This window comes from Cupriavidus pauculus, from assembly GCF_003854935.1.
In the GTDB taxonomy this organism is placed as follows: Bacteria; Pseudomonadota; Gammaproteobacteria; order Burkholderiales; family Burkholderiaceae; genus Cupriavidus; species Cupriavidus pauculus_C.
Genome location: NZ_CP033970.1, coordinates 797874 through 1025376, shown reverse-complemented (window position 1 = coordinate 1025376; position 227503 = coordinate 797874). Strand labels below are relative to the sequence as shown.

Here is a 227503-nt window from a genome sequence, read left to right as displayed (position 1 = left end):
TCTCCGTGGCGGCAAACGGGCCGAACGCCTGCAACTTCAGGTACAGCGGTTTCATGCCGATTCCCTTTCCGAAGCCTCCATGCCAGCCAGTAGATGGTCGAGCGCGCGGCGCTGGTCGCCGTCCAGGTCCGCGTCAGCGACCTCGCGGAAGAAATGCGCGAACAGCGTGCCGGTGTCCAGCTCGCGCATGCGGCGGCCGCTCTCGCCGGCCTGACCGCTGCGCGCCAGCACGGCCCGCTCGATCGCCAGCGCGTTCGGGTACGCCTCGCGCAGCCGCGCCATCGGGTCCAGCAGCGCGCCGGCATCGGTCAGCACGGCATACACGTAGTCGTCGCGGCGCGGGTCGGCGGCGCCGGCCTGCACCAGGTGCGCCAGTTCGCCGGTCAGGATGCGCAGGTCCCGCCGCGGCTGCAGCGCGATGGCTTCGATGCGCACGCCGCCGTTCTGGTCCAGTTCCACCAGTGACACGGTCTTGTGGTGATCGGCTTCCGACAGCGAATACTTGAGCAGCGACCCCGCGTAGTGGATGCGCCCGCCGATGGTCTGCGGCCGGTGCAGGTGCCCCAGCGCGACGAAATCGAAGCCGTGGAACAGGTCGGCGGCCACCGCGCCGCTGCCGCCCACCGACAGCGGCCGCTCCGACTCGCTGACCGCCCCGCCCACCACGAACGCATGGCCCACCGCCACGGCGCGCACGCCCGCCGGATGGCTGGCGCGGATCGCATCGAGCTGCGCGCCCAGCGCGGCCTCGTGCGAGCCCAGGTCGATGCCCAGCGCGTCACGCACGGTCGCCGGCTCCGCGTACGGCAGCGCGTAGATCCGCACGTCGCCGTGGGCGTCGCGCAGCGTCACCGACGACGCGGCGGGGCCGGTGCGGCCGGCCACGTGCAGCCCGCGCGCCGACAGCAGCCGCGCGCCGAAGTCCAGCCGCTGCGCGCTGTCGTGGTTGCCCGCAATCATCACCACCGGCACGCCGGCTTCCACCACGATGCGCGCCAGCACGTCGTCCAGCAGCGACACCGCCTCGGGCGGCGGCACCGCACGGTCGTACACGTCGCCGGCAATCAACACGGCATCGGGCCGCACGTCGCGCACCAGCGCCACGAACTGGTCGAGCACGTGCGCCTGGTCCTCGATCAGGCTGCGGGCATGGAAGAGCCGACCCAGATGCCAGTCGGCGGTGTGGAGAAAACGCAATTCGGATCCTTCGGCGCGGTGGCGCAGGGAGCACGGCCGGGCCGCGCGGTCCCGCATCATAACGCCCGCGCGGCGGCGCCCGGCGCTCAGACCGGCTCCGCTTCGCTGTCGGCGATCTGGAACTTGCGCATCTTCTCCCAGAGCACCTTGCGGCTGATGCCCAGGCACGCCGCCGTATCCTGGCGCCGCCAGCCATTGGCATCGAGCGCGGCGATGATGCGGCGCCGTTCCTCGGCGTCGCCGCGCGGGTCGCTGCGCTCCGTGCCGTCGAACGCGCCGGGGCGCAGGCCGCGGAACAGCGGGCGGATGCGCTCCTCGTCCCACCCGCCGCACTGGCGCACCGTGATGCCCACACGCTCGGCCAGGTTGCGCAGCTCGCGCACGTTGCCGACGAAGTACGCGGTGCCCACGGCGCCCTTTAGCCAGTCGGGCATCGGCGGCAGCGCGTCGTACGTGGCCGCGCCCATCATGTGGCGCAGGAACGATTGCAGCAGGCCCACCTTGTCGCCGGCGCCGCGCTCCTCCAGGCTCGGGATGCGCAGCTCGATCACGGCCAGCCGGAAGTACAGGTCGGCACGAAAGCGCCCCTCCCGCACCGCCTCGCGCAGGTCCTTGTTGGTGGCCGCCACCAGCCGGAAGTCCAGCTTGACGGCCATCGTCGACCCCAGCCGCGTCAGCGCGTTTTCCTCCAGCACGCGCAGCAGCTTGACCTGCTGGAACAGCGGCAGGTCGCCAATCTCGTCCAGGAACAGCGTGCCGCCCGTGGCCTGCTCGAAGAAGCCCCGGTGCGCGAACATGGCCCCCGTGAACGCGCCCTTGGCATGGCCGAAGAACTGCGACTCGAACAGCCCGTCGGGGATCGCCCCGCAGTTCACGGCCACGAACGGGCCCTTGCCGTACTGGGCGTTGCGATCGTGGAACAGCCGCGCGATGCGTTCCTTGCCCGCGCCGGTCTCGCCGTACAGCATCACGTTGCTGTCGAAGCCGGCAAACGTGTCCACCTGCTCCATCAGCTCCAGCATGGCCGGGGACTCGGCCACCAGGTCCGCCACGTCGGGCCGCGCCTCGGCGGCGGCCAGCAGTTGCGGCACCAGCTTGGCGATCTGGTTGCGCAGGTCGGCCCCGTTGAAGTCGTGCGGCAGGATATGCGCGTACTCGGGCGGAAAGCGGCCCGGGTCGTTGTCGCGGTCCGGCGCGCCCACCCAGATCACGGGCATGCCGTGCGCGGCCTCCCAGTCCAGCGTGAACTTGGCCGAGCCGATGGCCGACGCGCTGATCACGGCGATGCACGGCTTGACGCGCGCCTCGCCGGGCAGCGCGTCCAGCGCGCCGGCGCGGATCACCTCGGCGCCCAGCGGCGCCAGAAAGCGCGCCACGCGGTCGGCAATCTCGTACTGGCCTTCCCACACATAGACTTCAAGGCTCTCGTAGGCCCAGCGCTCTGCTTTCATGTTCGTTCAATACACAAGTTCTGCGTTGTTGCAGTCGATGCCGTTGAGCCAGACATCGGCATTGGCGATGTTGATGCCCAGCGTGGTCAGCAGCCAGCCGGCCAGCGTGCCGACCAGGCTGCTCAGCGGCGGGGCCAGCAGGTTCAGCAGTTCGTCGACCTTGGCATCGCCGCCCAGCACGTTGAGGCTCGGATTGAGGTTGTTGAGCAGCCCGCTGATCGCCTGGTCGACGGCCGTGGACGTGAACGACAGGCGCGCGTGCCCTTCGGGCGCCAGTACGACGTCGGTGCCCGACTGCCGCTGCCGCGCGGGCGTCACCGGCTGCGCGGTGATGCTGGCCAGCCCCAGGCCCAGCCCGCTCACCCGCGCGATCTGGAACGGCGGCGCGCCGCTGCCGCGGCAGGTGCGTCCATCGGTCGACAGGCAGGCGTTGACCAGTTCGGACGAAACATTGAGCGTGGCCCGGCGCTGCGCCCGCGCGGCCGCGCATTGCACGCCGGTCAGGTCCGCGCGGGCCGTGGCGGCGCGCAGCAGCACCGGCAGGTCTACCTGGGCCGATGCCAGCCCCAGGTTGACCGACGCCTGCGCGGCCACCCGCACGCCCAGTTGCGCGGTGCTGGCCGTGGTGCGCCAGCGGCCGTCCGCCAACTGGCGCGCCGGGCCCACGGCCACCTGCGGCGGTTCGATGACGGTCAGCGCCGCCACCGCCGAGACGTTGACCAGCCCCGTGTTGAGGTTCAGGTTCGGCACGTTCAGCGCCACGGCATCGGTGCCGCGCGCCACATAGGCGGCCGTGGTCAGCAGCGACGCCACGTTGAGCCCCACCTCGGCCGCCGACGACGCAGCCGGCGTCAGCACGCCCAGGTCCAGCATCTGGCCCAGCGTGAAGCGCGTGCCGATACCGTTGAGCCCGAGCTGCGTGGTGGGGCTGCCCAGCGCGGCGCCCAGCAGCGCCTGCCGACCGGCCGCGTTGAGCACCAGCGCGTAGAAATCCTGGATCGACAGTTGCGTGTCGAGCAGTTGCTGGACCGTGCCGGCACCGAGCTGGAGCTTGAGCTTGTCCAGCGTCACCGTGGTACTGGCCAGCCCGGTCCAGTCGGCCACTGAAAGACTCACGATGTTGCCCAGCAGCAGCCCGAGCACACCGCTGGCGCGGTCGAGGTCCAGCAGCCCGCTGCCGACCGCGAACGCCGCCACGGGTGGGCTGCCGGCCGCGATGGCCTCGGCGCGCAGTTGCCGCGACTGCCCGCCCGGCAGCACGAACAGCAGCGGCACCGTGCGCGTGGCCTGCACGCGCACCGCGTTGGGCGAGACCACCGCGCTGTTGTAGCCGGCGCTGAAGTGCCGCACCGCGTCGCCATTGCCGGGATCGGCCGGGTCCCACAGGCCCAGGCAGGCACGCATGCCGTCGGCGCCGCCTGGCGCCATGTCCGCGCAGTTGGCCGCCACGGGCTGACCGTAGCCGTTCTGGCTGGCCGCCGCCGTGACCGACGCCAGCACATTGGCCGTGGTCGTGGGCAGATCGTCGGCCCGCTTCAGTTGCTGGGCGCCCGACAGCGCGGCCAGGTCCACCGATTTCTGCAATTGCCGCTGCGTATAGAACACGAAGCCGACGTCGATCGACACCAGCGCGCCGATGGCGACGGTGGCGATCAGCACGGCGACCATCACGCTGATGGCGCCGCGTTGACGCGAAGGGCCGGCTCGCGCGCGCATGGCCGGTGCCTACTGCCCGGTCATGGGCTGGCTGCCCGCGCCGCCGCGCAACGGGCTGCCGGTGGCCATCGTGGTGAAGAACTCTGGCAGCGGATGCGTGAAGCTGCGCATGTAGCGCGCGTAGCCCAGCGCGGCCTGGTCGCCGGTCAGCGGCAGCATCGGCCCGGCCTGCGCGCCGCTGCGCTGGATCTCCAGCAGCGTGCGCGTGGTATCGCCCACCGGCACCTCGGCGGCGCGCGCGGCCTCGGGCGCGGGCGGCTGCTGGGCCAGGGCGGGCACGCAAACGGTGGCAATGGCCGTGGCAATCACGGCATGGCAAACGCGCTTCATGGCCGGGCTCCTGCGTTGAGCGCCACGGCTTGCGTGGACGCCGGGTGGATCGTGGTCTGCGGATTGCCGCGCGGCGCGGCCTTGTCGCGCAACTGGGCCGCGCGGGCCACGCGGTCCGCTTCCTTGCGGATGGCCGCGCGCGTGGGCTCGGGCATGGCGGCGCGCTGCATCATCGCGGTGGCTTCGGTGCGCTTGCCGGTGGCGAGCATCCACACCACCGCGTTGCTGATCGCGCGCGGGTTGTTGGCGTCCAGCTCCAGCGCCTGCATCACCGGCACGCGCGCGTCCTGCAGCGCGCCGCCGCGCATCAGCGCGTAGCCCAGGTCGTTGGCGATCTGCGGGTTGACCGGGTCCAGCGTGGCCGCCTGGCGCAGCGCCACGGCGGCGCGGATGAAATCGCCCTGCCGGCCCAGCACCAGGCCGATGCCATGCTGCGCGCGGGCCGCGCGGTCGGTGTTCAGCAGATCGCGGTACGCCTGCAGCGCCGCGTCGTCCTGGCCGGTCTCGCGCAGCGCGTCGGCGCGCAGCACCTGCAGCGCGGGCGTGGCGCCAAAGCGCTGCTGGAAGGCGTCGATATGGGCCAGCGACGCGTAGTACATGCCTTCCTGCTGCATCTTGCCGATCAGGCCCAGGTAGACGTTCTGGTCGTTATATTCGGCGCGCGCGGTCTTTTCCTGCAGCTTCGCCAGCTCGATCTGGGCGTCGGCCTGCCGCGCCATGGCCTCGGCGCTGCCGGGCACGCTGGCGCAGCCGCCCAGCAGCGCGCCGGCCGCCACCAGCGCGCCGGCCCACAGGCCACGCGATGTCATCGTCATCTAGGTTCCTCCGTTCATGCGGGCCAGCATCCGGATCACGCCCAGAAAGCCGGGCCCGGCCGTCAGGATCAGCAGCACCGGCAGCAGGCTCACCACCATCACGCCGGTCATCTTGACCGTCAGCCGGCCGATCTTGTCCTTCATGCGCGCCTTGCGCGCCACCTGCAGCCGCTCGCCAAACTGGCGCAGCGGCTCCTGCACGGCGCCGCCGTGCTTGTCCACCTGCGTCAGCAGCGTGATCAGGCTCTTCAGGTCCTCGTCGTCGAACAGCTTGCCGATGCGCTGCAGCGTCTGCTCGCGCGAGCGGCCGGACGCGAACTGCTGGTTCGCGCGCTGCAGCTCGGGCCCCAGCACGCGCAGCATCGTGCCGAATTCGGTGACGATGACCTGCAGGCTCTGGTCCATCGACAGGCCCACGCCCTGCAGCAGCCGCAGCATGTCGATCAGCACCGGCAATTCCTCGGCCACCTGGCGCTGCCGGCTGCCGGCCCACCGGCGCAGGATCAGCTTGGCCAGCAGGAAGGCCAGCGCGAACGTGGCGAAGGTCCACGCAAACGTGGCCGCCATCGGCCCGTCGATGCGCCACAGCAGCACGCCAGCCGCCAGCACCGCCGGCACCACCAGCCGCACGCCGCCAAAGACCGCGCGCGGCTGCACGCCGTAGTAGCCGCACTGCTCCAGCAGCCGCTGTTCCTCGGCCGTCACCACGGCGCGCCCGAGCCGCGATGCGAGCCAGCGCTGGTTGAAGCGCTCGCCAAAAGCATCGCCCAGCCGCGCGCCCAGCCCCGTGGCGGCCGGCTTGCGCGCGGCGTCCTCGGCGGGCTGGGGCGCGGCCTGCGCCAGCGCGGCGGCGGCCGCGGCGGCACGTGCCGACATCTGCGGCGTGGCCGGCGCCGCCGGCTGGCCCGGGGGCTGGCCGGCGGGATGCGGCTGCGCGGCGGCCTGCCGTTCCAGCGCGGCGTCGATCGTCCGCGCGGCCACGCGCCGCTGGCGCCACTGCCGCAGCAGCGGCCACGCCAGCATCAGCAGCGCCACGGCCGCGGCCATCAGGCTGGCGGAGATCAGGGTGGTGGCTGGCATCTGCATGGCGCGCCCCTAGATCGACTTGGCCAGCCGGTACAGCATCAGCACGCCCACCACTTCCAGCACGGCCGCGCCCAGCAGCAGGTTGCGGCCCGTGGGGTCCTTCCACATCAGCATCACGTAGCCGGCGTTCAGCACGAACAGCCCGCCCGCCACCACCAGCGGCAGCAGGCCCAGCACCCAGGCCGACAGCCGCGTCTCGGCGGACAGCGCCAGCAGCTCGCGCTGGGCTTCCTCGCGGTCGCGCATGAAGGTGGCGGTGCGCTCCATCACCACGTCGGCGCGGCCGCCGTAGCGCTGCGACAGCCGCAGCACCGACGACACGATGACCAGCTCGTCCAGCCGGTACGCGCGGCCCATCTGCAGCACGGCCTGGTCGAGTTCCTTGCCGGCCCGTTGCAGGTGGATGGCCTGCACCAGGCACTGGCGCAGCGGCGGCTCGGTGTTGGCCACCGAATTCTGGAACGCGGCCGGCACGCTGCTGCCGATGGTCATCAGCCGCACCACGCCATCGAGAAAGCCGGGCAGCTGCCGCAGCATCCTGTCGCGTACGCGGCCGATACGCAGCCACAGCAGGAACGCGGCCAGCGCCACGCCCACCGCAAGCATCGCCACCGCCCCGAGCGCGCCGCCGGCTGCCGCGCCCGCCAGCACCAGGCACAGCAGCGGCATGCCCCAGCGCAGCCACGTGCCGCGCGTGGGCGCGATGTCCGCGCGCCGCATCAGGTCCGCCCAGCGGCGGCGCAGGTCGCGCACGTTGCCCTGCGGGCCGGGCTCGGCCGCCGTGGCGTAGCGGGCGCGCACCTGCTCGGTCTGCGCGGCCAGGTGCGCGCGCGACAGCTCGGCCTGGGCGCGCCCCCGGGCCGTGGCCAGCAGCAGCAGACCCAGGCCCAGCAGCACCAGGGCCATCGCGGCGACGAGAAGGCTGGCGCTAGAGATCAAAGCGATCGTCCAGTCCGAAGTTGGCCGGGCGCATGCGCGCGAGCTTGGGCGAATGGGGCAGGATGCCCAGCGCCTGCCAGCGGTCGCCTTCGGTGCCGTCGGGGTTGGGCACCGGCTCGTGGCGATACAGCTCCTGCGTGGCGATGATGTTGTCGCCCAGCCCGGTGACCTCGGTGATCGACAGGATGCGCCGCCGGCCGTTCGACAGCCGCCCGATCTGCACGATGAAGTCCACCGCGTTGGCAATCTGCCGGCGCAGGCTCACCTCGCTGCCCTGGAAGCCGGCAAAGCCGGCCAGCATCTCCAGCCGGTACAGGCATTCGCGCGGGCTGCTGGCGTGGATCGTGCCCATCGAGCCGTCATGGCCGGTGCTCATGGCCTGCAGCATCTCCAGCACCTCGCCGCCGCGCACCTCGCCCACGATGATGCGGTCCGGCCGCATCCGCAGGCTGTTGCGCAGCAGGTCGCGGATGGTGACCGTGCCGGTGCCCTCGAACCCGCCGGGCCGGCTTTCCAGCCGCACCACGTGCGGGTGGTTCAGCGCCAGCTCGGCCGTGTCCTCGATGGTGATCACGCGCTCGGTGGGCGGGATGAACGTGGCCAGCGCGTTGAGCAGCGACGTCTTGCCCGAACTGGTGCCGCCGCTGACCAGGATGTTGCAGCGCGCCCGCACCGCCGCCTCCAGCAGCTCGGTGATCTCGGGGCTCATGGTGCCCAGCGCCTGCAGGTCGGCCGGCGTCAGCGGGTCCTTGCGGAATTTGCGGATCGACACCACGGGGCCGGCCAGCGCCAGCGGCGGGATGATCACGTTGATGCGGCCGCCGTCGGGCAGCCGCGCGTCCACCATCGGGTTCGATTCGTCGAGCCGGCGGCCGATGGGCGCCAGGATGCGCCGCACGATGCGCAGCAGGTGGCCGTTGTCGGCAAACCGCACCGGAATCCGCTCCAGCACGCCGTGGCGCGACACGTAGACGTCCATGTGTCCGTTCACCAGGATGTCCTCCACGGCCACGTCGTGCAGCAGGTCCTCGATCGGGCCAAAGCCGGCCAGCTCCTTGGTCAGCGCCTCGGAGATCTGGTGCAGCTCGGCCTCGTTGATCGGGATGCGGCGCAGCCGCGTGAAGCTTTCGAGCTCCAGGTCGACAAAGCGCTGGATGGCGGAGCGCGACCAGCGGCCGAACTCGGCGCCCAGCTCCTCGATGCGCGTGAGCAGGTGCTCGTGCGCCGCTTCCTTGATCTTGTGGAATTCCTGCGACACAGGAAACGGCGCGGCGGTGTTGTCCGAGAATTCGATCGCTTCGGTCATGTCAGTTCCCCGCCCGCGCGGTGCGCGCGACACGCAGCGTCTCGGGCAGCTTTTGCTTGATCCGGGCCAGGATGCCGCGCTCGGGCGCCTGGCCCGCGCGGTAGCCCAGCCGGTCCATCAGCGCGCCCAGCGCGCGCACGTACGGGTCCGCCGGCGCGTCGTCGGCCAGCACCACGCCACGGTTGGCCGCCTGCACCAGCGCCGCGCGCCGCTCCGGCAGCGTATCGACCGACGCCACGCCGATGCGCTCGGCCATCTGCGCGGCGTCCACGCCCAGCGCGTCGTCGAAGCGCGACACCAGCAGGTGCAGGTCTGGCCGCTCGATCTCGCGTTTCTTCAGCTCGTGCAGCAGCTCGGCGGCCGAGACGATGGCGCCCACGCTCTGCTCGGCCACCATCACCACGGCGTCGGCGGCCTTGACGATCTGCGACATGAACTCGGCGTTCGAGAAGCCGCCCAGGTCGATCACCTGGAGGTCGAAGAACGCGCGCAGGCGGTCCAGCAGCGCCAGCGCCTCGGAGAACGACACGTCGCGCAGTTCGGACAGCGTGGCCGGCAGCGGCAGCACCGACACGCCGTTGGCATGGCGCGCCAGCGCGGTATCGACGAACACCTGGTCGAAGCGGCGCAGGTTGCGCACGGCCTCGACAAAGTGGAATTCGGGCGCGATGTTCATGTGCAGCGCGCCGTCGCGCGCGGGCAGGCCCAGGTCCAGCAGCAGTACCTCGGCGCTGGCGCGCTGGCGCACCGCCGCGGCCAGGTTGACCGCCACGCTGGTCACGCCCACGCCGGCGCGCGCGCCGAGCAGCGCGACGATGCGGCCATGCCGGTGCGCGGGCGTCACGGCGCGCACCTGCGCACGCGGCACCATCAGGCGGCGCACGGCATGGGTGGCCTGCGACGGCGCGCCGCGCAGGTCGATGAAATCGCGCACGCCGGCGCGCAGCGCGGCCAGCATCGCGTCGGAATCTCCCGCGTGGCCCACGGCCACCAGCGGCAACTGCGGGAACAGCCGCGCCACCTGCTCGGCCAGCCGGGCCGACGCCTGCGCCTGCGACGCCGAGAAGTCGAGAAAGACCAGTCCCGGACGCAGCTCCGAGATCTGCTCGACAAAGGCTTCCTGCGCGCCTTCCTCGGTCACCAGCGTGCCGGCGCCGTCGAGCGCCTGCTCCAGCCAGAGCCGCACGTCTTCTCGCGGGGTATTCAGCAGGAAGGCATCCATCGGTGTGATTCGCTCCATCTGCGCTACCGCGAAAAGCCGGGCAGCGTCGGGTCTGCGTATTCGCCCAGCACGAAGCGGCCCCAGACGTTGGGGCTGGCGGTCGTGCGGCCGTCCTTGGCCACGTTCGCCGCCACCTGCGAATCGCGGGCCAGCGGCTTGACCAGGTGTGGCGTGACCACGATCATCAGCTCGCGGTCCTCCTGGTGGAAATTGAGGTTCTTGAAGAAGCTGCCCAGGATCGGCAAATCGCCCAGGAACGGCACCTTGCTCACGTTGCTGACCGTGTTGCGGCTGACCAGCCCGCCGATCACGAAGCTCTCGCCGTCGCCCAGCTCCACCGTGGTGTCCGCGCGCCGCGTGACGATGGCGGGCACCGACGCGCCGTTGATGCTGATGCCGCGCGACGGGTCGAGGTCGCTGGCCTCGGGGGCCACCTTCAGCGCGATGCGCTCTTTCGACACCACCGTGGGCGACACCGTCAGCCCGATGCCGAACGGCTTGAACTGGATGGTCGTCGTGCCCAGCGCCTGCGGCACCGGGATCGGGATCTCGCCGCCCGCCAGAAAGCTCGCGCTCTGGCCGGACAGCGCCACCAGGCTCGGCTCCGCCAGCACGCGCACCAGCCCGTTGGCCTCCAGCAGGCTCAGGTTGGCGAAGATGCCCTCCTTGGCCCACGCGGCCACCAGGTTGAACGCGCTGCCGATCGGCAACGTGCCCTCGAAGCTGGGCTGCGGGCCGATCGTGGTCTTGGTCAGCGACGTGGGGCTGAACTGGCCGAACGTGAAGCCGCCGCTGCTCTTGATGAAGTTGAAGCCCACCTCCTTCAGGATGGTCTTGCTGATCTCCACGACCTTCACGTCCACCTGCACCGTGTTCGATACCGGCACCACGGAGCGGTCGACCACCACGCCGCCCTTGCCGTCCGGCCCGGCCACCGCGGCGCGCGCGGCCTGCTGCGTGCGGGCGGCGGCCGCAGCGTCGGGCGATTCGCCACGAATGGCGGCGCCCACCGCCGACAGGTCCACGCTGGCGCCGCCGGCATCGGGCGACACGGCATCCACCTGCACCGTGTACGTGACCGGCGCCGCGTTGCGGGTCCAAAGCATCACGTCGGTCACGCCGGGCTTCCTGGCCACCACCAGCACGGTCGGCGGGCCGCTGCGCGCCTTGAGCAGCAGCGCATCGGCCACGGCCGGGTTGCCCACGGCCACGCGCTCCAGCGGCTGGCCGGGGCGGATCTCCTGTTGCGCGCCGGCCATCAGGCGCAACGTGCGCGCGGCGCCTGGCGACGGGACCGCCGCCGTGTTCTCCTGGGCCGCCACCGGGTGGGGCGCCGTCATCGGTATCGACGTCATCGCCAGCAGGGCGATGGTGACCACGCGCCGGCCGATCCGGCCGGTATTGCCTCGGGCTGTCATGGGTTTGGGCATGCCCTGTTGTCCGTTATTCGATCGCTCGCTTGCCGGCGCGGATCACTTCCACGCCGACGGGGTTGTCCTGGGGCTCGCGCCGCGTGGCCGGGGCCGCCGGCACCGGTGCCGGCAGCGGGCGGGGCGGCTGCGCCGTGGTGCGCGGGGTCGGCGCGGCATTCGGGCCGGCTAGTCCGACCAGGCTGATGCCGGCGGCGGCGCGGTCCACCGGCGACCGCTGGGCCTCGGCCGGCACGCCGGCGCGCGCCGGCAGCACGGCCGGCGGTTCGGCATACATGCCGTCGCTGGGCATCGACGGATCGGCCGGGTTGCGCAGCGCCAGCACCAGCCGGCCGGCCTGCTGCGCCATCGCCAGCTTGCCCACCTGGTCCACCGGCACCGACAACACCGCCGTCTTGGCGCCCTCGCGGCGCGCCATCATCTGCTCGGCCTGCACCTTGCGGGTATCGCTGACGCTGCCGCTGCCGTAGGCCAGCACGCGCAGGTGAGACAGCAGCAGGCGGCTCTGGCTTTCGCCAATCTCCTGGCTGTCGCGGCGCAGCGTCACGAACACGTCGACGAAATCGCCGGGCTGCACCTGGTGGCCCACGCCGATCACCTCGTCCACGGCCACGGCCAGCGCGCGTTCGCCATCGGGAATCTGCCGTGCCAGCCCGGACAGCAACTGGCCTTCGAGCACGGGCACGTTGGCGCCCAGGTTGACCACCGGCACCTGCCCCACCACGCGCGCGGCGTCCTGGTAGGCGCCGGCCGGGTCGATCGGCAGCTCCATGACCGCCAGCGCATCAGCCGTCAGCGGCTTGCCCGCTTCCACGGCGCGCGTGGTGACCACCACGGCGTGGGCCGGCCTGGCCTTGGCATGCGGAATGGCGACCGACTGCGTGCGCGCCACCTGCCACGCCATGACCGCCAGCAGCGCGGCCAGTACCAGCAGCACGATGGCAAGGATCCTTATCTGTTTGCTGCTCATGTGGCCTCAGAGATCGGGAGAAAGCTGCACGACGGCGGCGCCGGTCAGCGTGCCGGGCACGGGGACCAGCGGGATGACCGGCAGGAGCGCGCGGGTGGGAAGGTTCAGCGTGACCTGCACGCATTGCGTGCCGGCCGGGGCGGTACAGGCCACGGGCTGGGCCACGGCGCCGTCACCGATCTGTGCGGCAATGGCCTCCGGCAGCGTGTTGCGCGCGGCCAGGTTGGCGGCGCTCACGCGCAGGTCGAGCGTATCGGCCAGCGTGCCGCCGTTGACGGCGAGCGGATAACGCAAGGCAGCCCGCGCACCCTCCTGGGCGGCGAGCGTCAGTACCTGCTGCAGTGCCAGCACCACGCCGTAGTAGACGATGCCCAGCACCACTGCCAACAGCAGCGGAAACACCAGCGCAAACTCCACCGCGGCCACGCCACGCGCGCGCCGCTGGTTCGCGTTCCCCCGTAAAGCCATGCTTCACCCGATTCGTCTTGCATTGGCGACACACGACACCGCGCCCCAGGCGCCGGCATTGCTGCGCGGCGCCCGGCTAGCGGCGTGCCCGGTGGGCGTACTGCGTTGATGCGCGACTTGGAACCACTCTTACCGTTCTTGCCTGGCCGTCCTTCAGTGCCTGCGGCCAGTGCCTACCGCTACCACTTCCGCCACTGCTTCAGACAGGCGTGCGAGCGCCCGCCACGGCTGGCATGACTGCCAGCACGTTGAACCGGTTGCTTCAGGTGCGTCCGGCCGAAGCCGGATGGGTCAAAAAATGGTGTGTGTGCGCGAATCCGCGGGCGCTCAGGGGGCGAACCAGCCCGCGATGCGGCCGGCCAGGGTATTGAACCCGGCGCCGAGGTTGGTGCCCATCAAGCCGACTCCGGCTGCGATGGCGATGGAGATGAGGCCCACGATCAGGCCATATTCGATGGCAGTGGCTCCCCGTTGGGTCTTGCCATGGCGCGCCAGTTTCTTTTGCATGATCTCACTCCCGAAAGTGTCTACCCTGCACGGATATCCAGCGGTACGACCTGACCCCTGTTCCTCTGCCATCTGTGCCGGGCGCAAGCCCCGCGTGGCGTTTTTTATGTGTGAAACCGCTGGTGCAAACATTTATAAGACAACGCATGTCTCAACCATACCCCCCGTTCGAGCTATGGCTGTTTCAGCTTAAAGGCGGACAGACGTTTGAAACAATGTCGGCCCGCCTTCCGACTTCGGGATGACCCTGAGCCGAATTGTTAAAGAGCGCGCAATAAAGGCGGTGTGCCGTGCGGCAGCCTGCACGTATTGCTGCAGGCGGGCGCACGGCACGAAATAAAAGGATGCGCCGCGCGGGGTAAGGACGACAGCGCACCGTAAAGTAGCCGGCGCGGATGACAGGGAAAATCCCGAGTCGTCCGCGATAAAGGTTTGCAGCTCAGTGGCGCGTCAGCCCGCCCAGCAGGCCAGTGACGGGGGCAAGCGGACTGGCGGTGGTCCCGCCCGATGCGGCGCCGCTCGTGGCACCGGTCAGGCCGCTTGTGACCGTGGTCAGCAGGCCCGTGACCGGCGCCAGCGGATTGCTGCCGCCGGTGCTGCCGCCCGCCGCGCCACCCACCGATCCCAGCAGGCCGGTGACCGGTGCCAGCGGACTGCTGCCGCCGGTGCTGCCGCCCGTGCCGCCCAGCGGCAGGTTGTTGAGCAGTCCACCGAGCGGATTGCCGCCCGTGGCGCCGTTGTGGTTCAGCAGCACGCCGGCCACCGCAACGGTCTGGCCGGTCTGGTTCACCACGCCGCCCAGCGGCGAGACGATCGGCGTGTTGGTGTTGGCGATCATGCTGCCCGCCGTGGCGACGGTATTGCCGAGCTTGGTCAGCAGGTTGTCGACGGGCACGCCGAGCCCCGTGGCGCCGCCCACGGTCTGCGTGGCGTTGGTGAGCTGAGTGGTCAGTGGCACGATGACCTTGCTGGTGCTGCCGGTGAGCTGCGCCACGGGCCCCGTGGACAGCGTCTCGCCCAGCTTGCCGCCCAACGTCATCACGCCCTGTCCCACGGTCTGCACGAGTCCGCCGGCAGGATTGGTCACGGCCGACAGCGGCGAGAGCTGGTCCGTGCCGACGGCCTTGACGAGATCGCCCGCGCTGACCACCGTGGCGCCCGCCTGCGTGACGACGTTGCCGGTGTTGGCCACGGTCACGCCCACGGGGTTGTCCACCGCGCCGATCTGGCCCAGGCCGTCGCGCACGCCGGTGCCTAGCGTGGCCACGGTCTGGCCCGCCTCGATCACCACGTCGCCGGTGGCGTTCTTCGCATTGGTCGGCACCAGCGGCAGGTTCGTGTCCTTGATCTGCTGGCCGATCTGGCTCACCGCGTTGCCGGTGGCCACCACGGTGTTGCCCGCGCCTTCCACCACCTTGCCCGTGGGCGTGGTTGCCGCGGTGGGCTGCGGGTTGTCGGTGCCGGGATTGGTCGGGGTGCCCGGCGTGGCGGGGCTGGGGCTGCCGCCACTGGACCCGCCCGAGGCGCAGCCGGCCAGCAGGGCCACCATCGCCGCGCAGGCGATGGCCATCATGTTCAAGGGGCGCGTCGGCTTGGTTGCTTGCATGTCCTGATCTCCTTTTCGATGTGCTGGGCGTGGCCCGCTGTCTTCCCGCGCATATCGCCGCGACCCGTTCGGCGGCTGGGTGATGCGTCGTGGCTGCGGACCGGAAGCGCAAGCGGTATGCCAGGCTCAATCGCGTGTTCGATACAGGCGCGCCGCGTGCCTGTGCCCCGGCCGGAGACCGTTGCCGGGCAAGGCTTTCGGGCACGCGGCGGGCCCCGGCCGCAAGCGTTGGCGCGATGGCCGCACGGTGTTACGTGCTACGTAACGTGTTCCCGCGCCGGCCGTTACACCGGACACCGGCCGCCCCGTCCACGCGCGCGGCATCGCACCCCGCGCCGTTCCCTCCGCGTCACCGTGCGTTACGTAACACGTAACGCGAAACACGCGGCCCGCCGCGCCCGGCCGCTTCATGCGCGCGTTTGACCGATCGGCCGCAAACCCTTGCGGCACGCGCGTTTGCGCGCGGCATCCCCTGCTTGCGCGGGGTCCGCCGCCGACGTGGCCCACCCACTGGCACACCGCTTGCGCAAGCCATGGCAGACGCGGCACGCCACAGGCATCGCAACAGAGACGATCCACAGCGTGTCCGTGAACCTGGTCGGGAAAATCTGAAAAAGGAAATGGTCATGCGCAAGGCACAACTTTCGGCGAAGCAATGCTTCGTCACGGCATTGCTGGGGTCCCTGCTGGCACTGGGCGGCTGCGCCAGCGGCAGCGGTTCGACGTCGATGGGCACCAGCGGCGCGGGTGGGAGCAGCGGCGCCGGCGGGTCGAACAGCACCGCCACCACGGGCGGCGGCACCGACACCGCCAGCAACGGCGGCCAGCCCAACGGCGGGCAGCCCAACGGCGGCAACCCGAACGACGGCAACAACGGCGGCACCACGCCCGCGCTGACGCCAACCGGCGCCATCGTCAACAACGCGGGCGGCATTATCGGCGGCGTGGCCGATACCGTCACCGGCGTGGGCGAGGCCATCAAGGACGCCAACGTGCCGGTCGTCTCCGTGCAGACCAAGGACGGGCTGGCCGGCGTGGTGACGTCGATCGGCGGCGCGGTGGGCGCGCTGGGCACCGGCGTGCAATCCGGCCTGGGCAGCATGCCCAATGCCACGAACCCGGTGGGCACCACGGTGGCCAGCACGGGCGGCGTGGTCAGCCAGCTTGGCAACGCGGTGACCAGCGCCGGCAGCGCGGTCACTGGCCTGGGCAGCGGCCCGCTGGCGCCGCTGGGCGCGGTCACGACGCCGCTGGGCGGCGTGGTCTCGCAGGTGGGCGGCGCGGTGAACAACCTTGGCGGGCAACTGGGCACCGCGCTCTCGACGGGCCCGGTCGAACAGCTCACGTCGAGCGTCAGCAAGGCCATCGTGCCGCTGACGTCGACGCTGACCAGCAGCACGCAATCGCTGGGCGCGGCCACGGGCCTGGGCCAGCCGGTCAACAACCTGCTTGCCACCGTGGGCGGCGCGCTGGCGACGGCCGGCTCGCAACTGACCAGCACCAACACGCCGGTGGTCTCCGGCGTGGGCGGCATCGTCACGGGCACCGGCAACACGGTGGCCGCCGTGGGCGGCGTCGTGAATGGCCCGGCGGGCAGCACCGGCAGCCCGCTGGCGCCGGTGACCGGCCTCGTGGCCGGACTGACCGGCGGCCTGACCAGTGCCACTGGCGGCGCGGCCAGCCCGCTCGCCCCGGTCACGGGCCTGGTCAACACGGTCACCAGCGGCCTGACCAGCGCCACGGGCGGCAGCACGGCAAGCCCGCTGGCGCCGGTGACCGGCCTGGTCAGCGGCATCGCCAACGGCGCCACCGGTGCGCTGTCGGGGGCCACGGGCGGCGCGGGCGGCAGCACCGCCAGCCCGCTCGCACCGGTCACCGGGCTGGTGGCCGGCCTGACCGGCGGCAACGCCCCGGCCACCAGCGGCAGCACCACGCCGACGACGGGCGGCACCAAGCCCGCCAGCCCGCTGGCCCCGGTCACGGGGCTGGTGGGCGGACTCGTCGGCGGCCTGACCGGCGCGCTCGGCGGCAAGCGATAGCGGCAAGGGGCGCCCGCGCGCCCCGCATCAAGCAAGCGTTGCGGCCACGCAGGGGCGGCAGGGGAGCGGCACCTCTCCCGCCCGTGGCACGCCACCACATAGCCGCAAAGCAGGTTTCCATCGAGGGGTAACACCATGCGTACACGCGAGAGCGTTGCCGCGCTGCTGGTCGGCGTCGGCCTCTTCCATAGCGGGCTGTCCCATGCGGAGCGCGGCCCGGTGCAGGGCGATCCCACGCAGACGCTGCCCAGCATCGCACCCAGCAAACCCGCCCAGAGCAACGTGACCGTGCAGGTGGAGCGACCCGATTCGGCGCTGCAGAACCTGCTGGCGTCGCGGCTGACACCGCGGCATTTCCAGATCGAAGGCGCCAAGACGCTGCCGTTCGACCAGATCGCGGCAAAGTTCACCCCGCTGGCCAACCGCGAGATCACGGTGGCCGAGCTGCTGCAGGCCGCGGAATCCGTCACGCAGATGTACAAGGACGCGGGCTACCCGCTGTCGTTCGCGTTCGTGCCGGCGCAGGCGTTCGAGAACGGCAACGTGCTGATCACCGTGGTGGAGGGCTACGTGGCCAACATCACGGTCAAGGGCAAGCCCGGCCCGGCCGAGGGGCGGCTGCGCAAGATCGCCGAGCAGTTGAAGAAGGACCGCCCGCTGCGGCAGGAAAGCTTCGAGCACTACGTGAACGTGCTGGCCCAGCAGCCCGGCATGCAGGTCAACGCCACCGTGCAGCCGCCGACCACCACCGACGGCGCGTGCGACATGGTGCTGGAGGTCAAGCGCAAGCCGTTCACGTTCGGCACCGGCGTGGAATGGATGTCGCCGGGCGTGCGGGCCATCGCCACGGCCACCACCAACAGCCTGACGCCGCTGGGCGAGCAGCTGTCGTTCTCGACGCTGTTCCCAAAGGGCCGCGACAACGAGGAGTACTACTCGGCCACCTACGCGCAGCCGCTGGGCACCGAGGGGATGCTGGCCCGGCTCACGGCGTCGCACTACCGCGGCGTGCCCGAGAACAACGCGCTGGCGCCGATCGGGTTCGAGTCGCGCTACGTCAACGATTCCAAGCGGCTGGGCGGCACGCTGAGCTATCCGGTGATCCTGAACAACCGTCACGCGCTGACGCTGACCGGCGGCTTCTACGCCAACAACCAGTTCGAGCGCTACACGCAGGCCGTGCAGCCCGGCGCCGGCCGGCAGGTGGAACTGGCCACCAGCGTGCGCGTGGCGACGGCCGAGGTGGCGTACCTGCAGCGCGGCACGGGCGTGACGCGCAATGCCACGCTGGGCTTCTACAAGGGCATCGACGGACTGGGCGCGAGCCGGCAGAACAACCTCAACGACCTGAGCTTCTTCCGCACGCGGCTGCTGCTGTCGCAGGCCAGCGACCTGCCGTTCGGCTTTGGCATGGCGCTGTCTGCGGCGGGCCAGTACAGCGCCAACCGGCTGGCGTCGAGCGAGCAGATCAGCGTTGGCGGCCGGTTCTTCGGGCTGGGCTACCCGGCCGGCGAGGTGGCGGGCGACAAGGGCTGGGGCGCATCGGCCGAGCTGAACCGGCTGTTCACGGTGGATTTCACGTACCTGAAGACGCTGCAGCCGTTCCTGGTGGCGGACATGGCGCGCGTGTACTCGAACAGCGTGTCGCTGTCGCACCGGACGCTGCAGTCGCTGGCCATCGGCCTGCGCTTCTCGGACCGGCGCTACTACACGATGGACGTGTCGGTGGCCCAGCCCGTGGGCGACAGGCCGACCAACGCCAGCCACCGCTCGCCGCGCATCAACCTGCTCTGGTCGTACCAGTTCGACTGAAGCGGCGCGCGGCCGGGGCGGCAGGCGGGCGCGGCCCGGTCAGTTCACGCGGAAGCCGATCTTGAGCGTGACCTGGAAATGGCCGACCTTGCCGTCCTGCACATGGCCGCGCGTCTCGACGACTTCGAACCAGTCGATGTGCTTGATGGTCTCGGCGGCCTTGGCCAGCGCGTTGCGGATGGCCTGGTCGCTGCCATCGGGCGAGGATCCAACGATTTCCACGAGCTTGTAGGTGTGATCGGTCATGCGGGCCTCCTGGGGTCTGGCGTGGGGAGATGCGGCGATGCAGCGCGGGTGCCGCGGCGGTGCGTGCCTTCATCATAGGCACCAGCCCTGTCGAGTCCCAAGACGGGCCGCAGGTTCCCGATCAACTTGCCGCGCGTTTCCGGTTGCGGGATCGGCGCGGCGCCTGTTACGCTGCGGGCCCTCGATTTCCCGTCACTCCCCTGTAACCTGATGTTTCTTTCCTTGCTTCCCTGCCGCCGGCTGGCCGTTGCCGGCATTGCCGGACTGCTGGCCGTCGTGGGCGCCGCCCAGGCCCGCACCACATCCATGCTGGACCGTGCCGTCGACGCGCTGACCACGCCGCGCGCCCAGTCCACGCCGTTTGCCAGCGGCAGCACCTACACGCTGTGCTTCGTGCCGGACGGCCCGAGCTGCCAGGACATGATCGTCGACGCCATTCACCGCACGCGCAAGAGGCTGCTGATCCAGGCGTACTCGTTCACCAGCACCCCGATTGCCAAGGCCGTGGCCGAGGCCCACCAGCGCGGCGTGGACGTGCGCGTGATCGTGGACAAGAGCCAGGCGTCTGAGCGCTACACGAGCGCCACCTTCCTCAAGAACGCGGGCATCCAGGTGGTGGTCGATACCAAGCCGGCCATCGCCCACAACAAGGTGATGGTGTTCGACGACCAGGCCGTGTTCACGGGGTCGTTCAACTTCACCAAGTCGGCCCAGGAACGTAACGCGGAGAACGGCATGCTGATCCGTGGCGACAGCGCCGTGGTGCGCGCCTATACCGACAACTGGCGCACGCGCTTCGACAAGTCGTCGGCGTACTGAGCGTGCCGGGGCGCGGCGGCCGGGTGTCCCGCGCCTCTCTTTTGCCGTCAACGGCACGAATGCGGGCATAACCGCCCGCTGTTCCGCGCATCCCCCGGACGCTTCCCGCAGGAAGATCAGTCAAACGCCGACAGACGCCTCCTGTGCCGTGGTGTGTACTTCAGGTACCGAGCGAGGATGCCGCGGCAGGCTGCATGTCCAGGCCCGCGTCTCTGACAGTTCCCTGCCCCGTGGTCAGCGCCATGCGCGCGCATCCCGCCCATTCCGGCAGGAGGAAGCGATGCAAGCACGAAACACTTCGATGGGCCGCATGGCGCGCCAATGGTGCGCCGTGGGTGCCGCCGCCGCGGCGTTGGGCATCTCGATGGCCGCTCACGCCGACATGCGGACCGACACGGCCGGCCCGTTCACCTACGTCTGTGGCGGCGTGGCCGCCGACGAGCAGGCGCAGATGAACAGCGAGGCCCGCAACTACGACATGGGCCTGCTGTTCACCCAGGGCACCCGGGGCGAGTACCTCTCGGATGTCAACGTCAAGCTGATGCGCGACGGCCAGCAGGTGGCGGAATTCAAGGCCACCGGCCCGCGTTGCCTGATCAAGGGGCCGCGTGCGTCGTACCAGGTGGTGGCGACGTTCGAGGGCAAGTCCAAGCAGACGACGCTGAGCCCGGGCGAGAAAAATGTACAGCTTCGCTGGTAGCGCGCGAGGCTGAAGAGCGAGTCAAGCAGTCCTGAGCCGCCAGTTCGCTGGCGGCCGCCATGCCGGCTACCCCTCCCGCGGGTGCCGGCATATTTTTTTGTCGGCCGGTGTTCGGCCACGGGCCTGCACGATCGCCATGGCGGTGGCACACTTGGCGGCTGCCGGGCGCGCCGCCCGTCTCGACCAACCTCCTGGAGTGCCCGACCATGACCACGATCCCCAACAGCCGCTGGATCCGCATCGACACCGACGCCGGCAGCTTCGACGCCTACCTGAGCCTGCCGCCCGGCGGCAAGAAGCCCGGCAACCCGGGCATCGTGCTGATCCAGGAGATCTTTGGCGTCAACGAGCACATCCGCTCGGTGGCCGACCAGTACGCGGCCGACGGCTACGTGGTGCTGTCGCCGGACGTGTTCTGGCGCACCGGCCCGCGCGTGGAGCTGGGCTACAGCGGCAAGGACTGGGAGCGCGCGATGGAACTGCGCAAGGCCGTGAACCTGGAGGATACGGTGGGCGACGTCGCGGCCACCGTGCAGGCGCTGCGCGCCGAGATTGGCGAAGGCGGCAAGGTGGCGGCCGTGGGCTACTGCTTTGGCGGCCTGGTGTCGTACCTGGCCGCGGCGCGCGGCCTGGTGGACGCCGCCGTGCCCTATTACGGCGGCGGCATCCAGAACCAGTTGCACGAGGCGGCCGCGCTCAACGTGCCCGTGCAGTTCCACTACGGCGCGCTGGACGCCCACATCAAGCCCGACGACGTGGAACAGGTGCGCCAGGCCGTGGCCGGCAAGCGCGGCACCGAGGTGCTGGTCTACGACCAGGCCGACCACGGCTTCAACTGCTGGGCGCGCGAATCCTACAACCAGCGCGCGGCCGCGCTGGCGCATGGCCGCGCGCTGACGTTCCTGGTCAACGCGCTGGCCTGAGCGCCGGTCAGTACGGCATCGCCACGCCGTTCTGGATGCGGACGCGGTCGCCGATGCGCATGTTGTACGGGCTGCCCTGCGTCAGCGTGAGGTAGCCGTTGTCCTGCGTGCGCACCCGCACGCGGAATGCCGCCGGGGCGGTGCTGGTGCGTTTTTCCACCTCGTTGCCGGCCAGCGCGCCGGCCACGGCACCGCCGATGGTGGCCACCGTGTTGCCCCGGCCGCCGCCGATCTGGTGGCCCAGCAGGCCCCCGGCCACGCCGCCCAGCACCGCGCCGACGCCGCTGGCGTTGGCCGGCTGCCCGCCCACCTGTTCGATCGATTCCACCCAGCCGTAGCGCACCGCGTACGGGTCGCTGTAGCCGCCGCTGGCGCTGGCGCCGTCATAGGCGCCGTAGCTGCCGCCCTGCGCCGGTTGCGGATAGCCGTACTGGTCGTAGCCGGGCTGCTGCGGATAGGACGACGTGGCGGGGTACGGCGACGACTGCGGATAGCCCGGCGCGCCGCTGATCTGCGTGCCGGACGTGCCGTAACCGGTGTTGTAGCCGTTGTTGTAGCCGCCGTTGTAGGCCGGGTTGCCGTAGGCGCCCTGGTAGCCGGCGGTCTGGTAGCCGGTCTGGTAGCCCGTGCCATAGCCATCGCCGTAGCCCGCGCCGTAGGGCGCGGCGCAACCGGCCAGCGTACCGGCAGCCAGGACGGCCAGGGCGAGCGTGCGGACGGCCGGGCGGATCGAGATGGACATGGTGGGGACTCCTGCGACGTTGCGCGTATCTGTGATGCGCGGGAGTCTAGTGCCGCGCCATGGCGGCAGGTGTCACCGGAGATTGTGATGGGTAACCGGCTGTAACGCCCCGGCCGGCGGCCCCGCTGGCGGCCTCAGCCGCGCTCGGCCTCGTCGTCGTTGAAGGCCGTGATCCGCGCCACGCGGAACGTGTTGCGCAGGGACTGCAGCTCGGCCCGGTGCAGCGCGGCCAGCCGGTTCAGGCATCGCTCGCCCTTGGCCAGCAGGTGGATCTGCACCACGCGCCGGTCATCGGGATGCACGCGCCGCGCCACCAGCCCCGCCGCCTCGCAGCGGTTGACCAGCGCCACCACGCCATGCTGCTTGGCCTGCAGCCGCTCGGCCAGTTCGCCCACGGACGCCCAGTTCTTGTCCCGGCTGCCGCGGATATGGAGCATCAGCACGTACTGCTGCACCGTCACGCCCTCGGCCTGCGCGGCTTCCTCTGAAAACCGCAGGAAGCGGCGCAACTGGTAGCGGAAATCGGACAGCGCCTCGAAGTCCTGTTTGGTCAGTGCGGTGTCGGGGGAAGACTTCGCGGAAGCAGGCTGGCGGGCCATAGGGGCTGTTCGTGGGCGCGGGTGGATCGGACAAGGCGCCCATTATATGGCGTCGCCGTACGGCCATCCGGTGTGCTGGCGCGCATACGGGCCCTATTTTCCACGGAGCCCGGCCGGCGCGGTATGGCAGAATCTGTGCGGTCGTCGACACCTTGTCGCCCCCCTAACGTCTTCAAAGGGAAAGCCGCCCGATGTTCATGGAAATCTTCCTGTTCCTGCTGGATACCGTCTTCACGCTGTTCGGCATGGCCCTGCTGCTGCGGCTGTGGATGCAGCTCACCCGGCTGCCGTCGCGCAACCCGGTGTCGCAGGGCGTGTTCCAGGTGACCGACTGGATCGTGCGCCCGCTGCGCCGCATCATCCCCGGCATCGGCGGCGTGGACTGGGCCACGGTGCTGGCCGCCTACCTGACGGCCGTGGCCTTCCTGGTCTGCCGCGCGCTGCTGCTGGACGCCGACCCCATCGCCTTCCTGCCCGCCATCCTGGCGCTGGCGTTGCTGACGATGCTGAAGTGGGGCATCACGATGGTGATGTGGGTGACGCTGCTGATGGCCGTGCTGTCGTGGCTCAACCCGCAGTCGCCGCTGGCCGGCCCGATCTGGCACCTGACCGCGCCGCTGCTGCGCCCGATCCAGCGCGTGATGCCGCGCCTGGGTGGCTTCGACCTCTCACCGCTGGTGCTGTTCGTCGTCGCGCAAATTTTGCTGATGCTGATCGCCGGCGTGAGCCGGGGCGTGGTGTAAGCGACCGCTAACCCTACAACCCCGGCGGGCAAACGATCGCCGGGGTTGCCGGAAATCCCGTCCTAGGGTTTTCCCGTACTGTTCAAGCTGCTGGACAGTGTGTCGAGAAATCGACCTTTTTCATGCTGTGGCCGACGCCTACATTACAGCCACCGCGGGCCACGACCCGCGATCTTTGCCATAAGTCGGAACAGCACAACCATGAAGAAGACCCTCGCCCTCTCCCTGCTCTGCGCCCTCGGCCTGTCGGTCGGCGCCACCGCCGCCCAGGCTTCGCAGACCATTTCTGACCTTGCCCGCCTGGATGGCAGCATCGGCCGCAAGATCGACCCGTACCTGGACGGCGCGCGCGGCGTGACTGAAAAGCGTGACGTGTACACCGAAGGTTCGCGCAGCGTGACCGACAAGCGCGACGTGTACTCGGAAGGCGCCCGTGGCGTGACCGAACGGCGCGACGCCTTTACCGAAGGCGCCTGATCGCCCGCTCCCCCGGCCTCGCCACTTCCCCCGGCGAGGCTTGCCCGGCAGGGTGCTCCCCCTGTCCTTGCCGGGCCCCTCATCCAGTTCCCCGCCATACCCGCAGCGCCCCCGGCACTATCCCGCCGGATGTCCCGCGTCGCCCAGATCTCCCAGGTCCGCCCCCATCATCGATTCGATGGCTTCCATGAACGCGCGCACCTTGCGCGGCTGGAGCCGGCGGTCCGGCAGCAGCGCGAACACGCGCAGCGGTGGCAGCGGATAGTCGGGCATGACGCGCACAAGCCGGCCCTGCGCGATCTCGGTCTCGGCCGCCGTCATCGGCACGCGGGCGATGCCCAGCCCGGCCAGCGCGGCCTGCATCCGCAGTTCGGCGTTGTAGGTCTGCATGCGCGGCCGGATGGGCACGGCGATGCGCTGCCCGTGACGCGAGAATTCCCAGACGGAGACGCCCGGCGTGGCCAGCGTCGGCATGTTGGACAGGTCCTCGGGCTGCATCTGCGCCGGCAGGCTGGCGGCCAGGCTCGGCGCGGCCACCAGGCCCCGCTCGACGTTCCAGATGCGGCGCGCGATGGTGCCCGAATCCGGCAGTTCGGTATCGACGGTCACGAACGCGATGTCAAAGCCCTCGCGGATCGGATCGACGAGCCCCTGGGCGATTTCGACGGTGATGTCCAGCGCCGGATGCGCGGCCAGCGTCCGGCAGATCACGCCGCCAAGCTGCTGGGCGCCGAATTCGTAAGGCGTGGCGATGCGCAGCATGCCCTGCACGCGCTCCTCGCGCGCCAGCGTTTCCTGGCGGATCTCGCGCAGCCGCGCAAACAGCGGTGCCACGTCACGATAGACCGCGCCGCCCGCATCGGTCAGCCGCATGCGGCGCGTGGTGCGCTCCAGCAGCTTGGCGCCGATGGCCGTTTCCAGCCGGATCACCGCCGCCGATACCCGTGACTTCGGACAGTCCAGCGCGGCGGCCGCCGCCGTGAATGTCCCCTGTTCCACCACACAGCAGAACGCCTCCCAGTCATTCCACTGGATTGTCTCGCTCACCGGACCCATTCCCCTTGTCAGACACCGTTGTCGGCGGCCGCCTGTCGCGGCCGTCTGTCGCCGCCGCGTGCCGCCACGCATCGACCGCACATTATGCGGCAGAGCCGATTGTGCCGGCCAAGGTTGCCCCGGACTGGCAAAGCAGGCACATTTCCTCTACCCTTTCGGCCTTCCAAGCCTCTGCCACCCTTTCCAGACCCATGGCGCATCCTGCCGATCCCGCTACGACCCGCGCGCCCGCTGCCGGTACGACGGAAAAGCCGAGCGACAGCTACGTGCAATCGTTCGCGCGCGGCCTGTCGGTGATCCGCGCCTTCGACGCCGCCCATCCGGCCCAGACGCTGACCGAGATTGCGCAGGCCAGCGGCCTGACCCGGGCCGGCGCGCGGCGCATCCTGCTGACGCTGGTGGGGCTGGGCTATGTGCAGAACGATGGCCGGCTGTTCCGCCTGACGCCGAAGATCCTGGACCTGGGGTTCGCGTACCTGACGTCGATGCCGTTCTGGAACCTGGCCGAGCCGGTCATGGAGGCGCTGTCGCAGTCGGTGCACGAAAGCTGCTCGATCTCCGTGCTGGACGGCACCGAGATCGTCTACGTGCTGCGCGTGCCGGCGCGCAAGATCATGACGATCAACCTGTCGATCGGCAGCCGGCTGCCGGCCTATTGCTCGTCGATGGGCCGCGTGCTGCTGTCCGGCCTGGACGACGCCGAGCTGGACCGCGTGCTCCAGGCGTCAGACCTGCAGCCGCGCACGCGACGCACGGTCACCGACATCGACCAGTTGAAGCGGCTGGTGGCCGACATCCGCAGCCGGGGTTGGGCCCAGAACGACCAGGAACTGGAGGAAGGGCTGGTGTCGCTGGCGGCGCCGATCCGCAGCCGCACCGGGCAGGTGATTGCCGCGCTGAACATCAGCGGGCAGGCCAACCGCACCAGCGCGCAGGAGATGGTCGACCGCTTCCTGCCGCCGCTGCTGGAGGCGGCCGGCAAGATTTCCGCGATGGTGAGCCTGCGGACCTGAGCGGTCCGGCGCGCTAGCGGGGCCCGGTGCGGGGTTCCCAGGACACCGCCACATCCCCCTTGACGAAGGTCTGGCATGCCATGCGATAGCCGGCGCGCAGGTCGTCGTCGGTCAGGTGCTTGCGCTCCTTGGGCTTGACCGCGTCCGTATGTTCCAGCCCCTGCTCGATCCGGCACTTGCACGTGCCGCAGATGCCGCCGCCACACTTGAACGGAATGCCGCCCTGCTCGCGCAGCGACACGCGCAGCAGGTTGCTGTTCTCGGGCGCGTTCACGGTCTTGCCCTGGTTGGTCACGAACGTGATGGCGACCATGCGCGTCGGCGCCGGTGACGCGCCATCGGCCGCATCCGGGGTGTTCGGGGTGGTCGGGGTGGTCGGGGCGATGGCAGCGTCGGAGTCGGCCCGCATCATATTTTCCTTATCGAGAGGTCCATGCTGCCAAAGCGCGCCAGCTTGTGCAGCGCGTCGTGGGCGGCGGCGAGCGTGTCGAAACGCTCCAGGAACCGGGTTGGCACGTGGTTGACCACGGGCGCGGGGTCGTCGCGGCCCGCCGGGCCGGATTCGTCGATCACGCGCACCTTGACGATGGCATCGCGCGGCGCCGTCAGCTCGGCAATCACGAACACGGCCTTGGGCCGGCCGTAGAACAGGTATTCCCAGGTCTCGCGCGGCTCCACGCCGGGCACGGGCTCGGTGCGGAACTGGCCCGGCTTGCTGGTCAGGATCACGAACATGTCAGGCCGCCAGCGCTTCCTGTTCCAGCTCGATGTCGTGCGTGAGCCAGATCTGGCACGCCAGCCGGAAACCCTGGTCCAGCCGCTCGCCAAGCTGCTTCTTTTCCTTCCAGTTCGGCGGCGGCAGGTGCTCGGCGCCGGCCAGCACCCGGCACGCGCACTTGGAGCACTTGCCCATGCCGCATTCGTAGCGCAGGTTCGGATACGGGAACTGCTTGATCCCGGCACGCACGACCAGGTTGGTGTCGGGCTTCACCTCGTCGGTGAACACCTGTCCGTTCTTGTGGAAGACGACTTTCGGCATAGCAATCTCTTTAAATCCGCGAAAACGACCGGCGCGTCAGTGCCACAGCAGCATGGCGCAGATCGTGGAGACGAACAGCCCGGCCAGCACGGGCAGCAGCAGCGCGCGCACGGCGTCGAGCACGGGCACGCGGGCAAACCCGGCCACGGCGATCAGCGACGACCACGCGATCAGCGTGCCGCCGCCCGTCCAGACCGCGCCCATCTGGCCCACGGCTGCCAGCGTGGCGGAATCGAACCCGACCACCGGGCCCAGCGCCCCGGCCAGCGTGCCCGTCAGCGGCAGCCCGGCAAACCCCGAGCCGTCGATGCCGGTGATCATGCCCACCAGCAGCACGCCGAACGCCACCAGCACGTGGTTGTCCGGGATCATGTGCTGGTACGCCTGGATCAGCTCGAACAGCAGGCTCGGCGCGCGGCCGGCATCCACGCCCAGGATCTGCACGGCGGTTTCTCCGGCGCCCACGAAGAAGAAGCCGGCAATCGGCAGCACCGAGCCCATGGCCTTGAACGCGAACACGAAGCCGTCGGTGATGTGGTCCGGGCAGACGTCGAGCATGCGGCGCGGCCCTTCGGCGGCCAGCGTGGCCAGCATCATCAGCAGCGCGGCCACGCCGCCCACCAGCGCGGCGGCGGCGCCGCCCTTGAGGTCGGGCATGCCGGAGGCGATCTTCGGCAGCACCATCAGCGTCACCACGCAGATGAACGCCAGCGGCGTCAGCACGGCAAAGAACTTTGACCACTTCACGCGGCGGCGCGCCACCATCGCCAGGCTCTGCTCGATGTTGGCGTCGGTGGCCAGCGGCTCTTCGTGCGACGTGCCGCGCGCGATCTCGGCCTTGTCGAACGTGCCGATGGCTTCCACGGCGGCGTCGGGGCCCGTGGCGCGGGCCTGCCAGCGGTCCAGCAGCGCGCCGCTGGCCGGCACGATATGGCGGCGCATGGACAGGTAGGCCAGCGACAGCGCGATGGCACCGGTGATGATCGACAGGATCAGCGCGCGGTCCGCCACTACGGCCGCACTGACCGCCGCGCCGGCCGCCTTGGCGCTGATGCCCGGCGCCACGCCGATCACGTAGTCCGACGACAGCGCCATGCCCTGCCCGGCAATGGCGATGGCCATGGCGCCAGCCAGCGGCGGCAGCCCGGCGGCGATGGCGGCCGGCAGCAGGATGGCCGACACCAGCGGCACGGCCGGCGTGGGCCAGAAGAACAGCGAGATCACGTAGGTGATGCCGGCCAGGATGAAATAGGCGCTATGGCCGTTCTTCATCACCAGCCGGAACGGCTCGACCATGCGGATATCGGATCGCAGCGTCTTCAGCGCGTTGAGCAGCGCCGTCATGAACGCGATCACCAGGAAGATGTTGAACAGTTCCTTGGCCGCCACGAGGCTGGCCGCGAAGATGCCGCCCAGCGCGCTGATCGGGCTGCCCGTGATGGCCAGGATCACGAGGAAGGTGCCCAGGATCGACGGCACCACGACATTGGCCCGCAGGATCATGGTCAGCACGATCACTGCCACGCCCAGCAGGTACACCCAATGTGCCAGGCCAATCTCAACAGTTTGTTGCATGAGGCTCCCCTTTCCTGGAGGCCCTTGTGGGGGCGGTATATGAATCGTTGTCGAATCGCTTTTTTGTATACTATATCCCGCTCGATCACGATCACAAGCGAAAACTGCCGGACCTAGGGAAATCACCGCCGCGGTGCGGCAGATTCCCCGGAACGGGCCACACTGCACGGATTGCGGGCGGTGCGCACCGTTCCGGTCGGGGCTGGCGGCTGCTGGAAAACCCGCTGGCTTTTTCGGAAACTGTGTGTAGACTGTATACCGAAATGACTTACAGGCCCGTTCCCATGCTCCATGTCACCGACGCGATGATCGATCGCCACGTCACCGCCGCCGACGCCCAGGCCGCCATGCTCGACGCTTTCCGCAGCTTCGGCCGGGGCGACGCGGCCATGCAGGAACGCATCCGCACCGAGGCGGGCGGCGTGAAGCTGTCGACGCTCGGCGCGGTCATCCCGGCCCAGCAGGTGGCAGGCGCCAAGGTCTACACCACCATCGCCGGCCAGTTCTCGTTTGTCATCCTGCTGTTTTCGACGGTTGACGGCCGCCCGCTGGCCTCGTTCGATGCCGGCGCGATCACACGGCTGCGCACGGCGGCCTGCACGGTGCTGGCGGCCCGCAAGCTGGCCACGCCCGGCGCGTCGACGCTGGCGCTGTTCGGCGCCGGCACCCAGGGCGTGCAACATGCGCTGCAGCTATCGGCCGCGCTGCCGCTGCGGCAGGTGCTGGTCTGCGACCCGTACGCGGCGCCCGACGCGGCCGACCGGCTGGCCAGCCAGTGCGGCATCCCGGTGGCCTTCGCGCCGGCCGAGGCCGCCGCGTCGGCGGCGGACATCATCGTGACGGCGTCGCGCTCGACCACACCGCTATTCCCCGGCAACGTCGTCAAGCCCGGCGCGTTCGTGGCCGCCATCGGATCCAGCCTGCCGCACACGCGCGAGCTGGACGACACGCTGCTGGCGCGCGCCGCCGCCGTGGTGGTCGAGTGGCGCCAGCAATCGCTGCGCGAAGCCGGCGACCTTGTGCTGGCCGACAAGGCCGCACTGCCCGACAGCAAGATCGTGGAACTGGCCGATGTGCTGCTCGATACCGAACCCGCGCGCCGCCATGCCGACGACATCGTGATCTACAAGTCGGTGGGCGTCGGGCTGGAAGACGTGGCCCTGGCCGGCGTGGCCTGGCAACGGATCGCCGCCGCCCAGGCCGTCGCCGCCTGACCCGCCGACGATTGCAGTCACCGCCCTGCGCGGCTTTTTTATCGCCCGGGCGACGTTGTAGAAAGTATACAAACCCCTTTCACCCCGAACGCTACGAAAACAGGAGCCCCCAAATGGCCGAACTGATGAACCGAGAAGACTTCCGTGCCGCGCTGGAAAACGCCATCAAAGGCAAGAGCGCGAACCAGGCGCCCTTCAGCAAGGCGTGGGCCGGCGGCACGCTGAGCCGCGAGCACCTGGCCCGCTGGGCCGAGAACCACTACCACTACGTCGGGCCGTTCGCCGACTACCTGGCCTATATCTACGCCCGCACGCCCGACCACATGACCGAGGCCAAGGACTTCCTGCTGGCCAACATGTACGAGGAGGAAATCGGCGGCGACCGCCACACGGACCTGCTGATCCGCTTTGCCGAAGCCTGCGGCACCTCGCGCGAGCGCGTGGTGAACCCCGACAACATGTCGCCGACCACGCGCGGGCTGCAAAGCTGGTGCTACGCCGTGGCGATGCGCGAGGACCCCGTGGTGGCCGTGGCCGGCCTGGTGGTGGGGCTGGAGTCGCAGGTGCCGTCGATCTACCGCAAGCAAACCCCGACGCTGCGCGAGAAGTACGGCTTCACCGACGAGGAAGTCGAGTTCTTCGACCTGCACATCGTGTCCGACGAAATCCACGGCGAGCGCGGCTACCAGATCGTGCTGGAGCACGCCAACACGCCCGAGCTGCAGCAGCGTTGCCTGAAGATCTGCGAGATCGGCGCCCAGATGCGGCTGCTCTACACCACGGCGCTGTACTACGACTACGTCGACGCCAAGCCCGAGGCCGCGGCCGCCTGAGGCCGCACCGCCCCGCGTGACCCTGGGCGCCCGGCGCGTCCGGGGCCGTCTTCGAATCCTCCAACCAGGCCCCCGCAAGATGACCGAGACGTACCGCAACTACATCGACGGCGAATGGTGCGACAGCGCCACCGGCCGCACGCTCGACAACGTCAACCCCGCCGACACGCGCGAGATCGTCAGCCGCCACGCCGCGTCGGACGCCCGGGATGCCGCCGCCGCGGTGGCCGCCGCCGCCGCCGCGTTCGACGGATGGAAGAAGACCCCGATCGGCAAGCGCGCCAAGGTCCTGAACGACGCCGCCGCGCACCTGGAAGCCAACGCCGACAGCATCGCCGCCGAACTGACGCGCGAGGAAGGCAAGGCGCTGAACCTGGCACGCGACGAAGTCATGCGGTCGGCCCAGACCCTGCGCTTCTACGCCGTGGAAGGCCAGACCTTCGGCGGTGAGAGTTTTCCTAACGACGATCCGGACATGCTGGTCTACACGCTGCGCGAGCCGCTGGGCGTGGTGACCGTGATCTCGCCGTGGAACTTCCCGGTGTCGATTCCCGCGCGCAAGATCGCGCCGGCGCTGATCACGGGCAACACCGTGGTGTTCAAGCCGTCGTCGGACGCGCCGCTGTCCGGCTACCGGCTGGCCGAGGCGTTCGTCAAGGCCGGCATTCCGAAAGGCGTGCTCAACTTCGTGACCGGCAGCGCGGCCGAGGTGGGCCCGACGCTGGTGGCATCGCGCGCGGTGCGCGCCGTGTCGTTTACGGGGTCCACGGCGGCCGGCGAGCAGATCCACAAGGCCTTGCCGATGACCACGCGCACGCAGATGGAGCTGGGCGGCAAGAATCCGCTGATCGTGATGGAGGACGCCGACCTGGACCACGCCGTGGACCTGGCCATCAAGGGCGGGCTGTCGCTGTCGGGCCAGGCGTGCACCGGCACCAGCCGCATCCTGGTGATGCGCGAGGTCCGGCAGGCGTTCACCGACAAGCTGGTGGCCAGGGTCAAGGCGCTGAAAATCGGCAGCGGCATGACGCCGGGCATGGACCTGGGCCCGCTGGCCACGCGCAAGCAGCGCGAGACCGTGCTGGGCTACATCGCCGCCGGGCGCCAGGAAGCCACGCTGCTGTGCGGCGGCGACGCGCTGACCGACGGCGACTTCGCGCACGGCTACTACGTGGCGCCGGCCGTGTTCACCGACGTCACGCAGTCGATGCGGATTGCCCGCGAGGAAATCTTCGGCCCGGTGCTGGCGATCATCGAGGTGGACAGCTACGCCGATGCCATCGCCAAGGCCAACGACACCGACTACGGGCTGTCCGCCGCCATCGCCACGCGCAACCCGCGCTACCTGCACGACTTTGCGCGCGACATCGAATCGGGCACGGTCAAGATCAACCGCACCACCACGGGCAACCTCGTCAACGCCCCGTTCGGCGGGCTCAAGCGCTCCAGCACGTCGACGTTCCGCGAATCAGGCCGCGCCGGGCTGGAGTTCTATACGCAGATCAAGACCGTCTACCAGGGCGTCTGACCCGAATCCAAGGAAACTACGATGAAAAAATCGATCAAGCTCGAACTCAGGGAGGCGCGCCACATGGTGGCCGCCGCGATCCGCAAGGCCGAGGAAATCGGCGTGCTGGAATCGGTCTGCATCGTCGATGACGGCGGCTACCCGCTGCTGCTCGAACGCATGGACGGCGCACGCATCACCGGGCCGCAGATTGCCTGGAACAAGGCGTTCACGGCCGCCGGGCACAAGCGCTCCACGCACCTGTTCAACACGGCGCCGAACGGCCCGGCACTGCCCGGCAACGAGGCGTTCGGCATCCAGTGGAGCTTCGAGGGCAAGTTCGCGGTGTTCGTGGGCGGCTACCCGATCGTGGTGAACGGCGAGGTCATCGGCGGCGTGGGGCTGTCCGGCGGCAACGGCGAGCAGGACACCGCGTGCGGCGTGGCCGCGCTGGAAGCGCTGCGCGACCTGCTGGCCGCCGACGACCTGACCGTGCTGGCGCAGGCCGACATCAAGAAGTAGGCGGGGGAATCAGTCATGGCCCATCGCGTCGAGATTGCGGAAACGCAACAGGTGTTCCAGGTGGCGGCCGGCGAGTCGGTGCTCGATGCCGCGCTGCGCAGCGGCGTGGCGCTGGCCCACGAATGCACGTTCGGCGGATGCGGCACGTGCCGCATGCAGGTGGTGGAAGGGTCGGTGTCCTATGAGGATTTTCCGATGGCGCTGACCGAGGCCGAGCACGCCGAGGGCGTCGCGCTGGCCTGCCAGGCGCGCCCGCTGAGCGACCTCGTCATCAGCACCGCGCGCGCCGGGGCCGCGCTGACGCCGCCGCGCCGCACGTCGGCATCGGTGATGTCGGTGGCGCCGCTGGGTCCGGACGTCCAGCACCTGCGGCTGGCCCTGCCGGACGACGAACCGTTCGTCTACGCGCCCGGCCAGTACCTGAAAGTCTGGCTGGAGGACGGCAGCCATCGCAGTTTCTCCATGGCATCGGCACCGGCCGGCAACAGCGTCGACTTCCATGTGCGGCAGATCGCCGGCGGGCGGTTCACGTCGCGCCGCCTGCCGCAACTGCGCACCGGGGACCGGCTCGACGTGGAACTGCCGCACGGCAGCTTTGCGCTGCGCAAGGAGGATTACCGGCCGCTGCTGATGGTGGCGACCGGCACCGGGCTGGCGCCGATCAAGAGCATGCTCGAATCGCTGATGGACGACCCCGACTGCCCGCCCGTCTGGCTCTACTGGGGCGCGCGCTCGGCGGCCGACCTGTATCTGCACGACGAGATCGCCACCTGGGGCGAGCGGCTGTACGACTTCCAGTACGTGCCGGTGCTGTCGCGCGGCGGCGACAACTGGCAGGGGCGGCGCGGCTACGTGCAGGACGCCGTGGCGGCCGACCTGGGCGACCTGTCCGAGCACGCGATCTACCTGTGCGGGTCGCCGCACATGATCCGCGACGCCCGGCAGACGTTCATGGCGCTGGGCGCCGGGGCGCCTTTCATCTACGCGGACAGCTTCACGTTCCAGCACGCGGGCGGCTGACGGACCCGGCGGCGTCATCGGCGGGGCCACGGTAGATGTCTACCCTATGTCTTGCGCGCGGAGGCAACGGTATACAATAGCGGCATTCACGCCGTGGCCCATCGACCGCGGCGCATCACCGATATCCGACGGCCGATCCCGACCATGAACGACGCCACCGCCAGTGCCATCAAGCCGAATCCGGACACCCCGGCCGCAAGCCTGGGCGCCCAGCATTCTCCCCTTTTCGCGCTGGTCACCGACACGCTGCGGCAACGTATCCTGGGCGGCCAGTACGAACAGGGCGAACGGCTGGTGGAAAACACGCTGTCGCTGGAACTGGGCGTGTCGCGCATTCCCGTGCGCGAGGCGCTGCGGGCGCTGGCGGCCGAGGGGCTGGTGCGGATCGAGCCGCGGCGCGGCGCGTCCGTGGCCCGGCTGTCGCCCAACATCGCCCGCGAAATGGTGGAGGTACGCGCCACGCTGGAAGGGCTGAACGCCAAGCTGGCCGCGCAGCGCCGCGATCCGGCGCTGATCCAGGAACTGGAAAAGGTGCTCAAGGAAGGCAACGACGCGGTCGACAGCGGCCAGACCGAGCGGTTCGTCGAACTGAATTCGCGCTTTCACGAGGTGCTGGGCAACATCGCCGCCAACAGCGTGCTGCAGGACATGATGCGGTCGCTGCGCGAGCGCACCGCGCTGCTATTCGCGCCGGCCAACCTGAGCCGGGCGCGCATCAACTGGGACGAGCACGCCCAGATTTTGCAGGCCGTGATTGCCGGCGATGCCGATCTGGCGTCGCTGCTGGCCACGCGCCACGTCTACAGCGCCGCCAAGGCGGTGGAATCGATGGCGGCCGATGGCGCGGCTGCACCGACGGCGGGCACGGCGGGCACCCCTCGCCAGACCCACGCCTGACCCTGCCCGATCACGGTTCAGGCAATTCCCCGTTGCGCACCAGCAAATGGCGCAGTGCACCATCGAAATGTATACTGTAGGCGTTTGTTGACCACCATAGGGATTTGCCATGCATCACCCGGAAGCTTCCTACCTTGAGCGTCCCGTGGGCGCGCAGCTTCTGAGCCACTACGCCCGGCGCGACGCCGTCCGCCATGCCACCCCGCTTGTGCCGCTGCGCCTGGCCGACGTCATCACCTTCTTCCGCTGGGGTAGCGCGCGGCGCAAGACGGCCTGAGTCCTACTGGCAACGAAAAAAGCCGCCCGGAATGGGCGGCTTTCTTATTGGGTACGACGAAACGTCAGAGTGCGGCGGGCGGCATCTCGACGCTGCCGAACTCGGCCGACCGCGAGCCGCTGATCGGCCGGTTGCTGGCGCCGAAATACGCGAACGCCACCGACAGCTTCACCGCCTCCGAATCGTTGCGGCCGGCCGCGTGGAACAGGCGACTGTCGAACATCAGCACGTCGCCGCGATGCAGCGCCAGCGGCATCGCCCCCTTGAGTAACCCCTGGCTGGCCGGATGGGCCTCGACCAGGAACTCGGCCGGATCGAGCTGGGCCGGGTCCAGCCTGGCGCGATGCGAGCCCGGAATCACGCGCAGCACCCCGTTGCGCTCGTCCTCGTCGCCCAGTGCAAGCCAGACGGTGACCAGTTCCGGATTCACGAACGACCAGTAGCGCGTGTCGCGGTGCCAGCCGGTCTGGCTGCCATAGTGCGGATGCTTGGTCATCACGCAGTTGTGGTGGGCCAGCGTGAGCCGGGCCGGCTCGCCCAGCAGCGCCTCCACCGTCGCCACCAGTTGCGGATGGCTGGCCCAGCGCCGGAACGCCTCGTCCCGCCCGTACGCCTGGCGCAGCCGGCGCACCGTGTGCCCGCCCGCCGCGTCGCGCGTGGCCGGCGCGCCGGGATAGCCCAGGTCGGCTTCGAACTCCACCGGCGGCACGGCGTCGGCCAGGTGGCGGCGCGTCACCGCCTCCAGCGCGGCGCACGTGGCCTCGCTGGCAAACTGGCGCAGCACGATGTAGCCGCCCGCGTGGAATTCGCGCGCCAGGCTGGCCAGGGCCGCCTGGTCGGCCAGCGGCGCGGAACAATCGAAATCGAGGGAATGGGGCGCGCCAGACACGCGCGGTTGCGAGGCAGTCATTGCAGCAGCTAAGACAATTCTGAAAGTGAGGGGGCGGCGACAGCCCGATGATGCCAGAAGCGGCGCGATCCGGCGCGGGCTGGCGCCCGATTCCGGTGCACCGGGCCACCGTCGCCGCCGCGCCACCGTGCGGAAACCCACTGTCGCATGCGACCCCCACGCCGCTACAATGGCCGGACCCTGCCGCACCGTCCCGTCATCGCCAACCTGCCACCAAGGCTGCCCATCGTGACTGCCAGACCCCGGATCACCGCCTCGCTGGCCGAGGCCCAGAACCAGCTCAGCCGCATCGTGCTGGGCAAGCCGCGCCAGGTGCGGCTGGCGCTGGCGTGCATGCTGGCCGGCGGCCACCTGCTGCTGGAAGACGTGCCCGGCGTGGGCAAGACCACGCTGGCCCACGCGCTGGCGCAGACGCTGGGGCTGCAGTACCAGCGCGTGCAGTTCACCAGCGACCTGTTGCCGGCGGACCTGGTCGGCGTGTCGGTCTACGTGCGCGAATCCAGCGATTTCCGCTTCCATCGCGGCCCGGTCTTCGCGCAACTGGTGCTGGCCGACGAGATCAACCGCGCGCCGCCGAAGACGCAGAGCGCGCTGCTGGAAGCGATGGCCGAACACCAGGTGACGCACGACGGCGTGACCCACGCGCTGCCCACGCCGTTCTTCGTCGTCGCCACCCAGAATCCGCTGGACCAGATCGGCACGCATGCGCTGCCCGAATCGCAGCTGGACCGCTTCACGATGCGGATCTCGCTCGGCTATCCCGACCCGGCGTTCGAGCGCGTGCTGTACCTGGGCGCCGCCACCCGGCCCGAGCCGGTGGCCGTGATGGACGCCGAGCAGGTGGTGGCGCTGCAGGCCGCCGCGAGCCGCGTCTATGCCAGCCCCGCACTGGTCGATTACGTGCTGGCGCTGGTGCAGGCCACGCGCGCCGAGTCCGGCTTCGTGGCCGGGCTGTCGCCGCGCGCCGGCCTGGCGCTGCTGGCCTGCGCCCGCGCCTGGGCGCTGCTGGACCAGCGCGACATGGTGATGCCGGAAGACGTGCAGGCCGTGTTCGCGCCCGTGGCCGGCCATCGGCTGCTGCCCGGCGATGCCGACACCACCGCGCTGGACCGTCTGGTCGCCCGCGTGGCGATTCCCTGATACCGCCGCCGCCCAGGCCCAGCCATGCGACGTCCGCCGACGGCTTCCGGCCCCGCGCTGCCCCTGCCGGTGCCCACGCCCCGCCCGCGCCGGCCGCGCCCGCCGGTCAACGGCGTGGTCACGCTCGATCGTCGCCACCTCTACATCCTGCCCACGCGCAGCGGCCTGGGCTTTGCCCTGCTGCTGCTGGCGATGCTGACCACCTCGCTGAACTACAACATCAGCCTGGGCTTTGCGCTGACGTTCCTGCTGGTGGGCATCGGCATGGCCTGCATGTGGATGGCCTACCGCAACCTGCTCGATCTCGATATCTCGGCGGGCCCGGTCTCGGCGCCATTCGCGGGCGAGACCGCCACGTTCGTGCTGCACGTCGCCAACCATGACGGCGGCGCGCGCATCGGCGTGGAAGCCGTGGCCGCGGGCGGAGTGGCCGACGCCGCGCCGGGACTGACGCTGGACGGGCTCGGGCAGGGCGCGCTCGCCGTGCGCGTGGCGGCGCCACGGCGCGGCCGGCTGGCGCTGCCACGCGTGACCGTGTCCAGCCGCTTTCCGTTCGGCCTGTTCCGGGTCTGGAGCTATGCGGACCTGCCGCTCACCACCTTTGTCTATCCCGCGCCCGAGCGGCCGGCGCCCCCGCTGCCGCTGAAGCCGCGCCCCGAGGATGGCGACGACGGCCAGCTCCAGGCCGCCGCCGACGATGGCATCGACCAGCTGCGCAAGTACCGCCCCGGCGACCCGCTGCACCGCATCGCCTGGAAGCACAGCGCCCGCACCGGCCGATGGCTGAGCCGCACCGGGCACGTGCCGCGCCAGCCCGGCTGCTGGATCGATTGGGACGCGCTGCCGTTCACGATGGATACCGAGGCGCGGCTGTCGCGCCTGTGCGCCTGGGTGCTGGCCGCGGGCGACCATGTCGACCTGGGCCTGCGCCTGCCCGGCGTGGAGATCGCACCGGGCGCCGGCCCGGCCCATCGCCGCGCCTGCCTGGAAGCGCTGGCCATCTGGCCGGAGCGCCGCGCATCATGAAGCCGCAGCAGCCAGCGCGGCCGCTTGGCCATCAGGAACACGGCATGCTGATTGCCCAGCTGGCGCTCGTGCTGGCGCCGCAGGCCCGCACGCTACCGGTATCGGTCAGCCTGCTGCTGGTGCTGCTGCTCGCCTGGCGCTGGCTGCTCTGGCGCCAGCGCGCGCCGCTACCTTCGAAATTCCTGGTCGGCACGGCCGGCGTGCTGGTGCTGCTGATTGCCGCCGCGCTGGTCTGGCGGGGCGGCGGCAGCTTCGGGCGCGAGCTTTGCGTGGCGCTGCTGGCGGCGTTCGTGATTCTCAAGCTGATGGAGACCCGGGCGCTGGCCGATGCCACGCTGGTCACGCAGTTGTCGTTCTACCTGCTGCTGACGCTGTACCTGGAGGACCAGCCGTTCTGGCTGGCGATCTACAGCATGGCGATCGGTGCGTGGATCCTGCGCAACTGGCTGCTGTTCCACCATCCCGAGGCGCGTGGACGGCTGGCAATCTGGCCGCTGCTGGGCCGCATGGCGCTGTTCGGGCTGCCGTGGGCGCTGTTCCTGTTCCTGCTGTTTCCGCGCCTGGACCATCCACTGTGGCGGCTGCCGCAGTCCGAGCCGACCGGCCGAACCGGCATCAGCGACACGATGCGGCCAGGCAGCGTCGGCGAACTGATCCGCTCGCCGGAAGTGGCGTTCCGCGCCGATATCATCGGCGACCCGCTGCCCGCGAGCGCGCTCTACTGGCGGGCGCTGGTGCTGTGGCACTACGACGGCCAGACATGGCGCGCCGGCGAGGCGCCCACGCTGCGCGCGGCGCCCGGGCTGCGCGACGACGATGGGGACCGCGACCTGCGCGATGGCGGCGGCGCCGGTCCGCGCACGTACAACGTCACGCTGGAGCCCAATCACAAGCCGTGGCTGTATCTGCTGGATCGCGGCGTGGCGGTGTCGGACAGCTTGCTGGCGCAGGCGTCGGCCGATGGCGAATTCTTCATGCGGGCGCCGGTGGACCGGGCGCTGCGGTACCGCGCGCTGTCCGAACTGCAGGGCCTGCCGCAGCCGCTGACGCGCCGCACGCTGCAACTGTCGCTCGCGCTGCCGGACGGCAACCCGCGCAGCCGCGAGCTGGCCGCCGGCTGGATCGACCGGTATCCAGACCCGTGGCAGCGCGTGCAGGCCGCCATGCGGCTGTTCGCCACCGCGCCGTTCGCGTACACGCTGTCGCCGCCGCCGCTGGGCACATCCCAGGTGGACAGCTTCCTGTTCGATACCCGGCGCGGCTTCTGCGAGCACTACGCCAGCAGTTTCGTGTTCCTGATGCGCGCGGCCGGGGTGCCGGCGCGAGTGGTGCTGGGCTACCAGGGCGGCGAGTACAACCCGATGGGCAGGCACTATGTGATCCGGCAGTCGGACGCCCATGCGTGGGCCGAGGTCTGGCTGGCCGGCCGGGGTTGGGTGCGCGTCGATCCGACCAGCGCCGTGGCGCCGAGCCGGGTGGAGAACGGCGTCGACGCCGCGCTGGCGGGCGAGGACCTGCAGGCGTTGCGCGATCTGCGCGCGCCTGGCTGGCTGCGCGACTTGCGCTGGAGCTTCGACGGGCTGGCGTACCGGTGGCAGCGCTGGGTGCTCGAATACGACCGCGGCCAGCAGAACCGGCTGCTCGACCAGGCGGGGCTCGGCAATCGGCTGCCGCAGGTGCTGGCGGCGGGGCTGGCCCTGCTCGCGGTGCTCGCGCTGGTGCCGATGTGGCTGCGCCGCCGGCGGGTGGATCCGGTGCAGGCGCTCTACGACCGCTACTGCGGCTTGCTGGCGCGGCACGGCGTGTCGCGCGGGACGTCGGAAGGTCCGCGCGACTTCGCCGCGCGTGCCGAGGCCGCTCTACCCCAGGCACGCGACGCAGTGCGAGCGTTCACTGACCAGTACGTCGGCTGGAAGTACGGCGCGCCGGGCAAGGGGTCGCAGGCCGGCGTGCTCGGCGGATTGCGCGCGGCATTGCGCGACCTGTCCCGCAGCCTGGCGCGGCGCTAGCGTTCGGCCGGCGGGCCAGACTATCCACGGTGCCGAACTTGCCATGGCGGCCTTGGCCCCATATAGTTTCATTCGTAACTATCGCGGATGAAACAAAATGTCGTTCGAACGTCGCATTGACCGCTTCTGCGCCGAGCACCCCGAGGCGCCGCGCGACCTGATCCTGGCGTCGCGGCTGCTGCTGCGCTCGGCCCGGCTGCTGCGGCAGCATATCGAGCGCGCGCTGGCGCCGTTCGAGCTGGACCTGCACCAGTACCTCGTCATCAGCATGCTGGCCACCGACGCCGGCGAGCCGACCATGCCGTCGGAGCTGGGCCTGACCATCGACGCCACGCGCACGCAGATGACGCGGCTCGTCGACGGGCTGGAAGCCAGGGGGCTGGTGCTGCGCAAGACCGCCGAGCATGACCGCCGCAGCCTGGCGCTGACGCTGACGCCGGCCGCCCGGGCGCTGTTCGCGCAGGTGGCGCCGGTCGTGCATGCCGCCTATGGCGCCGCGTGGGCGCCGCTGGGCGATGCCGGGCTTGCCGCCGCCACGCGCGAGCTGGCCGCGCTGCATCAGCATCTGGCTGCCCTGGAGGCAGCGCAGCCGTGAGCAGGACCGCCGGACGCTGGCACCGGCTGCAGGCCGGCGTGCGCTGGCTGCGGCTGCTGACCCACCGGCAGCGGCAGACGCTGATCATGGCGCTGCTGGGGCTGACCACGGGCGTCGAATTCCTTGAGAACATCATGTTCGTCTTTGCGTCGAGCCATATCGTCGGCGGCATCGACGCGGACCCGCGCAGCTTCGCGCTGGTCCAGGCGGCCTACGCGGTGGGCAGCATGATGATGATCCTCAAGCAGCAATGGCTGGCGCGGCGGTTTGGCTATCGCAACTACCTGACCGGGTCGCTGCTGCTGTTCATGGGCGGCACCGTGGTGGCGGCCACCAGCACGGGGCTGCCGCAGATGGTGGTCGCGCGGTTTCTGCAGGGCGTGGGCGGCGGGGCGCTGTTCACGAGCTGCCGCATCCTGGTGAACGTGATGTTCGCGCCCGAGGACCGGCCGCGTGCATCGCGCCTGTTCATGCTCGGGATCTTTGGCGCTTCGGCCATGGCGCCGGCGTTCGCGGCCGAGCTGGTGGAGCATGGCGTCTGGCAGGACGTGTTCTACGGCGTGCTGCCGTTTGCCGCCCTGGCGGCCGTCGGCACATGGTTGCTGCTGCCCGATGCCGAGCCACGCGCCGAGCACGACGGCCCGGCGCTGGGGCCGCTGCTGCTGTTCGGCGTGGCCATCGTCGTGCTGCAGGCGTCGATGACCGAGGCGCGGTTCGACATCTTCTCGCACCCGCTGCGCGTGGCGCTGGTGGCGGCGCTGGCGCTGGGGCTGCTGGGCCTCTTCCTGTGGCAGCAGTGGCACCACGACACGCCCGTGCTGCACCTGCGCGCGCTGCGCGAACCGGTGTACCTGACCGGCCTGGCGATGTACTTCGTCTACTACATGATCAGCAACCTGAGCGGCTACGTGTTCCCGATCTTCGCGGAGCAGGCGCTGCGGTTTCCGCTGGCCACCACGGGCTGGCTCAATTCGCTGGCGGCCGGCATCAGCCTGGCGGGCATCTGGATCTACCTGCGCGTGGCGCGCCGGCTGACGCACAAGAAGCCGCTCATGGTGGCCGGGCTGCTGCTGATGGCGGCCGCGATGGCGTGGTTCTCGTTCATGCCGCCCGATGTGGGGCCCGCCGCGCTGGTGCCGGGGCTTGTCGGCAAGGGGCTGTTTGGCGTGATGGTCATCATCCCGATTGCCGGCCTGACGTTCCGCAGCCTGAGCGGCGACGATTTTGCGCACGGCTATCGCAGCAAGAACCTGGTGCGGCAGATCGCCAGCTCGTTCGCGTCGGCGCTGGGCGCGGTGCTGCTGCAGAACCGGCAGTTCGCGGTGCATGCGAGCCTGGTGCAGGCCATCGGGCTACGTCCCGCGCAGACCGCCGAGTGGATGCAGGCGGCCCAGTCGCTGCTGGCGGCGCGCGGTTTCGATGCCGGGCAGGCACACGCGGGCGCGCTGGCGCAGATGGCTGCGATCGTCGATCAGCAGGCGCGGCTGATGGCCTGCGAGGATCTGTATCGGTTGATTGCCGCGATGGCGCTGGTGGCCGCGGTCTTCATGCTGGTGCAACGCCGGCTGGACTAGCCTGGGCCTTGCATCGCGGAGCGGGGTACTGCTGGGGCGCTGGCGACAGCGCGACAACGGCGGCGGCGCGCCCTTGCGGATGACATGCATGCCCGGCGGGCACGCGTGGGCCGTCGATCAGAACAGCGACAACTGGCGCATGCCAAAGCCGACCGTTTCCTCCACGCGCGCACGGGCATGCGCGAGCGAACCTTCGGCGCCGGAATAGTTGCCGGCGGCCCAGTGGTAGACCACGGGCAGGTCGCCGCGATCGGACAGGCGGACTTCGCCAAGCTTGTCGCCACGCTCGTTGCGGTAGTAGTGGGAGCGGTAGCCGCGCTCCCAGTGGGGCGGGACTTCCTTCTTGCGCCGACGCGCGGTCGACTTCTTGATCACTGGCGTCAGACGCCGCGCCAGGTCGGAGCCCGGCGAGATGGGGGCGCGGGTGAAATCCAACTGCATAGACTTCCTTCTTCTGTCGATTTAGCAAGAACCAGAAGTGGCGACGTGAGTCACCACACGCTTCATGCATCGCAGTCGAGATCATACCCGCTCGAACGCCCATTTGGGATGTTTTGTCGCCCGGAATTCCGCGCCTGGCAAGGGTTTGCGGGCGTATACGCATCACCGTATACGCCCACGTATACCTGTCGCGCGCCTGCCGTATACGGGGTCGTATACGCGGCCGGCGATCAGCCCAGATCGAGCGGAATGAAGATGCGCGCGTCGTCGCGCTGCACCAGCAGGGCCACCTGCTTGCCCGACTTCGACACCAGCGCGCGGAGCTGATCGACCGATGCGATCGGCGTGCCATTGAGCGACAGGATGACGTCGCCCGGCTGGATGCCGACGCGCGCGGCCGGACCGGCGACATCCTCGACCACGAGGCCGCCGTCGATGCCGCTGTCGCGCTTCTCGGCCGGGGTCAGCGGACGGACCGCAAGGCCCAGGCGTCCGCCGGCTTCGCCGCCGCTCTTGGCCTGCGCCGACGCACTTTCCTTGACCGCGCCGATCTTCACGCTCAGCGTCAGCGGCTCGCCCTTGCGGATGACCTTGAGATCGGTCTTCGTGCCCGGTTGCAGGTCGGCGACGTGCTCGGGCAGGTCGCCCGAATGGTCGATCACGTCGTTGCCAAGCTGCACGATCACGTCGCCGGGCTTCAGGCCGGCCTGCGCGGCGGGGCTGTCCGGTTCCACCGAGTTCACCAGCGCGCCGGCCGGCTTGGGCAGCTTGAACGACTGCGCCAGGGCCTGGTTCACCTCCTGCACCGAGATTCCCAGGCGGCCGCGCGTGACCTTGCCGTGGGCGACGAGCTGCTGCTCGACCTTCTTCGCCACGTCGATCGGAATCGCAAACGACAGGCCCTGGTAGCCGCCGGTCTGGCTGTAGATCTGCGAATTGATGCCGATGACTTCGCCGCGCTGGTTGAACAGGGGCCCGCCCGAGTTGCCGGGGTTCACGGCCACATCGGTCTGGATGAACGGCACGTAGGTGTCGTCGGGCAGCGAGCGCGACTTGGCGCTGACGATGCCGGCCGTGACAGTGTTCTCAAAGCCGTACGGCGAGCCGATGGCCAGCACGGGCTCGCCCACGCGGATCTTCGACGGGTCGCCGAGTCGCACGGTCGGCAGGTCCTTGGCATCGATGCGGATCACGGCGATATCGGTCTGCGGATCGCTGCCGAGCACCTTGGCCTTGAATTCGCGGCGGTCGGTCAGCTTGACGGTGACTTCCGTGGCGTTGTCGACAACGTGGGCGTTCGTCAGGATCAGGCCGTCAGGGCTGACGATGAAGCCCGAGCCGAGCCCCTTCACCAGTTGCGGCTGCTGGCTCTGCGGCCCCTGGAACTGCGGGCCGAAGCGCTTGAAGAACTGGAACAGCGGATCGTCGGGGTCCATGCCCGGCGGCACCTGGGCCGACGTGCGCTGGGCGCGGGCGGTGACGCTGATGTTGACCACGGCGGGGCCGAATTGATCGACGATGCCCGAGAAGTCGGTGGGCGTGGCCACCGCGGCCGGCGCGGACACGACCGGCGCCTGCGCGGCGTATCCCGGCGTGATGGCATCTTTCTGCAGATACGCGTAGCCGCCCGCCAGGGCAGCAAGCGCGGCAACGCCGACAGCGGAACGGACGAGGGTCTGGCGAATCATGGTGCTTTCCTTTCTGGATGTTGGACGGCGCCGCAACGGGTGGGCCCGTTGGCGCGACAGTGACATCGTAGGGAGCCACACTTAAACCAGACTTAAGGGTTTTGCGACGGCCGGCTTTCCTTGATCCCTTTCCTTGATCCTTCACGGGCTGGCCCTATGCTCTATAGGGTCGATGCAAAATTTATCTTGCACACAATCTAATCGTGTATAAGATAGCTGCATGCCCACGCCAACGACCCCTTCCAAAACAGATGACTGGCTGCAACTGGACCAGCAGCTCTGCTTTGCGCTGTATTCCACGTCGCTGGCGATGACCAAGATCTACAAGCCGATCCTCGGTGAGCTGGGGCTGACTTACCCGCAGTACCTGGCAATGCTTGTGTTGTGGGAGCATCGGGAATTGAGCGTGTCGGACCTGGGTGCCCGGTTGCGGCTGGATTCCGGCACGCTGACGCCGCTGCTGAAGCGGCTGGAATCGGCCGGCCATGTGCGGCGCGTGCGGGATACGTCCGACGAGCGCCGGGTACTGGTCAGCCTGACGGATGCCGGCCAGGCGCTGCGCCAGTCGGCGGAGGGCATTCCGGAACGATTGTTGTGCGCGATGCAGTGCTCGGTGGAAGAAATCCAGGCCCTGACAGCGCGTTTGCATGACTTACGGTCGACGCTGGAAGCAGCGCGATCGGAAGATTGATCGCCGTGAATCGGCATGTTGAAACTGCTGCCCGCCCCCGGGCATATCTAGGAGAGTGCAAATGAAACTGGAAAAAGTCCTGTACACCGCCCACGCATCCGCAACCGGTGGCCGCGATGGCCGCGCCACGACGTCGGACGGCCAACTCGACGCCAAGCTGGCGGTGCCGAAGGAAATGGGCGGTGCCGGGAATGGCCTGAACCCCGAGCAACTGTTTGCGGCCGGCTATTCGGCCTGTTTCCTCGGTGCCATCCGCTTCGTGGCCGGCCAGCAGAAAATCACCGTATCGCCTGATGCGAAGATCGACGGCGCGGTCGGCATCGGCCAGATCCCGCAGGGCTTTGGTATCCAGGTGGAGCTGAAGATTTCGCTGCCGGGCATGGAGAAGGAAGCGGCCCAGAAGCTGGTGGAAGCGGCTCACCAGGTCTGCCCGTATTCGAACGCCACCCGCGGCAATATCGACGTCAATCTGGTTGTGGTCTGACTGTCGCCCGCCAGGCTTTTGCGAGCCTGAAATGCAAAACGCCGGCCCTTGGGCCGGCGTTTTCTATTGTGCCGCGGGTTCGGCCAGATCGGCGAGTACCAGGTCGGCACACATCGCACGTTTCTGCGCGGCCGTCAGGCGCTTGGTCTGGATTTCGGCCTTGAGTGCGTCCGACTGGCTCGGAAAGGCCAGCCATCCCAACAGCCGCAGCGGCTTGCGGGACCGCGTGTACTTGGCACCGGTGCCGGCGACGTGCTGAGCATAGCGGCGTTGCACGTCGGTCGTAATGCCGGTGTAAATCGTGTTGCCCTCGCATTCGAGCAGGTAGAGAAACCACGGCACGGGCGGTGTCGGCGAGGCGTCGTTATCGTCGATCATGGGTCGTCGGTCGTTGCGACGGCCATCATACGCGCCACGCCCCCGGCACGCAAAATCGCAAAACCGCCGCTGCAAAAGCAAAACCCCCAAGCTTTTGGGGCTTGGGGGTTCTGGGTATAAGAGCCTGGCGATGACCTACTTTCACACGGGTAGTCCGCACTATCATCGGCGCAAAGTCGTTTCACGGTCCTGTTCGGGATGGGAAGGGGTGGTTCCAACTCGCTATGGTCACCAGGCATGAGGGGTTGCCGGCGCTGACGTGTGGTCAGCGCGGGCGAATCTGGGTGTAGTAAAGATATGGGGTTGTGCTGTATGCCTGTGGCACAGCGGAACACCAGGTAAAACACACTGGTTATAGGATCAAGCCTTACGGGCAATTAGTACTGGTTAGCTTAACGCATTACTGCGCTTCCACACCCAGCCTATCAACGTCCTGGTCTCGAACGACCCTTCAAGGAGGTCAAGCCTCCAGGGAATCCTCATCTTCAGGCGAGTTTCCCGCTTAGATGCTTTCAGCGGTTATCTCTTCCGTACATAGCTACCCTGCGATGCCTCTGGCGAGACAACAGGTACACCAGCGGTACGTCCACTCCGGTCCTCTCGTACTAGGAGCAGCCCCCGTCAAGATTCCAACGCCCACGGCAGATAGGGACCAAACTGTCTCACGACGTTTTAAACCCAGCTCACGTACCTCTTTAAATGGCGAACAGCCATACCCTTGGGACCGGCTACAGCCCCAGGATGAGATGAGCCGACATCGAGGTGCCAAACACCGCCGTCGATATGAACTCTTGGGCGGTATCAGCCTGTTATCCCCAGAGTACCTTTTATCCGTTGAGCGATGGCCCTTCCATTCAGAACCACCGGATCACTATGTCCTGCTTTCGCACCTGCTCGACTTGTCGGTCTCGCAGTTAAGCACGCTTTTGCCATTGCACTTTAGGTACGATGTCCGACCGTACCAAGCGTACCTTCGAACTCCTCCGTTACACTTTGGGAGGAGACCGCCCCAGTCAAACTGCCTACCATGCACTGTCCCCGACCCGGATTCACGGGCCAAGGTTAGAACCTCAAACAAACCAGGGTGGTATTTCAAGGACGGCTCCACGTGAACTAGCGTCCACGCTTCAAAGCCTCCCACCTATCCTACACAGATCGGTTCAAAGTCCAATGCAAAGCTACAGTAAAGGTTCATGGGGTCTTTCCGTCTAGCCGCGGGGAGATTGCATCATCACAAACACTTCAACTTCGCTGAGTCTCGGGAGGAGACAGTGTGGCCATCGTTACGCCATTCGTGCAGGTCGGAACTTACCCGACAAGGAATTTCGCTACCTTAGGACCGTTATAGTTACGGCCGCCGTTTACCGGGACTTCAATCAAGAGCTTGCACCCCATCATTTAATCTTCCGGCACCGGGCAGGCGTCACACCCTATACGTCCACTTTCGTGTTTGCAGAGTGCTGTGTTTTTATTAAACAGTCGCAGCCACCATTTTATTGCAACCCCTTCACCCTTCTGGCGCAGGCCAGTCAAGCTACCAGGGCGTACCTTATCCCGAAGTTACGGTACCAATTTGCCGAGTTCCTTCTCCCGAGTTCTCTCAAGCGCCTTAGAATACTCATCTCGCCCACCTGTGTCGGTTTGCGGTACGGTCTCGTATGACTGAAGCTTAGAGGCTTTTCTTGGAACCACTTCCAATTGCTTCGCAGCACTAGGCCGCTCGCCCCGCATCCTTGAATTCCGCGCCCGGATTTGCCTAAGCGCCTTCTCCAATGCAGGGACCGGGACTTCCAACACCCGGACAACCTTCCGCGATCCGTCCCCCCATCGCATCATACGACGGTGCAGGAATATTAACCTGCTTCCCATCAGCTACGCATCTCTGCCTCGCCTTAGGGGCCGACTCACCCTACGCCGATGAACGTTGCGTAGGAAACCTTGGGCTTACGGCGAGGGGGCCTTTCACCCCCTTTATCGCTACTCATGTCAGCATTCGCACTTCTGATACCTCCAGCATCCTTTACAAGACACCTTCACAGGCTTACAGAACGCTCTCCTACCACGCGCTTGCGCGCGTCCGCAGCTTCGGTGACTGGCTTAGCCCCGTTACATCTTCCGCGCAGGACGACTCGATCAGTGAGCTATTACGCTTTCTTTAAAGGGTGGCTGCTTCTAAGCCAACCTCCTGACTGTTTTAGCCTTCCCACTTCGTTTCCCACTTAGCCAATCTTTGGGACCTTAGCTGGCGGTCTGGGTTGTTTCCCTCTTGACACCGGACGTTAGCACCCGATGTCTGTCTCCCGTGATTGCACTCTTCGGTATTCGGAGTTTGCTATGGCGGGGTAATCAGCAATAGACCCCCCAACCATGACAGTGCTCTACCCCCGAAGGTGAGACACGAGGCACTACCTAAATAGTTTTCGGAGAGAACCAGCTATTTCCAGATTTGTTTAGCCTTTCACCCCTATCCACAGCTCATCCCCTAACTTTTCAACGTTAGTGGGTTCGGTCCTCCAGTACGTGTTACCGCACCTTCAACCTGGCCATGGATAGATCATCTGGTTTCGGGTCTACACCCAGCGACTCAACGCCCTGTTCGGACTCGCTTTCGCTACGCCTTCCCTAATCGGTTAAGCTTGCCACTGAATGTAAGTCGCTGACCCATTATACAAAAGGTACGCCGTCACCCGTTGCCAGGCTCCGACTGTTTGTATGCATGCGGTTTCAGGATCTATTTCACTCCCCTCCCGGGGTTCTTTTCGCCTTTCCCTCACGGTACTGGTTCACTATCGGTCGATCACGAGTATTTAGCCTTGGAGGATGGTCCCCCCATCTTCAGACAGGATTTCACGTGTCCCGCCCTACTTGTCGTACACCTAGTTCCACAACGCTGTTTTCGCATACAGGGCTATCACCTGCTATGGCCGGGCTTTCCATCCCGTTCTGCTAACAATGCTGCTAAAGAGTACAAGGCTCTTCCCATTTCGTTCGCCACTACTTTGGGAATCTCGGTTGATTTCTGTTCCTGCAGCTACTTAGATGTTTCAGTTCGCCGCGTTCGCTTCCCTTGCCTATGTATTCAGCAAGGGATGACCCATACGGGCCGGGTTTCCCCATTCGGACATCTCCGGATCAAAGCTCGTTTGCCAGCTCCCCGAAGCTTTTCGCAGGCTACCGCGTCCTTCATCGCCTGTGATCGCCAAGGCATCCACCACATGCACTTGTTCGCTTGACCCTATAACGAGTGTGTCTCCACATCCATTACAGGTCTGAGTTCTCGCGTTTGTGCCGTATTCCAAGTCATCTTTCGATCACTTAAATACATTTTGGTTGATACAATCACAACCCGGTATCGCGTACTGCAGCGCGCCTCATCAACGCACTCGCGACACCTTTACTACATCCCATATTGTTAAAGAACAGCCGAGCAAACATGCTCGATGGCAACAGCCAAAGACAAACACTCGCAACCGAGCGCTTCTCTTTGACAACTACCCCAAGGTAAGTGGTGGAGGATGACGGGATCGAACCGACGACCCCCTGCTTGCAAAGCAGGTGCTCTCCCAGCTGAGCTAATCCCCCGGATAACTTGGTGGGTCTGGTAGGACTTGAACCTACGACCCCCGCCTTATCAAGACGGTGCTCTAACCACCTGAGCTACAGACCCTTGGCTGTAACACTCAAACAAACCGATAAGTGTGGACGCTTGACTTGTGAACACAAGCCTCTGGAAAGGAGGTGATCCAGCCGCACCTTCCGATACGGCTACCTTGTTACGACTTCACCCCAGTCATGAACCCTGCCGTGGTAATCGCCCTCCTTGCGGTTAGGCTAACTACTTCTGGCAAAACCCACTCCCATGGTGTGACGGGCGGTGTGTACAAGACCCGGGAACGTATTCACCGCGGCATGCTGATCCGCGATTACTAGCGATTCCAGCTTCACGCAGTCGAGTTGCAGACTGCGATCCGGACTACGATGCGTTTTCTGGGATTAGCTCCCCCTCGCGGGTTGGCAACCCTCTGTACGCACCATTGTATGACGTGTGAAGCCCTACCCATAAGGGCCATGAGGACTTGACGTCATCCCCACCTTCCTCCGGTTTGTCACCGGCAGTCTCTCTAGAGTGCCCTTTCGTAGCAACTAGAGACAAGGGTTGCGCTCGTTGCGGGACTTAACCCAACATCTCACGACACGAGCTGACGACAGCCATGCAGCACCTGTGTCCACTTTCCCTTTCGGGCACCTGATGCATCTCTGCTTCGTTAGTGGCATGTCAAGGGTAGGTAAGGTTTTTCGCGTTGCATCGAATTAATCCACATCATCCACCGCTTGTGCGGGTCCCCGTCAATTCCTTTGAGTTTTAATCTTGCGACCGTACTCCCCAGGCGGTCAACTTCACGCGTTAGCTACGTTACTGAGAAAATGAATCCCCAACAACTAGTTGACATCGTTTAGGGCGTGGACTACCAGGGTATCTAATCCTGTTTGCTCCCCACGCTTTCGTGCATGAGCGTCAGTCACGTCCCAGGGGGCTGCCTTCGCCATCGGTATTCCTCCACATCTCTACGCATTTCACTGCTACACGTGGAATTCTACCCCCCTCTGACGCACTCTAGCCTTGCAGTCACAAGCGCAATTCCCAGGTTAAGCCCGGGGATTTCACGCCTGTCTTACAAAACCGCCTGCGCACGCTTTACGCCCAGTAATTCCGATTAACGCTCGCACCCTACGTATTACCGCGGCTGCTGGCACGTAGTTAGCCGGTGCTTATTCTTCCGGTACCGTCATCCGCCCCAGGTATTAACCAGAACGTTTTCTTTCCGGACAAAAGTGCTTTACAACCCGAAGGCCTTCTTCACACACGCGGCATTGCTGGATCAGGGTTGCCCCCATTGTCCAAAATTCCCCACTGCTGCCTCCCGTAGGAGTCTGGGCCGTGTCTCAGTCCCAGTGTGGCTGATCGTCCTCTCAGACCAGCTACTGATCGTCGCCTTGGTGAGCCTTTACCCCACCAACTAGCTAATCAGACATCGGCCGCTCCTGCTGCGCGAGGCCTTACGGTCCCCCGCTTTCACCCTCAGGTCGTATGCGGTATTAGCTAATCTTTCGACTAGTTATCCCCCACAACAGGGTACGTTCCGATGTATTACTCACCCGTTCGCCACTCGCCGCCAGACCGAAGTCCGCGCTGCCGTTCGACTTGCATGTGTAAGGCATGCCGCCAGCGTTCAATCTGAGCCAGGATCAAACTCTTCAGTTCAATCTCTGTGTGCCCCGAAGGGCTCGCTCTTTCGAGCGGTCGCTCACTCTCAGAAAACTGACTGGCTTGACTCCGAAGAGCCAAACCAACATGTTTTACTGTGCGAGCACTTGATACTGTTGAAGCAACACGACAGACCCGAAGTCCGCCGCGGCGTTCGCCATCAAGCGCCCACACTTATCGGTTGTTTGGTTGTTAAAGAACACCAGCGGGCCGGCTTCGCCGTTCGCTGTCGCTGCGTATTTCGTCGCAGCGGAGAAACGAGATTATGCAGAGCATTCAACGTTTCGTCAACAGGTTTCGCAGAACTTTTTTCTGCCGGTCGGCGCTGGCAAACCTCGCCAACTCCAACCCCCATCAACCTCGCAACCCTTGTCGCTGCTGCGTTTGCAGCGCGGTTCGTGTTGCGAGGGGGCGAATATTAGACGGCTTCCACGTCGTGCGCAAGGGCTTTGCCATGGAAATGTGAAAAAAGAATGAATGCGGCCGCCTGTGCACTTGTCGGCCACTGTATAGAATCCTCTTTCCGGCCGCCCCGGCTACCACCCCTTCTAGGAATTTTCCGATGACCATCCACGCCCATTGGCTCGCCAGCTCCGGCACGAGCGTCTGCGATCTCGATAACGGCACCGCCAAGTGGCAGGCGGATCTCGACGCGCCCCTGGGCAATCCGTCGATTCCGAATCCGCACGATCTGCTGGACTCTGCGCTGGCCGCCTGCACGACGCTCACGCTCCAGCTCTATGCCAAGCGCAAGGGCTATGCGCTGAACGAAGTCCGCGTGAGCGTCGGCCATGAAGAATCGCCGGGCGCTTACAAGATGATTCGCCAGATCGCGCTGGAAGGCGACCTGCCCGCGAACGTCCGCGAAGACCTGCTGCGCGTCGCCAACAAGTGCCCGGTGCACAAGTCGCTGTCGGCGACGATCACGATCGATACCACGCTGGCCTGACGCATCCGGGATTGATTTTTCAAATGATAATGGTTATCATTTGAACCCTCGGGTTTTGACACGACCTGAGTCAGCAAATGGGTTACCGGACACGCCTGTGTCCGGCCTTTTTTCCCCAGCCTGTCCAGGCAGCTTCGCCAGCCCACTTCCCCCTCCGCAGTTTCCCAAGCCGACACCCCGGCACACTTCGTTCGATAGCCCACGCTCCCACCCTCTAGAAGCGGACGAAGAAGCACGTCACCGCTTTGTCTCCCGTTAATCCCCGCTTAACATGACCCAAAAAAGAACATGGATCAGGACACACGGAAGCATTCGGGAGCGGGGACATCTTGGCGAATTACCTGGAAGAGTATTGCGCGCGCATCCGGCGCGGCGGCGTTCGCGCCATGGCTGACAAGCCGTTGATCGTCGAACAGAACGGTACGTATGTGATGAAGTACGTGCCCTTCGAACATCGCAACGAGAACGCCAGGCTCATCCTGGTCAGCGGCACGCCCGGCCATGCCCACGTGCAGCTCGCGGCGACGCTGACCGATGAACTGTTGCGCGCCCACACACCTGGCCGCGTCATCCAGCGCGAGCACAAGCGGCGGGTAGAACTGGGCGGCCGCATGGTCCGACCCAATCTGATCAGGATGCTCGATCACTTTCGCGTGCCCGAGCTGGTCGGCCAGCCGCATGCCGCCGCCCTCTGGAACGATGGATTCGAGTCGATCCAGCCGATGGCATTGCTGCCGCACGCCACCACCCGGCGCGGCCTGGCCTTCGACGGCTCGCTGGACGAGATCCTCGAAACCGCCATGCTGCGCCGGGTATTCGATCACCTGTTCCTGGCCGCCCTGCCCCAGATCCGGCCCGACGCGATCTATGTCGCGCTGGGCCGCACGGCCTGGGCCGCGCTGCTTCACGCCGTGGATGCCGGTCTGCTGTCGCGCGACCAGTTGGTCGGGATGATGCCGGTACCGGCGCGCGCGGGCAGCATGGTGCGTTACTTCCTGCGCGAGATTGCCGAGCGCGACCTGTCGCCGAACGACCCGGTGCGCCACCGCATTGCGTGGCTCGATGCCGCCCATGCCGAGATGGAGGCCGGAGTACGGCGGATCCGCGACGCCCTGGCGCCAACCGTCCAGCCGGAACGCCTGATCGCCTGATTGAGACTGCTGTGTGCCGCATGCCCCACCTCAGTAGGGATAAGCGATCCTCGCAAGTGCCGATAACACTCCTTGAGGAATCTGACCTCCTCGCATTCCCGATTCGCGACCCCCGTGGCTTACGGTGGGTCGCTATTTTTTTGTCGGACGATATGCCTCTTTAAGCACACACTTGCGGAAATTTCCTACAAGGAATGGGGAAGCGTCGCATATTCAGACTGCCTCCCCGTTTCTATACTGCCTCGTCTTCTGAATAGCCCGGCAATACCAGCGGCACTGCGAGCAAGGCATGACCACGATCCTGATCGTCGACGATCACCCTGCGCTGCGCCTCGCCCTGCGCGCCAACGTATGCGATCTGATGGAAGTCACGCAGGTCTACGAAGCCGACAACGGTCAGGCGGCCATCGATCACGTCCGCCAGCACAAGCCGGACCTCGTCATCCTGGACCTCGACATCCCGCGCCCGAACGGGATTGAAGCGGTGCCGCAGATGCGGTCGCTGCACCCGTCGATCCGCGTGCTGATCCTCAGCGCCCAGGACCCCCTGCTGTGCGCCGCCCGCGCGTTCCAGGCCGGGGCCCATGGCTACGTCAGCAAGACGCAGGACCTGGACGCGATCACGCGCTGCGCGGAAAGCGTGCTGGCCGGCTTCACCGTGTTCCCGAGCCTCGCGCAGCGTGACCCGACGAGCATGGGGCGGACACCGGGCCTGCACAACCTGTCCGACAAGGAAATGGAGATCCTGCGGATGCTGGCCCGCGGGATGAGCAACAAGGTCATCGGCAAGGCGCTGTTCATCAGCAACAAGACGGTAAGCAGCTACAAGGCGCGGATCATGGGCAAGCTGGGTGCCGAATCGGTGGTGGACCTGGCCGACTTCGCGCGTCGGCACCGCCTGGTTCCATGAGCCCTGGCCGCTCATGCGTCCACCTGAAACCCGACGAATGCCGCGCGATCGGCGTGGCCGTGGCCAGTGCCGCCTGCCGCGACGCCACGGTCCAGACGATGATCGTGACCCATCTGCTCGATGCCAACGACAAGGACCTTGCCGCGCTGCGCCGGGCCGTGGCGCGGCGGGACTGGCCGGACGTGCAGCACTGCCTGCACCGTATCAAGGGCAGCGCGGCGCTGGCGCGCTGCACGTCACTGCTGGCGGCGGGCAAGTCGCTGGAATCGGCCGCGGGCCAGGGCAATGCCGCCGTGGTCAACACACTGTTTCCGCGCTACGTCGCTATCCTGAAGGAATTCAGTGACACACTGTCGGCACTGCGTCCCGGCCGCTGCCACCGACCCGGCGATCCCGCCGCGAACGCACCGGCTTCAGGAAATTTGACGTAGTGCCGTGCCGCGCGCCGCCCCCGGCGACGTGCCGGGCTGGCACACTGTGAACCTTTTCCCGGCACCGCCCCCTTTACGTTGCCGGACATCCACAATTGGCGGGAGACATGTCGTGGGCGATTTGCAGGCGTTGCTCGATGGGCACGGACTGAGTCTGGTGTTCCTGAACGTGCTGGCGGAACAGGCGGGCTTGCCCGTGCCGGCCTATCCGATGCTGTTCGTCGCCGGCGCGCTGTCGATGCAGGAGAGCGGGCCATCGATCGGCGCCGTGCTGTTCGCGGTCATCGCCGCGTGCCTGATTGCCGACAGCGCCTGGTATTTCGCCGGCAAGCGCCTGGGCCAGCCGATGCTGCGCACCATCTGCCGCGTGTCGCTGTCCCCCGACACCTGCATCCGCCAGACCCAGTCGCTCTACCTGCGCGTCGGCCCGCGCTCGCTGGTGTTCGCCAAGCTGCTGCCCGGCGCCGGCGCGCTGTCCACGGCCATGGCCGGGATGACGGCGACGCCGTTCCTGACCTTCCTGTTCTACGACGCCCTGGGCGCGCTGGTCTGGGCCGGTGGCGCGCTGCTGGCCGGCGTGGTGTTCAGCGATTTCGTCGATACGATCCTGGCCGCCTTCAGCGCCTACGGGCACATCGCCGTGATGATCGCCGCGGGCGGCTTCGTGCTGTTCATCGCGTGGCGATTCTGGCTGCGCTGGCGCCTGCTGCGCCGAACCGGCCGCATCCCGCGCATGACGGTCATGGAACTGGAACAGCGCCGCGGCGGGGTCGAGCGGCCCGTGGTGGTGGTCGACGTCCGCGCGCAGGGCGAGACGCCGATCGAGCGCATTCCAGGCGCGCTGGTCATGGGCATGCAGGCGCCGTTCAGCGCGCTGGCCGATCACGACAAGCGCTCGGACATCGTCATCTACTGCGCCTGCCCGCACGAGATGTCGGCCGCTGTTCTGGCGGAACGGCTACGTTCAGCAGGATTTCCGAACACCTGGGCGCTGGCCGGCGGCTTTGACGAATGGAAGCGGCTGCAAGGTGCGCTGAACGCCGATAGCGGCCCCGCCGCCGACGCCCCCAAGCAGGCGGCCGCCCACTAGCCACCGGCGCCCGGGCCCGGGACGCGGGCCCGCCCACGAGGCCCCACGGCCAGCATGGCTTCTTGGCCGGCGCCAGCAGGATCGGGCGGGGATGACTACCATAGCCCGTCCCCGAATCCAACGACGCACGGCCCCGGCCGGTGCGTGGCAAGCCATGATCCCCTATTCCCTGCTCGATCTTTCGCCCATCGTGGAAGGCAGCACCGCCGCCCAGGCCATGCACAACACGCTGGACCTCGCCCGGCATGCGGAACGCCTGGGCTACCGCCGCTTCTGGCTGGCGGAGCACCACAACATGCCCGGCATCGCCAGCGCGGCCACGGCCGTGCTGATCGGCTACGTGGCCCAGGGCACGTCGACCATCCGCGTCGGCTCGGGCGGCATCATGCTGCCCAACCATTCCCCGCTGGTGGTGGCCGAACAGTTCGGCACGCTGGCGTCGCTCTACCCTGGCCGCATCGACCTGGGCCTGGGCCGGGCGCCGGGTTCCGACCAGGCCACGGCCCGCGCGCTGCGCCGCCATCTCGACCACGACACGGCCGACAGCTTTCCGCAGGATGTGGAAGAACTGCAGGCCTATTTCGACGAAGTACGACCCGGCCAGCGCGTGCGCGCCGTGCCCGGAGCCGGGCTGAAGGTGCCGCTGTGGCTGCTGGGATCGAGCCTGTTCAGCGCGCAGTTATCGGCGGCCATGGGCCTGCCGTTCGCGTTTGCGTCGCACTTCGCGCCCGGCTTCATGCGCCAGGCCGTGGATCTGTACCGCCGCACATTCCGCCCGTCCGACCAGCTCGACCGCCCGCACGTGATGCTGGGCCTGAACGTGTTTGCCGCCGATACCGACGACGAGGCGCGCCGCCTGTTCAGTTCGCTGCAGCAGCAGTTCCTGTCCCTGGTGCGCGGCACGCCGGGCCAGCTCAAGCCGCCTGTTGACGACATCAGCCGCCTCTGGGACGCCAGCGAAGCCGATCACATCCGCCGCTCGCTGGCCTGCTCGGTGGTCGGCAACCCGGCAACGGTGCGCCAGGGCATCCAGGCCTTCGTCGACGACCTGCGCCCGGACGAGTTGATGCTGACCGGGCAGATCTACGATCACGCGGCCCGGCTGCGCTCGTTCGAGATTGCCGCGCAGGCCATGCAGGCGCTGCAGCCGACCCCGGTCATCTGACCCGCCATCGGCCTGGGCAAGAAAAAACCGCGGTCCAGGCCGCGGTTTTTTGCTTTGTGGCGCGGGCGGGGCCGCCCGGCGTCAGGCCGTCGCCAGCCGGAACGCCGACACCGCGCGCATCATCGAATCGGCCTGCTCGGCCAGCGACTGGGCCGCCGCGGCCGCCTCTTCCACCAGCGCCGCGTTCTGCTGCGTCACCGAGTCCATCTGCGTCACGGCCTGGCCCACCTGTTCGATGCCGGTGCTCTGCTCGGCCGACGCCGCGCTGATCTCGCCCATGATGTCCGTCACGCGGCGCACGGCGCTCACCACCTCGTGCATGGTCTCGCCAGCCTTGGCCACCAGCGCCGAGCCGTTGTCCACCTGCGCCACGGAATTGTCGATCAGCGTCTTGATTTCCTTGGCCGCGTTGGCGCTGCGCTGGGCCAGGCTGCGCACCTCGCCGGCCACCACCGCAAACCCCCGGCCCTGCTCGCCGGCGCGGGCCGCTTCCACGGCCGCGTTCAGCGCCAGGATGTTGGTCTGGAAGGCAATGCCCTCGATCACGCCGATGATGTCGACGATCTGGCGCGACGCCTGGTTGATCTCGCCCATCGTCACCACCACCTCGCTGACCACCTCGCCGCCCCGGTTGGCGATGTCCGACGCATTCACGGCCAGCGCGCTGGCCTGGCGGGCGTTGTCGGCGTTCTGGCGGACGATGCCGGTCAGTTCCTCCATGCTCGACGCGGTCTGCTCCAGCGCCGACGCCTGTTCCTCGGTGCGCTGCGACAGGTCGAGATTGCCGGCCGAAATCTGGTTGGTCGCCGTGGCAATCGAGCTCGCGGCGCCACGGATATCGCCGAGCGTGGCCGATAGCCGCTGTTGCATCTGCTGCATCGCGGCCAGCACGCTGTGGTCGTCGCTGGCGCTCACGCGCACCGGCACGGTCAGGTCGCCGCGGGCGATGCGCGACACCGCCTCCACCGCATAGGCCGGCTCGCCGCCCAGGCTGCGCTTGACCGTGCGCATGATCAGGCCCATTACCGCCGCGATCATCGCGCCGATCAGCAGCGTGCTCAGGAACGCGTTGATCAGGTTGGCGCGGAAGGCGTCCTCGATGTCGATCAGGAACACGCCGGTCGCCACGAACCAGTCCCAGTCGGCCACGTGGCGCGCGTAGGTCAGCTTGCGCTGCGGGTTCTCGGTGCCCGGCAGGCGGCCGCGGTACGTGGAAAAGCCCGCGTCCTCGCCGCTGGTGCGCCGCGCGCCGTCGATGATGGCGCGGTACACGTACACGCCGTCCGGGTCCTTGAACTCGCCGACCACGTTGCCTTCGGTCTGCGGCAGGCCGGGGTTCAGGATCACCTGCGGCTTGGAATCGACCACGAACAGGTAGCCGTTCTGGCCAAAGCGCATCGCGCGCAGCGCGTCCTTGGCCGCCTTCTGGGCGTCTTCCTTCGACATCGTGCCCTTGGCGGCGCGTTCGGCGTACAGCTTGACGATGCCCTCGCCGGTGGCCACCAGCGACTGCAGGCCGTCGCGGCGCTCCGCCATCATGACGGACTTGGTGTGGAAGGCGTTCCAGGCGCCCAGGGCAAGCAGCAGCACCCACATGACGGCCAGGGCCGCCCAGAGTTTGGCATTGAGGGTAAGTCGGTTCATGATGCGACAGGCTGAGGATGACGGATGGCCCAGCGGACATCCGGCAGGCTTCGAAAATAACGGCAGGTTTGCCGGCGCCTTTGAGCACCATCGTGGCGCATGGCGGATGCTGCACATCGGCAGGACGGCCCGCGCCGGGCTGCTGCCGCCTCTCATCGACCGACCATGACCCTGAACCACGCCACGCGGTTTGCCTTCGTCGACCCCGATCCTGCCGAGGCAGACCCGCTGCAGGGCGAACTCGCGCTGCTGGACCATGCCGCCCGGCAGGGGCCGGTGGCGCAGTTGTGGGAGGCGCCGCTATCGCTGGTGATTCCGCGCAGCTACCTGCGCCAGCCCGGCATCGAGGCCGCGCGGGCCGACTTTGCCGCGCGGGGCTGTCCGGTCTGGCTGCGCATGTCGGGCGGGGGGCTGGTGCCGCAGGGGCCGGGCATCCTCAACGTGAGCCTGGCCTACGCGGTGCCGAAGGGGGCGGCCACGTGGATGGAGCCGGTCTACCTGCACCTGTGCGAGGTGATTGCCGCCGGCCTGCGGCAGGTGGGCGTGGAAACGCACTGGCAGGCCGTGGAGGGGTCGTTCTGCGATGGCCGCTACAACCTTGCCTGGGGGCCGGGCGATGCTGCGCGCAAGATCGCCGGGACGGCGCAATACTGGCGCCGGGCGCCGGCCGACGCCCAGTCGCCGGACGGCCAGCGCCACCTGGTACTGGCCCACGCCATCCTGCTCGTCGATGCCGACCCCGAGGCGATCAACGCCCGCGCCAACGCGTTCGAGGCGGCCATCGGCAGCGGCCGCCACTACGATCCGGCCAAGGTGGTCAGCGTGCGGGAGGCAGCGGGCCTGACCGATGCCAGCGGGCTGGCGGCGCGGGTGTCGACGGCCATCCAGGCCGCCATCGCCGCTGCGCCGCCGCCGGGCCAGTAAGCGGGCGCTCGCCTACCGGGCGGACTTGAACGCGATGTCGCCGTACCACGCCCGGGCGGTGGTGCCGGTGTTGTCGGTATCGGTCATCACGCCGTAGCCGGTGAGCTTGCCCGGCGCCTCGCGGAACACCTTCTGGAAATCGCTGGCGACGTTGCGGCGCAGGGTCTGCCACTTGCCGGGCTCGTTGCCGACGACGATCATCTGCACGCGGCTGGTGTGGGGGTTCGGGATGACCGTGCCCACCGGCGCGCTGTTGGTCCAGATGTACATCAGCGTGGCGTACGGCAGCTTTTCGCCGGCCGCGCTGGCCGCCAGCGCCTCGGCGCGCTCGCCGATCGACAGGTTGCTGCTGCGGCCGTCGAAGAAGAACACCAGCCGGGCCGGTGCATCCTCCTTGTCGCCCACCTTGTTGTCGGCGCCGGGAATCGGCGCCGCCACCTTCCAGCGCCATTCCACCACCGGCGTCTTCGACAGGTCGACGTCGCCCTCGTGGACCAGCCCCGAGGCGGCGCTGCTGGCATCGGCCTGCAGCACCGTGGTACCTTTCTGCGCCACCAGCGCGTAGCGGGTGGGTGTCTTGCCCGAGACGACCGGCCGGTTCTGCCAGCCGCCGGGCAGGGCGTCGCCAGGCTTGGCGGCCGAGAACACGACGCCGGGATCGTCGGCATGCGCCGGCAGCGCGGCGCAGGTGAGCAGCACGGACAATGCGATGGGTTTGAGCGGACGGAGCATGGAAACCGCCTTCCTGTCGAATAAGCGTTCAGAGTTCGGAAATGTCCCACCATTCTAGGTAGCCGGCCGGCGCCACGCCGTGAGCCGTTGGCTGAATGCGTGATCGGACGCGCGCTGACAACTACCCCACGTACCGACAACGACGGGCCGGCCGATGGTCATGCCGCCCGCACCGCCCCAATCAACGAATTGCCGTGAACGTCACTTCCACCGGGCAGCGCCCGCGCCGCCGTCTTCCCGCCCTCACCTGCCTCCCCGCCCTGGCCGCCGCGCTGGCGCTGGCCGGCTGCGCGCTGGGGCCCGTCACGCCGCTGGCGCCCGACACGGCGGCGCGGCTGCCGCCCGTGCGGTTCCTGCTGACGTTCGACGATGGCCCGGACACCGGCCCGTACGGCGGCACGCCGCTGATCCTGCGCCAGTTGGCCGACAACCCGCTGGCGCCGGGCATCAAGGCCATCTTCTTCGTCCAGACCGAACACCCGCGCCGGGGCGGCGGCTCGGAAGGCCGCGCGCAGATGCGCGAGACCTGCGCGCAGGGGCAGCTGATGGCCGTGCACAGCGGCATGAAAGCCGGCCATGTCCCGCACACGCGGCTGGCGCCGGACGTCCTGGCCGCGTCGCTGCGCCGGGGGCAGGGCGACATCGCCGCCCAGTGCGGCCAGGCGCTGGCGGTGGTGCGGCCGCCCAACTGGGCGTACAGCCCCGCCACCCAGGCCGTGTACGCCCAGGTGGGGCTGGGCATGCTGATGGCCGACGCCAACGCGCGCGACGGCAAGTTCTACGGCTGGACCATCAGCCTGCGCCGACGCCCGCACATGCGCCACGAACTCGAACAGGTGGGCCGGGCGATGGCCGCGCACCGGCTGCCGGCCGTGGACGGCGTGACGCCCGTGATCGTCGCCTTCCACGATCCCAACGGCTTCACGGCGTCGCGCATGACCGAATACCTGCAGATCCTGGTGGAGACCGCGCGCGACAATGGCTTGCCTCTGGCCGACCCGCCGTTCTATACCGATACACAGGCGGCCGGCCGCGCGGCGCTGGCCCGGGCCGCCGCCGGCGTCTACGCGCGCGACCACTGGCCCTGATCGGGGCGGGCGGGCCGCCATGCCTTGTGCGGCGCGGGGAAATACGCGCAATTCGTGAAAGTGCTACGCTTATCGGCCCGTGGTGCCCTTGACAGGAGAAAACACCGTGCCCCGCAAGACCCCCATCGAGCGCTATCGCAACATTGGCATCAGCGCCCATATCGACGCCGGCAAGACCACCACCACCGAGCGCATCCTGTTCTACACCGGCGTGAACCACAAGCTGGGCGAGGTGCACGACGGCGCGGCCACCATGGACTGGATGGAGCAGGAGCAGGAACGCGGCATCACCATCACGTCGGCCGCCACCACGGCGTTCTGGAAGGGGATGGCCAACAACTACCCCGAGCACCGCATCAACATCATCGACACGCCGGGCCACGTCGATTTCACGATCGAGGTGGAACGCTCGATGCGCGTGCTCGACGGCGCCTGCATGGTCTACGACGCCGTGGGCGGCGTGCAGCCGCAGTCCGAGACGGTCTGGCGCCAGGCCAACAAGTACAAGGTGCCGCGCATCGCGTTCGTCAACAAGATGGACCGCGTGGGCGCAGACTTCCTGCGCGTGCGCGACCAGATCCAGAGCCGCCTGAAGGGAAATCCGATCCCGATCCAGATCCCGGTGGGCGCCGAGGACAACTTCCTGGGCGTGGTGGACCTGGTCAAGATGCAGGCGATCGTCTGGGACGACGCCAGCCAGGGCGTGCATTTCGAGTACACCGACATTCCGGCCGACCTCCGGGACCTGGCCCAGGAATGGCACGACAAGATGATCGAGGCCGCGGCCGAGGCCAGCGAGGAGCTGCTTGAGAAATACCTGAGCGGCGAGACCCTGAGCGAGGACGAGATCAAGGCCGCGCTGCGCAAGCGCACCGTGGCCGGCGAGATCGTGCCGATGCTCTGCGGCAGCGCGTTCAAGAACAAGGGCGTGCAGGCGATGCTGGACGCCGTGATCGATTACCTGCCGTCGCCGGTGGACGTGCCCGCCATCCTGGGCCACACCGAGGACGACAAGGAAGCCGAGCGCCATCCGAGCGACGACGAGCCGTTCTCGGCGCTGGCGTTCAAGATCATGACCGACCCGTTCGTCGGCCAGCTGATCTTCTTCCGCGTCTACTCGGGCGTGGTCAATTCGGGCGACACGGTCTACAACCCGGTCAAGGCCAAGCGCGAGCGGCTGGGCCGCATCCTGCAGATGCACGCCAACGTGCGCAACGAGATCAAGGAAGTGCGCGCCGGCGACATCGCCGCCGCCGTGGGCCTGAAAGAGGCCACCACCGGCGACACGCTGTGCGACCCCGACAAGGTCATCATCCTGGAACGGATGACGTTCCCGGAGCCGGTCATCTCGCAGGCCGTGGAGCCGAAGACCAAGGCCGACCAGGAAAAGATGGGCATCGCGCTGAACCGCCTGGCGCAGGAAGACCCGTCGTTCCGCGTGGCGACCGACGAGGAATCGGGCCAGACCATCATCTCGGGCATGGGCGAGCTGCACCTGGAGATCCTGGTGGACCGCATGAAGCGCGAGTTCGGCGTGGAGGCTTCGGTCGGCAAGCCGCAGGTGGCCTACCGCGAGACGATCAAGTCGGCGGCCAAGGACGTGGAAGGCAAGTTCGTCAAGCAGTCGGGCGGCCGCGGCCAGTACGGCCACGTGGTGCTGAACCTGGAGCCGCTGCAGCAGGGCGGCGGCTACGAATTTGTCGATGCCATCAAGGGCGGCGTGGTGCCGCGCGAGTTCATCCCGGCCGTGGACAAGGGCATCCGCGAGACGCTGGAGTCCGGCGTGCTGGCCGGCTACCCGGTGGTGGACGTCAAGGCCACGCTGGTGTTCGGGTCGTACCACGACGTGGACTCGAACGAGAACGCGTTCCGCATGGCCGGGTCGATGGCGTTCAAGGAAGGCATGCGCCGCGCCAAGCCGGTGCTGCTGGAGCCGATGATGGCCGTCGAGGTGGAGACGCCCGAGGAGTTCACCGGCAACGTGATGGGCGACCTGTCGTCGCGGCGCGGCATCGTGCACGGCATGGAGGACATCTCGGGCGGCGGCGGCAAGATCGTGCGCGCCGAGGTGCCGCTGGCGACGATGTTCGGCTATTCCACGTCGCTGCGGTCGCTCACGCAGGGCCGGGCCACCTTCACGATGGAGTTCAAGCACTACGCGGAGGCCCCGGCCAATGTCGCCGAGGCCGTGATCACGTCGCGCAAGGCAGGCTGACCGGCCCGGCGCACGCGGGCGGCGCGGCAGACCGGTTACGCCGCGCCGCGCCGATTCGCGCGCCAGTCACATGACGGTGGCACGATGTGCCGCGGTCCTCTTCGCAGTTTCACCACGGAAGGAGCGCATCATGATGGCATTTATCGGTACGGTGTTCGTTGGCCTGATCGTCGGCTTGCTGGCGCGGGCCATCAAGCCCGGCGACGACAAGATGGGCTGGATCATGACGATCCTCCTGGGCGTGCTGGGCGCGCTGCTGGCCGGCTACGTCGGCCGCGCGATGGGCTTCTACCAGCCCGGCGAGGCGGTCGGCTGGATTGCGTCGATCCTGGGCGCGATGGTCCTGCTATTTATCTACGACGCCGTTCGGCGCAAACGCTAGGTTGCCGTCCGCCGCGCCGCCCGCGCGGCCGTCCAGCGCCGGGCTGCCGTCGGGCAGTTGCAGCGTGGTCATCGTCGGGGCGGCCTGGGTGTCGCGGCAGCGCAGCAGCGTGGCATCGTTGCTGCCCGGCGCGGCCATGGCCGAAATCTGCGGCGCCAGCGACCGCAGCACCCGCACCGCTAGCGCGCTGGTGAACACATAGCGCGCGGCATACGGCTCGCGCACGTGCACGGTCACGGTGCCGAAGTAGCGCTCGCCAATCACGAAGACGAAGGTTGCGGACCGGTTCACCGCCCGCGACGAAATCACCCGGCCGCCCGGCCCGTAGGTCTGGAAGCGCTGGTCGCCCGTGCCCGTCTTGCCTCCCACCGCCAGCGGCGCGCCCTGCGGCTGGCCCTTGCGGTTCACCGGCACGAACGCCCCGTTGATCGACTTGGCCGTGCCGGCCTGCACCACGTCGAGCATCGACCGCCGCACCAGCGTGGCAATCTCGGGCGCGATCAGCGGCTTGCCCGGCTGCGGCCGCAGCCCGTAAGTGGTGGCGTACGGCGTCTGGCCGGCAAACGCGAGCGTGCGCACCGCGGCCGGCTGGGCGTCCACGCCATTGCCGAGGATGATGCCGGCCAGCTCGGCCAGCGCCGCCGGCCGGTCGCCGGACGCGCCCACGGCCGTCGCATACGACGGCGTCAGCGATTCGAACGGGTAGCCCAGCCGGTGCCAGCGCATGGCGATCTTCTCGAACGCCTCGCGCTCCAGCAGCGTGCGGATGCGGGCGTCCTGCCCGAGCTTGCTGCGCGTCTTGAACAGCCAGGCATAGACGGTCTGCCGGTCCGGCTCGCTCGCGTCGAGGATTTCCTTGAGCGTGGCGTCCGGATGCTTGCCCAGGTACTCCATCATCCACAGTTCCAGCGGGTGGATGCGCGACAGGTAGCCGCGGTCGTTCAGGTTGAATTTATCGTGGCCGTATTTGACGAAGAGCGCCTGCAGGTCTTCCTCGGACGGCTGGAACTTCTTTGGCAGCCGCTCGCGCAGCGTTCGGGCGAAGGTGTCGTAATCGGTATCGGGCCGCACGCTGAGCAGCGTCACCGACAGCCGCACGGCCGCCAGGCGCGGCGTGGGCAGCTTCACGCGGTCTAGCAGCACCTTGAGCCGCTCGTCGTTGGTCTTGCCGCGATACCGCTGCCAGAACGCCGTCATGAACGACGAGCCTTCCTCGTCGGCAAACTGCTCCAGGTAGGCACGCCGGCGCGGCGAGTCGCGGTCTTCGAACAGCGTGGCGGCGTCGGGGTGTTCCTGCCAGACCTGGTAGCGCACGATGTCGCGCATCATGCGGATGAAGACCAGGTTGACCGAGTGCTGGAAGGCCACCCGCACCGTCATCTGGCGCTCGCCCTCCCATTTCTCGAAGTTGGTGAACGCCTGCATGCCGCCGCCCGTGAAGAACGCCTCGCCGGCGTTGCCCGAGTACTTGCGCTCCATCGCCGCTTCCAGCACGGCCTGGCGCGAGCGTTCGGCGGGCGTCTTCGCCTTCATCAGATAGTCCACCGTCCAGCGCGTCAGCGCGTCCTGGCGCGGCACATCGATGGCCTTCAGCTCGGCCACGCTCATGCCGCGGTAGCGGTCGGCGATCTCGTCGATGACTTCCAGGTACGTGACCAGCGTGCGCAGCTTGGCCGTCGAGCCCAGGTTCAGGCGCGCCCCGCTGTTGATGTCGAACGGCTGGTCGACGTTGTCCGCCTGCACGCGTACCACGCTGGCGTTGCCCACGCGCTCGAACAGCGTCAGGCTGGCCACGAGCTTCGACGGGTCGTCGCCGTCGCGCAGCAGGTTCTTGCCGTACAGGCCCATCTGCCGGGCGTCGTCCTTGTTGCGGATGCGCTGCAGCGTCTGCGTCACCAGCCGCTGCGCCTCGCGGTTGATGGTGCTGTCGACGGTCAGGTCCAGCCGGTCCAGGTCGTAGCGGCTTTCCACGCCCAGCATGTGCTGCACGTCGTTTCGCACCTGATTCACGGCCTTGCGCGTGACCCACGGCTCGGGCGCGGGCCGCTGCGGCGGCGCCGCCTTGTCCAGCGACTGTTCCAGCGCCGCGTCGCGCAGCTCGGCCGTGATGACGTTCGACGCGGCCAGCAGCCGCAGGTAGCTGCCGGTCAGGGCGTCCAGGTTGGTGTCGTCGCGGCGCAGGTGGTACGACGGCCGGCGCTGCGAGATGATCAGCGACAGCGCGCGCTTGTACGCCTGGGCGGCGCGCGGCGACGGCCGGCGCGGATCCATCTCGCGCAGCAACTGGTTGACCTCCGCGAAATCCTCGCCGTACCAGACGAACATGGCGTCGCCCAGGCCCTCGATCTCGCCGTGGCCGGCGCGCGCCGACATCGGCACCGTGTTGACGTAGTCCACCACGATGTTCTCGCGCGCGCGCTGGGTGTCCGGGCCGTCGCGGTAGGCGCGCAGTGAAGCGGAGGTCATCTGCCGCAGCTTGTCGGCGATCGACTGCGTCTTGCCCTCGGGCGAATGGCGGTATTTCTCGATCTGCGTGGCCAGCGTGCTGCCGCCCGGCGCGCCGTGGCCGCGATCCACCAGCCGGATGCCCTGGTCCATCACCGCGCGCGAGAACCGGCGCCAGTCCAGCGCCGGGTTCATCATCGGGTATTCGGGATTGAGCAGGTTCTGGTTCTCGACAAACAACAGCGACGAGACCAGCACCTTGGGAATGGCGTCGAAGTTGTCGTACTGCCGCTGCGGATAGCGGTCGAGGGACATCGTCAGCGCGTTGCAGTCGCGGATCACCAGCCCGGCCTGCGTCTTCTCGCGGTACGGCGGAAAGATGCCCTGGTCCATCAGCCGCACCATGTCATACGACATGCGCGACTGCGCGGTGGTGACATAGCCCTGCCGCAGCAGCCGCTCGCCGAATTCGCCCAGCCGTTCATAGCCGAGCCGCAGGTCGTAGGGGCCGGAATGGGGATAGCGGATGCTGTCGCTCGGCCCGGGCAGGATTTCGTACGTCAACGACTTGCCCAGCCGGCTCATGTAGCGAGCCTGCCATTGGGAGGTACGCGCCTCGTGCGTGACGAGGCTCACGACAATGTACGCGCCGCCGCATACGGCGACCGCCATCCCAGCGAGGATCCAGCCACGACGTGACACGATTCGCATCCGGTTGCGCCGGGCCTGCCGTTTCGGCAGGCATCGCCGGCTCAAAGCCTGCGCCTGACGGCCCTCATCCAAAGGCCATCGCGTGCTTTTATATTACGCGGATCGGCTGGGGAATGTGCGACGGAAGTGGGTCCGCGCACGTATTCAAACGGCCCTGCGTGCGAGCCGCGCAACAGGCAGCTTGGGCATCACTCCCCGCTGTATTTCCAGTGGGGAAAGCCCGGCTGCCGTTGTCATTCCTACCTGTGGCAGGCGCCCGGAATCAGGCGGCGCTCACCGGCCGGCCACCGAACGGGTAGTTCGGATCGTTGTAGCCGTGCGTCGATGCATGACCGCGCGGCACCAGCGCATCGACCATCGCCTCTTCCTGCGCCGAGACGGCGGCACCGACTGCACCAAAATAGTCCTCGAACTGCGCCAGCGTGCGCGGGCCGGCGATCACCGAGCTGATGATCGGATTGGCCAGCACCCAGGCAGTGGCAAACTGGCCCGGCGTCAGCCCGCGGCTTTCGGCATGGGCCTTCAGCTTCTGGGCGATGACCAGCGACTCCTCGCGGAATTCGGTCTCCATCATGCGCTTGTCGGCGCGGCCGGCGCGGGAGTCGGCCTGCGGCGCCTGGCCGGGCAGGTACTTGCCGGTCAGCACGCCGCGCGCGATGGGACTGTAGGGCACCACGCCCAGGCCGAAATGCTGGCACGCGGGCAGGATTTCCACTTCGGGCATGCGGTTCAGCAGGTTGTAGTACGGCTGGCAGGCCACCGGGCGGGGCACGCCCAGCCTGTCGCACAGCGCCGCGATCTCGGCGATGCGCCAGCCGCGGAAATTCGACACGGCCCAGTAGCGGATCTTGCCGGCCCGGATCAGGTCGCCCATCGCGCGCACCGGCTCTTCCAGGTTGGCGCCGGCAAAGTCGCGGTGCAGGTACAGCACGTCGACATAGTCGGTCGCCAGCCGGCGCAGGCTGTCTTCCACCTCGCGCATGATCCAGCTACGGGAATAGTTCTGCTGATTCGGGCCGCTGCCCATGGCGTTGCCGAGCTTCGTCGCCAGCACCCAGTCGTGCCGGCTTGCCTGCAGCAGCCGGCCGACCATCGATTCGGACGCGCCCTTGGTGTACACGTCCGCCGTGTCGATGAAGTTCACGCCGTGGTCGCGGGCGCTGGCCACGATGCGGGCCGCCTCGGCCTCGTCGGTCTGGTCGCCGAACATCATCGTGCCAAGGCACAGGGTGGATACGTTCAGGTTGCTGGCGCCCAGGCGGCGGTATTGCATGGCGAAATCTGGCATGGCGGTGGTTCCCCGATTGACGAAGCCGAAGCAGGAATGGAAAGGCCGGCGCGGCGGCCGGCATCGCGCATTGTGCCCCGTTGCGGCGCGGCGTGCAGGGCGTAAAAAAAACCGGCACGCGCGAAGCGTGCCGGTTTTTCGTGCCATGGCCCCCGGGGGCTCAGTCTTCGAGCTTCGGCAGCGCGGCGCTGGTCTGCGTGGAGAGCAGGCCGGTCTTGGCGTAGGTCTGCAGCTTCTCGCGGGTGTCGACGATGTCCAGCGTGCGCATCGTGAGCTGGCCGATCCGGTCCAGCGGCGTGAACATCGACTCGCCCTTCTCCATCGTCAGCCGCTCGGGCTTGTACGTCAGGTTCGGCGACGTGGTGTTCAGGATCGAGTAGTCATTGCCGCGGCGCAGTTCGATCGTCACCTCGCCGGTCACGGCGCCGGCCACCCAGCGCTGGGCGGTCTCGCGCAGCATGATGGCCTGCGGGTCGAACCAGCGGCCCTGGTACAGCAGGCGGCCCAGGCGGCGGCCGTTGTCGCGGTACTGCTCGATGGTGTCCTCGTTGTGGATGCCGGTGATCAGGCGCTCGTAGGCGATGAACAGCAGCGCCAGGCCCGGGGCCTCGTAGATGCCGCGGCTCTTGGCCTCGATGATCCGGTTCTCGATCTGGTCGCTCATGCCCAGGCCGTGGCGGCCGCCGATGGCGTTGGCTTCCATGAACAGGTCCACGGCGTTGGCGAACGTCTTGCCGTTCAGCGCCACGGGCTGGCCTTCCTCGAAGCGCACGGTCACTTCCTCGCGCTTCACTTCCACGTCGTCGCGCCAGAACTGCACGCCCATGATCGGCTGGACGATGCGGATGCCCGAATCCAGGTGCTCCAGGTCCTTCGCCTCGTGGGTGGCGCCCAGCATGTTCGAATCGGTCGAGTACGCCTTTTCGGCCGACATCTTGTAGTCATGGCCGTTCTGGCGCATGAACTCGGACATTTCCGCCCGGCCGCCCAGTTCGTCGATGAACTGCTGGTCCAGCCACGGCTTGTAGATCTGCAGGCCCGGGTTGGTCAGCAGGCCGTAGCGGTAGAAGCGCTCGATGTCGTTGCCCTTGAACGTGCTGCCGTCGCCCCAGATGTTGACGCCGTCTTCCTTCATGGCGGCCACCAGCATCGTGCCGGTCACCGCGCGGCCGATCGGCGTGGTGTTGAAGTACGTCACGCCGGCCGTGGAGATATGGAACGCACCGCACTGCAGCGCGGCGATGCCCTCGGCCACGAGCTGGGCGCGGCAGTCCACCAGGCGGGCTTCCTCGGCGCCGTAGGCCTTGGCGCGGCGCGGGATGTCGTCGTAGTCCGGCTCGTCCGGCTGGCCCAGGTTGGCGGTGTAGGCGTAGGGAATGGCGCCCTTCTGGCGCATCCAGAGGAGCGCGGCGCTGGTGTCGAGTCCGCCCGAGAAGGCGATTCCGACGCGCTGGCCGGAAGGAATGTGCTGCAGGATGGTAGTCATCGCCAGGAAACCAGGTGAATGTGTCGGCTCTTGGGGCGCCCCCGCGTGCCCGGGGCATGCGGCGAGCCGGTCCGGCGCCCGAAACTCGTAACCGTGAATTGTGACATGGCACGGCCCCGGCGCCAAACCCGGGCCCGCCGAAAATATATGTGGACATGGCCAGGGCCGTCGACTAGGCTATTGTGGACGGCGTACACAAGACGCCGCGCAGGCACACTGCCCGCCGCCCGGTCCGGCCGCGGGCTCCCATCCCAAGGAGAGTTTCGATGGCATCGAAGATCGAGTCGTACCTGTTTTTCGACGGCCGCGCCGAAGAGGCGGCCGAGTTCTACAAGACCGCGCTGGGCGCGGAGGTGCAGGGCCTGATCCGCTTCAAGGATGCGCCGCCCGAAGCCGGCGAAGGCTGCACGCCACGCCCCGAGAACGCCGAGAAAGTGATGCATATGGCGCTCAAGATCGGTGACACGATCGTCATGGGCTCCGACGGCGAGTGCAAGGGCCAGACCGATTTCAAGGGCTTCTCGCTGGCCTACAACGCCGCGGACAGCGCCGAGGTCGACCGCACGATGCAGGCGCTGGCCGCCGGCGGCAAGATCGTGATGCCGGCCGACCGCACCTTCTTCAGCGAGCGCTTCGGCATGGTCACCGACAAGTTTGGCATCACGTGGATGGTGCTGGTCTACAAGCCGTAAGCGGCCGGGGCACCGGCCCCGCCCGGTTGGCCGCATCCCGTACAATGCGCGGCCAACCGGAGAATCGCCCATGGAATCCCGCCTGACCGATCTCGAAGTCAAGGTCGCCTTTCAGGAGGACCTGATCGAGACGCTGAACCTGACCGTCGCGCGCCAGCAGCAGCAGATCGACCTGATGCAGGCCCAGTTCCGCGTGCTCTACCAGCAGGTGCGCGCCGCCGCGCCAACCGCGTCCGAAAGTCACCCGCAGCACGAGATCCCGCCGCATTACTGATACGCCGGCATCACATTCCGGAACGTTCGCGGCCGGGGCCGGGTCACACCGGCTATCCCCACTCCGGATTCGTCCCGTTCGCCCCCGATGCCCGTGACCCCGCCCCGCCTCCGCACCCGACGCACCCGACGCACCCGCCATGCCCTGGCCGCCGCGCTGGCGTTCGCCACCATCGGCGCGGTCCATGCCGGCTACAACGTCTGGACCGGCGAGTACACGTTCAGCAAGGCCGAGCTCCAGCGCGCCGTGGACCAGCGCTTTCCCACCACGCTGCGCTATGGCGAACTGGTCAGCGTGCAGCTTTCGCATCCCCGGCTGGTGCTGGATGGCGCGACCAACCGCGTGACCACGCAGATGGATGCGGCGGTGACCAACACGATCCTGCCCTCCCCGCCCGTCAACGGCACGATGTCGCTCAACAGCGGCGTGAAGTACGACGCCACGCAGCGCGCCGTGCTGCTCGACAACCCGACCGTGCAGGACGTGCAGGTCCAGGGCATGAGCCAGTACACGCAGCAGCTCAAGGCCATCGGCGCCGTGGTGGCCGAGCAGTTGCTGAAGGATTACCCGCTGCACACGTTCAAGCCCGAGGAACTGCGCTTCAACGGCCGCGAGGTGCAGCCCGGCGCCATCACCGTGACGCCGGACGGCATCAGCGTGAAGCTGGACCTGAAGTAGCGGCGTCCCCGGCGGCATCGAGCCCGAGCGACCTGGCCAGCGCCGCCAGCGTCGGTCCGATGGGCGCCGACAGCTTCAGCGCCAGCAGCGGGTCGGCGCGCGTGGTGCCCAGGTTGAGCGCCGCGATCGGCACGCCGCGCTCGGCGGCCCACAGGCAGAACCGGTAGCCCGAAAACACCGTCAGCGACGACCCGATGACCAGCATCGCGTCGGCCGCGCCCAGCGCCGCCCGGCCGGCATCCACGCGCTCGCGCGGCACCGATTCGCCAAAGAACACCACGTCGGGCTTGAGCACGCCGCCGCAGCGCTCGCAGTCGGGCACGGCAAAGTCGTCGAACAGCGGCGATTCGAGGTGCGCGTCGCCATCGGCAGCCGGCAGCGCCGACACATCGCGGAAGGCCGGATTCAGACGCCAGAGCCGCCGCTGGATCTCGGCGCGCGGATAGCGCGTGGCGCACGACAGGCAGATCACGTGGCCGATGCTGCCATGCAGCTCGATCACGTCGCGGCTGCCGGCGCGCTGGTGCAGGCCGTCGACATTCTGCGTCACCAGCCCCGCCACCTGCCCCGCATCCCCCAGCCTCGCCACCACCCGGTGGCTGACGTTCGGCTGCGCGGCATCGGCCACGGGCCAGCCCACCATGCTGCGCGCCCAGTAGCGCTGGCGCGCGGCCGGGCCGCTCAGGAACGCGGTGATCGTCATCGGCGCGGACCGCTGCCAGCGGCCCTGCTCGTCACGGTAGCCAGGGATGCCCGAATCGGTGCTGATACCGGCGCCGGTCAGCACGAACAGCCGCGGATGCTGGCCGACAAAGCCGGCCAGCGCGTCGGCCGCGCCATCGCTCACGGGTCCACCTTCACGCGCCCGGCCTGGCGGGCTTCCCACGCCTTCAGCTCCTGGCGATAGCGGTCCATCTCGTCGTTGTAGAAGTCGAACACGCACGGATCGCAGCCGCTCTGGCAGCACTCGTTGTCGCCGGGGCGGTCGGGCGGCAGCGGCTTGGGGTCATCGGGCAACGGGAACGATTCGGCGGCGGACACGGCAATGCGAGGCAGGAAGACAGGACCGCGCCAGTATATGCCGCCCGCCGTTTCGGGATCGACCACCGCGATCAGGGTCTTTGGTCCAATGCCGGCGGCGTCAATCCCTGATATGCAGGAAACCGTACCGGTATTGAATTGTTTCGGGGTGCCGTCCCGCCCTGGGGGCTTGCTGATAGTGTGGGCGCCACGCCGGTCCGGCGGACTGCCTCTTGCCATGGTCACTGCCACGCGCGTTATTTCCGCATTGCATCGATCCGCCACGGCGCTGGCGGGCGTGCTGGCCTGCGCCGTCGCGATGGCCGCGCCGCCCGAAGCCGAGCCGGGCCGCCGGCTGCTGCCCCCGCCAGACCCGGCGCCCACCGCGCCGCCCGTGCTGCAGCCGGCCGATCCGCGCACCCCCATCGCCCCGCGCACGCTGCCGCCTCACCCCGAGGGCCGGCCCCGCATCTGCCTGGTCCTGTCCGGCGGCGGGGCGCGCGGCGCGGCCCATATCGGCGTGCTCAAGGTGCTGGAAGAACTGCGCGTGCCGGTGGACTGCATCGCCGGGACCAGCATGGGCTCGCTGGTGGGCGGCGCCTATGCCACCGGCATGAGCACGCCGGCCATGGAACAGCTCGTGGCCGACCTGACCACCGACGCGCTGTTCAAGGAACGCCCGCCCCGGCAGGACCTGGCGATCCGGCGCAAGATCGAGGACCACACCAACCTCGTCACGCCCGAGATCGGCGTGCGCAGCGACGGCCTGCTGCTGCCCAAGGGCGTGGTCTCGGGCGTGCAGCTGGAAACGGTGCTGCGGCAACTGGCCAACGCGCCGGGCTACCGCGACTTCGACCTGCTGCCGATTCCGTACCGCGCCGTGGCCACCGACCTCGTGGCCGGCACGCCGGTGGTCTTCAGCGAGGGCGAACTGGCCAACGTGATGCGCGCCAGCATGTCGGTGCCGGGCGCCGTCGCGCCCACCGAGTACCAGGGCAAGCTGCTGGTCGATGGGGGCCTGACCGACAACCTGCCCGTCGACGTGGCGCGCGCGATGGGCGCCGACGTCGTCATCGCGGTCAACCTGGGCACGCCGCTGATGAAGCGCGAGGAGCTGACGTCGCTGATCGGCGTGACCGGCCAGATGCTCAACATCCTGACCGAGCAGAACGTGCGGACGTCGCTGGCGTCGCTGAAGCCCACCGACATCTTGATCGAGCCCCCGCTCGGCGATTTCTCGGCCGGCGACTTCAACCACCTGCCCAAGACCATCCCGATCGGCGAGGCCGCCGCGCGCCGCGTGGCCGACCGGCTGTCCGCGCTGGCGCTGCCGCCGGACCAGTACGAGACCCTGCGCACGGCCCAGCGCGCGCTGCCGCCGCCAGACCCGCGGCCCGTCGACGAGATCCGCTTCGCGCCGCTGGACCGCGTGAACCCGGCCTTCGCCGCCGCCACGATGGAAACCCGGCCCGGCGAGCCGATCACCCAGGCCACGCTGGACCGCGACATGCGGCGCCTGTTCGGCACGGGCGACTTCGAGCACGTCAACTACCGCTTCCTGGAAGAGCCCGGCAAGCGCGTGCTGGGCGTGGATGCCATCGAAAAGACCTACGGGCCCGACTACCTGCGCTTCGGGCTCGGCCTCAGTTCGGACTTTCGCGGCAACGCCTACTTCAACCTGCTGGCCAGCTACCGCCGCACCTGGCTGAACGCGCTGGGCGCCGAATGGCGCAACGACGTGCAGGCCGGCCAGACGTCGAGCCTGGTCAGCGAGTTCTACCAGCCGCTGGACACGCGCCAGCTATTTTTCGTGGCGCCGCGCATCGAGCTGGAACGCCGGCCCGTCAACGTGTTCAGCGGCAACAACAAGATCGCCGAGTACGACCTGCGGCGCACCGATTTCGCCTTCGACGTGGGCAGCCAGTTCACCAAGTACGGCGAGGCGCGGCTGGGCGTGGTGATCGGCCACCAGAACGTGTCGCTGTCCACGGGCCCCGCCACGCTGTCGCCCACGACCGGCGGCGACGTGGATCGCCGCGCCATCGCGGGCCGGCTGCTGTTCGACCAGCTCGACAGCATCAACTTCCCGCGCTTCGGCTACGGCGGCACGCTGAACGTGTTCTCGTCGCAGGCCGCGATGGGTGCCACCGATACCTACACCAAGGGCGAGATCACGGCCACCGGCGCCTATTCGTTCGGCCGCCATACGCTCAGCATGGGCGTGCGCGCCGGCAGCAACCTGGGCGGCCCGGGCCTGCCGCGCTACGACCTGTTCCAGTGGGGCGGCTTCCTGCAGCAGTCGGGCTTCAGCACCGGGCAACTGATCGGCGGCAACCTGCAGTTCGCGCGGCTGGTGTACTACAACAAGCTCGTCAAGCAGACGCTGCTGGAAGGCGTCTACGCCGGGGCGTCGCTGGAAGCCGGGCGCGTCGGCGCGCCGCTGGTGGCGGGCAGCCCCACCGGGCTGCTGAAATCGGCGTCGGCGTTCCTGGGGGTAGATAGCCCCATCGGCCCGCTCTACCTGGCCTACGGCCGCGCGTCGGGCGGCCGCTATGCGTTCTACCTGTTCCTCGGCAAACCCTAGGCATCAGCCATGTGAAGGGTACGAGACCCCACGTCGGGTGGATGGGCGCCGTTGTGCCGATCCCTATACTTGAGGGTGCCGGCCGGCTTTCCATTTCTGGCCGGCACCCCCTTTGCCCAGTCGCCGTACACCGGCGACATTTTTTTGTCCGAAGTGCGGCAATCCCCGGGCCGGGACGGTAAGATGCGCGATTATCGAACATCGCATCGCCCCCTCGCCCCCTGCCATGGACGCCCCCCATCCCATCCACCTTAAGCCCGCCCAGGCCGACACCGTCCGCGCCGCGCATCCGCCGGCCGACATCCTGAACAGCTTTGCCGGGGACCCGAACTTCATGCTGTCGCTGGCGCGCGGCCTGACGGTGCTGGAGGCGTTCTCCGAGCGCAAGCGTCCGTTGACGATCTCGCAGGTGGCGCAGCGCACGCAGCTATCGCGCGCGTCGGTGCGACGCTGCCTCTATACGCTGGAACAGCTCGGCTACGTGAGCCAGCAGGACGGCCACTTTGCGCTGCGGCCGCGCGTGCTGCACCTGGGGCACGCCTATTTCTCGTCGACGGCGCTGGTGTCGTCGGCCCAGCCGATCCTGGACACGCTGAGCGCCCGCGTGCACGAGACCTCGGCGCTGGCCATTCTCGACGGCATCGACATCCTGTACCTCGTGCGCTCCGAAGTGCAGCGCGTGCTGACCCACGCGCTGGGCATGGGCAGCCGACTGCCGGCCTATTGCACGTCCACCGGCCGGCTGCTGCTGGCCCACCAGCCCGATGCGGTGCTGGAGGCGTTCTTCGAGCACGCCGAGCTGCGGCCGCGCACGCTGCTGACCAAGGTGTCGCGGCCCGAGCTGGAAGCGGCGTTCCAGCGCGCGCGGGAGCTGGACTACGTGCTGATCGACGAGGAACTGGAGCCCGGCCTGCGCGCCATCGCCGTGCCGGTACGGTCGCAGACGGGCATGGTGGTGGCCGCCATCAGCGTGAGCGTGAAGGCCAACAAGGTGTCGGAAGGCGAGATGGTGGCGCGGCTGCTGACCCCGATGCGCGAGGCCGCCGCCGCAATCGGCAAGCTGGTAGGAAGTTGAAGCAGGCAGGGGGCCCGGCCCCCTTGCCTTAGCCGCGGTGGGCCAGTTCCAGCTGGAACACCAGCCGCTGCAGGAAGTTTTCCATGCGGCCATCCGGATTCAGGAAGGCGCAGCCGTAGTGGTGGACGGTGTTGTCGTCGAAGCCCACCAGCCAGTGCCCCACCACCTGCATGTCCAGCTCCAGCCGGCCCAGCTCGGCAAAATCGAGCCGGCATTTCTTGATGACCGTGCCCACGGGCAGCTGGTCCGCCCCCACCGCACGCGACCGCAGGCCGACGCCCGACAGCGACAAGTCGGCGATATCGAGCTGCAGCGTGCTCTTGCTGGCCGCCTCCGGCAACTGCACCTCGCAGCGGTAGCCCTTGGTCAGCAGCGTGCGCGCCCGGAAATGGCGGCGGCGCTGGAAGTGATAGAGCTTTTCCGGAAAGTCGGCGATGAACGCCGGGCCGCCCTCGAAGCGCGTGGCGCCCGGGGTGCCCACCACGAAGTTGACCGGCACGCCGCGCAGCAGCCCGGAAAACGCGTTCTGGTCGGAGCCCATCAGCGCCTGGCGCTCGCCGTCGGCGCGGCACCAGTCGAAGATGAAGGTCTTGTTGGCCGGATCGACGTGGAGAATCGACGTCACGATCTCCGAGCCGCCGCGCGACCGCACGTTCAGCAGGCATTTCTGCCATGCCATGTCGCGCAGCACGGTGCCGATCTGGGAGCTGTGGGTCAGCCGGTAGCGCTCGTCCGATTGTGCCGAGCCCCGCTCGTCGTCGGGCTCGCCCTCCATCGGAGAGAAGGATTGGCCAGCCTGCGGCCCGCGGGGATCTTGGAGACTCATGGAATACGCTACGTCGAATAGTGGTTGCGCCGCAGCCCGCGTGGCGGGCGACGCATGGGTTCTGTCAGCGCGCGGCGCGCCAGCGCCGCATGGTAAGCGCGCCCCTACTGCGGCGCAAGCATATGCCATGGCCTTCGGCAAAATACGACGCAACTTTAGGAACCGACTTCGGTGGGGTAGCTTCCGCTACGCTTTCGGCGCGGTGCGGCGGCCAGGCTGGGCGCGGGTTTGCGGGCGATTTCGCTGCGGCGCACCAGGATCGGGCGCCGGGAGTTGTTTCATCGGGCCGGCCAGCCGGCGGGGGGCCGGCGTACCCGTTTCTGCGGAAGCAGCGCGGGCCGGAAGCGCCCGGCCCGGCACCTCTAATACAAACCAGGCAGCCGGACGGCCGCGGCCCGGGCGGCCACTAGCGGCAGCACGCCTTCCAGATCCAGCAGCGCCCGCTTGCGATCGACGCCGCCCGCGTAGCCGGTCAGGGCCCCCGAGGCGCCCAGGATGCGGTGGCACGGCACGATGACCGACAGCGGATTGCGCCCCACCGCGCCGCCCACCGCCCGCGAATGGCTCGGTGGCAGCCCGATGCCGGCCGCCAGTTGCCCGTACGTCGACGTTTCGCCAAATCCCACGTCGCGCAACGCCTGCCAGATCCGCTGCTGGAACGGGCTGCCGGCAAAGCGCAGCGGCACCGTGAACGCCTGCAGGCTGCCGTCGAAGTAGGCCCGCAGCTCGTCGGCGGCCAGCGCCAGCGTGCGCGCGTCGGCGCGGCTGTCCACGGCGGCCACGCGCGCCTGCGCCGGATAGTATTTCTGCCCGGCAAAGAACACGCCGGTCAACTGGCCGTCCTGGGCCCGCAGCAGGATGTCGCCCAGCGGGCTGTCGATGATCTGATAGCTGTTCATGCTGTCTCTTCCTCGTTTTCGGAATGACTTTCGGAGTGGCTTTCCGGCTCGCCCGGCGCCGCCTTGGCGGCCTCGTAGCGGTGCCAGAGGTGGATCGCCGCATAGGCCCGCCAGGGCGCCCACTGCGACGTCGCCGCGTGCATCGCGCGCACCGTGCTCACGCCTAGCACCTTGCGCAGCGCGTAGTCGGTGGCGGGGAACGCATCGGGCCAACCCAGCGCGCGCATGGCCACGTACTGGGCCGTCCAGTCGCCGATGCCGTCGATGGCACGTAGCTGCGCCACGGTATCGTCGGGCGCCGCGTGCGGGTCCAGCCGGATCTCGCCGGCGGCCACCTGCCGCGCCAGCGCACGAATGCTGCGCACCTTGCCCAGCGGCACGCCAGCCGCCTGGTAATCGGCATCGGGCAGCGCGGCCAGCGCGTGGGCGTCCGGGAAAACGTGGCTCAGTGGCGCGTGCCCGGCCTGCTGCGCCAGCCCGGCCAGTGCGGCATCGGGCAGCGGCGTACCGGCGATGCGGACCAGCCGGGCCAGGATGCGCCGGGCCTGCACCACCGAGATCACCTGGCCGATGATGGCCCGCACCGCGATCTCCAGCCCGTCGAACGTGCCCGGCAGCCGCATGCCGGGCGTCTGCGCGGCCAGCTCGCCCAGGTGGGCATCGACGATATCGGGCCGGCAACCGAGGTCGCACAGCCGCCGCACCTTGCCCAATGCCTGCGGAATGACATGCGCCAGCGTGGCGGCCAACGTCACGCGCACCACCGACCGCCGCGGCACGTGTTCCAGCCGCACCCATCCCAGATGGCGATGGCCGCCGGCCTCGACCGCGATGGTCCGGACATGCACGCCGCCGTGCACCACGTCCACGCCATCGACCGCCCGCACGGCCAGGAATCCCAGCATTTCGGCCCACGCCAGCGGCGGCCGGTAGCCCAGCTCGAACACCAGCCGGTCGGCCATGCCATCCGCAGCGCGGCGCCGCATTGCCAGCGGCGTCAGCCCGTATCGTTCCTTGAGCACGTCATGAAAACGCCGCACGCTGCCAAAGCCGGCCGCCAGCGCCACCTGCGTCACGGGCAGGCCCGTGTCCGTCAGCAGGCGCTTGGCCAGCAGCAGCTTCTGGGTTTGCGCGTATTCGTGGACGGACACGCCGAATGCGGTATCGAACAGCCGCCGCAGGTGGCGCTCGGTCACGCCGATGCGCGCGGCCAACTGCGCCACGCCGGCGCCGGTCATGAATCCTTCGTCGATCAGCGTGGCCGCCGCCTGCGCGAGCCGGCCGGACATGTCGGCCAGCCCATGGCCGGGCGCCAGTTCGGGCCGGCAGCGCAGGCAGGGCCGGAAGCCGTGCTTCTCGGCGGCGGCCGCCGATTCGTAGAACGTGCAGTTCTCGCGCTTGGGCGTGCGCACCGCGCAGACCGGCCGGCAATACACGCCGGTGGACGACACGCCCACGAAGAAGCGTCCGTCGAAACGGCGGTCGTGCGAGGCCACGGCCTTGTAGCAGGTGTCGGGATCGAGTTCCATGGCCTGCATCCTACGCCTTTGCCGCCGATCGAATACGCTGGAATCGGACATGCGCCTGCGCGCCAATTGTATGAATGCTGACGCACTTCGGCCCCGATTCTGAAAGTGCGCTGGCCAGCGTTGCATGGCGCCCGCGTGCGGCTAGAATCTGCTCACCCGCGCCGCCCGATGGCCCATCGTGCCGCGCGTGCCGCCTCAACCCGGAGTCCGCATGAAGCGTCGTCGTTCCGCCGCCGGCATGGCCAGCCTGGCCGCCGCCCTTGCCACCGCTTTCGGCCTGGTGGCGCCCGCCGCGCAGGCGGCGCGCACCGGCCCGACCGCCGCGCCGCCGTCCGCGCCGGTGGCGCGTGCGGTGCGCGTCACCACGGTCGAGGGCATCACCGAGTACCGGCTGCCCAACGGCCTGCGCGTGCTGCTGGCACCCGACGACGCGCAGCCGACCACCACGGTCAACATGACCTACCTGGTCGGCAGCCGCCATGAAAACTATGGCGAAACCGGCATGGCGCACCTGCTCGAACACCTGCTGTTCAAGGGCACGCCATCGCTGCCGGGCAAGACGATTCCGACGGAGCTGGCGCGCCGGGGCATGCAGTACAACGGCACCACGAACCAGGATCGCACCAACTTCTTCCAGACCTTCGCGGCCAGCGAGGACAACCTGGACTGGGCCCTGCGCATGGAAGCCGACCGCATGGTCAACAGCTTCGTCGCGCGCAAGGACCTGGACAGCGAGATGACCGTGGTGCGCAACGAGATGGAGATTGGCGAGAACAATCCCATGCGCATGCTGCAGCAGCAGATGTACGCGGCGGCCTACCGCTGGCACAACTACGGCAAGGCGATCATCGGCGCGCGCAGCGACGTGGAGCGCGTGGGCATCGACAACCTGCAGGCGTTCTACCGCCGCTACTACCAGCCGGACAACGCCGTGCTGGTGGTGACCGGCCAGTTCGATCCAGCCCGCACGCTGGCGCGCATCGAGCAGGCGTTCGGGCCGATCCCGCGCCCGACGCGCGTGCTGCCGGCCGAGTACACCGTGGAACCGCCGCAGGAGGGCGCCCGCGAGCTGCTGCTGACGCGCCCGGGCGACAGCAGCATCGTCGCCGCGATGTATCACGTGGCGCCGGGCGCCCACCCGGACACGACGGCGCTGGACCTGCTGGCCGTCATCCTGGCCGACACGCCGGGCGGGCGGCTCGAACACGCGCTGGTCGACACGCGCAAGGCGGCGTGGCAGGGGTCGTTCTTCACGTCGATGAAGGACCCCGGCGTGATCCAGTTCGCGGCGGGCACCAGCAAGGACCGCCCGCTCGGCCCGGTGCGCGACGCGCTGCTGGCCACCGTGGAAGGCTTGGCGGCGCAGCCGATCACCGAGCCGGAACTGGAACGCGCCCGCGTGCGGCTGCGCAACGCCTACGAGAAGACGCTCAACGATCCGGCCGCCTATGGCGTGGCGCTGTCCGGGGCCATCGCCAAGGGCGACTGGCGCCTGTTCTTCATCAACCGCGACCGGGTGGAAACCACCACGCTGGCCGACGTGCAGCGCGTGGCCGAGAACTACCTGCGCCCGGCCAACCGCACCGTGGGCGAGTTCGTGCCGGGCGACAAGCCCCAGCTCGCCAGCATTCCCGCCAGCCCGGACGTGGCCGCGCTGACGCAGCACTACACGGGCAAGCCGCCCGCCCAGGCCGTGGCGCCGTTCGACCCGAGCCCCGCCAACATCGACGCCCACACCGTGCGCCAGACGCTGCCCAACGGCATGCAACTGGCGCTGCTGCCCAAGCCCACACGCGGCGGGGCGGTCAACGGCACGCTGATCCTGCGCTTTGGCAACGTCCAGGCGCTGCAGGGCAAGAGTTCGGTCGGATCGCTGACGGCGGCCATGCTGGACCGGGGCGCCGGCGCGTTCGGGCGGCAGCAGATCGCCGACCGGATCGAGGCGCTGAAGGCCAACGTGTCGATTTCCGGCAGTGACGAACGGCTGACGGTTCGCTTCGAAACCCGCCGCGAGCACCTGCCCGACCTGCTGGCCCTGCTGCGTACCGTGCTGCGGATGCCGACCTTCCCGGCGAACGAGCTGGAAACGCTGCGCGCCACCAGCATTGCGGGCATCGAGAGCCAGCGCAAGCAGCCGGGCGCGCTCGCCCCGAACGCGCTGGGGCGCCACGGCAATCCGTATCCGCCCGGCGATCCGCGCTACACGCCCACCTTCGACGAAAGCGTGGCCGAGCTCAAGAGCGTGTCGGTGGACAGCTTGCGCGACTTCCATGCCCGCTTCTACGGCACCGAGCACGCGCAACTGGCCATCGTCGGCGATTTCGATGCCGCGGACGCGGTCCGGCAGTCCGACTACCTGTTCGGCGACTGGCGTGCGGCGGTGCCGTTCGAGCGCGTGGACCGACCGTTCGTGGCCATTCCGGCCACCGAATTCACGCTCGATACGCCGGGCAAGGCCAACGCCGTCTTCGTGGCGGCGCAGCCTATCGATCTGGTCAGTGATTCGCCCGACTACCCGCTGATGCTGATCGCGAGCCGCGTGTTTGGCGGCACGGGCATGCGCAGCCGGCTGGCCGACCGGCTGCGGCAGGTTGACGGCATCAGCTACGGCTCGTCCAGCTCGCTGACCATCGGCGCGCTGGACCGCGCCGGCCGCTTCGGGCTGTGGGCCGCCTACGCGCCGCAGAACCTGCCCCGGCTGCGCAAGGCCGTCAACGAGGAACTGGCGCGGTTTGTCCGCGATGGCATCACGGCCAGCGAACTGTCGGAGGCGGCCAGCGGCCTGTTGCAGGCCGGCATGGTGAGCCGCACCCGCGACGGCGCGTTGGCAGGCGCCCTGGCCAACCAGGCGTACCTGGGCCGGACCATGGCCCATACGGCCGCCATCGAGGAAGCCATTCGCACGGCGACGCCCGACGCCGTCAATGCCGCCATCCGGCGCTATCTGGGCCCGGCCACGCTGACGCAGGCGTTCGCGGGCGATTTCGGCGGCGCGGGGGGCATACCGGCCGCGACGGGGGCCGATGGCGGCGGCCAGGCGGCGGTGGCTCCGGCCGACGCAGGCAAGCCTTGAGGCAATGGGTCGATCACTGTATATTCATACAGTGTTTTGTTGAGACTTGAGGTGTGGATGTCAATCGTGCGAGCTGGCAGCAAGGCGGAGGCGCTCAGGCTTCTGACCTCGGAGCAGGCGCTGGCGCTTGAGCTGGACTACGAGACCGGATGGCAGGACGCCATCGAGCTCGGCCGGCTCGGCGAGAAGCGGGGCATCAAAGTGCAATATCGCGGACAGGAGAGTGTTGCCGTGCGGTCCCGCGAAGCATTGCTGGAGGGGCTGGGCAAACCCAAGACGACGTTCCGGCAGCGGAACCTGTATTGCCAGTTCGATCTGGGCTCGCTGGCCGACCGCGAGCTGCTGGACCTGGAGGCCAAGGCGACGCGGCTGGGCGACTACATCCTCGCCGGCCATCTGCTGCGCGAGGTCGACACCATCTGGGCATAAAGGTCGGCCAGGATGGCCAGGGTGGGCGCCATGGCACGCGAGGGAGCGGATTGGCTACCCGCCCCACGCCGCCGCCATCCGGCTCAGCGCCAGACGCGCGTGGCGCCGGCCCAGCGCGCCGCGGCCATGGCGTGCATGACGGCGCAGTCGGCTTCGGTCCGGACGGCTGGCTGTTCGGCGTCGGGGATGTTGCTGGAGCACAGCACGGCGGTAACCAGCGTCTTGATATGGCCGCGCCCGCTCTGCGCCAGTTCGGTCAGGCGGTCGTAGCCGTCGAGGACGATCAGGCCGTCGCCGGCCTTGCGGTCGAGGTCGAGCGAGTACAGGTGGTCGCATTCGCAGCGCATGACGCCGCCTGCCACGGCCACCACGATGGCGTTGGGCAACGCCAGTCCGCAGTCGCGGACCGCGCGGTGCAGCCGATCCAGATGGGCCTGCGCGCGGTAGTCGCGCGCCGAATGCGTGGGTTCGGGGCCGTTCGAGAGCGCCACCAGCTCCCGGGCCGATACCACGAGCGTGTAGGCCTGCAGGCCCGTGCGGTACGTGGCCACCACGGCGCGGAGCCGATGGACCGCGTCATTGGCGGCCAGCTCGGCGACGGGCTTGCCCGCCACCGCCGACCTGCCCGACCCCTGCGGGGCCGCTACCTGGATCTTGCTCATCCTGTCTCCTATCCCCTCGTCAGGCCGGTCAGTCCGGCTCGCCTGCGCGTCGCGCGGCTCAGTCGCGCAGCAGTTGCTTGGCGATGATCAACTGCTGGATCTGGGTGGTGCCCTCGTACAGGCGCAGCAGGCGCACGTCGCGGTAGAACCGCTCGGCCTTGTATTCGGCAATGTAGCCGGCGCCGCCATGGATCTGCACCGCGCGGTCGGCCACGCGGCCCACCATCTCGGTACAGAACATCTTGGTGCACGATGCCAGCATGCTGACCTCGGGGTCGCTCTTGCCGGCCGGCTTGGCGTCGTACCGCTGCGCGCAGTCGCGCACCATCGACAGGCCCGCGTACAGTTCCGCCTGGCTGTCGGCCAGCATGCCCTGGATCAACTGGAAGTCGCCGATGGGCTTGCCGAACTGCTTGCGCTCCTTGGCGTAGGCTACGGCGTCGGTAATCAGGCGGTGCGCCATGCCGCAGGCCAGCGCCGAGATATGCAAGCGGCCCCGGTCCAGCACCTTCATGGCGGTCTTGAAACCCACGCCCGGCACGCCGCCGATGATGTTCGCGGCCGGTACGCGGACGTTTTCGAGCACCACGTCGCACGTCTTGGTGCCGCGCTGGCCCATCTTCTTGTCCGGCTTGCCCAGCGAGATGCCCGGGGTGTCGGCCGGGACGATGAACGACGAGATGCCCGACGCGCCCGGGCCGCCCGTGCGGGCCATCAGCGTGAATGCGCCGGCACGCGGCGCGTTGGTGATGAATCGCTTGGTGCCGTTGATGACGTAGTGGTCGCCGTCAAGCTCGGCGCGGGTCTGCAGCGACGCGGCGTCAGACCCCGCGTTCGGCTCGGTCAGCGCGAACGAAATCACCAGTTCGCCACTGGCGATCTTCGGCAGATAGGTCTGCTTCTGCTCCTCGGTGCCGTCCATCAGGATGCCCTGCGAGCCGATGCCGACATTGGTGCCGAACACCGAGCGGAATGCAAAGGCGGTGTGGCCGAGGTCGTACACCACATCGCATTCCTGCGACATCGACAGCCCGATGCCACCGTAGTTTTCCGGGATCGAGATGCCGAACAGGCCCATCTCCTTCATGTCGGCCACGATATCGGCCGGCACGTCGTCGATTTCTTCCAGCGTGTCCTCGGCCGGCTTCAGGCGGTCATCGATGAACCGCTGCACCGAAGCGCGCAGCAGGGAAAAGGATTCGGCGTCGAGGGCCATGGCTATCTCCGGTGAGTCGGTGCAATGTCAATGGCCGCCAATGGTACGCCGACCATCGGTTTTGACAATCCACGGCGACTTGGACAGAACCGTCAATAATTTTTGACAGTGCTGGATATGACGCCCCGGTGTTGCAAATTAGTCACATTTCTTGCGGGCCAGGGTCTCGCGTGTGTAGCCGTGGCGCACCCGGAGCTGGTGCTCGGCCTCGTCGGCCTGGTCCAGGCAGGCGAACACCAGGTCGTCCTTGAACTTCTGGGTCACGCCGTGCAGCCGCGGCGCCTCGTAGGAAATCTGGCGCGCGCGGCAGCGCAGGAACAGCAGCGTCTGCTCGGACGCCGTGCGCAGCTGGGCCTGACCGATCCGCTGGCACTGGACAAGGCTGGCGTCGCCTTCGGCGCGGGCCGGGCCCGAGGCCCAGAGCAAGGTGGCAAGCAGGACGAAGAAGTAGCGCACGATGGTGTCGACAAGGAGATTGAAAGGCGCGGCGTTCAGAATCGGCGAGCATCATTGCGCAGGCGCACGGCCGGCGCAAGCTGGCCGGATGACCGAAGTCAGGCCCGTGCATTTTTGACGCTTTTCGGGCGAATTTCGTAATAACTCTTTCCATCCCGTCAGACAATGCGGCGCAAAGCCGCCGCTGGCAAGGCATTTGCAACATCGGCCGCACAGGATGCGGCGCGGCCCCCTTGGGAGCGTCACGGTTACCGGTTACGCTAGCCAGCCTCAAGGGCGCCCGTGCGCGAGGCCCCGCCCGGATGGCGCGCCGGCCCGCCCGCCGCGCCCCGCCGCGCCCCGCCCGACCCGACCCGCGGCGCCCCCGCCGCCCAGATACAACACAAGGTCCTATGACAGACATCGCCTCCCCGGCCATCACCGGCACGCCACCGTCCCCCGAAGAAACCAGAAAGCGCGTCTTTGCCATCGTGGCCGCGTCGTCCGGCAACCTCGTCGAGTGGTTCGACTTCTATATCTATGCGTTCTGCGCCATCTACTTCGCGCCGGCGTTCTTCCCGAAAGGCGACCCCACCGCGCAGTTGCTGAACACCGCCGGCGTGTTCGCGGCGGGCTTCCTGATGCGGCCGATCGGCGGCTGGCTGTTCGGGCGCATCGCCGACCGCAACGGCCGCAAGAACTCGCTGCTGATCTCCGTGATCATGATGTGCTGCGGCTCGCTGCTGATCGCCTGCCTGCCCACCTACGCCACCATCGGCAACTGGGCGCCCGCGCTGCTGCTGCTGGCCCGGCTGCTGCAGGGCCTGTCCGTGGGCGGCGAGTACGGCACCACGGCCACCTACATGAGCGAAGTGGCGCTCAAGGGCCGGCGCGGCTTCTTCTCGTCGTTCCAGTACGTGACGCTGATCGGCGGCCAGTTGCTGGCGGTGCTGGTCGTGGTCATCCTGGAACAGTTGCTGACCGAGGCCGAGCTGAAGGCGTACGGCTGGCGCATCCCGTTCGTGGTCGGCGCCATCACGGCGGTCGTGGCGCTGCTGCTGCGCCGCACGCTCCATGAAACCACCACGGCACAACAGCGCAACAACAAGGAAGCCGGCAGCGTGGCGGCGATCTTCCGCCATCACAAGGCCGCGTTCTTCACGGTGCTGGGCTACACGGCCGGCGGCTCGCTGATCTTCTACACGTTCACCACGTACATGCAGAAGTTCCTGGTCAACACGGCCCACCTGCCGATCAAGACCACCAGCTACGTGATGACCGTCTGCCTGTTCCTCTACATGTGCATGCAGCCGTTCTTCGGCGCGCTGTCCGACCGCATCGGCCGCCGCACCAACATGCTGCTGTTCGGCGCCCTGGGCGCCATCGCCACGGTGCCCATCCTGACCGCGCTCAAGACCGTGTCCAGCCCCGAGCTGGCCGGCCTGCTGATCTGCGTGGCATTGGCCATCGTCAGCTTCTACACGTCGATCAGCGGCATCGTGAAGGCCGAGATGTTCCCGCCCGAAGTACGCGCCCTGGGCGTGGGCCTGGCCTACGCGGTGGCCAACGCCCTGTTCGGCGGCTCGGCCGAGTACGTGGCCCTGGGCCTGAAGTCCATCGGCCACGAGAACGCGTTCTACTGGTACGTCACCGCCATGATGGTCATCGCCTTCCTGGTCAGCCTGCGGCTGCCGCGCCAGGCGAAGTACCTGCATCACGAGCATTGAGACGGGCGGGCGGGACCGGGCAACCGGCCGCGCCCGCACCATCCGCCACGGCCTGTCTGCGGACAGGCCGTGTTGCTTTCGGGAGGTTGACCGGCCCCGGCAAACCCGCTAATTTGGGCCCATGTCACTCTGCCGCGAGGCACCATGGGACGCTCCCACCCCCCCACGTCATTGCCTGCCGAACTGGACGCCCTGCCCACGACCCAGGTCAGCGAATTCGTCCGCGACTTTGCCCTGGCCCACGACGTGCGATTCCAGCGCACCGCCCTGGACGACTGGACCGAGGCCGTGACCCGGGCGTCCGGCGACGATGTCTCGCTCGATGCCACCGAGAAGCTGCTGGTCGCGCTGAAGAAGCGGCATCTCATCAACGGCCGGCAGATGGCCCGCCTGATGACCAACCACATGCGGGAACGCAAGCGTGTTTGATCCGTTCGGTGATTTCGCCAGCGCGGGCTATCTCCGGAACTTCGAACAGCTCAAGGACCTGGATGAAGTCAAGATCCAGGAACACGCCTTCTTCGAGGCCAACCTGGAAGAAGCGCTGGATTATCTTGCCACCATCCCCGACGCGATCCAGTACGAACACTTCCTCGCTGTCCACGCAATTCTTTTTCGCGATTTCTACCCGTGGGCGGGACAGGACCGCCAGATGCTGGGGGTCGGGCGACTCGTCGCCAAGGGCGACGTCCAGTTCGAAGTCTCGGAACTCAGCCGCCAGGCAGTCGGCTGGGGTCTGCGCATGGGCGCAGACGCCGCGGTAATGCGACGCAAGCCCGGTGTCGTGATGGGCGCTTTCGCGTGGGGCCACCCGTTCCTGGATGGCAACGGCCGCACGATGCTGCTGGTCCACACCGCCTTGTGCGGACGCGCGGGGTTTTCCGTTGACTGGCGCCAGTCGCGCAAGAACGGTTATCTGGAAGCGCTGACGGCGGAGCTGCGCACACCGGACCAAGGCATTCTCGATGCGTATCTCCAGCCGCTGATCTGCCCGCTGATTCCACAACAGAACTGGGTGTCCCGGCTGGTCGACCTGCCGGGCCTGGATGGCCGCAGCCGCCCGGACGACAACATCGCGTACCAGCAGGACGACCTCGCCGCACTGGCCCGCTATCAGGAGGCCGCTCGCGCGCGCGGCGACAGCCTTGGCGGCCACGAATAGCCGCTTCTGACCCCGCCACCATGGCAAACTGAGGGGCCTTCGGGCCCCTTTTTTCGTTTCCGCGCCAGCCCTGCCATGGATCTCAACGCCCTGCGCCTGTTCGTCGATATCGTCGACGCCGGCAATCTCAGCGCCGCCGCGCGCAAGCTCAAGATGACGCGCGCCAATGTCAGCTACCACCTCAAGGCGCTGGAGGAGGAGCTTGGCGTGCAGTTGCTGCGGCGGACCACGCGTCACGTGGAGCCGACGCCGGTGGGTGCCGGGCTGTACGAGCACGGGCGCAACATCCTGGGCGAAGTGGCCGCCGCGAATGCGCTGATCAGCAGCATGGGCAAGAGCCTGCAGGGGCATGTGCGGCTGTCGGTACCGACCGGGCTGGGCCATGCCATGCTGTCGCCGCTGCTGGTGCAGTTCAAGCAGCGCTACCCCGACATCACGCTCGACGTCGTGTTCGACAACCGCATCCACAACCTTGTCTCAGAGGACGTGGAGGTGGCGCTGCGCATCATCTCGACGCCGCCCGATTCGGTGGTGGCGACCGAGATCGGCACCGTCGACTGGGTGGTCTGCGCGGCGCCGGCCTACCTGGACGCGCGCGGCCGGCCGGTGGCGCTGGCCGAGCTGGCCGGGCATGCGATCGTGTGCGCGTCGCCGATTGGCCAGAAGCTCAAGGCGGCGGGTATCCGGCACGACACCGGCGAGCGGGAACAGGTGGTGCTGGAACCGACGCTGAGTTCCGAGAACTTCGCCTTCCTGAAGGATGCGGTGGTCAGCGGCCTGGGCATCGGCATCTTTCCGCTCTACGCGGTGCACAAGGACCTGCAGGCCGGCGCGCTGGAGCCGCTGCTGGCGGACTACCGCATCAGCGTGTTCGGCAGCCGGCTGTACATGCTGACGATGCCGAACCGCTACCAGACCATGGCCACGCGCTACCTGCTGACGTTCCTCAAGACCGAGCTGCAGGCAATCTGGCCCCGCATGGGCGGCGACAGTGCCTATAGTGAGAGCACCGAGGACTAGTCCGCGCCCCGCGGCGCGGGGAGGAAGACGATCATGGCAATGGCAGGCACACTGGCTGGCCGGCTCAGCCGCATGAACAGCCGGTTCGACATCATCCGCCATCCATACAGCCTCAGCAGCATGGCCACGGCGCACGCCGCGCACGTGCCGGGCCATCGGCTGGCCAAGACGCTGCTGCTGGAGGACGAAGGCGGCTACGTGGCCGCGGTGATCCCGTCGAACCATCACCTGCAGCTTTCGGCGCTGTGCGAGATGACCGGCCGCAAGCTCGTGCTGGCGCACGAGGACGAGATCCGCGAGGTGTTCAAGGACTGCGACCTGGGCGCGATTCCGCCCTGCGCCATGTCGTACGGCATGCAGACCTACGTCGACGACAGCCTGTTCGACGAGCCCGAAGTCTGGTTCGAGGCGGGCGACCACCTGGAGCTGGTACACATGGACCGCGACCAGTTCATGAAGCTGATGGAAGACGCCCAGCGCGGCCGCTTCTCGCGGCTCATGATGTCGTAGCGGCAGCAGCCGTCACGTCCCTGGCAGCGTCGCCGGCCCGGCGGCGCTGTCGTCCTTCAGGTCCACCCCCGACCGCCCCAGCGCCACTGCTCCCCTGAGCAGGAAAACCAGTCGATCCGCCGCGTGCGCGTACGGCAGCCCTTCGGGCCGCACGTTCGAGATGCAGTTGCGCTGCGCATCGGTGCGGCCGATGCGGGGGTCGTACGTCAGGTAGATGCCCAGGCTGTCGGGCGAACTCAGGCCCGGGCGCTCGCCGATCAGCATCACCACCTGGCGCGCGCGCAGCCGTTCGCCGATGTCGTCGCCCAGCGCCACGCGCGCCTGTTCGGCGATGACCACCGGCCCCACGCGCCACTGCGACAGCCGCGCCAGCACCGCCTCCAGCAGCGGCACCGCATGGCGCTGGGCGGCAAGCGCGGACAGGCCATCGGCGATCACGAACACAACGTCCCACGGCTGGCCGTCAGGCGCCAGCCGGCCCTGGCTGTCGGCATCGAGCCGGCGGCCCAGGTCGGGCCGGCGCAGGTAGGTCTCGCGGTCGGGAGCGGCACTGTGGACCCGCACGACCGTGTGGCCGGCCTGCCGCAGCAAGGTGTCGATGGCCGGCGCGTCCAGCGGCAGGTGCACTGCGTCGCGGGCCTGCGCGTGGGCCAGGCCGAATGCCAGGATTGTGTCGGTGGTCTGCGCATGGCCCGTGCGGCCGATGGCCAGGCGGGCGCGCGTGAATTGCCGCAGGCGGCGCCAGGGGTGGGACGACTCCGGCGTGACGGCTGGGACGTTCGGGACGTCCGGCACGGTCGGCGGTGTTTTCGGCATCGGCGGTCTCCGGGGGCGTGTCAGCGTGTCAGAGCGACGCGGCCATCGCCAGCAGCGGCTGGCGCGCGGCAGGGTCCAGCAGCTTGCCGGCGCCGTCGAGGATGCCCATCGCCTGCAGCCAGCGCTCGAACTCGGGCGCGGGCCGCAGCCCCAGCACGTGGCGCAGGTACAGCGCGTCGTGGAACGACGTGCTCTGGTAGTTCAGCATGATGTCGTCGGCGCCGGGCACACCCATGATGAAGTTGATGCCGGCCACGCCGAACAGCGTCAGCAGCGTGTCCATGTCGTCCTGGTCGGCCTCCGCGTGGTTCGTGTAGCAGACGTCGCAGCCCATCGGCACGCCCAGCAGCTTGCCGCAGAAATGGTCCTCCAGCCCGGCGCGGATGATCTGCTTGCCGTCGTACAGGTACTCGGGGCCGATGAAACCGACCACCGTGTTCACCAGCAGCGGCTCGAAGTGGCGCGCCACGGCGTAGGCGCGGGCCTCCATCGTCTGCTGGTCCACGCCGTGGTGCGCGTTGGCCGACAGCGCACTGCCCTGGCCGGTCTCGAAGTACATGACGTTCTGGCCCACCGTGCCGCGCCCCAGCGCCAGCGCCGCCTGCCGCGCTTCGTCCAGCAGCGCCAGCGAGATGCCGAACGCGGCGTTGGCGGCCTGGCTGCCGGCCACGGACTGGAACACCAGGTCCACGGGCGCCCCCTGCTCCATCGCGCGCAACGTGTTGGTCACGTGGGTCAGCACGCAGGATTGCGTCGGCACATCGTAGCGGGCGCGGATGTCGTCGATCAGCTTCAGCAGCGTGACGATGGCGCCCAGGTTGTCGCCGGCCGGGTTGACGCCGATGGTGGCATCGCCGCAACCGTAGAGCAGGCCGTCGACGATGGACGCCGCGATGCCGCGCGGGTCGTCGGTCGGGTGGTTCGGCTGCAGCCGCACGGCCAGCCGGCCCGGCAGCCCGATGGTGCCGCGAAACGCCGTGACCACGCGGCACTTGCGCGCCACGGCCACGAGGTCCTGGTTGCGCATCAGCTTGCTTGCGGCGGCCGCCATCTCGGGCGTGATGCCGGGCGCCACGCGCGCCAGCGTGGCCGAATCGGTCTCTTCGCGCAGCAGCCAGTTGCGGAAGTCGCCCACGGTCAGGCTAGCGATCTCCGCAAACGCGGCGGCGTCATGGCTGTCGACGATCAGCCGCGTGACCTCGTCGTCCTCGTACGGCACCAGCGCCTCGGTCAGGCACCGGGCCAGCGGCATCTCGGCCAGCGCCATGCGCGCCGCCATGCGTTCCTCCTCGCTGGCGGCGGCCACGCCGGCCAGTGCATCGCCCGAGCGCGCGGGGCTGGCCCGCGCCAGCAGCGTGCGCAGGTCGGCAAACACGTGCCGGCGGCTGCCGACGGTATGGGTGAAGGCCATGCGGTCTCCTGGGGGTGGCTGCCCTGCTGCCTACTATAGGCGACGCCAACGACGCAAGTTCCGCGCCGGGCGCGCGGCCGACTTGCCATTGTTACGCGGCACATCGACAATCCGCCTACCCGTTCCACCTTCACCGTGCTTTGCCACCCATGCCGCAGTGTGATACCCCGGAAGACCGCGCCGACGACGGCGTTGCCATCGCCCCCGCCGCCCACGCGCCCTGGCGCTGGCCGACCGTCACCATCGTGTCCTACGTGCTGACCGCCGGGGCGCTGCTGCTGGTCATGCACGCCAACCTCGTGGCCGCCCTGCTGTCGGGGCTGCTGCTGTACTCGCTGGTCGACGTGCTGGCGCCCCGCCTGACCCATTCCCGGCGCGACGCGCTGGCCGTGGCCATCCTGTCGGCCATCATCCTGCTGGCGCTCACGGGCGGCATTTGGGCGCTGGTCCACTTCCTGAACGTCGACAGCGCCACGGTGGAGCGGTTGCTGGACCACGCGGCCGACATCATCGACCAGTCCCGCGCGCAGCTACCCACCTGGCTCAGCGACTACCTGCCCAGCGGCACCGAGGAACTGGTCACCACGCTGCTGGCCGCCATGCGCGAACACGCGCAGATGGCGCAGCGGCTGGGCACCGACATCCTGCGCACGCTGCTCCATATCCTGCTGGGCCTGATCATCGGCGCGATGGTGGCGCTGTACCGGGCCATCTCGCGGCCCAACCGCCGCCCGCTGGCCGCCGCGCTGATCGACCGCGCCCGCACGCTGCAGCAGTCGTTCGCGCAGTTCATCTTCGCCCAGATCCAGATCTCGTCGATCAACACCGCGCTGACCGCCGTCTACCTGCTGCTGGTGCTGCCGCTGTTCGACCAGCACCTGCCGCTGTCGAAGACGCTGGTGGCCATCACGTTCATCGCCGGGCTGCTGCCGGTGCTGGGCAACCTGATCTCGAACACGGCCATCGTGATCGCGTCGCTGTCGGTGTCGCTGCCCATCGCCATCGGGTCGCTGCTCTACCTGGTGATCATCCACAAGCTCGAATACTTCCTGAACGCGCGCATCATCGGCGCGCGTATACAGGCCGCCGCGTGGGAGCTGCTGACCGTGATGCTGGTGATGGAGACGCTGTACGGCATCCCCGGCGTCATTGCCGGCCCCATCTTCTACGCCTACGTGAAGCGGGAGCTGACCACGTCCGGGATGGTGTAGCGGCCCCCCACGGCGCGGCCCCAAGTGCCTGATTCCATTGGAAAGTCGTACGCAGCAACTGGTACGACCAATTCAGGCGCCGTCGCCTTCCACCTTGCTGCGCACGAAGTCGATATGGGTCTGCATGGCCGTGCGGGCCTCCTCGGGCCGCCGGGCCAGGATGGCCTCGCAGAGCGTGCGGTGCTGGCGCAGCAGCAGGTCCGGCGACTCGCCGTCGGACTCCCGCAGCCCCGTGCCGTTGACCGTGATGTGCTCGCGCAGCATGCCGATCACGCTGGTGTGCAGGTGCAGGAACATCGTGTTGTGCGATGCCTGCGCGATGGCGTCGTGCAGCCGGGCATCGGCATCGGCCTCGCCGGCCTTGTCGTCGGCGCGCCGCGCGCGTTCCAGATCCTTCAGCAGCGCCCGTATACGCTTCAGGTCGGCCGCGTCGGCACGTAGCGCCGCGAAGTAGGCGGTGGCGCCTTCCAGCACGCGACGGAACTCCAGGATGTCGTCGCGCAGCGCCGGGTGGTCGGCCACGAGCTGGCCCCAGGGCGAGGCGATGCCGGTGCGCAACTGGTCGGTCACGTAGACGCCCGCGCCCCGCCGGCTTTGCAGCAGGCCGCGCGCGGCCAGCCGCTGGATGGCCTCGCGGATCGTGTTGCGCGCCACCGCGTACTGCTCGGCCAGCACGCGCTCGGCAGGCAGCCGGGCGCCAACGGGCCACGTGCCGTCCAGCAGCGCGGTCTCCATCCTGCGCATGACGTCTTCCACGCGGTTGCGTGCGCTGCCCCCCATCGATTCCCTTTCCTTGCGCGGTGCGCCGGATTGGTCCAACCAATTTGCGCTCCGGCGCGAGAGCGGGAATTATGCGCCCAAAAATGCCGCGGCGCGTGTCGCCCGTGGCCGCGCCACCGGAGGCAGACATGCAATCCAGGCAGTACCCCACCACCATTCCCAAGCAGGTGTATCTGTTCGGCACCTGCCTGGTCGACCTGTTCGTCCCGCAAGCCGGCCTGGACGCCGTGCGCCTGCTGGAGCGCGAAGGGCTGACCGTCCACTTTCCGCGCGGCCAGAGCTGCTGCGGCCAGCCGGCCTACAGCAGCGGCAATCCCGAGCAAGCCCGCAAGGTGGCCCGCGCCCAGCTGGACCTGTTCCGCGAGCCATGGCCGATCATCGTGCCGTCGGGCTCGTGCGGCGGGATGATGCGGCACCACTGGCCGAAGCTGTTTGCCGACGCTGGCGCCACCGGCAGCGAGGCCGCCATGCTGGCCAGCGACATCGCCGGCCGCGTCTACGAACTGGCCGAGTTCCTGCTCAACGTGCTGCACGTCCGCTTCGATACCGCGCCAGCGGGCCACCCCGAGCGCGTGGTGCTGCACACGTCGTGCGCCGCGCGCCGCGAGATGGGCACCCGCAGCCATGGCGTGGCACTGGTCGATGCCTTGCCGGGCGTCACGCGTGTGGAGCACGAGCGCGAATCCGAATGCTGCGGCTTTGGCGGCACGTTCTCGCTGAAGCACGCCGACATCTCGGGCGCGATGGTGCGCGACAAGGTCGCCTCGGCCTGCGCCACCGGCTGCGACCGCCTGGTATCGGCCGACTGCGGCTGCCTGCTCAACATCGGCCACGCGGCGGCCCACGCCGGCGCGCCGCTGCCCGTGGAACACCTGGCGTCGTTCCTGTGGCGCCGCACCGGAGGTGCCGCATGACCGCCATGAGCCCCCGCGAGCGGATGCTGGGCCGCCTGCGCGCCGCCGCGCCCGATGCCGGGACCACGCTGGCGCACGACCCCGCCGCGCTGGACCGCCGCATCGACCAGCATTTCGACAGCCGCCGTGGCGAGCGCCCGGCCGTGGCCGCGATGGTCGCGTCGATGCAGGCCGCGCTGACCGCCTCGCACGCCGAGGTCGTCTGTACCGATGCGGCCGGCTGGCCGGCCTGGGTCGCCAGCCGGCTGGCCGCCGCAGGCGTGCGCCGGCTGCTGCTCGACACGGCCCGCCCCGAAGGCACTGCGCTGGCCCGGGCGCTGCCCGCCGGCATCGCCACCGTTGCGTTCGACCGCCCGCTCGAAGCCTGGAAGGCCGAGCTGTTCGACACCATCGACGCCGGCTTCACGGTTGCGCGCTCTGGGCTGGCTGCCACCGGCACGCTGGTGCTGGCGCCCGACGCGGGCTCGCCGCGCACGATGTCGCTGGTGCCGCCGATCCACATCGCGCTGGTGTACGCGTCGACGCTGCACCCCGACCTGCACAGCGCGGTGCGCGCCGAACGCTGGGTCGACGGCATGCCGACCAACCTGGTCATGGTGTCCGGCCCGTCCAAGACCTCGGACATCCAGCAGACGCTGGCCTACGGCGCGCACGGCCCGCGCCAGCTCTGGGTCGTGATCGTCACCGACGGAGACGCCGCGCCATGAGCGAGCAAACCCTGCATTTCGTCCCCAGCCAGGACTTCCGCGCCCGTGCCCGCGAGGCGCTGGACGACCCCAAGCTGCGCAAGAGCTTTCGCGGCGCGATGGACTTCCTGCAGCAGAAACGCGCCGTGCAGTTTCCCGATGGCGACGAGCTGGAGCGCCTGCGCGACCTGGGCGAGGCCGTGCGCCAGCACGCGCTGGCCAACCTGCCGGACCTGCTGACGGAACTGGAAGCCAACCTGACGCGCGCCGGCGTGCAGGTGCACTGGGCCGAGACCGCCGACGAGGCCAACGCGATCATCCACGGCATCGCGCAGCGGCACGCCGCACGGCGCGTGATCAAGGGCAAGTCGATGGCCAGCGAGGAAATGGAGCTGAACCATTACCTGGCCGCGCGCGGCATCGACTGCATCGAATCCGACATGGGCGAGTACATCGTGCAGCTGGCCGACGAGAAGCCGTCGCACATCGTCATGCCGGCCATCCACAAGACCAAGGCCGACATCGCCACGCTGTTCACGCAGCACATTCCCGACACGCCCTACACCGAGGACGTCGACGCGTTGATCCAGACCGGCCGGCGCGCGCTGCGCCAGGCGTTTGTGGAGGCCGACATCGGCCTGTCCGGCGTGAACTTCGCGGCGGCCGACACCGGCACGCTGTGGCTGGTGGAAAACGAGGGCAACGGCCGGCTGTCGACAACCGTGCCGGACGTGCACGTGGCCATCATGGGCATGGAAAAGGTGGTGGCCCGGCTGTCGCATATCGTGCCGCTGTCGAGCCTGCTCACGCGCTCGGCCACCGGGCAGGCCATCACCACGTACTTCAACCTGATCTCGGGCCCGCGCCGCGCGGGCGAGCGGGACGGCCCGCGCGAGGTGCACCTGGTGCTGCTGGACAACGGCCGCAGCCAGGCCTACGCCGACGCCCAGTTGCGCGCGACGCTGCAATGCATCCGCTGCGGCGCCTGCATGAACCACTGCCCGGTCTACACGCGCATCGGCGGCCATGCCTATGGCACGACTTATCCGGGCCCGATCGGCAAGATCATCTCGCCCCACCTGCTGGGCCTGGACGCCACGGCCGACCTGCCCACGGCGTCGAGCCTGTGCGGCGCCTGCGGCGAGGTCTGCCCGGTGCGCATCCCGATCCCGCAGCTGCTGGTGCGCCTGCGCACCGAGGCCAACCGCAACCCGGACGAGTCGGTGCCCCATCCGCTCAAGGGCCAGGGCGCGCGCTACAGCCGCCGCGAACACCTGGTCTGGCGCTTCTGGAGCGGCGCGTTCGCGCATCCGGCGGCCTACCGGCTGTTCCGATGGGCCGCCACGCGGCTGCGCATGTTCACGCCGTCGGTGCAGATGGGCTGGACGCAGCACCGCCAGCCGCTGACACCGGCGCCGCGCAGCCTGTCCGACCTGCTGGCGGCACGCGATCAGCCGGAGTAGGGGCGGGGGGGTGGGGGGGAGATGGCTCCGGGGTGGTCGTTCAACGCTGGGGGTTGCTCCCCTCTCCCGCAAGGCGGGAGAGGGGCCGGGGGAGAGGGCCGGGCGCCTCAAGATGCAACGGTGGCATATTGCGCGGCATTGCCCTCTCCCCCAACCCCTCTCCCACTTCATGGGAGAGGGGAGCCCACATGGCGACGGCTTGTGGCGCGTGGCTGGCCCCCCCCTCAATCGTTCGCCGCCTCCCGTGGCAGGAACGCATGGCCCTCCGTCAGCGGCGCGTACCGGTACGTGGCCGGGGTGCGGCTCAGCTTGACCGGGGCGCCCAGGCCCTTGTAGCCGCCGGGCATCTCCACGACCATCTCGCGGTGCGCGGTGTGCGGGTGCGTCAGGGCGTCGGGCACCGACAGCACCGGCGCGCACGGCACGCCGGCGGCGGACAGTTCGTCGGCCAGCACCTTGCCGTCCCAGGTGGCCAGCTTCGATTCCAGCGTGCCTTTCAACTGCGCGCGGTTGACCGAGCGCGCGCCGGCCGTGGCAAAGCGTTCGTCGTCGGCCAGTTCGGCCACGCCGATGTGCGCGCAGAAGATGCGGAACTGGCGGTCGTTGCCGACGGCCAGGAAGATGGGGTCGGTGGCCGTGGCCACCGTGTCGTACGGGTAGATGTTCGGATGGGCGTTGCCGGTGCGGCCCGGCGTCTTGCCGCTCATGAACCAGTTGGCCGCGTGCGGATGCAGCAGCGACAGGCCCGAATCGTAGAGCGCCGCCTCGACGAACTGGCCGCGCCCGCTGCGTTCGCGCTCCTGCAGCGCCAGCAGCACGCCCAGCGCCGCGTTCAGGCCCGTGACCATGTCGACCACGGGCAGCCCTACGCGCAGCGCGTCGCCGTCGGGCTCGCCGTTGATGCTCATGATGCCGGCCATGGCCTGGATTGCCGCGTCGTAGCCGGGCAGGCCGCCCAGCGGGCCGTCGGCGCCAAAGCCCGACACGCGGCAGTGCACCAGCCGCGGGAACTGCTGCGACAGCGCGTCGAAGCCCAGCCCCCATTTCTCCATCGTGCCGGTCTTGAAGTTCTCGACCAGCACGTCGGCGTCGGCCAGCAGCGCCAGCAGCACCTGCCGGTCGGCGTCGGCCGTCAGGTCCAGCTTCATCACGCGCTTGTTGCGGTTCAGGCCGAAGTAGTAGGACGCCACGCCGTCGCGGAACGGCGGGCCCCAGGTGCGGGTGTCGTCGCCCTGGGGCGGTTCGATCTTGAGCACGTCGGCGCCGTGGTCGCCGAGGATCTGGCCGCAGAACGGGCCGCCGAGGATGCGCGACAGGTCCACCACGCGGATACCTGCCAGCGCGCCGGTCTTGGTTGGCGTCATTGTCTCTTCCTGTGTGTTCTTCTGTTGGGGCTCAGTCCAGCTGCGCGCCGGACTTCTGCACCACGGCACGCCACTTGCCGACCTCGGCCTTCACAAACGTCCCGAGCTGTTCCGGCGACGTGGACGGCGCCAGTTCCAGCCCCTGCGCCAGCAGCGTCTTGCGGACGTCGGGCTGCTGCAGCGCGTCTGCGAACGCGCGGTTCAGCTTGCCAATGACGGGGGCCGGCGTGCCGGCCGGTGCCACCACGCCGAAGAATACCGAAACATCGAAGCCCGGGACACCCTGCTCGGCCACGGTCGGCACGTCGGGCAGCGCCTGCGAGCGGCCCTTTGTGGTCACGCCCAGCGCCCGCACCTTGCCGCTCTTGATGAACGGCAGCGCGGTCAGCACGTCGGTAAACGTCATGCTGACCTGCCCGCCCAGCAGGTCGTTCAGCGCCGGGCCGGTGCCCTTGTACGGCACGTGCTGGAAGTCGGTGCCGGCCAGGTTGTTGAACAGCACGCCGGCCAGGTGCGACGACGCCCCGTTGCCGGACGACGCATAGGTCAGCTTGCCCGGATGCGCGCGCCCGTAGGCAATCAGCTCCTGCACGTTCTTCGCCGGCACGGCCGGGTTGACCACCAGCACGTTGGGCAGGTGGCCGATCTGGATCACCGGCGCGAAGCTCTTGACCGGGTCGTAGTTGATCTTGCGATACAGGCTCACGTTGATCGCCAGCGGCGCCGACGTGCCGAACATCAGCGTGTAGCCGTCCGGCTCGGCGCGCGCCACCACCTCGGCGCCGATATTGCCGCCCGCGCCGGCGCGGTTTTCCACCACCACGGGCTGGCCCAGGCTGTTCTTGAGCGCGGCGGCCAGCGTGCGGGCCATGGCATCGGTGGGGCCGCCCGGCGGGTACGTCACCACCAGCATGATGGGCTTGCTCGGGAAATCCTTCTGCGCCAGCGCGGGCGTGGCCAGCAGCGTGCAGGCGGCGAACGAGGCGATGGCGGACAGGGCCGCGCGGCGGTGCCAGTGGGGCATGATGCGTTGTCTCCGGGTAAGGCGGGTCTTGGATCGGCGCGGTCCTGGCCGCGCCTGTATCGATACGGCTGGAACGTCAGAACAGGTTGATGGCGTCGACCGCACCGGCCGCGCGCACGGGGGCGTCGGCGGGCGGGGCCACGGTGTCGGCCAGCCACTCGGGCTCGGTGCCGCCGCCCAGCGGGTCCTGCGGCAGCACGCGATGCACGAGTACCAGCTGCGCCAGGCGCATGCGCCGGACCGATCCGATGCGGCCGGCTTCCCAGGCCATCGCCACGGCGCTGGTCACGTGGTACAGCCCCGAGGCCGCCTGGCGGGCCAGCACGTCGCCATCGGCGCCGGCGTCAGCCGCCTGCGCTGCCTGGGCCGTGGCGCGGTCGATGGCCAACGCGAACACGGTGCGCGCGCGGTCGTGCAGCGGGGTATCGGCAAGCAGCCCTTGCAGGTAGGCGCGCAGCACCGGCAGCGAGCCTTCGCGGCGGATGGCGCGCAGCACGTCGAGCGCGACGATGTTGCTCGTGCCTTCCCAGATCGACCCCAGGTGCGCGTCGCGCACCAGGCGCGGGTCGGTCCATTCCTCAATGTAGCCGCAGCCGCCGCGCATTTCCATGGCGTCGCCGGTGACCTTGCGGGCGTCGCGGCAGGCGCGGAACTTGATGAGCGGCGTCAGGATGCGCATCAGCGGATAGGCGTCGGGCTCGCCGGCATCGGCCCGGCGCAGCGCCTCGGCGGTCTGGAACACCATCGTGCGCGCCTGCTCGGTGGGCAGCGCGAGCTTGAGCAGCTGGCGGCGCATCAGCGGCATGTCCGCCAGCCGCTTGCCGAACGCGCGGCGCTCGGCGGCGATGAACTGCCCCTCGGTCAGCGCGCGGCGCATCAGCCCGGCGGCGCGCACGCCGTTGGACAGCCGCGAGTTGTTGATCATGTCGGCCATCTGCACGAAGCCGCGCCCCGGTTCGCCCACCAGGTAGGCGTGGGCGCCCTCCAGCCGGATCTCGCCGCTGGCCATCGAGCGGGTGCCGAGCTTGTCCTTGAGGCGGATGATGCGGTAGTGGTTGGCGCTGCCGTCAGCCAGCGTGCGTGGCAGCAGGAACAGCGACACGCCCTTGATGCCGTCGACCGCCGTGCCGTCGGCCTCTTCCACGCGGGCCAGCACCATCGCCAGCGCGGCGTCGGGGTTGGAGCAGAACCATTTGTCGCCCACCAGCCGCCAGCCGCCCTCGGCGCCGGCATCGCGGATGGCGCGCGTGGCCGTGGCGGCCACGTCGGAGCCCGCGCCCTGCTCGGTCATGAACATGGCGCCCTGGTACAGGTCGTCGAACACCTGCGTGGTCAGGTTGGGCAGGAAGCGCTGCACCAGCGCCGGATCGCCGAACTTGCGCAGCGTGCGCGTCAGCGAATCGGTCATCGATAGCGGGCAGCACAGGCCGAACTCGGCCTGCACGAACAGGTAGGTCAGCGCGTACTTGGCGGCGGGCGGCATCGGCTTGTCCCAGCCCAGCACGCCACCCCGGTGCGACGCCGCCGCGAGGCCGAATTCCGCAAAGGCCACGCGCTCCAGTTCCACGTAGGCCGGATGCTTGTGGATGCGCTGGGCGTCGAGCCCGGTGCGCGTGCGGTGCGACAGCGTGGGCGGCGCATGGTCGGCCACGTTGGCGAGTTCGTCGAGCACGCCGCCGGCCAGCGCGCCCATGCGCTCCAGGTGCGGCAGCAGGTGGTTGAACAGGTCGGCCGGCAGGTAGAGCGGCAGCAGCGCGCGCAGGTCCGGATCGGCCGCGAACAGGCTGGCGCCGTGGCGGTCCGGCACCGGATGGGCGTCGGGCTGGGTGGGCGCGGGTGGGTTGGGGGCGGCGCGGGCGGGCATGCAGGTCTCCGGAGTCTCCCTGCCCTGCGGAACGGGGCGGGATGGTTTGGGATGCATTATTTGATCGCCAACGATTTGCGTCCAATTCTAAAATTGGCTCGATCCATACAAATTCTGTATCGCCATGGAATTCCGTCACCTCCGTTACTTTCTGGTGCTGGCCGAGGAGCTGCACTTCGGGCGCGCCGCCCGGCGCCTGTCGATCTCGCAGCCGCCGCTGTCGCTCAACATCCAGCAGCTGGAGGCGTCGGTGGGCGCCCGGCTGTTCGAGCGCGACAGCCGGGGCGTGCGGCTGACGGCGGCCGGCCGGGCGTTCCGGGAATCGGCCATCGCGCTGCTGGCCCAGGCGGAGTCGGCCCGGCTGCTGGCGCGCGAGATCGAGGCCGGCGCGGTGGGCCGGCTGCGCGTGGGCTTTGTCGGGTCGATGCTGTACCGGGGGCTGCCCCAGCGGCTCCAGGAATTTCAGGCGCGCTATCCGGGCATCCATGTGGCGTTGACCGAACTCAACTCGCAGGAGCAGATCGACGCGCTGCTGCATGGCGAACTGGATGCCGGCTTTGTCCACACCAGCCGGGTGCCCGACGAACTGGCGGCCACGCTGGCCCATTCGGAGCCCTTTGTCTGCTGCATGCCGGCCGATCACCCGCTGGCCACCCGCCCGGCGGTGGCGCTGGCCGACCTGCGCGGCGAGCCGTTCGTGCTGTTCTCGCGCAAGGCGTCGCCCGACTACTACAGCCGGATCTTCGACATGTGCGCCGCGCAGGGCTTCTACCCGCGCATCCGCCACGAGGTGCGGCACTGGCTGTCGGTGGTATCGCTGGTGTCGCAGGGCATGGGCGTGGCGGTGGTGCCGGCGGCCATGGCGCGCTCGGGCATGGCCGGCGCGGCGTTCCGGCCGCTGGCCGATGCCACGGTGCCGTCCGAGGTGTACTGCGTCTGGAAGCAGGCGCCCGACCATCCGGCGCGCGACCATTTCGTCGAAACGGTCCGGCAGGCCGCACCGGGGGCCTGAAAGAAAAAAGCCACTGGTCCAGAGAACCAGTGGCCTGAAGTACGCGTGGAACGGGGTGTTCAGCGTGCGTGCAGCTTATGCCCGGGGGCCGGGCGGTACCAATACCGCAAATGCGTTATTTGATTGGAAAAGTCGCCCGGACGGCCCAATTCCTGCGCCGGACGATGGTAATCCCCAAGGTCCGGCCCCGGTGTCATGTGCGCCCTGGATCAACCGCCTGCTGGACCGGCCGCGCCGACGGGATGTCGGTGGGCGTGACCACGGCGTAGAGATAGCGCCCGTTGCGCCAGTACTGGGCCATCAGGTTGCCCTCGGTCCGGGCGCCGTTGCGCAGGTGCAGCGCGCCGGAAGGCCGTACGTAATAGACGATGGCCTGCGCCTGCGGGTTGCGGTACAGGATCATCGCCGCCGGGCCCTGTTCGGTGGACATCAGCCGGCCGCCGACGGGCCGGAAGCCATGGGCCGAGAAATCGGGCAGCGGCGCTGGCTGCACGAAATGGCGGTCCAGCCAGACCTGGAGGTCGCGGGCGTCGCTGGCCCGGACGTCGACCATCTGCGCGGCATCGCCGGCGGCAAAGAGGCGGTAGGCCGACATCGCATCGGCCATCGGCAGGTAGGTCTGGCGCAGCGCCATGTCGCGCCCCTGCCAGCCGCCCACGCCGCCCAGGGCCAGCGCCATGACCAGCGAGGCGGCGACGGCCACGCGGTGCCGGGCGCGGTCGCGCAGGCCGCGGCGGATGCGGAACGGGTCGAGCCGGGCCGGGGTATCGGCTGGCGGCGGCTCCAGACTGGCGCGCAGGCGCTGCATGTCGTGCCGGATGGCGTCCACCTCCCGGGCCAGTTCGGGATGGCTGGCGACCAGGGCGTCGATCTGCGCACGCCGCGCGGCGTCCAGCTCGCCATCGACATAGGCGTGGAGTTCCGGTTCGGTGGGCATCAGCGTATTCATTTGAGCACCTGCAGGGGAGGACGGACGACCTTGCCGTCGGTCAGCGCGCGCAGCGCCTTGCGGGCGCGCGAGAGGCGGGACATCACGGTGCCGATGGGCACGTCGAGCGCCTGGGCGGCTTCCTGGTAGCTCAGCCCTTCCACGGTGACCAGCAGCAGCAGCGCGCGCTGTTCAGGGGGGAGCTGGTTGAAGCCGTCCAGCGCGGAGCGGGTCATCACCACGTCCTCGGCGGACGGCGCGCTGTCCTCGTCGCTGCCCACGCCGAACAGCGTCAGCAGGCCGGCATAGCGCTGGGCGCGGCGCTGGCCGTCCAGGAACAGCCGGTAGAGGATCGAGAACAGCCACGCGCGCAGGTCCGTGCCTGCCTGGCGGGACGCCCGGCGCGACAGCGCGCGCTCCAGGCAGGCCTGGACCAGATCGTCGGCGCTCGACGCGTTGCGCGTCAGCGAGACGGCAAAGCGGCGCAGCCGGGGAATCACTTCGCGCAGCGCGTCGTCGGTGAAATCGGGATCCATGGGATGAGGAATGGGGGTCGGTCTTCCGTATACGAATGGGGCCGGCGGCTATTCCCGCAAACATTACAAACGGCTAACAAGACCCCGGCTACAGCACGCAAGTGGCGCGAATGCTATACAATCGAGAACGATTTTTATTTACGTATCCGACAGGATTTTCCCTGTTGCGCGGCGGCGATCCCGCCTCTGGACTGGAAGCATATGCGGTTGCCTGAACTGCCCCGGCGCACGGTCGCCATCGTCAAGTCGGTGGATGATGCCACCCCGAACGACCCCGTCGCGCGACGCCTGCGCGATCTTGGCTTCGTGCCCGGCGAAACCGTGCAGATTGTCACGTTCGGCCCGTTCGGCAAGGACCCGCTGGTGGCCCAGGTAGGCTTCACGCGATTTGCCCTGCGCCGCTCGGAAGCCGAGCGCATCGCCGTGGAAGTGGCTTCGGCCACCGTCTCCAGCATCGCCCCGGCCGAGCAGGCCGGCCAGTCCGCCGCGTCCGACGCCGCCCAGCGCATCGCCTGACGGCCTGCCCGCCGACCTTTCTCCCCCCATCATGTCAGTTGCCCAGAACGCCTCCGCCTTGCGCATCGCGCTGGTCGGCAACCCCAATTGCGGCAAGACCGCCCTGTTCAACCGCCTGACCGGCAGCCGCCAGAAGGTGGCCAACTACGCCGGCGTGACCGTCGAGCGCAAGGAAGGCCAGTTCACGTCGCCGGCCGGCCGCACGGTTCGCATCCTCGACCTGCCCGGCGCTTACAGCCTGCATTCGGCCAGCCTGGACGAGGCCATCACGCGCGAGGTCTGCATGGGCCAGCGCCCCGGCGAGGCGCGGCCAGACCTGCTGGTGTCGGTGGTGGACGCCACCAACCTGCGTCTGCACCTGCGCTTCGTGCTGGAACTGCGCCGGCTGGGCCTGCCGATGGTGGTGGTGCTCAACATGAGCGACGCCGCCGCGCGGCGCGGCATCCTGATCGACCGCGAGGCGCTGTCGCGCGCGCTGGGCGTGCCCGTGGTGCAGACCGTGGCCGTCAAGCGCGATGGCGCCGCGGCGCTGGTGAAGCTGTTCGACGAGACGCTGCCGCCCGCCCCGGCCGCGCAGCCGCTGGACAGCGTGAGCGAGCTGGACACCCACGCCGAGGTCAAGCGCCTGCTGGACGCCGCCGTGAAGATGCCCGCCCGCACCGCCCGCTTCGACGACGCGGTGGACCGCGTGGTGCTGCATCCGGTGTTCGGCCTGGTGATCCTGGCCGTGCTGCTGTTCTTCATGTTCCAGGCCGTGTTCTCGTGGGCCGAGCCGATGATGGACGCCATCGAGGGCGGCATCCACGTGTTCGGCGCATGGCTGGGCGCCCTGATGCCCGACGGCATGCTCAAGAGCCTGCTGGTCGACGGCCTGATCGCCGGGCTGGGCAGCGTGGTGGTGTTCCTGCCGCAGATCCTGATCCTGTTCCTGTTCATCCTGACGCTTGAGGAATCGGGCTACCTGCCGCGCGCCGCGTTCCTGCTGGACCGGCTGATGATGGGCGCGGGGCTGTCGGGCCGGTCGTTCATCCCGCTGCTGTCGAGCTTTGCCTGCGCGATCCCGGGGATCATGGCCACCCGCACGATCCAGGACCCGCGCGACCGGCTGACCACGATCCTGGTGGCGCCGCTGATGACGTGTTCGGCGCGGCTGCCGGTCTATGCGCTGCTGATCGGCGCGTTCATCCCGGAACGGACCGTGGCCGGGCTGTTCAACCTGCAGGGGCTGGTGCTGTTCGTGCTCTACGTGGCCGGCATCGTCAGCGCGCTGGTGGTGGCCTACGTGCTGAAGTGGTTCCGCCGCGACCGCACCGACCATCCGCTGCTGATGGAGCTGCCGTCGTACCGGGTGCCGAATCCGCGCGACATCGCCATCGGGCTGTGGGAACGCGCGCGCATCTTCCTGGCCCGCGTGGGCAAGGTAATCCTGACGCTGACGGTGCTGCTGTGGTTCCTGGCCACGTTCCCGTCGCCGCCCGAAGGCGCCACGCTGCCGCCCATCGACTACAGCTTCGCGGGCATGATCGGCCGCGCGCTGGAGCACGTGTTCGCGCCAATCGGCTTCAACTGGCAGATCTGTATCGCGCTGGTGCCGGGCCTGGCCGCGCGCGAGGTGGCGGTGGGTGCGCTGGCCACGGTCTATGCGCTGTCGGGCAGCGACGAGGCGGTGGCCGTGCAGCTTGCGCCGATGATCGCCGCGCAGTGGTCGCTGGCCACGGCGCTGTCGCTGCTGGCGTGGTACGTGTTTGCGCCGCAGTGCATTTCCACGCTGGCGGTGATCCGTCGCGAGACCAATTCCTGGAAGGTGATGGCCGCATCGGCCGCCTACCTGACCGGGCTGGCCTACCTGGCGTCGTTCATCACCTATCGCGTGGCGCTGCTGCTGACCTGAACGGAGGAAACTGGCGTGCCGCACGCCAGTCAAACGGCCATGACGCTCTATCACGCCTTTGAAACCCTGATCGTTCCGCTGATCGTGCTGGCCTGCGCGATCCACGTGGCGGGCCGATACATGCCCCGCACGCGCGAGCGCATCAAGGCCAGTCTGGCGGCCACGCTAGGCGGCGCCTCGGCACCCGGCTGGCGCGGCTGGCTGGCCCGCCGGCTCTCGCCCACCCAGGCGGCGGGCTGCGCCTCGGGATGCGAAACCAACAGCGGATGCGGCACCTGCGGCTCGAATACCTCCAGCGGGGCAGGTTCCCCGGACAGCAAGACCAGTGACGAACAGATCATTCGCTTCGTCCGCAAAACCTGACTATCCACGAAAGCAAGCGACAAACATGAACGGCGACCCCAGGGTCGCCGTTTTTGCTTTGGGCGCCGATAAGCGTCTACCGCAAATAGCAATAGTCCGATTTGTCGCCTGCTTTTGATCGTCATTGGCTCAAGTCGAGATTGGCCGTTCTCAGTCGAATCGAAGCGGCGTAACGTCCTCGCGCCGGGATGGGTCTCGTCATCGTGCAGCCATATACAGCCCCCCTCCCGATCAAGCATTTACGCCTGCAAAGAGGGTCACAACATGAAAAGAAGGTGGTTGGGAGCACTGCTGTTAGCCATGACATGCATGGCGGGGTGCGACGCAGTGTCATCGCAACCCACGTATGGCGGATTGAGCATCGCGGGATTCAACTACACGCCGTACAACCTGAGCCGGTTTGTGATTACGGATGAGTATGGGAACAGCGCGAGTGGTGGGGGAGATCTGATGCCCGGATCTGGTGAGGGCTCCCTGAGTTGCTGCTACAACCTGAAAGGGACCGAATTCACGGTGAAGTGGCAGGTCTACGATGCGGACGAAGCGATCCGTTCCCTCGATGCTGGCGAGCGAATTCAGAAGATCAGCAAAACGACGCACGTCCATTTGCCCCCCACCGAGATGAAGGGAGAAGCGGGCATGCGGGTGCTGGGCTTGCACTTCTATCCTGATGATCACGTCGAATTCGAATTCAGAACGGATCTGCGCGGCTCTCGAATTCACTATGTGGAGATATGGAGCTGGCTACGCAAGACTCACCGGAAACTCATCAATCCAGATAACGAAGACGAGACCAGCGTTGTGTTTCGTCGAACTGCTCGCCTTGCCGCAGGCGGCTGGCTCAAGTACCGCCTCACCGATACAAAAGACCTCCAGCAATACGTCTATTTCACGCTGCTGAATCCGCGATTTGATCAGCATCCCGCCATCCAGCAAATCATTGCCGACACCAAGGACAAGCCGGGCGCGTTTGGCACGGCCATGGAGAGCCTGAGCGCGCCACTCGTTGAAGAACTGAAACGGGACAAGTTCAAGAAGGCCGCGACGGGAGTCACCAATGCTGAACCGACGCCCGGTGATTAACAACAGGGAATGAAGAACGTGCTGAAAGGGTCGAACATGAATAGAAAGCTGATAGGGATACTGCTTTTCGCCATGACATGGATGACAGGGTGCGACGCAGTGTCGTCAGAACCCGCTTATGGCGGATTGAGCATCGCAGGATTCAACTATACGCCGTACAACCTGAGCCGGTTTGTGATTACGGATGAGTTTGGGAACAGCGCGAGTGGTGGCGGTGACCTGCCACCTGGGTCTGGTGCCGGAAGACTTAGTTGCTGCTACAACCTGAAAGGGACCGATTTCACTGTGAAATGGGTGGTCTACGATGCGGACGAAGCGATCCGTTCCCTCGATGCGGGTGAGCGAATCCAGACGATCACGAAGACAGCAAAATTCCATCTGCCCGCAACCGAGATCAAGGGCGAGCCCGGCATGCGGGTACTCGGCTTGCACTTCTATCCAGACGACAGTTTGGACTTCGAATTCCGAACCGATCTGCGCGGCACACGGATCTTCTATTCAGACATTGATTCGTGGCTGTTCAAGAAGCAGGGGAAAACCTTTAATAGCACCATGGAAGATTGGGTTGCCTTCCGCAGAACGGCAAGGATCGCCGGACAAGGTTGGATCAAATACCGACTAACCGATACACAGGATCTGCAGCAGTACGTTTACTACACCCTCTTGGTCAATCCGAACTTCGACGCGCATCCCGCCATCCAGCAAATCATTGCCGACACCAAGGACAAGCCGGGCGCGTTTGGCACGGCCATGGAGAGCCTGAGCGCGCAACTCGTTGAAGAACTGAAACGGGACAAGTTCAAGAAGGCCGCGACGGAAGTCACCAATGCTGAACCGACGCCCGGTGATTGACAACAGGGAATGAAGAACGTGCTGAAAGGGTCGAACATGAATAGAAAGCTGATAGGGATACTGCTATTCGCCATGACATGGATGACAGGGTGCGACGCAGTGTCGTCAGTACCCACTTATGGCGGATTGAGCATCGCGGGATTCAACTACACGCCCTACAACCTGAGCCGGTTTGTGATTACGGATGAGTTTGGGAACAGCGCGAGTGGTGGGGGGGATCTGATGCCCGGATCCGGTGAGGGCTCCCTGAGTTGCTGCTACAACCTGAAAGGGACCGATTTCACTGTGAAATGGGTGGTCTACGATGCGGACGAAGCGATCCGCTCCCTCGATGCTGGCGAGCGAATTCAGACAATCAGCAAGACAACGCAAGTCCATTTGCCCCCTACCAAGATCAAGGGAGAAGCGGGCATGCGGGTCCTGGGCCTGCACTTCTATCCTGATGATCACGTGGAATTCGAGTTCCGAACAGATCTGCGCGGTACGCGGATTCAATACGCGGACATATGGGACTGGCTGCGAAAGACCCATAAAAATCTCATCAATCCTAACGAAGACCATAGCAGCGTCGAGTTTCGTCGAGCCGCACGCCTTGCCGCAGGCGGCTGGCTCAAGTACCGCCTCACCGATACAAAAGACCTCCAGCAATACGTCTATTTCACGCTGCTGAATCCGCGATTTGATCAGCATCCCGCCATCCAGCAAATCATTGCCGAGACCAAGGACAAGCCGGGCGCGTTTGGCACGGCCATGGAGAGCCTGAGCGCGCCACTCGTTAAAGAACTGAAACGGGATAAGTTCAAGAAGGCCGCGACGGAAGTCACCAATGCTGAACCGACGCCCGGTGATTAACAACAGGGAATGAAGAACGTGCTGAAAGGGTCGAACATGAATAGAAGGCTGATAGGGATACTGCTTTTCGTCATGACATGGATGGCAGGGTGCGACGTAGTGTCGTCAGAACCCGCTTATGGCGGATTGAGCATCGCGGGATTCAACTACACGCCGTACAACCTGAGCCGGTTTGTGATTACGGATGAGTATGGGAACAGCGCGAGTGGTGGCGGTGACCTGCCACCGGGGTCCGGTGCCGGAAGACTTAGTTGCTGCTACAACCTGAAAGGGACCGAATTCACGGTGAAGTGGCAGGTCTACGATGCGGACGAAGCGATCCGTTCCCTCGATGCTGGCGAGCGAATTCAGAAGATTAGCAAAACGACGCACGTCCATTTGCCCCCCACCAAGATCAAGGGAGATGCTGGCATGCGCGTGCTGGGACTGCACTTCTATCCTGATGATCACGTGGAATTCGAGTTCCGAACGGATCTGCGCGGTACGCGGATTCAATACGCGGATATATGGGACTGGCTGCGAAAGACCCATAAAAATCTCATCAATCCAAACGAAGACCATAGCAGCGTTGAGTTTCGTCGAGCCGCACGCCTTGCCGCAGGCGGCTGGCTCAAGTACCACCTCACCGATACGAAAGACCTCCAGCAATACGTCTATTTCACGCTGCTGAATCCGCGATTTGATCAGCATCCCGCCATCCAGCAAATCATGGCCGAGACCAAGGACAAGCCAGGTGCCTTCGGTGCAGCCATGGAGAACCTGGCTGCACCAATCGTCAAGGAATTGAAGCAGAACACGTTCAAGCAAGCTGCCACAGGAGGGAACCATGACTGACTCTTGGAAAATCGATCCTGCAGACGCCACACCCCACGAGGTGTACGACGGCATGCTCGTTTCTCACAAGGCACTCAAACGTGACGAGTGCATCCCGTGTGGCGCGATTGTCAAGATGGGGTTCTTCTTCGATGGCTTCGGACGTCACAGGGACCAGGACGATCCGAAGACATCCCGCTACTCGAATATCTGCCGACTCTGGGAAGCACATCGGGATAACGACGACTCCCGGCGCAAGGATTTCCCGAACCAGTTCTGGTACCCGTTCTACTACTCCGGCCTCGGCACACCGCTGAACAAGGACGCCGAGAACAGCGAGATTATCTCGGGGGCAACCAAGGCAGGAAAATCAGCGGTGAATCTCGCCACAAAGACGGCCACGAACACGGCCACGAAAGCAACCGGCGTGTCCAAGATCCTGGATATCCCAAAGATTCCCGGCAAGGTGGCAGAGAAGGCGTTATCCGAAGCCTTCGATGAGATGTCGTGGCGCCCGGTTGCAAGGATCCATGACGATATTCTCAAGGAAGCAAACGCCATCCCGGCCAAGGCTGGACGCGTACTGGCCTTTGCGAGCGAAAGCCGGTGGGTCGCGCGCGGCAAGGCATCGGTCCGGGCAGCGCTGTATGACATCAAGAAAAATCCGCTCAAGGCCGCGGCGGTTGCCGTGAAATCCATCGCCGTTGATATGGGAATCGATTCCATTCCCTTCCTGCGCGACAGCCATGCGGCCGCGATGGTGTTTGGAACCGGCGTCCACGACCGTCTGCAGTGTGCCTTGAAGCAATTCGAAGCGGCCTATCGCGATGTGACGTCGCAGATGGACAAGGTCCAATACATTGAAGTCTCGGTGTTTGGGGCGGATCGGGGCGGCGTGATCGCACGCGCGTTCGTGAATGAACTGGTTCGCAAGTACAAGCAGCGCACGGATCTGGATCTGCGTATCGGCGGCGAGTGGGGCAAGGAAGGCCATCCCATCGAAATCCGGTTTCTCGGCTTGCTCGATTCCGTGTCCTCGGTCATGGCCGCGAATGAGTTGCTCAGTATGGTGCCGGTCATCGGGATGGTTAAACAGCACCACGGCGACCGCGAGCTTGCCGTCCCTGCCATCGTCCAGAGATGCGTCCATTTTGCGGCGGCGCACGAACTGCGTTTCTATCAGCGGCTCGATAGCCTGGAGAAGACGCGGGGTGAGCAATATCTCTACCCGGGGACCAGCGAGGACATCACGGGTGGTGCCCCACCCGGGTCGTTGGGATTCCGTGGAGAACTGCAACGCATCGTACTGAGAGACATGTTGCATGAGGCGCTCATGGCCGGGGCAAGGCTCGACACGGTGCTAGAACTGGGGAACTATAAGCCGGAGACTTACGAAAAATTCTCGCTGGCGCCAAGCATCACCCAAGGCAACGCCAGTTACAAGATCCCGGATCTGATTTCTGCATATCGTGAACTCGTGCCGCGCAAGGAAGGGCTCGATTTCACCGCCCATATGGAAGTGTTTCTCCGCTGGCTGGCGGTGCGTTACCAGTCGCCGGCGTTTCGCACATTGCTGAACGAACCCGCCGAGGATCTGAAACGGCAGCATCGGGAAACGGCGCAGGCAGCCCGAGAGGCCGAAGACGCGTACCGGGCCGAAAGACAACGTACGTCCTTTGATCGCGAGGCGATGGCTGCGGCCTGGATCCGTATGTCCGAGGCACACGATGTCGAGCGCGAATCGCTTCGAAATGCGTTGGGAGCGTTGCAACGTCCCTCCATGAAGGTGTGGGACCGCATCGATGAGGAGGCGGCATCGCAAACGCGATGGCTGTCAACGCAGGCCGGTATAAAAAGGGCGGCAGACCTCGCCAAGACACAGCCTCACGACAATTACGACATGAAGAACGCGGCCGATACATTGGAGTCGATGCTAATGAGCCCCGAGGCACTGGCGCTTGCCACTGCGTGGAAGGAGGGCGCCACGGGCATGAAGCCACTGCCCGAGAAAGTCATGATGCTGTTCGACATGCTGGTTCATGACACGATGCTGACCAGTTGGCACGATCACGTCCTGTCGCCAACGTTGTACTTCCAGACGCGCGCTACCGATACCTTCGGCCTGACCGACGAAGTGGAGGAGGCAAAGCAGAGAGAACAGGATGAGACCCGGGCAAAGCGCATCGACGCGACGCCCGACATGAGGGAATCCACTCGGTGGTCGATTCAGTTTCCCCACTAACTCAATAGTACGTAGAAAGGGGGACGCTTCTCCCGTTTAGCCATAAAGAAGGCCCGCCATCGCGGCGGGCCTTCGTCCGTCCGGAGATCCTGAAGCCTTACTGCGCCGTGCCCGGAATCATCAGCGAGACCGGCGTGTCCGTGCCGGCCGTGCAGGTGGCCTTGAGCATGAACGGTCCCGAGCCAGTTGGCACGATATTGCGCGAGTTGTCGGTCAGCGCCGGAGTCAGCGTGACCGGCCCGCTCACCACGCTCCAGGCCCACGTGCCGTTGCAGTTCATGATGCCGTTGTCGTTGCCGCGCTCCATGATGTGTGCCGCCACCGGGATGCCGCCGCCCGGCACCACCAGCGGGTTCGGGCCATCGTAGACCAGCGCCCACTTCGGCGTCTCGGTGACCAGCAGCGTGGCGCGCGGCTTGGCGGACAGCGTCAGGCTGCCAGCCATCTCGGACAACATGCTCTGCAGCGGCAGCGACCCATTCGGCCGGCTCGTCGTCACCGTGGTGACGTGCGTGGTGCCGTTGATGAGCGCCGCCAGCGAGGGCGAGGTGGTGGTGATGGCCCACAGCCCAGTGAAATCGGCCGTTGCATCGATATTGTCGTTGCGCACCACCTGCGAGTTGTACTGCTGCGGATAGCCGTTGAGCACGTTCAGCGCGTTGATCTGCTGGCCGTACTGCGACAGCACCAGCCGGTACGTCTGCACGCTCGTCTTGAACACCGACACGGGGAATACGCCGGTCAGCGTGTTGCCGTCGGGCGCGGTCACCTGGACGCTGACGACGGACAGCGCGGGCGTGTCGCTGGTGTTCGCGCCGACCAGCGTACCCACGTTCGTCGCGCCGCTCACCTGGACCGCGGACGTGCTGCTGCGCCACGTCCAGCCCGTGCCGGCCGAAGAGCGATCCGCGCCGTCGCTGTCGATCAGCGATGCGGTCACCGGCAGCACCTGCCCGTTGGTCATCGATAGCACCGGATACGGCAGCGCCAGGCTGTAGGTGCGCGTGCCCGGCGCCACCACGGTAATCGTCGCGGCCACCTGCGGCAGCACGGTGGTGGCGCCGGCGCTGCCGGCCACCGTCGCGCCCACGGAGACCGTGGCCGTGCCGACGCCCACGCCCGTGACCACGGCGCTGCCGGGAACGGTGGCGCCCGCCACGGCGGCGATCGAGGGATGGCTGGACGACCATGTGAAGGTCGTCGCGCCCGTGACATCGTTGCCAAGGTCGTCCACGACCGACGCCGTCAGCGAGATCGTGCTGCCCACGCCCACCTGGCCCGACGTGCGGTTGATGACCAGCGTGTACGACTTGGCAACCGGCGTGGCCGTGCCGCCGCCCGGATTGCTGGCGCCCCCGCCTGTATCGGCCGGCGCCGTCGTGCCCGCGCCGGAGCCGCCGCCCCCGCCGCCCCCGCATGCCGCCATCAGCATCGCCGTCGCGATGCACGCGACCCAGCCGCTCCACTTGCGTGTGCGCATGATTTGTCCCCCGTTATTGTCGGTCCCGTCCCGAGTGCTATCAGCCTAGGCGCGATAGGCAAGGTCCTGTACCGGCCAGATGATTGAGCGGCGGCGCACATATCGGGTGGAGGTCCCCCGATCGGGCTAGGGCTGGGCGCCCCGGAATACGCCGGCGGTTGACGGGTCCGCGCGTTTTGCACTACGCTTTGTCGTCCGTCCTGCCCCCAGGCCGGGCCGACCCTTCTACCCGGTACGATGCAAGCCACTTCCCTCGACCTCCGCCACGCCGCTGATGCCCCGCGCATCGGTGCCGCCGTGCGCGTGCGCGTCGCGGGCCTGCTGTCGTGCCGCGCCCTGCGCGCTTCCTCGCTACTGCTAAGCCTACCGATCGGTTGCCGGGCCTAGTGCCGCGTGGCAGTTCGGCAGCCTTTCGCCACTCTTTTCCCTATTTTTTGTCGACGTGAAGCGTGCGCGTGCGCGCGGCGCCTTGCGTTGCCACTTTCCCGCGAGGAAGGAGATTTCCATGCCCATGTTGCCCAACCCGTCCGCCAAGTACCGTCCCGCCACCGTTGTCGACATCCCCGACCGCACCTGGCCGTCGCGCCAGATCACGCGCGCGCCGCGCTGGATGAGCACCGACCTGCGCGACGGTAACCAGGCCCTGATCGAGCCGATGAACAGCGCCCGCAAGCTGCGCTTCTTCGAGCAACTGGTGGCGGTGGGCCTCAAGGAGATCGAGGTCGCCTTTCCGTCGGCGTCGCAGACCGATTTCGATTTCGTCCGCATGCTGATCGAGCAAAACCGCATTCCGGACGACGTGACGATCGTCGTGCTGACCCAGGCCCGCGAAGACCTGATCCGCCGGACCGTGGAATCGGTGCGCGGCGCCCGGCGCGCCACGGTCCACCTGTACAACCCCATCGCGCCGGCGTGGCGGCGCATCGTCTTCAATGCCTCGCGCGAGGAGATCAAGGAAGTGGCCGTGTCGGGCACGCGCCTGATTCGCGCGCTGACCGACACCATGCCGGAAACCGCGTGGTCGTACGAGTATTCGCCCGAGACCTTCAGCCTGGCCGAGCTCGATTTCTCCCTGGAAGTGTCCGACGCCGTGTCGGCCGTCTGGCAGCCCGACGCCGCCCGGCCGATGATCCTGAACCTGCCCACCACGGTGGAATGCAGCACGCCGAACGTCTTCGCGGACCAGATCGAATGGATGCACCGGCGCCTGGCGCGGCGCGAGCACATCGTGCTGTCCGTGCATCCGCATAACGACCGCGGCACCGCCGTGGCGGCGGCCGAACTGGCCGTGATGGCCGGCGCCGACCGCGTGGAAGGCTGCCTGTTCGGCAACGGCGAGCGCACCGGCAACGTCGACCTGGTCACGCTGGCGCTGAACCTCTACACGCAGGGCGTGGACCCGGAGCTCGATTTCTCTGATATCGACGCGGTGCGCCAGTGCGTGGAGCACTGCAACCAGTTGCCCGTGCATCCGCGCCATCCGTACGTCGGCGACCTGGTGTTCACGGCGTTCTCCGGCTCGCACCAGGACGCCATCCGCAAGGGCTTTGCGCAGCAGAAGCCTGACGCGATCTGGGAAGTGCCCTACCTGCCGATCGACCCGGCCGACGTGGGCCGCAGCTACGACGCCGTGATCCGCGTGAACAGCCAGTCCGGCAAGGGCGGCATGGCGTACCTGCTGGAGCAGGTGCACGGCATCTACATGCCGCGCCGGCTGCAGATCGAGTTCAGCCGCGCCGTGCAGGCGATGACCGACGAGACCGGCCTGGAAGCCAGCGCGGAAGACCTCTACGCGCTGTTCCGCCGCGAGTATCTGGACGTCGACGCGCCGGTGCGATTTGTCTCGCACCGCATGGTGTCCACGGCCGACAACGCCGTCGAGATCGAGATGGAACTGGTACGCGACGGCCAGCCGGCACGGGTACGCGGCAAGGGCAACGGGCCGATCGACGCGGCAGTCGACGCGTTCTCGCGCGGCCTGGGCATTGCCGTGCGCGTGATGGACTACCACGAGCACGCCATGACCACGGGCGCCGATGCCAATGCGGCCTGCTACGTCGAGGTGCGGGTCGGGGATTCGCCCACGGGCTTTGGTGCCGGCGTGGACGCCAGCATCGTCACCGCATCGCTGAAAGCCATGGTGTCGGGCGTGAACCGCCATCTGCAGGCCCGCGGCGGCGAGCAGGCCCGGGCCGCCTGAGCGGGCAACGCTGGCGCTGCCAGCGTGAAAAGCTGGTGTGCCCTGCCCCCACAGGGCACACCCTAAAAGACGTCCTGGCGGACGCCCACGACATGCGCGGTGCACGACCACGAGCGCACAGCGTACGGGCGCCGCGCCACGCGCGCCACGAATAAATCCGCATGTCCATAGAAGCTTCGGCGGCCGCTGGCAAGCACCGACAATGATCTGTCGCGCATACGCGACGCGCGGGCAGGGAGTTCCTGTCGGCTGTTGTTCACTTGTTTTGCGTCAAGGTTGAGCGCCTTTTCGCACGACACACTGGTCGCACTTTTTTCGATGTCCCGTGCTTGACCACCATGACAACTGCCAACACTCCCCGCCGCAAATCCCTCGTTTCCTCGCTCTGCATGGCGCTTGCCGCCGCCACGATCGGCACCCTTGCCGCGCCGGCCATCGCCGCCGACGACGCCCAGGGCAACTGGATGGTCCGCCTGCGCGGGACGTACCTGGACATGGCCAACAAGTCCGACCCCGTGGGCGGTGTCGGCGCGTCGGACCGGATCCACGTCAACAACAAATGGATTCCCGAAGTCGACATCACGTACTTCATCGTGCCGCACATCGCCGCCGAGCTGGTGCTGACCTACCCGCAGAAGCAGGACGTCAGCCTGGACGGCAGCCGGATCGGCTCCTTCAAGCACCTGCCGCCCAGCCTGCTGCTGCAGTACCACTTCCTGCCGAACGGCACCTTCCGCCCGTACGTGGGCCTGGGCGTGAACGCCACGCGCGTCTACGGCGTGGACCTGGCCGGCGGCACGCTGGGCCTGGACCGCTGGAGCGTGGGCCCAGCGGTGCAGATCGGCATGGACTACAAGATCAACAAGAACTGGTTCCTGAACGTCGACGCCAAGAAGGTCTGGATCTCCAGCAACGTGTACTCGAATGGCGTGAAGGTCTCCACGGTCAACCTCGATCCGTGGCTGTTCAGCGCGGGCGTCGGCTACCGCTTCTGAGATCTGGCGCGGCAGCGCCCAGGCACTTTCCACTTGTCTCCTCGAGGAAGGGCCGCCCAACCGGCGACCTTTCCGTCTCACTGCGCGCGGCAATCCCGCGCGCTTTTTTATGGGCGCGCGGGCGGGGACGGGATAGGGGGACGGGGGGACGCCACGAGGACCGTGGCGCCAGTGGGTCAGCGGAAGGCCGGCTCGTCGAAGCTGCGCAGCTTGCGGGAATGAAGCTGCTCGACGCCGTTCTCGCGCAGGATGCGGATTGCTTCGAGCCCGATCGTCATGTGCTGGCTGACGCGCTGGCGATAGAACGCGTTGGCCATGCCGCGCAGCTTCAGTTCGCCGTGCAGCGGCTTGTCGGACACGCACAGCAGCGTGCCGTACGGCACCCGCAGCCGGAAGCCGTTGGCGGCCACGGCCGCGCTTTCCATGTCGATGGCGATGGCGCGCGACTGGTTGAAGCGCGCGTAGAGCGACTTCGATTTCAGTTCCCAGTTGCGGTCGTCGGTGGACACCACCGTGCCGGTGCGCATGCGGGTCTTCATCTCGGTGCCGGACAGCCCCGTGACGCGCGCCACGGCCTCCTGCAGCGCCACCTGGATCTCGGCGATCGGCGGCACCGGCACCCACGGCGGCAGATCGTGGTCCAGCACGTGGTCGTCGCGCACGTAGGCGTGCGCCAGCACGTAGTCACCGAGTTGCTGGGACCGGCGCAGGCCGCCGCAGTGGCCCACCATCAGCCAGCAATGCGGCCGCAGCACGGCCAGGTGGTCGGTCATGGTCTTGGCGTTCGACGGGCCCACGCCGATGTTCACGAGCGTCACGCCCAGCCCGTCCTCGCGCACCAGGTGGTAGGCCGGCATCTGCGGCAGCGCGCGCGGCCGCGTGGCGTCCTCGGGCTCCACGCCGCCAAGGTCCTGCACCACGTCGCCCGGTTCGACGAACCGCACGTAGCCGTCGCCGCCATCGGTCGACATCAGGCTGCGGCCCAGCGCCACGAATTCGTCGACGTAACGCTGGTAGTTCGTGAACAGCACGAAGCGCTGGAAATGCTGCGGCGCCGTGCCCGTGTAGTGGTACAGCCGCTGCAGCGCCAGGTCCACCCGTTCGGCGGAGAACAGCGACAGCGGCCACGCCTCGCCCGGCGTGGGCTCGAAGGTACCGTTGGCGATGGAGTCGTCGATCCGGCTCAGTTCGGGCAGCACGAACGACGCTTCCAGCTCGCGGGCCTGCGTGTAGCTGATGTCGGTGGTCGACGCCTCGATCACGAACGGCAGCGGGATCGGCCGGCGCGACAGGCCCACGACCACCGGCACGCGGTGATAGCGCATCAGGCGCTCGATCTGGTCGCGGTAGTAGTCGCACAACAGGTCCGGCCGGGTCACCGTGGTGCCGTAGACGCCGGGGTAGGCCACCGTGCCCCACGACGGGCGGCTGTCGGTGACCATCGTCTCCAGGTTGACGGAGATGCCGAGGTACGGATAGCACGCGTGCGCGGCCGACGGCAGGGGCTTGCCCTGGGCGAACGCGTCGAAGCGCGCGCGCACCGCCGCCACGGAGCTGTCGTAGATCTCGCGGATGCGCGCCAGCGCGTCATCGGCATCGCTGAATTCGGCCAACTGGTCGGCCGGGTGTGCGGAAGAGAAGATCGGGGCGTCCATGGCAGCCATCATACCGCCAGCCTTGGCGCCGCGACAGGCCATCGGGCCCCGCCGCCGGCGCGCGCTGGCGGGGGCGTTGCTGCGTGCGGACGCTCGCACTCCGCGGCCAAAGTTGTTTGACGCCGCCGCATCCGCTTCGCTACACTCTGCGCCGAAATACGCGACAAATCAGCGCGATACATCGCGCGAATCGCGGCGCAGCCGCTCTGCGTCCCCCACTTCCGGAGGGGCTGCTCGCATGCGCTCCGGAATCACGCAGGAGGAATTGTCGATGGAAATCCGTAATCCGTTGCCCGCCGAGATCGAGGCAGCCCGGCTGCTGCTGGCTGCCAACGGCTGGGAACAACGGGTCGGCAATCCCGAGCGCTTTGCCCAGCTCATCGCCAACTCGCAGCGCGTGGCGGTGGCCGTGGAGCACGGCGAAGTCATCGGCTTCGCACGCGCCCTGTGCGACGACATCTCCAACGGCTATATCTCGATGGTCGCGGTCGCGCCCCAGCACCGGCGGCGCGGCATCGGCCGCGCGCTGCTGCGCCACGTGATGGGCAACGATCCCGACATCACGTGGGTCCTGCGCGCGGCGCGGTCCTCGGAGGCGGCCTTCTTCGGCCAGCTTGGCTTTACGCCCTCGATGGTGGCGATGGAGTGGCGCCGCCGCTAGGCCGCCTACTGCGCCATCGCGCGCCGGAATTCCTCGGCCGTACCCATCTGGCGGAACAGCTTGCCGCCCGGCGCGAACCGGTCTGCCGACGACAACCCGCCCACCACCACCGGTTCGAATCCCACCTCCCGCACCAGTGCCGATGCCACGGCCAGCGCCTCGGCATCGTCGGCCGCCAGCGGCACCGCCATCGGCGGCCCGCTGCGGTGGCTTTCCCGCGTAAATTCCGCCGCGCCCGTGAAATTGAACGCGCGGACAATGCGCGCACCCTTCAGGTACTTGGCCGTCGTCGCGCCGATGCCGTTGGCCTTGACCTCGTCGACGATGGCGCCGTCGCGCGCCGCGATGGCGTTGGTGGCGTCGAGCACGATCTTGCCCTGCCAGCGGTGCTGCTGCCCCACCTCGGGCACCGCGCTGTAGGGCACGGCCAGCAGGATCACGTCGGCAAAGGCCAGCGCCTGGGCCACCGTGCCGGTGCGGGCCAGCGGGCCCAGCGGATCGGCCAGCGACTTCAGTTCCTCGGGATGGCGCGACGCGAACATTACCGGATGGCCGGCCTTGACGAACAGGCTGCCCACGGCGCCGCCCAGCCGGCCCGATCCGACCACGCCGATCTTCAACCGCGCCGGCTCGCGCGTGCCCTGGGCCATGGCATGGCCGGCCGGCACCGTCAGCAGCACGCTCCAGCCGCCCGCGATCAGCACCCTGCGCCGCCCGTGCGACATCCCGCGAAATCCGTGTGCCATGGCCTGTCTCCCGCTTGCTTCCTCCGATCACTCTAGGCGAAAACACGCGCCAGCGAGCCGCTGGCCTGTCACGGGAATGTCACGTCCGGCGCCCCGGACCGGCGCGCGGCCATGTGACGCAGACGCCTCACGCCCGGCTCGCCCCGCCATAACAGCAACGCCCCGGCACCTGCCGGGGCGTACCCGTTTCTGCGGGCCTTATTCGGGCTGGATATTGGCCGCCTTGATGATGCGGCCCCACTTGTCCGATTCCTGCGACTGGAACTTGGCCAGCTCGGCCGGCGTGCTGGTGAAGATGTCGGTACCCGTGGTCTTGTAGAAGTTCGACGCCGTCTCGCTCCTGGCCGCCTTCACCAGCATCTGGTTCAGCTTGGTCACCACGGCGGGCGGCGTGCCGGCCGGGGCGTAGGCCGCGAACCAGTAGCTCATCTCGTAGCCCTTGACGCCGGCCTCGTCGATGGTCGGCACGTCGGGCGCCAGCGGCGAGCGCGCCTTGCCGGACACGCCCAGCGCGCGCAGCTTGCCGGTTTTCACCTGCGGCAGGCCGGTGGCCGTGTCGGTGATCATCATCTGGATCTGGTTGCCCAGCAGGTCGGTGATTGCCAGCGGATTGCTCTTGTACGGCACGTGCAGAAGCTGCACGTGGGCCATCTGCTGGAACAGCTCGCCGGCGATGCGCGACGACGAACTGCCGCTGCCGAAGCTGAGCTTGCCCGGTTCCTTCTTCGCCAGCGCGATGAATTCCCCGACGGTCTTGGCCGGCACCTGCGGATTGACCACCATGATCTGCCCACCCCGGCCCAGCGCGGACAGCGGCGCGTAGTCCTTCACCGGGTCGTACGGCAGCTTCTTGAACAGGTGCTCGTTGGCGGCGTGCGTGGTGTTGGTGGTGATCAGCACCGTGTAGCCGTCCGGCGCGGCCTTGGCGACGTCGGTGGCGGCGATGAAGCCATTGGCGCCGGGCTTGTTGTCGACCACGACAGTGGCCTTGCTGTCGACCGTGACGGCCTGCCCGATGGCCCGGGCAAGCTGGTCCGTGGCGCTGCCGGCCGCGAACGGCACGACAAAGCGGATCGGCTTGTCCGGGAACTCGGCCCAGGCGCTGCCCGCGGGCAGGGCCAGGCACGCGAACGTGGCAAGGGCGGCAACGGCCAGCGGCCTGCGAATTCCGTACATCTGTGTCTCCTCGAATCGTTTTGACATTGGGACGGCTCGGCAATCATGCAGTGCCGCCGGCGAGCCGCGGCGGCAGGGGGATCGGCAGGCCCAGCAGCAGGAACGCGAGTGCCTTGCCGTGGGTGTCCAGGTTCAGCGCGTCGTTGACGCCGCCGTCCAGCACGCCGTCGATCACGAAGTTCATGGCCTGGATGGACGGCACCACGTACCGCCTGACAGCCGTGGGCCGGCGCGCGGCAAACAGCGCGCGCACGGCGTCTTCGGTAACGTGGGCCACGAGGTGGTCGAAGTCGCGCGCATCGTAGGCAATCACGCTGATGTTCGAGCGGTCGCCCTTGTCGCCGGTGCGGCCGTGGGCAAGCTGGTAGAGCGGCACGGTGTGGGTCGTGTTCATGGCGGCTCCGGGGTCAGGCGTCGACAAAGGCATGGCGGACGGTCACCGCATCGCGCGGCACCAGGCAGGACGTGGCGTTCAGCCGCGCGCGCATGGCCGTGCGCACGCCCCCGCCGCCGGCCGGGCCGCAGGTATAGAGCGCGTTGACCTCGCGCAGCAGCGCCTGGGCGACGGCCTGGTCCTCGTGGGCCAGCGCGGCCCGCAGGCGCACGTCGCGCGCGGCGGCCTCGCCGGCCTGCGGCTGCGCCAGCATCGTCCCGGCATCGTCGCCAAACACGCTCAGCACGCCGATCAGGTCGAAGCGGATCGCCACGTCGAAGCCCAGCATCTGCATGCGCCGGCGCACGATATCGGCGGCCAGCCGGGCGCGCGCGGCGGCGTTGGGGCCGGCATAGGAAATCTCGCCCTCGGCAAACCAGCCGCCGTGGTGGAACAGGTTGGCCTTCAGTTGCGCCGGGCGGGCATGGCCGCGGATGTTGCGCACGGCCACGCGGTCGGGGCCCACCTGCTCGACGCTGACCGCGCCGATATCGGCCACCACGTCGGGCGTCAGGTAGGCGCAGGGGTCGTGCACTTCGTAGAGCAGTTGTTCCTTGACGGTGCGCAGGTCGACGCAGCCGCCGGTATCGGCCGCCTTGAAGATCTCGATGCCACCGTCGGCGTCTAGCCGGGCGATCGGGAAGCCCACCGCGTGCACGTCGGGCACGTCCTTCATGCCGGGATCGGCAAAGTAGCCGCCGCTGACCTGCGCGCCGCATTCCAGCAGGTGCCCGGCCATGGTGGCGGCGGCCAGCCGGTTCCAGTCGTCCCAGGCCCAGCCGAAGTGCGCCATCGCCGGCCCCACGGCCAGCGCCGGGTCGGCCACGCGGCCGCAGACCACCACCTGGGCGCCGTCGCGCAGCGCATCGGCAATCCCCTGCGCGCCGATGTACGCGTTGGCGCAGACAAAGCGCGCGTCCGGAAACGCGTCGCCGACGATGCCGCGCAGCAACTCGCGCCCGGCGTCGTGCGACAGGTCGTCGCCCTCCACCACCGCCACGCGCGGCCGTGGCAGCCCCAGTTCGGCAGCCAGCGCGACGATGCGCCGCGCGGCCGCCCGCGGATTGGCGGCGCCGAAATTGCCGATGATCGGGATGCCGTGGCCCAGGCACAGGCCCAGCACCGGCGTCATCAGGTGGTCCAGCAGCGGCTCGTAGCCATGTTCGGGGTTGTTGCGGCGCGCCAGTTGCGCCAGCGCCAGCGTGCGTTCGGCCAGCGTCTCGAAGATCAGCGCGGCCGGGCCGCCGGCGGCAATCAGCGTGCGCACCACGGGCAAGGCGGCATCGGTGCGGTCGCCGGAGAATCCGGCGCCGGACCCGATCAGCAGGGGAGCAGTCATGGGCGTGGCAGCGTCTGGCAGGAGTGAACGGCGATCCCATTCTAGGGCCGGCTTCTGCCCCGCCAAAACGGATTATTTGGATTAATCTATCGACTTCCCAGATCAATCCTCCGCCCCCACCCCGCCATGCTGTCGAACCTCTCGGTCAAGCACCTGCGCGCCTTCGTGGCGCTGGCCACGCATCGCAACTTCACCCGGGCGGCGCAGGCGTGCCACCTGTCGCAGTCGGCCTTCAGCACGCTGATCCAGACGCTGGAGGACCAGGCCGGCAGCCGGCTGTTCGAGCGCACCACGCGCCACGTGGACCTGAGCGCCGACGGCCGCCGCTTCGAGGAAGTCGCCACCCGCCTGCTGGCCGACTTCGAAACCGCGTTCGAGGACCTGCGCGACCACGCCGAGCGCCGCAAGGGCCGCGTGGCCATCGCGGCGCTGCCGTCGCTGGCCGGTGGCGACCTGCCGCCGCTGATGGCCGATTTCCATCGCCGCTACCCCGGCATCTCGCTGGCACTGTACGACCAACTGGCCGATGGCTGCATCGACATGGTCCGGCGCGGCCAGGCCGACTTTGCGCTGGCGCCGGCCCCGGCCCAGGACGCCGACCTGCGCGTGGAATCGCTGGTCCACGACACCTTCCACCTGGTCTGCCCGGCCGATCACCCGCTGGCCGCCAGGCGGCGCATCGCCCCGCAGGCGCTGGCCGGCCTGCCGTTCATCCAGCTATCGCGTACCAGCAGCGTGCGCCAGCACCTGGATGCGGCCATGCATCCGCTGAAGCTCAATGGGGTGATGGAGGTGGAACACCTGGCGACGGTGGCCGCGCTGGTGGAGGCCGGGCTGGGCGTGTCGGTGGTGCCGGCGCTGGCGCTGTTCCAGTTCCTCCGCGAGGGGCTGGCCGTGCGGCCGATGCAGATGCCGGCGCTGGTGCGCGAGATCTGCCTGGTGCGGCTCAAGGACCGCGGCGATTCGGCGGCGTCCGCCGCGATGATCGATTGCCTGCGCGCGCACTACGGGCGCGGCGCGCGCCGGTGAGCGTAGCGCTCAGAAGTGGCCCAGATAGCCGCCGTCGACGGCCAGCACCTGCCCGGTCACGTACGACGCCGCCGGCGACGCCAGGAACACCACGGCGCCCGCCACTTCGGCCGGCTGGCCCCAGCGGCCCAGCGACGTGCGGTTGCGCAGCCATTCGGCCACGGTTTCATCGTCGACCATGGCCTGGTTCGGCTCGGTGGCAAAGTAGCCCGGCGCCACGGCGTTGACCGTGATGCCGTGCCGGCCCAGGTCGGCGGCCATGGCCCGCGTCAGCGCGTCCAGGCCGCCCTTGGTGGCGGGATACAGCACGTCGTTGGCGCGCGCCACCTGTCCCGCGATCGACGTCACGTTGACGATGCGTCCGTAGCCGCCCTGCTGCATCCGCCGCGCCGCATGGCGGCACAGCGCGTACGGGGCCACCAGATTGGTCTCCAGCATCGCGCGCAGGTCCTGGGCGTCCAGGTCGGCCATGCCGCTGCGCTGGCGGGCGCCGGCGTTGTTGACCAGGATGTCGAGCCTGCCGTGCCGCGCGTCGAGATCGGCAAACGCCTGCGCAACGGCAGCTTCGTCGGTGATGTCGAGCGCCAGGGCTTCCGCGCTGGCGCCGCGCGCCAGCAGGTGGTCGATGGCGTGGTCCAGCCGTGCGGGGCTGCGCGCGCAGACAATCACGTGGGCGCCGGCATCGGCCAGCGCCTCGGCCATCGCCAGGCCAAGGCCCTGCGCGCCGCCGGTGACCAGGGCCACGCGGCGGGCCAGAGAGAAAGGATGGACTGCGGGGGTCGTCGCCATGGCGGCCACTATACCGCAGCCCGCCGGGCGCGGCGGGGCCTCAGCGGATCAGCTTGCCGGTCGACGAGACGATCGACATCTCGACGAACGACGACCCGGTATGGCGGGCCGGGCTGTAGCTGATCAGGATGCCGCCCAGGTCGTAGTCGCGCAGCCCTTCCAGCGCGGTCACCAGCTTCTCGCGCGTGGGCTCGGGCCCGGCGCGGCGCAGCCCTTCCACCAGCACCTTGGCCGACATGAAGCCTTCCATGCCCGCGTTGCTGGGCTCCTGGTTCTGGGCCTTGGCCAGCCCGCGGTACTCGCTGGCGATGCTCATCTGGCTCGAATTCATCCCCGGCACCACCTGCGTGATGATCAGCCCCTTGCCGTCCTCGCCCAGGTCCTTGATGAACGAATCGGCCGCGTTGTTCGACAGCGTGACGAACTGCGCCTGGCTGCCGCCCTTTTTCATCTCGCGGATGATCCGCGCCGCCTCCGACCCCGACCCGATCACCATCACCGCCTGCGGGTTGGCCTTGTTCAGCGTGGCCACGCCCTGTGCGATGTCGCCCATCGGCCGGTTGAACGACGCCGCGCCGGCCGGCTGCACGCCGCGCGCCTGGAGCGCGGTGTTGAAGCCTTCGAACACGTCCTGGCCGAAGCCGTCGTTGGCGTAGAAGATGGCGATGCGGCTCATGCCCGACGTGGCCAGGTGGTTGATCGCGCGGGCCACCTCGTCCTGGTACTTGGCGCGCACGTTGAACACGTAGCGGTTGACGGGCCGGTGCAGCGTGATGGCGCCGGTCAGCGGGGCGATCAGCGGTACCTTCTCGGCGCCGATGATCGGCAGGATGCTTTCGTTCTGCGGCGTGCCGCGCACCATGAACAGCGCGAACACCTTGTCCTCGCCAATCAGCTTGCGGACGTTGTCGGGCGTGCGCTTGGCGTCGAAGCCGTCGTCGTAGGTCAGCAACTCGATGCGCCGCCCCGCCACGCCGCCGTTGGCGTTGATGTGGTTCAGGTAGACCTGCGCCCCGGCGATCTGCTCCTTGACGGAGCCCGCGACCGGGCCGCTGACACCGGCCGACTGGCCGATCCGGATGGTGGACTTGGTGATGCCCGGTTCGGCGTGTGCCGCCATGGGCGTGACAAACCCGAGCGCGGCGGCAAGCATGCCGCACGCGACGTATCGTGCGTTCCTCATTGTGACCCCTCCAGTAGCGCTGGCTTTAATAGTGTTCTTGAGCTGCCCGCGCGCAGGCGCTGGCGCATCGGCCGATGCGCCGCGCGGCGGCTCACGAAAAGTACCTTAACGGGGGTAATTGTTCAAATCGGGGAACAATCGACGGGGGGGAACTGTTGCTGCGGCAGCACACCGCGAACGGACTGGTCCGGTTGACGTTTCGGGTGTGGCCGCAGCGTGGCGCATGACGGGACATGCGCCGAGGCGCGCCGGTCAGGGCGCGTGGATCAGGCCGGGACGCGGGCCGCCGGAGCCCACGGCACAGGCAACTCAGGGAAAGGCCGGGACGGCGGGGTCCAGGCCGGCAAAGCGGGCTTCCGGATGGGCGTTCTGCAGCAGCGTCTCGATTTCCTCCACGCGGCCGCGCGGCACGTCCACCATCAGCAGCAGCTTGCCCGACTCGATATCCTTCTCGAACACGCGCAACCGGCTGTTCGGGGCCGAGCTGCCGATCATGCTCGATGCCCACGCGCCGAACACCGCGCCCAGCACCGCCAGCACGCCGACCAGGCCCCACTGCGGGGTATCGCTGACGATCGGGAACATCGCCACCACCACGCCTGCCACGATGCCCACGCCACCGCCCACCATCAGGCCCATTTCGGCCGCGTGGACGATGTCCGAGGTCTGGAACAGGTTGGCTTCGTGCAGGCCCGTCATGTCGGCGCCGTCGCGTCCCACGAAGTGGATGTGGCGGTTCTCGATGCGGGCCAGCAGCAGGTCGTCCATGGTGCGGCGGGCGCTCGCCAGGTCCGGCAACAACCAGAAGATCCGTTTGCGCATGACTTGCCTCCTCTGTCAGGCCGCCCCGGAACATGGGTCATCCGTCAGGGACGGTTTCGTTCGTTCTACTCTCTCCGCCGGCCCAGCGCAAGGCACCGAACGGCCGACTGCGCGGCGCGCCGCACCGCATGGATTTCCAACGTCACGTTGCGCCGCATCATCGGCTCAGAATGTGATCGGCAGGCGCACGGTGACGGTCAGGTCGGGCGTGTCGCGCGTGAGCCCGGCGCCCACCGACAGGTTCAGCGTGTAGCGGTTGTTGAAGCGGTACGAGTAGCCCACCAGCAGCGTGCCCTGCGTGATCCGCACCGACCCCGGGATGGTCTGCCCGTTCTGCTTGGTCGGCCAGATGATGCTCTGGTCGTAGCCGATACTGAACGACGCATGCTCGTTCAGCGACAGGCCCATGCCGAAGTTGAACTGGAAGATGTCGCCGGGCGAGATCTTGCCCAGGAATTCCTTCTCGCCGTTCAGCACGGTGCGGCTGATGTTGTCGCGCGCAAAGTTGTGCAGGTAGCTGAACGTGCCGAAGAACACGGCCGGATCGGTCGGCAGCAGCCACGTCACGCCCGGCTGGATGGCCTGGAAGCCCGTGCCCGTGGGCATGCCCAGCGGCAGGCCGGTGCCCGTGGTGTTGCTCACGCAGCGGGTGACGCAGTCGGTCACCACCTCGAACGGATCGCGCCCCGTGTTCGACTTGTAGCGCAGCCAGCCGATGAAGAACGGCATCTTCTCGTTGCCGTAGTTGAGTTGGTAGCGCAGCGTCGCCTCCACGTCGCCCAGCCCGCTGCCGCTGGAGCTGAACACGTTGTCGAACGCGGTACCGGTGAAGACCTCGCGGCTCACCGTATCGCTGCTGGAATGCACGTACGGGATCTTGGCTTCGATCTCCAGCCGCTTGGTGATGCCGTAGCGGAACGCCATCGCGCCGATGTAGGTGGACGTCTTGACCTGCCGCACGTCCACCAGCCCGATCAGGATGGCCGGAATGACCGTGTAGCCCACCAGCGCCACGCGGTCGCTGGACGAGTAGCCGTACTGGAAGCTGGGCTCCACCACGAGCTTGTTGGCCGGCGTCAGCACGCCGGGCTGGTCGAAGATCGGCGCGATCTCGGGCGGCCGGGTCTCGCGCTCGGGCGGCCGGCCCACCGGTTCCTCCACGCCCGCGGCGGACTCGCCCGGCTGGGCGGCCTGCGCCTGCGGCGGGGCGTCCGGCGGCGCGGCCACGGGTGCCTGCTGGGCCTGCACGCCCTGCTGCGCGGTGTTGTTGATCTGGGTGGCGCTGGCGGCCGCGCCCGCGGCGGCGGCATTGGTGGCCATGTTGCCGCCGGTCACGCCCGCGCCCTGCCCGCCGCGCTTGTGCGACAGCGTGTCGCTGTTCACCGTGTTGCGCAGTTCGCGGATGGTGGCCTGCTGTTCGGCCAGCGCGCGCCGCATTTCCTCTAGCTGGCGGGCCTGGACGGCCAGTTCCTTCTGCAGCGCTTCCAGCCGCGAGGCCGCTGGCGGGCCTGCATACGGCGATGTCTGCGCCTGTGCCATGCCGCCCAACAGCAGCATCGAGCATCCGGCATAGCCGATGCCCTGCAGCGAACGCTTCTTCATGACGTCTTCCTCCCCCGGGGACGGCGGGCAAACCGCAGGGCCCGCACCTGTTCGTTCACGACTTTCGCGATTTACCTCAGTGCCGCGGACCTTTGCATGACGCTGTTCAACGCGGTGTTTGCCATCTGTGAGCGGAACGCCGCCAGGGTGTTCACGCTTGCGTTGAGGGTCATCAGGCTCTGGATGTTCTGGTTGTTGAGGTTATTCTGGATCACGGTGCCCGGCATGTTCGATACCGCACCCATGTTTGCCGAGTTGCCCGCGCCGTTCTGGATCACGGTCAGCAGGCCGTTGGTGACGATGGTGCCGGCGCTGGCCACGGCCTGCTGCGCCGCGCCCGATGCACCGGCGGCAATCGCCGACGCCCCGGCCGCCGCAGCGCTGGCCGTGCTGCTGGCCGTGCCCGCCGCGCCCTGTGCCGCCGCCGAAGCGCCATTGGCGGCCGTGGTGGCGGCCTGCCCGGCCTGTCCCGCCGCGCCTTGGGCCGCCGCCGCGGCGGCCTGCGCCGACGCCACCGCGGCGTTGGCCGCACTGTTGGCGGCATTCACCGCCACCGTGACATGGCCCAGCGCCTGCGCCAGCTGCGTCGCCTGCGCGGCCGTGATCGCGCTGATATCGGGAATCGTGATGCTGGTGGATACCGCCAGCGCGCCGTTCACGAACACGGCGCGGTCGATGCCGAAGCCCACCTGCAGGCCGCCGGCGTCAAAGCCGCCGCGCGATTCCTCCAGCCGCGCCTCCGCCACCGGCTTCCAGCCGGCCATCTGCTTGCGGGCATCGGACACCGGCTTGACGGGCTCGCGCGTGGCCAGCGTCATGGCAGCCGCCAGCGGATCCTGCGCCGGGTGGTGCTTCGCCACGCTGGCCTTGTCCACCGGCAACACGCGCGCCGGCGCCGGCTGGGCCTTGGGCAGCGCGCCCAGCACCGCATGCGCGGGCGCCGTCATGACGCCCCGCACGGTCGATACGGCGGCCTCTGCCTGGGTGGCCACCTCGGCCGGCCGCTCCGCGGGCAGTTCCACGGCGGCCGGCAGCGCCGTCATGTCGACGGCCATCGCCACCGCCACGTCGGCATGGCTGGCCGGCTCCGGTGGATCGCTGGCCAGGCTCTCGGTATTGGCCTGGGCGTGTCCCGCGCAGGCCAGCCCCGCGCCAAACAGCACGGCGGCCGTGGCATGGCCGGCGCTGCGTCTTGGCGGGGGTGAATCGGTGGTTCGGGCCATGATGTTCCTCAGCTCAAAAATCAGAGATGCCATGCTTGGGCATGACGGTGAAGAACAGACTGTCTCGCGGCACGCCTGTGGAATATGGCCCGGTCGGCGCTACCCGCCAGTCCGACGCCTGGTTGAAACGGGCCTGGTCGGTCCGGTTGTGGATCACGAACAGCAGGCTGCTGTCCCAGATCCGTTCGAAGTAGTCGCGCTCCAGCGCGCGGGTGCCGCGGGCCGGGTCGCCAATCAGGACACGGTTGCCCTTGACGCCCTTCACCACGACGAAATGGTGGTAGCCGTTCTCCACGATCAGCACGATCGCCGGGATCTGCGCTTCCTCCAGCTTCGATAGCGGCAGCTCGTAGCCGTCGGCCTGGAAGCCGCGCGACTCCAGGAACCGCTTCATGTCGAGCAGCGAGAAGCCCTCGGCCCGGATCTTGGCCTGGTCGCCGTTCACGTACATGTTCGCGAACACCGTCTGCTCGGTCGTCGGAAAGTTGTACTGGTACGTCAGCAGCGTGGCCACGGCCGCCGAGCCGCAACTGAAGTCGTATTGCTGCCGGATGGTCGTGCGGAACCGCGCCTCGCGCAGGCTCGTGACCGGCACGTAGTACGAGTTGCCCTGGTCGCCGGGCACGCGGATCGTGTCGGCGTGGGCGCTGGCGATGCCGCCCAGCGCCGCCGCCAGCAGGACGGCCCTTCCCAGCAGGCTGCGCATGATCATTTGAACTGGACGTTGAGGATGGTCGCGTTCTGGATCAGTACGTTGTTGCCGGAGTTCTGGATTACCGTCGGCAACCCCGCGGCGTTCGAGAACGAGCCGTCGGCCACGATGTTGCTGCCGGAGAACGTGTTGACGGCGGCGTTGTCGCCAACCGTGCCGTGCAGGCGCATGTCGTTGACCACCACCTCGGCGCCGCCGCGCACGTCATCCAGCTTCTGGGTCGCCACGGCCCTGGCCGCCGTGCCGAAGATGTTCGGTTTCTGGCCCTGGTCCGGCGTCATCGCCGCGACACTGGCCGCTGCGCCCGCCACCGCGGTGGCTGCGCCGGAATCACTGCCCGCGACCACGCTGGCCGTGGCGGATGCCTCGGCGCCGGGCGGCCCTGCATTGGCCTGGGCAAATGGCCAGACCAGTAAGGCTGTCGACAGCGTGACGACAGCTCGGCGTAGCGATCGCATGGTGCGTCTCCCCTTGTGCGCCCCGGGCAGTGGCGTGGGCCGCCACCGCCGCGAACCTGCAGGCCTGCCGGCCGATGCGGGCCCGCGCGGCAAACCTGCGCCGCGCGGCCCCGCCCTGCCGGATTGAACCCTGGCGGCCCGGTCCCGCTCCGTGCGGAACGGAACAGAGCGCGCCAGCCGCTTACCTGCCAACGTTCATGTTGGCCTGCACATTGACGCTTTGCTGCACCAGCGATGCCATGCCGCTGTTCTGGTTGGCGATCATGATGCCCGCCGCCGACTGACCGACGCTGGTCATGGCGTTGGACATGTTGAACGTGCCGGCATCGACGTAGTTGGTACCGCCGGCACCGCCAGCGCCACCCACCGCACCATTGCCCGCACCGCCCGTGCCGCCATTGCCGACGCCGCCGGCACCACCCGCACCGCCGGGGCCCGATGCCGCGCCCACCGCACCGGCTGCGCCCGTGGCGCTGCCATTCGAGGCCGTGGTGGTCGAGCTGCCATTGGTGGCCGAGCCGCCGCCGCCGCCAGCGCCCGCGACGCTGTTCTGCGCGCCGCCCGCACCGCCGGTGCCCGTGCCGGTGCCGGCCGTGGCCGCACCCGCCGTCGACGTGGCCGCACCGCCGGCGCCGCCCGTGCCCGAGCCTGCGCCGCCAGATGCCGTGGCCGTAGCCGTGCCACCCGCCGCGCCCGCACCGCCGGTGCCGGTGCCTGCCGCGCCGGTACCCATGCCGGTACCGGTGCCGGTGCCGGAGCCCGCGCCACCTGCGCCTGCCGTTGCAGTGCCGGTACCGCCAGCACCCGCGCCGCGCTCGTTCGACGTGTTGGTCGAGCCGCTGCTGCCGCCGGCACCCAGGCCAGCGCCCAGCCCGCCGCCCAGGCCGGAGCCGCCGCTGCCGCGCGCATAGCCGCCATCGCCACCGGCGCCGCCGCGCGAGCCTGCGCCCGCACTGCCGCCCGCACCCAGGGCCGAGCCGCCGCGTCCGCCGGCGCCCAGGCTCGCGGTCAGGGCGCTGCCGCCCGCGCCGCGGCCATTGCCGCCATCACCGCTGGCGCCGCTGGCATTGCCGCCGCGTCCGCCGGTGCCGGCCCATGCGCCGTCGTTGTAGGCCGATCCCGACGTTGCGCTGCCGTTGGTGGCCGAGCCGCCATTGCCGCCCGAGCCGCCGTTGCCGCTGGCGCCGCCGTTGCCGCCGTTGCCGCCGCTGCCGCCCTGCCCGGTACCGCCGGTGCCCGCGCCGCCCGCGCCGCCGGTGGCGCCTGCCGCGCTACCGCTGTTGGTGGCGTAGTTGCCGATGTTGGAGATGGTGTTGCCCGACACGGCGCCGTTCAGCCGGCTCACCGCCAGCGCGCGGCTGGAGTTGAACGCGTTGCTGAAGTTGGCCGTGGCCGTGCCGCCATTGGCCGCCGCCGCGTTGCCCATGCCGCCCAGCTCCTGCGTGGTGCGGTTGCGGGACTGGGTGTTGGTCTGGGTGGTGGTCCGCGTGGAAGTGCGGGTGGAGCTGAGCGTGGCGGTCCGGGTATCGGTGCTGTTGTCCTGGTACGTCTTCGAGTATTCGTTGGCGGATGCGCCGGCCCCGCTTTGCGTCGAAGTCGCCGTAGCGGTATTGGTGTTGTCACCCTCACCATGGTTGTTGTTGGTCGGATTCGCCCAGGCAGTGCTAGCGAAGGCCAGCGCGATTGCCGACGCGAGTAAAGTCTTTTTCATACGAAGCTCCCAGGAAGTTTGTTGCAGCGGCTCAGCCTCCGGCCGGCGCTCTCGGGAACAGCGGCTGGAGGTTCAGGTCCGGCACGGTTGCCAGACCAGCCGCCCATTGCGCATATTCGGTGCCAGCGTGCCCCCTTTCGGCGAAAAGCTCTGGAAATACAAGGGCCCGCGCCGTTTCGGAGGAGAACTTTCCTGGTGCATTTGCCCTGCCGCAGGGCGCGGGGCCTGTGCTTGGCAGTAGACATGTCACACCGTTGTGACATAGGTTGGGACCGGTAGCCGGCCATCGGCCGACCCCCTGCGGAAAATCGGCTTCCATTCAAGGAGTTAGCACGTACCCCCGCGCAAACCCGCGCGCGGGCGCGCCGTAACGGCCATGAAACAACGCTGGCCGGGTGGACGGTATGCCGCGCAGGCGGTGCCGGCCGCGCGCACCATGCCGGGTCGCTGCCGGACCGCCCGGGCACCGACCCGTACGGGTGAGCCGGACACGCCGGCGCGCGGCGTGAATCCATCCGCGGCGGCCGCCTTTCTTGCGGAACCGGTGCACCGCCCCGGCGCGCAACGGGTAATGCCGCGTAATACCGCGGCGTCGGCGCCACTAGGGTGTTTCATGCTAGGCTCTATGTCTGATTTAACGTACATTAGTCCCATCAAGGACTTGTTAGCGCATGCGCCAGGCAAAACCATGAGTGAAGCCGTCGTTCCCCTGTATCACCAGATTTACGTGGTGCTCCGCCAGCAGATCGTGGAAGGCCGTTTCGGTCAGGGCCCGCTGCCTGGCGAGATCGACCTTGCCAAGCAGTTCCACGCGTCGCGCGTGACCATGCGGCGCGTGTTCGACCGCCTGGTGCAGGAGGGCCTGGTGCGCCGGCATCGCGGCCTGGGCACCTTCGTCAATCCGCACCCGGTGAAGCCCGCCGCCAGCGAGGAACGCGCCACGAGCCTGCTCGGCACCATCATCGACATGGGCGAGAAGACGTCGGTCAAGGTGATTTCGATCGACGAGGTGCACGCCACCCCCGACGTGGCCGAGGCGCTGAAGATCCAGACAGGCGATCCCGTCATCAAGATCGTGCGCGTGCGCCACTACCGCAGCCGGCCGCTGTCGCACATCACCACCTACCTGCCCGCCGACCTGGGCCGCCCGCTGGCCCGCCACGACCTGGAAACCAAGCCGATGCTGCGCCTGCTGGAAGCAGCCGGCGTGGAACTGGGCCGCGCCTCGCAGGTGCTGACCGCCCGCCTGGCCGACGTGGTGGTGGCCCCGCTGCTCGACGTGCCCGTGGGCGGCGCGCTGCTGGCGGTGCGCCGCGTGGTGCTGGACAAGGCCGGCCGCCCGGTGCAGCTGCTGATGGGCCAGTACCGGCCCGACCGCTACGAATACCGCATGGAGCTGTCCCCGATGGGCGGCGGCGACAGCGCCAACGTCTGGGTCGAGAACGAAACCCGCACCGGCCTGCGCGACTGACCCGCGCGGCCACGACGTTTTCCTGCCACGCAGGCGGCATTTCCGGGCGACGCGTTTCACGCCATACTGCGCACTCCTGATCACATCGTCGAGGAGCCATCGTCATGCCAGTCGTTCGCCCGGGCGTGTTCCAGCCTGCCCGTCCCTCCGCCCATTCCCGCCGCCGCCGCGTGCTGGCGCTGCTGGCCCTGGCGCCAATGCTGGCGATGCCGGCCGCGCACGCGGCCATCGCCGGCGGCAAGCCGATCCGCATCCTGGTAGGCGCCCCGGCCGGCGGCACCACCGACACGCTGGCGCGCACCATCGCCCAGGAAATGTCGCAGACGCTTGACCAGCCCGTGGTGGTCGAGAACCGGCCCGGCGCGGGCGGCAACATCGCCGCCGACATGGTGGCCAAGAGCCCGGCCGACGGCACCACGCTGCTGATGAGCTTCACCAGCCACACGATCAACGCCACGCTGTACAAGAAGCTGCCGTTCGATCCGATCGCCGATTTCACGCCGATCACGCTGGTGGCCAACGTGCCGAGCGTGCTGGTGGCCACGCCCAGGCTGCCGGCCAACAACATCCCCGAACTGATCCGGCTGGCGAAGGCCCAGCCCGGCAAGCTGAACTTCGGCATCGGCTCGGTAGGGTCGTCGGTGCATCTGGCCGGCGACATGTTCAAGATGATGACGGGCACCTACATCGTCAACATCCCGTACAAGGGCACCACGCCGGCCATTACCGACCTGCTGGCCGGCCAGGTGGACCTGATGTTCGCCAGCACGCTCAACGTGGCGCAGCACGTGAAGGCCGGCAAGCTCAAGGTGCTGGGCGTGACCAGCCCGGCGCCGCTGCCGCAGTTCCCCGGTGCGCAGCCGATTGGCGCGACGGTGAAAGGCTTCGAGTCGAGCGCGTGGTTCGGCCTGTTCGGCCCGGCCAACCTGCCGCCCGAGATCACCCAGACGCTCTACCAGGCCGCGCGCCAGGGGCTGGAGCAGCCGGCCGTGCGCAAGCGGCTGGAGACCGACGGCGCGCAGCCCAGCGGCATGGCACCCGACGCGTTCGCCAACTTCGTGAAACAGGACGTCAAGCGCTGGGCCACCGTCGTCCGGTATTCCGGAGCCCAGCCGGAATGACGCTGTCCAGCGGCAACGCCGTCGATCCCGTCCGGCTGCCCGCCACGCTCGCCCAGAAACTGGTGGCGCGCGCGGCCGGCGTGGACCATGTCACGCCGGGCAGCATCGTGATGTGCAAGGTCGACCTGGCGATGTCGCACGACTCCAGCGGGCCGCGCCGCGTGGCGCCGCTGCTGCGCGAACTGGGCGCCCGCGTGTGGGACCCGGCGCGCTTCGTGGTGGTGACCGACCACTACCTGCCGGCCGCCGACCCCGACGCGGAAGCGATCCTGCGCTTCACGCGCGACTGGGTGCGCGACGCCGGCATCCCGAACTTCATCGACGGGCAGGGCATCTGCCACGTCGTGCTGCCCGAGCGCGGCTTTGTGCTGCCGGGCCGCTTCATCGTCGGCGGCGACAGCCACAGCCCCACGGGCGGCGCGTTCGGCGCCTACATGTTCGGCGTGGGCGCCACCGAGATGGCTGGCGTGCTGGCCACCGGCGAGATCTGGCTGCGCGTGCCGCAGACCATCCGCATCGACTGGCAGGGCGCGCTGGCCGACGGCGTCTGCGCCAAGGACATCATGCTGTGCCTGTGCGCCACGCTGGGGCTGGGCGGCGGCCGGTACGAGGCCATCGAGTTCACCGGCCCGGCCGTGGTCGCGCTGCCGATGCAGGAACGCATGACGCTGACGAACATGTGCACCGAGCTGGGCGCGCAGACCGGGCTGATCGCCCCCGACGCGACGACCATGGCATGGCTGGCGCAGGCCGGGGTGGACGCGGCCACGCTGGCGGCCATCGACCCGCGTCCGTGGCGCAGCGACGCCGATGCGCCGGTGCTGGCCACCCACCGCTTCGACGCCTCGGCGCTGGCCCCGCACGTGGCCGCGCCGCATTCGCCGGCCAACAGCGCGCCCGTGGCGCAGGCGGCGGGGCAGGCCATCGACATCGCCTACATCGGCGCCTGTACCGGCGCCAAGCTGGAAGACCTGCGGATGGCGGCGCGCGTGCTGCGCGGGCGCAAGGTGGCCGCGGGCGTGTCGCTGCGCGTGGCGCCGGCATCCGTGCGCGACCAGCAGGTTGCCGCGCAGGACGGCACGCTCGGCGTGCTGATCGATGCCGGCGCCGAACTGCTGCCGAACGCGTGCAATGCCTGCGCCGGCTATGGCGCGTCGCGCTTTCCGGCCGGCAGCCGCGCGATTGCGTCCACGGCGCGCAATTTCGCCGGCCGCATGGGCGATGCCGGCAGCGCGGTCTGGCTGGCGTCGCCCTATACCGTGGCGGCCACCGCCGTCACCGGCCGGATCACCGACCCGCGCGCGATGCTGGCATGACCCCCGTCCCCGACTTCGAACACCCCCCCGCCGGCCGCATCTGGCGCTTTGGCGACGACATCGACACCGACGCGATGGCGCCCGCGCCCTATATGAAGGGCGGCATCGACACGCTGGCCCGCCATTGCCTGGAAAACCTGCGACCGGAGTTCCCGACGACCGTCCGGCCGGGCGATATCGTGGTAGCGGGCACCAACTTCGGCATGGGTTCGTCGCGCGAGCAGGCGCCGCAGGCGCTCAAGCACCTGGGCGTGTCGGCGGTGCTGGCCGGGTCGTTCGCGGGCCTGTTCTACCGCAACGCGATCAATATCGGCCTGCCGGTGCTGGTCTGTCCGCAGGCGGCCACACTGCCCGACGGCGCGCGGGCGACCTTCGATCTCGATGGCGCGCAGCTACACCTGGACGATGGCAGGCGCGTGCCGTGCGATCCGGTGCCGGACTTCCTGCGCGCGCTGCTGCACGCCGGCGGGCTGATTCCGCACCTGAAAGCGCGCTTCAGGGGGCCAGCGGGCCAGCCCTGAAGGCAGGCTCGCCGCGCGGACGGGTGGCCACGGGCGGCAGCACCGACGCGCACGCGGCCGCGCGCAGCAGCGCCATGGCCTCGTCGTCGCTGGTCTGCGAGAAATCCAGATAGAACGCGCCCACCGCGCCAAAGCTGGCGGGGGTGTTGAGGCAGACGACCTCGTCGGCCACCTCGCGCAGCTTGTCGAGCCCCTCGGACGATCCCACGGGCACGGCCGCCACGATCCTGGCCGCGCCAGCCGCGCGCGCGGCGTCCAGCGCGGCACGCATGGTGGCGCCGGTGGCCACGCCATCGTCCACCACGATCACGCAGCGGCCTGCCATGGCCACCACCGGGCGGCCCTGGCGGTAGCGCTGCTGGCGGCGGCAGATCTCGCCCAGTTGCCGGCCGCGCTCGGCGTCGAACGCGCCCGATTCCACCGCGCGCCGCGCCCACGGGTCTTCATTGATCACGGTGTGCGGCCCGTGGCCGCTGGCATCGCCCTCCACGACCGCGCCGAGCGCCAGTTCCGGATAGCCGGGCGCGCCGATCTTGCGGACCAGCAGGATATCGAGCGTGCCATGCAGGGCCAGCGCCACCTCGTGCGCCACGGGCACGCCGCCGCGCGGCAGGGCAAGCACCAGCGGCGCGTCGCCACTGGCGGGGCGCGCGTAGCCGAGTTCGGCCAGGCGGCGGCCCAGGTACTGGCCTGCCTCCCGGCGGTCGGCAAAGCAAGGCGGCAGACTCATGGCGGACTCCTGCGGGGGTGGCAGGGAAGTGAAGAACCGCTTCTGGGGGCGGTTCCACAGTGACTATAGTCCCGCGCCGCATGGCCTGGCGGGATTTCTTCGGGCCCCGGGTGGCCGGGTGCGACAGCCCGCTTTTGTTGCGCCCGCGCCGCTATCGGTGCGATAGCGTACCGTCATTGATCCCCAAACTGAAACAGTCTTTTCAGCGTAAACCCGATGATCGAAGGCGCCGGGTTTCGTACGATGACTGCGTGGCGACAAACCCGTCGCGCCATCGACCCCCAGCAACGCGGCGGCCCGGCAGGCCGCCCCCGACCGAGTGAGAGTTATCGTGAACCCGCAGCACACCTCCCGCACCGACGACATGGCCACCCAGACCGAGGCCGATCTCGACATCCCGTTCGGCTCGCTCGAAGCCGCCGCCATGGCCGAACTGCCCTACACCTTCCGCCAGGCGGGCACCTGCACGCGGTTCTACCAGGAATACTTCGGCTGACCCGCCGGCCGGGGCGGCCAGCCGGCTGCCCCGCTTCGTTCCAGTCGTTTCAGCACAACCCTCAGTACGTCTTGTAGGGCAGGAACTTGCCCGACATCTCGATGCGCACCCGGTCGCCGTTCGGATCGGCCTCGCGCTGCAGGTCCATGCGGAAGTCGATGGCGCTCATGATGCCGTCGCCGAATTCCTCGTGGATCAGCGCCTTGAACGTGGTGCCATAGACGCTGACCAGCTCGTAGAAGCGGTAGATCAGCGGGTCAGTGGGCACTTGCGTCGGCAGCGACCCCTTGTACGGCACCGTGCGCAGCCACGGCTCGGCTTCGGCCGGCAGGTCGAAGATTTCCATCACGGCGCGCGCGCCGGCCTCGTCGAACGTCATCTGGCCCAGGCAGGCCGCGGTCGTCCATTCCTTGCTCTTGCCCACCTTGCGGGCCACGTCGGCCCACGAGATGCCGCGCCTTACCTTGGCTTCGATGATCAGGTCCGTCACGTCGTCGCGATTCATGGTCAGTCTCTCCGGTCGGTCTTCAATGGAATCCCCGGGGGGCCGACGTGGCCGGCAGGCTGGCTAGGGTGACTGTGTCCGCTCGATGACCGCCACGGCATCGACGGGACCGCCGTCGAGGTGCGCACGCGCGAACTGGGGCACGGCGAAAGGGCTCAAGCCTTCCAGCGCCTGCAGTACCAGCACGATGAACATGACCGGCATGACGTCCTCCCTCAGGGAATACGGCGACAAGCATTGCGCAAGCTTCGTGCCATCGGCAACGCACCGCGACGGGGCGGCTGCGCCCGCGTGCCACGTCTTCAAGCGTACCCGTTTCTGCGCACAACGTGGCACGGGGCGGCGGCGATGACAAGGATTGCCGGCAGGCGGGCGCCGCCGGACGCATGGCCGAATCTTTACGCCAGACATTTCCGATGTAACGCCACATTACTTGCCGCTGACAGGTCAGAGATCGCCGGCGCGCCTGCGTCACATTCCCGGCGCGCCTTGTGGCATATGGGCTGGCGGGTGGCCGTCCAGCGCGGCGGCGGGCGGGTCGGCGCGCGCGTCCATGTGAGACAGCCTTACAAGTGCAACCGTGTTGGCGCGGTGTGCGCCGCTAGAGTGAAGCCGTGTTCAACGCGAACCGGATATGGAGTCCACATGAAACGCGCAATCGCCCTGGCCCTTCTGCTGGCCACCACCAGTGCCCTGCTGTCGGCCTGCATCGTGGTGCCCCCGCGCGGTGGCCACTACCACCACGACTACTACCGCGGCGGCCGCTACTGAGCCGGCCACGGACCGAACATCGACATTCCGGCTGCCGCCGAATCAAGGAGAAACCCATGAAACGCCAGATCCTGCTTGCTGCAACCGTCCTTGCCACGGGCGGCATCTTTGGCCTGCTGTCGCCCGCCGCGCAGGCGCATGACGGCTACTACCGGAACGCGCCCCCGCCGCCCCGCCACGAGGTCCGGCCGGCGCCGCGCCCCGGAAAGGTATGGGTACCGGGCCACTACGACCGTGCGCGCGGCAACTACGCGTGGCGTGGCGGCTACTGGCAGGCGGAACGTCCGGGCCATCGCTACGTCCCGGATCGCTGGGTCCGCGGCCCGCACGGCTGGTACCAGCGCCCCGGCTACTGGCGATAAGGCGCCGACGGCAGGTCAGCGCATGCTCCCGGCCGGGGGCACGCGCCGCGCGCATCGCAACAGGCAAAGGCGGGCCGGACCCACCGGCATGGGGACCGGCCCGCTGCCTTTTGCGGGCCCCGCCGGCCTCCTTCGGCGGTCGGTAGCAGGCCGGGCGACGACGACGGTACAACCCATTTTTCTTTCCTGCCGACGCACGACCCGGACGTCATCCTTTTGCACTAGTCCGCCAGAACCCCCACCAAGGTCGCACCCGTAAATACTGACACGCGGAATATTTTGAATCGGTTTCAGTAATGGGCCACCGCACACGATTTTCGTTAATGCCACACCCCCCATGCGGGTTAGTTTTTGATATTCGTCCGGCTATTTTCATTCGATTCGGTTGCATGCGTGAAACAACCGCCAGCCTTGCTGTATCAACCGTGTAACCCCCCTGCCGGTACCAACGACATGGCGTTGCAATTACTTCTCCAGCCAAATGCACGACCCGGTCAATGGATTAAGTGGGGGAACGCATTACACCGTGGCTTCCACCCCGATCAGCCTGCTTGCATTCGTTCCGACCAGCCCATAAGATGAATTTAAGTTTCGATTTAGGAGCGAGATTTTCTTTCGGGTTAGGGTACGGGTCATCCTTCCGGTCGCGCGGACAAGCCCATCTTACAAGCGGGCATCGACTGACACGGAAGCACGGGGTTGCAGCTGAAGCAGGCGGCGCATCAATTGGTGGCCGCAACGGCCAGCGGTGGACTTCCCTCACGCAAAGCGTCCCGCATCTCACCCATAAACGGGGAGTCAAGAAGAATGAACGCCTTGCTGATCGAGGAGCATCCGTTGCTCCGGCTCGGGCTGCTGCAGATGCTCGAAACCATCCAGGAATCCGGACACGTGCTGGCGCTGGCGCCGGCCGACATCAATCGCCTGGACGCACCACACCGAAACGCCGACCTGCTGGTCTTCGGCATGCCGGCCGACGAGGCCACCGGCTGGGAACAGCTGGAACAGGCACGCGAGCGGCTGGCGCCGCAACGCATCCTGCTGCTGGCCGATACCCTGCCCCTGCATGTGCCATCCGCCGACGCCGCGCGCGGCATCTGCGGCTGCCTGCCGAAATCGGCTTCGCTGGCGGTGATCGAGGCCGCCATCCGGCTGGCCATCTCCAGCGTGCAAGGGCTGATGTTCGCGGGCGAGGCCGTGGCCACGCCGGTGGCGTCGCGCTCGGCCATGCCGGCGGCCACGTCGCTGGCTTCGGCGGCCCCGTTGCCGCTGTCGGCGGCCATGCCGCAGGACCCGGCGTCACCATCGGCCTGCGCCAGCGCCATGCGTGCCGCCGTGGCGGTGCGCGACCTGACCAGCCTGCGGCCCGGCCAGCCCATCGCGTCGACATCCGCCCTGCCGGTGACGGCCATCCCGATGGCCGAGGAGGAGCCCAGCTACGACGAGGCGGAAATGCTCAAGATCACGCCGCGCCAGTATGAAGTGCTGGTGCTGCTGGCCCGGGGCTATCCGATCAAGACCGTCAGCCGCATGCTCAATATCTCGGTGGCCACCGTGAAGAGCCATGCCTGCACGCTCTACCAGCGCCTCAAGGTCCGCAACAAGGGCGAGGCGGTGTACGCGGCGCTGCAGCGCGGCGCCACGCTGGAATGGGTCAACGGCGACGAGCACGCCGCCCGCGACGGCGCCGCCCGCCGCGCGTTTGCCCGCCGCGACGACCCCACCTACGACGCCGGCATGCCGGTCGTCTGAGCCGCGCCAGCGGCCTTGCAGGACGCCATCGGGCGCCGCCTTTCCGGGCCGGCGCCCGATTTGCTTTTCGGGCCTCATCCCATCCGGATGACGGGCACGCCCCACTGTGTGGGATAGCAGACAGTGGCCCCCCGGCACGCTCAATACAGTCATCCCCATCGGCAACCAACATGTGACGGCCATGGGCGCAATCGATCTGGACAAACTCGCAACCGACAAGGAACAGACGCCCGACCGGGCACCGTCGCCGCGCGGACGCAACGGGACAAGGCGCGCCTTGATCACGGGCATCACCGGGCAGGACGGGTCGTACCTGACGGAGTTCCTGCTGGCAAAGGGCTACGAGGTCCATGGCATCAAGCGACGCAGCTCGCTGTTCAACACCGAGCGGATCGACCACCTGTACCAGGACCCGCAGGCCGACGACCGCCGGCTGATCCTGCACCATGGCGACATGACCGACACGGCGAGCCTGGTGCGCGTGGTGCAGCAGTCCCAGCCGGACGAGATCTACAACCTGGCCGCGCAGAGCCACGTGCAGGTGTCGTTCGAGGAGCCCGAGTACACCGCCAACACCGACGCGGTGGGCACGCTGCGCCTGCTGGAGGCGATGCGCATCCTGGGGCTGGAAAAGGACACGCGCTTCTACCAGGCGTCGACGTCCGAGCTGTACGGCCTGGTGCAGGAAATCCCGCAGAAGGAAACCACGCCGTTCTATCCGCGCAGCCCGTACGCCGCGGCCAAGCTCTACGCCTACTGGATCACGGTGAACTACCGCGAGGCCTATGGCATGTACGCATGCAACGGCATCCTGTTCAACCACGAGAGCCCGGTGCGCGGCGAGACCTTTGTCACGCGCAAGATCACGCGCGCCATTGCCCGCATCGCGCTGGGCCTGCAGGAGACGCTGTACCTGGGCAACCTGTCCGCGCTGCGCGACTGGGGCCATGCCCGCGACTACGTGGAAATGCAGTGGCTCATGCTGCAGCAGAACGTGGCCGAGGACTTTGTCATCGCCACCGGCGAGCAGCACAGCGTGCGGGAATTCGTGGCCGCCGCCGCGCAGCGGCTGGGCATCACCGTGACGTTCGAGGGCAGCGGCGTGGACGAGGTGGGCATCATCTCCGAGATCCGTGCCGATGGCCGCCAGCTGTCGTCGCGCTGCAAGGTGGGCGACGTGATCGTGCGGGTGGACCCGCGCTACTTCCGCCCGACCGAGGTGGAAACGCTGCTCGGCGATGCCACCCGGGCGCGCGAGAAGCTGGGCTGGACGCCGCGCATCAGCTTCACGGAACTGGTCAACGAGATGATCGAGGCGGACTTCCTGTCGGCCCGCCGCGACGCGCTGGTCAAGATGGCAGGCTTCCGGACATACGACTACCATGAATAGACAACTACAACGCATCTTCGTCGCGGGTCATCGGGGCATGGTTGGCTCCGCCATTGCACGGGCACTCTCCACGCGCGACGACGTGGAACTGGTCTGCCGCACCCACGCCGACCTGGACCTGACGGACCAGCACGAAGTGCGCTACTTTTTTGCGACGGAGCGCATCTCGCAGGTCTACCTGGCCGCCGCGCGCGTGGGCGGCATCCACGCCAACGACACCTACCCGGCCGAGTTCATCCAGCAGAACCTGATGATCGCGGCCAACGTGATCCACGAAGCCTGGAACGGCGGCGTGCAGCGCCTGCTGTTCCTTGGGTCGAGCTGCATCTACCCGAAGCTGGCGCCGCAGCCGATCCGCGAATCCGCCCTGCTGAGCGGCGCGCTGGAGCCCACCAACGCGCCCTACGCCATCGCCAAGATCGCCGGCATGATGCTCTGCGAGAGCTACAACCGCCAGTACGGGGCCGACTACCGCTGCGTGATGCCGACCAACCTCTACGGGCCGGGCGACAACTACCACCCCGAGAACAGCCACGTGATCCCGGCGCTGATCCGCCGCTTCCACGAGGCCAAGCTGACCAACGCGCCCGACGTGACGATCTGGGGCTCGGGCACGCCGATGCGCGAATTCCTGTACGCCGACGACCTGGCGCGCGCCTGCGTCCACGTGATGAACCTGCCGTCGCAGACCTACCGGCAGCATGTCGGCGCGGCCGGCTTTCTCAACGTGGGCACCGACGAGGAAGTGTCGATCCGCGACCTGGCGCTGCTGGTGGCCAAGGTGGTGGGCTTCGAAGGCAGCATCCGCTTCGATACGTCGCGCCCGGACGGCACGCCGCGCAAGCGGCTGGACAGCAGCGTGATCAACGGCACGGGCTGGCGTCCGCTGGTGGCGCTGGAATCGGGCCTGCAGATCGCCTACCAGGACGCCATGTCCAGCGGGCGGCTGAGCCGGGACATCAAGCCGCACGCCGTGGAAACCCACGCGTAGGAGACCTACCATGCGACTGTCGGCCGGGTCCCTCTGGGACATGCTGCTGGCGGCATCACTGTTTGCGATCGTCGGGTACTGCCACGTCGTCTCGCATATCGATTCGCCGATGCTGCTGCTATCCACCGTGCTGCTGACCGCGACGGTCGTCATGCACTGGTTCGTGCACGGGCGCGAACGGCATCCGTCGCTGGCGGATGCCGGGGTGCTGCTGTTCGAGATCCTGTTCCTGGTGGTGGCGCCGGTGGTGCAGCGCGCCTACTTCGACGGCGTGATGGTGAACACCGCCACGCTGGAAGAGGCGCCCGCCGTGGCCACCAACCTGCTGTGCACGCTGTTCATCATGGTCTACGTGGGCATGCGCGGCTACATTGGCCGGCATGACCGCCACCGGCCACCGAACCGACGCCCCCACGCCGCCCCGCCCCGCCCCGCGCCACGGCTGACCGTGCCGCGGGCATTCGTCATGGTGGGCATCGCGGGGCTGGCCGCCGCGCTGTCGTGGCAGTCGATCGACCTGCGCGCGCAGGCCGAGATCATCGAGGTCACGCCGCAGTACCTGCTGCAGCAGAAGTACCTGTGCTTCCTGCCGGTGCCGATGCTGCTGATGCTGGTCAACGTCAAGGGCATGAAGCTGCTGCGCCAGCCGTTCTGGCTGATGGTGGCGCTGTTCCTGCTGGTCTGCGTACTGTTTGCGCAGAACCCGCTGATCGAGAAGCGCAACGCCATCGGCCCGGTCTACCTGACGCTGGTGCTGCTGATGGTGCGCTGGTTCTCGCGCACGTCGCGCCGCCAGGCCGCCACGCTGCTGCTGATGACGGGCGTGTTCTTTCCGCTGCTGTCGGTCTTCACGCACGTGGACCTGACCGCCTGGCACCCCACCGACGTGCTTGACCCCTGGCTCTACTTCGAGCACTTCCTGGACCTGCACTACGACGCGTGGGCCAACATCTGCACGGTGCTGGAGATGGTCAGCCGCGACGGCGCGCACTACGGCCAGCAGCTGATGGGCAGCCTGCTGTTCTTCGTGCCGCACACGCTGTGGGAGAACAAGCCGCACGCCACGGGCATCGACATCGGCCAGTTCCTGATGGCCTACTACAAGCTCGATTTCGACAACCTGTCGGCGCCGCTGATCGCGGAAGCCTATATCGACTTCCTCGTGCCCGGCGTGATCGCCTATGCGGTGGCGCTGGCCTGGGTGGTACGCCTGCTGGACCGCCTGTTCCACGGCGACAACCCGGTGGCCCGGCCCGCCAGCATCTACTTCTCGCTGTTCCTGATCTTTGCCCTGCGGGGCGCGCTGATGATCGCCATGGCCTACGGCAGCGGCGCGGCCATGGCCTTCCTGACCGTCGCGTGGTTCGTGCGCGGCAAGCGCAGCCGCCACGCCCGCCGCGCGCCGGCGGCACCGCCGCTGCGTCCCGCCCCGGCCCGGCCCGCGCACTAGACCGCCGCGCGAATATCCCCGCCACGACAACGCCCCGCTTGCCGCACGGCAAGCGGGGCGTTCTGCTTTGGGGGCCGGAAAAGGGGAATCGGATGGGATGCCGGACGGCAAGGCTGGCGCTGCGGACGTGGATCGGGGGAAGGCCGGGCCGTTGCCCCGGCCCCTTCGTTGCGGGGCGCCGGGGCGCCGTGCAGGCCCGCTAGTGGCTGCCCGCCAGCGCGCCGCGCCGGATCAGGCCCAGCGCGCGCGTCGGCATCATCCAGAGCGCGGTGACTGCATTGGCCGCGATCAGCGCCACGACGATGTTCGGGAAGTTCACCGCGTGGGCCAGGTAGAGCACCACGCAGCCGACCGTGGCGGCCAGGAACTCCATCGTGCCGATATTCCCCAGGCTGCCGAACGCCTGCCCGCCCATCAGCACCGGCGCGCTGGCCTGCGACGTGACCAGCACGGCAAAGTAGACCGCGCACAGCGTGGCCAGGCCGTTGGAGATCGGGTACTCGCCGGCTGTCCACAGCGCCACCGCCGCGCCGCCCGCCACGGTGGCCACGGCCACCGCCATCAGCCCGTAGGCCACGTAGCACGTGGCGAGCTTGCGGTACGTCCGCGACACCCACGGCCAGTCGCCGGCCAGCATGTTGCGGTGGATGATGGGCCAGAGCGGCTGGTTGATCATGAACACCAGGCTGTGCAGCAGCATGTTGGCGCGGAACAGCAGCGCCAGCAGCGCCGCGTCGCGCGGCATGCCCATCTCGTAGCACAGCAGCACCGTGCCCTGCTGCAGGAACGCCACGGCAAGCTGCGCCTGCACCAGCGCGCGCGTGTTGCGTGCCAGTTCGCGCGCGAACGCCATGCCCGGGAATGCATGCGGACGGCCCACGCGCATTAGCACGCCGGCCATGTTGAACACGCGCAGCAGGATGAACCCGAGCTGGCTGGCGATGAACAGCAGCGTCACGTCCACGTGCGCCTGGCCCTCTGGCCGCGCAAACGTCACCAGCAGGATGAACACCACGTTCAGCACGCTGCCGCCGGCCGTGATCAGGTTGTTCACGTGCTGGCGGTGCTGGCCCTGGTTCACGGCCTCGCCCACGGACAGCACGGTCAGCATCGCGTAGCAGACCAGCGCGGCCAGGAACAGGTCGTAGTGGCTGGCCGAGAACAGATTCACGCCGCTCGATTCCAGCACCGGACGCAGCACCAGCACCAGCACGATCACCGAGACGAAGATCGCCGACAGCCCGCCCAGCGACACCGCCAGCACGCCCGGCAGCAGCCCGGACTTCTTGTCGTCGGCCGCGATCGACGTGATGGTCGGCCAGACCCCGATCGCCACCAGCGACAGCCAGGCCGAGATGCCGAAGTAGACCATCATCGCGCTGAAGTCGTCGGTGGACAGCACGCGCGCGAACAGCGGAATGCTGACTACCTGCAGGCCGATGCTGCACGCCTTGGACACCATCGAGCTGGCCACGGCCAGCCGCAGCGCGCGGGTGGCCTGGCTGGCGCGTTCCGCCGCGCTGTGGTCCTGCGTCCCAAACCCCGCCGGCGCCACGGCCACCTCGGTATCGCTGCCGAGCAGCCCGCCTTTTGTCGTTGTCACGCACGCCTCCAGAAAAACCGTTGCAAGCCGGGCCGCGCGCCCCATGGCGCACACGGCCGGCGGCCGCCGCAACGAAGGGACGTCCCGCCGTAGTGGAGCGTAGGCGCGTACCCCCCCGATCTCTGTTCGGTGCCCCACAGGATGGTGCACAGCGGCAAAGCGTGCGGCCTCGAACATAGCGCCGGCCCGGGCGTTCGTAGACTCCGTCTGAGGCTGACCGCGTGCGCGGCGGCCCACGCCGTGCCCCGAACATCCGCCAGACCGGCGCCAGGACGGAACAACAAGATGAAGATCCTGCTTTATTGCCTCAACTATGCGCCCGAACTCACCGGCATCGGCAAGTACACCGGCGAGCAGGCGGAATGGCTGGCCGCCAAGGGCTATGACGTGCGCGTGATTACCGCGCCGCCGTACTACCCGGCCTGGAAGGTCGACCCGGCCTACCGCGGCCTGCGCTTCCGGCGCGAGATGCGCAACGGCGTGGACGTCATGCGCGCGCCGCTGTGGGTGCCGGAGCGCCCCACCGGGCTGCGCCGCATCATCCACCTGGCGTCATTCGCGCTGACCAGCATGGTCTGGCTGGCGCGGCAGGTGAAATGGCGCCCGGACGTGGTGTTCATCGTCGAGCCGCCGCTGTTCTGCAGCCCGGCCGCGCTGCTGTTCGCGCGCGCCACCGGTGCCAAGGCGTGGCTGCACATCCATGACTACGAGATCGACGCCGCGTTCGAGCTGGGCCTGCTCAAGGGCCGCTTGCTGCGCCGCATGGCCAATGCGCTGGAGCGCTTCGTGCTGACGCGCTTCGACCATGTCTCGTCGATCTCCAACGCGATGGTGGCGCTGGCCCGCCGCAAGGGTGCCAGCGACGCCCACCTGACCATGCTGCCGAACTGGGTGGACCTGCAGGGCCTGGCCCGGCGCAGCAACGCCGACTACCGCCAGCAGCTTGGCATCCCGGCCGATGCGGTCGTGGCGCTGTACTCGGGCACGATCGGCGCCAAGCAGGGCATCGAGATCCTGGCCGAGGCCGCGCACCGGCTGCGCGACCGCCCGGACCTGCATTTCGTGTTCTGCGGCGCCGGCGCCGGCGTGCCGGACCTGCGCGCGCGCTGCGCGGGCCTGTCGCGCATCCATTTCCTGCCGCTGCAGCCGTGGGAGGATTTCTCGGCGCTGCTGGCCAGTGCCGACATCCACCTGATGCCCCAGCGCGCCGACGCGGCCGACCTGGTCCTGCCGTCCAAGCTCGCGGCCATGCTGGCCAGCGGCAAGCCCGTGGTGGCCACGGCGGCGCCAGCCACGGAGCTGGGCAAGCTCGTCATGCAGTGCGGCATCGTGGTGGAACCCGGCGACAGCGCCGCGCTGGCCGACGCCATCGTGGAACTGGCCGACGATCCGCAGCGCGGCCACGCGCTCGGCGCCGCCGGCAAGGCATGGGCCGAAGGCCACCTGGACCGCGACGCCGTGCTGGGCACCTTCGAGGCCACGCTGATCCGGCTGCACGCGGAGACGCCGCTCAGCGCGCCGGCCACGGCCGACTACGCGGGCGACTAGCGCGCCGTCCGCACGTTTGTGGGCTGCCGTACGGTCGATGCGGCAATGCAGCGTCACGATCAGGGTATCGCCCCCCGGCCTGGCCGGTTGAAGGAGCCGCAACATGTTCCAGGATCTGTCGAGCTTCAGGATGCCGCCGAACTTCCGCGGCCGGTCTGCCGTGGCCGTGCAGCTCTGGTGGTGCGTCCAGAGCCTGCTCTTCCACCGCTCGCCGCAGTTCGCCAACGGCTTCCGGCGCTGGCTGCTGCGCTGCTTTGGCGCGCAGGTGGGCCGCCACGTGGTCATCCGCCCCAGCGTGCGCGTGACGTACCCGTGGAAGGTACGCATCGGCGACTACGCGTGGATTGGCGACGGCGCCGAGCTGTACAGCCTGGCCGAGATCGAGATCGGCAACCATGCCGTGGTGTCCCAGTTCACCTACCTGTGCGCGGGCGACCATGATTACCGCCGCAGCGACTTTGCCATCCGCGGCCGTCCCATCCGCATCGGCGATGAAGCCTGGGTGGCCAGCCACTCGTTCGTGGCGCCCGGCGTCACGATCGGCCCCGGCGCCGTGATCGGTGCCCGCAGCGCGGTGTTCCGCGACATGCCTGCCGGCATGGTCTGCATGGGCAGCCCCTGCCGCCCGCTGCGCCCCCGACTCGACGATGCCGCGCCGCACGCCGCACCGTCGCCGCTTTCCGCCCGAGCACCGCTCGACGTGGATGCCCTCCACGCCAACTAGACGGCCGCCGGGCCCTTTCGCAGCCCAGGGACTGACGATGATCGACATCTACCACAACATGCTATGGCCCAAGTACAAGGGTGCCGTCTTCACCGAAGCGTTCTCGCACGCCCGCGGCCACGGGCAGGACGTGCGCTTCTTCCACATCTCCGCCACCGGCTACGGGCGCTCCGCGTACAGCGGCGTGGACACCAGCTACCACCGCTATCCGTACCAGATCCTGTTCGACGCACCCTACGAGACCATTCCCGCGTGGAAGGTGTCGCTGCGGCTGATGCAGCAGGTGTTCCGCTCGCGCAGCCGGCTGATCGTGATGCCGGGCTACCACCGCGTGGAGTTCTGGGCCATGCTGGCCGCATGCATGCTGACCGGCAAGCGCCGCGGCGTGTTTTGCGATTCCACCATGCGCGACCAGGCCGACCGCCCGTTCAAGCGGCGGCTCAAGCGCTTCTTCTTCCGCCAGTGCGACGGCATCTTCGTCTACGGCCAGCGCTCGGCCGAGTACGTGATCGCCATGGGCGCGGACCCAGCGCGCATCGTCTATCGCTGCCAGGCGGCGGCGCTGCCGCACACGTACAGCGCGCAGACGGCCGCCAGCATGCGGCTGGCCAATGCCGCGCCGCCCGACGCGCCGCGCTACCTGTTCGTCGGGCTGGTGTGCCGCGCCAAGGGCATCGAGGACTTGCTGCGCGCCTTCGTCGACGTGCGCCGGCAGCAGCCGTCGGCCACGCTGGTGCTGGCCGGGCCGCTGGTGGAATCGGAGCAGCTGCCGCAACTGGCCGAATCGCTGAGCCTGGGCGGCGCGGTGCGGTTTCTGGGTGCGATGGATATCGACCAGCTCGCGCAGCAGTACGCCAGGGCGACCTGCCTGGTGCTGCCGAGCCACACCGAGGCGTGGGGGCTGGTGGTGAACGAGGCCCTCAGCTACGGCTGCCCCATCGTGGCCAGCGACTGCTGTGGCTGCATTCCCGAACTGGTGCAGGAAGGCGTCACGGGCCACACGTTCGCCACGCGCGACGTGGCGGACCTGACCCGCGCGCTGTTGCAGGCCAGACAGACCTTTGCCGACGTCGGCGCCACGATGCAGCATTGCCTTGACGTGGCCGCCCAGTACACGCCCGCGTGTGCCGGCCGGTCGATCATGGAAGGCTGCCTGAAGATTCTTGAGGACGCACGAGCATGACCGTACCCAGCGCTTTCGGCCCCATCGCCAAGCAGCCCGCCGACAGCGGCACGCCCGCCGCGCCGCTGCACCGCCACGAAACCGCCGGCACGCCGGCGGCGCTGGTGCGGCCGGTGGTGTTCCTGGGGCCGCTGCCCCCACCGCACAACGGTTTCTCGGCATCGAACCAGCGCATGCTGGACCGCATCCGCGAACGCGCGCCCGTGGTGGTGCTGGACGTGGCCCGGCGCACGTCGGGCCGGCTGGCCGGGGTGCAGGCGCTGGCCAACCGCGCGCGCCAGCTCTGGCGCATGGGCCGGCTGCTGGCCAAGGACCGGCCGCACACGCTGTACCTGGGCCTGTCCGGCGGCTTCGGGCAACTGCTCGATGCGCCGTTCGTGGCGCTGGCGCACCGCGCCGGCATGGCGGTCTACTTCCATCACCACAGCTTCGCCTACATCAACCAGCCCACGTGGTACACGCGGCTGATCATGCGTTGCGCGCCGCGTGGCCGGCACCTGGTGCTGTGCGAGCTGATGGGCGCCGAGCTGTCGCGCATCTACGGGCTGGCGCCGGCCAACGTGCAGGTGCTGTCGAACCTGAGCCTGATCGACCTGCCGGGCACGGCGCCGGCGGCCGAGACCCCGCCCCGCGCATCGGTCAACGTCGGCTTCCTGTCGAACATCACGGCGGCCAAGGGCATCTTCACGTTCTTCGAGACGGTGCGGCTGGCGCAGGAGATCGGCATCCCGGTCTGCGCGCGCATTGCCGGGCCGGTGGCGGCCGACATCCGCGCCCGCTTCGACGCCGAACTGGCGCGCACGCCGTGCGTGCGCTACCTGGGGCCCGTGCACGGCCAGCAGAAGGAGGATTTCTTCCGCGACATCGACGTGCTGCTGTTTCCCACCACCTACCACAACGAGGCCGCGCCGCTGATCCTGCTGGAAGCCCACAGCCACGGCGTGCCGACCATCGCCCATGACCGCGGCTGCATCGGCTCGATGATCGACGCGCGCAACGGCGTGCTGGTGCCGCGCGACGCCGACTTTGCCGAGTACGCGATTGCCTGGCTACGCAACCGGACGTCGCCCGACGGGCTGGCCGACGACCAGAAGGCGGCACTGCTGGATCACTTCCGGGCCGAGCGCCGCCGCATGGAAGCGGTGCTGGACCGCACCGTGGCGGCCATCGCCGGCACCGGCGGCTGACGCCGGCATGAAGCACACCGGCGGCCCTGGGCCGCCGGCTGATGCCTTCCGCACGCCGGCCCCGCCGGCCCGCCCCGTCTCAGATGTCGTGATAACGCATCAGCACGATGCCGGCCTGCTTGAGCACCGTACCCAGCGGCTCGGGCTCCATCAGCGGCGCGCCTTCCTCCTGGCGCCAGGTCTCGGTGTAGCCCGGATGCACCGACATCTCGGTCACGCCCTCGGGCAGGATGGCCGGCAGCTGCAGCGCCCAGCCGCGCTGGCGCGTGTCGGCGCCGACGTAGAAGTCCGGGCTGCGCAGCCCGCCGAAGTGACGCAGCAGCAGCACGTTCATCGCGCCGCGCACGTGGTTCTTCATGAAATAGCAGTTCTGGGGCCGGCGCACGCGCGTGATGCCGGCGCGCAGCATTTCCTCGCGCAGCACGCGCATGATGGCCGGGTACTTGTGCATGTGGCCGTGGCCGTCCACGTGGGACACGTCCACGCCCTGGTCGCGCACTTCCTCCAGCTGCATCCGGAACTCGCGCCGGATGTCGGCGGCATCGATCAGCCCGGCCATGGCCCGCGCGCGCTGGATCTTCGGCGGGAACAGCGAGCCGTCCTTGCGGCACAGCGTGGCCGACGCCCCCTGCGGCCGCCAGCCTTCCACGATGTTGAAATGCAGCCCGAAGGAAAAGCGTCTGGCGTGGTCGCGCGCGTAGCGGCACGCCTGTGCGGTGGCCGGCCGCCCGGCCAGGATCGTGGCGCTGGTCAGCAGGCCGGCATCGAAGCAGGCCACCGTCGCGCGAAAGGTATCGTCGTCGTAGCCGAAGTCGTCGGCATTGATGATCACGCCCCTCATCTTGTTCTCCCGTGGTTTGCCCGGAACGCCCTGGCATGGGCCGGCACCGTGCCGGCAAGACCGACGATATGCGGCACCGCAGCGCGCGTTCGGTGCGATACGCAACGTTATCCGGGGGCCCCCCGGCATCAATGTGCGAGAGCGCACCGATAGTGCACTTTGCAGACTCCTACGATGCATTCAGTCGCGGAAGACAGCGATGCCGTGTCCCATTTCACCGACTGGGGAGAGTACGCCGTGAATACAAGCCAGAACCGCACCGCACGCCGGTGCGACGCCCGATCCCTCCGCTCGCTGGGCGCCATGCTGGCGTCCGCGGGTGCCGCCCTGCTGCTGGGCGCCTGCGCCGCGGCGCCGGGCATGCAGTTCAGTGCCAACGCCCCGGTCAGCGCCGTGAGCCCCGACTCGATGCCCGATGTCACGCCGATCACGCTGGAGCTGGTGCGCGAGCAGCAGACCCGGGCCAAGCCGGCCAATTCCGGCGTGGAGGAACTGTTCGCCACGCCCTCGCCGTACCGCATCGGCCCGGGCGACATCATCTCCGTGGTGGTCTGGGACCACCCCGAACTCGTGTTCCCGACGCAGACGTACAGCATCGGCGCCGCCTTCGAGATTCCCACCTCCAGCGGCGGCTCCAACATGCCGGGCTACGTGGTCAGCCCCGCCGGCGACATCCAGTTTCCGTACGCGGGCGTGATGAAGGTGGCCGGCAAGACCGCCAACGAGGTGCGCGACGAGATGGCGCGCATCCTGTCGCGCGTGGTGCGCGACCCGCAGATGACGGTGCGCGTGCTGGGCTTCCGCAGCCAGCGCGTGTACGTCGACGGCGAGGTCAAGACCCCGGGCATGCTGGCCATCGACGATGCGCCGATGACGCTGGTCGAGGCGCTGAACCGCGCCGGCGGCGTGCTGAACCTGACCGGCGACAACAGCCGCGTGCGCGTCACGCGCGGCGAGCGCAGCTGGTACGTGAACATCCCGGCGCTGCTGGCCAAGGGCACCGACCCGTCCCGCATCCTGCTGCGCTCGGGCGACATCGTGCGCGTGGAACAGCGCGAGGACAGCAAGATCTTCGTCACGGGCGAAGTGGTCAAGCCGTCGTCACTGCTGATGCGCAACGGCCGCATGACGCTCAACGAGGCGCTTGGCGATGCCGGCGGCGTGAATCCGGCGTCGGCCAACGCCGAGCAGATCTTCGTGATCCGCAAGACCAACGAGGGCAAGCCCAAGGTGTACCACCTGGACGGCACCTCGCCCGTGGCGCTGGCCATCGCGGAAAGCTTCGAGCTGGAACCCAAGGACGTGGTCTACGTGGACGCGCGCGACCTCGTGCGCTGGAGCCGCGTGATGACGCTGCTGATCCAGCCGGTGGTCGGCACGGCCAGCATCGCGCGGCCATGAGCGCCGTCCTGGGCACGTTCGGGGCGCAAATGGTCCGCTCGATCCTGGTGATCTGCATCGGCAACCGCTGCCGCAGTCCCATGGCGGCGGCGCTGCTGAGCCGGGCACTGCCCGGGTGCCGCGTGCTGTCGGCCGGCCTGGCACCGCCTGTGGGCGCCACGGCGGACCCGCGCGCCGTGCGGCTGCTGGCCATCGAGGGAGACGACCTGAGCCAGCATCGCGCCCGCGCGCTGGACGCCACGCTGGTGGCCGGCGCCGACCTGGTGCTGGTGATGGACGAGGAACAACGCGACGCGGTGGAAGCGCTGTACCCGCATGCGCGCGGCAAGACCCATCGCCTGTGCGAGCAGCAGCAGGCCGACGTGCCCGATCCGTTTGGCGGCTCGCAGAGCATGTTCGTCATCGCGCTAGGTTTGATCAAGAAAGGTGTTGAATCCTGGTCGGCACGCATCCACGCGGCCGAGCCGACCCACCGCCACGGAGAGGCATGATGAGCAACGTAAGGAATTTCCGGGAGCCCGCTCCCGATACATGGGAAGACAACGACAAGCCCATGGACATGACGTCCTACGTCGATGTGCTGGTGCGGTACAGGTGGACATTCGTGTTCGTCGCCGCGGCCATCCTCGGGCTCGGCCTGCTGTATGCGTTCCTGGCGCGCCCGGTGTACCGCGCCGACATCCTGGTGCAGGTGGAGGACACCAGCCCCGGCAACACGGCCAGCAAGATGGCGGCCAATATCTCGCCGGTGTTCGATGCCAAGCCGGCCGCCACGGCCGAGATCGAGTTGCTGCGCTCGCGCATGGTGGTCGGCAAGGCCGTGGACACGCTGCGGCTGGACATCGAGGCCACGCCGCGCTACTTCCCGCTGGTGGGCGCGTCGCTGGCCAGCTACAACAAGGAACTGTCCACGCCGGGCCTGTTCGGCTATGGCGGCTTTGCCTGGGGCAGCGAGTCGATCGTGGTGGATCGCCTGGACGTGCCCGCGCAGATGGAAGACCGCCGCATGGTGGTCACCGCGCTGGGCGAGGGCAAGTACCGCCTGGCGTTTGCCAGCAGCGACCAGACGGCCGAGGGCCGGGTGGGCCATCCGCTGACCGTGGCCACGGCCAGCGGCGCGGTGACGATCGACGTGAGCCGGCTGGACGGCCGCGCCGGTGCCCAGTTCTACGTCCGCCGCGTGCCGCGCGGCGCCGCCATCGCCACCCTGCAGGACCAGCTCATGATTGGCGAGCGCGGCAAGCAGAGCGGCGTGATCGGCGTGGCGCTGGAAGGCACGTCGGCGCCCCGCACGGCGGCCATCCTGAACGAGATCGGCAACGAGTACGTGGAGCAGAACCTGCGCCGCAAGGCCGCCGAGGCCGAGAAGTCGGTCAACTTCCTGGAAGGCCAGCTCCCGCAGCTCAAGCAGCAGATGGAGACGGCCGAGTCGCGCTACAACGCGATGCGTAACCAGCGCGGCACCATCGACCTGAGCGAGGAATCGAAGCTGATCCTGGCGCAGTCGGTGCAGATCCAGACCAAGCTGCAGGAACTGCGCCAGAAGCGCCAGGAACTGATCGCCCGGTTCACGACCAACCACCCGACCATCGAGATCCTGGACAACCAGATTGCCGGCCTGACCGGCCAGCTCAACGGCGTGACCGGCAAGATCCAGAAGTTGCCAGACGTCGAGCAGAACGTGCTGCGCCTGATGCGCGACCTGAAGGTCAACACCGAGCTGTACCAGTCGCTGCTCAACGACGTCCAGCAACTGCGCCTGGTGAAGGCCAGCAAGGTCGGCACGGCGCGCCTGATCGACGGTGCCGACGTGCCGCTCAAGCCGGTGCGCCCGAACCGCATGCTGATCAGCGCCACGTCCGGCGTGATGGCCATCGTGGTGGCGCTGCTGGTGGTGGCGATCCGGCGCATGTTCGACGGCGGCGTGACCGATGCCGACGAGATCGAATCGCAATGCGGCATGACGGTCTACGCGACGATCCCGATGAGCGCCCAGCAGGCCCGCCTGACCCGCACCAAGGGCGGTGGCGGCGACGTGCTGGCGCTGGGCGAGCCAGACGACCCGGCCATCGAGAGCCTGCGCGGCTTCCGCACGGCGCTGCAGTTCGCGCTGCTGGGCGCGCCGCGCAACCACGTGGTGGTCTTCACGGGCCCCGCGCCCGAGGCCGGCAAGTCGTTCCTGAGCGCCAACTTCGCGGTGGTGGCTGCCGCGGCCGGCCGCAAGGTGGTGCTGGTCGATGCCGACCTGCGCCGCGGCGCGCTGAACGAGCGCTTCAACGTCACGCGCAAGCCGGGCCTGACCGAGGCGCTGACCGGCGCGCGGCTGGACGACGTCATCCAGAAGAACGTGGCGCCGGGGCTGGACTTCATCGCCACCGGTGCGGAGCCCCCGCTGGCCGCCGATGTGCTGCAGAGCCCGCACATGGACGACCTGCTGGCCGAACTGCGCACTCGCTACGACCTGGTGCTGATCGACACGCCGCCGGTGCTGGCCGCCTCCGACGCGGGCATCCTGGCCCCGAAGGCCGGCGCCGTGTTCATGGTGGCCCGGGCCGACAAGACCACCGCCGCCGAACTGACCGCCGCGCGCCGCATGGTCGAGCAGGCCGGGGGCGAGGTCAAGGGCGTGCTGTTCAACGGCCTGAAGGTCGAGGGACGCTGGTACCGGTCGCACTACCACTTCGGCAAGTACCGCTACCTGAACCGCTACGGCAGCGAGCAGGCCAAGCGCGCCTGATCCGCGCCGCAGCCCACCACGCAGGCCGCTTCTCCGGAAGCGGCCTTTTTGTTTGTTCCGTACGGTCGGGAGTGGGCGGGGCGAAAGAGAAACGCCCCCGGCTTCGCGGGGCGTTCGACAGGGCGGTAGGAGAATACGGAGGATCAGCCGATGTATTCGACCAGCGCCACCGCATCGGCGCCGGCGGCCTGCTCGGTGCCGGCGCCGGGCACCAGGCTCAGCGTGCAGCGCTGGCGCGTATTGCAGCGGAACAGCATGCGCTCGTCGGCCTGGCGCGCCGCCTTGAGCAGCGGCCCCGCGCCGGCGTCGCCGGACACGATCGCGTAGTTGCCCGCCCCGCCGCCCACGTCGAGCATGACGCGGGTGACGATGGCGTTGAGCGGCAGGATCACGGTCTGGGCGCCATCGGCACGCGACGGCAGCCGGCCAAACGCGTTGCGCAGCGAGACCACCTTGGTACGCACCGTGGCCGACGCCGCCACATGCCAGCCGATTTCCGCATCGGCATAGACGCCCGCCGCGCTGTTGCCGCGGCAGCCCTCCAGCGTTACCACCCGGCGCCGGCCGAGCTGGTTGCCCGATTCGGCGAACATCAGCGCCTCGTCCGGGTGCGTGTAGTTCACGAAATCGCAGTTGCGATAGACGGCCCGCCCCTGCGCCGTGGGCCCCTGGCCGGACACGTACTGGTGGCGGCCCATGACCTGGCAGTTGTCGAACACCACCTGGGCGCCGGCCGTGTTGCCCGGCGAGAACACCGCCGACACCGTGCCCGCCGCAAAGCCCTGGTAACCCTGCGAGCCGAAGTCGCAGTCCTTGAAGCCGATGTTGCCCTGTTCCCATTCGCAGAACATCACGCCCGCGTGGCGCGATTTCTGCTCCACGCGCACGCCTTCCGCCTTGAACGAGCACACGCCCATCGCGTGGTTGTTGCCGCGCAGGTTGAAGAGGTAGGTCTGGGTCGACGGCTCGTAGCCGCTCACGTCGCAGTCGGTCAGCTTGATGTTGCCGCCGCGGTGCATGTCGATCCACGCGCTGGAACACCAGTACTTGCAATGGTCGAACCAGTAGTTCAGGAACTGGTCCGACGTGCGCTTGTCGCCCACGTACAGGAACGCCTTCCACGACCCCGCCCAGGCGCAGCGCCAGAACTTCCACTCGCTGTTGCAGTTATCGCCGGTCAGGTTCACGCCATAGCGCCACTGGCCCGTGAACAGGCAGTCGTCGAACGCATAGTCCTGCGCGCCGCCGCTGCTGACGCTTTCCACCAGGTCGTTGTTCGGCGCGTTGCCGTGGAACTGGAGGTTGCGCAGCCGCACGACCAGCGCGGCGTCCTGGTTGCGGAACAGCGCGCCATCGCCGCGCGGTTCGTAGAGGATCACCACGGTGCCCGAGGGGCCGTCGCCCTCGATCGTCAGGCCCTGCGTGCGGCCGGACAGCAGCGCGCCGTCGAACAGCGCGCCGGGGCGGGTCAGCCGGTACGTGCCGGGCGGCACGACGATGCGCCGGCCGCCGATCTGGTTCGGATTCTCGCCAAACTGGGCCTTGCGGGCCTGCCGCGCGACGGCGCGCATGGCGCTGGAAAATGCCGCGTCCGACGGCGTGCGGCCGCTGGGGTCGCACCCGTCGAAGTCCGCCACGGACACCATGCGCTCGCGCGATGCCGGCAGCACCGCCTCGGCGGCCTCGCGCGCGCCGGCGGCCGTGGCCACCCCCGCGCCGGTCAGCACGCCAAGCCTGGCCAGGAAACTTCTTCGAAGATTGGGCATGCGGGGGGCTCCGGAAACTTGGGCGCGGCCCGTTGCCGCGCTACTGGGTCAGCAGGAAGGACCAGAGCGCCGTGCACTCCGGATCGGATAGCCGGTATTGCGGCATGACCTTGGACAGCATCACGCCGGTGTTGTCGACGCCCTGCGCCACCACGCGGCAGAAGCTGTCGCGGTCGTAGGCGGACGGCGGCCCGCCGCGCCGGGGCGCCAGCGTCAGCAGCGCGTCGGCGGTCAGCGGCGGCCCGAACGGCTGGGCGCCCTGGGTGGCCACGTGGCAGTTCGCGCAGCGCGCGGCGGCGGCCGGCACCGGGCGCTCTTCCCAGCGCAGCCGCGCCGGCGTGGCCGGGGTTACGCTGCCGTAGAACAGCGACCGGCCCAGCTCGACGAGGTTGGGCGTGGGTGCCTGCGCCAGCGCAGGCACCGCCAGGCTGGCGGCGGCCATGGCCACCGCCAGCGCGCCGGTCAGGCGCGTGCGCATCAGCGAACCCGGACCGTGGCGGCCACGCTGGGCACGCCGGCCGCGTTCATCGCGAACAGCATGTAGTAGCCCGGCACGGCCACGCCCGGATCGGACGGGATCTGCAGCCGGTACTCGCCGGCGGTGCCGACGGTGAACGCCAGCGGCACGCGGCGCATCTCGTTGTTGACCGAGTGCGTGACCGACGACAGCCGCACCAGCGCGAACGACTTCATGTTGGCCGTGGCGTTGACCGAGATCGTGGTGCCCAGGTATGCCTCCGTGGGCGCCGACGTGATCGACGGCCGCGTGGCGTTGGTGCCATCGGCGTTGAGCAGGTACGGCGGGGTCAGGATCTCCACGTTCGAATGGTTGGTCGTGCAGGTGCCGCACAGGCCGCCGCCACCGCTGAGCACGCGGCCGTCAGGCAGCAGCAGCGCCACGCTGTGGTACGTGCGCGGGGTCTGCATGGGCGCCAGGCGCGAGAACTTCTCGGTCGCCGGGTCCCACAGCTCGGCCACCATCACGGCGCCGTCGTCGCTGAACGTCACCGGCCACGCCTGCCCGCCGATCACCACCACCTGCCCGTTCGGCAGCACCACGCTGTTCTGGAACGCGCGGGCGTAGGCCATCGACCCCACCTTGCGCACCGTCGGCGTGGCCGTGCGGATGTCGATGACGTGCGCATTGGTGGTGGCCGCCGCGTTCTCATAATCGGGCGCGCCGCCCAGCGTCAGGATGCGGCCGATGTCGTACATGACCGCGTTGCCGTTCATCGCGTCGCCATCGGCGGCACGGGTGCCGGCCGCCGTCACGTTGCCGTTGCCGGCCGTGTCCATCCAGTTCATCTGCTTGCTCGGGCCGGCGTGGAACACGCGGCCGTTGCTGGCGGCGAACAGCCAGGCATGATTGTCGGAGCGATAGATGCCGCCGGCGTCGCCGGTCAGGATGTAGTCGTCCCAGATGGCGCTATTGAGCCGCCAGCCGGTGGCCGCGGTCCAGGTCTCGCCGTCCTTGTCGCCGATATTGCCGCTCCACGACCCGCCCACGGTGAACACGCCGCCGTTGCTGAGCGTGACCGACCCCTGGTAGCCGCGTCCGCGCACCATCTCGGCCGCCGTGGTCCATGCGTTGGTGGCCGGGTTGTAGATGCTGGTCTTGGCGCTGCTGCTGCCGCCGTTCACGAGGATGCGGCCGTCCGGCAGGTTGGCGGTGCCGGGGCAGAACATGTCGTGGTAGGTGTTGGTCACCAGCTTTTCGCTCGACGCGCCGGTCGTCGGGTTGAAGATCGCCGTGTACGTGCGGCCGTTGTCGCCGCCGAAGTTGTTGCGCTCGTAGGCCGACCAGACCAGCACGCGGCCGTCCGGCAGGTTCGACGCAGCCACCGGGATCACGGTCAGCGCCTTCGGCGCGGTCCATTTCGACGGCAGCACCGTGGTCTGCGCCACCGTGACGTTCCAGGTCTGCGCCACGCTGCCGTTACAGGTCTTCTGCACCACGGCCTGGCCCTCGGCCACCGTGTTGGGCGCCAGGCACAGGCCGCTGTGCGCCGCCACGATGGCATAGCCGCCGTTCTGCGCGCGCAGCGTGAAACGCTGGTTGGCCGTGCCGCTGCACTGCCACTGCAACGCCGGCGAGCCCACGCCAGTGCTGGCGTACTGGATGTCCAGGCACTTGCCGCTGTGCTGTGGCGACATCTGGTACTGGCTGCCGAACAGCGTCAGCGCCCATTGCTGGTTCAGGTCGCCATGGCAGGTCCAGATGATGGCCGGCGCGTCGTTGTCCGGCACGCCGCCGCTGATGTCGAGACAGTAGTTGGTGCCGCTAACCTTGATCTCGGTGGTGGTCTGGGCCTGCACGCCAGTCGGCGCCAGCCAGAGCCACAGCGCCAGCAGGCACGGCCCGGTGCACCTCAACCATCTCGCCAGCGCGCGCGCGAGCCCCGATCGCAGAATGGAATTCATGATGGCTTCCCCCTGAAGCAACGACTTGATGAAAGGTGTTGGGCGGCCCCGGTTCACGCCCTGGCAAGAAAGGCCATGACGTTCACCACATCCTCTGGTTGCGGCAACGCCTGGCTGCGCCAGCACATGCGTGCCGACGCATCGAAGAAGTAGACCTGGGTGGCGTGCTTGTCGAGGTTCTCGGACGGCGGGCGCCCGGCCAGCGTGCCGCGCAGCGCCATCACGTCGCCCGACGGGATGACGCCGCGCCATGCGCGGCCCGCCCCCATCCTGCGCAGCCATGCCTGCATGGCCGGCGGCGTATCGCCGAGCGGATCGATGCTCAGCGACAGCAGCTGCATCGGATACTTGCCGCGCCTGTCGGCCAGCCCCTGCTGCACCGCGCCGAACATGGCGCCCTGCAGCGGGCACACCGAGCTGCAGCCCGTGAACATCGTCTGCAGCGCGGTGACGCGGCCCTGCATCAGCGTGCCGAGCTTCTGGCGCTGCCCCGTGGCGTCGACCACCCAGGCATCGGGCGCCGGCACCAGCGGCTCCACCGCGCCGGCGCTGACATGGGCCAGCGCGCCACGCGATGCCAGCGTCAGCGCGCCGGCCGGGAGGGCGCTCAACCACGCGCGGCGGGTCCAGTTCATGGCATTGCTCCGGTGCGTCAGGGCGACAGGCGGCCTCGGCAACCGCGCCAGGCCATCCACGCCATCTTGCGAGCGTGGACCTGCGCCATCCGTGCGGAAACACACGCACGCATGGCCGCGAAACGCCCGTACGGGTGACTGCATCTGCTGCGTTGGCAAACACACTGAAAGCCCCGCACATCGATTCCTATACTCGGGCCAGACCCAACCGGATGCTGCACAACAACAAAGGGAGAGCCGCGTGATACCACAACACCTTCAAGGTGCGCCGCGCGCGTGCCGCGTTGCCGTCGTCATCGCCACCAAGGGCCGGCCGCAGGCGGTGCCGCGCATGCTGCGCCTGCTGGAGCAGCAGACCCTGCAGCCGTCGATCGTCGTGATCTCGGCCAACACGCGGCTCGACGTCGGCGAGTTCGCCGCGCCCCAGCACCTGCCGGTGGAATATCTGTTCGGCCCGGCCGGGCTGCCCGCGCAGCGCAACCGTGGCCTGGAGCGCGTGCTGCCGGAGAGCGACATCGTCGTGTTCCTGGACGACGACTTCGTGCCCGCGCGCGAATGGCTGGCACGCTGCGCCGAGGCGTTCGCGGCACGCCCCCATGCCGTGGGCGTCACCGGCGGCGTGGTGCAGGACGGCGTGCGCGGCGACGCGATCGACTGGGACGAGGCCGCCGAGCTGCTGTCCGACGACGCCGCGCATCCGCAGCCGATGGGCCTGGTGCCGGTGCAGAAGCTCTACGGCTGCAACATGGCCTACCGCTGCAGCGCCATCGGCGACCTGCGCTTCGACGAGCGACTGGTGCTGTACGGCTGGCTGGAAGACATGGATTTCTCGCGCGCGATGCATGCCAAGGGGCCGCTGCTGCAGGTGCTGGCGTGCCGGGGCGTGCATCTGGGGCTGCGCTCGGGCGGCCGCACGTCGGGCAAGCGCTTCGGGTTCTCGCAGATCGTCAACGCGTGGTACCTGTACGGCAAGGGTGCGCTGTCCGCGCGCGAGGCGTGGAGCTATACGGCCCGCGCGTTCCTGGCCAACGGGGCCAAGGCGCTGTTCCCCGAGCCGCACATCGACCGTCGCGGCCGCCTGGCCGGCAACCTGCTGGGCCTGCGCGAACTGCTGTCCGGACGCTGCCAGCCCGAGCGCGGCGCCGAACTCTGAGCCGATGGCCCCCGGCTGCGGGGGCCTCTGCACTATCGTGCCCGGCCGCGCGCCGGCTTGCTGGCATCGGCCGATGCGCGGGCGCGCTCGCCGCGCGTTTCCGCCGCCATGCCATGGTTCGACTTGCGCGGCGATGCCGGGCGCCACTGCGTGGCAGGCGGCTTGTGCGCCACCGGCGCGGCCTTGGCCTGCGGCATCTGCCCCAGGTGCGCCAGCAACTGCGCGGCAAACGCGTCGCGGCTTTCGGTCAGGAACAGCGAATGATCCAGCAGCGGCAGCGTCTGCAGCCGCACGTGGCGCAGCCCTTCCAGCGCCTCCAGCCGCTTGCCGAGGCCCAGGTGTGCCTCGTGCAGGCCCACGTCGCTGGCGCCGTACAGGAACAACGTGCGCACGCCGCGCCGCTCGAACTCGCGCACGGCCGCGCTGGCGAACGCCGGCACCGTCTGCGGCGACGGCTCGGCCACCTCGGCCGGCGCCGTCTCGCGGCGCTCGCGCAGCCGCTGGCGCACGCGGCGCGCCATCGCCGCCGCCAGCCGCCGCAGGCCCAGTTCGCCGCGCATCAGCCGGCGCCAGTTTTCCCATTTGCACGCGGCAGCCAGGTACACGTGCGCCGGGCGCAGATGATCGGACGCCGCCGCGTTGTCGGCCGCGTCCCAGCGGAACTTGACGAGGTTGACCAGCATGAGCCCGTTGACGCCGCGATTGGCCAGCGCCGCGTGCAGGCTCAGGAACGCGCCCGAGCAGATGCCGGCCAGCACCACGCAGCGGAAGCCCCGCGCGCGCATCGCATCGACAGCCGCCGCCAGATCGCGGCGCGGTGTCTCGGCGTAGATCGTCTGCAAGTCCATCCGCTGGGCGGCACCGGGGGCGTCACCGAGCGACGACACGTCCAGCCGCAGCGCCGCAAAGCCGTGCCGGGCCAACTGGCGCGATACCTCGACGAACAGCCGGCCGTCGCCGACGTGGTGGTTGCCGCCCGTGTTCGGAAAGATGACGACCGTGTTGGGCCGGGCATCGCGCGCGCGCGGCGCCGGGGTACAGAGCACGCCGAACAGGCGCGCGTTGTCGATCCACACCGGATGCTCGGCCACGCCGTCGAGCGCAGGCGGCGCCAGCGCATCGGGCGTCGGCACGGGCCCGACGGGGGCGGGCGCCGCATTGGCCGCATCCGCGCCGATCCAGCCGGTGATGCGGCGGCATGCCTGGGCCGGCACGTCGGCGAATTCGGCCGAGCGCATCATGTCCGGATACTCGGCAAACCCGTCCAGCTCGATGTCGATGCCGGCCTCGCGCAAATCGCCAGCCAGCCGGGCCAGCGGCGAGCCAGGGTCGGGCCAGGCGTCCAGCAGCAGCGTGCGCGGCAGCACCAGCGTGGCGTCGATGCGGATCGACTGGATGGCCGCCAGCGTGGTGGCGGGCAGGCGGAAGCTGAGCACGTCCTGCGCGCCGGCCGGCGTCGGCGGCACGTCGAGTTCGGGAATCGCGCTGTTGCGCCAGCCCGCGTGCAGCGCGCGCAGTTCGCGCAGGTAGAGGCGCCCGTCCAGCACCGGCGCCAGCATGACCACGCCGGCTGCGTCGATACGGGTGGCGGCCAGCGCGGCCAGCGATGCCCCAAGCCGCAGTCCGCACAGCACCACGCGCGTGGCACCCGAAGTCCGGCGCAGCAGCGTGGTAGCGGCGGCGATGTCGTCCAGCGCGGCGGCCAGCGGATCAATGCCGCCCGGCAGGTCGGCGGCGTCGCCGGTGCCCCGGTAGTCGAAGCGCAGCACGGGCACGCCGGCTTGCGCAAGGTGGTCGGCCAGATGGCGGAAGGCGCGGTGCGCCCACATCATCTCGTGACCGTGCGGTGCGCAGAGCACCACCCCGGTGTTGCCGCGCGCGCCGTGCAACCAGCCTGCGCAGCCATCGAACGTGACCCGTTTCATCCATCCGTCTCCCGATAACACTGACCGGGAACCCGCCTCGGACGCCCCGCAGAAACGGGTACGCCCGGGCCGGTGCCGATCCGGTCAGGCTGTGTTGTTATGTGCCGCCGGGGTATGGCCGATCTGCTTGATCGCCGGCGCCGCCACGGGCATGCCCAGGTACGGGTTCATGGCGGTGAAGTCGGTGCGGTTGCTGCGCTTGGGCACCACGCCGTTGAGAATGCCGCCCAGCAGCGTGGCATTGGCGCGCGCCAGCCGCTTCAGCGATTCGTCCACCTGCGACGGCAGCGTGGTATCGGCGCGCAGCACCAGCAGCGTGGCGCCGGCACAGTTGGCCACCAGCGTCGCATCGGCCACGGCCATCACGGGCGGGGTGTCGATGATGACCAGGTCGAAGCGCTCCGCGCAGGCGTCCAGGCACTTGGCAAAGGCCGGGCTCATCAGCAGTTCCGACGGGTTGTCGGGCGGCGCGCCGGCCGGCAGCACCGACAGGCCGTTGACGATGGTCAGCTTGACGGCGTCCGGCAGCGTGGAGCGGCCCGCCAGCACGTCGGCCAGGCCGGCACCGACGGGCAGGTCGAACCAGTTGGCCACCTTGCCGCGCCGCAGGTCGGCGTCGATCAGCAGCACGCGCTGGCCCGCTTCGGCAAACAGCACGGCCAGGTTGACCGATGCGAACGTCTTGCCCGCGCCGGCCGTGGGGCTGGTCACGGCCACGGTGCGCAGCTTGCTGTCGCGCAGCGAGAAATGCAGCGCGGCGCGCACGTTGCGCAGCCCTTCCACGGCCATCGAATGCGGGGCGTTGCGGGCCAGCAGGAACTGGTCGTGCAGGCCCAGGCGCAGCAGGCGCTCGGCGCCGTCCATGTCGTCGTCGGTGGTCTCCGCCAGTTCGTCGGGATTGACCAGCGCGTGGCCCGGCTGCTGCGGCAGCAGGCCCGCCAGCGACCCCGGCGACCAGCCGGCCTGGGCGCGTGCGTCGATCAGGCGCTCCAGCTCCACCTGTTCCTGGCTGAACACCACGTCGCCCAGCATCGGCAGGCCCAGGCGTGCCTCGGCCTCGTTGACGTTTTCCAGCGTGGGACGGATGCGCTGGCGCACGGTCACGCACGCCATGGCCAGGCACAGGCCCATCATGGCGCCGGCCAGCGTGGCCGGCCACGGGCCAAAGCCCACCGGGCGCACCGGCACCAGCGCGCTGTCCAGCACGCGCACCTGGCCCGTGCGGTCCAGCTGCACCAGCGACAGCTGCTCGGCCTTGTTGCGCAGCGTCATGTACATGTCCTCGGCCACCTTGACGTCGCGCGTCAGGGCCACCGATTCGCGCTCGGTCGACGACAGGTTCTGGTAGCGCGAATCCATGTCCTTGCGCTCGCGCATCAGCTGCTGGATCTGGCTGTCGATGGTCTTGACCTCGTTGGCCTCTTCCGTAAAGCGCTGCAGCATCTTGGTGCGTTCGAGCTTGAGCAGCGCGATCTGCCGCTGGTAGTCCATGCTGCCCGTCAGGTACGACTGGGCGTCCTGCGTGGGCGCGATGGTGCCGGCCTTCGAGCGGTAGCGCGTCAGCGCGGCCTCGGCGCGTTCCAGCTCGGCCTTCACGCGCGGGATCTCGGCGGACAGGAAGCCCAGCGTGGCGGCCGTGTCGTCGCGCCGCTGCATGGCCTGGTTGCCGATGAACGACTCGGTGATGCCGTTGACCAGCGCGGCGGCGGCCATGCGGTCGGTGGTGCGCCAGCCGATGCTGACGGTGCCGGCGTCGCCAGGCTGCATCTCGATGCGCAGCGCGTCGGCCACAGCATCCACGGTCTGCACCAGGTCATGCCGCGTCACGGTAAAGCGCGTGCCCGGCCGGGCGTCGATGCGCGTGACCTGCATCGTCACGCCATTGGCCTGCGCCACGCCACCCACGGCGCCGGTCAGCAGTTCGGCATCGCGATAGGAGAGGCGGTAGCGGTCGCCCTGCAGCACTTCCAGCGTCAGCGGCGCGTTGAGCAGGCGCTCGGGCACGGCCAGACGGTCCACGGTGAGTTGCTCGCCGCCCCAGGCGTAGCCCAGGCTTTCGGGCCAGGGGCCGGACAACTGCCCCGGCGTGGCGAAGTACGCGGCCAGTCCGCCCAACAGCGGCGCGCGCAGCGGACGCACCGAGATGTCCAGATGCAGCCGCTCCACGACCGGCGCCACGACGGTGCGGCTGCGCAGCATGCCGACATCGAGCGGCACCGGCGTGGCGGCCATGGTGGCCGCCGCGTTGCGCGCCGCCGCCATGCCCTCGCGCGACTGCTGCACCTGCACCAGCGCGCTGGCGCTGTATTCGTGCGGCTGCGAGACCGCGCAGACCCATGCAACGAGCCCGCCGGCCAGTGCCGCGCCCAGGATCCAGCCGGCGTGGTCCAGCATCGCGCGCCGGGCGCTTCCGGTGCCCGCGGGCGGCGTGGCCGCTGTGGCCGGCGCCGCTGCGCCCGCATAAGACATGTTGATCACGGTGTCCCCCTTCTACCTCGAAAGCCGCCCGGCCGCGCCGGGCGACGGATACTACTTGCGACCGTAGTTGTCCTCGTACCTGACGATGTCGTCCTCGCCCAGGTAGGAGCCCGACTGCACCTCGATGATCTCCAGCGGCGTCTTGCCCGGGTTTTCCAGCCGGTGCTGGGTGCCGATGGGGATGTAAGTCGACTGGTTCTCCGACAGGATGCTGACCGTGTCGCCACAGGTCACCCGTGCCGTGCCGCGCACCACCACCCAGTGCTCCGCGCGGTGGTAGTGCATCTGCAGCGACAGGCTGGCGCCCGGCTCCACCACGATGCGCTTGACCTGAAAGCGGTCGCCATGGTCGATGGAGTCGTAGCAGCCCCACGGGCGCTGCACCTTGCGGTGGTTGACGATCTCGGCGCCGTGCTCCGAGCGCAGCCGCTGCACCACGTTCTTCACGTCCTGCACGTGGGCCTTGTCGACCACCAGCACGGCGTCGGCGGTTTCCACCACCACCACGTCCTGCACGCCCACGCAGGCGATCAGCCGCCCTTCGGAATGGGCCAGGCACGACGACGCGCCATCGAACAGCACGCGCCCGCGCGCCACGTTGCCGGCCGCGTCCTTTTCGGCGATGTCCCAGATCGCGGCCCACGAGCCCACGTCGGACCAGCCCGGGTCCATCGGCACCAGCATGGCCGGGATGTCGGCCAGCGTCTCGATCTGTTCCATCACCGCGTAGTCGATGGAGTCCGACGGGCACGCCTCGAACGCTTCCTTGCACAGGCACAGCGCGTCGCCCTTGGCGGCGCGCTCGGCGGCCTCGTAGGCGGCGCGGCACTGGCGCGCCATGTCGGGCTGCAGTGCATCGAGCGCGCGCAGCCAGACCGTGGCGCGCACCACGTACACGCCGCTGTTCCACCAGTAGTCGCCCGATTCCACGTACGCCTGTGCCAGTTCCAGGTGCGGCTTTTCGACAAAGCGCTCCAGCGGCAGCGCGCCTTCCTGCGACGCCTGGCCCGTGCGGATGTAGCCAAAGCCGGTTTCCGGCACGCTGGGCCGCACGCCCAGCGTCACGATGGCGCCGCGGTCGGCATGCCGCACCGCCACCGCCAGCGCGGCGCGGAACGCCTCGGGATCGGTCACGGCGTGATCGGCCGGCGTGGCCACCAGCACCGCGTCGCCCATCTCGCCGGCATTGGCCACCGCGTGCAGCGCGGCCATCGTCAGCGCGGGCGCGGTGTTGCGGCCGCACGGCTCGGCCAGGATCTGCGCGGGCTTGCCGCAGCGCTTCATCATTGCCTCGATCATGAAGCGATGTTCCTCGCCGCACACCACGATCTGCGGGGCTTCCACCCCGACCGTGCGCCCGGCCATGACCGCCAGCCCTTCGAGCCGGCGCGCCGTGGCTTCCAGCAGCGTGTTCTCGGCCACCAGGTTCAGCAACTGCTTGGGATGCTGCTCGCGCGACAGCGGCCAGAGCCGCGTGCCGGAACCGCCGGCCAGGATCACGGGCTGGATCAGCGCCTGCCGCGTCTGCGGCGCGGACATGCCGTGGCCCGTATGCTCCATCATCGTCGGCACGGCGGCGGAGGGAAGGCTTTTCCCCCGGGTCGGAAGTCTCATCATGTTCCCCTGCTGGTGACTGCTTGTCGGCGCGAACTGGCTTCCGGACCCGGCACGGCGGGCGCGACGCCACGCGCATGCCCGCCCCGTGTCCCGGAAGGATGGGGCCAGTGTAGGAATGTGCGTCGGCGGGACTCTGTTCGATTCCGCACACGCTGCCGCCCGCCGTGCGCGGCACCCCGGCCAGCGCGACTTTGTTGGACACCGTACCGATGCCCGGCGCGAGCGGGGCTCCAATACGGTTGGCCATCCGACACGGACACGGAGGACACGAGATGGAGCAAGCAAACGCGCTGGCGCCGCTGGCCGACGCCCCCGCCCCCGCGCAGCCGCCGGCCCGCCCGGTGGTGGCGCCGCAGCGGCTGCTGCACGGCGAGGCATCGGTCTGGCAGGAGACCAACTGCTACATGGACGTGTGGATCGAGCTGCTGTACGGCTGGCACCTCGACCCGCGCGCGGCGCTGCCGTTCACGGTGGCGCAGGACTACGAAGGCGACCACTTCACCTTCTTCAAGTACCCGCAGGCCGACCTGGAACTGCTGTATGGCACGGTGGTGCAGGAAAGCGCGATCTACGACACGCTGGAGGCGCACGTCGCCGCGCAGGTGCGGCGCGGCCACGCGATGCTGGTGGAAGTGGACAGCTTCTACCTGCCGGACACCCGCGCCACCGCGTACCGCGCCGCCCACGTCAAGACGACGATCGCCATCGACGCGATCGACACTGGCGCGCAGCGGCTGCACTACTTTCACGGGCTGGGCCGGCACACGGCCGAGGGCGACGACTACCAGGGGCTGATGCGCCTGACCCCGGCGCTGCAGGGCGACGGCAACATCCTGTTCCCTTACGTGGAATGCGCCAAGCGGGTACGCGCGCCGTTGCAGGGCCGCGCGCTGTCCAACGCCGTGGCGCAACTGCTGCGCCGCCATCTGGGGCGCCGGCCGGCCGAGAGCCCGGTGGCGCGCTGGCGTGCCGAATTTCCCGAGCACGTGGCGGCGATCCTGGCGCGCGGCGACGCCTATTTCCATCACTATGGCTTCAACCTGCCGCGCCAGCTTGGCGCGAACTTCGAGATGCTGCATCACGGGCTGCACTGGCTGGGCGAGCACGGCCACCGCGCACCGCCGGACGTGGCCGGGGCGGCGCTGACCATCGCGTCGGAATGCAAGGTGCTGCAGTTCCGCCTGGCCCGCGCGCTGGCGCGGCGGCGGCCCGATCCGTGCACGGAGAGCCTGGACACGCTGGAGGCGGCCTACGCCACCGTGATGGCCGGGCTGCTGGCGTCCTTCGGGAGCGTGGATCCGGCGCATGGCTAGCGGCCCGTGGCGCCGGCGCGGCGCGCGGCGGGCGGGCCGGACATCGCGGTCATGCGGCGACATCCGGCGCGCTGCCCGCCGGGCCGGTCAGGCGTGCGCCAGCGTCAGCGCCGGCAGCAGGCGGTCGTATTCGCGCTTGACCAGCTTGTAGCACTCGCAGGAGTGATGCTCCAGCCCGCAACGGTCCAGCACGGTGATGTGGCCGCGGCTGTGGTGGATCAGGCCCAGGTCCTCCAGCTTGCCGGCGGCCTCGGTCACCCCCTCGCGGCGCACGCCGAGCATGTTGGCGATGACCTGCTGCGTGATGACCAGCTCGTTCGAGTTCATGCGGTCGATCGCCAGCAGCAGCCAGCGGCAAAGCTGCTTGTTCAGCGAATGGTGGCGGTTGCACGCGGCGGTCTGCGCGATCTGCGTCAGCACGGCCTGCACGTAGAGCAGCGTCACGCGCTGCAGCGACGGCAGGTGCGCCAGTTCGCTGCGCAGCGCGCGGGCCGGAATGCGGTAGGCAAAGCCGGGACTGCGCACTTCCACGCGGCTGGGCATGGTGTCGCCGCCCGTGACCACCGGGATGCCGACCAGGCCCTCGTTGCCCACTGCCGCGAATTCCACCGTGGCGCCGTCTTCCAGCAGCGACAGCAGCGACACGACCGAGGTGGTGGGAAAGTACACGTGGACGATGCGCTGGCCCGAATCGGTCAGCAGCTCCCCTGCACGCAGGCGGACGAGTTCGAAATGGCGCGACAACACTTCCCACTCGTGGCGGGGCAGAGCGTTGAGCAGATGATTGACGTGCAGGTCAGACCGATGCGTGATCATTTTTCTTTCCTCCTATGTGCCAGGAGCGACATCGGTGTCCGCACGCAAGGGCGTCCCTGCGCGTGACGTGACCCGACTTCGCCGCCCCACCCGTTGCCGAAGCATGCTGGCGAATGCCCGGCGGCCTTCCAGCCGCCACCCGTAAATCCCGCCGGCGTTTCAGGCCCGGCGTTGTCTCTCGTTGTTGACTGTATTAAGTGGCATGGAACACAAACCTGACAGTAGGCAGACGGATAGGTCAGACGCTCATGCTTTGGTAGGTTGGATGGAGGAAAACGGCTGAGACGGGCCGCGTGCACGGGCGTGCGGTGGCACCCGTCGGGGTGGCCGCGTCGGGGGGATGGGACGGGGCGCCTGCCGGACCACCGCGCCGGTGCTGGACCGGCGGGTGGAAGGATGAGAAGGATGAGTCAGCCGGCGTAGCTGACGGGCCGGCCGGCGTTCAATGCGGCCACCTCGCCCGAAGGGATGGCGCCCGCACCTGCCGTGCCGGGGCCCTCGTGCATCAGGCGGATGCGGCGCGTTTCGCGCGGTCCCAGGTGGAACCAGTCGCACTCGGGCAGGTACGCGTGGTCATCCACGTGCACCCATCGTGCAAAGCGCCGGGCCGTGACGGTCAGCCACCAGACGCCGTCCTGGCGCGCCACGCTGGCGCACAGGCCAGGGTCCTGCAGCGCGTCGGCGCGGCGGTCGGGCAGGAAAACGGACTGGCTAAGCAACCGGTTGCCTGTCTCGTCCGCCGCTTCCGGCGCGTCGTCGTGCAGCGTGGCCAGCACGACGTCGTGGGCCGGCGGGCCGAAGCGGTAGGCATAGGTCAGGTCGACAAAGTGATCGAACAGTTCCGCCGCCACCAGCCGGCGCGTCTCGCGCGGGGCCAGCGTCAGCGTACGCACGGCCGACTCCGCCACGTGTTCGCCATCGCGCAGGCAGCGCAGCGCCAGCCGCACCGTGCGCGGCGCGGGCGTCTCGTTGATCAGGTGCACGTGCAGGCCGTTGAGCCCCTCGTCGGTCAGGATGACCTGCAGCGGCTGCCACACCTGCCGCAGCGCGTGCCAGGCCGACTTGGGCCGCGCCATGGCATCGACGATGCCCCAGCCGGGGCCGGGCAGCAGGTCCTGCAACTGCCAGACCAGCCCGCCCTGGCAGGTGGAACCGGCGCGGCGCCATTCGCCGAACACGTCGGTCATGATCTCGGCCACCACGGCGCGGGACAGCGCCAGATAGCGTGCCGGGCGCTCGTAGCGCAGGCGCGGCGGATCGACGTCGAACAGCGCGCGCAGGTAGAAGTCGCGGATGTCCTCGAAATCCCAGGCCGCGCCGGCGTCGCGCGGCACGCGGGCCTTCCAGCGCGGGTCGTGTAGCGGCTGCGTGAGCCCCGCCTCTGCCAGCGTGCGCGCGCACGGCACGTTGGCAAACGCCAGGCATTCGGACGTGAAGCGAACATTGGCCAGCCGCGCATCGGCCAGCGGGCGCTGGTAGGCGCCCACGCCGTAGTAGTGCGACACGCCGGTATCGGCCTGGAACGGCCACGCGCCTTCGCACGGCGAATTGCGCACGTAGACCACGTCGGGACGATGCTCGGCCACCAGCGACGGGATCAGCGTATCGAACAGCGGCTGGCGCCACGTGCCGCGCGGCGCGCCCATCATCGCCGCCTGTTGCTCGGACTCGCTGCCGCCGCACAGCACGGCCAGGCTGGCGTGCGCGCGCGTGGACGTGAGCCACTGCGACACCTCGCGCCGCGCGTCGTCCATCAGCGTGGGGCTGGCGCCGGTCTCGCTGCCGTAGTCGAAGTTGGCGAACATGAAGTCCTGCCAGACCAGCAGGCCCAGCGCGTCGCACTGGCGGTAGAACGCCTCGCCGGGATAGCAGGTCACGCCGCTGACGCGGACCATGTTGGCGCCGGCGTCGCGCGCGAGCTGTAGCCAGCGGGCCACGGCCTCGTCGGTATCGGCCAGGCCGGGCAGGTCGTGGCTGGACACGCACGCGCCGCGGCAGAAGATGCGTTCGCCGTTGACGCGCAGCGCAAACGCGCCGGGATCGCCATCGCGGTCCTCGGTGACGGTGCGGAAGCCCACGTTGCCGCAGGCCAGCACCTGTCCGCCGATGCCGGCGTCGACGTGGTACAGCGCGGGCGTGCCGTGTGTGTGCGGCCACCAGCGTTCCGCGTGGGGGATGCGTAGCGTGCCGGCCAGCGTATGCGGGCCGGCGCGGCGCAGTTCGCCATGCCAGACCGCGTGGTCCGGCCCGACGGCGGCGAACGTCGCCTGCGCCGGCGCCGCGCCCGGGAAATGCAGTTGCAGCGCGACGATGCCATCGGCGCCGTCGATGCTGCCCGACAGCTCGGCCCGCACGCCATGCGTGAGGTCGGTGGCGGCCGGATCGAGCAATTCGATGTCGCGCCACGGCCCCACCGCATGCACGGGCGGACACCAGCCGGCCATATGGCCGAGCAGCGTGGTGCGGACCGTGCGCAGCGACGGCGGCTGGATCATGCGCGGCTTCCACCGCACCGGGCCGCGCTGCGTGCGCAGGTATGGATGCAGCGCGCGGAAGCAGATATGCAGCACGTTGTCCGCGCCGGCCAGTTCCACCTCCACCTGATGCGCGGCGAACATATGGCGCGTGGTCAGTACGTTCACGCCGTTGAGCCAGACCTCGGCGATCGTTGCCAGCCCGTTGCAGCGCAGCAGGCGGCGGCCGCTGCCCGAGAAATGCAGCCGGTACCAGTAGTCGTGCTGGTGCAGCGGCGGCGGCGCGGTGTCGTCCCAGCGCCGCGCGGCGCGCAGCGCGGCCGCCACGGTGCCCGGCACGGGCGCGGGCAGCCAGTGCCCGGTCTCGGACAGCTCGCCCGGATGCGCCGCCGCGTTGGCAAACGTCTCCAGGAAGGTCCAGTCGCCTTCCAGGCGTGCGCGGCCCACGGCCACGCCGGGGCGCAGGATGGGCAGCAGCGCCGGTACCGGATCGCGTGCGGTCATGTGACGGTCTCCCCGAAATGGGCCGCCAGCGCCGGCACCGTGCCCTGGTAGGCCAGCTCCAGCTGCTCCAGGCAGTCGTCGCAGCTATCGGGCTTGCGGCTGATGACCGCGCGCATCAGGCGGAACTGCATCACCATGGCCTCGGACGCCATCGTGTAGCACGCCTCGGCCACCGACTCGGGCAGGCTCTGGCCGTGCATCACCAGCCAGCGCACGTAGCGGCCCAGCAGCTCGAAGTTGGCCCCGAGCTGCCGCAGCACGCTGGCGGCGTAGATCTGGAAGTTCGGCTCGCCGCGCGCCATCAGTTGCTCCAGGTGCGCGGGAAACACGGCGCGGAACGCCTGGATCGGGTTGTCGCGCGGACGGCGCGCCAGATGGCCGCGCAGCAGGTCTACCGATGCCTGCAGCAGGTCGTCCTCGGTCAGCGCCGGAAAGCGCCGGCGCACCACCTCGGCCTGCGGGAACGTGGCCACGCCCCACATCGTCTCGTGGGCCGGCGTGCGGAAGATCGCCAGGTAGTCGTCGCCGCTGGCGGTGTGGTAGCCGTCGTGGTGGTAGTAGCCCACGGCCGTGGCGTCCGGCACCAGCACGTCGATGGCGATGCAGGCGCGCGCATGCTGGCGGCGGTAGGTGCTGGCCGGCTGCGGAAGCTGGTAGCTGTCCACCTCCAGCAGCACGGCGTTGCCGCGGTTGGTCTGCGCCGCCACGTGGGCCTCCAGCCGGCCGTAGGTCGACAGCTCGTCGCGCACGATGCCGAACAGCTGCTCCAGGTCGGCCGGCGGGATGTTCGACGGCGTGAACTGGTCGCCGGAGAAATCGAGCGTGACGGTAAAGGGCAGCGCGGCGATCGGTTCGAAGTTCCAGCCATGCAGCAGCTCGATCCACAGGTCGATATGCCGGTTGGCGTGCGACCAGACCGGATTGCCGCCGTGCAATGCATAGGCGCCCCCTCGCGCGCGAACAGCCTTGCCGTCACCGAACATTTACAGGTCTCCCAGCGTCTCGCGCACCGGTTGCGGCCACGCTGCCGGATCGAGCCCGTGATGCTTGAGCAGCGCCAGCGCCAGCCGCTCGATGCCGAAGCCGACGCAGCCCGTATGCGCCACGCCGCCATCGGCCAGGCCGATGTGCCACAGCGCGCCGAAGTGGTCCATGTGGTAGTTGAAGCTCATGCAGGCGGTGGGCGGCGCGCCGTCGTTCACCGGCACCAGCAGCTCGAACTTGAGCTTCAGCTCGCGCTGGCTGTCGGCCACGATCTTGCCGCCGCGCCCGAAGAACGGGTCGTTGGCCACGTCCACCTGCACGGGCAGCTGCAGCGCCTCGGCCAGCGCCTGGCCGCGCGCCATCCAGAGCTGGCGGAAGGCCACGATGCGCTCGGGCGATCCCAGGCACACGTACTCGCGCTGCCGGAACAGCTGCATGCGCGTGGGCTCCAGCGACGGCTCGTGGCGGTAGCAGTACGACAGCACGTCCACCACCTTGCCCTCGGGCGGCAGCGGGCCGCGCCGCGCGACGACCGGATAGATCGGATAGCAGGCCGCCGGCGTCAGCACCACGCCGGTGAATGCCTGCTCGTCGGTCCACGGTTCCTTGTCCTCCAGCCGCGCCAGCAGGCGCCGGTGCCCGCGGTCGTCGCCGCAGAAGCTGTGGATGGTGCCGGCCAGCTGCGGAAAGCTCTTCAGGTACTCGCTGGTCTCGAAATCCTGCTGGCCCATGGCCGGCGGAAAGCGCAGCACCTCGGCGTGCTGGTCGGCGCCGATGCGCGAGATGGCCAGGTTCAGGCCGTCGGCGATGGCTTCGAACGCCGCGCTGCGGCCGTACAGGCCCTGGACGCCAGTGTCGATCAGCAGGCCGGCGGCGAGCAGCCGGTCAAGGTAGGTGGGCACAGCGGCGACGGGCGCCGGGGCCATTTCACCGGCAGCGCCGCCCTGCGCGCGGTCGGTCAGTGCATGGGCATCCATCGGTCACTCCTCACGAACGGTCGGCCAGCAGCAGATTGGCCGTATTGGTCTGGATGCGGTCGTTGTTGATCATCAGCGGCGCGGACCACAGGTCGCGCAGGTGGCGGCCCAGGCTGTACGGCGTGCCCTGCTTGTAGCCGGCCATGCCGCACACCAGCAGCGCCTGCTGCACGACATCGAGCGCCATCGTCGACATCGACGTCTTGAGCCCGTTCATGCCGGCCGCGTGCGCGAACGCCGCGGACACCGACGCATTGGCGTGCCGCGCGCGCTGGCGGGCCAGCGCCATTTCCAGCCGCGCCTCCATCATCTCCAGCATGCTCACGGCCTCGGCCACGCGCGTGGCCGACGGCGGCAGCGTGCCGGGCCGGGCGCGTGCCTGGCCCTGGAAGAACGTCTTGGCGCGCGCCACGGCGTCGCCGCAGATGCCTACCCAGAGCGCGCTCCAGAGGATGTGCGACACGGGCGTCATCGTGGCATCGGCAATCTCGCCGAACGGCACCGGCAGCACCTGGTCCACGTGGCCCGTGGCTTCGAGCCGAAAGCCGTTGCTGCACGTGCCGCGCATGCCCAGCGTGTCCCACGTGTTCAGCGACTGGAGCGTGTAGTCGGGCTGCATCGCGCAGACCAGCACCTGGTCGGACGGCGACGCATCGGCATGGCGCCGGGCCGTGATCAGGATGCCGTCGGCGTGCGCGCCGTACGAGATCGTGGGCGCCATCTTCAGCAGGTGAAAGCGGTCGCCGTCGACATTGACCGCGCAGCCGCTGCTGCGCAGCGCGCCGCCGATGGCTTCCTCGGACGTGGCCGAGGCCAGCAGCAACTGCTCGGCGGCCACGCGGGCCAGCAGCGCCTGGTGCCAGTTGCTGGCGGCGCCGTGGTCGACCAGGCAGGCCACCTGGATCTGGTGCATCGCGTAGATCATGCCCGTGGACGCGCAGCCCTGGCCCAGTTCGCGGCACAGCGCGGCCACCGTGGCCAGCGACGCGCCCGCGCCACCCTGGGCCTGCGGCACCATGGCGCCCAGCAAGCCGGCGGCGCGCAGCGCTGCGAACGCCTCGTGCGGAAAGCGGGCCTCTTGGTCCACGGCATCGGCATGGCGGCGGGCCACCTCGGCGGCGTCGCGCGCGGCGGCCAGCAGCGGGCCGGCATCGGGATTGGCGTGCGCCAGCGCCACCCGGTTGGTCGCGGCGCTCATGCCACTTCCTGCTTCTGGATGGTTTCCACGGCGGCCGCGAGCGAATCGACGCTGCGGAAGAGCTGCCGCGTCAGCATGCGGTCGGGGATCTCGATGTCGAAAGCATTCTCCAGCGCCAGCATCACGTGGACCGTGGCCAGCGAGGAAAGCCCCGCCTCGTACAGGTCGTCATGATCGGCAAGCGAAGCCACTGGCACATTGAGTCGGGCGACGTCGCCGAGTATGTTGCGGATGGTTGCTTTCATCTGGGGTCTCCGAATGCGTTGAGTGATCCATTTGACGACTTCCGGCCGCGTCGCTCGGTGCGACGTCGCACCAAACCGGGCCGGTGCCCGGGCGCCCTTCAGTAAGCGGTGGCGCCGGTCCAGCCGTGCAGCGCGGTGCGCAGGATGATCCGCAGGTCGAGCTGGAACGACCAGTGCTGGATGTAATAGATGTCGAACTCGATGCGCTTGCGCATCTTGTCGATGGTGTCGGTCTGGCCGCGCAGCCCGTTGATCTGCGCCCAGCCCGTGATGCCCGGCTTCACGCGGTGGCGCAGCATGTAGCGGTCGATCAGTTCCTTGTAGAGCTCGTTGTGCTCCATCGCGTGCGGGCGCGGGCCCACCACCGACATCTCGCCGCGCAGCACGTTCAGGAACTGCGGCAGCTCGTCCAGGCTAGTGCGGCGCAGGAACGCGCCGATGCGCGTCACGCGCGGATCGCCGCGCGTGGCCTGCGTGACGCCGTGGTCCGCGTGCATCCGCATGGTGCGGAACTTGTACACCGCGAACGGCCGGCCATCGATGCCCAGCCGCTGCTGGCGGAACAGCACCGGCCCCGGCGACGACAGCTTCACCAGCGCGGCGATCACCAGCAGCAGCGGGCTCAGGCCCACCAGCACGGCGAACGAGAACACGCGGTCGAAGCTGGCCTTGACCACGCCCGTGATGCCCGACACCGGCGGGCTGTTCAGGTCGATCACGGGCAGGCCCATGAATTCGCTGAAGCGGTGGCCCAGCAGCTCCACCGACGAGACGTCGGGCACCCAGCGGATGTCGATCAGGTCGTTGCGGAACTGGCGCACCACGTCGGACAGGTCGCGGCAGGCGGCCATCGGCAGGGTCAGCCAGATCTCGCGCACGCCCTGGCCGCGCACGAAGGCGCTGACTTCGTCCAGCGTGCGCAGCGCGGGCACTTCGGGCGGCGTGGCGTCGGTGCCGTCGTCGTAGATGCCCACCACGCTGTAGCCGGCCGAGCGGAACTGCTGCACGCGGCGGTACATCTCGCGGCCGAGCGGGCCGTAGCCGAAAATCAGCACGCGCTTGGCGTTGATGCCCTGCTCGCGCACGTTGCCGAGCATGCGGAACATCACCGCGCGTCCCACCAGCAGCGCCAGGCCGGCCGACACGAACCAGCCGATCGACCAGACCCGCGACACGGCGCCGATCTGGTGGATCAGGAACGCGCCGAGCAGGCCGGTGATGAACACCAGCGTCCACGCCGCCGCAATGCGCAGCACCAGCGCGGCCAGGCTGCGGCCGCGCCACGATTCGTAGATGCCGAACGCCGGGAACACGACCAGGGCGCCCAGCGCGCAGAGCATGGTCAGGAAGCCGTTGACGGGCGCGCTGTCGCGCAGGCCGCCCGCGAAGTACAGCTCGCCCATCAGCACGCCCATCGCCGCGATCAGCAATGCGTCCGATAACCTGTAGAGATAGTGCAATGCACTACGCCGCTCGCCGGCCACGCCCCAGTTCGATGCCATGACTGCTCCCCGTCCATCCATCAATGACTGGGGTCATGGTTGCGTACGGCAATCGGGGCGTCTGTGGGCGGACGCACAAAGCGCCGGCCCGCTGCGGGGGTGTCAGCCGGATTGGAGCGATGGCGCACACAACGGGCGCGCGCCGAGCGTGCGGCAGCCGGGACAGGGCCGCCGGCCCGACCACTCGCCGCGCTGGAACGGCCGCTCGCGGCCGGACAGGAACGTGGCGATGTCCTCGACCCAGACGTGCGTCACGCCCGCCACGCCGCCGATGGGCAGCACCATCAGCATGGCCAGCGCGCCCGAGGCCACCAGCATCGCCACCGGGCCGCGCGGCACCTCGCGCCGGGCGATGAACGGCAGGCTGGCGCAGAACCCGAGCGCCAGGCCGCTGGCCACCTCGGACACCGAATGCGCGTGCAGCGCCAGCCGCGACAGCCCCACGGCCAGCGCCAGCAGCACGCCGGCCCCGGCCGCCAGCCAGCTCAGCGTGCGATGGCGCGCCGGCACGGCCAGGCAGGCCAGCACCGGCAGGATGGCCGCCGCCATCATCGCGTGGCCTGAGAAACCGGTGAAGTTCAGCGCCTGGCTGCCGACGCCCCATCCCATGAAGGCCAGCTTCGAGAGCAGCACGGCCAGCGCCGTGGCCGAGAACGCGAGCAGCCAGTGGCGCGCCACGGCGTGCGCGCCATGCCAGCGCAGCCATGCGTAGAGAAAGACCGCGCACGGCAGCAGGAAGGCGGATTCACCGAAGAACGAGATCAGTTGCCAGCGGCTCATGGTTGCGTCGGGCACATGCGGTGGGTGGGCTGCGGCGAGGTGCGTCGGGAGCGCCGCGCGAACCGGCAGCGTAACACCCGATCGGGGCCCGATCCATGCTGCCACGGGCCCGCCGGCCACCGGGCTCCATCCAGAAGCATGAGCCGAATGTGCGGTGCTGAACGTAGTGTCCGGGGGTGCCGCCGACCCGCCCGCGCGCACCAGGCATGGCGCACACGGCCGCGCGGTGCCGCGTGGCGCAGGGTTGAGGGCCGCCCGGGCAGTGCGTCTTCTGGTTGATGTTGTCCGTAGCCGCGATTCGTTATGTTCGATGCAATGGCCGCCCACCACGTGAGCGGCCATTTCAAAGCCCGCATGGTCCCCCGGTCGGCGGGCTTCTTTTTTGGTCCGGCGCGATGGGGCCGCACGCGCGCGCAGGCGCTGGGGCGGGATCAGGGAAGCGGCAGGCGGGTCAGCGCGACGAACATCGCGCGGGCGGTATCGAGATGCCGGCTTGCCTCGCGCTCGCCGATCTCGCGGGCCGCCGTGATGGCGGCGTCCTCGGTGGCGAAGCAGCGTCCGTGCAGTTCGCCCCGGTACAACAACGGCCCGCCGATGATGGCGAGCCGTATCTCATAGCAACATGCCCACTTGCCCCGGCCCTCGCGCACGGCAAACCCGTGGACGACCAGGATATCGAGACTGCGTTCCATACGACCCCCTGCCCCCACGGCGGCCGGTCTCGCCAAGGCACCGGCTTCTGACCGCGGGCACATCCAGCATAGTCGGCGCAGCGCGTGCGCGCCCTCATCCGATGGCAGTAGTCCCGTCCGGGCCGGACCGTACCGCAGGGATGAAGCGCGCCGCCGGCGCGGCCGGCGCGTCCTGCGGATGCAGCGCCCGCAGCAGCGACAGCGCGCTGCGCGGAAAGCACTGGCCGCCGGCCCATACCAGCGTGGCCGCCGCGCAGACCAGTTCCACCGGCGCGGGCACGGCCAGGCAGCCGTTGGCGCCCAGCAGCGCGGCGTGGGCCATCAACGTGGGATCGAGCGCGTCGGACAACACCAGCCAGCGGCGCGGTGCCAGGCGCTGGAGCACGCGGTCCAGCAGCGCGCGCGGATCGCCGTCGACGCCGCTGCAATCGACCAGCGCCATCTCCACCGGCTGCGCCGGCAGCGGCTCGGCCGCGTCAGGGTTGTCGATCGATGGAGGCCGGGCCGCGCCGCGCTCGGCGGTATCCGCGCCGTCGCCCTCCAGCAGCCATTCGGGCCCGTGCCAGCGCACCGGCGAGGGAATGTCCTGCGCCTCCATGCGCCGCGCAAGGATGCGGCACATCATTTCGTTGCTGGCGATGAGGTAGGTCGTCATCTGTCTGCCATCCGCGCTTGCCACGCGTGTATCCGCCGGCGGGGTACGCCGGCGGGCGCCCTGCCGGGGCGCGTCGTTGTCTTTTGGAACGGATCGCGTCGAGGGTGTCAGGGATGCCCATGTTCCCGATGGCTGCCCCCGGCGCCGGACCTGAGATACAAGCTAGCAACGCCAGCCGGCCGCCGCCTCATGCTTTTGGATGAGGGCTCGGCGGCGGATGGCGCAGACAGGTGGTGGGCCAAGGGCGGCCGGGCGCAGGCGACTGCGGTCAGGCGGCCTCACAGGCCTCCCGCGCGGCCAGGGGCGCCATCGGGACATGCGTCGGCTTGGCCGGCGTGGGGCCGGTCCAGTTCAGCGTGGCGCCGCGCTGCAGCGCCACGTACACCGCCTCGCCCTTGTTGCGCACGTGCAGGCGCTGGTAGAGCGTGCAGGCGTGGGTCTTGGCGGTGGCTACCGAGATGTTCAGCAGCCGGCTGACCGTCTTGATCGGATAGCCGCGCGCCAGCAATGCCAGCACCTCGTACTGGCGCTCGGTGATATTGAGCAGGTGCGCGCCGGCGGCCGGCGTTTCCATTGCGGCCGGCGTGGCTCCGCCCGGCAGCGCGGGCACGGCGTGCAGCGGCACGACGATCGGCGCGGCATCGTGGCGGGCGTCGGGCAGCGATGGCTCGGCGGCGCGCGTGGGCGGCAGTTGCGACGGGAAGCATTCGCCCCCGGCCAGCACCAGCCGGATGGCCGCTTCCAGCGCATCGGCCGAGCACGTCTTGGCCAGCAGGCCGCGCACGGCGTCGGGCAGGCCCGCTTCGGGCAGCGGCGCGGGCAGATGATCGGCCAGCACCAGCACGCGCAGCGGCGACAGGCGGCGGCACAGGTCGGCCAGCGTCTGCCAGCCGGCCTCGGCATCGGCCGGCAGGCCGAACAGCAGCAGGTCGGCGTGGTGTGTCCACGGGTCCGGGTCGTTCAGGCCGGCGGGATCGAGGTCGATGAGATCGCCCGGTACATGCGCCTGTGCCAACAGATGGCGCAGACCGAGACGCAACAATGGGTGTGGCTCGAGCAACAGGATGGTGGCCATGGCCGCTCACTTCTTATTGGCGCCCCGCTGCGGTGTGTGGAATGTCCCGCGGTGCGCTGATTGGAGATGCTCCGCTTATGGCGCGGCTGCATGTCCATACGGTCTGCATCACCTCCCGAGCCGCGGCAGCGCCAGCCCTCTCTGGCACGCTGCCGAACCGTCTGGCCCTCCCTCGGAGGATGTCCGACCGCCCCGATTGCGTATGTAACGCGTTAGATCCTTCTGAATACAGATTCAAATTAAATTGAATTCTGGTGTTCAGCATAGGCAGCACGTCGTGTGATTGCAAGCGGATGCTGCGGCGCAACGGGTTTTCCCTTGGTTGTATGGCAACCGCTGGCAAAACGTATCGCAAACGCCGCTTCTGCCGCGAACGATCGTGCGGAAGTGATAAAAGTGATGCCGAAAGCGCTATGTTGCATCGCACTAAAGTCGGCGGCCGGGGTGCCGTCAATGCGTGGGCAATTTTCCTGCCCCGACCCGGGCCAACCCGAGAGAAGAGTTAGACACCATGCTTTCCTCCCTACGCGCGCGCATCGTGGCCCTATCCGTGGCCATCGTGATCGTGGCGCTGGCGGCCAACGCCATCGTGAACCAGTTCGTGGCCCGCGCCTATAACGACGAGGCCATCGACAACAATCTTGCCGCCGTGCAGACCGGCCATGTGGATGCCATTGCGGCGTGGGTGTCCGGCCATTCCCGGATGATCGAATCGCTGCAGGACGCGGCGCTGCAGGACGATCCGATTCCCGCGCTCAGGCTGGTGGCAAGCGCCGGCGGCTTCATCAAGACCTATGTCGGCTATCCGGACAAAAGCCACCGGTTCTCGGACGCGGCGGGACTGAAGCCCGACTACGACCCCACCGCGCGGCCCTGGTACAAGCAGGCCGTGGCGGCGGGCAAGCCGATTGTCACGCCGCCCTATATCGCGGCCAGCAGCGGCAAGCTGGTGGTGACATTTGCGGTGCCGGTGCTGCGCGACGGCGGCGTCAAGGCCGTGATCGGCGGCGACGTGGCCATGGACGCCGTGGTGGCCAACGTGCGCGCGATCCATCCGACGCCAGCCAGCTTCGGCATCCTGGTGGCGCGCGACGGCAAGATCGTCGCCCATCCCGACGACAAGCTGACGCTGAAGCCCATCGGCGAACTGGTACCGGCGCTGGAGGGCGACCGGCTGGGCGCGCTGGTGTCTGCCGCCGCGCCGATCGACGCCAGGATCGGCGGCGCCGACAAGCTGCTGCGCGGCTGCGAGATCGCCGGCACCGACTGGGTGGCCGTGATCGCACTGGACAAGGCCGAGGCCACGGCCGGCATGCGGTCTGTGCTGATTGCGTCGATGGTGTCGCTGGTGATCGTGGCGTGCGCGGCCGCGGTCATCGTGGCCGGCGTGACGGCGGTATCGTTCCGTCGGCTGTCGGGCATCCGCGATGCGATGGTCGCCATCGGCTCCGGCGACGGCGACCTGACGCGCCGCCTGCCGGCCGACGGCACCGACGAGGTGGCGCAGATCGCGCGCGCGTTCAACGCCTTCGCCGACAAGCTCGTGCATGTGATGCGCCAGATCCGCGACGCGAGCGAATCTGTACACGTGGCGGCCAACGAGATTGCCGAGGGCAACGCGGACCTGTCGCGGCGCACCGAATCCGCCGCGGCCAGCCTGGAGCAGACCGCCGCGTCGATGGAGGAAATCACGGCGACGGTCGGCCAGTCGGAAAGCTCTGCGCACCAGGCCGACCAGACGGCCAGCGCCGCCCAGCAGGTGGCGACGGACGGCGGCCAGGCCATCGCCGGGGCCATCGAGACCATGAGCGACATCGAGCGCGCGGCGGTCAAGGTGTCGGACATCATCGGCGTGATCGAGGGCATCGCCTTCCAGACCAATATCCTGGCGCTCAACGCGGCGGTGGAAGCGGCCCGCGCGGGCGAGCAGGGGCGCGGCTTTGCCGTGGTGGCGGGCGAGGTGCGGGCGCTGGCGCAGCGCAGTTCGCAGGCGGCCAAGGAGATCAAGACGCTGATCGAATCGACCGTGGACAGCGTGAGCGCCGGGTCTGGACAGGTGCGGATGAGCGGCGAGACGATGCGCGAGATCGTGGGCAACGTGGGACGCGTGACGCAGATCATCTCGGAAATCACCCGCGCGGCGCGAGAACAGACGCGCGGCATCCAGGAGGTGAACGTGGCGGTCAGCCAGCTGGACCAGATGGTGCAGCAGAACGCGGCGCTGGTGGAGCAGTCGACCGCCGCAGCCGCCGCCTTGCAGGGACAAGCCGCGACGCTGGCCGACGTGGTACGGACATTCCGGCTCGATTGAGAGGGCTGGTCAGCCCTGACAGAGAGGCCGCCTGCGGGCGGCCTTTTTTCTATCTTTTTCCTCGATTCAATTATTTTGAATAACTATGACAGCGATAGCCTGTTTGCGCCGGGCCGGCGGTCGCTATAGTTCAGCACATGGACGGCGCGACAACGCAGCGAAGCGAAACCAAGCGCGACGAAGCGAAGCCAGCACCGCCCAATAACCACTCAAATTCATTGAATCACCTTTTATACCGGAGCCCATCATGTCGAACGCCAACAACGCCAAGCTGCAAGTCCTGACCCCGCGCAACAGCCAACTGATCATCATCGACCACCAGCCCCAGATGGCCTTCGGCGTCCAGTCGATGGACCGCCAGACGATGAAGAACAACGTCGTCGGCCTGGCCAAGGCGGCCAAGATCTTCGACGTGCCGACCACCATCACCACCGTCGAGAGCGATTCGTTCTCGGGCTATACCTACCCCGAACTGCTCGACGTCTTCCCGGGCAAGGAAACGCTGGAACGCACGTCGATGAACTCCTGGGACGACCAGAAGGTGCGCGACGCGCTGGCCGCCAACGGCCGCAAGAAGATCGTGGTGGCCGGGCTCTGGACCGAAGTCTGCAACACCACCTTCGCGCTGTCGGCGATGCTGGAAGGCGACTACGAGATCTACATGGTGGCCGACGCCTCGGGCGGCACCACCAAGGAAGCGCACGACTACGCCATGCAGCGCATGATCCAGGCCGGCGTGGTGCCGGTCACCTGGCAGCAGGTCCTGCTGGAATGGCAGCGCGACTGGAAAAACAAGGAAACGTACGACGCGGTGACCGGCCTGGCCAAGGAACACTCGGGCGCCTACGGCATGGGCATCGACTACGCCTACACGATGGTCCACAAGGCCGCCCAGCGCACGCAGACCCAGCACGCATCGATCGCGCCGGTGCATGCGCCGGTGACGGAGTACTAAATCGCGCTGACCGCACTGCCTGACTCTCGGGGCGTGAAGGGGCCACATATTCGTGGCGCTTTCACGCCCTTTTCGTTTGGCGCGGCGCTATTCGGTGGATTAGTAATGGCCCCCTGAAATAGGGAGCCAAAACTTGTTCGACGAATGATGTAGGCGGCCTTGGTTTTGGGGTGGATCGCATGGCGTATACGACGGCTCCGCGACGTGTGGTCGATGCGCATACCCCGTATACGTATACGCTTTTCGCGTTTTTCGGCGGTGCGAGAGCGGTTGGCTGGTGCCGTCGTTTTCCATGCTTCGACGCACGGAGCGTACTCACTGCTGCGTATGAATTTCCTTTTAAATCAATGCCGCAGAAAGCGGTTGTGTCGGGGAGTTTTTTGACGCGTGGCGGGTGTTGCTGGGTGGTCTCACGGAGTTCCCGGCAGGGGTGGTGGCATGGGTGATGTGGGACGGACTTCTCTGCGTGTGGGGCGTTATCTGAGGGGAGTTCGGCTGTGTGCCGGGCCACATGCTAGCTGCGCTTGTCGGCGGGAAGAATGGAGCCGTTGTGACGAGACGCCCCAACATTCGTTTGCTGGATTGATGGGTTGGGCGGAGTTGTGCGGATGGCGCATCCAGAGACAACGCTGCCGGGGTTGCAGAGCGCGCCTCACCTCCTGCGGTCCAGGTCGAATCGCCCTTGGGTACGACCAGTGCGGCCCAGGCCATGGCTGAATCTATCGCTTCCCAGACATGACACACCTCTCGTAAAATAATTTGCATAGCATTTCCATGTGCAGAATGGGCCGGTTCAGCGTGGCGCCCCGAAGTTTCGGTTGCAAATCAGTCACTTAGGTGACTTTCTCGCCGTGGCTCGACGGAACGTGATTGGCGCTCTGCCCTCGTATCCGCACGCTTTGTGATGTAGCTTTCCCAGCATATTTACTGAAGGACTCCGTGGCAGAAGACCGCGACACCATCGCCGCAACCAAGCTCACCCGCACCGAATTTGCCGTGGTGCGCGCCTATGCGCAGGGCATGCGGCCGGTCGATATCGCCAACCGGTACCTGCTGGACCCGGACGATGACGACGAACTGACCGAACACCAGGCGGTGCAGCGCATCCTGGCGCTGCGCGACCGGCTGGTGCAGTTCGCCTTGCAGCACGACCGGCCGGACATCGCCGAGATGTTCGAAGCCCTGCGCGGCCGTTCGGATAGCGGGATGACCCGGCGCGTCGAGGCGCTGTCGTCGATCGAGCAGCTGGGACAGGGCCGGCCGCAGGCTTCCCATCGTGTGACGCTATGGTTCGGGCCCAGCCTGGCGCGCCGGCTGACGTCGGCTAACGTGCACACGATCGCGGATCTGGTCGACTTGGCCAATCGCCACGGCAGCAGTTGGTGGCGGCACGTGCCACGTATCGGCCGGCATTCATGCGAGACGATTGTCCGGTGGCTGGCGGCGCAGCGGCCCGTACTTGACACACGACTGCGGGAGTTCGTCCAGGCCCCGTCGGATGTGCCGCATCGGGCCTTCCAGACCTACGCAGCATTGGGTACGGCAATGGCCGCGCCGGCCCCGCTGGAATGGCTCCGGGCGGCGCCGGGAGAGGATTTGATCCGGCGGAAGCTGGCCGAAGATCTGAGTACGGTGCGGCAATGGCTGCGGTCCAAGGAGGCGTCGCCAAACACCTGGAAAAGCTACCGCCGTGAAGCCGAGCGGCTGCTGCTCTGGGCGGCGCGCCGGGGCCAGTCGCTGCGAGATCTGGCTGACGACGATCTGCGGGCTTATCGCGAATTCCTGGCCGATCCGCAGCCGGCCGACTTCTGGTGCGGCCCCGCAAGCGCCCGCGACAAGGTGCATTGGCGTCCGTTCGAAGGCCCGCTTGGCGAGCGTTCGCGGGAAGCTGCGCTGCGGGTGGTCCGGCTGGTGCTGGGAGTCGTGCGGCCGTCCGGGCCCGCGCCTCGGGCACGTCGGCGCCCGTCCGCACCCGCTGCGGCGGGCTCCGCATCGGATGAATCCGATCCGCCGATCGCGTCGCATGTATCACCCGCGCCGACCGGTCTTTTCGTGCACAGATTTTTTGATTGGCTAGCGACGGATGCCACAACTCCGCAGGATCGCGCCGCGCTGGCGGCGGCGTTGCTGATCGCCCGGCATGGGCTTCGGGTCGTCGAATTGCCGTTGTTGCGGTACGCGGACGTGGTCAGCGATGCCGAGCCATGGCGGCTTTCCATCCCCGGAAAACGGGCGGGCCGTGGCGAGCAGATCGAACTGGGCGTCGATGTCCGGCTCGCCCTCTTGGCTCACTGGCAGGATCGGGGCATGTACTGGCAAGGGATGGGTACGGACGGCGGCGCGCCCGAGGCGGCGCTGCTTGCGCCGGTCGATTATCCCGACACGGCGCGCGGCCGTGCCAAGCGGGCGCAGCCATCGGCAGGTTATTCGGCGAGCGGCCTGGACCGGCTGCTGCGGGCCACGTGGCGGCGTTTTGCGGCGGCGCACGCGGACGTGCCTGCCGCCTTCACGCCGCGCCAGCTTCGGCTCGCCTGAGCGTCAGAGCAAGGTCTTGTCGAGGCCGAAGCGGGCCTTCAGGACTTCCAGCAAATCCTCGCGCGCGTTGCGGTCGGTCAGTTGGACGTCCAGCATGATGCGGCCGGAATCCCACTCCTTGATGGTGCCCAGCAATTGGCCGTTCTCGGTCCGGATCTTGTACTGGCGGCTAATTTCCTTGACCTTGCGCGCCTTGCCTTCCTGCGCCTGCTTGCGGATCGATTCGACCTCGCGGCTCGACAGCCCGTCGTTCATGATGCGGGCCGCCAGTTCGCGGGTCCGGTCCTCGCCGGCGATCTTGTAGTACAGCGTCAACTCGTACCCCGCCGCGATGCCGATGGCGCTCGGCCGCTCGCGCATCACGCCAATCACCGATTCGGGCAGCTTCAGCAGCGCCAGCGTCTTGTTCACCGTGCCAGCCGACATGCCGGTCAGCTCGCAGATTTCCTCTTCCTTCAGAACCTTGCCCTCGTCCAGCAACTGCCGCCACGCGATGGCATTGTCCAGCGCCGACTGGTCCGACCGCTGTTCGTTGAGCAGGAAGGACAACCGGTAGAAATCGAGGTCGCTCAGGTCGTCCTCGATAAAGCATTCCATTTCCAGCTTGCCGGCCGATGCCAGCGCGCGCTTGCGGTAGTGGCCGTCGATCAGGATGTAGTGGCCCGGCCGGGTCGGGTCCGGCGCGGCAAGACCGGGAGTCTTCTGGCCGTGCGTGGCGATCGATGCGGCGCGCTCCTGCACCACGGCTGGGTCGTAGATCCGGCGCGCATTGAACGGGTTGTCGTGCAACTGGGCGATCGGCACGCGGATGAGCTGGCGCCCCTCGACACCGGCCGCCGCACTTTCAGCGCTGAAAGTTGCGCCCGCGGTGCCAGCACGCTGCGACTGCAGCAGCCCGTTGGGATGCTCGGAGAGCGCGGCTTCCGCACGTGCGAACCGGTCGATCGCATCGTTGCGGGTCTTTTCCGCAGCCATGCCGGCGAGCATGCCGGCTTTCAGGCTTTTCAATTTCGTTGGCATTCTTGTTACTCGATCAAGGACAGGATTTCGTCCACCATCATGTCGACTTCCTGGATAGCCTCGCGCGCGCCGGGCACGCCGTGGACCGTGCAGCCGATGGCCTGGCATTCGCGGAACGCTGAACGGGACCCGATCATCGAGTTCAGCAGTGGCACATCGCCGTCGTCACCCAGGATCTCGATGGCCTGCCGGGCGATCGACACGCGGCGCTGGACCATATTGGCCATCACCCGGATCTGCAGCGTCTCGTTCTGGACCTGGGCGTGCTGGGCCAGCGTCTTGGCGGCCACGGCAGCCCACAGATCGGGCGGCGACGGGACCACGGGAATGATCGCGAGGTCTGAAATCAGCAGCGCGCTCGACGGCGCCGCCGAGTGCACGGCGGGCGGGCAATCGACCAGGATGTAGTCGTAGTCGTGGACGAACTTGCGGACTTCGCGGTGCATGGCGCCGCCCGACGGGGCCAGCCCGATCACGGACGCCGGAAAAGGCCGCTCGTCGCTGGCCTGCGCGGCCCAGCGTGTGGCGGTGCCCTGTTCGTCCATGTCGACGAGCATCGAGCGCGCGCCGCGCAGGCCCAAGGTGCCAGCCAGATGCATGCTGACCGTGGTCTTGCCGCAACCGCCTTTCTGGTTGAAAACGGTGATGATCTTTGCTGCCACTTGGGGCCTCACTTTCAGCGCTGAAAGTCGCGCGGGATGGTGTTCAATCAAGGCGAGACTTTAGCCAATCCAACCATGGGCTACAACCCGTTGTCGAAAATTTAAATTTTTGGATGGATGAAAGAGACGCCGCCGCAGCGGGCCGTCGGACGGCATTCCCGGAAAATCGGACTACATCAACCTTGCGGGATTCTTCTTCTTGAAAAGCGGTAGAGAATCCGCCTAAAGTAAAGACAGTGCGCATTACGCCGCACATGACACCGCAACACAATGTGGTTATGATGCCCGCTACAGTCGAGTCAAGTCGTTTCAACCTCGTTGACCTCCGTTCGGTATCTACGAGACCCCAGCGTGCTTGAACGGTTGTTTGCGTTTAAACGAACTTGCTTCGAAAGGAATTTCTTATGGCAACCGGTACGGTCAAGTGGTTCAACGAGACCAAGGGTTTTGGCTTCATTACTCCGGACGATGGTGGTGCAGACCTGTTCGCCCACTTCTCGGAGATTCAGGGTACGGGTTTCAAGACCCTGAAGGACGGCCAGCGCGTGACGTTTGAAGTCAAGCAAGGCCCGAAGGGCCTGCAGGCGTCCGCGATCAAGCCCGCCTGAGGCGAACCGCTGCAGCATCCGGTCGTCAGTCTGATGGGCCGGTAAGTGAAAAGGGCAAGCGCAATGCTTGCCCTTTTTGCATGCGCCGTCCGAACGGCGGCAGCCATCACCCCAGCTTGCGGACGCTCGTGCGCGACGGCTGCAGGATCAGTGCCTTCGACGAATCCGCGTCGACCTTGGCGCCCGGATACACGACCAGCACGTCCTTGAGCGCCTTGCGGAACAGCGCGCGGAACTTGCGCTCGCTCTCGGTCTCGGTGCCGAACTGCATCTGCAGCGCTTCCCACGGGATCTCCGTGCGGCGCTGGATCGTGAAAAAGCGGTAGGTCAGCCAGGAATACACATCGAGCGCGAACGGCGACTGTTTGAGCGCCTTCAGCGCGCGCATGTCGACCGGCACCGGCCGGTTCACCAGTTCGTTGAAGAACGGCTCCGACAGCACCACGAAGCTCTCGAACATCGAGCCTTGGCCCGGCTGCATCGGGTCCCACCAGGTTGACAACTGGTCGGCCAGCAGGTAACCCACGCGATCGATCGACAGCGGCTCGTGGTTGGGCGCCTGGTTCGGCACCGGGGTGGACTTGTTCTGGACGATGGCGATCGTGGCCGAGAACAGCCGGATCATCTGCTGGCGCACCAGCGTCATCGTGCCGCGCTTGCCGCCCGTGGCCATCGGAATGCCGAGGTTGTACATGAACTCGGACAGCGAATTGCCCAGCGAGATGCGGCGGTCCTCCACCGTGCCGGTGAACTCGCCCCGCTTCTTCTTGGCCATGATCTCCTTGCCGATCCACGCCAGCATCAGCCGCGGATAGGAGCCATAGGGGTAGCCCAGCGACACGGTCTCGGACACCAGCTTCTGACGGCCATTGGAGGCGCGTTCCGAGCGTTGCTGCGTGAAGTACCCGGGCTGGATCATCAGCGAGATGTTGCCGCTGGTGCGCGTCCAGACCGGCGGCGCGCCCTTGGGCGCGCGGTACGGCAGCGTGACTTGCACGCTGGCGCGGCTCAGGAAGCCGACCTCGCCGCTTTGCCAGGCGTCCTCGCGCTCCATGGCTTGGGCTTCGTCGAAGAGGCGCTGGAACTTCTCGGATGGCACGACGACGTTCTCGCTGCCGGGAACGATGATGCGGGACGGTTCCCCGTCCGCGTCCAGGGCTGAGCGGTCCGCCACGGAGGCCATAGAGCGTTTGATCGACATATTGGTGGGCTTCGGATTACCCGCCTTTTTACGCGATCGCGTATACGTTGTCACGCAGAAACGGGTACGACGGGCAGCGTATACGCAGTTTCCCGTGGTTTCGGCAGGGCGTTCGGGCTTGGTGTGCCTATGTCGTCTGCGATGCCGCGGCAGGTCTCGCCGTCTTGTCTGCCGGCTGTCTGGGTTGCCTGGCCGGGTATCCGGCGATTGGCAGGATGGCAGGCACACGGTGGGCAACCCCGAAGGGTTGTCCACGGTTGACTGTCCATCAGCTACAAGTAAACGATACCGATACGGGTTAACTACTTGTAAACCGTATACGGAGTCCTCACGCGGTTGATTTGAAAGCGATTTCAGACGCTCCGCGTACCCGATTCTGCGCGCTTCCGTACTCGTTTCTGCGAAGTGCCGAACCCGATTCTGCGGCAGACCGAACCCGTTTCAGCGCACGGCGCGAACCGAATTCTGCGGGGATAACCCATTGATCCCACGGGCTTTTCCACAGGCTGCCTGAACGAAAGCGTACCCGTTTCTGCGCCGTGGGCTGGTGAAGTGTGTGCCTGGCCGTCCTTCCGCGATGGAAACCGCGTTATCCACGCAGAATCTGGTACGCATTGGTGGCCGAAAACACTGACCTGAAACGGTGGGCGTACCCGATTCTGCGGGCACGGACTGCCGAAGCGTACCCAATTCTGCGCGAAACGGCTTCGGCGGCCGCCAAGACGACAGTGAACCCGTTTCTGCGGCGTACCCGATTCTGCGAAGTTGGCGTTGCGGGACAACTGCGACGCGGCCGTACCTGTTTCTGCGGGCAAACAGGGGGCAGCAAATCACAGGGGCGTACCCGTTTCTGCGTACCGCATCGGTGTGGGTGGACGGGCAGCCAGCGTACACGCGGGCGTATACGTAAAGTAGGTGCCCACTAAATAACGGCCAACCTGTGGATCAGGCGGCAACCCCGTACCTATTTCTGCGTGTGGATAAGTGCTCGATTAGGCCGGTGACCCATCACTGAGCCACCTCCATCTAGGGCCCGTACCCATTTCTGCGCAGGATGACGCTTCGTGGGCGTACCCATTTCTGCGCCGGCCAGGCAGCATCGGGACGTATACGTGCCGCAGGCCGAAAACGTACCCAGTTCTGCGTGGATAACTTGGTTGCTCAAAACGAAGGCGGGATAACTGGACAGCAAAGCGAGCGTTTCGGCCCTCGCCGCGCGAAAGCGTACCCGTTTCTGCGTCGCACCATCGCGTAGCAATTCTGACCGCAGCGCGCCCAACCGTACCCATTTCTGCGCAGGACAGCGGCGACAACCGTACCCATTTCTGCGTTGCAACAATACGACGATTCGGAGCGTACCCGTTTCTGCGACGGAGTGCGAGGAGGGACGCGGCGGCACAGCGCAGGAAGGACGCAACGCCGACAAAAGCGATGTAAAGCAGCTGCGAGACAACCCAGGCCCACCGCACGGACGAAAAAAAACCCGCCGTAAGGCGGGTTTTTCTGAAGCTGGCCGTGCCGTTGAAGGCGCGGCCGACTTGAGCGGGACTTAGATCGGCGTGATGTTGGCCGCTTGCAGACCCTTCGGGCCGTTCTTCACTTCGAACGACACGCGCTGGTTTTCTTGCAGCGACTTGAAGCCCTCGACGCGAACTTCCGAGAAGTGCGCGAACAGGTCGTCACCGCCGGCGTCCGGCTTGATGAAGCCAAAGCCCTTGGCGTCGTTGAACCACTTGACGATACCGGTTTGCATGGTATTGCTTTCCAAAAAAGATAAAAAGAAACCGATGGTGCTCACACCACCGTACTGCCAACTCAAGGAAAGGACACCATGGACAACCGAAGTACCAAGACGGTGGCTAACGAATGAACTGTTGCCTCGTCGCTTGAATCTGGCGGAGATTTATACGGGGGATTGTCCTCCCCGTCAAGGCAGGGATTCCCCCGGCCCCGGACTGGCTGCCCGCGCGGGCTTGTGGGATCATCCGGCCTTTTCCGACTTGCCCAGTCAACAAGGCGCCCGGCGCGCGTGCGATGCATGCGCCACCCAAGAACCTGGAGACCCCATGACCACGCCCGATCAGGCCCCCCGGCCCAGCCCATCCTCCCCGCCCGCCGGCGCCCCGGCCAGTCTCGTCGAACGGCTGTTCAAGCTGCGCGAACACAACACGAACGTGCGCACCGAGCTGCTGGCCGGCGTGACGACGTTCCTGACGATGGCCTACATCATCTTCGTCAACCCCAGCATCCTGGGCGATGCCGGCGTGCCGAAGGACGCCGTGTTCGTCGCCACCTGCCTGGCCGCCGCCATCGGCACGCTGATCATGGGCTTCTACGCGAACTATCCGATCGCGATGGCGCCGGGCATGGGGCTGAACGCCTACTTTGCCTACACCGTGGTCAAGGGCATGGGCCTGCCGTGGGAAGCGGCGCTTGGGGCCGTGTTCATCTCGGGCTGCCTGTTCCTGATCGTGACGCTGTTCCGCGTGCGCGAAGCCATCGTGAAAGGCATCCCCGCCGCCATCCGCGGGGCGATCACGGCCGGCATCGGCCTGTTCCTGGCGATCATCGCGCTGCACAGCGCGGGCATCATCACCGGCAACCCGGCCACGCTGGTGACGCTGGGCGACCTGCACCAGCCCCCGGCCGTGCTGGCCATTATCGGCTTCTTCGTCATCGTCGCGCTGGACCGGCTCAAGGTGAAGGGCGCGATCCTGATCGGCATCCTGCTGACCACGGTGCTGAGCTTCGTGTTTGCGGGCAACCAGTTCCATGGCGTGGTGTCGGCCCCGCCGTCCATCTCGCCGACGCTGTTCAAGCTCGACATCTCCGCCGCGCTGTCCATCGGCATCATCAACGTGGTCCTGGTGTTCTTCCTCGTCGAGCTGTTCGATGCCACCGGCACGCTGATGGGCGTGGCCAACCGGGCGGGGCTGCTCAAGGCCGGCAAGATGGACCGCCTGAACAAGGCGCTGATGGCCGACAGCACGGCCATCATGGCCGGTTCGCTGCTCGGCACGTCGTCCACCACGGCCTATATCGAGAGCGCCTCCGGCGTGCAGGCCGGCGGCCGCACCGGGCTGACCGCCGTGACCGTGGCCGTGCTGTTCCTGGCCTGCCTGTTCATCGCCCCGCTGGCCGGCACCGTGCCGGCCTACGCCACGGCGCCGGCGCTGCTGTACGTGTCGTGCCTGATGCTGCGCGAACTGGTCGATATCGACTGGAGCGACGTCACCGAGGTCGTGCCCGCCGTGCTGACCGCGCTGGGCATGCCGTTCACCTACTCGGTGGCCAACGGCGTGGCGTTCGGCTTCATTTCCTATGCCGTGCTCAAGCTGCTCACCGGGCGCGCGCGCGAGGTGCCGCTGATGGCCTGGATCATCGCCGCGGTGTTCCTGTTCAAGTTCTACTACCTGCCGGGTCACTGAGCGGCGGCGGCCTTCCGCCCGCCGGACGTGCGAAGGGACAGCCCGCTGGCTGTCCCTTCTTCATGGTGCTGTCATCGTATGTTCAAAATGAAAACGATGACATCGGGCCCGTCCGAGGGATGAAAGCGTACCCGTTTCTTCGTATCAAACGGCCGACCGCCGCCGACACGGCGTACCCGTTTCTGCGTCGAATGTAAGGACTCATTAACCTAATGGGCGATGCGCGAAGCCGCTCTCGCGTCTCATACAAAAGTATGAGACTTGGGTGAAGCCGAACATTCCGGGCTGGACAAAAGGGGTGAAATGCACTGAACTAGAGGCGTGGCAAAAATTTGAGGGCGCGTCGGAGCGCCCTTTGTTGACTCCGGGATCCGCAGGCGCCGCCGACGCATCGGCCGTGCTTGCCCGATGGACACGCGGCCAGGCCCGCCAGCCGTGACAGAGAAGCCGGCCAGCCGATAAAGAGACCGTCCGCAACAGGACGGCTTCGCCACCACGATACAAAGAGTGCGCGCAGCCATGCGCACCAGACAAAGACAGCTCGATTCCAGAACAGAGAAAGTGGTAACCGCGAACGTGTAGTGCCGGGGGATGTTGTTCAACGGGGAACAAATCATGACCGCAGGAGAAATCCGGCGTCCCGCCATCGGGCCCGACAGCCAGGCCGGCAGCCAGCCGGTACCGGGTGCCTGGGCTGCCCTGGGAGAAGCCTCAGCAGACGTCGCGCTTCAGGAAGCCGGCGAAAAGGGGCACGAGGATTACGCCATCACCGACGTCGCCGCGCTGCTGGCCGAAGACCGCGACGTCTCGCCACGCACCCGCGCGGCCGTCCAGAGCCTGTTGCAGCGCCATCGGCTGCTGTCCGAAGAACTGCACCGGCAACGCCTGCTGCTGCAGGAATGGATCCTGAGCCAGCTTACCTACAAGGCGCTCTACTACCAGTATTCGGGCCAGAAGCCCGAGGCGCCCAGCATCGAGCTGATGCGCGAGAAGGACATGGTGCGCCGGCGCATCCGCGACGAACTGTACGCGGGGGCCGACCCGGCGGCGCTGTCCGACGATTCCCCTCGCAGTCTGTCCAGACCGTGATTCACCAGACGTTGCGCGCGGACCCTTCCGCGCAGCCGGCGGAACCCGAGCGGGCCCAGTGGCCCGTGGCCGCGCGCGCGGCCGGCCCCGCCGCACCCAACAAGAAGTCCAACGTCAGGGAGAAGGTCATGGACCGACTGTGCAAGGCGCCGGCACGCACCGCACAGATCGTGCTCGTGTCGCGTTACGAAGATTTTGGTTTCAGTGCGAACCAGTTTGGTTCGGGGTGGGAGATCCGGCGCGTGCAACAGGTGCGAGACCTGGAACGCACCGTGCGCGGCAGCGCGCCCATGGCCGGCATCATCGACCTGCAGGCCCCCTATACCGATGCCGAACTGGCCCAGCTCGAACAGGGGCTGCAGCACCTGCACGTGATGTGGGTGGCCATCACGTCCACGGCCATGCTCGAAGACGAACGCGTGCGCCGCCTGATCCGCGACTACTGCGTGGATTACGTGCGCACGCCGTTCTCGTTCGACGAACTGCTCTACACGCTCAAGCACGCCCACGGCATGGCCTGCCTGCACGGCGCCCGGCTGCCGGAGCAGGCCGCGCGCGGCCCGATGATCGGCGAATGCCAGGCCATGCGCGCGATGTTCCGCTCGCTGGCCAAGGTGGCCCACAACGATGCGCCGGTGTTCATCTCGGGCGAATCGGGCACGGGCAAGGAACTGGCCGCGCAGGCCATCCACGAGTCATCCAGCCGCCGCAAGGGCCCGTTCGTCGCCATCAACTGCGGGGCGATCCCGTCGCACCTGGTGCAGTCCGAACTGTTCGGCTACGAGAAGGGCGCGTTCACCGGCGCCAACCAGCGCAAGATCGGCTGGATCGAGCAGGCGCAGGGCGGCACGCTGTTCCTGGACGAAATTGGCGACCTGCCGCTCGAAAGCCAGGTGGCGCTGCTGCGCTTTCTGCAGCAGGGCACGATCACGCGGCTGGGCGGCCACCAGTCGATCCCGCTGGACTTGCGCATCATCTCGGCCACGCACGTGGACCTGGTGGCGGCGCAGGCCGACGGCCGCTTCCGGGCCGACCTGTTCCACCGCCTGTGCGTGCTGACGCTGACGATCCCGCCGCTGCGCGAGCGCGGCGAAGACATCCTCCTGCTGGCCAACGCGGTGCTGGCCGAGCACGGCCACGAGGCGCACCGGCGCATCCGCGGCTTCTCCTCGTGCGCCACGCAGTCGATGATGCAGTACACGTGGCCTGGCAACGTGCGCGAGCTGATCAACCGGGTGCGGCGGGCCATCGTGATGACCGACAACCGCAAGATCACCGCCGAGGACCTGCAGCTCCACAGCGGCGTGGAAGTGCCCCGCAAGACGCTCGATGCGATCCGCGAGGAAGCCGAGCGCGAGGCCATCCGCACGGTGATGGCCAGCCACGGCTTCCACGTGGTGCCGGCGGCCCGCGAGCTGAACGTGTCGCGCGTGACGCTCTACCGGCTGATGCACAAGCACAACATCCGCGTCGATCTGCAGCCGGGCGCGCCGGGCGAGTAGTTTCGAAGCAAGGGATGGCAGGCGCGCCACGGCTTGCCCGTGGCGCCAAGGGGGCCCCGGCGACGTCCGCTCGCCGGAGCCCCTTCGTCCTTTCGCCCGGACAGCGGCGGAAGGCTGGCGCGGCTTGGCCCGCGCAACATCGTCCTAGCTCATGCTGACCTTGCCGCGACGCCCGCGTGGCGGCGCGCTGTCGTCGTGCGGCAGCCGGCCCGGCGCCAGGCCGTGCGGGTCGGTCAGGTTGTCGCGCGCCTGCCGCTCGGGCGGTTGCGGCGGCTGCGGCGTGCCGGGCTCCTGCTTGAACTGCAGGTCGCCCCAGGTCCAGCCGAATGCCCGCACGTAGCTGTCGTTGCTGACGGCGGCGTGGCTGTTCAGGTTGGCCGCCTCGGGCCGGTCGAAATAGGCATAGTTGCCGGCCAGCGCCGGCGCGGCAGCGGTCGAGAGCAGCGCCAGCGCGAAGGCGGCAAGGACTCTGGCGTACATGGGTGGCTCCCTCCCTTGCTGGAAAAAGGTGCCCGCCGGGGGACGGAGCACGTAAACCGGTTTAGGTCCGGCCGCGCGAAAAAGCAACGTGGACTTGCCCGGACCCGATGCCCGCCAGGCGTCGCACCCGCGCCTCAGCAGCCCGGATGTCCGTTGCGCTGGCGGCTGGCGGCCGCGGCCACGCCACGCTGCGCGGTGGCGCAAAAGGTCGTCGCGGGGCGCGCCGTGGGGCGCGGGGACGGCAACAGGGGCGGCGACAGCAGCTCCCTGACGGATGGGGCCGGGCCGGCTAGCCGATGGGCGCGCCGGCGGGCCGTCATTCGCGCTGGTGGATGACGCATGGCAGTGGTCCTCTCCTGCGTGCTGACGCTATTGTTTTTTGACTCGAACTTCTCCCGGCATGGACAAGAGCGACAAGCGTGCCAATCGTCGGTAAACGCTTGTTCCAAAAGGGTTGTGGCAAGGCCGCCCGCGACCGTGCGGTGCCGATGACCGGCAGGCGGCGGCAATCGGTTACGCCGTTGCAACCCGATGCGGACGGCGGGCCGCGTGGCGGCGCCGGGCGTGAAACGTCAGCCCACCGGCGGCGCGCGGCGGGCGTGCGGCCGATGTCGCGCGCGGTGGGAGCGCGGCCCCCTGGCGCGTTCTAAACAAACACTTATGTCTGCCTTTCAGCGCGCGGGACGCCCGCCACAGGCGCAAAGTGCGGCACCGGGCGCGCGCCACCCCGGCCGGTGGGCCGGGCGTGCATCCGGTTGCATCGCTGAAACCCGCTGCGCCCGCAGAAACGGGTACGCCCGGGTGGTCAGCGCGGCGTGCCTTGCGCGCCCGAGGCGCCGCTGGCGGCCGGGGTGGGCGCGCCGTTGCCCGAGATCGGCTTGGGGCCCGGGCCGGGCTGGTTGCGTTCGCAGCCGGCCAGCAGGGCCAGGCAGAGCGCCAGGCCGGCGCACGCGGCGTATCCACGGCCGTTCAGGGAGAAGATCACGATGGCTCCTGTTCTGGCCGGCCGCCGCGCGTCCAGCCTCGGCGGTCCGGCATGTGTGCCTGAATCAACTGTAGCAGGCGCCGCGTGCGCCGGCGGCCAAGCGGACTATGATGAACGCAGGCCGGTTTCGGGCCCGCATAGGCATCAGACGCCGGCCGACAGACGCGGCGCGCGGCGCCAGCCAGACTCCACGGGTGTCCCGGCGGAACCTTCGGCCCGACACCTCTCAAGCCTTTCAAGGACGCCACGGCATGCCTTCCGACCACGTGCCCGAGAATCCCGACCGCTCGCCGCCCAGCCCCCGCCGCGGCCGCCTGCTGCCCGACCGCCACACCGGCGCCCGCACGGTGCGCGTGGTGTCCGCCGCGGTGATGTCGTGGTTCGACCACCGGGCCGCCAGCAAGGGCGCGGCGCTGTCGTTCTACATGCTGTTCTCGCTGGCGCCGATCCTGGTGCTCGTCATTTCGATTGCCGGCCTGTTCTTCGGCGCCGAGGCCGCGCGCGGCGAGATCTTCATGCAGCTCAATGGGCTGGTCGGCGAGCAGGGCGCCGCGGCCATCCAGGAAATCCTCGCGGCCACGCACCGGGCCGGCGGCGGCGGCGTGGCGGCCCTGATCGCGTTCGGCATCCTCGTGCTGGGCGCCACCAGTGCCTTTGCCGAGCTCAAGAGCAGCCTGGACGATATCTGGCAGGCGCCGCCGCCCACTGGCGCCGGCTGGAAGAAGCTGCTGCGGGCGCGGCTGCTGTCGTTCAGCATCGTGCTGGCGCTGGCGTTCATGCTGCTGGTGTCGCTGGTGGTCAACGCCGCGCTGGCCGTGGTCAACCGCTTTTGGGGCCAGCTCTGGACGGCGTCGTGGTTCGCGCCGGTGGCCGACGCCATTTCCACCGCGTTCTCGTTCGCCGTGGTGACCGCGCTGTTCGCCACGATCTTCAAGATGCTGCCCAACGTGCGCATCGCCTGGCGCGACGTGCTGATGGGGTCGATCATCACCGCGCTGCTGTTCTCGGTGGGCAAGCGGCTGATCGGCATCTACCTGGGCAACAGCGCGGTGGCGTCGTCCTATGGCGCGGCCGGCTCGGTCGTGGCGCTGATGCTCTGGGTGTATTACTCGGCACAAATATTCTTCTTCGGCGCCGAGCTGACGCGCCAGTACGCGCTGCAGTTCGGCAGCCTGCGCGGGCACGATCCGGCCCGCGAAAACCGGGCGGCGCCAGGCCATGCCCCGGCCGGCACCGCGAACCGGTAAAATAGCGCCCCAATCCGATCCCCGGGACGCGTCCCGGGCTGCCCCTGGCCTTTGGCGCCGCCCCCTGCCGCGCCAGCGCTCCGCCCGGGCCATCGCCCTTACCCGATTCCAGAAGCCGTGAGTTCGCTCGTTTCCGAAATTGCGCGTCGTCGCACGTTTGCCATCATTTCCCACCCGGATGCGGGTAAGACCACGCTGACCGAGAAGCTGCTCTGGTTCGGCGGCGCCATCCAGGTGGCCGGCGAGGTCCGCGCGCGCAAGGCCGACCGCCACGCCACGTCCGACTGGATGGAGCTGGAAAAGCAGCGCGGCATCTCGGTGACGTCGTCGGTGATGCAGTTCCCGTATCAGTCCCGCCCGGACCAGCCCGAAAACATCGTCAACCTGCTCGACACCCCGGGCCACGAGGACTTCTCGGAAGACACCTACCGCACGCTGACGGCCGTGGACTCGGCCGTGATGGTGATCGACTCGGTCAACGGCGTGGAAGCGCAGACCATCAAGCTGCTGAACGTCTGCCGGCTGCGCGACACGCCCATCCTGACGTTCATCAACAAGCTGGACCGCGAGGGCCGCTCGCCCATCGAACTGCTCGACGAGATCGAGGACGTGCTGAAGATCCAGTGCGCGCCGATGACGTGGCCCATCGGCATGGGCAAGGCGTTCCGCGGCGTGTACCACATGATCGACGACAAGGTGCAGCTCTTCGACCCGAAGGGGGAGAAGGGCACCGCCGCCATCCTGGACGGGCTGGACAGCCCCGAGCTGGACCGCATTCTCGGTTCGCAGGCCGACGAACTGCGCATGGAGATCGAACTGGTGCGCGGCGCGTCGCACACGTTCGACAAGGACGCGTTCCTGGCCGGCAAGCAGACGCCGGTCTACTTTGGCTCGGCCATCAACAACTTCGGCGTGCAGTCGCTGCTGGACGCGCTGTGCCAGCTCTCGCCGCCGCCGCTGGCGCGCCAGACCGAGACGCGCACCGTGGAGCCCGAGGAACCCAAGTTCAGCGGCTTCGTGTTCAAGATCCAGGCCAACATGGACCCGCGCCACCGCGACCGCATTGCGTTCGTGCGCGTGTGCTCGGGCCGCTTCGACCGCGGCATGAAGCTGCTGCACGTGTCGCAGGGCAAGACCGTGGCGATCAACAACGCCATCACGTTCATGGCGCAGGACCGCAACACGACCGAGGAAGCGTTTGCCGGCGACATCATCGGCGTGCCCAACCACGGCACGATCCGGCTGGGCGACGTATTCACCGAGGGCGAGCCGCTGCGCTTTACCGGCATCCCGTCGTTCGCGCCCGAGTTCTTCCGCCGCGCGCGGCTGAACAACCCGCTCAAGGTCAAGCAGCTCCAGAAGGGCCTGCAGCAGCTGGCCGAGGAGGGCGCCACGCAGATGTTCCGCCCGCTGATGTCGAACGAGCTGGTGCTGGGCGCCGTGGGCATGCTGCAGTTCGACGTGGTGGCGCACCGGCTGGAGCACGAGTACGGCGTGGATGCGATCTTCGAGTCGCACGAATGCGCCACGGCGCGCTGGCTCAAGGGCGACCCGGCCGAGATCGAGAAGCTGATCGACAAGAACGGCCACAACGTGGCAGTGGATGGCGCGGGCGACCACGTCTACCTGGCGCCCAGCATGGTCAACCTGCGCCTGACGCAGGAGCGCTTTCCGAACATCCGCTTCCTGGAGACGCGGGAAATCGCCTGATCCGCGCCGCGGGGGCCGGGGCGTCCCCGGCCGCGATGTATCGTTGCCGATACAACATTCGGCCGGCGCGATCGGCCGGGCTCGGCTAGAATCCCGAGCTTTGTACGCGATTGCGTACATTGCATCCGCCCGGCCCGTCCGGCGCCCCTTCGCCCCATGTCCAACGCCCCTGCGCAGCCGGCCGACGAGCCGGACACCGTCTTTCGCGACCCCGCCTTCCGGCATTTCTGGTTCGCGCGGCTCTGTACCACCATCGGCTACCAGATCTTCACGGTGGCCGTGGGCTGGCAGATGTACGACCTGACGCGCGACCCGTTCATGCTCGGCATGGTCGGGCTGGTGCAGTTCCTGCCGTCGATCGTGCTGCTGCTGATGTCCGGCCACGTGGCCGACCGCTTCGACCGCCGCATCATCGTGCGCACCTGCCAGATGCTGGAGGCCGTCATCGCGGCCGCGATGGCCGTGGCCAGTTTTTCGGGCTGGGTCACCAGCGAGCACATCTTCCTGTTCGTGGCGGCCATCGGCGGCTGCCGGGCGTTCGAGATGCCGACGTTCCAGGCGCTGCTGCCGAGCGTGGTGACGCCGCGCCAGTTGCCGCGTGCCGTGGCGCTGTCCAGTTCGGCCGCGCAGACGGCCATCATCATCGGCCCGGCGCTGGGCGGGTTTGCCTACGTGGCCGGCCCCGGCGTGGTCTACACGATCAGCGCCGTGCTGTTCGCCATCGCGGCGGGCCTGGTGTTCACGCTGAAGCTGCGCCAGGCGGCCCAGCGCCTGACGGCGCCGGTCAGCGTCAAGACCCTGTTTGCCGGCTTTGCGTACATCCGCAGCCATCAGGTGCTGCTGGGCGCGGTGTCGCTGGACCTGTTCGCGGTGCTGCTCGGCGGCGCCACGGCGCTGCTGCCGATCTATGCGCGCGACATCCTGCACACCGGGCCGTGGGGCCTGGGGCTGCTGCGCTCGTCGCCGGCCATCGGCGCGCTGGTCACGGCGCTCTGGCTGGCCCGGCATCCGCTGAACCGCCGCGTGGGCCGCGTGATGTTCGGCGCGGTGGCCATCTTCGGGGTGGCGACGATGGTGTTCGGCATCTCCACGTGGCTGCCGCTGTCGATGGGTGCGCTGGTGGTGCTGGGCGCATCGGACATGATCAGCGTCGTGGTGCGCCAGACGCTGGTGCAGCTCGATACCCCGGACGACATGCGCGGCCGCGTGGGCGCGGTCAATTCGGTCTTCATCGGCGCGTCGAACCAGCTGGGCGAGTTCGAATCGGGCGTCACGGCCGCGCTGCTGGGCCCGGTGGGCGCGGTGCTGCTGGGCGGCGCCGGCACGCTGCTGGTGGTGGGCGTCTGGATGAAGCTGTTCCCGGCGCTGACCAGCCGCGATCGCCTGCACGACCATCCCACCGAACCCAAGGCCGGGCAGGGCGCGGCGGCGGCACGCTAGGACCAACAGGGCGGCCAGACCGCCCTTTTTCGATGGCCGGGCGTACCCGTTTCTGCGTGAATGCGGGGTGGTCCTCCGGGTCCGCCATCGCCCCCGATTTGGGATAGAGTCACGTGATGCCCGACGCCCCCCAGCCCCTCAGCGGCAACGCCGTGTTCTCCGCGCTCACGCAGTCGCGTGCGTCGCTGGAGCGCGCCTGCGTGCTGGGCGACGGCCTGGGCCTGGCGCTATGGCGCAACCGCCAGGACGACACCGCCTACGCCCGGCCGGGCCACCACACGATGTCGGTCTACCTGGAAGGCGGGCAGGGCACCTATCGCCGCGACGCGCCGGACCGCAAGGGCGGCCCCGACCGGCTGTGCCTGCTGCCGGCCGACCATGAATCGGCCTGGCACGTCGGCGGCACCCAGCGCTTTCTCCATCTCTATTTCCAGCCCGAGCACCTGGCGTGGCACTGCGTGCGCGTGCTCGATGCTGAGCCGCGCGCGTTGCAGTTGCAGGACCGGCTGTTCGCCGAGGATGCCCGGCTGGTGGCGATGTCGCGCCGGCTGGTGGCGCTGGACTGGCAGGACCCCGACAGCCGCATGATCGGCAACGCCATGGCGCACGAGGCCGTGACGCACCTGCTGCTGTCCCATGGTGCGCGCCGGCCGTCCGCCGACTGGCGCGGCGGGCTGTCCGCCACGGCGCGGCGCCGCGTGGCCGACTGGATCCACGCCCATCCGGCCGACAATCCCACGCTCGGGCAGCTTGCCGAACTGGCCGGCCTGTCGGAATTCCATTTCGCGCGGATGTTCCGCGTCTCGTTCGGCATGGCCCCGCACGCCTGGGTCATGCGGGCGCGGCTGGAACGGGCCCGGGGCCTGCTGGACGACCGCCGGCTGTCGTTGCAGCAGGTGGCGGCCCGCGCCGGCTTTGCGTCGGCCAGCCACCTCAGCAACCGCTTCCGCGCTGCCTACGGCGTCACCCCCGGCCAATGGCGCGGGGCGGCAACAATTCCCACCGCGTTGTAAAGACTGCACCCGCAGGGCCGACCCGCCAGCAATAGTGACGCCGGCGGCGCGCCCGCCTGCGCGACACCCCGGCTCGCCGCCAGCCGTTGCGCGGCTTTGGCTCACGCAGAAACGGGTACGCCCGGGCGCCGCCGGCGGCCCGGCTGGCACAGCCTTCGCAAGTCTGGCGGGGTTTGCCACCCGGAGCCTTTGCATGGACCTGAACCTGATCGATCACGCCAAGCTGGAAGCCACCTGGGCCTACCTGACCCAGTTCGCCGTCAGCCAGGGCCTGAACTGCCTGGCGGCCCTGGCCATCCTGACCATCGGCTGGTGGCTGTCCGGCCGCGCTGCCCGCGCGCTGCGCCAGACCCTGCAGCGCACCCATGTCGACGACACGCTGCGCCCGATGCTGGCCAGCGTCGCCCAGTGGGTGATCCGCGTGCTGACCGTGGTGCTGGTGCTGTCCCAGTTCGGCGTGCAGACGGCCAGCATCATCGCCATGCTCGGCGCCGCCGGGCTGGCCATCGGCCTGGCGCTGCAGGGCACGCTGCAGAACATTGCCGCCGGCATCATGCTGGTGCTGCTGCGGCCGTTCCGCGTCGGGCAGTACATCGACGCCCAGGGCGTGGCCGGCACCGTGCGCGAGACCGGGCTGTTCATGACCGAATTGCAGACGTTCGACGGCGTCTGCCTGCGCGTGCCCAACGGCAAGATCTGGGGCAGCCCGATCATGAACTACAGCGAGAACCCCACGCGGCGGATGGACATCGAGGTCACCGTCACCTTCGACAGCCCCGTGCAGGCCGGGCTGGACGCGCTGGCCGCCATGCTCGACAGCGAGAAGCGCCTGCTGCCCGAGCCCCGGCGCGAAGTCATGGTGGTGCGCTACACCGACCGCGGCGTCACGCTGAACGCGCGCTACTGGACGTCGAACGACAACTTCTGGACCGTGCAGTACGGCTTCTTCGCGCGGCTGAAGTCGGTGCTGGAAGGCGCCGGCTGCCGCATCGCCGTGCCGATCCAGGAAGTGCACGTGCCCGAGATGGAAGACGCCGAACCGGCCGAATCGGGCAACGGCGACGCCCGCAGCCTGCCGTATCGCGGACGGCCAAACTAGCACGCAGAATTGGGTACGCTTTGGGCGCGCGGCTGACGGTTTTGCTCCCCTCTCCCGCAACGCGGGAGAGGGGCCGGGGGAGAGGGCGTTGAGGCGCTGCTTGCCGACCACATCGCATTTTGAGCCGCCGGCCCTCTCCCCTGACCCCTCTCCCGCAGGCGGGAGAGGGGAACAAGACATCGGGACGTCGAGCTCGCAGCCGAATTCCAGCGATGGTGGTCTCCCCTCTCCCGCAACGCGGGAGAGGGGAATAACCAACAACCCTCAGCCCTCGTCCGCGAACAGCGAGCACGCGCCCATCTCGGCCGTGCCCACGTGCTTGCGGAAGCCGCCGAACAGGTCGCGGCCCACGCCGTGGCGGTTGGCCGTGAGATCGGGGATCTGGACGGTGCGCGCGGACCAGTCGTCTTCGGCGGCCAGCACGGTCAGCACGCCGGCCGGGGCGTCCACGCGGACGATATCGCCGGTGCGGACCTTGCCGATCGGCCCGCCGGCCAGCGCTTCCGGGCAGACGTGGATGGCGGCCGGCACCTTGCCCGACGCGCCCGACATGCGGCCGTCGGTCACCAGCGCCACCTGGAAGCCGCGGTCCTGCAGCAGCGTCAGCGTCGGCGTCAGCTTGTGCAGCTCGGGCATGCCGCAGGCCGACGGCCCCTGCCACGGCAGCACGGCCACGAAATCGCGCTCCAGCTCGCCGCGCTTGAAGGCGGCCAGCACGTCGTCCTGATGCTGGAACACGATGGCCGGCGCCTCCACCACCTGGTGCTCGGGCTTGACCGCCGACGTCTTGATCACGCAGCGGCCCAGCTTTCCGTCCAGCAGCTTGATGCCGCCGTCCGGTGCAAACGGCTGGTCGGGGCCGCGCACGATGGTGTCGTCGAGCGACTTCTCCGGGCCGTCGGCCCACGTCAGCCGGCCCTCGCGCAGCGTCGGCTCGCGCGTGTAGTCGGCCAGCCCGCGCCCGACAATCGTCGTCACGTCGTCATGGAGCAGCCCCAGCGACAGCAGGCCGCGGATCACCAGCGACAGCCCGCCGGCGGCCTGGAACTGGTTCACGTCGGCCTTGCCGTTCGGATAGACGCGCGCCAGCAGCGGCACGGCGGCGGACAGCTCGTGGAAGTCGTCCCACGTAAGCTGGATGCCGGCCACGCGGGCCATGGCGATCAGGTGCAGCGTGTGGTTGGTGGACCCGCCCGTGGCCACCAGGCCGACGATGCCGTTCACGAACGCGCGTTCGTCCAGCACGTCGGCAATCGGCGTGTAGCGCTCGCCGCCGTGCACCAGCCGCAGCGCATGGCGCGCCGATTCGCGTGTCAGCGCCTCGCGCAGCGGCGTGTTGGGGTTGATGAATGCGGTGCCCGGCAGGTGCAGGCCCATGATTTCCATAAGCATCTGGTTCGAATTGGCCGTGCCGTAGAACGTGCAGGTGCCGGGGCCGTGGTACGACCTGGATTCGGCCTCCAGCAGCCCGGCGCGGTCGATCTTGCCTTCGGCGTAGAGCTGGCGGATGTGGGCCTTCTCGTCGTTGCTCATGCCCGTGGTCATCGGCCCGGCCGGCACGAACACGGCGGGCAGGTGGCCAAACGACAGCGCGCCCATCACCAGGCCGGGGACGATCTTGTCGCACACGCCCAGGCACAGCACGCCGTCGAACATCTGGTGCGACAGCGCCACGGCCGTGGCCATCGCAATCACGTCGCGCGAGAACAGTGACAGGTCCATGCCGTCCTGCCCCTGGGTCACGCCGTCGCACATGGCCGGGGTGCCGCCCGCGAACTGCGCCGTGCCGCCCGCTTCGAGCGCGGCTTGCTTGATCCATTGCGGAAACGCCTGCAGCGGCTGGTGCGCCGACAGCATGTCGTTGTAGGCCGACACGATGGCCAGGTTCGGCCGCTCCTGCGCCTTCAGGCGGATCTTGGCCTCGTCGGGCATGGCGGCCACGGCATGGGCCAAGTTGGTACACGAGATATTGGCGCGCTCGACCTTCTGGCCGGCCATGGCGCGGGTGCGGTCCAGATACGCCTGCCGGGTGGCGGCGCTGCGGGCCACGATACGGGCCGTGACCTGCTCCAGAACGGGGTGGCGGGGCATTGTGATCTCCTGAAAGGGCGATTCTCAGCGTAGCCGAAAAAACGGGGCGCCACCGTCACGGCGGCGTCATCGAATGGGGACTGCCAGCCGTTGGGAGTGACGAAAGGGGGCGGATGTTCCGCATCCGGCCCGCCGGCGCGGCCCGCAGAAACGGGTACGCCCGTGCTGCCTGGCGGCGCGCCCGCCTGTCCAAGCGGCCATGAGTGACGTAACATCACTGGAACCAATGCGCCGCCCGGCGGCACTCAGTAGTTGCCGGGGGCGATCCCCCGAAGGAGCCCAGGGTGAGCATGCCCGATTTCGACATGGTGCTGTTTGGCGGCACCGGTGACCTGGCGCGGCGCAAGCTGCTGCCGTCCCTCTTCGACGCCCACCGCTGCGGCGTGCTGCATCCGTCGGCCCGCATCCTGGCCACGGGCAGCCATCCGCAGACCACCGAGCAGTACAAGGCCACGCTGGAAGACACCGTGCGCCCCGGCCTGGAGCACGCGCCGCCCGAGGCGTGGGCGTCGTTCCTGGACCGCATCTGCTATGTGCAGGCCGACGCCCGCGAGCCGGCCCACTTCGACGCACTGGCCCAGAAGGTGCTGGCCCGCAAGCCCGAGGTGGTGGTCTGCTACCTGGCCACGGCGCCTCACATCTTCGTGCCGATCTGCGAACAGCTGGCCCGCACCGGGCTGAACACGCCGAACGTGCGCGTGGTGCTGGAGAAGCCGCTCGGCCACGACCTGGATTCGTCCGAGGCCATCAACGCGGCCGTGGGCAAGTACTTTGCCGAGGACCAGATCTACCGGATCGACCACTACCTGGGCAAGGAATCGGTCCAGAACCTGATGGCGATCCGCTTCGGCAATGCGCTGTTCGAGCCGCTGTGGCGGCGCGAATGGGTGCAGGACGTGCAGATCACGATTGCCGAGGAACTGGGCGTGGAGAAGCGCGGCGACTTCTACGACCAGACCGGCGCGCTGCGCGACATGGTGCAGAACCACCTGCTCCAGCTGCTGTGCATGGTGGCGATGGAGCCGCCGGCCAGCCTCAGCGAGGACGCCATCCGCGACGAGAAGATCAAGATCCTCAAGGCGCTCAAGCCCATCCTGCCGCAGGATGTGGCCGAGAAGACCGTGCGCGGCCAGTACCGCTCGGGCGCCATCGCCGGCAAGCCGGTGGTGGGCTACCTGGAAGAGCAGGGCATCGCACCGGACAGCCGCACCGAGACGTTCGTCGCCATCAAGGCCGAGATTGCCAACTGGCGCTGGGAAGGCGTGCCGTTCTACCTGCGCACCGGCAAGCGCATGCAGTCGCGCGTGGCCGAGATCGTGGTGCACTTCCGCGACGTGCCGCACGCCATCTTTCCCAAGCCGCTGGGCCTGTCGCCGCAGAACCGGCTGGTGATCCGGCTGCAGCCCGAGGAAAGCATCCGGCTGTACTTCCTGGTCAAGCAGGCCGGCGACACGCTGGAGCTGACGCCCACCTCGCTCGATCTCGATTTCGCCAACTCATTCAAGGCGCGCCGCGCCGGGGCCTACGAGCGCCTGCTGCTGGACGTGATCCGCGGCCGGCTGGGCCTGTTCGTGCGGCGCGACGAGCAGGTGCAGGCGTGGCGCTGGGTGGAGCCGATCATCGACACCTGGGACGCCAGCACCGTGCCGCCCAAGCCGTACACGGCGGGCACTTGGGGGCCGGCGGCGTCCACGGCGCTGATGTCGCGCGACGGCGCGCTCTGGCACGAGGAAGTCTGATCCCGACCGAAAGGAGCCGCGCCATGCGCCAGTTCGAACATCCCACGCTGATGGACCAGGCCGAATCGCTGGCCATCTCGGTCAGCCATGCGCTGGACCTCGTCATCAAGGCCAAGGGCTGGGCCGTGCTGGCGGTATCGGGAGGCAAGTCGCCGGTGCCGATGTTCGAGCGGCTGCGCTACCGCCCCATCCGCTGGGACGCCGTGACCGTGACGCTGGTGGACGACCGCGCCGTGCCGCCCGACCACGCCGACAGCAACGGCGCGCTGGTGCGCAGCCACCTGCTGCGCGAGGGCGCGGCCGTGGCCGGCTGGGCGCCGCTGATCCGCGACGCCGCCGAGGCCGCCGCCCCGCTGCAGGCCGTGCAGCGCCTGAACGCCAGCTTCCAGCAGCCCGACGTGGTGGTGCTGGGCATGGGCGAGGACGGGCACACGGCGTCGCTGTTCCCGGACGCGCCGGAGCTGCAGACCGGCCTGTCCGAGCCGCAGCCCGGCTACCTGGTCACCCATCCGTCCGTGGCGCCGCACGCGCGCGTGACGCTGAACCTGGCCGCGCTGCTGGCCGCCGAACGCACCTTCCTGGCCATCTCGGGCGCGCGCAAGAACGCGGTGCTGGCGCGCGCGCTGGAAGCGCCCACGCCGTCGCTGCCCGTCAGCGTCGTGCTGGCCCGGCACCGGCGCGGCGTGGACATCTTCCGCACCGAAGGCGGCTGACCCGCCATCCCACCCCACGCATCAACGCCTTAACGCATCCACGCATCCACGCAGCGATCCACATGTCCTATCCCAGACTGCTGGCCGATGTCGGCGGCACCAATGTCCGTTTTGCCCTGGAAACCGCGCCGATGCGCATTGGCGCGGTCACGGCCTACAAGGTGGCCGATCACGTGTCGCTGGAAGCGGCGATGCGTCAGTACCTGTCCACGCTGCCCGACGACGCGCGGCCGGCCCATGCCGCCATCGGCCTGGCCAACCCGGTGACGGGCGACCACGTCAAGCTGACCAACCACAACTGGGCGTTCTCGGTCGAGGCCATGCGGCAGTCGCTGGCGCTGCAGACGCTGGTGGCCATCAACGACTTCACGTCGCTGGCGCTGGCGCTGCCGCACCTGTCCGACGACGACATCGTGCAGGTGCGGCCCGGCACGGCCGTGGCCACGGCGCCGCGCGCGCTGATCGGCCCGGGTACCGGGCTGGGCGTCTCCGGCCTCGTGCCGGCCCCTGGCGGCGGCGCGGTGGCGCTGGCGGGCGAGGGCGGCCACATCGAGGTCATGCCGGTCACGGACGACGAATGGATTGCCTGGCGCGCCGCGCATGACCAGTTGGGCCGGGTGTCGGCCGAGCGGCTGCTGTCGGGCATGGGGCTGTCGCACATCCACGCGTCGCTGTCCGCAGAAACGGGTACGCCGCTGGATACGCCGCTCACGCCCGCGCAGGTCACCGACGGCGCGCTGAAGCAGGGCGACCCGCTGTGCCGCCGCGCGTTCGACGCCTTCTGCGGGCTGCTGGGCTCGGTGGCGGGCGACATCGCGCTGGTGCTGGGCGCGCGCGGCGGCGTCTACATCGGCGGCGGCATCGTGCCGCGCTTCGTGCAGGCGTTCCATGCCTCGCCGTTCAACGCGCGCTTTGTCGACAAGGGGCGCATGGGCAAGTACCTGGCCGAAGTGCCCGTGTTCGTGATTGCCGCCGAATTCCCGGCCCTGCCGGGCCTGGCCCGCGCGCTGGCCGACCGGCTGCAGGGCGACATGCGCCACCCCGCCACCTGAGCGCCGACGACCATGCGAGTCCTGCTGGTGGAAGACGATGCCATGATCGGCGAGAGCGTGAAGACGGCGCTGCGCCAGGAGGGCTTTACGGTGGACTGGGTGACCGATGGCGACGCGGGGCTGGACGCCGCGTCCGACCAGCACGGCCCCCGCGCCGATGGCGGCTACGACCTCGTGCTGCTGGACCTGGGGCTGCCGCGCCGCTCGGGCATCGACGTGCTCAAGACGCTGCGCGCGCGCAACGTGCGCACGCCGGTGCTGATCGTCACCGCCCGCGACGCCGTGGCGGACCGCGTGGCCGGGCTCAACGCCGGCGCCGATGACTACGTGATCAAGCCATTCGACCTGCAGGAGCTGGTGGCGCGCATGCACGCGATGGCGCGCCGCGCCGAAGGCCGGGCGGAGCCGGAGCTGCGCTACGGCGACATCGTGCTGAACCCGTCCACGCGCGAGGCCACGCAGGCCGGCACGCCGGTGCGGCTGTCGGCGCGCGAGTACGCGCTGCTGTCGGCGCTGATGGCCCGGCCCGGCAAGGTCTGGTCGGTGCCACAACTGCAGGAGCGGCTGTACGGCTGGGACGACGAGGTCGGCAGCAACACGGTGGAGGTCTATATCCACGCGCTGCGCCGCAAGTTCGGCGCGGGGCTGATCCGCAACATCCGCGGCGTCGGCTACCTGATGCCGCAGCTGGATGACGCGGCCAGCAAGGCGGCCGACTGATGCGATCGATCCAGCGAACGTTGCTGTGGTGGCTCGCGGCGGGCCTGGCGCTGGGCATCGCCGTGGCCACGGGCCTGATCTACGGCCAGGCGCGGCAGGAAGCCAACGCGCTGTTCGACTACCAGATGAAGCAGCTTGCCGCCGCGCTGCCCAGCCAGTTCCAGGCCCCGATGGCGCCGCCGTTCGATGGCGGCGGCAGTGCCACGGGCGCCGACCTGCTGCGTGCCGACGAGGACGTCGTGATCCATATCTGGGACGGCTCGGGCCGCAGCCTCTATCTGTCGCATTCCCGCCCGGCGCTGCCGCCGCGCGCCGAGCTGGGTTTCACCAACGCGCAGACAGAATCGGGCGAATGGCGCATCTACAGCGTCCAGCTGGGGCCGGCCGTGGTGCAGATCGCCCAGCCGCTCAGCGCGCGCCGCACGCTGGCGGCCCATATGGCGCTGCGCACCGTGGCACCGCTGCTGCTGTTGCTGCCGCTGCTGGCGTGGCTGGTGTGGATGGCGGTGGGACGCGGCCTGCGTCCGCTGCGCGAGATTGCCACCGAGGTGCGCGCGCGCGATGCCAACACGCTGGCGCCGCTGGCCGTGCGCGACATGCCCGACGAGATCGCGCCGCTGTCGGCCGCGCTGAACCAGTTGCTGGCACGGCTGGCCCATGCCATCGACACCCAACGTGCCTTCGTGGCCGATGCCGCGCACGCGCTGCGCACGCCGCTGACCGCGTTGCAGCTCCAGGCCCAGCTGGTGGAGCGCGCCGAAAGCGCCGACGCGCGGCAGGCGGCGCTGGGCCAGCTACGGCAGGGGCTGGAGCGGCTCACGCATATGGTGGCGCAGTTGCTGACGCTGGCGCGCCAGGAGCCCGGCGCCGCGCCGCCGCCGCACGAACCGGTAAACCTGCGGGCGCTGGCTGGCGAAGTGGTGGTGCAGATGTCGCAGGCGGCCATCGACCGCGACATCGACCTGGGGCTGGAGGATGGCGGCACGCAGGGGCCGGTCACGGTGCGTGGCGATGCCGACGCGCTGCGCATCCTGCTGACCAACCTCGTCGACAACGCGCTGCACTACATCCCGCGCGGCGGCCGGGTCGACGTCTGCGTGGCGCACACCGGGCGCGGCATCGAGCTGGTGGTGACCGACAACGGCCCCGGCATCCCGCCCGACGAACGCGCGCGCGTGTTCGACCGCTTCTACCGTGCGCCCGACGCACCCACGGGCGGCAGCGGCCTGGGCCTGGCGATCGTCGCCGAGGTGGCGCAGTCCCACGGCGCGCAGGTGGCGCTGGAAGACGCGGCGCCGGGCCTGCGCGTGCGCGTGGTGTTTCCGGCCGTCGGCTGAGGCCGGGGCGTCAGCCCACCGGGGCCACCAGCGGCTCGCCGGCAAAGTGGCGGCGGGCGTTTTCCAGGAACTGGTTCACCGATGCCAGCACCGCCTCGGGCGACCATCCGCCCACGTGCGGCGTCAGCACGACGTTCGGGCAATCGAACAGTTCGGCCGGCGGCTCGGGCTCGCTCTCGTAGACGTCCAGCCCGGCGCCGCCAAGCTGGCCGGCCCGCAGCGCGTTGCCCAGGGCGGCCGTGTCGACCACGCTGCCGCGCGCGATGTTGACCAGATAGCCGCCCGGCCCCAGCGCGCGCAGCACGCCCGCATTGACCATATGGCGCGTGGCCGGGCCGCCCGGCGTGGCGACCACGAGGTAGTCGGCCCATTCGGCCAGCGCCATCACATCGGCAAAGTAACGGTACGGAGCGTCCTCGCGCGGGCGGCGGTTGTGGTAGCCCACCTCCAGGTCGAACGCCTGGCCGCGCTGGGCGATGCGCCGGCCAATCGTGCCCAGCCCGACGATGCCCAGCCGCTTGCCGGACACATTGGGCGGCAGCGCGATGGTCGTGCGCCAGATGCCGTCGCGCGTGGCGCGGTCCAGCGAGGGCACGCGGCGCACGGTAGCCAGCAGCAGCGCCATCGCGTGGTCGGCCACGCAGCTATCGTTGGTGCCCGCGCCGTTGCCCACGGCAATGCCGCGCGCCCGGCAGGCGGCGATGTCGATGTTCTCGTACCCGGCGCCCAGCGCGCACACCAGCGTCAGTTGCGGCATGGCGGCAACGTCCGCGGCCGTCAGGCCCGTGGTGCCGTTGGTCAGCACCGCGCGGAACGTGCCGCCCTTGCTGGCGATGGCTTCGGCCCGCTGCGCGGCATCGGGCGCGTAGCAGGCGTCGTATTGGCGGGAAACGAGGACGAGGTGGTCCGGTTCGAGCTGGACCAGGACGAGCAGGGCGGGCTTCATGCGTGACAGCGGATCGAGAGAGGAAAGTCGTAAAGGCCGGCCAGGGCCGACCCCGCATTCTATGCCCGGGGGCGCCGGGCTGCCTGCGGCGCGACGGTGTTGTGGGCGATTATCAGTCGGGATCGGCGGGCGTGGCGGGGCGCAGAAATGGGTACGCTGTGGCGGGGCGGAGGGCGCAGAAATGGGTACGCTTTTGCAGGTGGGTCTTGTTTTTGGCGGGGTCGGTACGCATGCGCCTGCCCTCTCCCCCGGCCCCTCTCCCGCGTTGCGGGAGAGGGGAGCAAACCATGAGCGATCAAAGGACCTACGGGGTTTTCCCTCTCCCGCGTTGCTGGAGAGGGGAGCAAACCGTGAGCGATCGAAAGACCTGCGGCGTTTTCCCTCTCCCGCGTTGCGGGAGAGGGAGCAAACCATGAGCGATCGGAAGACCTGCGGGGTTCTCCCCTCTCCCGCTTGCGGGAGAGGGGCCGGGGGAGAGGGCCAGCCGGCCAATTGCCGACCACCCTGATTCGCCGCCACAATCGAGCCATGCGCCTGCCCACCCCCCACACCTGGCCCTACCACCTGCTGCTCGGCGCGGCCGGCATGCTTGTGCTGGGGCCGCTGGGGGGCGTGGCGGCGGCGTACATGAACTTCTCGCTGGGGTTCTTCGTGGGCGGGCAGGTGCTGGCCGGCATCCTTGGTTCGGCGGTGACGGCCGGGTATGGCGCGGCGGGGCGGCATGGGGCTAACTACATCCAGACCGCGGCGGCGTCGGTGGCGGGGATGGGTGGCATGGTGGTCGTCATCCAGGCGATGGGATGGATGGGCATTGCGCAGCCGCCGCTGTGGCAGCTGATCGGCTACATGCTCTGCATCGGCATGTACGGCGTGGGCGTGGGCATGCTCTACACGCCGTTGCTGGTGGATCGCATGCAGCTCACGTTCCCGTCCGGGCTGGCCGTGGCCAACATCCTGCGTGCGCTGACCGATCCGGTGCTGCTGCGCCGGTCGCTGGCGCGGCTGGCCGGCGGGATGGGCGCGGGCGTGCTGGCCGGGGTGGGGGCCACGCGCGTGGCGTGGCTGGGTGCCATCGACCTGTCGGCGTCGACGTTCGGGGTCGGGATGATCGTCGGCGCGCGCATCGGCATCGCCGCGCTGGTGGGCGGGCTGGCCGGGTGGGCGCTGACGCCGTACTTCGTGTCCATCGGCTGGCTGGCGCCGGGCGATCCCTATCGCAAGATCACGTTCCTGCTGGCGCTGGGGATGATCATGGGCGCCGCCGCCGTGGACGTGATGCTCCTGCTGGCGCGTGCCCGGCAGCGCGCGCGGCGGGCCACCGGCGAGTCGGCGGGCCGTGCGTCGGCGCCGCAGCGCTGGATCGTCGCCTGGGTCGTGGTCTGGGGCCTGGCGGTGGTCGCCAGCGGCGCCGCATGGTTCGACCAGCCCGTCGGCTACCAGTTGATGGCCGTCGGGCTGGTGCTGGTCTTCGCGCTGGTCAACGGCATCTCGGTGGGGATGGTCGACCAGAACCCGATTTCGTCCGCGTTCGTGCTGACCGTGATCCTGATGGCGGCGGTGGGGCTGCGCCAGCCCCATGTCGGGCTGATCGCGGCGACGGTGCTGCTGGTCTCCACGGCCGAGGCGTGCGACATGCAGCAGGACCGCTCCACGGGCTGGCGGCTCGGCACCAACCGCACGGTGCAGTTTGCCTACCAGGTGGCGGGGATCGTGGTGGGCGCGGTGCTGGCGGTGCTGCTGGCGCGGCTGTTCATGGATGCCTATCCGGTGCTGCGGCTCGACCAGACCGTGCTGCCGGCCGACCAGCAGCCGGCGCGCTGGACATCGGCCATGACCTACAAGATCGTCGGCGCGCTGCGCAGCATGACCGAGGACCGGCCCTACCAGCGGCTGGCGGTCTGGATCGGCGTGGGTATCGGGCTGGTGACCGAGGTCCTGCGCAAGGCGCTGCGCGCGTGGCCGCGCTATATGCGGTTTGCCCAGGCGGGCCGGGCCGGCCGGACCTGCGATTTCGTGCTCGATGCGGTGGTGCTGCCGTCGCCGTATGCGTCGTCGTTTGGCGGCTTTGTCAACCTGCCGGCCACCGTGTGGATGGCGGCCGGCGGCGTGGCGGCCAGCCTGTGGGACAGCCGGGCGCGCCGGGCATCGCGCGACGCGGCGCTGCCCGAGGACATGAGCACGACTTCGCTGGTGGGCGGCGGGCTGATTGCCGGCGACGCGCTGGCCGCGCTGGGCTTCGGCGTGGCCGGTCTGCTGGCCGTGGTGGGCTGACGCCGGCTCAGATCACCGGCATCGACGCATGGGGCGGCTTGCCCGCCAGCAGGCCCGACAGCTTCTTCAGTGCCATCGATAGCTGCGCGCGGTCCGGCACGCCGCCCAGCGCGATGCGGATGGCGTTGGGCGGCGCGGCGCCGTCGTGGAACACGTCAGACGCGGTGACGCGCAGCGAGGCGTCCTGCGCCGCGCGGCTGAATCCGGCCGATGACCAGTAGCTGGGCAGCGCGTGCCAGACGTGGATGCCCGACGGCGCAAACGGGCCGCTGGCCGCCAGCCATTGCCGGGCAATCTGCTGGCGCGCGGCGGCTTCCTCGCGGATGCCGGCCAGCAGCGCGGCGGCTGAGCCGTCGCGGATCCACTGGGTTGCCAGCGCCGTGGCAATCGGCGACGCCATCAGCGTGATCGCGCGCAGGGCGCCGAGGATCGATTCCTGCATGTCGCGGTCGGGCGCCACCACGTAGGCGGTGCGCAGGCCCGGACTCAGGCATTTGGCCAGCGTGGCGATGTAGACGGTCTGGTCCGGCGCGATGGCGGCCAGCGGCGGCGGCGCGTCGGGCGTCAGCAGCCAGTACGGGTCGTCCTCGACGATCAGCACGCCATGCTGCCGCGCCACGCGGACGATCTCGCGCCGGCGCGCCGCGGGCATCGTGTGGGTGGTGGGGTTCTGCAGCGTCGGGTTGAGGTAGACGAGCTGGACGTTGCCGCTGCGGCAGGCGGCGTCGAGCGCGTCGGGGTGCATGCCGTCGGCGTCGACGGCGATGGTGGCCACCTGCCGGCCCAGTTCGGCGGCCGCGCCGCGCACGCCCGGGTAGACCAGCGGTTCGGCGGCGATGGTGCCGCCGGGCGTGGTGCGGCTCAGGATCAGGGCGGCCAGCGCGGGCTGGGCGCCGGGGCTAGCCATCACGCGCTCGGGCGCCACGTCGCCCAGCATCGGCGCCAGCCACTGCGCGCCGGCCACGCGGTCGGGCATGGTGCCGCCGCCAAGCTGGTAGGTCATCAGCAGGTTGGCGTCGGCGCGCAGCGTCACCTGGGCCAGCCCGCGCCGCAGCAGGTCGGCAAAGTCGATGCCGGCCGGCGGGGGCGGCACGTTCATGCTCAGGTCCACGGCCTGCGCCAGTTCAAAGGCCGGGGCGGCGACGAAGGTGCCGAGCGAACCGCGCGGCGCCACCAGCCCGCGCCGGCGGGCCTCGGCCAGCGCCCGGGTGACCGTGGTCAGGTCGACGCCGAACAGCGCCGCCAGTTCGCGCTGGGGCGGGAGGCGGTCGCCGGGCACCAGCCGGCCGTCGGCCATCGCCGTTTCCAGAAAACCGGCGATCTGGATGTAGCGCGGCCCGGCGCCGGGCGCGAACGCGCCGATCCACGCGGGTTTGGCGGGCGGCGGGTTGCCGGGGCGCACGGGCTGCGTTGTAGGCAAGACAAGACTCCGCTTGTATGGATGTTGTCTTACCTTAGCATGCGCCACACCGCAGGCAAATCCATACAAATACCCGGTTGCCGGGACCCCGCCTGCGCCCCCGAACCAAGGTGTTTGACATGCGTAAGCCACCAGCCGACCCGCGCGGGCGTCGGCGCCCCCCGTCCCGTCCTGCCGCCTCATCGTTCCTGCCGCCCGGCGCCTGCCTGGCCGCCATCGCGCCGCTGATCCTGACCGGCTGCACGTGGGACCTGCTGAACCCCAGCGGCTCCATCGGCGTTCAGACGCGCAATCTGATCGTGCTGGCCACGGCGCTGATGCTGCTGGTGGTGGTGCCCGTGATCATCCTGACGCTGGTGTTCGCGTGGCGCTACCGCGAAGGCAATACCCGGGCCGCGTACGCGCCGCGCTGGTCGCATTCCACCCGGATCGAGGTGGTGGTCTGGGGCATCCCGTGCGTGATCGTGGCGCTGCTGGGCATCATCATCTGGGACACCACGCACAAGCTGGACCCGTTCCGCCCGCTGGAATCGACTGTCGCGCCGCTGCAGGTGGACGTGGTGGCGCTGGACTGGAAGTGGCTGTTCATCTATCCGCAGTACGGCGTGGCGTCGCTGAACGAACTGCCGATCCCGGTGGGCACGCCGGTCAACTTCCGCATCACGGCCGAGTCGACGATGAACGCGCTGTTCATCCCGCGGCTGGGCAGCATGGTCTATGCGATGGCCGGCATGCAGACGAAGCTGCACCTGATTGCCGACCAGCCCGGCGTGTTCGACGGCCGCTCGGCGGCCTACAGCGGCGCGGGGTTCTCGGACATGCATTTCCGGACCGTTGCCACGTCGCGGGCCGATTTCGACGCCTGGGTGGCGCGCGCCCGCGCATCGGGCCACACGCTGGACGCGGCGGCCTACCGCCGGCTGGAGCAGCCCAGCAGCAAGGACCCCGTCACCGTCTACGGCAAGGTGGACCCGCGCCTGTTCCAGGGCGTGGTGGACCAGTACATGGCCGGCAACGGCGACATCTGCCGGGCCGACAGCCCGGTCACCCTGAGCGCCATTGCCGGCGCCAACATGCCGCCGCTCCCGGCGCAGCAGACCACGCTGGAGCGCTGACCCATCATGTTCGGAAAACTTTCTCTCGACGCCATTCCGCTGCACGAGCCCATCATCATGGGCACGCTGGTGGCGGTGCTGCTGGGCGGCGCCGCGCTGCTGGCCGCGATCACGCGCTACCGCAAGTGGGGCTATCTCTGGACCGAGTGGATCTGCTCGGTGGACCACAAGCGCATTGGCGTGATGTACATCGTGCTGGCGCTGGTCATGCTGCTGCGCGGGTTTGCCGACGCCATCATGATGCGCACGCAGCAGGCCATTGCCGTGGGCGAGGCGGCCGGCTACCTGCCGCCGCACCACTACGACCAGATCTTCACCGCGCACGGCGTGATCATGATCTTCTTCGTCGCCACGCCGTTCATCCTGGGTCTGATGAACGTGATCGTGCCGCTGCAGATTGGCGCGCGCGACGTGGCGTACCCGTTCGTCAACTCGCTGAGCTTCTGGATGTCGGCCATGGGCGCGGTGCTGGTCATGCTGTCGATGTTCGTCGGTGACTTCGCGGCCACTGGATGGGTGGCCTATCCGCCGCTGAGCGGGCTCGGTTACAGCCCGACCGTGGGCGTGGACTACTACATCTGGTCGCTGCAGATATCGGGGCTGGGCACCACGCTGACCGGCATCAACTTCATCGTGACGATCCTGCGCATGCGCGCGCCGGGCCTGACGCTGATGAAGATGCCGGTGTTCACGTGGACGGCGCTGATCACCAACATCCTGATCGTGGCCATCTTCCCGGTGCTGACGGCCACGCTGGCGCTGCTGGCGGCCGACCGCTACCTGGACATGCACATCTTCACGACCGAACTGGGCGGCAACGCGATGATGTACGTGAACCTGATCTGGATCTGGGGTCACCCGGAGGTCTACGTGCTGATCCTGCCGTGCTTCGGCGCGTTCTCGGAGATCATCGCCACGTTCTCGCGCAAGCCGCTGTTCGGGTACACGTCGATGGTGTACGCCACGTCGTCCATCGGCGTGCTGTCGTTCTTCGTCTGGCTGCACCACTTCTTCACGATGGGATCGGGCGCCAGCGTCAATGCGTTCTTCGGCATCATGACGTCGATCATCTCGATTCCCACCGGCGTCAAGCTGTTCAACTGGCTGTTCACGATGTACCGGGGGCGCATCCGCTTCCACTCGTCCACGCTCTGGACCATCGGCTTCATGGTCACGTTTGCCGTGGGCGGCATGACCGGCGTGCTGCTGGCCGTGCCGGGCGCGGACTTCGTGCTGCACAACAGCCTGTTCCTGATCGCCCACTTCCACAACGTGATCATTGGCGGCGTGGTGTTCGGCTGCCTGGCGGCCATGACGTTCTGGTTCCCCAAGGTGTTCGGCTTCACGCTGAACGAGTTCTGGGGCAAGGTGGCGTTCTGGTGCTGGCTGGTGGGCTTCTACCTGGCGTTCATGCCGCTCTACGCGCTGGGCCTGCAGGGCATGACGCGGCGCATGAACCACTACAACAACCCTGACTGGCAGCCGTACCTGATCGTCGCGCTGGTGGGCGCCGTGGTCATCGGCTGCGGCATCCTGGCGATCCTCTGGCAGCTCTTTGTCAGCGTGCGCGACCGCCACCAGCACCGCGACCTGACCGGCGACCCATGGGGCGGCCGCAGCCTGGAATGGGCCACCGCGTCGCCGGCGCCGTTCTACAACTTCGCGCACGTGCCGCAGATCACGTCGCTGGAGCAGCACTGGGACGACAAGGAGACCGGCCGCGCCTACCGGGTCGACGCGCCGTACGCGGACATCCACATGCCGCGCAACACGTCGGCGGGGTTCATCGTGTCGGCGTTCGGGCTGGTGCTGTGCTTCGCGCTGGTCTGGCACATCTGGTGGCTGGCCGGCTTTGGTCTGGTGGCGATGATCCTGACGTTCATCGCCCGCAGCTACGACCGCGACGTGGACTACTACGTGCCGGCCGCCGAGGTAGCGCGCATCGAACAGGCCCGCCACGCCCAGCTGGGCGCCGCGCTGGCCGCCCGGGGAGCCAACTGACCATGACCACCATCCTGAAACTCCAGGCCGGCGCGGCGGACGTGCCGCACGCGGCCGCCGCCCCTGCGCACGACGCCGGGCACGACCATCACGCCCAGGCCCAGGCATCGACGCTGAAGCTCGGGTTCTGGATCTACCTGATGAGCGACTGCCTGATCTTCGCGTCGCTGTTTGCCACGTTCGGCGTGCTGCTGCACGGCACGGCCGGCGGCCCCACCGGGCGCGAGCTGTTTGACCTGCGCTTCGTGCTGGCCGAGACCGTGCTGCTGCTGACCAGCAGCCTGACGTTCGGCGTGGCGATGCTGAAGCTGGACGAAGCCGGCAAGGGCGCCCCGCAGGCCGTGATCCGCTGGCTGGTGCTGACGTTCGCGCTGGGCGCCGCCTTTGTGTGCATGGAGGTCTACGAATTCCGCGAACTGCTGCACGAGGGCGCGGGGCCGCACCGCAGCGCCTACCTGTCGGCGTTCTTCATGCTGGTGGGCACGCACGGGCTGCACGTCAGCGCCGGCCTGCTGTGGATCATCGTCATGGTCAACCAGGTGCAGGTGTTCGGGCTGGACGCCGTGGTGCGCCGCCGGCTGGCCTGCCTGAGCCTGTTCTGGCATTTCCTGGACCTGGTGTGGATCTTCGTGTTCACGGTGGTCTACCTGCGGGAGTTCCTGTGATGTCCCATTCCGAAGCCATCCATCCTGCCGCCCATGGCAGCCTGCGCAGCCACCTGATCGGCTACGCGCTGTCGCTGGTGCTGACGTTCCTGTCGTTTGGTGCCGTGATGGGCCGGCTGCTGCCGCCGCGCGCCGGGCTGGCGCTGATCGTGGCGCTGTGCGTGGTGCAGCTGCTGGTGCAGCTCGTGTACTTTCTTCACCTGGGGCCGCGCCGCGGCCAGCGCGGCAATACGGCGATCTTCGCGTGCACGGTGGGCCTGATCGCCATCGTCGTGTCGGGGTCGCTGTGGGTCATGCACAACGCCAACCAGAACATGATGCCGATGCCGTCCGTGCCAGCTGGGGCGCGCGCGCCAGGCTGAGGCATCTGTGCCCGGCTCGGGCTGGAGCCGGTTCTTGACAGGACAGACGTGCGTTCCCCGCACGGCCTGTCCTTTTTTGCTGTGGAGGCCGGGCTAGTCGTCAGTGATGACGCTGATCTTGCCGTCGGGCTCCAGGTACATGACCTTGACGTGCCGGTACGACTCCACGCCCTTCTCGCGCAGCTGCGCGGCCAGTTCCTCGTCGGTGATCGTGTGGCGCTCCATGTTGCGCACCACCTTCTTGCCGTTGCGCACCAGCACCACCTTCTGCGGTGTGACAAAGCGCCGGATCGCGGGCGACAGCCACGCGCCCAGGTCGAACAGCCGGTTCCAGGCCACCAGCGTGCCCACCAGCAGCGCGGCGTCGGCCACGCTGTCACCCTTGCCGGCCATGCCGTTCTGCGCGGCATCGGCCACGATCACCACGATCAGCAGGTCGGCAATGCCAAGCGAGCCCACGTCGCGCCGGGCGACAAAGCGGAACATCAGGAACAGGAACCAGTACATCAGCGTGCCGCGCAGCATGGTTTCGAGCGGCGAAATGCTGAAGTGGAGCAGGTTGCCCCAATCGACCGAAAGGTCCATGGCGGGTGCGGCGCAGGGCGCCTTGTTGAGCCTGCTTCCATGGTAAGGACCGGCGCGCGGGCGGTGCGACGGTGGCTGTCCGATCCCGCTGTCAGGCGGCTCCTACCCCTCCAGGCTCCCTCGCGCGACCTAGCCCCCGCCAGGATGCGCCTGCGACGCTTCCGACGCATAGTCGGCCGCGATCAGGATGACCAGCCGTGCCGATTCGGCCCGCCCGCGCTGCCCGGCCGCCTCGCGCAGCGCGCCAACCAGCTGGCGCAGCAGCGCGCCGGTGGACCGGCCGCCATCGAGCGTGCGGAAATGCATCATCGCCTTGTCGATCTCGGACGTGGCCAGCGCGGACACCGGCTCGCCCTGCTGGGCGGCATCGGCCTTCTCGACGATCTGGGTGGCATAGAGCCGTACCACGGCATCATGGTCTGCCATCTCGACACTCCTTGGACGCCTGCGGCGCTGTGTTGGATGGCCGGACCATGCATATTCCGGTCCCGGCGCCGCCAAAGGGGGCCAGCCCCGCAGCGCGGATTCCCGGCCCGGCAGGCCGTGCAGATTTCACAAAGGCGGGAATTTATGGCCGTCGCGGTTGCGCAGGCGGGCCAAGGGGGGGAATGGCGGGGGATGGCAGGGGGGATGGCCGGGCAGACAGGGGCGGCGGCCGCGGACTTGCGCCGGCGTCCGTCGCCCCTGCGCAGTGCCGCCGTCATGCCGGCGGCGCACCCTCCTTGAAACACGCCTTGAGCTGGCTGCGCAGTTCGGGCGAGTCCTGGTGGTCGTGAACCTGCACCGCGTGCTGCACGGCTGCTTCCAGCAGCTCGTCCTCCGTGTCGGCGCTCAATGCGACCGTGCAGTTCTTCTCGCTGGGAAACTCGCGGCAATCGATGTATTTGCGTCCCATGGCTGCCTCCTGGCGCGAATGATCGGCGCGCCAGAACCAGTATAGGGCGAGGGGTGATCGGGTGGGCGCCTGCACGCATTGGCAATTCGGACTAAGCTGTCGCGTCCCCGTTCTGAAAGCCGGCGCCGCCCGGACCATGCCATGCCCCAGTCACTCAGGATCGACTTTGTCTCGGATATCGCCTGCCCATGGTGCGCCATCGGCCTGGCGTCGCTGATGCAGGCGCTGGAGCGCACCCGCGACGTGGTGGACGCCCAGGTGGTCATGCACCCGTTCGAGCTGAACCCGCAGATGGGCCCGCAGGGCGAGGCCATCGTCGACTACCTGGGCAAGAAGTACGGCCGCACGCCGGCCCAGATTGCCGAGACGCAGGCCATGATCCGCGAGCGCGGCGCCAGCGTCGGGTTCAACTTCGGCCCGCGCGACTTTGTCTACAACACGTTCGACGCACACCGGCTGCTGCAATGGGCCGCCACGCAGGGCCGGCAGCTCCCGCTGAAGCAGGCGCTGCTGCAGGCGTACCACGGCGACGGCAAGGACCCCAGCAGCCACGACGTGCTGCGGGAGGCCGCCGCGTCCGTGGGGCTGGACGCCGCCGAGGCGCGCCGCATCCTGGAGTCCGACGCCTACGCCGACGAAGTGCGGGCCGAGCAGCGTGAGTACCAGGGCATGGGCATCCAGTCGGTGCCGTCCGTGATCTTCAACAACCGCTACCTCGTCACCGGCGGCCAGCCGGTGGAGGCGTTCGAGCAGGCCATCCGCGAGATTGCCCGCGAGGCGCAGGGTCAGAACTGATGCCGCATGCCGACCATCACGCCCACGCGCGTGCTGCGGCTGACATCGGTGACCGGCGTGCCTGCCCAGTACTCGGTCTCGCGGCCCACCGTGCCGCCGCGCGCCACCACCACGTCTGACTCCAGGTACACGCTCGTGCGCTTGGAGAGCGCGTAGTCGGCCACCAGCGCGACGCTGTCGGCATTGCCGGCGCCCAGGTGTACCGGTACATCCAGGAATTGCGTGGTGACGTTGCCTGACTGGCGATAGCGGTAGTAGGCGCCTGACAGGTGCAGCGCCTGCGTGAGCTGGTAGCCCAGGCCCACGTACGAGATGTTGAAGCGCGCGTCCTGGCCCGATTCGCGCCGCCCCAGGTGGCCGGCATAGGCGGTGGCCTTGCCCATCGCATACGAGCCGCCCACCGAGTAGTTGCGCACGGTGTTGGCGCCGTCGTCGCTGCGGCGCTGGTCGTACGCCACGCCCAGCGCTAGCGCGCCCTGCTGGTACTTCACCCCGCCGCCCAGCGTGGTGCCGCGCGCCAGCGTGCCGGGCTGCTCGCCCGCGCCATAGTCGAGCTGGACAGAGAACGGGCCCACCTGCTTCTGGTAGACCACGCTGTTGTTGATCCGGTAGTCCTGGAAGAAGATGTCGCCGCCGATGTAGAGCGGGTCGGACCAGAACAGCCCCCAGCCCTTGGCCAGCGGGTCGAATTCCCAGGCGATGTTGTTCAGCGCGTTGTACTGGCGGCCAAAGGTCAGGCTGCCCCAGTGTCCGCTCAGGCCCACCCAGGCCTGGCGTCCGAACAGTGCGTCGTAGTTCATCTTGCCGGTATCGCTGCCGAAGCCGGCCTCCAGCTGGAAGATGGCATGGATGCCGCCGCCCAGGTCTTCGTCGCCCTTCAGGCCGAAGCGGCTGGCGGCCATGCCGCTGGACAGCACGCCCACCTGCGAATGGTGGCGGCCATCGATATTGGACGTATAGCGCACCGCCGAGTCGACGAGGCCATAGAGCGTCACGCCGGAGCCGGCGTACGCGGCGCAGGGCAGCAGCCCGGCCGCTAGCAGCCAAAGGCTGGCTGGGGTCTTCACGAGTTGTCCTCCGGAATACGGATCGCATCCGGCGCGGGGCGCCGGAAGGGTCGGTTCAGGCAAGTACCTGAGGGGTTCCAGTCCTGCGCGGAAGTCCTTCGGCAAGAAGGACGCAGGGCGTTATCCGGCGAATGCGCCGGCCAGTTGGCACGGCGCCCGGATCGAGGGTCGAAGCGAATCGGCGAATGCTGTGAGCGGGCACAGGCAAGCCAGGGGGGCGCGGGCGCGGGGGCCCGGTGATGATGCGCCGCCGTCACCTGCTTCGACATCGGCGCAGGTCCGGGTGCCTGAAAAGGCAGCACCGGCACGCACGGTGCGGCGGAAGGCCGGTAGTTTACCGCATCCGCTACGCCCGCAGCCCGTGCTCGGACGCATAGTCGAACAGCTCGGCGTCGTTCTTGACCCCCAGCTTGCGCATGGCGCTGTGCTTCTGCGTGCTGACCGTATTGATGCTGCGGTTCAGGTGCCGGGCCACTTCCGACGTGGTCATGCCGCCGACATAGAGCCGCAGCACTTCCATCTCGCGCGGGCTCAGCGTGTCCAGCGACCCGTTCTGCGACGTGCCGGGGCCGGGCCGGGTGATGGCCCGCCGCATCGTCGCGCCCAGATGCTCGCGCCCCTGGAAGGCGGCAATCACGGCGGCGGGCAGCTCGCGCATGTCGTCGCGCTTGTTCAGCAAGGCCAGCGCGCCGGCCCGGCGCATGCTGAGCAACAGCCCGGGGTTGTCCAGCATCGTCAGCACCACGATCCGCACCGCCGGAAACTTGGCGCGGATGGCGTTCAGCAGGACCAGCCCGTCGGGCACGCCGCTGCCCGGCATCGAGAAATCGGTAATCACCACGTCGCACTCGATGCGGGACAGGTTATCCATCAATCCCGGCGGATTGGCCGCCTCGGCGACCACGCTGAAGCCCAGTTGCCGGCTTAATATCTCCCGCACGCCGAACACGATGAATGGGTGATCGTCCGCGAGCATGACGCGTATGGTGGGCATAGTGCGTTTCCCAGAGTTTTCGGATGAGGGCGGCGGCCGCATGGAAAGCATCGCTGGCGAATCGCCAGGCCATTGGGGATCGGCACGCTTGGCATGCGGTGGGTCTGCTGCGGCAAGGCAGCGGAAGGGAGTCTGGCGTAGGACCGGCGATGGCGCCGCGGCGGGCGGGGCCGCCCGGCCGATACCGCAAGCATCAGGAAGGCGTAGGCAGATTCTGATTGGCGATCCGGCTGGACGCCACGCGGTCCAGACGAAGCCTAAGGACTCGTCATCTTTTGCGGGATGGAAACTTTTCTATTTTCTTTTTCAGATGTGACGCGCAAGGTCGCAATTCGCGCTGCCCTGGCGGACGGCCGATGTCGGGCCGATCTGGGCGTTTCTTGAGGACCTGTCCCACGTTTTAGTCGAATTACTATTTTATTTCCCGCATTCAAATCAGGCGACCCATTCGCCGCCGTCTGATTTTCTCTCAGATCCCCATCTTTAGAGTTTTTACGATTTTTGCTCGCTCCACGCGCTCATACGATTCGGTGCGTGGAGTAGCGGAACTCGTCCGTCCTGCCCTTCCGGCACCGACGGCCTCCGCTTCCAGAACGAGACACCAGGCCTTACCGCCGCCTCTGCAGGCGGGCAACGCCTGCGAGTTGGGTCGCTGCCAGATGCAGCAGGGTTCTGAGAAATAGAGAGCAAGCAGTCATGAACAAGAATCGGTATCGCCGCGTATTCAGCAAGCATCTCGGCATGCTTGTGGCCGTTGCGGAAAATGTGAAGAGCCGCGGCAAGGCGCCTGGTGAAGGCGCCGCTGCGGAGGCATCGCCCCAACTGGGCGTGGTATCGGCGATGACGGCCATCGCCCTCGCCCTGTTTGCCTGGGACATGGACGAAGCCCGTGCCCAAGGACTCCCGACCCAGGGCAACGTCGTGGCCGGCCAGGCCACCATCTCGCAGCCCAATGGCTCGACGATGACCATCAATCAGGGCAGCCAGCGCGCTGTCATCGACTGGAACAGCTTCAGCATCGGCCAAGGCAATACGGTCCAGTTCAACCAGCCCAACGCACAGGCCCAGGCGCTGAACCGGGTCACGGGTGGCCTCCCCTCCAATATCCACGGCTCGCTGCTCGCCAACGGGCAGGTGCTGATCCAGAACGCCAACGGCGTGCTGTTCGGCCGAGGCGCAGTGGTGAACGTCGGCTCGCTGCTGGCCACCACCAAGTCCATCGACTCCAACGCCTTCATGGCCGGCAGCCCGCTGGCACTGAGTGCCACCGGCACGCAGGCCGGCATCATCAACGAAGGTTCGATCAACGCCCAAGGCTATGTGACCTTCATGGGCGACCAGGTCCGCAACGCGGGCGACATCAAGACCGGCCCGGGCGGCCAAGTCCTGCTGGCCGCTGGCGATAGCGCCACGGTGGCCCTGCACAACGGCCAGGGCATTTCCCTCGTCCTCAACGACGCCACCGCCAACGCGCTGGCGGAAAACAGCGGCAACATCCATGCACAAGACGGCACGGTCCTCATTACCGCGCGCGGCAAGGACACGCTGCTCAATACGGTGGTGAACCTGTCCGGCGTGGTCCGCG

At 68.5% G+C, this 227503-nt stretch carries 203 protein-coding genes, 2 tRNA genes and 3 rRNA genes (1 of these 208 running past the window's edge); 104 read left to right on the top strand and 104 right to left on the bottom strand.

Annotated elements, in window-relative coordinates:
- The 15 genes from EHF44_RS22675 to EHF44_RS22605 form a co-directional block, all read right to left on the bottom strand.
- Window positions 1-55 carry the 5' end (the start) of an AAA family ATPase gene (locus EHF44_RS22675; protein WP_124685935.1) on the bottom strand. The gene continues 2999 nt to the left of window position 1, outside the view, so 55 of the gene's 3054 nt are visible here — the first part of the coding sequence; it begins with the start codon at window positions 53-55; its stop codon lies off the left edge, out of view.
- The gene (locus tag EHF44_RS22670) at window positions 52-1197 is read right to left on the bottom strand and encodes an exonuclease SbcCD subunit D (RefSeq protein ID WP_124685934.1); all 1146 of its coding nucleotides are present in this window, start codon (window positions 1195-1197) and stop codon (window positions 52-54) included. Before EHF44_RS22670 ends, EHF44_RS22675 begins: the two co-directional genes overlap by 4 nt.
- Window positions 1198-1283: 86 nt before the next feature.
- Window positions 1284-2648 carry a sigma 54-interacting transcriptional regulator gene (locus EHF44_RS22665; RefSeq protein WP_124685933.1) on the bottom strand — a complete coding sequence of 455 codons (1365 nt, stop codon included), beginning with the start codon at window positions 2646-2648 and terminating at the stop codon, window positions 1284-1286.
- A gap of 6 nt (window positions 2649-2654) precedes the next feature.
- Window positions 2655-4364 (bottom strand): TadG family pilus assembly protein, encoded by a 1710-nt coding sequence (locus EHF44_RS22660; protein ID WP_253700177.1) that lies wholly within the window; start codon window positions 4362-4364, stop codon window positions 2655-2657.
- Between the two features lie 9 nt (window positions 4365-4373).
- On the bottom strand, window positions 4374-4694 hold the full coding sequence (locus EHF44_RS22655; protein WP_124685932.1) for a DUF3613 domain-containing protein: 321 nt from the start codon (window positions 4692-4694) through the stop codon (window positions 4374-4376).
- Window positions 4691-5509 carry a tetratricopeptide repeat protein gene (locus EHF44_RS22650; protein ID WP_253700175.1) on the bottom strand — a complete coding sequence of 273 codons (819 nt, stop codon included), beginning with the start codon at window positions 5507-5509 and terminating at the stop codon, window positions 4691-4693. Before EHF44_RS22650 ends, EHF44_RS22655 begins: the two co-directional genes overlap by 4 nt.
- A complete protein-coding gene (locus tag EHF44_RS22645) occupies window positions 5510-6589 on the bottom strand; it encodes a type II secretion system F family protein (RefSeq protein WP_124685931.1) in 1080 nt (359 codons plus the stop codon). It lies immediately after the preceding gene.
- 15 nt (window positions 6590-6604) lie between these two features.
- Window positions 6605-7531, bottom strand: coding sequence for a type II secretion system F family protein (locus EHF44_RS22640; RefSeq protein WP_124686738.1), 927 nt, complete (start codon window positions 7529-7531; stop codon window positions 6605-6607).
- Window positions 7524-8840: a CpaF family protein gene (locus EHF44_RS22635; protein ID WP_124685930.1), complete on the bottom strand. Its 1317-nt coding sequence runs from the start codon at window positions 8838-8840 to the stop codon at window positions 7524-7526. The genes EHF44_RS22640 and EHF44_RS22635 overlap by 8 nt, the downstream gene beginning before the upstream one ends.
- A 1-nt stretch (window position 8841) precedes the next feature.
- Window positions 8842-10062, bottom strand: coding sequence for a response regulator (locus tag EHF44_RS22630; RefSeq protein WP_124686737.1), 1221 nt, complete (start codon window positions 10060-10062; stop codon window positions 8842-8844).
- Window positions 10063-10085: 23 nt separating this feature from the next.
- A complete protein-coding gene (locus tag EHF44_RS22625; RefSeq protein WP_253700173.1) occupies window positions 10086-11492 on the bottom strand; it encodes a type II and III secretion system protein family protein in 1407 nt (468 codons plus the stop codon).
- 13 nt (window positions 11493-11505) lie between these two features.
- On the bottom strand, window positions 11506-12462 hold the full coding sequence (cpaB, locus tag EHF44_RS22620; RefSeq protein ID WP_124685929.1) for a Flp pilus assembly protein CpaB: 957 nt from the start codon (window positions 12460-12462) through the stop codon (window positions 11506-11508).
- Window positions 12463-12468: 6 nt separating this feature from the next.
- A complete protein-coding gene (locus EHF44_RS22615; protein ID WP_124685928.1) occupies window positions 12469-12930 on the bottom strand; it encodes a TadE/TadG family type IV pilus assembly protein in 462 nt (153 codons plus the stop codon).
- Window positions 12931-13257: 327 nt separating this feature from the next.
- The gene (locus EHF44_RS22610; RefSeq protein ID WP_124685927.1) at window positions 13258-13437 is read right to left on the bottom strand and encodes a Flp family type IVb pilin; all 180 of its coding nucleotides are present in this window, start codon (window positions 13435-13437) and stop codon (window positions 13258-13260) included.
- Window positions 13438-13876: 439 nt separating this feature from the next.
- Window positions 13877-15043 (bottom strand): collagen-like triple helix repeat-containing protein, encoded by a 1167-nt coding sequence (locus tag EHF44_RS22605; protein WP_124685926.1) that lies wholly within the window; start codon window positions 15041-15043, stop codon window positions 13877-13879.
- 626 nt (window positions 15044-15669) lie between these two features.
- Between EHF44_RS22605 and EHF44_RS22600 the strand changes: the two genes are divergently transcribed.
- Together EHF44_RS22600 and EHF44_RS22595 are read left to right on the top strand one after the other, a co-directional pair.
- Window positions 15670-17082: a collagen-like triple helix repeat-containing protein gene (locus tag EHF44_RS22600; protein ID WP_124685925.1), complete on the top strand. Its 1413-nt coding sequence runs from the start codon at window positions 15670-15672 to the stop codon at window positions 17080-17082.
- Between the two features lie 135 nt (window positions 17083-17217).
- Window positions 17218-18894 carry a ShlB/FhaC/HecB family hemolysin secretion/activation protein gene (locus EHF44_RS22595; protein ID WP_124685924.1) on the top strand — a complete coding sequence of 559 codons (1677 nt, stop codon included), beginning with the start codon at window positions 17218-17220 and terminating at the stop codon, window positions 18892-18894.
- A 39-nt stretch (window positions 18895-18933) separates the two neighbouring features.
- On the opposite strand, the gene EHF44_RS22590 is transcribed toward EHF44_RS22595, so the two are convergent.
- Window positions 18934-19140 carry a dodecin gene (locus EHF44_RS22590; protein WP_124685923.1) on the bottom strand — a complete coding sequence of 69 codons (207 nt, stop codon included), beginning with the start codon at window positions 19138-19140 and terminating at the stop codon, window positions 18934-18936.
- Window positions 19141-19362: 222 nt separating this feature from the next.
- On the opposite strand from EHF44_RS22590, the gene EHF44_RS22585 reads away from it, so the two are divergent.
- From EHF44_RS22585 to EHF44_RS22575, 3 genes are all read left to right on the top strand, one after another.
- Entirely contained in the window at window positions 19363-19959 is a 597-nt protein-coding gene (locus EHF44_RS22585; RefSeq protein WP_253700171.1) for a phospholipase D family protein, read from the top strand.
- Between the two features lie 280 nt (window positions 19960-20239).
- On the top strand, window positions 20240-20659 hold the full coding sequence (locus EHF44_RS22580) for a hypothetical protein (RefSeq protein WP_124685922.1): 420 nt from the start codon (window positions 20240-20242) through the stop codon (window positions 20657-20659).
- A gap of 206 nt (window positions 20660-20865) precedes the next feature.
- Window positions 20866-21582: a dienelactone hydrolase family protein gene (locus EHF44_RS22575; protein ID WP_124685921.1), complete on the top strand. Its 717-nt coding sequence runs from the start codon at window positions 20866-20868 to the stop codon at window positions 21580-21582.
- 7 nt (window positions 21583-21589) lie between these two features.
- Here the strand turns inward: EHF44_RS22575 and EHF44_RS22570 are convergent, their stop codons facing one another.
- Entirely contained in the window at window positions 21590-22324 is a 735-nt protein-coding gene (locus EHF44_RS22570; RefSeq protein WP_124685920.1) for a glycine zipper 2TM domain-containing protein, read from the bottom strand.
- Window positions 22325-22458: 134 nt separating this feature from the next.
- The gene (locus EHF44_RS22565; protein ID WP_124685919.1) at window positions 22459-22923 is read right to left on the bottom strand and encodes a MarR family winged helix-turn-helix transcriptional regulator; all 465 of its coding nucleotides are present in this window, start codon (window positions 22921-22923) and stop codon (window positions 22459-22461) included.
- Between the two features lie 191 nt (window positions 22924-23114).
- Here EHF44_RS22565 and EHF44_RS22560 point away from each other — a divergent pair, with 191 nt between their 5' ends.
- Window positions 23115-23666 (top strand): YggT family protein, encoded by a 552-nt coding sequence (locus EHF44_RS22560; RefSeq protein ID WP_124685918.1) that lies wholly within the window; start codon window positions 23115-23117, stop codon window positions 23664-23666.
- 201 nt (window positions 23667-23867) lie between these two features.
- Window positions 23868-24143: a hypothetical protein gene (locus tag EHF44_RS22555; RefSeq protein ID WP_124685917.1), complete on the top strand. Its 276-nt coding sequence runs from the start codon at window positions 23868-23870 to the stop codon at window positions 24141-24143.
- A 117-nt stretch (window positions 24144-24260) separates the two neighbouring features.
- Here EHF44_RS22555 and EHF44_RS22550 read toward each other — a convergent pair whose 3' ends face one another.
- Window positions 24261-25190, bottom strand: coding sequence for a LysR family transcriptional regulator (locus EHF44_RS22550; protein ID WP_124685916.1), 930 nt, complete (start codon window positions 25188-25190; stop codon window positions 24261-24263).
- Window positions 25191-25390: 200 nt separating this feature from the next.
- Here EHF44_RS22550 and EHF44_RS22545 point away from each other — a divergent pair, with 200 nt between their 5' ends.
- Window positions 25391-26212, top strand: coding sequence for an IclR family transcriptional regulator (locus EHF44_RS22545; protein WP_124685915.1), 822 nt, complete (start codon window positions 25391-25393; stop codon window positions 26210-26212).
- 13 nt (window positions 26213-26225) lie between these two features.
- Here the strand turns inward: EHF44_RS22545 and EHF44_RS22540 are convergent, their stop codons facing one another.
- The 4 genes from EHF44_RS22540 to EHF44_RS22525 all read right to left on the bottom strand — a co-directional run bounded on the left by EHF44_RS22540 (window position 26226) and on the right by EHF44_RS22525 (window position 28826).
- The gene (locus EHF44_RS22540) at window positions 26226-26525 is read right to left on the bottom strand and encodes a 2Fe-2S iron-sulfur cluster-binding protein (RefSeq protein WP_124686734.1); all 300 of its coding nucleotides are present in this window, start codon (window positions 26523-26525) and stop codon (window positions 26226-26228) included.
- Between the two features lie 95 nt (window positions 26526-26620).
- Window positions 26621-26947 (bottom strand): ferredoxin, encoded by a 327-nt coding sequence (locus tag EHF44_RS22535; RefSeq protein ID WP_124685914.1) that lies wholly within the window; start codon window positions 26945-26947, stop codon window positions 26621-26623.
- A gap of 1 nt (window position 26948) precedes the next feature.
- Window positions 26949-27251, bottom strand: a complete 303-nt coding sequence (locus EHF44_RS22530) for a 2Fe-2S iron-sulfur cluster-binding protein (RefSeq protein WP_124685913.1) — start codon at window positions 27249-27251, stop codon at window positions 26949-26951.
- A gap of 36 nt (window positions 27252-27287) precedes the next feature.
- Window positions 27288-28826, bottom strand: a complete 1539-nt coding sequence (locus tag EHF44_RS22525) for a hypothetical protein (RefSeq protein WP_124685912.1) — start codon at window positions 28824-28826, stop codon at window positions 27288-27290.
- A 284-nt stretch (window positions 28827-29110) separates the two neighbouring features.
- On the opposite strand from EHF44_RS22525, the gene EHF44_RS22520 reads away from it, so the two are divergent.
- The 7 genes from EHF44_RS22520 to EHF44_RS28470 all read left to right on the top strand — a co-directional run bounded on the left by EHF44_RS22520 (window position 29111) and on the right by EHF44_RS28470 (window position 35096).
- Window positions 29111-30040: an ornithine cyclodeaminase family protein gene (locus EHF44_RS22520; RefSeq protein WP_124685911.1), complete on the top strand. Its 930-nt coding sequence runs from the start codon at window positions 29111-29113 to the stop codon at window positions 30038-30040.
- A 113-nt stretch (window positions 30041-30153) separates the two neighbouring features.
- Window positions 30154-30873, top strand: coding sequence for a TenA family transcriptional regulator (locus EHF44_RS22515; protein WP_124685910.1), 720 nt, complete (start codon window positions 30154-30156; stop codon window positions 30871-30873).
- A 79-nt stretch (window positions 30874-30952) separates the two neighbouring features.
- Window positions 30953-32401 (top strand): aldehyde dehydrogenase family protein, encoded by a 1449-nt coding sequence (locus EHF44_RS22510; RefSeq protein ID WP_124685909.1) that lies wholly within the window; start codon window positions 30953-30955, stop codon window positions 32399-32401.
- Between the two features lie 21 nt (window positions 32402-32422).
- A complete protein-coding gene (locus EHF44_RS22505; protein ID WP_124685908.1) occupies window positions 32423-32902 on the top strand; it encodes a GlcG/HbpS family heme-binding protein in 480 nt (159 codons plus the stop codon).
- Between the two features lie 15 nt (window positions 32903-32917).
- Window positions 32918-33922, top strand: a complete 1005-nt coding sequence (locus tag EHF44_RS22500; protein WP_124685907.1) for a 2Fe-2S iron-sulfur cluster-binding protein — start codon at window positions 32918-32920, stop codon at window positions 33920-33922.
- Between the two features lie 144 nt (window positions 33923-34066).
- Window positions 34067-34819, top strand: coding sequence for a GntR family transcriptional regulator (locus EHF44_RS22495; protein WP_253700168.1), 753 nt, complete (start codon window positions 34067-34069; stop codon window positions 34817-34819).
- 109 nt (window positions 34820-34928) lie between these two features.
- Window positions 34929-35096: a hypothetical protein gene (locus EHF44_RS28470; RefSeq protein ID WP_172966158.1), complete on the top strand. Its 168-nt coding sequence runs from the start codon at window positions 34929-34931 to the stop codon at window positions 35094-35096.
- A 64-nt stretch (window positions 35097-35160) separates the two neighbouring features.
- Here EHF44_RS28470 and EHF44_RS22490 read toward each other — a convergent pair whose 3' ends face one another.
- Window positions 35161-36006, bottom strand: a complete 846-nt coding sequence (locus EHF44_RS22490) for a phytanoyl-CoA dioxygenase family protein (RefSeq protein ID WP_124685906.1) — start codon at window positions 36004-36006, stop codon at window positions 35161-35163.
- A gap of 228 nt (window positions 36007-36234) precedes the next feature.
- Between EHF44_RS22490 and EHF44_RS22485 the strand changes: the two genes are divergently transcribed.
- The 5 genes from EHF44_RS22485 to EHF44_RS22465 all read left to right on the top strand — a co-directional run bounded on the left by EHF44_RS22485 (window position 36235) and on the right by EHF44_RS22465 (window position 42350).
- Window positions 36235-37146 (top strand): AAA family ATPase, encoded by a 912-nt coding sequence (locus EHF44_RS22485; RefSeq protein ID WP_124685905.1) that lies wholly within the window; start codon window positions 36235-36237, stop codon window positions 37144-37146.
- Between the two features lie 24 nt (window positions 37147-37170).
- Window positions 37171-38172, top strand: a complete 1002-nt coding sequence (locus tag EHF44_RS22480) for a DUF58 domain-containing protein (protein ID WP_124685904.1) — start codon at window positions 37171-37173, stop codon at window positions 38170-38172.
- On the top strand, window positions 38169-40181 hold the full coding sequence (locus EHF44_RS22475) for a transglutaminase TgpA family protein (RefSeq protein WP_124685903.1): 2013 nt from the start codon (window positions 38169-38171) through the stop codon (window positions 40179-40181). Before EHF44_RS22480 ends, EHF44_RS22475 begins: the two co-directional genes overlap by 4 nt.
- 97 nt (window positions 40182-40278) lie before the next feature.
- On the top strand, window positions 40279-40776 hold the full coding sequence (locus tag EHF44_RS22470; protein ID WP_124685902.1) for a MarR family winged helix-turn-helix transcriptional regulator: 498 nt from the start codon (window positions 40279-40281) through the stop codon (window positions 40774-40776).
- Between the two features lie 86 nt (window positions 40777-40862).
- Window positions 40863-42350: an MFS transporter gene (locus tag EHF44_RS22465; protein ID WP_124686733.1), complete on the top strand. Its 1488-nt coding sequence runs from the start codon at window positions 40863-40865 to the stop codon at window positions 42348-42350.
- A 117-nt stretch (window positions 42351-42467) separates the two neighbouring features.
- On the opposite strand, the gene EHF44_RS22460 is transcribed toward EHF44_RS22465, so the two are convergent.
- Together EHF44_RS22460 and EHF44_RS22455 are read right to left on the bottom strand one after the other, a co-directional pair.
- The gene (locus EHF44_RS22460; protein WP_124685901.1) at window positions 42468-42791 is read right to left on the bottom strand and encodes a hypothetical protein; all 324 of its coding nucleotides are present in this window, start codon (window positions 42789-42791) and stop codon (window positions 42468-42470) included.
- A 230-nt stretch (window positions 42792-43021) separates the two neighbouring features.
- The gene (locus tag EHF44_RS22455; protein WP_124685900.1) at window positions 43022-44479 is read right to left on the bottom strand and encodes a DegQ family serine endoprotease; all 1458 of its coding nucleotides are present in this window, start codon (window positions 44477-44479) and stop codon (window positions 43022-43024) included.
- Between the two features lie 220 nt (window positions 44480-44699).
- On the opposite strand from EHF44_RS22455, the gene EHF44_RS22450 reads away from it, so the two are divergent.
- The gene (locus EHF44_RS22450) at window positions 44700-45170 is read left to right on the top strand and encodes a MarR family winged helix-turn-helix transcriptional regulator (RefSeq protein WP_124685899.1); all 471 of its coding nucleotides are present in this window, start codon (window positions 44700-44702) and stop codon (window positions 45168-45170) included.
- A gap of 61 nt (window positions 45171-45231) precedes the next feature.
- Window positions 45232-45654 carry an organic hydroperoxide resistance protein gene (locus tag EHF44_RS22445; protein ID WP_124685898.1) on the top strand — a complete coding sequence of 141 codons (423 nt, stop codon included), beginning with the start codon at window positions 45232-45234 and terminating at the stop codon, window positions 45652-45654.
- Window positions 45655-45717: 63 nt separating this feature from the next.
- Here the strand turns inward: EHF44_RS22445 and EHF44_RS22440 are convergent, their stop codons facing one another.
- The 6 genes from EHF44_RS22440 to EHF44_RS22415 all read right to left on the bottom strand — a co-directional run bounded on the left by EHF44_RS22440 (window position 45718) and on the right by EHF44_RS22415 (window position 51295).
- The gene (locus EHF44_RS22440) at window positions 45718-46032 is read right to left on the bottom strand and encodes a GIY-YIG nuclease family protein (protein WP_124685897.1); all 315 of its coding nucleotides are present in this window, start codon (window positions 46030-46032) and stop codon (window positions 45718-45720) included.
- Window positions 46033-46154: 122 nt separating this feature from the next.
- Window positions 46155-46268: ribosomal RNA gene (gene rrf / locus EHF44_RS22435) — 5S ribosomal RNA — on the bottom strand.
- A 120-nt stretch (window positions 46269-46388) separates the two neighbouring features.
- A 23S ribosomal RNA gene (locus EHF44_RS22430) occupies window positions 46389-49267 on the bottom strand.
- Window positions 49268-49538: 271 nt separating this feature from the next.
- Window positions 49539-49614: transfer RNA gene (locus EHF44_RS22425), tRNA-Ala, on the bottom strand.
- 8 nt (window positions 49615-49622) lie between these two features.
- A tRNA-Ile gene (locus tag EHF44_RS22420) sits at window positions 49623-49699 on the bottom strand.
- Window positions 49700-49763: 64 nt separating this feature from the next.
- Window positions 49764-51295: ribosomal RNA gene (locus EHF44_RS22415) — 16S ribosomal RNA — on the bottom strand.
- The 16S, 23S and 5S rRNA genes sit together here with 2 tRNA genes alongside, the layout of an rRNA operon.
- A gap of 565 nt (window positions 51296-51860) precedes the next feature.
- Here EHF44_RS22415 and EHF44_RS22410 point away from each other — a divergent pair.
- From EHF44_RS22410 to EHF44_RS22385, 6 genes are all read left to right on the top strand, one after another.
- Entirely contained in the window at window positions 51861-52247 is a 387-nt protein-coding gene (locus tag EHF44_RS22410; protein ID WP_124685896.1) for an OsmC family protein, read from the top strand.
- A 329-nt stretch (window positions 52248-52576) separates the two neighbouring features.
- The gene (locus tag EHF44_RS22405) at window positions 52577-53398 is read left to right on the top strand and encodes a hypothetical protein (RefSeq protein ID WP_124685895.1); all 822 of its coding nucleotides are present in this window, start codon (window positions 52577-52579) and stop codon (window positions 53396-53398) included.
- 289 nt (window positions 53399-53687) lie between these two features.
- Window positions 53688-54308 (top strand): response regulator transcription factor, encoded by a 621-nt coding sequence (locus EHF44_RS22400; protein WP_124685894.1) that lies wholly within the window; start codon window positions 53688-53690, stop codon window positions 54306-54308.
- Window positions 54305-54739: an Hpt domain-containing protein gene (locus tag EHF44_RS22395; protein ID WP_124685893.1), complete on the top strand. Its 435-nt coding sequence runs from the start codon at window positions 54305-54307 to the stop codon at window positions 54737-54739. The genes EHF44_RS22400 and EHF44_RS22395 overlap by 4 nt, the downstream gene beginning before the upstream one ends.
- Before the next feature lie 112 nt (window positions 54740-54851).
- Entirely contained in the window at window positions 54852-55829 is a 978-nt protein-coding gene (locus EHF44_RS22390; protein WP_124685892.1) for a VTT domain-containing protein, read from the top strand.
- A gap of 154 nt (window positions 55830-55983) precedes the next feature.
- Entirely contained in the window at window positions 55984-56994 is a 1011-nt protein-coding gene (locus EHF44_RS22385; RefSeq protein ID WP_124685891.1) for an LLM class flavin-dependent oxidoreductase, read from the top strand.
- Window positions 56995-57075: 81 nt separating this feature from the next.
- Here the strand turns inward: EHF44_RS22385 and EHF44_RS22380 are convergent, their stop codons facing one another.
- Window positions 57076-58638 carry a methyl-accepting chemotaxis protein gene (locus EHF44_RS22380; protein ID WP_124685890.1) on the bottom strand — a complete coding sequence of 521 codons (1563 nt, stop codon included), beginning with the start codon at window positions 58636-58638 and terminating at the stop codon, window positions 57076-57078.
- Window positions 58639-58803: 165 nt separating this feature from the next.
- Here EHF44_RS22380 and EHF44_RS22375 point away from each other — a divergent pair, with 165 nt between their 5' ends.
- The gene (locus EHF44_RS22375) at window positions 58804-59562 is read left to right on the top strand and encodes a lipoate--protein ligase family protein (protein WP_124685889.1); all 759 of its coding nucleotides are present in this window, start codon (window positions 58804-58806) and stop codon (window positions 59560-59562) included.
- 12 nt (window positions 59563-59574) lie between these two features.
- Here EHF44_RS22375 and EHF44_RS22370 read toward each other — a convergent pair whose 3' ends face one another.
- The gene (locus EHF44_RS22370) at window positions 59575-60294 is read right to left on the bottom strand and encodes a DUF3047 domain-containing protein (RefSeq protein WP_124685888.1); all 720 of its coding nucleotides are present in this window, start codon (window positions 60292-60294) and stop codon (window positions 59575-59577) included.
- Between the two features lie 194 nt (window positions 60295-60488).
- Between EHF44_RS22370 and EHF44_RS22365 the strand changes: the two genes are divergently transcribed.
- The 3 genes from EHF44_RS22365 (at window position 60489) to EHF44_RS22355 (ending at window position 63979) form a co-directional block, all read left to right on the top strand.
- Window positions 60489-61382, top strand: coding sequence for a polysaccharide deacetylase family protein (locus EHF44_RS22365; RefSeq protein ID WP_253700166.1), 894 nt, complete (start codon window positions 60489-60491; stop codon window positions 61380-61382).
- Window positions 61383-61488: 106 nt separating this feature from the next.
- Window positions 61489-63597 (top strand): elongation factor G, encoded by a 2109-nt coding sequence (gene fusA / locus EHF44_RS22360; protein WP_124685886.1) that lies wholly within the window; start codon window positions 61489-61491, stop codon window positions 63595-63597.
- A 130-nt stretch (window positions 63598-63727) separates the two neighbouring features.
- The gene (locus EHF44_RS22355; RefSeq protein WP_124685885.1) at window positions 63728-63979 is read left to right on the top strand and encodes a GlsB/YeaQ/YmgE family stress response membrane protein; all 252 of its coding nucleotides are present in this window, start codon (window positions 63728-63730) and stop codon (window positions 63977-63979) included.
- On the opposite strand, the gene EHF44_RS22350 is transcribed toward EHF44_RS22355, so the two are convergent.
- The 3 genes from EHF44_RS22350 to argG form a co-directional block, all read right to left on the bottom strand.
- Window positions 63944-67096 carry a transglycosylase domain-containing protein gene (locus EHF44_RS22350; RefSeq protein ID WP_172966157.1) on the bottom strand — a complete coding sequence of 1051 codons (3153 nt, stop codon included), beginning with the start codon at window positions 67094-67096 and terminating at the stop codon, window positions 63944-63946. The genes EHF44_RS22355 and EHF44_RS22350 overlap by 36 nt on opposite strands.
- A 301-nt stretch (window positions 67097-67397) precedes the next feature.
- The gene (locus EHF44_RS22345) at window positions 67398-68423 is read right to left on the bottom strand and encodes an aldo/keto reductase (RefSeq protein ID WP_124685883.1); all 1026 of its coding nucleotides are present in this window, start codon (window positions 68421-68423) and stop codon (window positions 67398-67400) included.
- Window positions 68424-68583: 160 nt separating this feature from the next.
- Entirely contained in the window at window positions 68584-69909 is a 1326-nt protein-coding gene (gene argG, locus EHF44_RS22340) for an argininosuccinate synthase (RefSeq protein WP_124685882.1), read from the bottom strand.
- A 266-nt stretch (window positions 69910-70175) separates the two neighbouring features.
- On the opposite strand from argG, the gene EHF44_RS22335 reads away from it, so the two are divergent.
- The 3 genes from EHF44_RS22335 to EHF44_RS22325 all read left to right on the top strand — a co-directional run bounded on the left by EHF44_RS22335 (window position 70176) and on the right by EHF44_RS22325 (window position 71553).
- Window positions 70176-70601, top strand: a complete 426-nt coding sequence (locus tag EHF44_RS22335) for a VOC family protein (protein ID WP_124685881.1) — start codon at window positions 70176-70178, stop codon at window positions 70599-70601.
- Window positions 70602-70671: 70 nt separating this feature from the next.
- A complete protein-coding gene (locus tag EHF44_RS22330; RefSeq protein ID WP_124685880.1) occupies window positions 70672-70875 on the top strand; it encodes a SlyX family protein in 204 nt (67 codons plus the stop codon).
- 87 nt (window positions 70876-70962) lie between these two features.
- The gene (locus EHF44_RS22325) at window positions 70963-71553 is read left to right on the top strand and encodes a DUF1439 domain-containing protein (protein ID WP_124685879.1); all 591 of its coding nucleotides are present in this window, start codon (window positions 70963-70965) and stop codon (window positions 71551-71553) included.
- On the opposite strand, the gene EHF44_RS22320 is transcribed toward EHF44_RS22325, so the two are convergent.
- Both EHF44_RS22320 and EHF44_RS22315 read right to left on the bottom strand, forming a co-directional pair.
- Window positions 71528-72400, bottom strand: coding sequence for an NAD-dependent protein deacetylase (locus tag EHF44_RS22320; protein ID WP_124685878.1), 873 nt, complete (start codon window positions 72398-72400; stop codon window positions 71528-71530). The two genes, EHF44_RS22325 and EHF44_RS22320, sit on opposite strands and share 26 nt — an antisense overlap.
- On the bottom strand, window positions 72397-72594 hold the full coding sequence (locus EHF44_RS22315) for an oxidoreductase-like domain-containing protein (RefSeq protein ID WP_253700164.1): 198 nt from the start codon (window positions 72592-72594) through the stop codon (window positions 72397-72399). The genes EHF44_RS22320 and EHF44_RS22315 overlap by 4 nt, the downstream gene beginning before the upstream one ends.
- A 217-nt stretch (window positions 72595-72811) precedes the next feature.
- Here EHF44_RS22315 and EHF44_RS22310 point away from each other — a divergent pair, with 217 nt between their 5' ends.
- A complete protein-coding gene (locus tag EHF44_RS22310) occupies window positions 72812-75157 on the top strand; it encodes a patatin-like phospholipase family protein (RefSeq protein WP_253700162.1) in 2346 nt (781 codons plus the stop codon).
- A 226-nt stretch (window positions 75158-75383) separates the two neighbouring features.
- A complete protein-coding gene (locus tag EHF44_RS22305) occupies window positions 75384-76232 on the top strand; it encodes an IclR family transcriptional regulator domain-containing protein (RefSeq protein WP_124685877.1) in 849 nt (282 codons plus the stop codon).
- Between the two features lie 28 nt (window positions 76233-76260).
- Here the strand turns inward: EHF44_RS22305 and EHF44_RS22300 are convergent, their stop codons facing one another.
- The 3 genes from EHF44_RS22300 to EHF44_RS22290 all read right to left on the bottom strand — a co-directional run bounded on the left by EHF44_RS22300 (window position 76261) and on the right by EHF44_RS22290 (window position 79486).
- Window positions 76261-77058: a flagellar brake protein gene (locus EHF44_RS22300; protein WP_124685876.1), complete on the bottom strand. Its 798-nt coding sequence runs from the start codon at window positions 77056-77058 to the stop codon at window positions 76261-76263.
- A 362-nt stretch (window positions 77059-77420) separates the two neighbouring features.
- Complete coding sequence (locus EHF44_RS22295; protein WP_124685875.1) at window positions 77421-77957, bottom strand: methylated-DNA--[protein]-cysteine S-methyltransferase; 537 nt, start codon at window positions 77955-77957, stop codon at window positions 77421-77423.
- Window positions 77954-79486 carry a DNA-3-methyladenine glycosylase 2 family protein gene (locus tag EHF44_RS22290; RefSeq protein WP_124685874.1) on the bottom strand — a complete coding sequence of 511 codons (1533 nt, stop codon included), beginning with the start codon at window positions 79484-79486 and terminating at the stop codon, window positions 77954-77956. Before EHF44_RS22290 ends, EHF44_RS22295 begins: the two co-directional genes overlap by 4 nt.
- Before the next feature lie 211 nt (window positions 79487-79697).
- Between EHF44_RS22290 and EHF44_RS22285 the strand changes: the two genes are divergently transcribed.
- Together EHF44_RS22285 and EHF44_RS22280 are read left to right on the top strand one after the other, a co-directional pair.
- On the top strand, window positions 79698-82559 hold the full coding sequence (locus EHF44_RS22285) for a M16 family metallopeptidase (protein ID WP_124685873.1): 2862 nt from the start codon (window positions 79698-79700) through the stop codon (window positions 82557-82559).
- 57 nt (window positions 82560-82616) lie between these two features.
- Window positions 82617-82988, top strand: coding sequence for a PHA-granule associated protein 4 (locus tag EHF44_RS22280; protein WP_124685872.1), 372 nt, complete (start codon window positions 82617-82619; stop codon window positions 82986-82988).
- An 83-nt stretch (window positions 82989-83071) separates the two neighbouring features.
- Here the strand turns inward: EHF44_RS22280 and EHF44_RS22275 are convergent, their stop codons facing one another.
- The 3 genes from EHF44_RS22275 to EHF44_RS22265 all read right to left on the bottom strand — a co-directional run bounded on the left by EHF44_RS22275 (window position 83072) and on the right by EHF44_RS22265 (window position 85322).
- Window positions 83072-83650, bottom strand: a complete 579-nt coding sequence (locus tag EHF44_RS22275; protein ID WP_124685871.1) for a hypothetical protein — start codon at window positions 83648-83650, stop codon at window positions 83072-83074.
- A 58-nt stretch (window positions 83651-83708) separates the two neighbouring features.
- Window positions 83709-84866 (bottom strand): acyl-CoA dehydrogenase family protein, encoded by a 1158-nt coding sequence (locus EHF44_RS22270; RefSeq protein WP_124685870.1) that lies wholly within the window; start codon window positions 84864-84866, stop codon window positions 83709-83711.
- A 138-nt stretch (window positions 84867-85004) separates the two neighbouring features.
- Entirely contained in the window at window positions 85005-85322 is a 318-nt protein-coding gene (locus tag EHF44_RS22265) for a hypothetical protein (protein WP_253700333.1), read from the bottom strand.
- Between the two features lie 392 nt (window positions 85323-85714).
- Here EHF44_RS22265 and EHF44_RS22260 point away from each other — a divergent pair, with 392 nt between their 5' ends.
- The 5 genes from EHF44_RS22260 to EHF44_RS22240 all read left to right on the top strand — a co-directional run bounded on the left by EHF44_RS22260 (window position 85715) and on the right by EHF44_RS22240 (window position 89720).
- Window positions 85715-87028 (top strand): MFS family transporter, encoded by a 1314-nt coding sequence (locus tag EHF44_RS22260; protein WP_124685868.1) that lies wholly within the window; start codon window positions 85715-85717, stop codon window positions 87026-87028.
- Between the two features lie 144 nt (window positions 87029-87172).
- Window positions 87173-87457, top strand: a complete 285-nt coding sequence (locus EHF44_RS22255; RefSeq protein WP_124685867.1) for a hypothetical protein — start codon at window positions 87173-87175, stop codon at window positions 87455-87457.
- Complete coding sequence (locus EHF44_RS22250; protein WP_124685866.1) at window positions 87450-88190, top strand: Fic/DOC family protein; 741 nt, start codon at window positions 87450-87452, stop codon at window positions 88188-88190. The genes EHF44_RS22255 and EHF44_RS22250 overlap by 8 nt, the downstream gene beginning before the upstream one ends.
- Before the next feature lie 75 nt (window positions 88191-88265).
- Window positions 88266-89210: a LysR family transcriptional regulator gene (locus tag EHF44_RS22245; protein ID WP_124685865.1), complete on the top strand. Its 945-nt coding sequence runs from the start codon at window positions 88266-88268 to the stop codon at window positions 89208-89210.
- Between the two features lie 33 nt (window positions 89211-89243).
- Complete coding sequence (locus tag EHF44_RS22240) at window positions 89244-89720, top strand: aminoacyl-tRNA deacylase (RefSeq protein WP_124685864.1); 477 nt, start codon at window positions 89244-89246, stop codon at window positions 89718-89720.
- A gap of 12 nt (window positions 89721-89732) precedes the next feature.
- On the opposite strand, the gene eutC is transcribed toward EHF44_RS22240, so the two are convergent.
- On the bottom strand, window positions 89733-90536 hold the full coding sequence (eutC, locus tag EHF44_RS22235) for an ethanolamine ammonia-lyase subunit EutC (protein WP_124685863.1): 804 nt from the start codon (window positions 90534-90536) through the stop codon (window positions 89733-89735).
- Window positions 90537-90564: 28 nt separating this feature from the next.
- Complete coding sequence (locus tag EHF44_RS22230; RefSeq protein WP_124685862.1) at window positions 90565-91947, bottom strand: ethanolamine ammonia-lyase subunit EutB; 1383 nt, start codon at window positions 91945-91947, stop codon at window positions 90565-90567.
- 149 nt (window positions 91948-92096) lie between these two features.
- Here EHF44_RS22230 and EHF44_RS22225 point away from each other — a divergent pair, with 149 nt between their 5' ends.
- Window positions 92097-93158, top strand: a complete 1062-nt coding sequence (locus EHF44_RS22225; RefSeq protein ID WP_253700332.1) for an AI-2E family transporter — start codon at window positions 92097-92099, stop codon at window positions 93156-93158.
- 72 nt (window positions 93159-93230) lie between these two features.
- Here EHF44_RS22225 and EHF44_RS22220 read toward each other — a convergent pair whose 3' ends face one another.
- Window positions 93231-93938, bottom strand: a complete 708-nt coding sequence (locus EHF44_RS22220) for a FadR/GntR family transcriptional regulator (protein WP_124685861.1) — start codon at window positions 93936-93938, stop codon at window positions 93231-93233.
- Between the two features lie 128 nt (window positions 93939-94066).
- On the opposite strand from EHF44_RS22220, the gene EHF44_RS22215 reads away from it, so the two are divergent.
- The 3 genes from EHF44_RS22215 to EHF44_RS22205 are packed head-to-tail and all read left to right on the top strand — an operon-like array spanning window position 94067 to window position 97001.
- Entirely contained in the window at window positions 94067-94852 is a 786-nt protein-coding gene (locus tag EHF44_RS22215; RefSeq protein ID WP_124685860.1) for a (Fe-S)-binding protein, read from the top strand.
- Window positions 94849-95559, top strand: coding sequence for a LutC/YkgG family protein (locus EHF44_RS22210; protein ID WP_124685859.1), 711 nt, complete (start codon window positions 94849-94851; stop codon window positions 95557-95559). Before EHF44_RS22215 ends, EHF44_RS22210 begins: the two co-directional genes overlap by 4 nt.
- Entirely contained in the window at window positions 95556-97001 is a 1446-nt protein-coding gene (locus EHF44_RS22205) for a LutB/LldF family L-lactate oxidation iron-sulfur protein (protein ID WP_124685858.1), read from the top strand. The genes EHF44_RS22210 and EHF44_RS22205 overlap by 4 nt, the downstream gene beginning before the upstream one ends.
- 224 nt (window positions 97002-97225) lie before the next feature.
- Here the strand turns inward: EHF44_RS22205 and EHF44_RS22200 are convergent, their stop codons facing one another.
- The 3 genes from EHF44_RS22200 to EHF44_RS22190 all read right to left on the bottom strand — a co-directional run bounded on the left by EHF44_RS22200 (window position 97226) and on the right by EHF44_RS22190 (window position 101253).
- Entirely contained in the window at window positions 97226-98365 is a 1140-nt protein-coding gene (locus EHF44_RS22200) for a CaiB/BaiF CoA transferase family protein (protein WP_124685857.1), read from the bottom strand.
- 31 nt (window positions 98366-98396) lie between these two features.
- Window positions 98397-99389 (bottom strand): Bug family tripartite tricarboxylate transporter substrate binding protein, encoded by a 993-nt coding sequence (locus EHF44_RS22195; protein ID WP_124685856.1) that lies wholly within the window; start codon window positions 99387-99389, stop codon window positions 98397-98399.
- A 76-nt stretch (window positions 99390-99465) separates the two neighbouring features.
- The gene (locus tag EHF44_RS22190; protein ID WP_124685855.1) at window positions 99466-101253 is read right to left on the bottom strand and encodes an acyl-CoA dehydrogenase family protein; all 1788 of its coding nucleotides are present in this window, start codon (window positions 101251-101253) and stop codon (window positions 99466-99468) included.
- Between the two features lie 124 nt (window positions 101254-101377).
- Here EHF44_RS22190 and EHF44_RS22185 point away from each other — a divergent pair, with 124 nt between their 5' ends.
- Window positions 101378-102265 carry a LysR substrate-binding domain-containing protein gene (locus tag EHF44_RS22185; protein WP_124685854.1) on the top strand — a complete coding sequence of 296 codons (888 nt, stop codon included), beginning with the start codon at window positions 101378-101380 and terminating at the stop codon, window positions 102263-102265.
- A gap of 193 nt (window positions 102266-102458) precedes the next feature.
- On the opposite strand, the gene EHF44_RS22180 is transcribed toward EHF44_RS22185, so the two are convergent.
- Entirely contained in the window at window positions 102459-103214 is a 756-nt protein-coding gene (locus EHF44_RS22180; protein ID WP_124685853.1) for an anti-sigma factor family protein, read from the bottom strand.
- Window positions 103211-103729, bottom strand: coding sequence for a sigma-70 family RNA polymerase sigma factor (locus tag EHF44_RS22175; RefSeq protein WP_124685852.1), 519 nt, complete (start codon window positions 103727-103729; stop codon window positions 103211-103213). The genes EHF44_RS22180 and EHF44_RS22175 overlap by 4 nt, the downstream gene beginning before the upstream one ends.
- 201 nt (window positions 103730-103930) lie before the next feature.
- Here EHF44_RS22175 and EHF44_RS22170 point away from each other — a divergent pair, with 201 nt between their 5' ends.
- The 8 genes from EHF44_RS22170 (at window position 103931) to EHF44_RS22135 (ending at window position 112341) form a co-directional block, all read left to right on the top strand.
- Window positions 103931-104245 (top strand): FeoA family protein, encoded by a 315-nt coding sequence (locus EHF44_RS22170; RefSeq protein ID WP_124685851.1) that lies wholly within the window; start codon window positions 103931-103933, stop codon window positions 104243-104245.
- 31 nt (window positions 104246-104276) lie between these two features.
- Entirely contained in the window at window positions 104277-106136 is a 1860-nt protein-coding gene (gene feoB, locus EHF44_RS22165; RefSeq protein WP_124685850.1) for a ferrous iron transport protein B, read from the top strand.
- A gap of 39 nt (window positions 106137-106175) precedes the next feature.
- Complete coding sequence (locus tag EHF44_RS22160) at window positions 106176-106499, top strand: DUF6587 family protein (RefSeq protein ID WP_124685849.1); 324 nt, start codon at window positions 106176-106178, stop codon at window positions 106497-106499.
- A gap of 354 nt (window positions 106500-106853) precedes the next feature.
- Window positions 106854-107582 carry a DUF3304 domain-containing protein gene (locus EHF44_RS22155; RefSeq protein ID WP_253700331.1) on the top strand — a complete coding sequence of 243 codons (729 nt, stop codon included), beginning with the start codon at window positions 106854-106856 and terminating at the stop codon, window positions 107580-107582.
- Between the two features lie 9 nt (window positions 107583-107591).
- Complete coding sequence (locus EHF44_RS22150; RefSeq protein ID WP_253700330.1) at window positions 107592-108434, top strand: DUF3304 domain-containing protein; 843 nt, start codon at window positions 107592-107594, stop codon at window positions 108432-108434.
- 9 nt (window positions 108435-108443) lie between these two features.
- On the top strand, window positions 108444-109286 hold the full coding sequence (locus tag EHF44_RS22145) for a DUF3304 domain-containing protein (protein WP_253700329.1): 843 nt from the start codon (window positions 108444-108446) through the stop codon (window positions 109284-109286).
- Window positions 109287-109295: 9 nt separating this feature from the next.
- Entirely contained in the window at window positions 109296-110120 is an 825-nt protein-coding gene (locus tag EHF44_RS22140; protein WP_367613715.1) for a hypothetical protein, read from the top strand.
- Window positions 110113-112341 (top strand): DUF2235 domain-containing protein, encoded by a 2229-nt coding sequence (locus EHF44_RS22135; RefSeq protein WP_124685847.1) that lies wholly within the window; start codon window positions 110113-110115, stop codon window positions 112339-112341. Before EHF44_RS22140 ends, EHF44_RS22135 begins: the two co-directional genes overlap by 8 nt.
- Window positions 112342-112438: 97 nt before the next feature.
- Here EHF44_RS22135 and EHF44_RS22130 read toward each other — a convergent pair whose 3' ends face one another.
- Window positions 112439-113821: a hypothetical protein gene (locus EHF44_RS22130; RefSeq protein ID WP_253700327.1), complete on the bottom strand. Its 1383-nt coding sequence runs from the start codon at window positions 113819-113821 to the stop codon at window positions 112439-112441.
- Between the two features lie 511 nt (window positions 113822-114332).
- On the opposite strand from EHF44_RS22130, the gene leuA reads away from it, so the two are divergent.
- Complete coding sequence (gene leuA, locus EHF44_RS22125; RefSeq protein ID WP_172966197.1) at window positions 114333-116021, top strand: 2-isopropylmalate synthase; 1689 nt, start codon at window positions 114333-114335, stop codon at window positions 116019-116021.
- Window positions 116022-116359: 338 nt separating this feature from the next.
- Window positions 116360-117016 carry an OmpW/AlkL family protein gene (locus EHF44_RS22120; protein WP_437340351.1) on the top strand — a complete coding sequence of 219 codons (657 nt, stop codon included), beginning with the start codon at window positions 116360-116362 and terminating at the stop codon, window positions 117014-117016.
- Between the two features lie 176 nt (window positions 117017-117192).
- Here the strand turns inward: EHF44_RS22120 and EHF44_RS22115 are convergent, their stop codons facing one another.
- Window positions 117193-118683, bottom strand: coding sequence for an AMP nucleosidase (locus EHF44_RS22115; RefSeq protein WP_124685845.1), 1491 nt, complete (start codon window positions 118681-118683; stop codon window positions 117193-117195).
- A 259-nt stretch (window positions 118684-118942) separates the two neighbouring features.
- Here EHF44_RS22115 and EHF44_RS22110 point away from each other — a divergent pair, with 259 nt between their 5' ends.
- The gene (locus tag EHF44_RS22110) at window positions 118943-119332 is read left to right on the top strand and encodes a GNAT family N-acetyltransferase (RefSeq protein ID WP_124685844.1); all 390 of its coding nucleotides are present in this window, start codon (window positions 118943-118945) and stop codon (window positions 119330-119332) included.
- A gap of 5 nt (window positions 119333-119337) precedes the next feature.
- Here EHF44_RS22110 and EHF44_RS22105 read toward each other — a convergent pair whose 3' ends face one another.
- The 4 genes from EHF44_RS22105 to EHF44_RS22090 all read right to left on the bottom strand — a co-directional run bounded on the left by EHF44_RS22105 (window position 119338) and on the right by EHF44_RS22090 (window position 123026).
- Window positions 119338-120078: an NADPH-dependent F420 reductase gene (locus EHF44_RS22105; RefSeq protein WP_124685843.1), complete on the bottom strand. Its 741-nt coding sequence runs from the start codon at window positions 120076-120078 to the stop codon at window positions 119338-119340.
- A 198-nt stretch (window positions 120079-120276) separates the two neighbouring features.
- On the bottom strand, window positions 120277-121254 hold the full coding sequence (locus tag EHF44_RS22100; RefSeq protein WP_124685842.1) for a Bug family tripartite tricarboxylate transporter substrate binding protein: 978 nt from the start codon (window positions 121252-121254) through the stop codon (window positions 120277-120279).
- 43 nt (window positions 121255-121297) lie between these two features.
- Window positions 121298-121648, bottom strand: a complete 351-nt coding sequence (locus EHF44_RS22095) for an AtuA-related protein (protein ID WP_124685841.1) — start codon at window positions 121646-121648, stop codon at window positions 121298-121300.
- Between the two features lie 13 nt (window positions 121649-121661).
- Window positions 121662-123026: an acyclic terpene utilization AtuA family protein gene (locus tag EHF44_RS22090; RefSeq protein ID WP_124685840.1), complete on the bottom strand. Its 1365-nt coding sequence runs from the start codon at window positions 123024-123026 to the stop codon at window positions 121662-121664.
- A gap of 126 nt (window positions 123027-123152) precedes the next feature.
- Here EHF44_RS22090 and EHF44_RS22085 point away from each other — a divergent pair, with 126 nt between their 5' ends.
- Window positions 123153-124055 carry a LysR family transcriptional regulator gene (locus tag EHF44_RS22085; RefSeq protein WP_124685839.1) on the top strand — a complete coding sequence of 301 codons (903 nt, stop codon included), beginning with the start codon at window positions 123153-123155 and terminating at the stop codon, window positions 124053-124055.
- Between the two features lie 9 nt (window positions 124056-124064).
- Here the strand turns inward: EHF44_RS22085 and EHF44_RS22080 are convergent, their stop codons facing one another.
- The 8 genes from EHF44_RS22080 to EHF44_RS28565 all read right to left on the bottom strand — a co-directional run bounded on the left by EHF44_RS22080 (window position 124065) and on the right by EHF44_RS28565 (window position 132555).
- The gene (locus tag EHF44_RS22080; protein ID WP_124685838.1) at window positions 124065-124844 is read right to left on the bottom strand and encodes an SDR family oxidoreductase; all 780 of its coding nucleotides are present in this window, start codon (window positions 124842-124844) and stop codon (window positions 124065-124067) included.
- Between the two features lie 40 nt (window positions 124845-124884).
- On the bottom strand, window positions 124885-126027 hold the full coding sequence (locus EHF44_RS22075; RefSeq protein ID WP_124685837.1) for an ABC transporter substrate-binding protein: 1143 nt from the start codon (window positions 126025-126027) through the stop codon (window positions 124885-124887).
- 309 nt (window positions 126028-126336) lie between these two features.
- Window positions 126337-126849: a DUF1269 domain-containing protein gene (locus EHF44_RS22070; RefSeq protein WP_124685836.1), complete on the bottom strand. Its 513-nt coding sequence runs from the start codon at window positions 126847-126849 to the stop codon at window positions 126337-126339.
- A gap of 165 nt (window positions 126850-127014) precedes the next feature.
- Complete coding sequence (locus EHF44_RS22065; RefSeq protein ID WP_124685835.1) at window positions 127015-128451, bottom strand: acetate kinase; 1437 nt, start codon at window positions 128449-128451, stop codon at window positions 127015-127017.
- 71 nt (window positions 128452-128522) lie between these two features.
- Window positions 128523-129674 (bottom strand): hypothetical protein, encoded by a 1152-nt coding sequence (locus EHF44_RS22060; protein WP_124685834.1) that lies wholly within the window; start codon window positions 129672-129674, stop codon window positions 128523-128525.
- 13 nt (window positions 129675-129687) lie between these two features.
- Complete coding sequence (locus tag EHF44_RS22055; RefSeq protein ID WP_124685833.1) at window positions 129688-130386, bottom strand: C39 family peptidase; 699 nt, start codon at window positions 130384-130386, stop codon at window positions 129688-129690.
- Window positions 130383-130844: a hypothetical protein gene (locus tag EHF44_RS22050; protein WP_124685832.1), complete on the bottom strand. Its 462-nt coding sequence runs from the start codon at window positions 130842-130844 to the stop codon at window positions 130383-130385. The genes EHF44_RS22055 and EHF44_RS22050 overlap by 4 nt, the downstream gene beginning before the upstream one ends.
- Before the next feature lie 181 nt (window positions 130845-131025).
- Entirely contained in the window at window positions 131026-132555 is a 1530-nt protein-coding gene (locus EHF44_RS28565; RefSeq protein ID WP_216644008.1) for a hypothetical protein, read from the bottom strand.
- A gap of 688 nt (window positions 132556-133243) precedes the next feature.
- Between EHF44_RS28565 and EHF44_RS22030 the strand changes: the two genes are divergently transcribed.
- The 4 genes from EHF44_RS22030 to EHF44_RS22015 all read left to right on the top strand — a co-directional run bounded on the left by EHF44_RS22030 (window position 133244) and on the right by EHF44_RS22015 (window position 136984).
- On the top strand, window positions 133244-134026 hold the full coding sequence (locus EHF44_RS22030; protein WP_124685829.1) for a GntR family transcriptional regulator: 783 nt from the start codon (window positions 133244-133246) through the stop codon (window positions 134024-134026).
- 104 nt (window positions 134027-134130) lie between these two features.
- Window positions 134131-135147, top strand: a complete 1017-nt coding sequence (locus EHF44_RS22025; RefSeq protein WP_124685828.1) for a tripartite tricarboxylate transporter substrate binding protein — start codon at window positions 134131-134133, stop codon at window positions 135145-135147.
- Window positions 135144-136463, top strand: coding sequence for a 3-isopropylmalate dehydratase large subunit (locus EHF44_RS22020; protein ID WP_124685827.1), 1320 nt, complete (start codon window positions 135144-135146; stop codon window positions 136461-136463). Before EHF44_RS22025 ends, EHF44_RS22020 begins: the two co-directional genes overlap by 4 nt.
- Complete coding sequence (locus tag EHF44_RS22015) at window positions 136460-136984, top strand: 3-isopropylmalate dehydratase (protein ID WP_124685826.1); 525 nt, start codon at window positions 136460-136462, stop codon at window positions 136982-136984. The genes EHF44_RS22020 and EHF44_RS22015 overlap by 4 nt, the downstream gene beginning before the upstream one ends.
- On the opposite strand, the gene EHF44_RS22010 is transcribed toward EHF44_RS22015, so the two are convergent.
- Window positions 136959-137714 (bottom strand): phosphoribosyltransferase, encoded by a 756-nt coding sequence (locus EHF44_RS22010; protein ID WP_124685825.1) that lies wholly within the window; start codon window positions 137712-137714, stop codon window positions 136959-136961. The two genes, EHF44_RS22015 and EHF44_RS22010, sit on opposite strands and share 26 nt — an antisense overlap.
- 331 nt (window positions 137715-138045) lie before the next feature.
- On the opposite strand from EHF44_RS22010, the gene EHF44_RS28460 reads away from it, so the two are divergent.
- Complete coding sequence (locus EHF44_RS28460; protein WP_172966155.1) at window positions 138046-138210, top strand: hypothetical protein; 165 nt, start codon at window positions 138046-138048, stop codon at window positions 138208-138210.
- 61 nt (window positions 138211-138271) lie between these two features.
- On the opposite strand, the gene cynS is transcribed toward EHF44_RS28460, so the two are convergent.
- Together cynS and EHF44_RS28455 are read right to left on the bottom strand one after the other, a co-directional pair.
- Entirely contained in the window at window positions 138272-138715 is a 444-nt protein-coding gene (gene cynS, locus EHF44_RS22005; protein WP_124685824.1) for a cyanase, read from the bottom strand.
- A gap of 63 nt (window positions 138716-138778) precedes the next feature.
- Entirely contained in the window at window positions 138779-138919 is a 141-nt protein-coding gene (locus EHF44_RS28455) for a hypothetical protein (RefSeq protein ID WP_172966125.1), read from the bottom strand.
- 441 nt (window positions 138920-139360) lie between these two features.
- On the opposite strand from EHF44_RS28455, the gene EHF44_RS28895 reads away from it, so the two are divergent.
- The 6 genes from EHF44_RS28895 (at window position 139361) to EHF44_RS21980 (ending at window position 145431) form a co-directional block, all read left to right on the top strand.
- A complete protein-coding gene (locus EHF44_RS28895) occupies window positions 139361-139486 on the top strand; it encodes a hypothetical protein (RefSeq protein ID WP_301337494.1) in 126 nt (41 codons plus the stop codon).
- A gap of 56 nt (window positions 139487-139542) precedes the next feature.
- The gene (locus EHF44_RS22000) at window positions 139543-139848 is read left to right on the top strand and encodes a hypothetical protein (RefSeq protein WP_124685823.1); all 306 of its coding nucleotides are present in this window, start codon (window positions 139543-139545) and stop codon (window positions 139846-139848) included.
- An 807-nt stretch (window positions 139849-140655) separates the two neighbouring features.
- Window positions 140656-141600, top strand: a complete 945-nt coding sequence (locus EHF44_RS21995) for a helix-turn-helix transcriptional regulator (protein ID WP_124685822.1) — start codon at window positions 140656-140658, stop codon at window positions 141598-141600.
- Between the two features lie 181 nt (window positions 141601-141781).
- Complete coding sequence (gmd, locus tag EHF44_RS21990) at window positions 141782-142990, top strand: GDP-mannose 4,6-dehydratase (RefSeq protein WP_124685821.1); 1209 nt, start codon at window positions 141782-141784, stop codon at window positions 142988-142990.
- Entirely contained in the window at window positions 142983-143981 is a 999-nt protein-coding gene (locus EHF44_RS21985) for a GDP-L-fucose synthase family protein (RefSeq protein ID WP_124685820.1), read from the top strand. Before gmd ends, EHF44_RS21985 begins: the two co-directional genes overlap by 8 nt.
- Before the next feature lie 10 nt (window positions 143982-143991).
- Window positions 143992-145431: a hypothetical protein gene (locus tag EHF44_RS21980; protein WP_124685819.1), complete on the top strand. Its 1440-nt coding sequence runs from the start codon at window positions 143992-143994 to the stop codon at window positions 145429-145431.
- A 199-nt stretch (window positions 145432-145630) separates the two neighbouring features.
- Here EHF44_RS21980 and EHF44_RS21975 read toward each other — a convergent pair whose 3' ends face one another.
- The gene (locus EHF44_RS21975; RefSeq protein WP_124685818.1) at window positions 145631-147034 is read right to left on the bottom strand and encodes a hypothetical protein; all 1404 of its coding nucleotides are present in this window, start codon (window positions 147032-147034) and stop codon (window positions 145631-145633) included.
- Window positions 147035-147319: 285 nt separating this feature from the next.
- Here EHF44_RS21975 and EHF44_RS21970 point away from each other — a divergent pair, with 285 nt between their 5' ends.
- From EHF44_RS21970 to EHF44_RS21955, 4 genes are all read left to right on the top strand, one after another.
- Window positions 147320-148582 carry a glycosyltransferase WbuB gene (locus EHF44_RS21970; RefSeq protein ID WP_124685817.1) on the top strand — a complete coding sequence of 421 codons (1263 nt, stop codon included), beginning with the start codon at window positions 147320-147322 and terminating at the stop codon, window positions 148580-148582.
- Window positions 148583-148685: 103 nt separating this feature from the next.
- Window positions 148686-149306 (top strand): putative colanic acid biosynthesis acetyltransferase, encoded by a 621-nt coding sequence (locus tag EHF44_RS21965; protein WP_124685816.1) that lies wholly within the window; start codon window positions 148686-148688, stop codon window positions 149304-149306.
- Between the two features lie 37 nt (window positions 149307-149343).
- On the top strand, window positions 149344-150489 hold the full coding sequence (locus EHF44_RS21960) for a glycosyltransferase family 4 protein (RefSeq protein ID WP_124685815.1): 1146 nt from the start codon (window positions 149344-149346) through the stop codon (window positions 150487-150489).
- Window positions 150486-151676, top strand: coding sequence for a glycosyltransferase family 4 protein (locus tag EHF44_RS21955; RefSeq protein ID WP_124685814.1), 1191 nt, complete (start codon window positions 150486-150488; stop codon window positions 151674-151676). Before EHF44_RS21960 ends, EHF44_RS21955 begins: the two co-directional genes overlap by 4 nt.
- 79 nt (window positions 151677-151755) lie before the next feature.
- On the opposite strand, the gene EHF44_RS21950 is transcribed toward EHF44_RS21955, so the two are convergent.
- Window positions 151756-152517: a ChbG/HpnK family deacetylase gene (locus tag EHF44_RS21950; protein ID WP_124685813.1), complete on the bottom strand. Its 762-nt coding sequence runs from the start codon at window positions 152515-152517 to the stop codon at window positions 151756-151758.
- A 303-nt stretch (window positions 152518-152820) separates the two neighbouring features.
- Between EHF44_RS21950 and EHF44_RS21945 the strand changes: the two genes are divergently transcribed.
- From EHF44_RS21945 to EHF44_RS21935, 3 genes are read left to right on the top strand one after another with little or no spacing between them, the layout of a single operon-like run.
- Entirely contained in the window at window positions 152821-153918 is a 1098-nt protein-coding gene (locus tag EHF44_RS21945) for a polysaccharide biosynthesis/export family protein (protein WP_124686724.1), read from the top strand.
- Window positions 153919-153947: 29 nt separating this feature from the next.
- The gene (locus EHF44_RS21940; RefSeq protein ID WP_124686723.1) at window positions 153948-154409 is read left to right on the top strand and encodes a low molecular weight protein-tyrosine-phosphatase; all 462 of its coding nucleotides are present in this window, start codon (window positions 153948-153950) and stop codon (window positions 154407-154409) included.
- Window positions 154409-156655, top strand: a complete 2247-nt coding sequence (locus EHF44_RS21935; RefSeq protein WP_124686722.1) for a polysaccharide biosynthesis tyrosine autokinase — start codon at window positions 154409-154411, stop codon at window positions 156653-156655. Before EHF44_RS21940 ends, EHF44_RS21935 begins: the two co-directional genes overlap by 1 nt.
- A 143-nt stretch (window positions 156656-156798) precedes the next feature.
- On the opposite strand, the gene EHF44_RS21930 is transcribed toward EHF44_RS21935, so the two are convergent.
- The 4 genes from EHF44_RS21930 to EHF44_RS28450 are packed head-to-tail and all read right to left on the bottom strand — an operon-like array spanning window position 156799 to window position 161477.
- Complete coding sequence (locus tag EHF44_RS21930; protein ID WP_124685812.1) at window positions 156799-158421, bottom strand: hypothetical protein; 1623 nt, start codon at window positions 158419-158421, stop codon at window positions 156799-156801.
- A 40-nt stretch (window positions 158422-158461) separates the two neighbouring features.
- Entirely contained in the window at window positions 158462-158899 is a 438-nt protein-coding gene (locus tag EHF44_RS21925) for a c-type cytochrome (protein ID WP_124685811.1), read from the bottom strand.
- Window positions 158899-160842 carry an RICIN domain-containing protein gene (locus tag EHF44_RS21920; RefSeq protein WP_124685810.1) on the bottom strand — a complete coding sequence of 648 codons (1944 nt, stop codon included), beginning with the start codon at window positions 160840-160842 and terminating at the stop codon, window positions 158899-158901. The genes EHF44_RS21925 and EHF44_RS21920 overlap by 1 nt, the downstream gene beginning before the upstream one ends.
- Window positions 160843-160895: 53 nt before the next feature.
- The gene (locus EHF44_RS28450; protein ID WP_172966154.1) at window positions 160896-161477 is read right to left on the bottom strand and encodes an SCO family protein; all 582 of its coding nucleotides are present in this window, start codon (window positions 161475-161477) and stop codon (window positions 160896-160898) included.
- Window positions 161478-161718: 241 nt separating this feature from the next.
- Between EHF44_RS28450 and EHF44_RS21910 the strand changes: the two genes are divergently transcribed.
- Window positions 161719-162630 (top strand): glycosyltransferase family 2 protein, encoded by a 912-nt coding sequence (locus tag EHF44_RS21910; RefSeq protein ID WP_253700324.1) that lies wholly within the window; start codon window positions 161719-161721, stop codon window positions 162628-162630.
- Between the two features lie 32 nt (window positions 162631-162662).
- On the opposite strand, the gene EHF44_RS21900 is transcribed toward EHF44_RS21910, so the two are convergent.
- The 3 genes from EHF44_RS21900 to EHF44_RS21890 all read right to left on the bottom strand — a co-directional run bounded on the left by EHF44_RS21900 (window position 162663) and on the right by EHF44_RS21890 (window position 168596).
- Window positions 162663-164555 (bottom strand): serine aminopeptidase domain-containing protein, encoded by a 1893-nt coding sequence (locus EHF44_RS21900; protein ID WP_124685808.1) that lies wholly within the window; start codon window positions 164553-164555, stop codon window positions 162663-162665.
- 84 nt (window positions 164556-164639) lie between these two features.
- Entirely contained in the window at window positions 164640-167024 is a 2385-nt protein-coding gene (locus tag EHF44_RS21895; RefSeq protein ID WP_124685807.1) for a polysaccharide biosynthesis tyrosine autokinase, read from the bottom strand.
- A gap of 60 nt (window positions 167025-167084) precedes the next feature.
- A complete protein-coding gene (locus EHF44_RS21890; RefSeq protein ID WP_124686721.1) occupies window positions 167085-168596 on the bottom strand; it encodes a mannose-1-phosphate guanylyltransferase/mannose-6-phosphate isomerase in 1512 nt (503 codons plus the stop codon).
- Between the two features lie 326 nt (window positions 168597-168922).
- Between EHF44_RS21890 and EHF44_RS21885 the strand changes: the two genes are divergently transcribed.
- Window positions 168923-169963, top strand: a complete 1041-nt coding sequence (locus tag EHF44_RS21885) for a DUF1839 family protein (RefSeq protein ID WP_253700322.1) — start codon at window positions 168923-168925, stop codon at window positions 169961-169963.
- Between the two features lie 87 nt (window positions 169964-170050).
- Here the strand turns inward: EHF44_RS21885 and EHF44_RS21880 are convergent, their stop codons facing one another.
- The 11 genes from EHF44_RS21880 to EHF44_RS21830 all read right to left on the bottom strand — a co-directional run bounded on the left by EHF44_RS21880 (window position 170051) and on the right by EHF44_RS21830 (window position 181865).
- On the bottom strand, window positions 170051-170779 hold the full coding sequence (locus EHF44_RS21880; protein WP_124685805.1) for a Crp/Fnr family transcriptional regulator: 729 nt from the start codon (window positions 170777-170779) through the stop codon (window positions 170051-170053).
- Between the two features lie 410 nt (window positions 170780-171189).
- Window positions 171190-173757, bottom strand: coding sequence for a glycosyl hydrolase 2 galactose-binding domain-containing protein (locus EHF44_RS21875; protein ID WP_124685804.1), 2568 nt, complete (start codon window positions 173755-173757; stop codon window positions 171190-171192).
- Window positions 173754-174740 carry a DUF1839 family protein gene (locus EHF44_RS21870; protein WP_124685803.1) on the bottom strand — a complete coding sequence of 329 codons (987 nt, stop codon included), beginning with the start codon at window positions 174738-174740 and terminating at the stop codon, window positions 173754-173756. Before EHF44_RS21870 ends, EHF44_RS21875 begins: the two co-directional genes overlap by 4 nt.
- Entirely contained in the window at window positions 174741-175718 is a 978-nt protein-coding gene (locus EHF44_RS21865; RefSeq protein ID WP_124685802.1) for an amino acid--[acyl-carrier-protein] ligase, read from the bottom strand. It abuts the gene before it with no gap.
- 10 nt (window positions 175719-175728) lie between these two features.
- Window positions 175729-176916 (bottom strand): acyl-CoA dehydrogenase family protein, encoded by a 1188-nt coding sequence (locus tag EHF44_RS21860; RefSeq protein WP_124685801.1) that lies wholly within the window; start codon window positions 176914-176916, stop codon window positions 175729-175731.
- Entirely contained in the window at window positions 176913-177161 is a 249-nt protein-coding gene (locus EHF44_RS21855) for an acyl carrier protein (protein WP_124685800.1), read from the bottom strand. The genes EHF44_RS21860 and EHF44_RS21855 overlap by 4 nt, the downstream gene beginning before the upstream one ends.
- A 98-nt stretch (window positions 177162-177259) precedes the next feature.
- Window positions 177260-178663 (bottom strand): undecaprenyl-phosphate glucose phosphotransferase, encoded by a 1404-nt coding sequence (locus tag EHF44_RS21850; RefSeq protein WP_124685799.1) that lies wholly within the window; start codon window positions 178661-178663, stop codon window positions 177260-177262.
- Window positions 178664-178765: 102 nt separating this feature from the next.
- Window positions 178766-179443 (bottom strand): phosphatase PAP2 family protein, encoded by a 678-nt coding sequence (locus tag EHF44_RS21845; RefSeq protein WP_124685798.1) that lies wholly within the window; start codon window positions 179441-179443, stop codon window positions 178766-178768.
- Window positions 179444-179874: 431 nt separating this feature from the next.
- Window positions 179875-180135 (bottom strand): hypothetical protein, encoded by a 261-nt coding sequence (locus EHF44_RS21840; protein WP_124685797.1) that lies wholly within the window; start codon window positions 180133-180135, stop codon window positions 179875-179877.
- 94 nt (window positions 180136-180229) lie between these two features.
- Window positions 180230-180790 (bottom strand): DNA-binding response regulator, encoded by a 561-nt coding sequence (locus tag EHF44_RS21835; protein WP_253700320.1) that lies wholly within the window; start codon window positions 180788-180790, stop codon window positions 180230-180232.
- A gap of 268 nt (window positions 180791-181058) precedes the next feature.
- Entirely contained in the window at window positions 181059-181865 is an 807-nt protein-coding gene (locus EHF44_RS21830) for a helix-turn-helix transcriptional regulator (RefSeq protein WP_124685796.1), read from the bottom strand.
- Between the two features lie 511 nt (window positions 181866-182376).
- Between EHF44_RS21830 and EHF44_RS21825 the strand changes: the two genes are divergently transcribed.
- The 3 genes from EHF44_RS21825 to EHF44_RS21815 all read left to right on the top strand — a co-directional run bounded on the left by EHF44_RS21825 (window position 182377) and on the right by EHF44_RS21815 (window position 187666).
- On the top strand, window positions 182377-184176 hold the full coding sequence (locus EHF44_RS21825) for a methyl-accepting chemotaxis protein (RefSeq protein ID WP_124685795.1): 1800 nt from the start codon (window positions 182377-182379) through the stop codon (window positions 184174-184176).
- Window positions 184177-184423: 247 nt separating this feature from the next.
- The gene (locus EHF44_RS21820) at window positions 184424-185131 is read left to right on the top strand and encodes a hydrolase (RefSeq protein WP_124685794.1); all 708 of its coding nucleotides are present in this window, start codon (window positions 184424-184426) and stop codon (window positions 185129-185131) included.
- 939 nt (window positions 185132-186070) lie between these two features.
- A complete protein-coding gene (locus EHF44_RS21815; protein WP_124685793.1) occupies window positions 186071-187666 on the top strand; it encodes a phage integrase family protein in 1596 nt (531 codons plus the stop codon).
- Window positions 187667-187669: 3 nt separating this feature from the next.
- Here the strand turns inward: EHF44_RS21815 and EHF44_RS21810 are convergent, their stop codons facing one another.
- On the bottom strand, window positions 187670-188686 hold the full coding sequence (locus tag EHF44_RS21810; RefSeq protein ID WP_124685792.1) for a ParB/RepB/Spo0J family partition protein: 1017 nt from the start codon (window positions 188684-188686) through the stop codon (window positions 187670-187672).
- 5 nt (window positions 188687-188691) lie between these two features.
- Window positions 188692-189348: an AAA family ATPase gene (locus EHF44_RS21805; RefSeq protein WP_066737651.1), complete on the bottom strand. Its 657-nt coding sequence runs from the start codon at window positions 189346-189348 to the stop codon at window positions 188692-188694.
- A gap of 404 nt (window positions 189349-189752) precedes the next feature.
- On the opposite strand from EHF44_RS21805, the gene EHF44_RS21800 reads away from it, so the two are divergent.
- Window positions 189753-189956: a cold-shock protein gene (locus tag EHF44_RS21800; protein ID WP_124685791.1), complete on the top strand. Its 204-nt coding sequence runs from the start codon at window positions 189753-189755 to the stop codon at window positions 189954-189956.
- A 106-nt stretch (window positions 189957-190062) separates the two neighbouring features.
- Here the strand turns inward: EHF44_RS21800 and EHF44_RS21795 are convergent, their stop codons facing one another.
- Together EHF44_RS21795 and EHF44_RS21790 are read right to left on the bottom strand one after the other, a co-directional pair.
- Window positions 190063-191157, bottom strand: a complete 1095-nt coding sequence (locus EHF44_RS21795) for a replication protein RepA (RefSeq protein ID WP_124685790.1) — start codon at window positions 191155-191157, stop codon at window positions 190063-190065.
- A 1549-nt stretch (window positions 191158-192706) separates the two neighbouring features.
- Entirely contained in the window at window positions 192707-192910 is a 204-nt protein-coding gene (locus EHF44_RS21790; protein ID WP_124685789.1) for a cold-shock protein, read from the bottom strand.
- A gap of 313 nt (window positions 192911-193223) precedes the next feature.
- On the opposite strand from EHF44_RS21790, the gene EHF44_RS21785 reads away from it, so the two are divergent.
- The 3 genes from EHF44_RS21785 to EHF44_RS21775 all read left to right on the top strand — a co-directional run bounded on the left by EHF44_RS21785 (window position 193224) and on the right by EHF44_RS21775 (window position 197176).
- Complete coding sequence (locus EHF44_RS21785; protein ID WP_124685788.1) at window positions 193224-194585, top strand: NCS2 family permease; 1362 nt, start codon at window positions 193224-193226, stop codon at window positions 194583-194585.
- A gap of 615 nt (window positions 194586-195200) precedes the next feature.
- Window positions 195201-195674 (top strand): hypothetical protein, encoded by a 474-nt coding sequence (locus tag EHF44_RS21780; protein ID WP_124685787.1) that lies wholly within the window; start codon window positions 195201-195203, stop codon window positions 195672-195674.
- 128 nt (window positions 195675-195802) lie between these two features.
- Window positions 195803-197176 (top strand): sigma-54-dependent transcriptional regulator, encoded by a 1374-nt coding sequence (locus EHF44_RS21775; RefSeq protein ID WP_124685786.1) that lies wholly within the window; start codon window positions 195803-195805, stop codon window positions 197174-197176.
- Between the two features lie 144 nt (window positions 197177-197320).
- On the opposite strand, the gene EHF44_RS21770 is transcribed toward EHF44_RS21775, so the two are convergent.
- Both EHF44_RS21770 and EHF44_RS21760 read right to left on the bottom strand, forming a co-directional pair.
- The gene (locus EHF44_RS21770) at window positions 197321-197656 is read right to left on the bottom strand and encodes a hypothetical protein (RefSeq protein ID WP_124685785.1); all 336 of its coding nucleotides are present in this window, start codon (window positions 197654-197656) and stop codon (window positions 197321-197323) included.
- A gap of 805 nt (window positions 197657-198461) precedes the next feature.
- The gene (locus tag EHF44_RS21760; RefSeq protein ID WP_124685783.1) at window positions 198462-198641 is read right to left on the bottom strand and encodes a hypothetical protein; all 180 of its coding nucleotides are present in this window, start codon (window positions 198639-198641) and stop codon (window positions 198462-198464) included.
- A gap of 251 nt (window positions 198642-198892) precedes the next feature.
- Between EHF44_RS21760 and EHF44_RS21755 the strand changes: the two genes are divergently transcribed.
- From EHF44_RS21755 to EHF44_RS21735, 5 genes are all read left to right on the top strand, one after another.
- Entirely contained in the window at window positions 198893-199888 is a 996-nt protein-coding gene (locus EHF44_RS21755) for a YihY/virulence factor BrkB family protein (RefSeq protein ID WP_124685782.1), read from the top strand.
- A 117-nt stretch (window positions 199889-200005) separates the two neighbouring features.
- Window positions 200006-201598, top strand: coding sequence for a peptide chain release factor 3 (locus EHF44_RS21750; RefSeq protein WP_124685781.1), 1593 nt, complete (start codon window positions 200006-200008; stop codon window positions 201596-201598).
- Window positions 201599-201754: 156 nt separating this feature from the next.
- The gene (locus EHF44_RS21745; protein WP_124685780.1) at window positions 201755-203038 is read left to right on the top strand and encodes an MFS transporter; all 1284 of its coding nucleotides are present in this window, start codon (window positions 201755-201757) and stop codon (window positions 203036-203038) included.
- Between the two features lie 116 nt (window positions 203039-203154).
- A complete protein-coding gene (locus EHF44_RS21740) occupies window positions 203155-204051 on the top strand; it encodes an AraC family transcriptional regulator (RefSeq protein WP_124685779.1) in 897 nt (298 codons plus the stop codon).
- A 193-nt stretch (window positions 204052-204244) separates the two neighbouring features.
- Entirely contained in the window at window positions 204245-205150 is a 906-nt protein-coding gene (locus EHF44_RS21735; RefSeq protein WP_124685778.1) for a mechanosensitive ion channel family protein, read from the top strand.
- A 264-nt stretch (window positions 205151-205414) separates the two neighbouring features.
- Here the strand turns inward: EHF44_RS21735 and edd are convergent, their stop codons facing one another.
- A complete protein-coding gene (gene edd, locus EHF44_RS21730; RefSeq protein WP_124685777.1) occupies window positions 205415-207241 on the bottom strand; it encodes a phosphogluconate dehydratase in 1827 nt (608 codons plus the stop codon).
- 290 nt (window positions 207242-207531) lie between these two features.
- On the opposite strand from edd, the gene zwf reads away from it, so the two are divergent.
- The 5 genes from zwf (at window position 207532) to EHF44_RS21705 (ending at window position 212802) form a co-directional block, all read left to right on the top strand.
- The gene (gene zwf / locus EHF44_RS21725; RefSeq protein ID WP_124685776.1) at window positions 207532-208980 is read left to right on the top strand and encodes a glucose-6-phosphate dehydrogenase; all 1449 of its coding nucleotides are present in this window, start codon (window positions 207532-207534) and stop codon (window positions 208978-208980) included.
- 23 nt (window positions 208981-209003) lie between these two features.
- Window positions 209004-209693 (top strand): 6-phosphogluconolactonase, encoded by a 690-nt coding sequence (gene pgl / locus EHF44_RS21720; protein ID WP_124685775.1) that lies wholly within the window; start codon window positions 209004-209006, stop codon window positions 209691-209693.
- Window positions 209694-209755: 62 nt separating this feature from the next.
- Window positions 209756-210745, top strand: a complete 990-nt coding sequence (locus EHF44_RS21715; protein ID WP_124685774.1) for a glucokinase — start codon at window positions 209756-209758, stop codon at window positions 210743-210745.
- 12 nt (window positions 210746-210757) lie between these two features.
- Entirely contained in the window at window positions 210758-211465 is a 708-nt protein-coding gene (locus tag EHF44_RS21710) for a response regulator transcription factor (RefSeq protein ID WP_124685773.1), read from the top strand.
- Complete coding sequence (locus EHF44_RS21705) at window positions 211465-212802, top strand: sensor histidine kinase (protein ID WP_124685772.1); 1338 nt, start codon at window positions 211465-211467, stop codon at window positions 212800-212802. The genes EHF44_RS21710 and EHF44_RS21705 overlap by 1 nt, the downstream gene beginning before the upstream one ends.
- Window positions 212803-212812: 10 nt before the next feature.
- On the opposite strand, the gene EHF44_RS21700 is transcribed toward EHF44_RS21705, so the two are convergent.
- Complete coding sequence (locus EHF44_RS21700; RefSeq protein WP_124685771.1) at window positions 212813-213748, bottom strand: 2-hydroxyacid dehydrogenase; 936 nt, start codon at window positions 213746-213748, stop codon at window positions 212813-212815.
- A 528-nt stretch (window positions 213749-214276) separates the two neighbouring features.
- On the opposite strand from EHF44_RS21700, the gene EHF44_RS21695 reads away from it, so the two are divergent.
- Window positions 214277-216019 (top strand): OPT/YSL family transporter, encoded by a 1743-nt coding sequence (locus EHF44_RS21695; RefSeq protein WP_124685770.1) that lies wholly within the window; start codon window positions 214277-214279, stop codon window positions 216017-216019.
- Between the two features lie 7 nt (window positions 216020-216026).
- Here EHF44_RS21695 and EHF44_RS21690 read toward each other — a convergent pair whose 3' ends face one another.
- Complete coding sequence (locus EHF44_RS21690; RefSeq protein ID WP_437340350.1) at window positions 216027-217439, bottom strand: PLP-dependent aminotransferase family protein; 1413 nt, start codon at window positions 217437-217439, stop codon at window positions 216027-216029.
- A 119-nt stretch (window positions 217440-217558) separates the two neighbouring features.
- On the opposite strand from EHF44_RS21690, the gene cyoA reads away from it, so the two are divergent.
- The 4 genes from cyoA to cyoD are packed head-to-tail and all read left to right on the top strand — an operon-like array spanning window position 217559 to window position 221582.
- Complete coding sequence (gene cyoA / locus EHF44_RS21685; protein WP_124685768.1) at window positions 217559-218554, top strand: ubiquinol oxidase subunit II; 996 nt, start codon at window positions 217559-217561, stop codon at window positions 218552-218554.
- 6 nt (window positions 218555-218560) lie between these two features.
- Window positions 218561-220555 carry a cytochrome o ubiquinol oxidase subunit I gene (cyoB, locus tag EHF44_RS21680; protein WP_124685767.1) on the top strand — a complete coding sequence of 665 codons (1995 nt, stop codon included), beginning with the start codon at window positions 218561-218563 and terminating at the stop codon, window positions 220553-220555.
- 2 nt (window positions 220556-220557) lie between these two features.
- Entirely contained in the window at window positions 220558-221220 is a 663-nt protein-coding gene (gene cyoC, locus EHF44_RS21675) for a cytochrome o ubiquinol oxidase subunit III (protein WP_172966153.1), read from the top strand.
- Window positions 221220-221582, top strand: coding sequence for a cytochrome o ubiquinol oxidase subunit IV (gene cyoD / locus EHF44_RS21670; protein ID WP_124685766.1), 363 nt, complete (start codon window positions 221220-221222; stop codon window positions 221580-221582). Before cyoC ends, cyoD begins: the two co-directional genes overlap by 1 nt.
- Before the next feature lie 93 nt (window positions 221583-221675).
- Here the strand turns inward: cyoD and EHF44_RS21665 are convergent, their stop codons facing one another.
- The 3 genes from EHF44_RS21665 to EHF44_RS21655 all read right to left on the bottom strand — a co-directional run bounded on the left by EHF44_RS21665 (window position 221676) and on the right by EHF44_RS21655 (window position 223062).
- Window positions 221676-222167, bottom strand: coding sequence for a DUF421 domain-containing protein (locus EHF44_RS21665; RefSeq protein WP_124685765.1), 492 nt, complete (start codon window positions 222165-222167; stop codon window positions 221676-221678).
- Between the two features lie 129 nt (window positions 222168-222296).
- Window positions 222297-222593: a hypothetical protein gene (locus EHF44_RS21660; protein WP_124685764.1), complete on the bottom strand. Its 297-nt coding sequence runs from the start codon at window positions 222591-222593 to the stop codon at window positions 222297-222299.
- 274 nt (window positions 222594-222867) lie between these two features.
- Window positions 222868-223062, bottom strand: coding sequence for a DUF1059 domain-containing protein (locus tag EHF44_RS21655; RefSeq protein WP_124685763.1), 195 nt, complete (start codon window positions 223060-223062; stop codon window positions 222868-222870).
- 141 nt (window positions 223063-223203) lie between these two features.
- On the opposite strand from EHF44_RS21655, the gene EHF44_RS21650 reads away from it, so the two are divergent.
- A complete protein-coding gene (locus EHF44_RS21650; RefSeq protein WP_124685762.1) occupies window positions 223204-223857 on the top strand; it encodes a DsbA family oxidoreductase in 654 nt (217 codons plus the stop codon).
- Here EHF44_RS21650 and EHF44_RS21645 read toward each other — a convergent pair.
- Together EHF44_RS21645 and EHF44_RS21640 are read right to left on the bottom strand one after the other, a co-directional pair.
- Entirely contained in the window at window positions 223848-224924 is a 1077-nt protein-coding gene (locus EHF44_RS21645; RefSeq protein ID WP_124685761.1) for a porin, read from the bottom strand. The genes EHF44_RS21650 and EHF44_RS21645 overlap by 10 nt on opposite strands.
- A gap of 346 nt (window positions 224925-225270) precedes the next feature.
- Window positions 225271-225918, bottom strand: a complete 648-nt coding sequence (locus EHF44_RS21640; RefSeq protein WP_253700318.1) for a response regulator transcription factor — start codon at window positions 225916-225918, stop codon at window positions 225271-225273.
- Between the last annotated feature and the right edge of the window lie 1585 nt (window positions 225919-227503).

Coding starts and splice junctions, on each gene's coding strand:
- EHF44_RS21845 (WP_124685798.1), bottom strand. CDS start 179,443: ATGAGCCGCTGGCAACTGATCTCGTTCTTCGGTGAATCCGCCTTCCTG.
- EHF44_RS21965 (WP_124685816.1), top strand. CDS start 148,686: ATGTTCCAGGATCTGTCGAGCTTCAGGATGCCGCCGAACTTCCGCGGC.
- EHF44_RS22600 (WP_124685925.1), top strand. CDS start 15,670: ATGCGCAAGGCACAACTTTCGGCGAAGCAATGCTTCGTCACGGCATTG.
- EHF44_RS22495 (WP_253700168.1), top strand. CDS start 34,067: ATGAACGACGCCACCGCCAGTGCCATCAAGCCGAATCCGGACACCCCG.
- EHF44_RS22650 (WP_253700175.1), bottom strand. CDS start 5,509: ATGACGATGACATCGCGTGGCCTGTGGGCCGGCGCGCTGGTGGCGGCC.
- EHF44_RS22080 (WP_124685838.1), bottom strand. CDS start 124,844: ATGGCGACGACCCCCGCAGTCCATCCTTTCTCTCTGGCCCGCCGCGTG.
- EHF44_RS22540 (WP_124686734.1), bottom strand. CDS start 26,525: ATGGTCGCCATCACGTTCGTGACCAACCAGGGCAAGACCGTGAACGCG.
- EHF44_RS28455 (WP_172966125.1), bottom strand. CDS start 138,919: ATGCCGGTCATGTTCATCGTGCTGGTACTGCAGGCGCTGGAAGGCTTG.
- EHF44_RS22655 (WP_124685932.1), bottom strand. CDS start 4,694: ATGAAGCGCGTTTGCCATGCCGTGATTGCCACGGCCATTGCCACCGTT.
- EHF44_RS22335 (WP_124685881.1), top strand. CDS start 70,176: ATGGCATCGAAGATCGAGTCGTACCTGTTTTTCGACGGCCGCGCCGAA.
- EHF44_RS22330 (WP_124685880.1), top strand. CDS start 70,672: ATGGAATCCCGCCTGACCGATCTCGAAGTCAAGGTCGCCTTTCAGGAG.
- EHF44_RS22350 (WP_172966157.1), bottom strand. CDS start 67,096: ATGGCGGTCGCCGTATGCGGCGGCGCGTACATTGTCGTGAGCCTCGTC.
- EHF44_RS22180 (WP_124685853.1), bottom strand. CDS start 103,214: ATGAATACGCTGATGCCCACCGAACCGGAACTCCACGCCTATGTCGAT.
- EHF44_RS22065 (WP_124685835.1), bottom strand. CDS start 128,451: ATGAAGAAGCGTTCGCTGCAGGGCATCGGCTATGCCGGATGCTCGATG.
- EHF44_RS21865 (WP_124685802.1), bottom strand. CDS start 175,718: ATGGATGCCCATGCACTGACCGACCGCGCGCAGGGCGGCGCTGCCGGT.
- cyoD (WP_124685766.1), top strand. CDS start 221,220: ATGTCCCATTCCGAAGCCATCCATCCTGCCGCCCATGGCAGCCTGCGC.
- EHF44_RS22015 (WP_124685826.1), top strand. CDS start 136,460: ATGACCCCCGTCCCCGACTTCGAACACCCCCCCGCCGGCCGCATCTGG.
- EHF44_RS22395 (WP_124685893.1), top strand. CDS start 54,305: ATGAGCCCTGGCCGCTCATGCGTCCACCTGAAACCCGACGAATGCCGC.
- EHF44_RS22545 (WP_124685915.1), top strand. CDS start 25,391: ATGGCGCATCCTGCCGATCCCGCTACGACCCGCGCGCCCGCTGCCGGT.
- EHF44_RS21735 (WP_124685778.1), top strand. CDS start 204,245: ATGGACCTGAACCTGATCGATCACGCCAAGCTGGAAGCCACCTGGGCC.
- EHF44_RS22555 (WP_124685917.1), top strand. CDS start 23,868: ATGAAGAAGACCCTCGCCCTCTCCCTGCTCTGCGCCCTCGGCCTGTCG.
- EHF44_RS22575 (WP_124685921.1), top strand. CDS start 20,866: ATGACCACGATCCCCAACAGCCGCTGGATCCGCATCGACACCGACGCC.
- EHF44_RS22580 (WP_124685922.1), top strand. CDS start 20,240: ATGCAAGCACGAAACACTTCGATGGGCCGCATGGCGCGCCAATGGTGC.
- EHF44_RS22445 (WP_124685898.1), top strand. CDS start 45,232: ATGAAACTGGAAAAAGTCCTGTACACCGCCCACGCATCCGCAACCGGT.
- EHF44_RS21875 (WP_124685804.1), bottom strand. CDS start 173,757: ATGACCGCACGCGATCCGGTACCGGCGCTGCTGCCCATCCTGCGCCCC.
- EHF44_RS21810 (WP_124685792.1), bottom strand. CDS start 188,686: ATGCCAACGAAATTGAAAAGCCTGAAAGCCGGCATGCTCGCCGGCATG.
- EHF44_RS21960 (WP_124685815.1), top strand. CDS start 149,344: ATGATCGACATCTACCACAACATGCTATGGCCCAAGTACAAGGGTGCC.
- EHF44_RS22635 (WP_124685930.1), bottom strand. CDS start 8,840: ATGACCGAAGCGATCGAATTCTCGGACAACACCGCCGCGCCGTTTCCT.
- EHF44_RS21895 (WP_124685807.1), bottom strand. CDS start 167,024: ATGTCTTATGCGGGCGCAGCGGCGCCGGCCACAGCGGCCACGCCGCCC.
- EHF44_RS22450 (WP_124685899.1), top strand. CDS start 44,700: ATGCCCACGCCAACGACCCCTTCCAAAACAGATGACTGGCTGCAACTG.
- EHF44_RS21970 (WP_124685817.1), top strand. CDS start 147,320: ATGAAGATCCTGCTTTATTGCCTCAACTATGCGCCCGAACTCACCGGC.
- EHF44_RS22185 (WP_124685854.1), top strand. CDS start 101,378: ATGGAATTCCGTCACCTCCGTTACTTTCTGGTGCTGGCCGAGGAGCTG.
- EHF44_RS22280 (WP_124685872.1), top strand. CDS start 82,617: ATGTCAATCGTGCGAGCTGGCAGCAAGGCGGAGGCGCTCAGGCTTCTG.
- EHF44_RS21660 (WP_124685764.1), bottom strand. CDS start 222,593: ATGGCAGACCATGATGCCGTGGTACGGCTCTATGCCACCCAGATCGTC.
- EHF44_RS22410 (WP_124685896.1), top strand. CDS start 51,861: ATGACCATCCACGCCCATTGGCTCGCCAGCTCCGGCACGAGCGTCTGC.
- EHF44_RS22660 (WP_253700177.1), bottom strand. CDS start 4,364: ATGCGCGCGCGAGCCGGCCCTTCGCGTCAACGCGGCGCCATCAGCGTG.
- EHF44_RS21890 (WP_124686721.1), bottom strand. CDS start 168,596: ATGATGGAGCATACGGGCCACGGCATGTCCGCGCCGCAGACGCGGCAG.
- EHF44_RS21925 (WP_124685811.1), bottom strand. CDS start 158,899: ATGCGCACGCGCCTGACCGGCGCGCTGGCGGTGGCCATGGCCGCCGCC.
- EHF44_RS22355 (WP_124685885.1), top strand. CDS start 63,728: ATGATGGCATTTATCGGTACGGTGTTCGTTGGCCTGATCGTCGGCTTG.
- EHF44_RS21920 (WP_124685810.1), bottom strand. CDS start 160,842: ATGAATTCCATTCTGCGATCGGGGCTCGCGCGCGCGCTGGCGAGATGG.
- feoB (WP_124685850.1), top strand. CDS start 104,277: ATGTCAGTTGCCCAGAACGCCTCCGCCTTGCGCATCGCGCTGGTCGGC.
- EHF44_RS21870 (WP_124685803.1), bottom strand. CDS start 174,740: ATGTTCGGTGACGGCAAGGCTGTTCGCGCGCGAGGGGGCGCCTATGCA.
- EHF44_RS22095 (WP_124685841.1), bottom strand. CDS start 121,648: ATGAACACGACCCACACCGTGCCGCTCTACCAGCTTGCCCACGGCCGC.
- EHF44_RS22220 (WP_124685861.1), bottom strand. CDS start 93,938: ATGGGGGGCAGCGCACGCAACCGCGTGGAAGACGTCATGCGCAGGATG.
- EHF44_RS21700 (WP_124685771.1), bottom strand. CDS start 213,748: ATGAAGCCCGCCCTGCTCGTCCTGGTCCAGCTCGAACCGGACCACCTC.
- EHF44_RS21785 (WP_124685788.1), top strand. CDS start 193,224: ATGACCACGCCCGATCAGGCCCCCCGGCCCAGCCCATCCTCCCCGCCC.
- EHF44_RS22075 (WP_124685837.1), bottom strand. CDS start 126,027: ATGAGGAACGCACGATACGTCGCGTGCGGCATGCTTGCCGCCGCGCTC.
- EHF44_RS22345 (WP_124685883.1), bottom strand. CDS start 68,423: ATGCCAGATTTCGCCATGCAATACCGCCGCCTGGGCGCCAGCAACCTG.
- EHF44_RS22030 (WP_124685829.1), top strand. CDS start 133,244: ATGAGTGAAGCCGTCGTTCCCCTGTATCACCAGATTTACGTGGTGCTC.
- EHF44_RS22595 (WP_124685924.1), top strand. CDS start 17,218: ATGCGTACACGCGAGAGCGTTGCCGCGCTGCTGGTCGGCGTCGGCCTC.
- cyoC (WP_172966153.1), top strand. CDS start 220,558: ATGACCACCATCCTGAAACTCCAGGCCGGCGCGGCGGACGTGCCGCAC.
- cynS (WP_124685824.1), bottom strand. CDS start 138,715: ATGAATCGCGACGACGTGACGGACCTGATCATCGAAGCCAAGGTAAGG.
- EHF44_RS22295 (WP_124685875.1), bottom strand. CDS start 77,957: ATGAACAGCTATCAGATCATCGACAGCCCGCTGGGCGACATCCTGCTG.
- EHF44_RS22375 (WP_124685889.1), top strand. CDS start 58,804: ATGACCCTGAACCACGCCACGCGGTTTGCCTTCGTCGACCCCGATCCT.
- EHF44_RS22240 (WP_124685864.1), top strand. CDS start 89,244: ATGGCAATGGCAGGCACACTGGCTGGCCGGCTCAGCCGCATGAACAGC.
- EHF44_RS22120 (WP_437340351.1), top strand. CDS start 116,360: ATGACAACTGCCAACACTCCCCGCCGCAAATCCCTCGTTTCCTCGCTC.
- gmd (WP_124685821.1), top strand. CDS start 141,782: ATGGGCGCAATCGATCTGGACAAACTCGCAACCGACAAGGAACAGACG.
- cyoB (WP_124685767.1), top strand. CDS start 218,561: ATGTTCGGAAAACTTTCTCTCGACGCCATTCCGCTGCACGAGCCCATC.
- EHF44_RS22195 (WP_124685856.1), bottom strand. CDS start 99,389: ATGCCCCACTGGCACCGCCGCGCGGCCCTGTCCGCCATCGCCTCGTTC.
- EHF44_RS22520 (WP_124685911.1), top strand. CDS start 29,111: ATGCTCCATGTCACCGACGCGATGATCGATCGCCACGTCACCGCCGCC.
- EHF44_RS22025 (WP_124685828.1), top strand. CDS start 134,131: ATGCCAGTCGTTCGCCCGGGCGTGTTCCAGCCTGCCCGTCCCTCCGCC.
- EHF44_RS21795 (WP_124685790.1), bottom strand. CDS start 191,157: ATGTCGATCAAACGCTCTATGGCCTCCGTGGCGGACCGCTCAGCCCTG.
- eutC (WP_124685863.1), bottom strand. CDS start 90,536: ATGCCGAAAACACCGCCGACCGTGCCGGACGTCCCGAACGTCCCAGCC.
- EHF44_RS21715 (WP_124685774.1), top strand. CDS start 209,756: ATGTCCTATCCCAGACTGCTGGCCGATGTCGGCGGCACCAATGTCCGT.
- EHF44_RS22305 (WP_124685877.1), top strand. CDS start 75,384: ATGGACGCCCCCCATCCCATCCACCTTAAGCCCGCCCAGGCCGACACC.
- cpaB (WP_124685929.1), bottom strand. CDS start 12,462: ATGAGCAGCAAACAGATAAGGATCCTTGCCATCGTGCTGCTGGTACTG.
- EHF44_RS22475 (WP_124685903.1), top strand. CDS start 38,169: ATGAAGCCGCAGCAGCCAGCGCGGCCGCTTGGCCATCAGGAACACGGC.
- EHF44_RS21780 (WP_124685787.1), top strand. CDS start 195,201: ATGACCGCAGGAGAAATCCGGCGTCCCGCCATCGGGCCCGACAGCCAG.
- EHF44_RS22400 (WP_124685894.1), top strand. CDS start 53,688: ATGACCACGATCCTGATCGTCGACGATCACCCTGCGCTGCGCCTCGCC.
- EHF44_RS21850 (WP_124685799.1), bottom strand. CDS start 178,663: ATGGCATCGAACTGGGGCGTGGCCGGCGAGCGGCGTAGTGCATTGCAC.
- EHF44_RS22060 (WP_124685834.1), bottom strand. CDS start 129,674: ATGGCCCGAACCACCGATTCACCCCCGCCAAGACGCAGCGCCGGCCAT.
- EHF44_RS22210 (WP_124685859.1), top strand. CDS start 94,849: ATGACCGCCATGAGCCCCCGCGAGCGGATGCTGGGCCGCCTGCGCGCC.
- EHF44_RS22105 (WP_124685843.1), bottom strand. CDS start 120,078: ATGGCACACGGATTTCGCGGGATGTCGCACGGGCGGCGCAGGGTGCTG.
- EHF44_RS22050 (WP_124685832.1), bottom strand. CDS start 130,844: ATGCGATCGCTACGCCGAGCTGTCGTCACGCTGTCGACAGCCTTACTG.
- EHF44_RS28565 (WP_216644008.1), bottom strand. CDS start 132,555: ATGAAAAAGACTTTACTCGCGTCGGCAATCGCGCTGGCCTTCGCTAGC.
- EHF44_RS22115 (WP_124685845.1), bottom strand. CDS start 118,683: ATGATGGCTGCCATGGACGCCCCGATCTTCTCTTCCGCACACCCGGCC.
- EHF44_RS21650 (WP_124685762.1), top strand. CDS start 223,204: ATGCCCCAGTCACTCAGGATCGACTTTGTCTCGGATATCGCCTGCCCA.
- EHF44_RS21860 (WP_124685801.1), bottom strand. CDS start 176,916: ATGAGCGCCGCGACCAACCGGGTGGCGCTGGCGCACGCCAATCCCGAT.
- EHF44_RS22110 (WP_124685844.1), top strand. CDS start 118,943: ATGGAAATCCGTAATCCGTTGCCCGCCGAGATCGAGGCAGCCCGGCTG.
- EHF44_RS22100 (WP_124685842.1), bottom strand. CDS start 121,254: ATGTACGGAATTCGCAGGCCGCTGGCCGTTGCCGCCCTTGCCACGTTC.
- EHF44_RS21775 (WP_124685786.1), top strand. CDS start 195,803: ATGGACCGACTGTGCAAGGCGCCGGCACGCACCGCACAGATCGTGCTC.
- EHF44_RS22460 (WP_124685901.1), bottom strand. CDS start 42,791: ATGCAGTTGGATTTCACCCGCGCCCCCATCTCGCCGGGCTCCGACCTG.
- EHF44_RS22085 (WP_124685839.1), top strand. CDS start 123,153: ATGCTGTCGAACCTCTCGGTCAAGCACCTGCGCGCCTTCGTGGCGCTG.
- EHF44_RS21940 (WP_124686723.1), top strand. CDS start 153,948: ATGGTCCGCTCGATCCTGGTGATCTGCATCGGCAACCGCTGCCGCAGT.
- EHF44_RS21710 (WP_124685773.1), top strand. CDS start 210,758: ATGCGAGTCCTGCTGGTGGAAGACGATGCCATGATCGGCGAGAGCGTG.
- EHF44_RS22090 (WP_124685840.1), bottom strand. CDS start 123,026: ATGACTGCTCCCCTGCTGATCGGGTCCGGCGCCGGATTCTCCGGCGAC.
- EHF44_RS22590 (WP_124685923.1), bottom strand. CDS start 19,140: ATGACCGATCACACCTACAAGCTCGTGGAAATCGTTGGATCCTCGCCC.
- EHF44_RS22490 (WP_124685906.1), bottom strand. CDS start 36,006: ATGACTGCCTCGCAACCGCGCGTGTCTGGCGCGCCCCATTCCCTCGAT.
- EHF44_RS22325 (WP_124685879.1), top strand. CDS start 70,963: ATGCCCGTGACCCCGCCCCGCCTCCGCACCCGACGCACCCGACGCACC.
- EHF44_RS22370 (WP_124685888.1), bottom strand. CDS start 60,294: ATGCTCCGTCCGCTCAAACCCATCGCATTGTCCGTGCTGCTCACCTGC.
- EHF44_RS22300 (WP_124685876.1), bottom strand. CDS start 77,058: ATGAGTCTCCAAGATCCCCGCGGGCCGCAGGCTGGCCAATCCTTCTCT.
- EHF44_RS22465 (WP_124686733.1), top strand. CDS start 40,863: ATGGCGCTGCTGGGGCTGACCACGGGCGTCGAATTCCTTGAGAACATC.
- EHF44_RS22175 (WP_124685852.1), bottom strand. CDS start 103,729: ATGGATCCCGATTTCACCGACGACGCGCTGCGCGAAGTGATTCCCCGG.
- EHF44_RS22000 (WP_124685823.1), top strand. CDS start 139,543: ATGAAACGCCAGATCCTGCTTGCTGCAACCGTCCTTGCCACGGGCGGC.
- EHF44_RS22130 (WP_253700327.1), bottom strand. CDS start 113,821: ATGCGCACACGCAAGTGGAGCGGCTGGGTCGCGTGCATCGCGACGGCG.
- EHF44_RS22245 (WP_124685865.1), top strand. CDS start 88,266: ATGGATCTCAACGCCCTGCGCCTGTTCGTCGATATCGTCGACGCCGGC.
- EHF44_RS22150 (WP_253700330.1), top strand. CDS start 107,592: ATGAAGAACGTGCTGAAAGGGTCGAACATGAATAGAAAGCTGATAGGG.
- EHF44_RS21830 (WP_124685796.1), bottom strand. CDS start 181,865: ATGGCCACCATCCTGTTGCTCGAGCCACACCCATTGTTGCGTCTCGGT.
- EHF44_RS22285 (WP_124685873.1), top strand. CDS start 79,698: ATGAAGCGTCGTCGTTCCGCCGCCGGCATGGCCAGCCTGGCCGCCGCC.
- edd (WP_124685777.1), bottom strand. CDS start 207,241: ATGCCCCGCCACCCCGTTCTGGAGCAGGTCACGGCCCGTATCGTGGCC.
- EHF44_RS22385 (WP_124685891.1), top strand. CDS start 55,984: ATGATCCCCTATTCCCTGCTCGATCTTTCGCCCATCGTGGAAGGCAGC.
- EHF44_RS22055 (WP_124685833.1), bottom strand. CDS start 130,386: ATGATCATGCGCAGCCTGCTGGGAAGGGCCGTCCTGCTGGCGGCGGCG.
- EHF44_RS21985 (WP_124685820.1), top strand. CDS start 142,983: ATGAATAGACAACTACAACGCATCTTCGTCGCGGGTCATCGGGGCATG.
- EHF44_RS22470 (WP_124685902.1), top strand. CDS start 40,279: ATGTCGTTCGAACGTCGCATTGACCGCTTCTGCGCCGAGCACCCCGAG.
- EHF44_RS22535 (WP_124685914.1), bottom strand. CDS start 26,947: ATGTTCGTGATCCTGACCAGCAAGCCGGGCCAGTTCCGCACCGAGCCC.
- EHF44_RS22505 (WP_124685908.1), top strand. CDS start 32,423: ATGAAAAAATCGATCAAGCTCGAACTCAGGGAGGCGCGCCACATGGTG.
- EHF44_RS22510 (WP_124685909.1), top strand. CDS start 30,953: ATGACCGAGACGTACCGCAACTACATCGACGGCGAATGGTGCGACAGC.
- EHF44_RS22440 (WP_124685897.1), bottom strand. CDS start 46,032: ATGATCGACGATAACGACGCCTCGCCGACACCGCCCGTGCCGTGGTTT.
- cyoA (WP_124685768.1), top strand. CDS start 217,559: ATGCGTAAGCCACCAGCCGACCCGCGCGGGCGTCGGCGCCCCCCGTCC.
- EHF44_RS22070 (WP_124685836.1), bottom strand. CDS start 126,849: ATGCGCAAACGGATCTTCTGGTTGTTGCCGGACCTGGCGAGCGCCCGC.
- EHF44_RS22270 (WP_124685870.1), bottom strand. CDS start 84,866: ATGGCCCTCGACGCCGAATCCTTTTCCCTGCTGCGCGCTTCGGTGCAG.
- EHF44_RS22625 (WP_253700173.1), bottom strand. CDS start 11,492: ATGCCCAAACCCATGACAGCCCGAGGCAATACCGGCCGGATCGGCCGG.
- EHF44_RS21800 (WP_124685791.1), top strand. CDS start 189,753: ATGGCAACCGGTACGGTCAAGTGGTTCAACGAGACCAAGGGTTTTGGC.
- EHF44_RS22200 (WP_124685857.1), bottom strand. CDS start 98,365: ATGACGCCAACCAAGACCGGCGCGCTGGCAGGTATCCGCGTGGTGGAC.
- pgl (WP_124685775.1), top strand. CDS start 209,004: ATGCGCCAGTTCGAACATCCCACGCTGATGGACCAGGCCGAATCGCTG.
- EHF44_RS22565 (WP_124685919.1), bottom strand. CDS start 22,923: ATGGCCCGCCAGCCTGCTTCCGCGAAGTCTTCCCCCGACACCGCACTG.
- EHF44_RS28450 (WP_172966154.1), bottom strand. CDS start 161,477: ATGAACTGGACCCGCCGCGCGTGGTTGAGCGCCCTCCCGGCCGGCGCG.
- leuA (WP_172966197.1), top strand. CDS start 114,333: ATGTTGCCCAACCCGTCCGCCAAGTACCGTCCCGCCACCGTTGTCGAC.
- EHF44_RS22215 (WP_124685860.1), top strand. CDS start 94,067: ATGCAATCCAGGCAGTACCCCACCACCATTCCCAAGCAGGTGTATCTG.
- EHF44_RS21880 (WP_124685805.1), bottom strand. CDS start 170,779: ATGATCACGCATCGGTCTGACCTGCACGTCAATCATCTGCTCAACGCT.
- EHF44_RS22205 (WP_124685858.1), top strand. CDS start 95,556: ATGAGCGAGCAAACCCTGCATTTCGTCCCCAGCCAGGACTTCCGCGCC.
- EHF44_RS22500 (WP_124685907.1), top strand. CDS start 32,918: ATGGCCCATCGCGTCGAGATTGCGGAAACGCAACAGGTGTTCCAGGTG.
- EHF44_RS22275 (WP_124685871.1), bottom strand. CDS start 83,650: ATGAGCAAGATCCAGGTAGCGGCCCCGCAGGGGTCGGGCAGGTCGGCG.
- EHF44_RS22570 (WP_124685920.1), bottom strand. CDS start 22,324: ATGTCCATCTCGATCCGCCCGGCCGTCCGCACGCTCGCCCTGGCCGTC.
- EHF44_RS22480 (WP_124685904.1), top strand. CDS start 37,171: ATGCGACGTCCGCCGACGGCTTCCGGCCCCGCGCTGCCCCTGCCGGTG.
- EHF44_RS22630 (WP_124686737.1), bottom strand. CDS start 10,062: ATGGATGCCTTCCTGCTGAATACCCCGCGAGAAGACGTGCGGCTCTGG.
- EHF44_RS28895 (WP_301337494.1), top strand. CDS start 139,361: ATGAAACGCGCAATCGCCCTGGCCCTTCTGCTGGCCACCACCAGTGCC.
- EHF44_RS21745 (WP_124685780.1), top strand. CDS start 201,755: ATGTCCAACGCCCCTGCGCAGCCGGCCGACGAGCCGGACACCGTCTTT.
- EHF44_RS22255 (WP_124685867.1), top strand. CDS start 87,173: ATGGGACGCTCCCACCCCCCCACGTCATTGCCTGCCGAACTGGACGCC.
- EHF44_RS21955 (WP_124685814.1), top strand. CDS start 150,486: ATGACCGTACCCAGCGCTTTCGGCCCCATCGCCAAGCAGCCCGCCGAC.
- EHF44_RS22170 (WP_124685851.1), top strand. CDS start 103,931: ATGCGGTTGCCTGAACTGCCCCGGCGCACGGTCGCCATCGTCAAGTCG.
- EHF44_RS22645 (WP_124685931.1), bottom strand. CDS start 6,589: ATGCCAGCCACCACCCTGATCTCCGCCAGCCTGATGGCCGCGGCCGTG.
- EHF44_RS21755 (WP_124685782.1), top strand. CDS start 198,893: ATGCCTTCCGACCACGTGCCCGAGAATCCCGACCGCTCGCCGCCCAGC.
- EHF44_RS21665 (WP_124685765.1), bottom strand. CDS start 222,167: ATGGACCTTTCGGTCGATTGGGGCAACCTGCTCCACTTCAGCATTTCG.
- EHF44_RS22310 (WP_253700162.1), top strand. CDS start 72,812: ATGGTCACTGCCACGCGCGTTATTTCCGCATTGCATCGATCCGCCACG.
- EHF44_RS21740 (WP_124685779.1), top strand. CDS start 203,155: ATGCCCGACGCCCCCCAGCCCCTCAGCGGCAACGCCGTGTTCTCCGCG.
- EHF44_RS22135 (WP_124685847.1), top strand. CDS start 110,113: ATGACTGACTCTTGGAAAATCGATCCTGCAGACGCCACACCCCACGAG.
- EHF44_RS21835 (WP_253700320.1), bottom strand. CDS start 180,790: ATGACGACCTACCTCATCGCCAGCAACGAAATGATGTGCCGCATCCTT.
- EHF44_RS22260 (WP_124685868.1), top strand. CDS start 85,715: ATGACAGACATCGCCTCCCCGGCCATCACCGGCACGCCACCGTCCCCC.
- EHF44_RS21820 (WP_124685794.1), top strand. CDS start 184,424: ATGTCGAACGCCAACAACGCCAAGCTGCAAGTCCTGACCCCGCGCAAC.
- EHF44_RS22605 (WP_124685926.1), bottom strand. CDS start 15,043: ATGCAAGCAACCAAGCCGACGCGCCCCTTGAACATGATGGCCATCGCC.
- EHF44_RS21695 (WP_124685770.1), top strand. CDS start 214,277: ATGCGCCTGCCCACCCCCCACACCTGGCCCTACCACCTGCTGCTCGGC.
- EHF44_RS21930 (WP_124685812.1), bottom strand. CDS start 158,421: ATGCCCAATCTTCGAAGAAGTTTCCTGGCCAGGCTTGGCGTGCTGACC.
- EHF44_RS21640 (WP_253700318.1), bottom strand. CDS start 225,918: ATGCCCACCATACGCGTCATGCTCGCGGACGATCACCCATTCATCGTG.
- EHF44_RS22525 (WP_124685912.1), bottom strand. CDS start 28,826: ATGCAACAAACTGTTGAGATTGGCCTGGCACATTGGGTGTACCTGCTG.
- argG (WP_124685882.1), bottom strand. CDS start 69,909: ATGACTACCATCCTGCAGCACATTCCTTCCGGCCAGCGCGTCGGAATC.
- EHF44_RS21840 (WP_124685797.1), bottom strand. CDS start 180,135: ATGGAACGCAGTCTCGATATCCTGGTCGTCCACGGGTTTGCCGTGCGC.
- EHF44_RS21945 (WP_124686724.1), top strand. CDS start 152,821: ATGCTGGCGTCCGCGGGTGCCGCCCTGCTGCTGGGCGCCTGCGCCGCG.
- EHF44_RS21950 (WP_124685813.1), bottom strand. CDS start 152,517: ATGAGGGGCGTGATCATCAATGCCGACGACTTCGGCTACGACGACGAT.
- EHF44_RS21855 (WP_124685800.1), bottom strand. CDS start 177,161: ATGAAAGCAACCATCCGCAACATACTCGGCGACGTCGCCCGACTCAAT.
- EHF44_RS21980 (WP_124685819.1), top strand. CDS start 143,992: ATGCGACTGTCGGCCGGGTCCCTCTGGGACATGCTGCTGGCGGCATCA.
- EHF44_RS21770 (WP_124685785.1), bottom strand. CDS start 197,656: ATGTACGCCAGAGTCCTTGCCGCCTTCGCGCTGGCGCTGCTCTCGACC.
- EHF44_RS22190 (WP_124685855.1), bottom strand. CDS start 101,253: ATGCCCGCCCGCGCCGCCCCCAACCCACCCGCGCCCACCCAGCCCGAC.
- EHF44_RS22610 (WP_124685927.1), bottom strand. CDS start 13,437: ATGCAAAAGAAACTGGCGCGCCATGGCAAGACCCAACGGGGAGCCACT.
- zwf (WP_124685776.1), top strand. CDS start 207,532: ATGCCCGATTTCGACATGGTGCTGTTTGGCGGCACCGGTGACCTGGCG.
- EHF44_RS21995 (WP_124685822.1), top strand. CDS start 140,656: ATGAACGCCTTGCTGATCGAGGAGCATCCGTTGCTCCGGCTCGGGCTG.
- EHF44_RS22140 (WP_367613715.1), top strand. CDS start 109,296: ATGAAGAACGTGCTGAAAGGGTCGAACATGAATAGAAGGCTGATAGGG.
- EHF44_RS21900 (WP_124685808.1), bottom strand. CDS start 164,555: ATGAAACGGGTCACGTTCGATGGCTGCGCAGGCTGGTTGCACGGCGCG.
- EHF44_RS22380 (WP_124685890.1), bottom strand. CDS start 58,638: ATGAACCGACTTACCCTCAATGCCAAACTCTGGGCGGCCCTGGCCGTC.
- EHF44_RS22615 (WP_124685928.1), bottom strand. CDS start 12,930: ATGGCTTTACGGGGGAACGCGAACCAGCGGCGCGCGCGTGGCGTGGCC.
- EHF44_RS21885 (WP_253700322.1), top strand. CDS start 168,923: ATGGAGCAAGCAAACGCGCTGGCGCCGCTGGCCGACGCCCCCGCCCCC.
- EHF44_RS22560 (WP_124685918.1), top strand. CDS start 23,115: ATGTTCATGGAAATCTTCCTGTTCCTGCTGGATACCGTCTTCACGCTG.
- EHF44_RS22160 (WP_124685849.1), top strand. CDS start 106,176: ATGACGCTCTATCACGCCTTTGAAACCCTGATCGTTCCGCTGATCGTG.
- EHF44_RS22665 (WP_124685933.1), bottom strand. CDS start 2,648: ATGAAAGCAGAGCGCTGGGCCTACGAGAGCCTTGAAGTCTATGTGTGG.
- EHF44_RS22455 (WP_124685900.1), bottom strand. CDS start 44,479: ATGATTCGCCAGACCCTCGTCCGTTCCGCTGTCGGCGTTGCCGCGCTT.
- EHF44_RS22010 (WP_124685825.1), bottom strand. CDS start 137,714: ATGAGTCTGCCGCCTTGCTTTGCCGACCGCCGGGAGGCAGGCCAGTAC.
- EHF44_RS22515 (WP_124685910.1), top strand. CDS start 30,154: ATGGCCGAACTGATGAACCGAGAAGACTTCCGTGCCGCGCTGGAAAAC.
- EHF44_RS22020 (WP_124685827.1), top strand. CDS start 135,144: ATGACGCTGTCCAGCGGCAACGCCGTCGATCCCGTCCGGCTGCCCGCC.
- EHF44_RS21705 (WP_124685772.1), top strand. CDS start 211,465: ATGCGATCGATCCAGCGAACGTTGCTGTGGTGGCTCGCGGCGGGCCTG.
- EHF44_RS22230 (WP_124685862.1), bottom strand. CDS start 91,947: ATGGCCTTCACCCATACCGTCGGCAGCCGCCGGCACGTGTTTGCCGAC.
- EHF44_RS22145 (WP_253700329.1), top strand. CDS start 108,444: ATGAAGAACGTGCTGAAAGGGTCGAACATGAATAGAAAGCTGATAGGG.
- EHF44_RS28470 (WP_172966158.1), top strand. CDS start 34,929: ATGCATCACCCGGAAGCTTCCTACCTTGAGCGTCCCGTGGGCGCGCAG.
- EHF44_RS21935 (WP_124686722.1), top strand. CDS start 154,409: ATGAGCAACGTAAGGAATTTCCGGGAGCCCGCTCCCGATACATGGGAA.
- EHF44_RS21790 (WP_124685789.1), bottom strand. CDS start 192,910: ATGCAAACCGGTATCGTCAAGTGGTTCAACGACGCCAAGGGCTTTGGC.
- EHF44_RS22290 (WP_124685874.1), bottom strand. CDS start 79,486: ATGGAACTCGATCCCGACACCTGCTACAAGGCCGTGGCCTCGCACGAC.
- EHF44_RS21825 (WP_124685795.1), top strand. CDS start 182,377: ATGCTTTCCTCCCTACGCGCGCGCATCGTGGCCCTATCCGTGGCCATC.
- EHF44_RS21655 (WP_124685763.1), bottom strand. CDS start 223,062: ATGGGACGCAAATACATCGATTGCCGCGAGTTTCCCAGCGAGAAGAAC.
- EHF44_RS22530 (WP_124685913.1), bottom strand. CDS start 27,251: ATGCCGAAAGTCGTCTTCCACAAGAACGGACAGGTGTTCACCGACGAG.
- EHF44_RS22225 (WP_253700332.1), top strand. CDS start 92,097: ATGCCGCAGTGTGATACCCCGGAAGACCGCGCCGACGACGGCGTTGCC.